Origin of the sequence: Microbacterium sp. CR_7, from assembly GCF_041954755.1 — a bacterium.
Classification (GTDB): Bacteria; Actinomycetota; Actinomycetes; order Actinomycetales; family Microbacteriaceae; genus Microbacterium.
Window position 1 is genome coordinate 56,069 of record NZ_JAVAYF010000005.1, and the last position, 226,022, is coordinate 282,090.

The 226,022-nt window shown below is 70.4% G+C and carries 207 protein-coding genes, 1 tRNA gene, 1 pseudogene and 1 riboswitch (2 of these 210 running past the window's edge); of the genes and pseudogenes, 125 read left to right on the forward strand and 84 right to left on the reverse strand.

The genetic code is table 11. The features are described 5' to 3' along the window. Positions 1–682 carry the start of a peptide MFS transporter gene (locus RAC81_RS12115; protein WP_375082580.1) on the reverse strand. 782 nt of this gene lie to the left of the window's left edge, so 682 of the gene's 1,464 nt are visible here — the first part of the coding sequence; it begins with the start codon at positions 680–682; the stop codon falls past the left edge of the window. A gap of 93 nt (positions 683–775) precedes the next feature. On the opposite strand from RAC81_RS12115, the gene RAC81_RS12120 reads away from it, so the two are divergent. Beyond that, the gene (locus RAC81_RS12120) at positions 776–1,468 is read left to right on the forward strand and encodes a GNAT family N-acetyltransferase (protein ID WP_375082581.1); all 693 of its coding nucleotides are present in this window, start codon (positions 776–778) and stop codon (positions 1,466–1,468) included. A gap of 71 nt (positions 1,469–1,539) precedes the next feature. Continuing rightward, complete coding sequence (locus RAC81_RS12125; RefSeq protein ID WP_375082582.1) at positions 1,540–2,925, forward strand: glycine--tRNA ligase; 1,386 nt, start codon at positions 1,540–1,542, stop codon at positions 2,923–2,925. Here the strand turns inward: RAC81_RS12125 and RAC81_RS12130 are convergent. After that, on the reverse strand, positions 2,912–3,907 hold the full coding sequence (locus RAC81_RS12130; RefSeq protein ID WP_375082583.1) for a helix-turn-helix transcriptional regulator: 996 nt from the start codon (positions 3,905–3,907) through the stop codon (positions 2,912–2,914). The two genes, RAC81_RS12125 and RAC81_RS12130, sit on opposite strands and share 14 nt — an antisense overlap. 69 nt (positions 3,908–3,976) lie before the next feature. Here RAC81_RS12130 and RAC81_RS12135 point away from each other — a divergent pair, with 69 nt between their 5' ends. Then, on the forward strand, positions 3,977–5,125 hold the full coding sequence (locus tag RAC81_RS12135; protein ID WP_375082584.1) for an epoxide hydrolase family protein: 1,149 nt from the start codon (positions 3,977–3,979) through the stop codon (positions 5,123–5,125). A 67-nt stretch (positions 5,126–5,192) separates the two neighbouring features. Continuing rightward, positions 5,193–5,681: a hypothetical protein gene (locus RAC81_RS12140; RefSeq protein ID WP_375082585.1), complete on the forward strand. Its 489-nt coding sequence runs from the start codon at positions 5,193–5,195 to the stop codon at positions 5,679–5,681. A 37-nt stretch (positions 5,682–5,718) separates the two neighbouring features. On the opposite strand, the gene RAC81_RS12145 is transcribed toward RAC81_RS12140, so the two are convergent. From RAC81_RS12145 to RAC81_RS12160, 4 genes are all read right to left on the reverse strand, one after another. Beyond that, a complete protein-coding gene (locus RAC81_RS12145) occupies positions 5,719–6,144 on the reverse strand; it encodes a DUF1801 domain-containing protein (protein WP_375082586.1) in 426 nt (141 codons plus the stop codon). After that, the gene (locus RAC81_RS12150; protein ID WP_375082587.1) at positions 6,141–6,716 is read right to left on the reverse strand and encodes an HhH-GPD-type base excision DNA repair protein; all 576 of its coding nucleotides are present in this window, start codon (positions 6,714–6,716) and stop codon (positions 6,141–6,143) included. The genes RAC81_RS12145 and RAC81_RS12150 overlap by 4 nt, the downstream gene beginning before the upstream one ends. 45 nt (positions 6,717–6,761) lie before the next feature. Beyond that, entirely contained in the window at positions 6,762–7,073 is a 312-nt protein-coding gene (locus RAC81_RS12155) for a response regulator (protein ID WP_375082588.1), read from the reverse strand. A 137-nt stretch (positions 7,074–7,210) separates the two neighbouring features. Continuing rightward, positions 7,211–8,521 (reverse strand): glutamyl-tRNA reductase, encoded by a 1,311-nt coding sequence (locus RAC81_RS12160; protein ID WP_375082589.1) that lies wholly within the window; start codon positions 8,519–8,521, stop codon positions 7,211–7,213. A 62-nt stretch (positions 8,522–8,583) separates the two neighbouring features. On the opposite strand from RAC81_RS12160, the gene hemE reads away from it, so the two are divergent. Further along, positions 8,584–9,606 (forward strand): uroporphyrinogen decarboxylase, encoded by a 1,023-nt coding sequence (hemE, locus tag RAC81_RS12165; RefSeq protein WP_375082590.1) that lies wholly within the window; start codon positions 8,584–8,586, stop codon positions 9,604–9,606. 8 nt (positions 9,607–9,614) lie between these two features. On the opposite strand, the gene RAC81_RS12170 is transcribed toward hemE, so the two are convergent. Continuing rightward, entirely contained in the window at positions 9,615–10,523 is a 909-nt protein-coding gene (locus RAC81_RS12170; protein ID WP_375082591.1) for an NAD(P)H-binding protein, read from the reverse strand. A 66-nt stretch (positions 10,524–10,589) separates the two neighbouring features. On the opposite strand from RAC81_RS12170, the gene RAC81_RS12175 reads away from it, so the two are divergent. The 10 genes from RAC81_RS12175 to RAC81_RS12220 all read left to right on the forward strand — a co-directional run bounded on the left by RAC81_RS12175 (position 10,590) and on the right by RAC81_RS12220 (position 18,831). Beyond that, on the forward strand, positions 10,590–10,928 hold the full coding sequence (locus RAC81_RS12175; RefSeq protein ID WP_375082592.1) for a metalloregulator ArsR/SmtB family transcription factor: 339 nt from the start codon (positions 10,590–10,592) through the stop codon (positions 10,926–10,928). Between the two features lie 52 nt (positions 10,929–10,980). After that, positions 10,981–12,489, forward strand: a complete 1,509-nt coding sequence (gene hemG, locus RAC81_RS12180; RefSeq protein ID WP_375082593.1) for a protoporphyrinogen oxidase — start codon at positions 10,981–10,983, stop codon at positions 12,487–12,489. Between the two features lie 178 nt (positions 12,490–12,667). After that, on the forward strand, positions 12,668–13,081 hold the full coding sequence (locus RAC81_RS12185) for a hypothetical protein (RefSeq protein WP_375082594.1): 414 nt from the start codon (positions 12,668–12,670) through the stop codon (positions 13,079–13,081). 1 nt (position 13,082) lies between these two features. After that, positions 13,083–13,490 carry a phage holin family protein gene (locus RAC81_RS12190; RefSeq protein ID WP_375082595.1) on the forward strand — a complete coding sequence of 136 codons (408 nt, stop codon included), beginning with the start codon at positions 13,083–13,085 and terminating at the stop codon, positions 13,488–13,490. After that, positions 13,477–13,782, forward strand: a complete 306-nt coding sequence (locus RAC81_RS12195) for a hypothetical protein (RefSeq protein WP_375082596.1) — start codon at positions 13,477–13,479, stop codon at positions 13,780–13,782. The genes RAC81_RS12190 and RAC81_RS12195 overlap by 14 nt, the downstream gene beginning before the upstream one ends. 99 nt (positions 13,783–13,881) lie before the next feature. Then, a complete protein-coding gene (hemQ, locus tag RAC81_RS12200; protein WP_375082597.1) occupies positions 13,882–14,559 on the forward strand; it encodes a hydrogen peroxide-dependent heme synthase in 678 nt (225 codons plus the stop codon). Positions 14,560–14,584: 25 nt separating this feature from the next. Continuing rightward, entirely contained in the window at positions 14,585–15,580 is a 996-nt protein-coding gene (gene hemC, locus RAC81_RS12205; protein WP_375082900.1) for a hydroxymethylbilane synthase, read from the forward strand. Then, positions 15,577–16,368, forward strand: coding sequence for a uroporphyrinogen-III synthase (locus RAC81_RS12210; RefSeq protein ID WP_375082598.1), 792 nt, complete (start codon positions 15,577–15,579; stop codon positions 16,366–16,368). The genes hemC and RAC81_RS12210 overlap by 4 nt, the downstream gene beginning before the upstream one ends. Continuing rightward, positions 16,365–17,342: a porphobilinogen synthase gene (hemB, locus tag RAC81_RS12215; protein ID WP_375082599.1), complete on the forward strand. Its 978-nt coding sequence runs from the start codon at positions 16,365–16,367 to the stop codon at positions 17,340–17,342. The genes RAC81_RS12210 and hemB overlap by 4 nt, the downstream gene beginning before the upstream one ends. A 160-nt stretch (positions 17,343–17,502) precedes the next feature. Continuing rightward, on the forward strand, positions 17,503–18,831 hold the full coding sequence (locus tag RAC81_RS12220; RefSeq protein WP_375082600.1) for a glutamate-1-semialdehyde 2,1-aminomutase: 1,329 nt from the start codon (positions 17,503–17,505) through the stop codon (positions 18,829–18,831). A 17-nt stretch (positions 18,832–18,848) separates the two neighbouring features. Here RAC81_RS12220 and RAC81_RS12225 read toward each other — a convergent pair whose 3' ends face one another. Next, positions 18,849–20,306, reverse strand: coding sequence for a DUF222 domain-containing protein (locus tag RAC81_RS12225; protein WP_375082601.1), 1,458 nt, complete (start codon positions 20,304–20,306; stop codon positions 18,849–18,851). 145 nt (positions 20,307–20,451) lie between these two features. On the opposite strand from RAC81_RS12225, the gene RAC81_RS12230 reads away from it, so the two are divergent. Continuing rightward, entirely contained in the window at positions 20,452–20,901 is a 450-nt protein-coding gene (locus RAC81_RS12230; RefSeq protein ID WP_251588531.1) for a hypothetical protein, read from the forward strand. Between the two features lie 71 nt (positions 20,902–20,972). Here the strand turns inward: RAC81_RS12230 and RAC81_RS12235 are convergent, their stop codons facing one another. After that, complete coding sequence (locus RAC81_RS12235; RefSeq protein WP_375082602.1) at positions 20,973–22,733, reverse strand: ATP-binding cassette domain-containing protein; 1,761 nt, start codon at positions 22,731–22,733, stop codon at positions 20,973–20,975. A 122-nt stretch (positions 22,734–22,855) separates the two neighbouring features. Between RAC81_RS12235 and RAC81_RS12240 the strand changes: the two genes are divergently transcribed. From RAC81_RS12240 to RAC81_RS12250, 3 genes are all read left to right on the forward strand, one after another. Next, entirely contained in the window at positions 22,856–23,917 is a 1,062-nt protein-coding gene (locus RAC81_RS12240) for an enoyl-CoA hydratase/isomerase family protein (protein WP_375082603.1), read from the forward strand. Between the two features lie 199 nt (positions 23,918–24,116). Further along, on the forward strand, positions 24,117–25,844 hold the full coding sequence (locus RAC81_RS12245; RefSeq protein WP_375082604.1) for an ABC transporter ATP-binding protein: 1,728 nt from the start codon (positions 24,117–24,119) through the stop codon (positions 25,842–25,844). Then, positions 25,841–28,072 (forward strand): ABC transporter ATP-binding protein, encoded by a 2,232-nt coding sequence (locus RAC81_RS12250; RefSeq protein WP_375082605.1) that lies wholly within the window; start codon positions 25,841–25,843, stop codon positions 28,070–28,072. Before RAC81_RS12245 ends, RAC81_RS12250 begins: the two co-directional genes overlap by 4 nt. A gap of 151 nt (positions 28,073–28,223) precedes the next feature. On the opposite strand, the gene RAC81_RS12255 is transcribed toward RAC81_RS12250, so the two are convergent. Next, entirely contained in the window at positions 28,224–29,744 is a 1,521-nt protein-coding gene (locus tag RAC81_RS12255; protein ID WP_375082606.1) for a D-alanyl-D-alanine carboxypeptidase family protein, read from the reverse strand. Positions 29,745–29,830: 86 nt separating this feature from the next. Continuing rightward, a riboswitch (TPP riboswitch) is annotated at positions 29,831–29,940 on the forward strand. On the opposite strand from RAC81_RS12255, the gene RAC81_RS12260 reads away from it, so the two are divergent. From RAC81_RS12260 to RAC81_RS12280, 5 genes are all read left to right on the forward strand, one after another. Further along, the gene (locus RAC81_RS12260; RefSeq protein ID WP_375082607.1) at positions 29,934–30,590 is read left to right on the forward strand and encodes an ECF transporter S component; all 657 of its coding nucleotides are present in this window, start codon (positions 29,934–29,936) and stop codon (positions 30,588–30,590) included. It overlaps the preceding riboswitch by 7 nt. After that, the gene (locus RAC81_RS12265; RefSeq protein WP_375082608.1) at positions 30,587–32,047 is read left to right on the forward strand and encodes an ABC transporter ATP-binding protein; all 1,461 of its coding nucleotides are present in this window, start codon (positions 30,587–30,589) and stop codon (positions 32,045–32,047) included. The genes RAC81_RS12260 and RAC81_RS12265 overlap by 4 nt, the downstream gene beginning before the upstream one ends. Continuing rightward, the gene (locus RAC81_RS12270; RefSeq protein WP_375082609.1) at positions 32,044–32,841 is read left to right on the forward strand and encodes an energy-coupling factor transporter transmembrane component T family protein; all 798 of its coding nucleotides are present in this window, start codon (positions 32,044–32,046) and stop codon (positions 32,839–32,841) included. The genes RAC81_RS12265 and RAC81_RS12270 overlap by 4 nt, the downstream gene beginning before the upstream one ends. A 216-nt stretch (positions 32,842–33,057) precedes the next feature. Continuing rightward, entirely contained in the window at positions 33,058–34,095 is a 1,038-nt protein-coding gene (locus RAC81_RS12275; protein WP_375082610.1) for a TerC family protein, read from the forward strand. A gap of 91 nt (positions 34,096–34,186) precedes the next feature. Next, positions 34,187–35,503 (forward strand): hemolysin family protein, encoded by a 1,317-nt coding sequence (locus RAC81_RS12280; protein ID WP_375082611.1) that lies wholly within the window; start codon positions 34,187–34,189, stop codon positions 35,501–35,503. Between the two features lie 26 nt (positions 35,504–35,529). Here the strand turns inward: RAC81_RS12280 and RAC81_RS12285 are convergent, their stop codons facing one another. Then, entirely contained in the window at positions 35,530–36,255 is a 726-nt protein-coding gene (locus RAC81_RS12285; RefSeq protein ID WP_375082612.1) for a phosphotransferase, read from the reverse strand. A 150-nt stretch (positions 36,256–36,405) separates the two neighbouring features. Here RAC81_RS12285 and RAC81_RS12290 point away from each other — a divergent pair, with 150 nt between their 5' ends. Both RAC81_RS12290 and RAC81_RS12295 read left to right on the forward strand, forming a co-directional pair. Next, positions 36,406–37,167 carry an SDR family NAD(P)-dependent oxidoreductase gene (locus RAC81_RS12290; protein WP_375082613.1) on the forward strand — a complete coding sequence of 254 codons (762 nt, stop codon included), beginning with the start codon at positions 36,406–36,408 and terminating at the stop codon, positions 37,165–37,167. 88 nt (positions 37,168–37,255) lie between these two features. After that, positions 37,256–38,089: an SDR family oxidoreductase gene (locus RAC81_RS12295; RefSeq protein WP_375082614.1), complete on the forward strand. Its 834-nt coding sequence runs from the start codon at positions 37,256–37,258 to the stop codon at positions 38,087–38,089. 18 nt (positions 38,090–38,107) lie between these two features. Here the strand turns inward: RAC81_RS12295 and RAC81_RS12300 are convergent, their stop codons facing one another. The 3 genes from RAC81_RS12300 to RAC81_RS12310 are packed head-to-tail and all read right to left on the reverse strand — an operon-like array spanning position 38,108 to position 40,073. Then, positions 38,108–38,857, reverse strand: coding sequence for a sulfite exporter TauE/SafE family protein (locus RAC81_RS12300; protein WP_375082615.1), 750 nt, complete (start codon positions 38,855–38,857; stop codon positions 38,108–38,110). Positions 38,858–38,882: 25 nt separating this feature from the next. Beyond that, complete coding sequence (locus RAC81_RS12305; RefSeq protein ID WP_375082616.1) at positions 38,883–39,521, reverse strand: bifunctional 4-hydroxy-2-oxoglutarate aldolase/2-dehydro-3-deoxy-phosphogluconate aldolase; 639 nt, start codon at positions 39,519–39,521, stop codon at positions 38,883–38,885. Positions 39,522–39,572: 51 nt separating this feature from the next. Further along, positions 39,573–40,073, reverse strand: coding sequence for a hypothetical protein (locus RAC81_RS12310; protein WP_375082617.1), 501 nt, complete (start codon positions 40,071–40,073; stop codon positions 39,573–39,575). Between the two features lie 74 nt (positions 40,074–40,147). Here RAC81_RS12310 and rlmN point away from each other — a divergent pair, with 74 nt between their 5' ends. From rlmN to RAC81_RS12325, 3 genes are all read left to right on the forward strand, one after another. Continuing rightward, positions 40,148–41,434, forward strand: a complete 1,287-nt coding sequence (gene rlmN / locus RAC81_RS12315; protein WP_375082618.1) for a 23S rRNA (adenine(2503)-C(2))-methyltransferase RlmN — start codon at positions 40,148–40,150, stop codon at positions 41,432–41,434. Between the two features lie 79 nt (positions 41,435–41,513). Beyond that, positions 41,514–43,121: a DUF4407 domain-containing protein gene (locus tag RAC81_RS12320; RefSeq protein WP_375082619.1), complete on the forward strand. Its 1,608-nt coding sequence runs from the start codon at positions 41,514–41,516 to the stop codon at positions 43,119–43,121. A 135-nt stretch (positions 43,122–43,256) separates the two neighbouring features. Then, positions 43,257–44,270 carry an aldo/keto reductase family protein gene (locus RAC81_RS12325; RefSeq protein WP_375082620.1) on the forward strand — a complete coding sequence of 338 codons (1,014 nt, stop codon included), beginning with the start codon at positions 43,257–43,259 and terminating at the stop codon, positions 44,268–44,270. Positions 44,271–44,392: 122 nt separating this feature from the next. Here RAC81_RS12325 and RAC81_RS12330 read toward each other — a convergent pair whose 3' ends face one another. From RAC81_RS12330 to RAC81_RS12345, 4 genes are read right to left on the reverse strand one after another with little or no spacing between them, the layout of a single operon-like run. Then, positions 44,393–45,310 (reverse strand): carbohydrate ABC transporter permease, encoded by a 918-nt coding sequence (locus RAC81_RS12330; protein WP_375082621.1) that lies wholly within the window; start codon positions 45,308–45,310, stop codon positions 44,393–44,395. Further along, on the reverse strand, positions 45,307–46,278 hold the full coding sequence (locus RAC81_RS12335) for a carbohydrate ABC transporter permease (RefSeq protein WP_375082622.1): 972 nt from the start codon (positions 46,276–46,278) through the stop codon (positions 45,307–45,309). Before RAC81_RS12335 ends, RAC81_RS12330 begins: the two co-directional genes overlap by 4 nt. 3 nt (positions 46,279–46,281) lie before the next feature. Beyond that, positions 46,282–47,598 carry an ABC transporter substrate-binding protein gene (locus RAC81_RS12340; RefSeq protein ID WP_375082623.1) on the reverse strand — a complete coding sequence of 439 codons (1,317 nt, stop codon included), beginning with the start codon at positions 47,596–47,598 and terminating at the stop codon, positions 46,282–46,284. A 53-nt stretch (positions 47,599–47,651) separates the two neighbouring features. Next, complete coding sequence (locus tag RAC81_RS12345; RefSeq protein WP_375082624.1) at positions 47,652–48,887, reverse strand: aminotransferase class V-fold PLP-dependent enzyme; 1,236 nt, start codon at positions 48,885–48,887, stop codon at positions 47,652–47,654. A 168-nt stretch (positions 48,888–49,055) separates the two neighbouring features. Between RAC81_RS12345 and RAC81_RS12350 the strand changes: the two genes are divergently transcribed. Further along, a complete protein-coding gene (locus RAC81_RS12350; protein ID WP_375082625.1) occupies positions 49,056–49,751 on the forward strand; it encodes a FadR/GntR family transcriptional regulator in 696 nt (231 codons plus the stop codon). 120 nt (positions 49,752–49,871) lie between these two features. Here the strand turns inward: RAC81_RS12350 and RAC81_RS12355 are convergent, their stop codons facing one another. From RAC81_RS12355 to RAC81_RS12375, 5 genes are all read right to left on the reverse strand, one after another. Continuing rightward, on the reverse strand, positions 49,872–50,378 hold the full coding sequence (locus RAC81_RS12355) for a glycine cleavage system protein R (RefSeq protein ID WP_375082626.1): 507 nt from the start codon (positions 50,376–50,378) through the stop codon (positions 49,872–49,874). 104 nt (positions 50,379–50,482) lie between these two features. Beyond that, positions 50,483–51,208: an anti-sigma factor gene (locus RAC81_RS12360; RefSeq protein WP_375082627.1), complete on the reverse strand. Its 726-nt coding sequence runs from the start codon at positions 51,206–51,208 to the stop codon at positions 50,483–50,485. Continuing rightward, the gene (locus RAC81_RS12365; RefSeq protein ID WP_375082628.1) at positions 51,195–51,758 is read right to left on the reverse strand and encodes an RNA polymerase sigma factor; all 564 of its coding nucleotides are present in this window, start codon (positions 51,756–51,758) and stop codon (positions 51,195–51,197) included. Before RAC81_RS12365 ends, RAC81_RS12360 begins: the two co-directional genes overlap by 14 nt. A 33-nt stretch (positions 51,759–51,791) precedes the next feature. Continuing rightward, positions 51,792–52,409, reverse strand: a complete 618-nt coding sequence (locus tag RAC81_RS12370; RefSeq protein WP_375082629.1) for a class F sortase — start codon at positions 52,407–52,409, stop codon at positions 51,792–51,794. A 38-nt stretch (positions 52,410–52,447) separates the two neighbouring features. Then, a complete protein-coding gene (locus RAC81_RS12375) occupies positions 52,448–53,278 on the reverse strand; it encodes a DUF4397 domain-containing protein (protein ID WP_375082630.1) in 831 nt (276 codons plus the stop codon). A gap of 201 nt (positions 53,279–53,479) precedes the next feature. Here RAC81_RS12375 and RAC81_RS12380 point away from each other — a divergent pair, with 201 nt between their 5' ends. Together RAC81_RS12380 and RAC81_RS12385 are read left to right on the forward strand one after the other, a co-directional pair. Then, positions 53,480–53,746: a hypothetical protein gene (locus RAC81_RS12380; RefSeq protein WP_375082631.1), complete on the forward strand. Its 267-nt coding sequence runs from the start codon at positions 53,480–53,482 to the stop codon at positions 53,744–53,746. A gap of 12 nt (positions 53,747–53,758) precedes the next feature. Next, complete coding sequence (locus RAC81_RS12385; RefSeq protein WP_375082632.1) at positions 53,759–54,622, forward strand: hypothetical protein; 864 nt, start codon at positions 53,759–53,761, stop codon at positions 54,620–54,622. 74 nt (positions 54,623–54,696) lie between these two features. Here RAC81_RS12385 and RAC81_RS12390 read toward each other — a convergent pair whose 3' ends face one another. From RAC81_RS12390 to RAC81_RS12410, 5 genes are all read right to left on the reverse strand, one after another. Next, positions 54,697–55,764 (reverse strand): PLP-dependent cysteine synthase family protein, encoded by a 1,068-nt coding sequence (locus RAC81_RS12390; RefSeq protein ID WP_375082633.1) that lies wholly within the window; start codon positions 55,762–55,764, stop codon positions 54,697–54,699. A 21-nt stretch (positions 55,765–55,785) separates the two neighbouring features. Further along, entirely contained in the window at positions 55,786–56,628 is an 843-nt protein-coding gene (locus tag RAC81_RS12395) for a hypothetical protein (protein WP_375082634.1), read from the reverse strand. Between the two features lie 73 nt (positions 56,629–56,701). Then, the gene (locus RAC81_RS12400; protein WP_096714580.1) at positions 56,702–57,505 is read right to left on the reverse strand and encodes a GntR family transcriptional regulator; all 804 of its coding nucleotides are present in this window, start codon (positions 57,503–57,505) and stop codon (positions 56,702–56,704) included. 1 nt (position 57,506) lies between these two features. After that, positions 57,507–57,911 carry a D-ribose pyranase gene (gene rbsD, locus RAC81_RS12405; protein ID WP_375082635.1) on the reverse strand — a complete coding sequence of 135 codons (405 nt, stop codon included), beginning with the start codon at positions 57,909–57,911 and terminating at the stop codon, positions 57,507–57,509. A 50-nt stretch (positions 57,912–57,961) separates the two neighbouring features. Then, the gene (locus RAC81_RS12410; RefSeq protein ID WP_375082636.1) at positions 57,962–58,912 is read right to left on the reverse strand and encodes a ribokinase; all 951 of its coding nucleotides are present in this window, start codon (positions 58,910–58,912) and stop codon (positions 57,962–57,964) included. 106 nt (positions 58,913–59,018) lie between these two features. On the opposite strand from RAC81_RS12410, the gene RAC81_RS12415 reads away from it, so the two are divergent. Next, positions 59,019–59,681: a transaldolase family protein gene (locus RAC81_RS12415; protein WP_375082637.1), complete on the forward strand. Its 663-nt coding sequence runs from the start codon at positions 59,019–59,021 to the stop codon at positions 59,679–59,681. Positions 59,682–59,729: 48 nt separating this feature from the next. Here RAC81_RS12415 and RAC81_RS12420 read toward each other — a convergent pair whose 3' ends face one another. Continuing rightward, on the reverse strand, positions 59,730–60,407 hold the full coding sequence (locus tag RAC81_RS12420) for a FadR/GntR family transcriptional regulator (RefSeq protein ID WP_375082638.1): 678 nt from the start codon (positions 60,405–60,407) through the stop codon (positions 59,730–59,732). Positions 60,408–60,453: 46 nt separating this feature from the next. Between RAC81_RS12420 and RAC81_RS12425 the strand changes: the two genes are divergently transcribed. Next, positions 60,454–61,422 carry an amidohydrolase family protein gene (locus tag RAC81_RS12425; RefSeq protein ID WP_375082639.1) on the forward strand — a complete coding sequence of 323 codons (969 nt, stop codon included), beginning with the start codon at positions 60,454–60,456 and terminating at the stop codon, positions 61,420–61,422. A 245-nt stretch (positions 61,423–61,667) separates the two neighbouring features. On the opposite strand, the gene RAC81_RS12430 is transcribed toward RAC81_RS12425, so the two are convergent. The 3 genes from RAC81_RS12430 to RAC81_RS12440 form a co-directional block, all read right to left on the reverse strand. Next, complete coding sequence (locus RAC81_RS12430; protein WP_375082640.1) at positions 61,668–65,069, reverse strand: glycoside hydrolase family 2 TIM barrel-domain containing protein; 3,402 nt, start codon at positions 65,067–65,069, stop codon at positions 61,668–61,670. 485 nt (positions 65,070–65,554) lie between these two features. Beyond that, positions 65,555–66,307 carry an SDR family NAD(P)-dependent oxidoreductase gene (locus RAC81_RS12435; protein ID WP_375082641.1) on the reverse strand — a complete coding sequence of 251 codons (753 nt, stop codon included), beginning with the start codon at positions 66,305–66,307 and terminating at the stop codon, positions 65,555–65,557. Then, positions 66,304–67,164, reverse strand: coding sequence for a fumarylacetoacetate hydrolase family protein (locus tag RAC81_RS12440; RefSeq protein ID WP_375082642.1), 861 nt, complete (start codon positions 67,162–67,164; stop codon positions 66,304–66,306). Before RAC81_RS12440 ends, RAC81_RS12435 begins: the two co-directional genes overlap by 4 nt. Before the next feature lie 134 nt (positions 67,165–67,298). Here RAC81_RS12440 and RAC81_RS12445 point away from each other — a divergent pair, with 134 nt between their 5' ends. Next, positions 67,299–68,594 carry an L-fuconate dehydratase gene (locus RAC81_RS12445; protein WP_375082643.1) on the forward strand — a complete coding sequence of 432 codons (1,296 nt, stop codon included), beginning with the start codon at positions 67,299–67,301 and terminating at the stop codon, positions 68,592–68,594. Beyond that, complete coding sequence (locus RAC81_RS12450) at positions 68,581–69,546, forward strand: aldo/keto reductase (protein WP_375082644.1); 966 nt, start codon at positions 68,581–68,583, stop codon at positions 69,544–69,546. Before RAC81_RS12445 ends, RAC81_RS12450 begins: the two co-directional genes overlap by 14 nt. Before the next feature lie 10 nt (positions 69,547–69,556). Here the strand turns inward: RAC81_RS12450 and RAC81_RS12455 are convergent, their stop codons facing one another. Next, a complete protein-coding gene (locus RAC81_RS12455) occupies positions 69,557–70,558 on the reverse strand; it encodes a LacI family DNA-binding transcriptional regulator (RefSeq protein ID WP_375082645.1) in 1,002 nt (333 codons plus the stop codon). A 192-nt stretch (positions 70,559–70,750) separates the two neighbouring features. Here RAC81_RS12455 and RAC81_RS12460 point away from each other — a divergent pair, with 192 nt between their 5' ends. The 4 genes from RAC81_RS12460 (at position 70,751) to RAC81_RS12475 (ending at position 75,459) form a co-directional block, all read left to right on the forward strand. Then, entirely contained in the window at positions 70,751–71,620 is an 870-nt protein-coding gene (locus tag RAC81_RS12460; protein WP_375082646.1) for a sugar phosphate isomerase/epimerase family protein, read from the forward strand. Between the two features lie 232 nt (positions 71,621–71,852). Continuing rightward, complete coding sequence (locus RAC81_RS12465; RefSeq protein ID WP_375082647.1) at positions 71,853–73,355, forward strand: sugar ABC transporter ATP-binding protein; 1,503 nt, start codon at positions 71,853–71,855, stop codon at positions 73,353–73,355. After that, a complete protein-coding gene (locus tag RAC81_RS12470; protein ID WP_375082648.1) occupies positions 73,355–74,386 on the forward strand; it encodes an ABC transporter permease in 1,032 nt (343 codons plus the stop codon). The genes RAC81_RS12465 and RAC81_RS12470 overlap by 1 nt, the downstream gene beginning before the upstream one ends. Before the next feature lie 74 nt (positions 74,387–74,460). Further along, a complete protein-coding gene (locus RAC81_RS12475; protein WP_251588428.1) occupies positions 74,461–75,459 on the forward strand; it encodes an ABC transporter substrate-binding protein in 999 nt (332 codons plus the stop codon). Between the two features lie 190 nt (positions 75,460–75,649). Here RAC81_RS12475 and RAC81_RS12480 read toward each other — a convergent pair whose 3' ends face one another. The 8 genes from RAC81_RS12480 to RAC81_RS12515 all read right to left on the reverse strand — a co-directional run bounded on the left by RAC81_RS12480 (position 75,650) and on the right by RAC81_RS12515 (position 82,947). Next, a complete protein-coding gene (locus tag RAC81_RS12480; protein WP_375082649.1) occupies positions 75,650–75,946 on the reverse strand; it encodes a putative quinol monooxygenase in 297 nt (98 codons plus the stop codon). A 59-nt stretch (positions 75,947–76,005) separates the two neighbouring features. Continuing rightward, positions 76,006–76,968, reverse strand: a complete 963-nt coding sequence (locus RAC81_RS12485) for a phosphotriesterase (protein ID WP_375082650.1) — start codon at positions 76,966–76,968, stop codon at positions 76,006–76,008. Continuing rightward, positions 76,965–77,909: a shikimate dehydrogenase family protein gene (locus RAC81_RS12490; protein WP_375082651.1), complete on the reverse strand. Its 945-nt coding sequence runs from the start codon at positions 77,907–77,909 to the stop codon at positions 76,965–76,967. Before RAC81_RS12490 ends, RAC81_RS12485 begins: the two co-directional genes overlap by 4 nt. A gap of 11 nt (positions 77,910–77,920) precedes the next feature. Next, positions 77,921–78,877: a phosphoglycerate dehydrogenase gene (locus RAC81_RS12495; RefSeq protein WP_375082652.1), complete on the reverse strand. Its 957-nt coding sequence runs from the start codon at positions 78,875–78,877 to the stop codon at positions 77,921–77,923. After that, positions 78,877–80,388 (reverse strand): xylulokinase, encoded by a 1,512-nt coding sequence (gene xylB, locus RAC81_RS12500; protein WP_375082653.1) that lies wholly within the window; start codon positions 80,386–80,388, stop codon positions 78,877–78,879. Before xylB ends, RAC81_RS12495 begins: the two co-directional genes overlap by 1 nt. Before the next feature lie 9 nt (positions 80,389–80,397). Beyond that, positions 80,398–81,021: a glucose-6-phosphate isomerase family protein gene (locus RAC81_RS12505; protein ID WP_375082654.1), complete on the reverse strand. Its 624-nt coding sequence runs from the start codon at positions 81,019–81,021 to the stop codon at positions 80,398–80,400. 302 nt (positions 81,022–81,323) lie between these two features. Continuing rightward, positions 81,324–82,298, reverse strand: a complete 975-nt coding sequence (locus RAC81_RS12510) for an acetylesterase (protein ID WP_375082655.1) — start codon at positions 82,296–82,298, stop codon at positions 81,324–81,326. Between the two features lie 52 nt (positions 82,299–82,350). Beyond that, a complete protein-coding gene (locus RAC81_RS12515; RefSeq protein ID WP_375082656.1) occupies positions 82,351–82,947 on the reverse strand; it encodes a CGNR zinc finger domain-containing protein in 597 nt (198 codons plus the stop codon). A gap of 39 nt (positions 82,948–82,986) precedes the next feature. Between RAC81_RS12515 and RAC81_RS12520 the strand changes: the two genes are divergently transcribed. The 6 genes from RAC81_RS12520 (at position 82,987) to RAC81_RS12545 (ending at position 90,161) form a co-directional block, all read left to right on the forward strand. Beyond that, entirely contained in the window at positions 82,987–83,976 is a 990-nt protein-coding gene (locus RAC81_RS12520; RefSeq protein WP_375082657.1) for a DMT family transporter, read from the forward strand. A gap of 230 nt (positions 83,977–84,206) precedes the next feature. Then, positions 84,207–84,914 carry a GntR family transcriptional regulator gene (locus RAC81_RS12525; RefSeq protein WP_375082658.1) on the forward strand — a complete coding sequence of 236 codons (708 nt, stop codon included), beginning with the start codon at positions 84,207–84,209 and terminating at the stop codon, positions 84,912–84,914. An 8-nt stretch (positions 84,915–84,922) separates the two neighbouring features. Next, on the forward strand, positions 84,923–86,449 hold the full coding sequence (locus tag RAC81_RS12530) for an MmgE/PrpD family protein (RefSeq protein ID WP_375082659.1): 1,527 nt from the start codon (positions 84,923–84,925) through the stop codon (positions 86,447–86,449). An 89-nt stretch (positions 86,450–86,538) separates the two neighbouring features. Further along, entirely contained in the window at positions 86,539–87,441 is a 903-nt protein-coding gene (gene prpB / locus RAC81_RS12535) for a methylisocitrate lyase (protein ID WP_375082660.1), read from the forward strand. Between the two features lie 2 nt (positions 87,442–87,443). After that, entirely contained in the window at positions 87,444–88,577 is a 1,134-nt protein-coding gene (locus RAC81_RS12540) for a bifunctional 2-methylcitrate synthase/citrate synthase (RefSeq protein WP_375082661.1), read from the forward strand. Positions 88,578–88,679: 102 nt separating this feature from the next. Further along, on the forward strand, positions 88,680–90,161 hold the full coding sequence (locus RAC81_RS12545) for an MFS transporter (RefSeq protein ID WP_375082662.1): 1,482 nt from the start codon (positions 88,680–88,682) through the stop codon (positions 90,159–90,161). Between the two features lie 103 nt (positions 90,162–90,264). Here the strand turns inward: RAC81_RS12545 and RAC81_RS12550 are convergent, their stop codons facing one another. The 5 genes from RAC81_RS12550 to RAC81_RS12570 all read right to left on the reverse strand — a co-directional run bounded on the left by RAC81_RS12550 (position 90,265) and on the right by RAC81_RS12570 (position 96,174). Then, positions 90,265–91,788, reverse strand: coding sequence for an alpha-N-arabinofuranosidase (locus RAC81_RS12550; RefSeq protein ID WP_375082663.1), 1,524 nt, complete (start codon positions 91,786–91,788; stop codon positions 90,265–90,267). 41 nt (positions 91,789–91,829) lie between these two features. Further along, positions 91,830–92,750 (reverse strand): carbohydrate ABC transporter permease, encoded by a 921-nt coding sequence (locus RAC81_RS12555; protein WP_375082664.1) that lies wholly within the window; start codon positions 92,748–92,750, stop codon positions 91,830–91,832. After that, positions 92,750–93,697: a carbohydrate ABC transporter permease gene (locus RAC81_RS12560; protein WP_375082665.1), complete on the reverse strand. Its 948-nt coding sequence runs from the start codon at positions 93,695–93,697 to the stop codon at positions 92,750–92,752. The genes RAC81_RS12555 and RAC81_RS12560 overlap by 1 nt, the downstream gene beginning before the upstream one ends. Next, complete coding sequence (locus RAC81_RS12565; protein WP_375082666.1) at positions 93,694–95,031, reverse strand: extracellular solute-binding protein; 1,338 nt, start codon at positions 95,029–95,031, stop codon at positions 93,694–93,696. Before RAC81_RS12565 ends, RAC81_RS12560 begins: the two co-directional genes overlap by 4 nt. A 96-nt stretch (positions 95,032–95,127) precedes the next feature. Next, positions 95,128–96,174, reverse strand: coding sequence for a LacI family DNA-binding transcriptional regulator (locus RAC81_RS12570; RefSeq protein ID WP_375082667.1), 1,047 nt, complete (start codon positions 96,172–96,174; stop codon positions 95,128–95,130). Between the two features lie 78 nt (positions 96,175–96,252). Here RAC81_RS12570 and RAC81_RS12575 point away from each other — a divergent pair, with 78 nt between their 5' ends. Together RAC81_RS12575 and RAC81_RS12580 are read left to right on the forward strand one after the other, a co-directional pair. Then, complete coding sequence (locus tag RAC81_RS12575; RefSeq protein ID WP_375082668.1) at positions 96,253–97,512, forward strand: FAD-binding protein; 1,260 nt, start codon at positions 96,253–96,255, stop codon at positions 97,510–97,512. A gap of 102 nt (positions 97,513–97,614) precedes the next feature. Beyond that, positions 97,615–98,193 (forward strand): NADPH-dependent FMN reductase, encoded by a 579-nt coding sequence (locus tag RAC81_RS12580; protein ID WP_375082669.1) that lies wholly within the window; start codon positions 97,615–97,617, stop codon positions 98,191–98,193. A 74-nt stretch (positions 98,194–98,267) separates the two neighbouring features. Here the strand turns inward: RAC81_RS12580 and RAC81_RS12585 are convergent, their stop codons facing one another. Next, positions 98,268–99,113 carry an NAD-dependent epimerase/dehydratase family protein gene (locus RAC81_RS12585; protein WP_375082670.1) on the reverse strand — a complete coding sequence of 282 codons (846 nt, stop codon included), beginning with the start codon at positions 99,111–99,113 and terminating at the stop codon, positions 98,268–98,270. A 66-nt stretch (positions 99,114–99,179) separates the two neighbouring features. Between RAC81_RS12585 and RAC81_RS12590 the strand changes: the two genes are divergently transcribed. From RAC81_RS12590 to RAC81_RS12610, 5 genes are all read left to right on the forward strand, one after another. Beyond that, complete coding sequence (locus RAC81_RS12590) at positions 99,180–100,181, forward strand: LacI family DNA-binding transcriptional regulator (protein WP_375082901.1); 1,002 nt, start codon at positions 99,180–99,182, stop codon at positions 100,179–100,181. A 142-nt stretch (positions 100,182–100,323) separates the two neighbouring features. Next, entirely contained in the window at positions 100,324–100,989 is a 666-nt protein-coding gene (locus RAC81_RS12595) for an L-ribulose-5-phosphate 4-epimerase (RefSeq protein ID WP_375082902.1), read from the forward strand. Then, entirely contained in the window at positions 100,986–102,569 is a 1,584-nt protein-coding gene (locus RAC81_RS12600; protein WP_375082671.1) for a xylulokinase, read from the forward strand. Before RAC81_RS12595 ends, RAC81_RS12600 begins: the two co-directional genes overlap by 4 nt. A 13-nt stretch (positions 102,570–102,582) precedes the next feature. Further along, positions 102,583–104,097 (forward strand): L-arabinose isomerase, encoded by a 1,515-nt coding sequence (gene araA, locus RAC81_RS12605; protein WP_375082672.1) that lies wholly within the window; start codon positions 102,583–102,585, stop codon positions 104,095–104,097. Further along, a complete protein-coding gene (locus tag RAC81_RS12610) occupies positions 104,097–105,038 on the forward strand; it encodes an aldose 1-epimerase family protein (protein ID WP_375082673.1) in 942 nt (313 codons plus the stop codon). Before araA ends, RAC81_RS12610 begins: the two co-directional genes overlap by 1 nt. Before the next feature lie 17 nt (positions 105,039–105,055). Here the strand turns inward: RAC81_RS12610 and RAC81_RS12615 are convergent, their stop codons facing one another. After that, on the reverse strand, positions 105,056–105,640 hold the full coding sequence (locus RAC81_RS12615; protein WP_375082674.1) for an antibiotic biosynthesis monooxygenase: 585 nt from the start codon (positions 105,638–105,640) through the stop codon (positions 105,056–105,058). 383 nt (positions 105,641–106,023) lie between these two features. Between RAC81_RS12615 and RAC81_RS12620 the strand changes: the two genes are divergently transcribed. Further along, complete coding sequence (locus tag RAC81_RS12620) at positions 106,024–107,211, forward strand: thiolase family protein (RefSeq protein WP_375082675.1); 1,188 nt, start codon at positions 106,024–106,026, stop codon at positions 107,209–107,211. Positions 107,212–107,288: 77 nt separating this feature from the next. Here the strand turns inward: RAC81_RS12620 and RAC81_RS12625 are convergent, their stop codons facing one another. Next, complete coding sequence (locus RAC81_RS12625; RefSeq protein ID WP_375082676.1) at positions 107,289–108,263, reverse strand: hypothetical protein; 975 nt, start codon at positions 108,261–108,263, stop codon at positions 107,289–107,291. Positions 108,264–108,707: 444 nt separating this feature from the next. Here RAC81_RS12625 and RAC81_RS12630 point away from each other — a divergent pair, with 444 nt between their 5' ends. From RAC81_RS12630 to RAC81_RS12645, 4 genes are all read left to right on the forward strand, one after another. After that, positions 108,708–110,210 (forward strand): CoA-acylating methylmalonate-semialdehyde dehydrogenase, encoded by a 1,503-nt coding sequence (locus RAC81_RS12630; RefSeq protein WP_375082677.1) that lies wholly within the window; start codon positions 108,708–108,710, stop codon positions 110,208–110,210. A gap of 48 nt (positions 110,211–110,258) precedes the next feature. After that, positions 110,259–111,464: an acyl-CoA dehydrogenase family protein gene (locus tag RAC81_RS12635; RefSeq protein WP_375082678.1), complete on the forward strand. Its 1,206-nt coding sequence runs from the start codon at positions 110,259–110,261 to the stop codon at positions 111,462–111,464. Then, the gene (mmsB, locus tag RAC81_RS12640; RefSeq protein WP_375082679.1) at positions 111,461–112,348 is read left to right on the forward strand and encodes a 3-hydroxyisobutyrate dehydrogenase; all 888 of its coding nucleotides are present in this window, start codon (positions 111,461–111,463) and stop codon (positions 112,346–112,348) included. Before RAC81_RS12635 ends, mmsB begins: the two co-directional genes overlap by 4 nt. A gap of 94 nt (positions 112,349–112,442) precedes the next feature. Beyond that, entirely contained in the window at positions 112,443–113,219 is a 777-nt protein-coding gene (locus RAC81_RS12645; protein ID WP_375082680.1) for an enoyl-CoA hydratase, read from the forward strand. A 21-nt stretch (positions 113,220–113,240) separates the two neighbouring features. On the opposite strand, the gene RAC81_RS12650 is transcribed toward RAC81_RS12645, so the two are convergent. The 3 genes from RAC81_RS12650 to RAC81_RS12660 are packed head-to-tail and all read right to left on the reverse strand — an operon-like array spanning position 113,241 to position 114,689. Further along, positions 113,241–113,684 (reverse strand): YdeI/OmpD-associated family protein, encoded by a 444-nt coding sequence (locus RAC81_RS12650; RefSeq protein WP_375082681.1) that lies wholly within the window; start codon positions 113,682–113,684, stop codon positions 113,241–113,243. Then, on the reverse strand, positions 113,681–114,151 hold the full coding sequence (locus tag RAC81_RS12655) for an SRPBCC family protein (protein ID WP_375082682.1): 471 nt from the start codon (positions 114,149–114,151) through the stop codon (positions 113,681–113,683). Before RAC81_RS12655 ends, RAC81_RS12650 begins: the two co-directional genes overlap by 4 nt. A 1-nt stretch (position 114,152) precedes the next feature. Beyond that, on the reverse strand, positions 114,153–114,689 hold the full coding sequence (locus tag RAC81_RS12660) for a MarR family winged helix-turn-helix transcriptional regulator (protein WP_375082683.1): 537 nt from the start codon (positions 114,687–114,689) through the stop codon (positions 114,153–114,155). 109 nt (positions 114,690–114,798) lie between these two features. Between RAC81_RS12660 and RAC81_RS12665 the strand changes: the two genes are divergently transcribed. From RAC81_RS12665 to RAC81_RS12675, 3 genes are all read left to right on the forward strand, one after another. Further along, positions 114,799–115,575 carry an electron transfer flavoprotein subunit beta/FixA family protein gene (locus RAC81_RS12665; RefSeq protein ID WP_375082684.1) on the forward strand — a complete coding sequence of 259 codons (777 nt, stop codon included), beginning with the start codon at positions 114,799–114,801 and terminating at the stop codon, positions 115,573–115,575. Between the two features lies 1 nt (position 115,576). Next, a complete protein-coding gene (locus tag RAC81_RS12670; protein WP_375082685.1) occupies positions 115,577–116,548 on the forward strand; it encodes an electron transfer flavoprotein subunit alpha/FixB family protein in 972 nt (323 codons plus the stop codon). Positions 116,549–117,189: 641 nt separating this feature from the next. Next, complete coding sequence (locus RAC81_RS12675) at positions 117,190–118,212, forward strand: cytochrome b/b6 domain-containing protein (protein ID WP_375082686.1); 1,023 nt, start codon at positions 117,190–117,192, stop codon at positions 118,210–118,212. Between the two features lie 130 nt (positions 118,213–118,342). On the opposite strand, the gene RAC81_RS12680 is transcribed toward RAC81_RS12675, so the two are convergent. Next, positions 118,343–118,849, reverse strand: a complete 507-nt coding sequence (locus tag RAC81_RS12680; protein WP_096715007.1) for a GNAT family N-acetyltransferase — start codon at positions 118,847–118,849, stop codon at positions 118,343–118,345. Positions 118,850–118,979: 130 nt separating this feature from the next. On the opposite strand from RAC81_RS12680, the gene RAC81_RS12685 reads away from it, so the two are divergent. The 8 genes from RAC81_RS12685 to rocD all read left to right on the forward strand — a co-directional run bounded on the left by RAC81_RS12685 (position 118,980) and on the right by rocD (position 128,451). After that, positions 118,980–119,540, forward strand: coding sequence for an acyl-CoA thioesterase (locus tag RAC81_RS12685; protein WP_375082687.1), 561 nt, complete (start codon positions 118,980–118,982; stop codon positions 119,538–119,540). Positions 119,541–119,542: 2 nt separating this feature from the next. Then, positions 119,543–120,394, forward strand: a complete 852-nt coding sequence (locus RAC81_RS12690; RefSeq protein ID WP_375082688.1) for an SDR family NAD(P)-dependent oxidoreductase — start codon at positions 119,543–119,545, stop codon at positions 120,392–120,394. Positions 120,395–120,562: 168 nt separating this feature from the next. Next, complete coding sequence (locus RAC81_RS12695; RefSeq protein WP_375082689.1) at positions 120,563–124,216, forward strand: proline dehydrogenase family protein; 3,654 nt, start codon at positions 120,563–120,565, stop codon at positions 124,214–124,216. Between the two features lie 161 nt (positions 124,217–124,377). Further along, positions 124,378–124,812, forward strand: a complete 435-nt coding sequence (locus RAC81_RS12700; RefSeq protein WP_375082690.1) for a hypothetical protein — start codon at positions 124,378–124,380, stop codon at positions 124,810–124,812. Next, on the forward strand, positions 124,812–125,042 hold the full coding sequence (locus RAC81_RS12705) for a helix-turn-helix transcriptional regulator (RefSeq protein WP_375082691.1): 231 nt from the start codon (positions 124,812–124,814) through the stop codon (positions 125,040–125,042). The genes RAC81_RS12700 and RAC81_RS12705 overlap by 1 nt, the downstream gene beginning before the upstream one ends. Before the next feature lies 1 nt (position 125,043). Further along, on the forward strand, positions 125,044–126,105 hold the full coding sequence (locus RAC81_RS12710) for an NAD(P)-dependent alcohol dehydrogenase (RefSeq protein ID WP_375082692.1): 1,062 nt from the start codon (positions 125,044–125,046) through the stop codon (positions 126,103–126,105). A gap of 247 nt (positions 126,106–126,352) precedes the next feature. Next, the gene (gene ddaH, locus RAC81_RS12715) at positions 126,353–127,243 is read left to right on the forward strand and encodes a dimethylargininase (RefSeq protein WP_375082693.1); all 891 of its coding nucleotides are present in this window, start codon (positions 126,353–126,355) and stop codon (positions 127,241–127,243) included. Next, entirely contained in the window at positions 127,240–128,451 is a 1,212-nt protein-coding gene (gene rocD / locus RAC81_RS12720; protein ID WP_375082694.1) for an ornithine--oxo-acid transaminase, read from the forward strand. The genes ddaH and rocD overlap by 4 nt, the downstream gene beginning before the upstream one ends. A 130-nt stretch (positions 128,452–128,581) precedes the next feature. Here the strand turns inward: rocD and RAC81_RS12725 are convergent, their stop codons facing one another. The 3 genes from RAC81_RS12725 to RAC81_RS12735 all read right to left on the reverse strand — a co-directional run bounded on the left by RAC81_RS12725 (position 128,582) and on the right by RAC81_RS12735 (position 130,881). Then, a complete protein-coding gene (locus RAC81_RS12725) occupies positions 128,582–129,013 on the reverse strand; it encodes a hypothetical protein (protein WP_375082695.1) in 432 nt (143 codons plus the stop codon). Between the two features lie 69 nt (positions 129,014–129,082). Next, a complete protein-coding gene (locus RAC81_RS12730; protein ID WP_375082696.1) occupies positions 129,083–130,435 on the reverse strand; it encodes an MFS transporter in 1,353 nt (450 codons plus the stop codon). 5 nt (positions 130,436–130,440) lie between these two features. Next, entirely contained in the window at positions 130,441–130,881 is a 441-nt protein-coding gene (locus tag RAC81_RS12735; RefSeq protein WP_375082697.1) for a MarR family winged helix-turn-helix transcriptional regulator, read from the reverse strand. 141 nt (positions 130,882–131,022) lie between these two features. Here RAC81_RS12735 and RAC81_RS12740 point away from each other — a divergent pair, with 141 nt between their 5' ends. The 17 genes from RAC81_RS12740 to RAC81_RS12820 all read left to right on the forward strand — a co-directional run bounded on the left by RAC81_RS12740 (position 131,023) and on the right by RAC81_RS12820 (position 153,355). Further along, positions 131,023–132,456 (forward strand): serine hydrolase domain-containing protein, encoded by a 1,434-nt coding sequence (locus tag RAC81_RS12740; protein WP_375082698.1) that lies wholly within the window; start codon positions 131,023–131,025, stop codon positions 132,454–132,456. Positions 132,457–132,524: 68 nt separating this feature from the next. Further along, a complete protein-coding gene (locus RAC81_RS12745; protein ID WP_375082699.1) occupies positions 132,525–134,105 on the forward strand; it encodes an ABC transporter substrate-binding protein in 1,581 nt (526 codons plus the stop codon). Positions 134,106–134,145: 40 nt separating this feature from the next. Next, positions 134,146–135,141, forward strand: a complete 996-nt coding sequence (locus tag RAC81_RS12750) for an ABC transporter permease (protein WP_375082700.1) — start codon at positions 134,146–134,148, stop codon at positions 135,139–135,141. After that, positions 135,138–136,994, forward strand: coding sequence for a dipeptide/oligopeptide/nickel ABC transporter permease/ATP-binding protein (locus tag RAC81_RS12755; RefSeq protein WP_375082701.1), 1,857 nt, complete (start codon positions 135,138–135,140; stop codon positions 136,992–136,994). The genes RAC81_RS12750 and RAC81_RS12755 overlap by 4 nt, the downstream gene beginning before the upstream one ends. Then, positions 136,991–137,740: an ABC transporter ATP-binding protein gene (locus tag RAC81_RS12760; RefSeq protein ID WP_375082702.1), complete on the forward strand. Its 750-nt coding sequence runs from the start codon at positions 136,991–136,993 to the stop codon at positions 137,738–137,740. Before RAC81_RS12755 ends, RAC81_RS12760 begins: the two co-directional genes overlap by 4 nt. Positions 137,741–137,791: 51 nt before the next feature. Further along, positions 137,792–141,157 carry a serine hydrolase gene (locus tag RAC81_RS12765; protein ID WP_375082703.1) on the forward strand — a complete coding sequence of 1,122 codons (3,366 nt, stop codon included), beginning with the start codon at positions 137,792–137,794 and terminating at the stop codon, positions 141,155–141,157. Then, the gene (locus tag RAC81_RS12770) at positions 141,154–142,293 is read left to right on the forward strand and encodes a M20 family metallopeptidase (RefSeq protein WP_375082704.1); all 1,140 of its coding nucleotides are present in this window, start codon (positions 141,154–141,156) and stop codon (positions 142,291–142,293) included. The genes RAC81_RS12765 and RAC81_RS12770 overlap by 4 nt, the downstream gene beginning before the upstream one ends. After that, positions 142,281–143,090, forward strand: a complete 810-nt coding sequence (locus tag RAC81_RS12775) for a GNAT family N-acetyltransferase (RefSeq protein WP_375082705.1) — start codon at positions 142,281–142,283, stop codon at positions 143,088–143,090. Before RAC81_RS12770 ends, RAC81_RS12775 begins: the two co-directional genes overlap by 13 nt. Then, positions 143,087–144,193 (forward strand): o-succinylbenzoate synthase, encoded by a 1,107-nt coding sequence (gene menC / locus RAC81_RS12780; RefSeq protein ID WP_375082706.1) that lies wholly within the window; start codon positions 143,087–143,089, stop codon positions 144,191–144,193. The genes RAC81_RS12775 and menC overlap by 4 nt, the downstream gene beginning before the upstream one ends. 16 nt (positions 144,194–144,209) lie before the next feature. Beyond that, positions 144,210–145,832: a helix-turn-helix domain-containing protein gene (locus RAC81_RS12785; RefSeq protein ID WP_375082707.1), complete on the forward strand. Its 1,623-nt coding sequence runs from the start codon at positions 144,210–144,212 to the stop codon at positions 145,830–145,832. Positions 145,833–145,873: 41 nt separating this feature from the next. Then, positions 145,874–146,614 carry a copper homeostasis protein CutC gene (locus tag RAC81_RS12790; RefSeq protein ID WP_375082708.1) on the forward strand — a complete coding sequence of 247 codons (741 nt, stop codon included), beginning with the start codon at positions 145,874–145,876 and terminating at the stop codon, positions 146,612–146,614. Positions 146,615–146,623: 9 nt separating this feature from the next. Beyond that, a complete protein-coding gene (locus RAC81_RS12795) occupies positions 146,624–147,478 on the forward strand; it encodes an alpha/beta fold hydrolase (RefSeq protein ID WP_375082709.1) in 855 nt (284 codons plus the stop codon). Between the two features lie 300 nt (positions 147,479–147,778). Then, a complete protein-coding gene (locus RAC81_RS12800) occupies positions 147,779–148,516 on the forward strand; it encodes a DUF1684 domain-containing protein (RefSeq protein WP_375082710.1) in 738 nt (245 codons plus the stop codon). 40 nt (positions 148,517–148,556) lie between these two features. Next, positions 148,557–149,606, forward strand: coding sequence for a lipoate--protein ligase family protein (locus tag RAC81_RS12805; RefSeq protein WP_375082711.1), 1,050 nt, complete (start codon positions 148,557–148,559; stop codon positions 149,604–149,606). Continuing rightward, on the forward strand, positions 149,585–150,508 hold the full coding sequence (locus RAC81_RS12810) for a DNA-methyltransferase (RefSeq protein ID WP_375082712.1): 924 nt from the start codon (positions 149,585–149,587) through the stop codon (positions 150,506–150,508). Before RAC81_RS12805 ends, RAC81_RS12810 begins: the two co-directional genes overlap by 22 nt. 28 nt (positions 150,509–150,536) lie before the next feature. Then, positions 150,537–152,006: a carboxylesterase/lipase family protein gene (locus RAC81_RS12815; RefSeq protein WP_375082713.1), complete on the forward strand. Its 1,470-nt coding sequence runs from the start codon at positions 150,537–150,539 to the stop codon at positions 152,004–152,006. 359 nt (positions 152,007–152,365) lie between these two features. Beyond that, positions 152,366–153,355, forward strand: coding sequence for a hypothetical protein (locus tag RAC81_RS12820; protein ID WP_375082714.1), 990 nt, complete (start codon positions 152,366–152,368; stop codon positions 153,353–153,355). A 197-nt stretch (positions 153,356–153,552) separates the two neighbouring features. Here RAC81_RS12820 and RAC81_RS12825 read toward each other — a convergent pair whose 3' ends face one another. The 3 genes from RAC81_RS12825 to RAC81_RS12835 all read right to left on the reverse strand — a co-directional run bounded on the left by RAC81_RS12825 (position 153,553) and on the right by RAC81_RS12835 (position 155,832). Next, positions 153,553–153,900 (reverse strand): cupin domain-containing protein, encoded by a 348-nt coding sequence (locus RAC81_RS12825; protein WP_375082715.1) that lies wholly within the window; start codon positions 153,898–153,900, stop codon positions 153,553–153,555. Beyond that, complete coding sequence (locus tag RAC81_RS12830; RefSeq protein ID WP_375082716.1) at positions 153,897–155,303, reverse strand: NAD(P)/FAD-dependent oxidoreductase; 1,407 nt, start codon at positions 155,301–155,303, stop codon at positions 153,897–153,899. The genes RAC81_RS12825 and RAC81_RS12830 overlap by 4 nt, the downstream gene beginning before the upstream one ends. A gap of 61 nt (positions 155,304–155,364) precedes the next feature. Beyond that, positions 155,365–155,832: an Lrp/AsnC family transcriptional regulator gene (locus RAC81_RS12835; RefSeq protein ID WP_341933331.1), complete on the reverse strand. Its 468-nt coding sequence runs from the start codon at positions 155,830–155,832 to the stop codon at positions 155,365–155,367. A 100-nt stretch (positions 155,833–155,932) separates the two neighbouring features. Between RAC81_RS12835 and RAC81_RS12840 the strand changes: the two genes are divergently transcribed. The 4 genes from RAC81_RS12840 to RAC81_RS12855 all read left to right on the forward strand — a co-directional run bounded on the left by RAC81_RS12840 (position 155,933) and on the right by RAC81_RS12855 (position 160,797). Further along, the gene (locus tag RAC81_RS12840; RefSeq protein WP_375082717.1) at positions 155,933–157,366 is read left to right on the forward strand and encodes a gamma-aminobutyraldehyde dehydrogenase; all 1,434 of its coding nucleotides are present in this window, start codon (positions 155,933–155,935) and stop codon (positions 157,364–157,366) included. Positions 157,367–157,430: 64 nt separating this feature from the next. After that, positions 157,431–158,570 (forward strand): ROK family transcriptional regulator, encoded by a 1,140-nt coding sequence (locus RAC81_RS12845; protein ID WP_375082718.1) that lies wholly within the window; start codon positions 157,431–157,433, stop codon positions 158,568–158,570. Next, positions 158,567–159,475, forward strand: a complete 909-nt coding sequence (locus RAC81_RS12850; RefSeq protein WP_375082719.1) for a polysaccharide deacetylase family protein — start codon at positions 158,567–158,569, stop codon at positions 159,473–159,475. The genes RAC81_RS12845 and RAC81_RS12850 overlap by 4 nt, the downstream gene beginning before the upstream one ends. Beyond that, on the forward strand, positions 159,472–160,797 hold the full coding sequence (locus tag RAC81_RS12855; RefSeq protein ID WP_375082720.1) for an MFS transporter: 1,326 nt from the start codon (positions 159,472–159,474) through the stop codon (positions 160,795–160,797). Before RAC81_RS12850 ends, RAC81_RS12855 begins: the two co-directional genes overlap by 4 nt. Positions 160,798–160,919: 122 nt before the next feature. Here the strand turns inward: RAC81_RS12855 and galE are convergent, their stop codons facing one another. From galE to galT, 3 genes are all read right to left on the reverse strand, one after another. Beyond that, positions 160,920–161,897 (reverse strand): UDP-glucose 4-epimerase GalE, encoded by a 978-nt coding sequence (galE, locus tag RAC81_RS12860; protein WP_375082721.1) that lies wholly within the window; start codon positions 161,895–161,897, stop codon positions 160,920–160,922. A gap of 115 nt (positions 161,898–162,012) precedes the next feature. Continuing rightward, entirely contained in the window at positions 162,013–163,212 is a 1,200-nt protein-coding gene (gene galK / locus RAC81_RS12865) for a galactokinase (protein ID WP_375082722.1), read from the reverse strand. After that, positions 163,209–164,393 (reverse strand): galactose-1-phosphate uridylyltransferase, encoded by a 1,185-nt coding sequence (gene galT, locus RAC81_RS12870; protein ID WP_375082723.1) that lies wholly within the window; start codon positions 164,391–164,393, stop codon positions 163,209–163,211. Before galT ends, galK begins: the two co-directional genes overlap by 4 nt. Positions 164,394–164,461: 68 nt before the next feature. Here galT and RAC81_RS12875 point away from each other — a divergent pair, with 68 nt between their 5' ends. From RAC81_RS12875 to RAC81_RS12900, 6 genes are all read left to right on the forward strand, one after another. Then, complete coding sequence (locus RAC81_RS12875) at positions 164,462–165,424, forward strand: LacI family DNA-binding transcriptional regulator (protein WP_375082724.1); 963 nt, start codon at positions 164,462–164,464, stop codon at positions 165,422–165,424. Positions 165,425–165,579: 155 nt separating this feature from the next. After that, positions 165,580–166,743 (forward strand): Gfo/Idh/MocA family protein, encoded by a 1,164-nt coding sequence (locus RAC81_RS12880; RefSeq protein ID WP_375082725.1) that lies wholly within the window; start codon positions 165,580–165,582, stop codon positions 166,741–166,743. Next, positions 166,740–167,915 carry a dihydrodipicolinate synthase family protein gene (locus RAC81_RS12885; protein ID WP_375082726.1) on the forward strand — a complete coding sequence of 392 codons (1,176 nt, stop codon included), beginning with the start codon at positions 166,740–166,742 and terminating at the stop codon, positions 167,913–167,915. Before RAC81_RS12880 ends, RAC81_RS12885 begins: the two co-directional genes overlap by 4 nt. After that, on the forward strand, positions 167,912–168,775 hold the full coding sequence (locus RAC81_RS12890; protein ID WP_375082727.1) for a sugar phosphate isomerase/epimerase family protein: 864 nt from the start codon (positions 167,912–167,914) through the stop codon (positions 168,773–168,775). Before RAC81_RS12885 ends, RAC81_RS12890 begins: the two co-directional genes overlap by 4 nt. A 166-nt stretch (positions 168,776–168,941) precedes the next feature. Further along, a complete protein-coding gene (locus RAC81_RS12895) occupies positions 168,942–170,000 on the forward strand; it encodes a LacI family DNA-binding transcriptional regulator (RefSeq protein WP_375082728.1) in 1,059 nt (352 codons plus the stop codon). Continuing rightward, complete coding sequence (locus RAC81_RS12900) at positions 169,997–171,097, forward strand: glycerate kinase (protein WP_375082729.1); 1,101 nt, start codon at positions 169,997–169,999, stop codon at positions 171,095–171,097. Before RAC81_RS12895 ends, RAC81_RS12900 begins: the two co-directional genes overlap by 4 nt. 118 nt (positions 171,098–171,215) lie before the next feature. Here RAC81_RS12900 and pgm read toward each other — a convergent pair whose 3' ends face one another. Next, on the reverse strand, positions 171,216–172,859 hold the full coding sequence (pgm, locus tag RAC81_RS12905) for a phosphoglucomutase (alpha-D-glucose-1,6-bisphosphate-dependent) (protein WP_375082730.1): 1,644 nt from the start codon (positions 172,857–172,859) through the stop codon (positions 171,216–171,218). A gap of 163 nt (positions 172,860–173,022) precedes the next feature. Between pgm and pheA the strand changes: the two genes are divergently transcribed. Then, positions 173,023–173,973 (forward strand): prephenate dehydratase, encoded by a 951-nt coding sequence (pheA, locus tag RAC81_RS12910; protein ID WP_375082731.1) that lies wholly within the window; start codon positions 173,023–173,025, stop codon positions 173,971–173,973. Here the strand turns inward: pheA and RAC81_RS12915 are convergent. From RAC81_RS12915 to RAC81_RS12955, 9 genes are all read right to left on the reverse strand, one after another. Further along, on the reverse strand, positions 173,901–176,051 hold the full coding sequence (locus tag RAC81_RS12915; RefSeq protein ID WP_375082732.1) for a molybdopterin oxidoreductase family protein: 2,151 nt from the start codon (positions 176,049–176,051) through the stop codon (positions 173,901–173,903). The two genes, pheA and RAC81_RS12915, sit on opposite strands and share 73 nt — an antisense overlap. Next, entirely contained in the window at positions 176,048–177,598 is a 1,551-nt protein-coding gene (locus tag RAC81_RS12920; RefSeq protein WP_375082733.1) for an FAD-dependent oxidoreductase, read from the reverse strand. Before RAC81_RS12920 ends, RAC81_RS12915 begins: the two co-directional genes overlap by 4 nt. A 2-nt stretch (positions 177,599–177,600) precedes the next feature. Beyond that, the gene (locus tag RAC81_RS12925; protein ID WP_375082734.1) at positions 177,601–178,992 is read right to left on the reverse strand and encodes an MFS transporter; all 1,392 of its coding nucleotides are present in this window, start codon (positions 178,990–178,992) and stop codon (positions 177,601–177,603) included. A gap of 86 nt (positions 178,993–179,078) precedes the next feature. Further along, the gene (locus tag RAC81_RS12930) at positions 179,079–179,399 is read right to left on the reverse strand and encodes a DUF6457 domain-containing protein (RefSeq protein ID WP_375082735.1); all 321 of its coding nucleotides are present in this window, start codon (positions 179,397–179,399) and stop codon (positions 179,079–179,081) included. Continuing rightward, entirely contained in the window at positions 179,396–180,013 is a 618-nt protein-coding gene (locus RAC81_RS12935) for a molybdenum cofactor guanylyltransferase (RefSeq protein ID WP_375082736.1), read from the reverse strand. The genes RAC81_RS12930 and RAC81_RS12935 overlap by 4 nt, the downstream gene beginning before the upstream one ends. Next, a complete protein-coding gene (gene glp / locus RAC81_RS12940; protein WP_375082737.1) occupies positions 180,010–181,275 on the reverse strand; it encodes a gephyrin-like molybdotransferase Glp in 1,266 nt (421 codons plus the stop codon). The genes RAC81_RS12935 and glp overlap by 4 nt, the downstream gene beginning before the upstream one ends. An 80-nt stretch (positions 181,276–181,355) precedes the next feature. Further along, positions 181,356–181,562, reverse strand: coding sequence for a methyltransferase (locus tag RAC81_RS12945; protein ID WP_375082738.1), 207 nt, complete (start codon positions 181,560–181,562; stop codon positions 181,356–181,358). Between the two features lie 84 nt (positions 181,563–181,646). Beyond that, the gene (locus tag RAC81_RS12950; RefSeq protein WP_375082739.1) at positions 181,647–182,684 is read right to left on the reverse strand and encodes an LLM class flavin-dependent oxidoreductase; all 1,038 of its coding nucleotides are present in this window, start codon (positions 182,682–182,684) and stop codon (positions 181,647–181,649) included. A 213-nt stretch (positions 182,685–182,897) separates the two neighbouring features. After that, positions 182,898–183,320: an Hsp20/alpha crystallin family protein gene (locus RAC81_RS12955; RefSeq protein ID WP_251589176.1), complete on the reverse strand. Its 423-nt coding sequence runs from the start codon at positions 183,318–183,320 to the stop codon at positions 182,898–182,900. A 123-nt stretch (positions 183,321–183,443) separates the two neighbouring features. Here RAC81_RS12955 and RAC81_RS12960 point away from each other — a divergent pair, with 123 nt between their 5' ends. Both RAC81_RS12960 and RAC81_RS12965 read left to right on the forward strand, forming a co-directional pair. After that, a complete protein-coding gene (locus RAC81_RS12960) occupies positions 183,444–183,737 on the forward strand; it encodes a MerR family transcriptional regulator (RefSeq protein ID WP_096714386.1) in 294 nt (97 codons plus the stop codon). Positions 183,738–183,768: 31 nt separating this feature from the next. Beyond that, complete coding sequence (locus RAC81_RS12965) at positions 183,769–185,502, forward strand: cation:proton antiporter (RefSeq protein WP_375082740.1); 1,734 nt, start codon at positions 183,769–183,771, stop codon at positions 185,500–185,502. 234 nt (positions 185,503–185,736) lie between these two features. Here RAC81_RS12965 and RAC81_RS12970 read toward each other — a convergent pair whose 3' ends face one another. Together RAC81_RS12970 and RAC81_RS12975 are read right to left on the reverse strand one after the other, a co-directional pair. Continuing rightward, positions 185,737–187,158 (reverse strand): dicarboxylate/amino acid:cation symporter, encoded by a 1,422-nt coding sequence (locus RAC81_RS12970; protein ID WP_375082741.1) that lies wholly within the window; start codon positions 187,156–187,158, stop codon positions 185,737–185,739. A 179-nt stretch (positions 187,159–187,337) separates the two neighbouring features. After that, a complete protein-coding gene (locus tag RAC81_RS12975) occupies positions 187,338–187,676 on the reverse strand; it encodes a hypothetical protein (protein ID WP_375082742.1) in 339 nt (112 codons plus the stop codon). A 107-nt stretch (positions 187,677–187,783) separates the two neighbouring features. Between RAC81_RS12975 and RAC81_RS12980 the strand changes: the two genes are divergently transcribed. Then, entirely contained in the window at positions 187,784–188,152 is a 369-nt protein-coding gene (locus RAC81_RS12980) for a YbjQ family protein (protein WP_375082743.1), read from the forward strand. A gap of 203 nt (positions 188,153–188,355) precedes the next feature. Here RAC81_RS12980 and RAC81_RS12985 read toward each other — a convergent pair whose 3' ends face one another. Both RAC81_RS12985 and RAC81_RS12990 read right to left on the reverse strand, forming a co-directional pair. Next, a complete protein-coding gene (locus RAC81_RS12985; RefSeq protein WP_096714392.1) occupies positions 188,356–188,586 on the reverse strand; it encodes a helix-turn-helix transcriptional regulator in 231 nt (76 codons plus the stop codon). Continuing rightward, the gene (locus RAC81_RS12990) at positions 188,583–189,200 is read right to left on the reverse strand and encodes a hypothetical protein (RefSeq protein WP_375082744.1); all 618 of its coding nucleotides are present in this window, start codon (positions 189,198–189,200) and stop codon (positions 188,583–188,585) included. Before RAC81_RS12990 ends, RAC81_RS12985 begins: the two co-directional genes overlap by 4 nt. Before the next feature lie 227 nt (positions 189,201–189,427). Here RAC81_RS12990 and RAC81_RS12995 point away from each other — a divergent pair, with 227 nt between their 5' ends. From RAC81_RS12995 to RAC81_RS13010, 4 genes are all read left to right on the forward strand, one after another. Beyond that, positions 189,428–191,956, forward strand: a complete 2,529-nt coding sequence (locus tag RAC81_RS12995) for an ATP-dependent Clp protease ATP-binding subunit (RefSeq protein ID WP_096714394.1) — start codon at positions 189,428–189,430, stop codon at positions 191,954–191,956. Between the two features lie 87 nt (positions 191,957–192,043). Then, a complete protein-coding gene (locus tag RAC81_RS13000; protein WP_375082745.1) occupies positions 192,044–192,544 on the forward strand; it encodes an amino-acid N-acetyltransferase in 501 nt (166 codons plus the stop codon). Between the two features lie 162 nt (positions 192,545–192,706). Then, positions 192,707–195,682, forward strand: coding sequence for a DUF5107 domain-containing protein (locus RAC81_RS13005; protein WP_375082746.1), 2,976 nt, complete (start codon positions 192,707–192,709; stop codon positions 195,680–195,682). After that, on the forward strand, positions 195,679–196,608 hold the full coding sequence (locus RAC81_RS13010; RefSeq protein ID WP_375082747.1) for an aldose 1-epimerase family protein: 930 nt from the start codon (positions 195,679–195,681) through the stop codon (positions 196,606–196,608). The genes RAC81_RS13005 and RAC81_RS13010 overlap by 4 nt, the downstream gene beginning before the upstream one ends. 27 nt (positions 196,609–196,635) lie before the next feature. Here the strand turns inward: RAC81_RS13010 and RAC81_RS13015 are convergent, their stop codons facing one another. Further along, positions 196,636–197,526: a helix-turn-helix domain-containing protein gene (locus tag RAC81_RS13015; RefSeq protein ID WP_375082748.1), complete on the reverse strand. Its 891-nt coding sequence runs from the start codon at positions 197,524–197,526 to the stop codon at positions 196,636–196,638. Between the two features lie 245 nt (positions 197,527–197,771). Here RAC81_RS13015 and RAC81_RS13020 point away from each other — a divergent pair, with 245 nt between their 5' ends. The 5 genes from RAC81_RS13020 to RAC81_RS13040 all read left to right on the forward strand — a co-directional run bounded on the left by RAC81_RS13020 (position 197,772) and on the right by RAC81_RS13040 (position 202,948). After that, positions 197,772–198,809, forward strand: a complete 1,038-nt coding sequence (locus tag RAC81_RS13020; RefSeq protein WP_375082749.1) for a substrate-binding domain-containing protein — start codon at positions 197,772–197,774, stop codon at positions 198,807–198,809. A gap of 72 nt (positions 198,810–198,881) precedes the next feature. Next, positions 198,882–200,381, forward strand: coding sequence for a sugar ABC transporter ATP-binding protein (locus RAC81_RS13025; RefSeq protein ID WP_375082750.1), 1,500 nt, complete (start codon positions 198,882–198,884; stop codon positions 200,379–200,381). Continuing rightward, positions 200,378–201,433, forward strand: coding sequence for an ABC transporter permease (locus RAC81_RS13030; RefSeq protein WP_375082751.1), 1,056 nt, complete (start codon positions 200,378–200,380; stop codon positions 201,431–201,433). The genes RAC81_RS13025 and RAC81_RS13030 overlap by 4 nt, the downstream gene beginning before the upstream one ends. Before the next feature lie 41 nt (positions 201,434–201,474). Then, positions 201,475–202,131: a hypothetical protein gene (locus tag RAC81_RS13035; RefSeq protein ID WP_375082752.1), complete on the forward strand. Its 657-nt coding sequence runs from the start codon at positions 201,475–201,477 to the stop codon at positions 202,129–202,131. Positions 202,132–202,540: 409 nt separating this feature from the next. Beyond that, entirely contained in the window at positions 202,541–202,948 is a 408-nt protein-coding gene (locus tag RAC81_RS13040; RefSeq protein WP_375082753.1) for a dehydrogenase, read from the forward strand. Positions 202,949–203,029: 81 nt separating this feature from the next. On the opposite strand, the gene radA is transcribed toward RAC81_RS13040, so the two are convergent. Further along, a complete protein-coding gene (gene radA / locus RAC81_RS13045; protein ID WP_096714404.1) occupies positions 203,030–204,397 on the reverse strand; it encodes a DNA repair protein RadA in 1,368 nt (455 codons plus the stop codon). A 100-nt stretch (positions 204,398–204,497) separates the two neighbouring features. Here radA and RAC81_RS13050 point away from each other — a divergent pair, with 100 nt between their 5' ends. The 5 genes from RAC81_RS13050 to cydC all read left to right on the forward strand — a co-directional run bounded on the left by RAC81_RS13050 (position 204,498) and on the right by cydC (position 211,047). After that, entirely contained in the window at positions 204,498–205,124 is a 627-nt protein-coding gene (locus RAC81_RS13050) for an ArsR family transcriptional regulator (RefSeq protein ID WP_375082754.1), read from the forward strand. A gap of 90 nt (positions 205,125–205,214) precedes the next feature. Continuing rightward, positions 205,215–206,630 (forward strand): cytochrome ubiquinol oxidase subunit I, encoded by a 1,416-nt coding sequence (locus tag RAC81_RS13055; RefSeq protein WP_375082755.1) that lies wholly within the window; start codon positions 205,215–205,217, stop codon positions 206,628–206,630. Between the two features lie 13 nt (positions 206,631–206,643). After that, the gene (cydB, locus tag RAC81_RS13060) at positions 206,644–207,672 is read left to right on the forward strand and encodes a cytochrome d ubiquinol oxidase subunit II (RefSeq protein ID WP_375082756.1); all 1,029 of its coding nucleotides are present in this window, start codon (positions 206,644–206,646) and stop codon (positions 207,670–207,672) included. 91 nt (positions 207,673–207,763) lie between these two features. Further along, positions 207,764–209,374 carry a thiol reductant ABC exporter subunit CydD gene (cydD, locus tag RAC81_RS13065; RefSeq protein WP_375082757.1) on the forward strand — a complete coding sequence of 537 codons (1,611 nt, stop codon included), beginning with the start codon at positions 207,764–207,766 and terminating at the stop codon, positions 209,372–209,374. Next, entirely contained in the window at positions 209,371–211,047 is a 1,677-nt protein-coding gene (gene cydC, locus RAC81_RS13070; protein WP_375082758.1) for a thiol reductant ABC exporter subunit CydC, read from the forward strand. The genes cydD and cydC overlap by 4 nt, the downstream gene beginning before the upstream one ends. 71 nt (positions 211,048–211,118) lie before the next feature. Here cydC and RAC81_RS13075 read toward each other — a convergent pair whose 3' ends face one another. Further along, positions 211,119–211,895, reverse strand: a complete 777-nt coding sequence (locus RAC81_RS13075; RefSeq protein ID WP_375082759.1) for a hypothetical protein — start codon at positions 211,893–211,895, stop codon at positions 211,119–211,121. A 220-nt stretch (positions 211,896–212,115) separates the two neighbouring features. Here RAC81_RS13075 and RAC81_RS13080 point away from each other — a divergent pair. Further along, positions 212,116–212,206 (forward strand) — tRNA-Ser (locus RAC81_RS13080). 216 nt (positions 212,207–212,422) lie between these two features. On the opposite strand, the gene RAC81_RS13085 is transcribed toward RAC81_RS13080, so the two are convergent. From RAC81_RS13085 to RAC81_RS13095, 3 genes are read right to left on the reverse strand one after another with little or no spacing between them, the layout of a single operon-like run. Beyond that, positions 212,423–212,728, reverse strand: a complete 306-nt coding sequence (locus RAC81_RS13085) for an EthD family reductase (RefSeq protein WP_375082760.1) — start codon at positions 212,726–212,728, stop codon at positions 212,423–212,425. A 36-nt stretch (positions 212,729–212,764) separates the two neighbouring features. Beyond that, positions 212,765–214,183 (reverse strand): dihydrolipoyl dehydrogenase family protein, encoded by a 1,419-nt coding sequence (locus RAC81_RS13090; RefSeq protein ID WP_375082761.1) that lies wholly within the window; start codon positions 214,181–214,183, stop codon positions 212,765–212,767. Continuing rightward, positions 214,180–214,743 (reverse strand): hypothetical protein, encoded by a 564-nt coding sequence (locus RAC81_RS13095; RefSeq protein ID WP_375082762.1) that lies wholly within the window; start codon positions 214,741–214,743, stop codon positions 214,180–214,182. Before RAC81_RS13095 ends, RAC81_RS13090 begins: the two co-directional genes overlap by 4 nt. 116 nt (positions 214,744–214,859) lie before the next feature. Here RAC81_RS13095 and RAC81_RS13100 point away from each other — a divergent pair, with 116 nt between their 5' ends. Further along, positions 214,860–215,444, forward strand: a complete 585-nt coding sequence (locus RAC81_RS13100) for a TetR/AcrR family transcriptional regulator (protein WP_375082763.1) — start codon at positions 214,860–214,862, stop codon at positions 215,442–215,444. Between the two features lie 5 nt (positions 215,445–215,449). Here RAC81_RS13100 and RAC81_RS13105 read toward each other — a convergent pair. Further along, positions 215,450–216,096, reverse strand: a pseudogene (locus RAC81_RS13105) (LacI family DNA-binding transcriptional regulator). A gap of 303 nt (positions 216,097–216,399) precedes the next feature. Here RAC81_RS13105 and RAC81_RS13110 point away from each other — a divergent pair. Beyond that, the gene (locus RAC81_RS13110) at positions 216,400–217,752 is read left to right on the forward strand and encodes an MFS transporter (RefSeq protein ID WP_375082764.1); all 1,353 of its coding nucleotides are present in this window, start codon (positions 216,400–216,402) and stop codon (positions 217,750–217,752) included. Positions 217,753–217,828: 76 nt separating this feature from the next. Here the strand turns inward: RAC81_RS13110 and RAC81_RS13115 are convergent, their stop codons facing one another. Then, on the reverse strand, positions 217,829–218,839 hold the full coding sequence (locus tag RAC81_RS13115) for a LacI family DNA-binding transcriptional regulator (RefSeq protein WP_375082765.1): 1,011 nt from the start codon (positions 218,837–218,839) through the stop codon (positions 217,829–217,831). 243 nt (positions 218,840–219,082) lie between these two features. On the opposite strand from RAC81_RS13115, the gene RAC81_RS13120 reads away from it, so the two are divergent. The 8 genes in view from RAC81_RS13120 to RAC81_RS13155 are tightly spaced (at most 35 nt apart) and all read left to right on the forward strand, a layout consistent with a single transcriptional unit that may run on beyond the window. Further along, the gene (locus RAC81_RS13120) at positions 219,083–219,853 is read left to right on the forward strand and encodes a LamB/YcsF family protein (protein WP_375082766.1); all 771 of its coding nucleotides are present in this window, start codon (positions 219,083–219,085) and stop codon (positions 219,851–219,853) included. A gap of 8 nt (positions 219,854–219,861) precedes the next feature. After that, positions 219,862–220,614 carry an allophanate hydrolase subunit 1 gene (locus RAC81_RS13125; protein WP_375082767.1) on the forward strand — a complete coding sequence of 251 codons (753 nt, stop codon included), beginning with the start codon at positions 219,862–219,864 and terminating at the stop codon, positions 220,612–220,614. Beyond that, a complete protein-coding gene (locus RAC81_RS13130) occupies positions 220,611–221,609 on the forward strand; it encodes a biotin-dependent carboxyltransferase family protein (protein WP_375082768.1) in 999 nt (332 codons plus the stop codon). Before RAC81_RS13125 ends, RAC81_RS13130 begins: the two co-directional genes overlap by 4 nt. After that, complete coding sequence (locus RAC81_RS13135) at positions 221,606–222,397, forward strand: SDR family oxidoreductase (protein WP_375082769.1); 792 nt, start codon at positions 221,606–221,608, stop codon at positions 222,395–222,397. Before RAC81_RS13130 ends, RAC81_RS13135 begins: the two co-directional genes overlap by 4 nt. A 10-nt stretch (positions 222,398–222,407) precedes the next feature. Further along, entirely contained in the window at positions 222,408–223,094 is a 687-nt protein-coding gene (locus RAC81_RS13140) for a 4-carboxy-4-hydroxy-2-oxoadipate aldolase/oxaloacetate decarboxylase (protein WP_375082770.1), read from the forward strand. After that, entirely contained in the window at positions 223,091–224,329 is a 1,239-nt protein-coding gene (locus tag RAC81_RS13145) for an aspartate transaminase (protein ID WP_375082771.1), read from the forward strand. The genes RAC81_RS13140 and RAC81_RS13145 overlap by 4 nt, the downstream gene beginning before the upstream one ends. Further along, positions 224,326–225,375, forward strand: coding sequence for a D-2-hydroxyacid dehydrogenase (locus tag RAC81_RS13150; RefSeq protein WP_375082772.1), 1,050 nt, complete (start codon positions 224,326–224,328; stop codon positions 225,373–225,375). The genes RAC81_RS13145 and RAC81_RS13150 overlap by 4 nt, the downstream gene beginning before the upstream one ends. Positions 225,376–225,410: 35 nt before the next feature. After that, positions 225,411–226,022 carry the 5' portion of a glucose 1-dehydrogenase gene (locus tag RAC81_RS13155; protein ID WP_375082773.1) on the forward strand. Its footprint extends 156 nt past the window's final position, so only the first 612 of its 768 coding nucleotides appear in the window; its start codon is at positions 225,411–225,413; its stop codon lies beyond the right edge, outside the window.

The window sequence follows — 226,022 nt, forward strand, 5'->3', positions numbered from 1 at the left end:
TCGCGACCAGGGGATAGCGGGGACGCGGGAGCGGGTTGGGCACGCGCCGCGCCTCGTCGGGCAGCGCCTTGCGTCCGAAGGAGTACTGCACGAGCCCGAGCGTCATCCCGATCGCCGCGAGACCGAATCCGTAGTGGAAGCCGAGGGTCGACTGCAGGATGCCGGTGAGGATCGGCCCGAGGAACGCGCCGAGGTTGATGCCGAGGTAGAACAGCGAGAAACCGGCGTCGCGACGGACGTCGTCGGCGCTGTACAGCGTGCCGACCACGGAGGTCGCGTTCGCCTTGAGTCCACCGGAGCCGAGGGCGACGAGCACGAGTCCGACGCCGACGCCCAGGAAGCTCGGCAGGAGCGCGAGGGCCACGTGGCCGGCGACGATCACGATCGCACTGAGGAACAGCACCCGCTCCGAGCCGAGCATGCGATCGGCGATCCACGCCCCCAGGATCGTCGCCAGGTAGACGGAGCCGCCGTACGCGCCCACGATTCCGCCGGCGACCGCCTTCGACAGTCCGAGCCCGCCCTCGGTGATCGAGAAGTAGAGATAGATGAGCAGGATGCCCTGCATGCCGTAAAAGCTGAAGCGCTCCCACATCTCCACGCCGAAGATGTGGACGAGCGCCCACGGCTGGCCGAAGAACCGGGTGTCGGACGCCGTCGTCGCCGTGTCTCGTGTCGCCATCCCCCTACGGTACGCCCGGGGCCGAGGCCTCGGCAGCGTCTTCCTCCGGGCGTCGGATTCCGCTATCGCGCCGCGGAGGGGCAGACTGGGGGCGTGCGAACCATCCGTGACCTCGACACCGTTGAACTGATCATCGACGCGCAGAGCCTGCTGGATTCCATCCGCGGTCCCGAGCGCGTCATCGACGCCGGGACACTGCGCGCGCTGCAGCAGTCGGGCAACTACGTCGTCGGACTCTTCGACGGAGAGGGCGATGAGGAGCGCATGGTCGGCGCATCGATCGCGTTCTTCGGCGCCCCGGCCCGCCGCGCGATGCACTCGCACATCACGGCTCTCCTGCCCGAGTTCCGCGGACGCGGCTGGGGACGGGAGCTCAAGGAGCACCAGCGGCAGTGGGCGTTCTCGCGCGACGTCGGCCGCATCACGTGGACCTATGACCCGCTCGTCGCCCGCAACGCGCACTTCTTCCTCTCGGTGCTCGGCGCCCGCGTGACGGGCTACTCGGTGAACCGGTACGGGATCTTCGGGGGAGGGGATGCCGGAGACGAGAGCGACCGCCTCGACGTGGAGTGGGCACTCGCCGACATCGCCAAGCCACCGGCATCCGATCTCGTGGTCGAGACCCTCGAGATCCCGACCGACATCGAGGCGATGCGGGCGTCCGATCCCGCCGCCGCACACGAGTGGCGCACGCGCCTGCGCGCGCAGATGGAGGGCCTGCTCGGCAGCGGTCTGCAGATCGCCGGCTTCGACGTGCAGCGCGGGTACCTGTTCACGCGGGCATAATCCGGCGCGGATAAGATTGGAGTGCCCGTGCTCACGGGCTTTCTCCACCGCATCCGACCATTGGAGCCACCGTGGCCGAACAGTCTCGACTCGACAAGGTCATCGCCCTCGCCCGCCACCGCGGGTTCGTCTTCCAGGCGGGTGAGATCTACGGCGGCTCCCGGTCGGCGTGGGACTACGGACCTCTCGGCACGGAGCTCAAGGAGAACATCCGGCGGCAGTGGTGGCAGACGTTCGTGCGTGGACGCGGCGACATGGTCGGCCTCGACTCCAGCATCATCCTGCCCAAGCGCGTGTGGGAGGCGTCGGGTCACGTCGCGACCTTCAGCGACCCGCTCGTCGAGTGCCTGCACTGCCACAAGCGCTTCCGCGCCGACAACCTCATCGAGGACTTCGAGGCGCGCAAGGGCCGCAAGGCCGAGAACGGCCTCGCCGACGTGCCGTGCCCGAACTGCGGCACGAAGGGGCAGTACACCGAGCCGAAGGACTTCTCCGGCCTCGTGAAGACCTACCTCGGTGTCGTCGACGACGAGTCGGGTCTGTACTACCTGCGCCCCGAGACCGCCCAGGGCATCTTCGTGAACTTCTCGAACGTGCTGACGGCGAGCCGCAAGAAGCCGCCCTTCGGCATCGGTCAGGTCGGCAAGGCGTTCCGCAACGAGATCACGCCGGGCAACTTCATCTTCCGCACGCGCGAGTTCGAGCAGATGGAGATCGAGTTCTTCACGCCGCCGGCCGAGGCGCCGCAGTGGTTCGACCACTGGGTCGAGGCGTGCTGGAACTGGTTCGTCGACCTCGGCATCGGCCCCGAGAACATGCGCCGGTTCGACGTGCCGGAGGAAGACCGCGCGCACTACTCGGCAGGGACGATCGACGTCGAGTACCGCTTCGGCTTCCAGGGCAAGGAGTGGGGCGAGCTCATGGGCGTCGCCAACCGCACCGACTACGACCTCTCCAGTCACAGCGAGGCGTCGGGCCAGAGCCTCACGTTCTTCGACCAGGCGTCTGGCGAGCGCTACACCCCGTACGTGATCGAGCCGTCGTTCGGCCTGACCCGCGCGATGATGGCCTTCCTCGTCGACGCCTACGTCGAAGAGCAGGTGCCCAACGCGAAGGGCGGCACCGATGTGCGCACGGTGCTGAAGCTCGACCCGCGCCTCGCTCCCGTCAAGGCTGCGGTGCTGCCGCTGAGCCGCAATGAACGCCTGTCGCCGCTCGCGCGCGAGGTCGCAGACACGCTGCGTGGCTCGTGGTCCGTCGACTTCGACGACGCAGGGGCCATCGGCCGTCGCTATCGCCGACAGGACGAGATCGGCACGCCCTTCTGCGTCACGGTCGACTTCGATTCGCTCGACGACCGCGCCGTCACGGTGCGTGACCGCGACACCATGGCTCAGGAGCGCGTCGGCATCGACGAGCTGCACGACTACCTGGCCGCTCGCCTCAAGGGCGCCTGACTTCGGCTCGCTGCGCGGTCGTCGCGGGGCTCCCGTCGACGGCCCGCGCATAGCGCTCCGACAGCACCCGCAGTCGGGGAATGAGCTCCGGCGGTGACTCGACGGTGAAGTCCATCATCAGCATGCCGATGTACGCCGCCACGGTGTCGAGGCTGTCCGCGCCGGTGACGAGGATGCAGTGGCTCTCGTCGACCGGCTCGACGACGCCGACGGCGGCGTGGATGCGGTCGAGCACCGCTTCCGCCGGTGCGTCGATCCGTAGTCGCGCGTGGACGACCCACCCGCTCACGGCGATCGTGCGCATCGCGAACGCGGTGTAATCGCCGCCGGGCAGCGGTCGCGGGGTGAAGCGGCGCCGCGTCGGCATCCGCAGCTCCATCCAGTCGACGCGATAGGTCGCCCAGCTGTCGGCCTGCGGGTCGCGGCCGACGAGGTACCAGCGGCGGTGCCAGGTCAGCAGGCGGTAGGGCTCGACGAGCCTCGGCGCGCTGTCGTACTCGAACCGCAGCCATTCCTCGCCGCGGATGGCGGTGGCGACGGCCCGCAGCACGGCAGCATCGACCTCGGGATCGGGGGCGTCGGTGTCGTTGTTCTCGGGGGCGCGGTCGACGCTTGACCGCAGCGCGTCGACCGTCGGGCGCAGATGCGGAGGGAGGACCTGCTCGAGCTTGGCGAGCGCTCTCGCGCCGGACTCGCTCACGCCGGCGATACCGGCTGCGGCTCGGAGACCGACGGTCACGGCGACCGCCTCCTCATCGTCGAGGAGGAGCGGCGGCAGCTTCCCGCCCGCGCCGAGGCGGTAGCCACCCGTCGACCCTCGGGTGGCGTCGACCGGGTAGCCGAGGTCGCGCAGTCGCTCGACGTCGTGCCGCACGGTGCGCGTCGAGACGCCGAGGCGCTCCGCCAGCTCGGTACCGGAGCGCTCCGGGCCGGTCTGGAGCAGGGACAGCATCGCCAGCAGGCGGGCGGTCGGGTCGGTCATGATCTTCCCCAGAGACGAGTTTCTGGCATTAGGAACGAATCCAACCTATTAGGCGAATACCGTCAGGACATGGACAACACGACACTCGCCTTCCGCCCCTTCACCCTCTCGGTCTCCGACGCCGAGGTCGCCGATCTGCAGGAACGCCTCTCCCGCACCCGCCTGCCGCAGCCGTCGCCGACGGACGACTGGGATGCCGGCACCCCCGACTCGTACCTGCGCGAGGCGATCGCGGCCTGGCGCGACTTCGACTGGGCCGCAGCCGAGCAGCGCATCAACGCCGTCCCGCACTTCACCACGGAGATCGACGGCCAGACGCTCCACTTCATCCACGTGCGCTCCCCGCACGCAGGGGCGACGCCTCTCCTGCTCGCGCACACCTACCCGGGGTCGGCGGTCGACTACCTCGACCTCATCGACGAGCTCGTCGACCCCGTCGCGCACGGGGGTCGCGCGGAGGACGCCTTCGACGTCGTCATCCCCGACGCGCCGGGCTACGGCTTCTCGCAGCCGCTCGCGTCGTCCGGCTGGACGACCGCGAGGGTCGCCGCCGCCTACGACCGCCTGATGCGGGGGCTCGGCTACGAGTCGTACGGCATCCACGGGTCCGACAATGGCGCGATGGTCGCGCGCGAGCTCGGTCTGCGCAATCCCGACGGATTCCTCGGGCTGCACGTGCTGCAGCTGTTCTCGTTCCCGTCGGGAGACCCGGCGGAGTTCGAGAAGCTCGAGCCGCAGGACTACGCGGCGCTCGAGCACATGCAGTGGTTCCAGTCGGTCGGCGGCTACAACGCGATGAACGCTTCGCGTCCGCAGACCGTCTCCGTCGGGCTGAGCGACTCACCGATCGGGCTGCTCGCCTACAGCGAGCTGTTCAACTCCTTCGGCAACGGCACGTCGCTCGTACCGTTGCAGACGATCCTGCTCGAGGTGAGCGTCGCCTGGTTCGCGAACGCCGCGTCGGGAATGAGCCGCAGTTACTTCGAGAACGCCAGGGCGGATGCCGGTGCCGAGGGTGCCGAGCCGCAGATCAATGCGGCACCGACGGGCGTCGCCGTGTTCGCCGACGACTTCCAGACGATCCGGGTCTTCGCCAAGCGTGACAACTCGAACATCGTGCACTGGAGCCGTTTCGACGAGGGCGGGCACTACGCCGCGCTCGAACGCCCCGCTGTGCTCGCCGCCGACATCCGCAGCTTCTTCGCGGCACTTCGCTGATCCGCGATCTCCGCTGTGAGTGAACCCCCTCGTGTCCGCGGGTACGAGGGGGTTCTATGCTGACCCCATGTCCGTGATCGAGGAGTGGAGCGAGTTCCACGTCGCGATGGCCGGCGCGACCGCGGCCCTCGCCGGCCTCGTCATCGTCGCCGCGAGCGTCAACATCGCCGAGATCGTCAAGTCACGCACCCTGACCTCGCGGCTGCTCGCGGGCATCGCGGCGCTGCTCCTCGCACTCACGGTGTCGGCTCTCGGTCTCGTGCCGCGCATCGACGACACCTGGTTCGGAGCGCTCACCATTCTTGCGGCGCTGGTCGCCGTGGTGTTCCAGGTGAACACCACGTGGCTCATCGCCCGCGACCGAAGCCCTGCTGACCGGGCCAAGCCACTCAAGTACGTCATCGGCTTCCTGCCGATCGCGGCATACCTCGCCGCCGGAACGGCGCTGCTGATGCGGCATCCGTCCGGCATGTACTTCGCCGCAGCCGGCTGCGTGCTGGCCGTGGTGTCGGCCGTCGTCGTGTCGTGGGTCGCTCTGGTGGAGGTGCTGCGCTGAGGGCGGTGCACCGCCGCGTGCGAGTGTTCCTCTCGGGTCAGCCGGTGACCGTGATCTGCGCCTCGGGCGAGCCGCCCGCCTCCATCCATGCCAGGGACCGTTCGAGGATGCCGCGCAGCACGTCGAGGTCGATCGCCTCGAGGTCCTTGATGTAGAGACAGCTCGCGCCGGTGGTGTGCGGACCGAGCGCGCTCAGCGCCTCCGCATGAGCCTCGGCGCCGTCGAACAGATAGATCGTCGTCGCGGCACTCCTCGGCGCGAAGCCGAGGAGTGCGCTGTCGCCCTCCGTCCCGGTGGGGTAGCGGTAGTGGCAGGATCCGAAGCCGATGACGGTGCCCCAGGTCTGCGGGTCTCGACCGGAGATCTCCTGCATGAGGGCGGTGAGCGTCTCGGCATCCCGTCGTCGGATGGCCGGCTTCGCCCGGGCGATCAGTCCGGCGACGTCGTCACCCGTGGGTTTCATTCCTTGGCCGCCTTCGCAGCGGCTTTCATGGCCTTCTTGTGCTCGCGGACCTTCGCCAGCGACTCGAGCGAGACGATGTCGGCGACGCTGCGGAACGAACCCTCCTCGCCGTAGGCGCCTGCGGCTTCGCGCCAGCCCGCCCCGGTGAACCCGTACTGCTTCCCGAGCAGTGCCAGGAAGATCTTCGCCTTCTGCTCGCCGAACCCGGGCAGTGCCTTCAGCCGCTTCAGCACTTCGGCACCGTCGGGGTCTCCCTCGGTCCACAGCGCGGCCGCATCGCCGCCCCAGTTGTCGACGAGGTCCTGGCACAGGGTCTGTACGCGCGTCGCCATCGAACCCGGGAAGCGGTGCACGGCGGGAGTCGTCTTGAAGGCCTCCAGGAATTCGTCGGGGTCCATGTTCGCGATCGAGGCGGCGTCCGCAGCGCCCGTGCGCTGCTCGATCTTGAGAGGACCTGCGAAGGCGGTCTCCATCGGCACCTGCTGGTCGAGCAGCATCCCGACGAGCAGGGCGAGGGGGTTGTCGGTGAGGAGAGCGTCGGCGGCGGTGTCTCCGGTGATGTGAAGGACCATGTCTCCAGTGTGGCAGGGCGATACGACGCTCGCCGAGTAGGCCGGTCAGAGTCGCTGCAGTCGGGGGAGGGGGCCTTCGAGGCGAGCGATCGCCACCTTCACCTGGGAGAGTTCCTCCTCTATGCGCATGAACCTGTCGTCGAACTTCTCCTCGAGGTGCACGAACCTCTCGTCGAACTTCTCCTCGAGATGCACGAATCGCGCGTCGATCTTCTCGAACCGCTCATCGATCTTCTCGAACCGTCCATCGAGAGCGGCCGTCTGCCGCGCGAGCATGATGCGGACGCCGCCGAGCACGGTCGCGCAGAAAGCGGCGAGGGAGACGATCATCCCGATCAGGTCCGGCGACACGAGCATCCTCCCAGTCTGCGCGGATCGGCCGCGCTTGTCATGGGGACGACGATATGAAGCATCCGGAGGGGGAGAGACCCGGAACGGCGTGCGAGCGCGCCGGCTGTGGAGAATCCGCGGAAGCGGACTCTGTGCAGAAGCGGTCAGGCGGTTGCCGCGGCGTCCTCGTCGAACGACGATTGTGCGGGCTGCACCGGCTCGATGCCGTACAGCGTCGCGAGAGCGGCCGCGAAATCGTCCGCGCGGCCCGACGCGGCGAGCTCGTGTGCCCGAGCGGTCGGCGTGTGCAGCAGCACGCCGGTGAGGTGGCGGAGCGCCTGCTCGACCTTGCCGTCCTCGTCCCCGCGGGCACGGGCGCGTTCGATCTCGGAGTCGAGCAGAGAGAAGATGTGCGACCGCAGGGCGATGACCGACGGCGTCACGCTCTGTCGGCTGCCGACGACGTGGAACGTGTCGGCGGCTTCGCGGACGACGGTGCGCGCGGCATCCGTCGCCTGCAGCTCTTCGAGCGGCGCGTGCAGGCTGATGGTCTCGAGGTCGAGCAGGGCCACGCCCTCGAGCGATGCGACGGCGGGGTCGACGTTGCGCGGCATACCGAGATCGATGACGAGCTGGCTGTGCGAGCCCACCGGGCAGCCGGCTGCAGCCGTACCTGCCGGCGCCTGAAGGTGCGCGGGCGTCAGCACGGGCTCGGTCGCCGTGGTGCAGGTGATGAGCAGGCTCGAGTGCGCAGCGGTGCGCGCGTAGTCGGCCGCAGCGACGGGACGGATGCCGTGCTTCGCGGCGAACTTCTCCGCGCGGCCGGAGGGCGAGTAGACGGAGATGTCGACGGCACCCCGCTCGCGCAGCGTGGCGAGGGTGACGGCGGCGTACGCGCCGGTTCCGACGAGCAGCACGCGCTCGGCCGACCAATCGGCGATCCGGCTGTCGGCGAGCTCGAGAGCCAGACGTACGAGCGATCGACCGGCGCGGCCGAGCGCTGTGACGTTCTTGACCTTGCGCTGCGCCTGGCTCGCTCGCTGGAAGAGGCGCTCCAGCTCGGGAGAGGTGGTGCCCTCCTTGCGGGCGGCCTTGAGTGCGCGGCGCACCTGGCCGGCGATCTCACCCTCGCCCGACACGACCGATTCGAGGCCGGAGGCGACGGAGAAGAGGTGCTCCGCGACACGGCGACCGGAGTGCACCTCGTAGGCGCCGTCGAGTTCGGAGGTGCTGATGCCGGTGGCGGATTCGACCGCTTCGAGCACGGCCTCGACGCCGATGGCGCCGGCAGCGGTGACGGGCTCGTCCATCTCGACGTACGCCTCGAACCGGTTGCACGTCGCGAGGACGACCGCACCCTGCACGCACGACGCAGTGTCCACCACGGTGGAGGCGACGTCGTCGGGGGTGCGGCTCAGGCGTTCGAGCAGTTCGAAGGAGGCGGTCTTGTGACTCGCCGTGACACACAGCAGCACCTCATCAGTCTACCCCTCCTCACGCACAGGTCGGTCGTCGCGGGGGATGGGAGGATGGACGCATGGCCCTCTCCGACGCCCCCCTGGTGCGCGCCCTCACCGGTCCCCGCCCCGATCGCACCCCCGTCTGGTTCATGCGGCAGGCTGGTCGATCGCTGCCCGAGTACCGCGAACTCCGGGTGGGGATGAGGATGCTGGACGCCTGCCTCACGCCCGACCTCGCCGCCGAGATCACGCTGCAGCCGGTGCGTCGGCACGGCGTCGACGCGGCCGTGTTCTTCAGCGACATCGTCATCCCGCTGCGCCTCGCGGGCGTCGACGTCGAGATCGAGCCCGGTCGCGGGCCCGTCTTCGCGAACCCCGTCCGGACCGCGGCCGACGTCGAACGCATCACCTCGATCGACCCGTCGTCCCTCGACGGCGACGCGGTCGCCGAGGCGGTCCGCATCGTCGTCGCCGAGCTGGGGGAGACGCCGCTGATCGGTTTCGCGGGGGCGCCGTTCACCCTCGCCGCCTATCTCGTCGAGGGCGGACCGTCGAAGGAGCACCTGCGCGCCAGGGCGATGATGCACGCCGACCCCGACGCCTGGAATCGGCTCGCGGGCTGGCTGGCCCAGGTATCCCGCCGTTTCCTCGAGATCCAGCGCGACGCGGGGGCATCCGTCGTCCAGCTCTTCGACTCGTGGGCCGGCTCCCTGAGCCGCGCCGACTACCTCGCCTTCGTGGCCCCGCACTCGCGCGGGGCGCTGGAGGGCATCGGCATCCCGACCATCCACTTCGGCGTCGGCACCGGACCGTTCCTCGCCGACATGCGCCTCGACGGCATCGCCGACGGCGTCGGCGTGGACTGGCGGATGCCGCTCGACGAAGCGGCGGCGCTCGTCGGACCCGAGACCTCGCTGCAGGGCAACATCGATCCGGCGCTGCTCTCGGCGCCCTGGCCGGTGCTCGAGGGGCACGTGCGCGATGTGGTCGAGCGCGGTCGTGCGGCGCGCGGTCACATCCTCAATCTCGGACACGGCGTCCCGCCGGAGACCGATCCCGATCAGCTCACCCGCATCGTGGAGCTCGCCCACTCCCTCTGATCGCGACGCTAGCGGGTCGCTCGCACAGAGCGGCGCAGCCGTCGGACGATCCGCAGGTCGTCGAGCGAGAAGCGGCCGTCGGGCATCGCCTCGCGGATCCGCTCGTCCGTGAAGGAGCGGAAAGGCCGGATGCCGGGCGGAAGCTCGGGCGCGGGCGGCGCCGCCTCGCTCACGCCCTCCGTCAGCATCCGCGCCTGCGCCTTGGCGACGAGGGGCACGACCATGACCCATTCGGTGAGCTGCGCGAGGATGCGGACGATCCACGGCGGTACGGGCACGAACGCGGGGCGCCGGCCGGCGACGCGGGCGATGCGACGGATCGCCTCGCCGAGGGTCACCTCGTCGGCGCCCATGACCGCGACGGTCGGCTCGGCGATGCGGCCCTCGATGGCGGCCGTCAGCACGTCGACGGCGTCGTCGAGCGGGACCGGGCGTGCCGTGCGCTCCCGGAATCCGACGGTCCAGAACAGGGGCAGGGTGCGCACGGCTCGCGTGACGTGATCGACCATGTGATCGCCGGGACCGTAGATCATCCCGAATTTGAGGATCGTGTGCGGGATGCCGGATCCGCGGATGATCTCCTCCGCCTCCCATTTCGTCTCGTGGTACCCGGAGCCGCAGTCGGGGCGGGCGCGGAGGAAGCTCACCATCACGATCCGGCGTACGCCTGCCCGTCTAGCGGCCTCGACGACCGCGCGCGTGCCGTCGACGTGCACCCGGCGGAACGTCTGGTCGCCGATCTCCCGGTTGATCCCGGCGCAGTGGGCGACGACCTCGCATCCCGCGAACGCGGCGGTCAGCGCCTCGACGTCGTCGATCTCGACGCCGGTGCGACGCGATACGGTCACCGCATCAGGGAGGCGCTCGGCGAGGTGGCGTCCGACGAACCCGGTGCCTCCGGTGATGGCGACTCGCATGATGCACTCCTTTGCTCATTAGCTCTCAGGCAAAACAGTATCTAGCAGAGGTGCTATATTGCAAACATGACAGATAGCGCGTCCGACATCTTCGCCGCGCTGGCCCACCCCACGCGCAGGCAGATCCTGCAGGACCTCAAAGAGGGCGAGCTGGCGGCCGGCGAGATCGCGGCGCGGTTCTCGTCCAGCGGTCCCACGATCTCGCGACACCTGTCCGTGCTCCGACAGGCCGGCCTCGTCACCGAGCGGCGCGACGCGAACCGCATCCTCTACTCGCTGGTCGGCGAGCGGCTCGCCCTGTCGGTCGGCGACTTCCTCTCCACGGTCTGCCCCGAGCAGATCGTGCTGCGCGAGATCCGCAAGCGCGGATCCGGGCGGGGTGAGGTCGCACCGGCCGAGGCGTGAATACACGGCCCTCGCGGACGGGCCGCTCAGGCGGCGATGGGAGGATTGAGGCATGAGCCACGAGCCCGCCCCCTCGGATCAGACACCCCATCCGGAACCCGCGGAACTGGCCGAACGCGCATCGCACCGCCATGTCGTCGTGATCGGCGGGGGCGTCGGCGGACTCATCGCGGCCCGCGAGTGCGCCAAGGTCGGCATGCGCGTCACGCTGCTGGAAGCGTCGGATGCCGTCGGCGGCGCGATCCGCCGGGCGGAGCTCGACGGCGTGGTGCTGGACGCGGGTGCCGAGAGCTACGCCACACGCGGTGGGCATGTGCGGGCTCTGGTGACGGAGCTCGGCCTGGCCGACCGCATCGTGCGGCCCGCCGCCGGAGGGGCCTGGGTCTCCGGCATCCCGGGGGTGGGCGCTGCGCCGCTGCCGGCGGGCGGCATCCTCGGCATCCCGAGCAATCCCTTCCAGGAGGACGTGCGCCGAGTGATCGGGTGGTCGGGCGTGTGGCGCGCGTACCTCGATCGCGTCCGCCCTCCGCTGACGATCGGGCACAGCCACAGTCTCGGAAAGCTGGTGGCGTCGCGCATGGGAGCCAAGGTGCGGGATCGTCTCGTCGCGCCCGTGACGACGGGCGTGTACTCGGCCTCGCCCGACGACGTCGACGTCGACGTCGCGGCGCCGGGGCTGAACGCGGCCCTCACGAGCGTCGGCTCGCTCTCGGGTGCCGTACAGGCGCTCCGCGACGAGGGTGCGGCGAGAGCCGCGAAGGCGCAGACTCCGGGAGCAGCGGTCGAGGGGCTCGTCGGCGGCATGTCGGTTCTGTCGGACGCGCTCGTCGCCGACATCGAGAAGCTCGGCGGGGTCGTGCGCACCGGCATGCGTGTCACGGATGTCTCGCGTGACGGAGACGCCTGGACGGTGCTGACCGATGCGGATGCCGATGAGCATGCCGATCTCGTCGAGCTCACGGCCGACGGCGTCATCGTCGCGACCGCGGAGTCCACAGCGCGCGAGCTGCTCGGCGCCGCCGCACCCGAACTCGCGTCGACCGCCACAGCGAGCGCCCCGGAGATCGAGATCGTGACTCTGCTGCTTCGCGCGTCGGCCCTCCGCGGCGCTCCGCGGGGCACGGGGGTGCTCACGGTGCCGGGAAGTCACACGGCGAAGGCGCTGACGCACTCGACGGCGAAGTGGGAGTGGGTGCGTCAGGCCGCAGGAGACCGCCACGTCGTGCGGGTGTCGTTCGGCGCCCAGGGTGAGCCGGCCGCGACCGCCGCCCTCGACGACGACGGGGCCACCCGGCTGGCGCTCCGTGAGGCGGCGGCGCTGCTCGGTGTCGCGCTGCGGGACGACGACCTGGTGGCCGCGCACCGGTCCCGGTTCGTGCAGTCGCAGCCCGCCTCGATCATCGGCTCCGGTGAACGCCGAGAGGCCGCGCGTGCCGCGGTGCAGGCCGTCCCCGGCCTCGCCGCGGTGGGCGCCTGGCTGGCGGGCACGGGTCTTGCGCAGGTCGTGCCGGATGCCGTCGGCGAAGCCGACCGCCTCCGTCGCACGCTGCTCTGGGACTGAGCCGCTTCGCTCCAGTCGTGGGCGCGTCGTGTCCGTGACCGCTCGACGGCGATCTGTCAACCCTCTCCGCTATAGATGCCGAAAACGGCATACGGCGTTACGCTGGTCTCCTGTCAGGCGGCGCCGAGCCGCCGGTTCGCCTTCGGGCGTTCACACCGGAACAACGTGAGGAGACCCCATGAAGGGGAAGATCGGACTCGTCGTAGGACTCGGCGTGGGATACGTGATCGGAACGCGCGCGGGGCGCGACCGCTACGACCAGATCAAGACGCAGTGGCTGAAGGTCTGGAACCAGGAGCCGGTGCAGGAGCAGGTCGAGAAGGTCAAGGACTTCGTCGGGGACAAGGCCGCAGCCATCCCCGGTGCGGTGTGGAACGGCGTTCAGAAGGTCGTGAAGTCGGCGAGCGGCAACGGCACCGCCGGCCAGCGCCTCGACTCCGCCGTCGCGGCGGGCCGCAAGGCTGCGGAAGACGTCGTCGACGCCACCGAGGACGCGGTGGAGGAGGCCAAGAGTGAGGCGTCGAAGCCCGCTCAGAAGCCCGCTGCCAAGAAGCCGTCATCTTCGTCGGCGTCTGCGAAGACCGGGAGCTGACGTGCCTCGCGGATACCGCGATCGCGCCGAGGACAGCCTGCTGTCACTGATCGGCGACCTGCCCGAGCTCATCGGCAACCTCGTCAAGGCCGAGATCGACGCGGCGAAGGTGTGGATCTCGAAGACGGCCAAGGACGCCGGGATCGGTTCGGTCTGGTTCCTGATCGCGCTGTTCTTCCTGTTCTGGGCGGTTCCCGTCATCCTCACCTTCGCGATCGCCGGACTCTCATCGTGGTGGCCGGTGTGGCTCTCGGCACTCGCCGTGCTCGGCATCCTGATCCTCGCCGTGCTGTTCTTCGCACTGCTCGGCATCCTGAAGTTCCGCAAGGTGCTCCGTCGCCAGAACCCCGCGCAGGCGGTCGGCGACGACATCCGAATCGTGAAGGAAGCCGGCGATGACGAACTCTGAGATCTCCCGGCGCCGGACGGCGCCCACGATGGACACGCTGCCGAAGACCGCCGTTCCCGCAGGGATCGTCGACGCCCGCGAATCCGCGCGCGCGGAGCTCAAGGCCGCCCTGGCGGCGATCGAGGTCAAGGGCAACTTCCCGCGTCGCATCGACAAGGCGTCGAAGCGCGCCGTGGCGAAGGCGCGCGTGTTCGCCGACCGCAACCCCGTGGCGGCGGTCGCGGCCGCGGTCGCGGTGGCCGCCGTCGTGGGCGGAGCCGTCTGGGTCATCGCCAGGGCTGTCTCGCGCTGACCACTCCGTCGCTCCTGCGCGGAGGACACGGTAGGACGAGACCCGCAGAGCGACACCGGGCGTTCGCCACCACTCCGCAAAAGGGGGCAGACTGGATTCATGTCCGTTGAGCACGAAGAGAACCCGTCCGGCTTCACTCTGTGGGCCGTGTGGCGACGCAACCCTGACGCCCCGGTGACCGAGGCCGACTCCACCGAACTCGAGACGATCGTCTCGTACATCGAGGATTCCGGGGTCACGGTGCGCGGCTTCTACGACGTGTCCGGGCTCAAGGCGGACGCCGACCTGATGGTGTGGCTGCACGGCGACACCGCCGAGGAGCTGCAGCGGGCCTTGCGCCGTCTGCGTCGGACCGAGCTGCTCCGCACCCTGTTGCCGGTGTGGAACGTCATGGGCGTGCATCGCGACGCCGAGTTCAACCGCTCTCACGTCCCGGGATTCCTGCGCGGCATCGAGCCGAAGGACTGGCTGTGCCTGTACCCGTTCGTGCGCACCCCGGAGTGGTACCTCGCGCCGGAGGGCGAGCGTCGTGCCATGCTTGCCGACCACGGTCGCAAGGGCGCCGCGTTCACCGGGGTCATCGCGAACACGGTCGCCGCGTTCGCGCTGGGCGACTACGAGTGGATCCTGCCGATGGAGGCCGACGACGTCACAGACCTCGTCGACATGATGCGTGACCTGCGGTACACCGACGCACGTCTCTATGTGAAGGAGGAGGTGCCCTTCTACACCGGCCGCCGTCTCCGCTTCGACGAGATCGCGGACGTGCTGCAGTAGGCCTCCCATGAGCACTTCGTCTTCGCTGTCCTCCCCGATCCGGTTGGGCACCCGCCGCAGCGCGCTCGCACAGGCGCAGTCCGGTCACGTCGCCGCCGCCCTCGAAAGTGTGTCGGGCCGTCGCGTCGAGCTCGTGCCCATCACGAGCGAGGGCGACACGAACCGCGCTTCTCTGTCGGAGATCGGCGGCCAGGGGATCTTCGCCACGCGGCTGCGCGAAGCGCTCCTCGCCGGGGAGTGCGACTTCCTGGTGCACTCGCTCAAGGACCTCCCCACGGCGATCCCCGAAGGCCTGACGATCGCGGCGACTCCGCCGCGCGTCGACGCCCGGGACGTCGCGATCACCCGCGGTGGCACACCGCTGCACGAGCTCCGCTCCGGCAGCACCGTCGGGACCGGTTCGCCGCGTCGCATCGCGCAGGTCGGCATCCGCGCTCCTCACGCGCAGGTCGTCGACATCCGCGGCAACGTCGATTCGCGTCTCGCGCGGGTGGAATCGGGCGAGTTGGATGCCGTGATCCTCGCCGCGGCGGGCCTGACGCGACTGGGCAGCGACTCCCCGCTGCGTCGCGAGGAGCTCGGTCTCGCGGAATGGCCGACAGCTCCTGGGCAGGGCGCTCTCGCGGTGGAGACGCGATCGGATGCTCCGACCGAACTGCTCGAGGCACTCGGCGCCCTCGACGATCTCGACACGCGACTCGCTGTGACGGTCGAGCGTGCGGTGCTCGAGGGGCTGGATGCCGGATGCCAGGCGCCGATGGCCGCGCACGCGGTCCTCTCCGGCGACGAGATCCGCGTCAGGACGGTCGTGTATGCGCCCGATGGCGGCCGTCGGATCGGGCTCGACGTCACCGAGTCGCTGAACGGGGAGTATATTCGTCGGAACGGCAGTGGCAATGGTGCGGATGCTGCCGATGGTGCAGACCCGATGCACGCAGCGCGCGAGCTCGGGTTGACTCTTGCCCGTCGGCTGCTCGAACAGGGGGCGGCTGACCTCGTCTCCCGAGAGCATTCTTCATGACTGATTCGAAGCAGGACCGACCGCTGAGCGGATGGCGCATCCTGGTGCCCCGCGGCGGACCGTGGGGCGATGGCGTCGCCGCGAGTCTGCGCGCCCAGGGGGCGGTTCCCGTGGTCGCCCCTCTCATCAATTTCGCGCCGACGACCGATCAGGCAGCGCTGGATGTGGCGCTCGCTCAGCTCGCCGACGGCGTGTACGACTGGCTGACCGTCACGAGTGCGACGACCGTCGACGTGATGTTCGCTCATCGCGCCGTCGTGCCGCGCAGCACGAAGATCGCCGCGGTGGGCGAGACGACCGCCGCCGCTCTGCAGGCGGTCGGATACGAGGTCGCCCTGGTCCCCGATCAGGACAACTCGGCGGAGGGGATGGCCGAGCAGCTGATCGCCCTCGAGACCGAGCCGCGCCGCATCCTCGCCCTGCGCAGTGAGATCGCGAAGCCGGTGTTGAGCGTGCTGCTGCAGGAGGCGGGACACGACGTCGACAGCGTCGTCGCCTACCGCACGGTGGGCGTACCGGTCACGGATCGCATCAAGCGCGACGTCGAGAACGGGCGCATCAACGCGATCCTCATCACGAGCGGGTCGGTCGCGGCTCAGGTGCGCGAGCAGTTCCCGGAGATCCCCGACGACACGCTGCTCGCCGCGATCGGGCCGCGTACGGCGCGGGATGCCGACAAGGCGGGTCTGCCGATCACGGTCATCGCGGACCGGCAGACGGTGGACGCCCTGATCGAAGCGGTGTCGAGCTTCACCCTCCCGCACGCGGCGGACGAGCTGGCGCCATGAGCTTCCCCGATGTGAGGATGCGCCGGCTGCGTCAGTCGCCGGCGATGCGCGGTCTCGTCCGCGAGACCTCCGTGGAGCCGCGGCAGCTCGTGCTGCCGCTGTTCGTGCGCGAGGGGTTGACCGAGGCGCAGCCGATCGGATCCATGCCCGGCGTCGCTCAGCACTCGCTGGATTCGCTCCGCGCGGTCGCGACGGAGGCTGCGGAGGCCGGTGTGGGCGGTGTGATGCTGTTCGGCGTCCCGGCGGTGCGCGACGCCCGCGGCTCGGGCGCGGACGACCCGAAGGGCATTCTCAACGTGGCCACCGAGGCGCTGGCCGTCGAGGTCGGCGACGCGCTGGTCGTGCAGACCGATCTCTGCCTCGACGAGTTCACGGACCACGGACACTGCGGCGTGCTCGCGGCGGACGGCTCCGTCGACAACGACGCCACCCTCGAGCGCTATACGTCGATGGCTCTGTCGCAGGCACGCGCCGGTTCGCAGCTCCTCGGCCTCTCCGGCATGATGGACGGCCAGGTCGCCGTGATCCGACAGGCGCTCGATGCCGAGGGGTTCACCGACACGCTTCTGCTGGCGTATGCCGCGAAGTACGCGAGCGCGTTCTATGGCCCGTTCCGCGAGGCCGTCGACTCGCAGCTGCGCGGCGACCGCCGCACCTACCAGCTCGATCCGGGCAACCGTCGAGAGGGTGTGCGCGAGGCCGTCGTGGACGAGCAGGAGGGGGCCGACATCGTCATGGTCAAGCCGGCGATGGCCTTCCTCGATGTGCTGCGCGAGGTGCGCGACACCGTGCACGTGCCCGTGTGGGCGTACCAGGTGTCGGGTGAGTACGCGATGATCGAGGCAGCCGCGGCGAACGGCTGGATCGATCGTCGTGCGTCGATCCTGGAGTCTTTGCTGTCGATCCGTCGGGCGGGCGCGGATGCCGTGCTGACGTACTGGGCCACCGAGGCCGCGCGCTGGCTGCGCGGCTGAGACCTCGAGCCGACTCCACGCCGGCGGTGGCCGCTCGGCGGGTCCATCGTGGGCAGATCGCGGCCGGCGGGCGACCGCGTGCACCTGAGCCCGATGCCCAGGCACGCGGGCTAGCCTGGATGATGCCGGTGCCTGCCGTGCGACGTCTGAGGAGTGTGCTGTGACCGACCGCAATGACGACCTGTTCTCCGCTGCCCGTGCGGTGATCCCCGGTGGCGTGAACTCGCCGGTGCGGGCCTACGGTTCGGTCGGCGGAACGCCGCGGTTCCTCGCGTCGGCGCGCGGCGCTCTCGTGACGGATGCGGCCGGCGTCGAGTATGTCGATCTGGTGGCGTCGTGGGGTCCCGCGCTGCTCGGGCACGCCCACCCCGAGGTCGTCGCCGCCGTGCAGGAGGCTGCTGCCCGCGGACTGTCGTTCGGTGCCCCCACCGAAGGAGAGATCGAGCTCGCTGAGTTGATCACGGGTCGTGTGCGGGTGGGTGACGCAGCGCCCGTCGAGCGCGTGCGCCTGGTGTCGACCGGCACCGAGGCGACGATGACGGCGATCCGGCTCGCGCGAGGGGCGACGGGCCGCGACCTGCTCGTGAAGTTCGCCGGTCACTATCACGGACACTCCGACGGGCTGCTCGCCGCCGCGGGTTCGGGCGTCGCTACGCTCGCGCTGCCGGGTTCCGCCGGCGTGCCTGCGCCGATCGCGGCGCAGACGCTCGTCATCGACTACAACGACCGCGCGGCGCTGGAAGCGGTCTTCGCCGAGCACGGCGACCGCATCGCGGCCGTCATCGTGGAGGCTGCCGCCGCGAACATGGGAGTCGTGACGCCGGAACCGGGGTTCAACCGCTTCCTCGCCGAGATCGTGCACCAGCACGGCGCGCTGCTGATCCTCGACGAGGTGCTCACCGGATTCCGTGTGCACCCGGCGGGGTACTGGGGTCTCCAGGCCGAGGCGGGTGAGGACTACCGCCCCGACATCATCACGTTCGGCAAGGTCGTCGGCGGCGGAATGCCGCTCGCCGCGCTCGGTGGACGAGCCGACGTCATGGACATGCTCGCCCCGGTCGGTCCGGTCTACCAGGCCGGCACGCTCTCGGGGAATCCGCTGTCGGTGGCGGCAGGCCTCGCCACGCTGCGGCTCGCGACGCCCGAGGTGTACGCGAGGGTCGATGCTGCCTCGACGCGCGTCGCCCGCGCGCTCGATGCGGCACTGACGGACGCGGGTGTGACGCACGCGATCGCCCACGCTGGAAGCCTCTTCAGCGCATCGTTCCGCGACGGCGCCCCGCGGGACTACGCCCAGGCGCAGGCGCAGGAGTCCTTCCGCTACGCCCCCTTCTTCCACAGCATGCGTGAGCAGGGCATCGCGCTGCCGCCGAGCGTCTTCGAGGCCTGGTTCCTCACCGCCGCTCATGGCGAGGGCGAGCTGCAGCGCATCGAGGCGGCGCTTCCGGCTGCCGCCGCGGCTGCTGCGGGCGCCCGCTCGGCGGGCTGACACGCTGACGTGAGCCATCACACGAACATCACTCGTCGTCGCGGCGAATCCCGGTAGCTCCGGCCCGACGGACTGAGCCAGTCGATCGTGCCGTCCGGCAGCTGTCGCGCCGACCACCGATGGTCGTCGGCGGTATCCGGATGCTTGAGCGCATGGTGCCCGCGGCAGAGGTGCGCGAGATTGTGGACGTCCGTGCGCCCGCCCTTCGCGTGGTCGTGGGTGTGATCGATTTCGCATCGGTGCACCGGCATTCTGCATCCGGGAAAGCGGCAGTGCTGGTCCCGCGCCCTGAGGAAACGTCGCATCGGCTCAGTCGGTGTGTACGTGTCGGTCTCGGTGACCAACCCACCCGCGTCGAGGAAAAGGCGCGACCAGCCGAGGTTCCGCCCGGCGAGGTCATGGGCGTGGTCGGGGTGCAGCGGTCCGTATCCGTCGAGCTCGGCGGGTCGTTCGTCGAGCCCGGCGAGCGTCGTCGCCGCGATCGTGACCTGGATGCGCCCCCGGATGTTGTCGAGCCCGGGGCCGTTCGCCGGGCTGGGCTCGGCTGCGAGCAGCAGGTCGGTCAACAGGTCGGCGCGCACCTGGTCGATCGTGCGCGAGTCCGCGGGGACGGGGTGGGCGTCGCAGTCGTCCCGGAAGTCATGACCCGAGGTCGAGGTGGCGGTGGGGGTGCCGGTGGCGGCGTCGGCGTCGCTTGAGGGCGCGAGGTGCCCGGGATCGGCTGTGAACGTGCCGTCAGCGAAGATCGCCGTCCGATCGAGCGAATCGAGGCGGGGCTCGACGCCTTGATCGCCCTCCGAGGCGGACGCCTCCGGCGTCTGCCGCGCTGCCACCACTCCGCGGGCGAGCTGCGTGAGCCGGTCCATGATCGCGACCGCGAGGTGCTCGGGCAGCACCACTGTGAGCAGCGCCAACCCATCGTCCACCGGCCGCATCGTCACGGTTCTCTCTGATCGCGAGCGCGCATGCCGCTCGACCACCGTGTCGCCTGCCAGCGCAGCGGCGAGGCGCTTCATGTGAGCGGCGGTGCGCGCCGGCGTCTCCGATTCCGCCACGACGCGAGCGGCCGTGTCGAAGGTGGCGAGAGCCGCGGCATCCGCTCGTCCGTTGTTGATCGCCTCGCGGACGATCCCGCTCGCTCGCACGATCTCCCGCACGTGCGCAGCACTGATCGCGCCCGCGCGGAACGCGGCCAGGACATGGGGTTGACCCTGCTCGAGGAAGGCGGCGTCGGTGAAGGCGAAGTCCATCGAGCCGTGCGCGATGCGCCCCGCCGCGGCGTACTCCGCGACCATCGAGCGCTCGATCATCGTGCGGTGCAACGGCTGCTCGACGGCATCCGCCTTCATCAGTCGCATGCGCTCGGCCAACAGATGCGAGGCCTGGGCCTCGAGTACGGCGATCTGACGTCGTGTCTCCAGCCACGCATCGAGCAGACCCGAGGGGTCGAGGTCGATCGTGGGAGTGGAAGCCATGCCTCGAGTTTAGTATCTTTGTTCGAATATTGAGCGGAACATCGGAATGGAGCGAAGAGCATATGACGGTCGCACACAACGGATCGTTGCGGTCCTGTGAAGAAGACGCAGACAACTGGCAGGGCACCGCTGGCAGACTGGACGCATGGTGACGTTGCTGCTGGACCAGACGCAACTCGAGGTCGTGCTCTCGCCGATCGAACGAGCAGCGAGCTTCCACCGTGACAACCTGCGGATCGTGCGCGAGACCATCACCAAGGTCCAGCTCACCGACGACGCCTGGACCTGGCTGCGCGGCGTCCCGAACCCCGGGACGCATATCCCGGGGATCCTCGCTGCCGGAACGTGGAAGGCCGCCGGCAGCACCGATTTCGTGCTCATCCGTCGCCATCGTCCGAGCGTCGTGATCGACCTCGACGGAGACGAGCAATTCCGGCGACTGATCCTGACGACGCGCCACGGCCTCTCACTCACGCAGGCGTTGCGCCTGCCGGTCTCCGAGGAACCCGCCGACGTCGAGGAGATCGTCGCCACGGCGCCCACGCCGGTGTCGAAGCCGCGCAAGCGTCCGGTCATCCGCCCTCGTCCCGCCTGAGGCCTCAGACAGAAGAATGCCTCCCCGCTGTCGGCGGGGAGGCATTCGGCTGTCAGACGGGTGCTGATTGCTCAGTAGTGGTGGTGCTCGTGGTCGCCCTCATGGTGCTCGTGGTCGCCCTCGTGGTGCTCGTGGTCGCCCTCGTGGTGCTCGTGGTCGCCCTCGTGGTGCTCGTGCACGCCCTCCTGCTGCGCGCCCGCACCTGCGCCCCCGATTCCTTCGCTCGGCGCCCAGGCGGGAACCTGATCGATCACGCCGGTGGCCGCGACGGACCACTGCGCATCGCGCTCGCCCGTCTCGGTCTGCTCCTCCGCGGTGGACGCGTCGCCGTGCGGATAGTCGCGCGGCTCGTCCTCGTAGTACGCGCGCGCTGCAGCCGCGAGCATCGAGCTCACCGCGGCCGAACGCGGGTCGGCGTCATCGTCCGTCTGCTCGCCGGACGCGTCGTCGGCCTGCTCGCCTGACTCGTCGTCGACCTGCTCGTCGGACTCGTCGTCGCGCTGCTCATCAGGCTCAGCGGCAGCGGCGACGTCGTCCGCATCATCCGCCGTGCCGAGGCCCGCGAAGACCTCGACGCCCGATTCCGGGGATCCGTCGGCGGCCTCGTCTTCCGCCGCACCCGTCTCGATCTGAGCCGAGCCGGCACCGAACAGGATGTCGTCGAAGGAAGGGCCTCCCTCGATGTCGGCCTCCGGTGCCGCGCTCGTGGGCGTCACCTCGTCGACGACGTCAGAAGCGGGCTCGGCCTCCGTGACGGGCTCGGCGTCCGCGTCCGTGGACGCACCTGCATCCGTCTCCGCAACAGCGAGCGACTCATCATCCGTCTCCGCGACGGCCTCGACATCGCCGGAGACGGGCTGGGCATCCACGCCAGCGCCGCCGGTGACCTCGTCCGCGACGACGTACTCGGATGCCGCGACGGCGGCGCGAGGCTCGAGCGTGCCGCCGCGCACGAGTTCGATGAAGACGTCTTCCAGAGTCGGACCGCGCTGCACGAGCGTGGTCAGGGCGATCCCTGCCGATGCCGCCACCGCGCCCACTCGGGCGGCGTCACCCCCGCGAGCGCGGAGTCCCGAGCGGAGAACCTCGATCTGGAACCCGGCTTCGAGCAGTGCCGCACGCAGCGCCGCACGATCGGCGGCATCGACGACCACGGAGCCGGCCGACGGATCCGCGAGCTTCTCGATGCCGCTCGACAGCATGAGGTGCCCCTTCGAGAGCACGAGGACGTTGTCGGCGACCTGCTCGACCTCGCTCAGTACGTGCGACGACACCAGCACGGTGCGCCCCTCGTCGGCGAGACGACGCATGAGCAGGCGCATCCAGCGGATGCCCTCGGGGTCGAGTCCGTTGGCAGGCTCGTCGAAGACGAGGGCGCCGGGGTCGCCGAGCAGAGCGTGGGCCACGCTGAGACGCTGTCGCATGCCGAGGGAGAAGCTGCCCACGCGACCCTCCGCTTCGTTCTCGAGCCCGACGAGCGCGAGCACTTCGCCGACGCGGGCGAGTGGGATGCCGTTGGCCTTCGCGGCCATCGTGAGCAGCCGGGCCGCGCTGCGCCGAGGACGGTACGACGTCTCCTCCAGCACGGAGCCGATCGTGCGCAGCGGGTGGCGCAGCTCGGAGTACGCGACGCCGCCGATCGTCGCCGTGCCGCTCGTGGCTCGCACCTGGCCGAGCAGGATGCGCAGCGTCGTGGTCTTCCCGGCGCCGTTCGGGCCGAGGAAGGCCGTGACGGCTCCCGGCTCGATCCGCGCGGAGAAGTCGGACACCGCCGTCACGTCATTGAAGCGCTTCGTCACGCGCGTGAACTCGAGCACCTGTCCGTCGGGCATCCGCGACCTCTCGTTTGCAATGGGCAGTTCCGTCTATCCTGCCGGAAAAGCCGTCCGATCGCGTATTTACCGCACGATCCGGTGCAAGGGCAAGCGTCGATCGAGCGGGTAGCCTGGCACGCGTGACCGATTCCACCACCGCGCCCCGGGTCCTCGTCCGCACGGAGGGAGCGCTGGGACGGCTCACCCTCAACCGCCCAGAGGCGATCAACGCGCTCGACCCAGGCATGATCGACCTGCTCACCGAGGCGCTCGAGGCCTGGCGCCACGACAGCGACGTGCAGATCGTGATGATCGACGGGGCAGGGGAGCGCGGGATGTGCGCCGGGGGAGACGTTCGCGCCCTGTACTCGCAGATCGTGGCGGGCGATACCGATGTCACCGCGGATTTCTTCCGCGCGGAGTACGCGCTCGACGCCCTCATCGCGGAGTACCCGAAGCCCGTCGTGACGATCGCCGACGGCATCACGATGGGCGGCGGCATCGGCCTCTCCGGCCACGCGGCGATCCGCATCGTGACGGAGCGCTCGAAGCTCGCGATGCCGGAGACGCGCATCGGTTTCACGCCGGATGTCGGCGGGACGTGGTTGCTCGGCCGCATGCCGGGGCGACTCGGCGAGTACTACGGTCTGACCGGTTCGACGATGGATGCCGCGGACGCGGTGCTGCTCGGATTCGCCGACCACATGGTCCCCTCCGACCGGCTCGACGCCCTGCGCGAGGCCCTCGCCTACCGCGCCGACCCGACCGGCCCGTCCGAGATCGTGCTGCTCTTCGATGAGACGCCCGATCCCTCGCCGGTGCCGGCCTCGCGCGCGTGGATCGATGACGCCTTCTCGGCCGACACCGTGAGCGAGATCGTGGCGCGGCTGCGGGCGCGCGAGGAGCAGGATGCCGCGGCCACGGCGGACTTGCTCGAGGGTCTCGCGCCGACCGCACTGGCCGTCACCCTGGACGCCGTGCGCGAGGCGCGGGCGATGAGCGCCCTGCGCGACGCCCTTACGGGCGAATATCGCCGGGTGATGTGGTTCGTCATGCGGCACCCCGACCTGGTCGAGGGCATCAGGGCCCAGGTCGTCGACAAGGATCGCAACCCGAAGTGGCGGCCGGCGTCGATCGCGGACCTGCCGGAGGATGCCGGGGCCGATGCGCGTGCATACACTCCGGAGCGCGCGCTGTTCTGAGCGCGTCTCGGCGTCACCGCTTGTTCGTCGGGGTGCAACAAATCCACGCCGTGGATCGACCGGTTCGCTGTGAGCGAAGGTCATCCCGGAGGGGGATACGAATGTCCCCGGTTCGTGGCACTCTTGCTTGTGCGCGATCGTCGGCCCGCGTCCGCCCGCCGGGAGATCCGCCGCGTCATCCTTCCTAGAAAGTCCGCCTGTGCTGGGAAAAATACTCGTCCGCTATCTGTCCCGATATAAGTGGCTGCTGCTGGTCGTGCTGGTCTTCCAGTTCGCCAGCGCCCTGGCCACCCTCTACCTGCCGCGTCTGAACGAAGACATCATCAACAAGGGCGTCGCCCTCTCCGACACCGGCTACATCTGGCGCACCGGCCTGTTCATGCTCGCGGTGTCGCTCGGCCAGATCATCGCCTCGATCATCGCCACCTACTTCGCGGCCCGCGCGGCCATGGGTGCCGGTCGCGACATCCGTTCCGACGTGTTCGGCAAGGTCAGCGGGTTCTCCGAGCGCGAGGTGTCGCAGTTCGGCGCCGGCTCCCTGATCACCCGCAACACGAACGACGTGCAGCAGGTGCAGATGCTCGCGATGATGGGCGCCACCATGCTCGTCACCGCCCCGCTGCTGGCGATCGGCGGCATCATCTTCGCCATTCAGACGAACGTCGGGCTGAGCTGGCTGATCGCGGTCTCGGTGCCGCTGCTGCTCATCGTCGCGGGTCTGGTCGTCAGCCGGATGGTCCCGCTCTTCCGCAGCTACCAGGGCAAGCTCGACGCCGTGAACCGCGTGATGCGCGAACAGCTGACCGGAGTGCGGGTCGTGCGCGCCTTCGTGCGCGAGCGCATCGAGGAGGAGCGTTTCCGCGGCGCCAACACCGACATCATGGTGGTCGGCCGAAGGGTCGGATCGCTGTTCGTGCTGCTCTTCCCGCTGTTCATGCTCATCCTGAACGTGACGGTCGTTGCCGTGATCTGGTTCGGCGGCATCGAGGTCAACGCAGGCACGGCCCAGGTCGGCACGATCTTCGCTTTCATGCAGTACATCGGTCAGATCATGGGCGGCGTCATCATGGCCAGCTTCATGGCGATCATGATCCCGCGCGCCGCGGTCTCGGCGGAGCGCATCGGCGAGGTGCTCGAGACCGAGTCGAGCATGTCGCGGCCCGACGACGGTGTCACGGCCTTCGCCGAGCCCGGTGCGGTCTCGTTCGACGACGTTTCGTTCACCTACCCGGGAGCCGACGCCCCGGTGCTCTCGGGCATCAGCTTCGGCGCGCGTCCCGGTGAGACCGTCGCGATCGTCGGATCGACCGGCGCAGGAAAGACGACCCTGGTGTCGCTCATCCCGCGGCTGTTCGACGTCTCCGGCGGTGCGCTGTACGTCGGTGGCACGGACGTGCGGGACGCGGACGTCGAGTCGCTGTGGGCATCGATCGGTCTGGTACCGCAGCGTCCGTTCCTGTTCACGGGCACCGTGGCGTCGAACCTCCGCTACGGCCGCGAGGACGCCACCGACGAGGAGCTCTGGCAGGCGCTGGAGATCGCCCAGGGGCGTGACTTCGTCGAGGACATGCCCGACAAGCTCGAGTCCCGCATCTCGCAGGGTGGCACGAACGTCTCCGGCGGTCAGCGGCAGCGCCTCGCCATCGCCCGGGCGATCGTTCGGCAGCCGCAGATCCTCGTGTTCGACGACTCTTTCTCGGCGCTGGATCTGACCACGGACGCGAGGCTGCGGCAGGCGCTGTGGCGTGAGCTGCCGCACGTGACGAAGATCGTCGTCGCGCAGCGTGTATCGACCATCACCGACGCCGACCGCATCGTGGTCCTCGAAGGGGGAACCATGGTGGGCGTCGGCACGCACGAGGAGCTTCTCGAGACGAGCGACACGTATCGCGAGATCGTCGAGTCGCAGCTGGGGGTGGACGCATGAGCGACCAGAAGCCACAGAGGACGCGTCGTCAACGCGGCGCCGCGTCGGTCGCTCCGGTGGTGGAGCGCGAACTCACCGACGAGGAGAAGTACGAGGCCGAGCTCGCGGAGAAGGCCCGTCAGGACGGCGGCGGCTGGGACAGCGTCGCGCCGGGAAAGGCCGACAACTTCGGCAAGAGCTTCGGACGGATGATCGGGCTGCTCAAGCCCTCGGCCGTGTGGTTCGTCTTCGTGTCGGTCCTCGGGGCGATCGGCGTCGTGCTGACGGTCGCAGCACCCAAGGTGCTCGCCGAGGCGACGAACCTCATCTACACGGGCTTCATCGCCAACCAGCTGGGGCAGCCGCAGGGCGACTTCCCCGGTTTCCCCGCGGGGACGCCGAAGGCGGAGGTCGTCGAACAGCTGCGCGCGTTCGGGCAGGACGACTTCGCGAACCAGGTCGCGGCTCTGCACGACTTCCAGGTCGGCGCGGGCATCGATTTCGACGCGCTGCGATGGATCATCGCCGCGGTCCTCGCGATCTACATCGCGGCGGCGTTCCTCAGCTGGGTGCAGGGGTACGTCATCAACGTGATCATGGTCCGCACCATGTGGCGCCTGCGCGAGCGGGTCGAGGCGAAGATCAACCGTCTGCCGCTGTCGTACTTCGACAAGGTGCAGCGCGGCGATCTGATCTCGCGAGTGACCAACGACATCGACAACATCACGCAGACGATGCAGCAGTCGCTGTCGGGTGCGCTCACCGCGGTCCTGACCGTGGTCGGCGTGCTCGTGCTGATGTTCTCGATCTCCTGGCAGCTGGCTCTCGTCGCTCTCGTGGCGCTGCCGCTCATGGGAGTGATCTTCGGCGTCATCGGGCCCCGTTCGCAGAAGGCCTTCGGCACGCAGTGGCGCAAGGTCGGCCGCCTCAACGCCCGCGTCGAGGAGTCGTTCTCGGGTCACGCACTCGTCAAGGTCTTCGGCCGCGAGCAGGACGCGCTGCAGAAGTTCAAGGACGAGAACGAGGAGCTCTTCCAGGCGAGCTTCAAGGCGCAGTTCCTCTCGGGCATCATCATGCCGGCGATGACCTTCGTCGGCAGCCTCACGTACGTCGGCATCGCGGTGCTCGGTGGTCTGATGGTCGCCAGCGGTCAGCTCCGCATCGGCGACGTGCAGGCGTTCATCCAGTACTCGCAGCAGTTCACGCAGCCGCTCTCCGAGCTCGGAGGCATGGCGGCCGTCGTGCAGTCCGGCACGGCGTCTGCCGAGCGGGTGTTCGAGCTGCTCGACGCCGACGAGCAGGAGGCGGACGCGCAGGACGCGCCGCCGTTCCAGGAGGGCAAGGGCGTCATCGAGTTCGAGAACGTGCAGTTCTCCTACACGCCGGAGCGACCGCTCATCACCGACCTGTCCTTCCGCGTCGAACCGGGGCAGACCGTCGCGATCGTCGGTCCGACCGGTGCCGGGAAGACCACGCTCGTGAACCTCATCATGCGGTTCTACGAGCTCAGCGGGGGGCGGATCACGCTCGACGGCCAGGACATCTCGGAGATCACCCGCGACGAACTGCGGTCGCGCACCGGCATGGTGCTCCAGGACCCGTGGCTGTTCGCCGGCACGATCCGCGAGAACATCCGGTACGGACGCTCCACGGCGACCGACCAGGAAGTGCTGGACGCCGCGAAGGCGACCTACGTCGACCGGTTCGTCCACGCTCTTCCCGAGGGCTACGACACCGTGCTCGACGAGGACGCCTCGAACGTCTCGGCAGGTGAGCGTCAGCTCATCACGATCGCGCGGGCATTCGTCGCCCAGCCGTCCATCCTCATCCTCGACGAGGCCACGTCGGCGGTCGACACCCGCACCGAGCTGCTGCTGCAGAACGCGATGGCGGCGCTGCGTCAGGGTCGAACGTCGTTCGTGATCGCCCACCGTCTGTCGACCATCCGTGACGCTGACCTCATCCTCGTGATGGAGCACGGCGACATCGTCGAGAAGGGAACGCACGACGAGCTGATCGCGGCGCAGGGCGCATACTGGCGTCTCTACCAGTCGCAGTTCGAGCAGGCCGCGACAGACATCGACGCCGAGGACGCTCTCACGGGCTCGACGCCGGTCGTGGTCAGCGGCGAGGCGGAAGAGGTCATGGCAGCGCAGGTGGGCGCGACCGTCGGTGCGCAGCAGCCTCTGTCCGAGGCCGCTGCCGCCAAGGCGGTCGTCGAGCGGCCGGACGGCGAGTCCCAGGCCTGAGTCCGCACGCGAGAGCGCCGCGTCCCCTCCGGGACGCGGCGCTCTCGCGTGTGCGGGCACCGGACGACGGCCCGCGTCGAGTTGGCACCTGATGTCGCAATTCGCGCGAGATTCCCGCAGCAGGTGCCCAGTAAGAGCTGAGCGCAGGGCGTCAGCGCTGTAGGTGGCTGATGCCGAACAGCTCGAAGGGGTGCGTGAGCCGCCACCAGGGATCCGGCCCCTCGACGTCGGCGTCGAGGGCGAGTGGCGTGACGACCGAGTCGAGAGGGCCCACGACCAGCAGCGTCCCGACCTCGTCGCCGTCGTCGCGGTGATCGCCGAAATCGAACGTGGGGGTGCTCTGCGCTCCGGCGCCGTTCCACAGCACCACGTCGGAGTCCGCAGCGGTGACGATGTCGATCGTCGTGCCCCACAGCGTCGTGACGGTGCCGACGACCGTCCCTTTCGGCACTGCCGGCTCCTGGGCGGTGAGGGCGGCCTCGACCTGGGAGAACAGCGCCCGCGTCTCCGAAAGTCGCTGCTCGTCGTCGGCCTGTCCGAGCACGGCGGCGTACATGTGCACCGTCGTGTCGTCGACCGTGATGTCCTTGGCCGTCAGCAGGTTCCAGCTGTCTCCGAGGGTCCCCGTCTTCACACCGACGACGCCGGCGTCCGCCAGCATCCCGTTCGTGTTCACGACGGTCCCCGCGCCGGGCAGGTCGACCGACGTCGTGCCGACGATGCTCGCGAACACGGGGTTCTGCATGGCGCGCTCCGCGAGGGCGACGAGCGCCTCGGGAGTCGCCGTGTTTCGAGCATCGAAGCCCGAGGGGGTCACCACGGTGATGCCCTCGAGGCCCCGGTCGCGGAGCCACACCTGCGCGGCAGAAGCGAAGGCAGCCTCCGACCCCCAGATCTCGCGCGCGAGCCGGTCGATGTAGTTGTTGGCCGACCCCATGAGCGTGCCCTGCAAGAGCTGGTACTCGGTGAGCGTGCCGCCGACGGGCACGTCGAGCGCCGACTGATCCGAGCGCCGGTACTGCCAGTAGGAAAGGTTGTCGGCGCGGGTGAACGCGAACTCGGGCCCCTGCTCGCCGGGCTGCAGCGGCATCTTGTCGAGCACCATGAGGCTCGACACGACTTTCGTCACGCTCGCGATCGCGGCGGGGTCCAGCGTCGACGCCGTCGTGTTGATGCCGCCGACTCCCACGGCGGCGCTTCCCTGCGCGGGCCAGAGGATGCCGGCGGCCGGCGCGGCCGTCGACGTGAACTCCGTGGCCTGCACCGTCGGGGGGATCTCGTGCAGCGGCCACAGCATCGTGGCTCCCGCATACGTGCCGACGAGCCCGACGAGCACGCCGATCGGCACGAGCACACCGGCGGATGCTGCCCGGGAGCGGAGGCGTGCGCCGCGCATGATCGTGCTTGCCGGGTCATGATCGCCATCCCCGCTGAGCGACGGCACCGCGGTCGACTCCTCCACGGTCGACGCGTCGACCCAGGTGAGCGCGGTGGCGCCGGTTCCGTCCTCGGCCCAGCGCGCTTCCGGAGCTCCGTCGATGTCTCGCATGCCGAGCTCGTCCAGACCGTCGCGATCCGCCGACGGGGCGGGGCGCGTCAGAGCCGGGGTCGCCTCGTTCGTGGTCGCGGACGGTGCGACGGAGGTGGCCTCGGCGGAGTCTGGAGCGGTCACCCCCCTCACGGTAACCGAATCACCGACGAGATCCGCGGTGCGCAGGACCGAGACGACACAAGTGTCGGCCGACTCGCTAAGATCGTCAGCACAACCACGGGAGTCCGGCGAGCCGGGCTGAGAGGGAGCGAATCGCGCTTCGACCGTCGAACCTGATCTGGGTCATGCCAGCGCAGGGAGGAGCATTCAATGAGCACATCCACGTCCGGATCCACCACCGGATCCGCCGCCGCCACCGCATCCGCGAAGGGACTCGGCCGTCGCGGCCTCTGGCGCTGGCGGGTCGTCGACATCGTCGTCGCCAGCGTCATCGCCGTCGCCTGCGCGCTGATCTTCCTGCTGTGGAACGTCGGATACGAGGTCCCCAGCAGCCTCCTGAAGCCGCTCCTGCCGGGCGTGCAGGGCCTCCTCGCCGGTCCGTGGCTGATCGCCGGCGTCCTCGGCGGGCTCATCATCCGCAAGCCGGGCGCCGCGCTCTACACCGAGCTCGTCGCGGCGGTCATCTCCGCCCTGGTCGGCAACGCGTGGGGCCCGCTCACGATCGTCTCCGGCATCGTGCAGGGTCTGGGTGCCGAGCTGATCCTCCTCGTCTTCCTCTACGGCGTCTGGCGGCTGCCGGTCGCGATGCTCGCGGGGGCCGGCGCCGGCCTCGCCTGCGGCATCAACGACCGCATCCTCTGGTACGCCGGCGCAGACACCCTGTTCACGGTCGTGTACATCGTGTCGACGACGATCTCGGGCGCGGTCATCGCCGGTCTCGGCGGCTGGCTGATCGCACGCGGGCTGGCCGCCACGGGAGCACTTGGCCGGTTCGCCGCCGGCCGCGAGGTCACCGCACGAGTGTGACCGCCGCCGTGCAGCCCGCCGCGCTCGAGGCGCGCGGCTGGGGGTGGCGGTACGCCACGCGCCGTCGGTGGGCGGTCCGCGACGTCGAGCTGCGCATCGAGCCGGGAGAGCGCGTGCTGCTGCTCGGCGCCTCAGGCTCGGGCAAGTCCACGCTGCTGCAGGGATTCGGCGGCGTGCTCGGCGGAGCCGATGAGGGCGAGACCCTCGGGCAGCTCCTCGTCGACCGGCAGGCCCCTGTGGATGCGCGCGGGCGCGTCGGCATGGTGCTGCAGGACCCCGACACGCAGACGATCCTGGCGCGGGTCGGCGACGACGTCGCGTTCGGCTGCGAGAATCTCGGCGTCCCGAGGGACGAGATCCGGGCCCGCGTGCGCGAGGCGCTGGATGCCGTGCAGCTCGACGTCGCGCTCGACCGCTCGACGGCGGCACTGTCCGGCGGACAGAAGCAGCGCCTCGCGCTGGCCGGCGTACTCGCGATGCGCCCCGGCGCGATCCTCCTGGACGAGCCGACCGCGAACCTCGACCCGGCGGGTGTGGACGAGGTGCGGGATGCCGTCGGCGCAGCGCTCGATCGCACCGGCGCGACGCTCGTGGTCATCGAGCATCGCATCGACGTCTGGCTTCCCCTCGTGACCAGGGTGATCGTGCTCGGCGCGGGCGACGACGGCACGGTCGTGCTGGCCGACGGCGGTCCCGAAGTCGTGCTGGGGGAGCGGGGCGCCGAGCTCGCGGCATCCGGCGTCTGGGTTCCCGGCCATCCGCCCGCGCTGCCGCCCGAGCCCCTCTCCGCGCCCGGCGAGCCGCTCGTCGAGACCCATGCCCTGCAGGTGTCGCGCCGTCGAGGGATCGCGGTGGCGGGCCCCTTCGACCTCGCCGTGCGTGCGGGCGAGGTGCTGGGCGTCACCGGATCGAACGGCGCGGGCAAGTCGACCCTCGGCCTGACCCTTGCCGGACTGATCCCCGCCGAAGCGGGCGTCGTGCGGGCGACGCCGACGCTCGCAGACGGCGAGACGCCCGATCCGCTCCGGTGGTCGTCGCGGGCGCTGCTGACGCGCATCGCGACGGTGCTGCAGACGCCAGAGCATCAGCTGCTCGCCAAGACCGTGCGCGAGGAGCTCGCGGTCGGGCCGCGCGCCCTGCGGCTCCCATCGGACGAGATCGCGGTCCGCACCGACGACCTCCTCGACCGGCTGCGGCTCCGCAGCCTCGCCGACGCCAACCCCTACACGCTGTCCGGCGGCGAGAAGCGACGGCTGACGGTGGCGGCCGCGATCGCCACACGCCCGCGGATGCTCGTGCTCGACGAGCCCACCTTCGGACAGGATGCCGTGACGTGGGCCGAGTTGGTGGGCCTGATCGCCGCTCTCCGCGACGAGGGCACCGCGATCGTCGCGATCAGTCACGACGAGGCCGTGCTCGGCGCCCTGCACGCTCGGCGGATCGAGTTCGGGCGATGATCGACCCGCTGACCGCCCGTGTCGAGCGAACCGGTCCCATCGCGCCGCGGTCCGCGCTCGCCAAGCTCGCCGCCGCGCTGCTCATCGCGCTGCCGCTCGTGCTGACGATCGATGTCGTCTCGGCATCCGTCGCCCTGCTGCTCGAGATCCCGCTGCTGCTGCTCGGCGGGCTACGGGCCCGGGAGTTCTGGCTCCGTACCGCCGTGCTGTGGATCGCCGCGCCGCTCAGCGCGGTGACGATCGCCCTGTACGGGGCGACGAGCGGCACCGTGCACGTCGAGTGGCTCGTGATGCGGGTGAGCGACGGGTCGCTCGCGCTCGCCGCCGCGACCGCGGTGCGCGTGCTCGCGATCGGCCTCCCGGCAGTCGTGCTCTTCGTCACGGTCGACCCGACCGACCTGGCCGACGATCTCGCGCAACGACTGCGTCTCCCCGCCCGGTTCGTCGTCGGCGCGCTCGCCGGGATGCGGATGCTGGGGCTGCTCGCCGACGACTGGCGAGCGCTCGCGCTCGCGCGGCGTGCTCGCGGCGTTGCGGACGAGGGCCGGGTGCGCCGAGCGTTCGGCATGGCGTTCGCGCTCTTCGTGCTGGCGATCCGGCGCGGTTCGTCGCTCGCCACGGCGATGGAGGCGCGAGGGTTCGGCGGTACGGGCGCACGCTCCTGGGCGCGCCCGTCGCGGTGGGACCGACGCGACACCGCGCTCGTCCTCGTGGCGGCGATCATCCCCGTGGTCGCGATCGGCGTCGCCGTCCTCACCGGCGCATGGAACTTCATCCTCGGCCCGACGGCCTGACCGGCGGCGCTTCCGTCGCGCCCGACATCCTGATATTCAGCTTTCTCATAGCGAGCGCGACCGACGGTTCGCTACCATCGTCATAACCCAAGGGGAGTACTCCGCCACGGGCGGCTCGTCATTACGGATGTCCCTGCATCCCGGGTCCCCGGTCCTCGTTCGAGGATGGAGAAGACCTTGGCGTAGACCCTGTCGCGCCATCTCTCGGAGACCCCTGTGAATATCACCCCCCTCGTCTGGATCATCACGATCCTCGTCACGATCGCCTTCTTCGTGTACGAGTTCTTCGCGCACGTCCGCAAGCCGCACGAGCCCACGGTCGGCGAGTCCGCCCGCTGGTCGGCCTTCTACATCGGCCTCGCGCTGCTGTTCGGCGTCGGCATCGGCATGGTCTCGGGGTGGGAGTTCGGCGGCGAGTACTTCGCGGGCTACCTCACCGAGAAGGCGCTGTCGATCGACAACCTCTTCGTGTTCCTCATCGTGATGGCCGGCTTCGCGGTGCCGAAGATCTATCAGCAGAAGGTGCTGATGATCGGCATCGTGATCGCGCTCATCATGCGCGGCGCGTTCATCGCCGTGGGTGCGACGCTGATCGAGAACTTCTCCTGGATCTTCTACCTGTTCGGCGCCCTGCTGCTCGTGCTCGCGTACCGTCAGGCGTTCGTGAGCGGCGACCACAACCCCGCCGACGGCCGCTTCATGCGCTTCGTGCGCCGCATCCTCCCCGTGAGCGACGAGTACGACGGCGACCGTCTCACGGTCGTCAAGGCGGGTCGTCGCTTCGTGACGCCGATGTTCCTCGTCATCATCGCGATCGGCTTCGTCGACCTCATCTTCGCCGTCGACTCGATCCCCGCGATCTACGGTCTGACGGAGGAGGCGTACATCGTCTTCACGGCCAACGCCTTCGCTCTCATGGGTCTGCGCCAGCTGTACTTCCTGATCGGCGGTCTGCTCGAGCGCCTGGTGTATCTCGCGCAGGGTCTCGCCGTCATCCTCGCCTTCATCGGCGTCAAGCTCGTGCTCCACGCGATGCACGTCAACGAGCTGCCGTTCATCAACGGCGGCGAGCCGATCCTGTGGGCCCCCGAGATCCCGATCTGGTTCTCGCTCGTCTTCATCGGCGCGACGATCGCCGTCGCCACCGTCGCGAGCCTCGCCAAGACCCGTCGCGACGACCGTCGCGCCGCCCTCGACTCCTCCGCAGGCACTCCCGCCGACACCGCCCCTCGCACAGGCAAGGACCCCTCGTGAACCAGTCGCGCCGCTCCGACGCGTCCGCAGACCCTGACAGACCCGGCGCCCGAATGACCTCGGGCACCACCTCGCCGCAGGAGGCGACCCGATGATGGGCGACCTGCTGTGGAACATCGCTCTCGTCCTCGTCTTCGTGCTCGTCGGCGGCGTCTTCGCCGCGACGGAGATGGCGCTGGTGACGCTGCGCGAGAGCCAGATCAACGCGATCGCCGCCCGCGGGCGCCGCGGCGCGAAGGTCGCGGGCCTCGCCCGCAACCCGAACACGTTCCTCTCGGCCGTGCAGATCGGCGTCACCGTGGCCGGCTTCGCGTCGGCCGCCTACGGCGCGACCTCGATCGCCCCGTCGGTCGCGCCGCTCCTGCAGTCGCTCGGCCTCGACGAGCAGCTGTCGTTCACGCTCGCGACCGTCATCCTGACCCTGCTGATCGCGTACCTGTCGCTCGTGCTCGGTGAGCTCGTGCCCAAGCGTCTGGCGATCCAGCGCAACGCGCAGTTCGCTTACGCCGTGGCCCCCGTGCTCGACGGCTTCGCGACCGTGATGCGCCCGGTGATCTGGCTGCTCTCTGTCTCGACCAACGCGCTCGTGCGCCTGCTCGGCGGCGATCCGCACAAGACCGCGGACGAGCTGAGCGAGGAGGAGCTGCGCGACATCGTCGCGACGCACCAGAGCCTCCCCGATGACGAACGCCGCATCCTCGACGACGTGCTGTCGCTGCGCGACCGCCAGGTCAGCGAGGTCATGCGCCCGAGGCCCGAGGTCGTCGCCCTCGACGGCACCGCGACCATCGCCGAGTCGATGGCCCAGGTCACGGAGCTGCCGTTCTCCCGGTACCCGGTGGTCGACGCCTCGATCGACGACATCGTGGGCTTCGTGCACGTGCGCGACCTGTTCGAGGTCGCGGTGGCCGATCCGTCACGCACCGTGCAGAACCTCGCGCGTCCCGTCGAGTACCTGCCGTCGACCGCGCGGGTGCTGCCGACGCTCACCCGGCTGCGTGCGGCCGGCCACCACATCGCCGTCGTCGTCGACGAGTACGGCGGCACCGACGGCATCGTCACTCTCGAGGACCTCGTGGAGGAGGTCGTCGGCGAGATCTTCGACGAGTACGACACCGAGGACCGCATCCCCGCCGCCGGCGGGTCGCTCGACGGCCGGCTGAATCTCGGCGACTTCGCCGAGATCACCGGGATCGCACTGCCGCGCGGGGCGTCGGACACGGTCGCGGGCTTCGTGACCGAGATGCTCGGCCGCCTCGCGGTGGTGGGCGACGCGGTCGAGGTGCCCGGCGCGACGATCCGGGTGACCGCGGTGGACCGCCGACGCATCTCGGAGATCCGGGTCGTGCTGCACGACGAGTCCGGCTCGTCGGACAGCACGGATGCCGCCGAGGGCGCCCCGGCCTGACATACCGCCCCACCGCTGCCGGCGGCTCAGGTCTCGTTCCAGAGCCGCCGGTAGTAGTCGATTCGCACCCGGTCGGGTGCGACGCCGTACGCCTCGATGAGCGCGTCCTCCCACCCGGGGCCGAAGTTCCACTCGGTGCTCATGGAGGCGACCGCGATGTCGGCCCAGCGGTCGGCGACGCCGAGCGCCGCGAGGTCGACGTGTCCGAGCGCATGGCCGTCGTCGTCGAGGAGGGTGTTCGGCACGCAGGCGTCGCCGTGACAGACCACGAGCACGTCGACGGGCGGGGGAGTGCGGAGGTCGTCGGGAACCCGGATGCCGCGCACCGCCGCATTCGCGATGCGCGACGCCGGGTCCCACGACCACGGGCACTCTGCGACCGGCAGGGCGTCGTGCAGCTCTCGGAGGCCGCGGCCCACGGCCCGCACCGCTGTCTCCGGATCGGCGATCCATCGCGGGTCGACCGCGCTGCGCCCCGGAAGCGCCGTCGTCACGAGCCACTCGTGCGCGGCATCCTGTCCCTGGTCCAGGACCTCGGGAACCGTCGTCCAGCGCCGAGCCCACCGCATCCGCTCCGCCTCGTCGCGCATGTTCGCCTCAGCGTCATGCGGGCCCCACTTGATGTACCGGCCGTCGTCCGTGCGGAAGGTCACACCCCCGAGGGAGTTCCGCCACACGGGGGTGAGCGCGGCACCGACGGCGAGTGAGCGGACGATCTCGGGCACCGGCAGCGCCGCCTCGGGGATGCTCATGCGTCCATCCTCGCGTCTGCGTCCGAGGCTCGGATCCGCCGCGCCGGGTGTCGTAGGCTCGGAGCGATCGACGGCGCGACGCCGCGATCAGGATGACACCGGGAATCAGTTAGGCTGAGACCGAGTCGCACACGTTCGAAGGGGAACCGCATGCAGATCCAGGGATCCAGCGCTCTCGTCACCGGCGGCGCATCAGGCCTCGGCCTCGCCACCGCGCGGGCGCTCGCCGCCGACGGGGCCGTGGTCACGATCCTCGACCTCCCGTCGTCGTCGGGTGCCGAGATCGCCGAGGAGCTCGGCGGAGTCTTCAGCCCCGGCGACGTGACGAACGCCGAGGATGCCGCAGCCGCCGCCCGCGTCGCACAGGACGCCGCCGCACTGCGCATCGTCGTGAACTGCGCGGGCATCGCGCCCCCGGCCAAGGTGCTCGACCGCGAGGGCAATCCGGCCGTGCTCGCCGACTTCGAACGCATCGTGCGCATCAACCTCGTCGGCACGTTCAACGTGCTGTCCCAGGCCGCAGCCGTCATCGCGAAGAACGACCCCGTCGAGGGCGGTGACCGCGGCGTGATCGTGAACACCGCGAGCGTCGCCGCGTTCGACGGCCAGATCGGGCAGCCCGCCTACTCGGCGTCGAAGGGCGGCGTCCACGCCATGACCCTCCCCGTCGCGCGCGAGCTCGCCCGCTACGGCATCCGCGTGTGCACGATCGCCCCCGGCATCATGGAGACCCCGATGCTGATGGGTCTGCCGCAGGAGGCGCAGGACTCGCTCGGCACCCAGGTGCCGTACCCCTCCCGCCTCGGCCGGCCCGACGAGTACGCATCGCTCGTGCGCCAGATCGTCGAGAACGGCTACCTCAACGGCGAGACGATCCGCCTCGACGGCGCGATCCGCATGGCGCCGAAGTGAGCACCCTGCCGGCTTTCGAATCGCGCGCTTTGCACGAATCGGGGCGGCAGAACGGCAATTCAAGCGATTCGAAACGGGAAGGTGGGCGATGAGCGCACTGGCAGGCAAGACCATCCTCATGTCGGGCGGCAGCCGCGGCATCGGCCTCGCGATCGCCCTGCGCGCGGCGGCCGACGGCGCGAACATCGCGATGCTCGCGAAGACCGACACCCCGCATCCGAAGCTCGAGGGCACGGTGCACACCGCGGCCGAGCAGATCCGCGCGGCGGGCGGGCAGGCGCTGCCGATCGTCGGCGACGTCCGTGACGACGACGACATCACCGAGGCCGTGCTGAAGACCCAGGGCGAGTTCGGCGGCATCGACATCGTCGTCAACAACGCCAGCGTCATCGACCTCTCCCGATCGCTGGAGCTCGGAGCCAAGAAGTACGACCTCATGCAGGACGTCAACGTGCGCGGCACCTTCATGCTGTCGCGCGCCGCGATCCCCATGCTCAAGGATGCCGAGAACCCGCACATCCTGTCGCTGTCGCCGCCCCTCAACCCGACGCCGAAGTGGCTCGGCGCGCACACCGGCTATACGCTCGCGAAGTTCGGCATGACCATGGTCACGCTGGGGCTCGCGGCGGAGTTCGCCCGCGACGGCATCGCCGCCAACACCCTCTGGCCCCGCACGACCATCGCGACCGCGGCCGTGCAGAACCTGCTCGGCGGCGACAAGGTCATGGCCGCGAGCCGCACGGCCGACATCTACGCCGACGCGGCGTACTCGGTGCTGACCAAGCCCGCCGGCGACTACACGGGGCAGACGCTCATCGTGGAGGACGTGCTCGAGGCCGACGGCGTCACCGACTTCTCGCGGTACGCGGCGGTGCCGGGCACCCCCGACGACCGCCTCTTCCCCGACATCTTCTTGGACTGACGGGGGCTGTGGGAGCCCTCAGAACAGCAGGTAGACCGCGCCGACCACGGTCAGGGTGATCACGATGCGGTCGAACAGCACCTGATCGAGTCGTCGTGCGACGAGCAGGCCGAGCAGCGCGCCGATCACCACGAGCGGCGCGAGCGCGGCATCCATCCACAGCACCGGCGCGTGAAAGAGGCCGAGCCCGGCCAGGAACGGCACCTTCGTGACGTTGATGATCGCGAAGAACCAGGCAGACGTGCCGAGGAACACCTGCACGGGTGTGCGGGTCGCGAGGAAGTACATCGACATCACGGGTCCGCCCGCGTTGGCCACCATGGTGGTGAAGCCGCCGAGCGTTCCGTAGGTGCCGGCGAGCAGGATGCCGCCGCGCGGCGTCTCCTGCACCTCTCGCCGCCTCTGCCGCCACCGCCGCCACAGCGTCACCGCGATCATGAGCAGCAGGATCACGCCGATCGCCCGACGAACGATGCCGTCGCCCGCGATCGCGAGGAAGGCGAAGCCGACCAGGAGCCCGGCGACGACCGCGGGCGCGAGCCGCAGCAGCGTCGGCCAGTGCGCGTGGCGGCGGTACGCGAGGATCGCGAACACGTCACCGACCATGAGCAGCAGGAGCATCGCGGCGGTCGACGTGCGCGCGGGGAGCACGGTCGCGAACAAGGCGATCGCGAGGATGTTCGCCCCGGGGAGGGCGGTCTTCGAGATGCCGATCGTGACGGCGGCGACACCGAGAGCGACCCACGCCCAGGGATCGAGTGCGGGCACGATCAGACTCCGACCGTCGGGCGGGTCAACTCCGCGAAGCGGCGAGGGCCGCGGCGAAACGCGTCGCGCGCTGCTCGAGATCGGCCCAGTCGGCGTTCGTGATCGACGCGCCGTTCGCGAGGTCGCCGCCGGCTCCGACGGCCACCGCCCCCGCGCGGAACCAGTCGGCGAGGTTGTCGGGGGTCACTCCGCCGGTCGGCATGAGAGGCGCGTCGGGGAACGGCCCGCGCAGCGCGCCGAGGTACGAGGGGCCGCCGAGCGAGGCCGGGAAGATCTTCACGACGTCGACGCCGAGCTCGAGAGCGCCCATGACCTCGGTCGGGGTCATGGCCCCGGTCATGACGACGCGACCGGTGTCGAGCATGGTGCGCGTGAGGGCGGGGAGCGTGCCCGGGCTCACCAGGAACTCGGCCCCCGCGTCGGCCGCGGCGGTCGCCTGCTCGGCCGTCGTGACGGTGCCGGCACCCACGTAGGCGGCGTCGCCGTGGCGGGCGATGAGCTCGCGGATGACCGCGGGAGCATCGGGGGTCGAGAACGTGACCTCGATGCCGGTCACCCCGCCGCGGATGATCGCGTCGGACGCCTCGAGAGCGAGCTCGGGGGAGGGGGCGCGGAGAACGGCGAGGACGCCGGTGGCGCGGGCGCGGTCGAGACGGTCGGGCATCGAGGCTCCTTCGGTGGGGATGGATCCATTCTTCCGGACGCGTACTTGTCGTTACAACTTCGGCGCGGGAGGCCACGCGTCGATCGCGTCCTTGGAGTCCTTCAGACCCAGGCCGCTCTGCTCGCGAAGGAGCTTGATCGCGGCGATCGGCTGTTCCGCCGCGACGAGTCGGTCGATCTCGGAGGCGACGGATCCCGGAAGCGACGAGCGCAGCGCCGCGGCATCCGTCGGCGAGGATCGCTGCACCGCGATCGCGGTGGTGGCGGGCGCGGAACCCACAACCCAGCGGTCGATCGCGTTCTTCGCCTCGCGCAGACTCACGTCGGTGTGGTCGCGGTAGACCTTGATCGCCTGGATCTTCTGCTCCGCGGCCACGAGCCGGTCGATCTCGGCGACGGCATCGCGCGAAAGCGTCTCCGTCGGCACAGCGGTCGGACCGAGCGAGGACGGGGCGGCGGGCACCTGCGGCCGCGTCGCGCGAAACGTGCGTGACAAGACGGCCACCACGATCAGCGCGCCGACGACGATTCCGATGATCCAGACGAGGTCCATGGCCGCCAGTCTAGGGAGACTCCCCGCCCCGCCGCCCAGCCGCCTCCCACCCGCCCGCCGGTACCCTGGAGGGTATGACCGAGAATCCCCGCACGCGCGAGACGCGCCCCGCGACCGCGCCCGCCCGTTCGGGGACCGCGATCCGTTCGACCGGTGGCACGCAGGTGCGCCCGGCGACCGAGGGATGGACGCAGCAGAAGGATGCCGAGGGCCGGCCGCTCCTGCAGTTCGCCAGTCCGAAGCGAGGCAAGCCGCCCGTGCATCTGGCCGACCTGACCCCGGGCGAGCGCATCGAGAAGGTGAAGGAGCTCGGGCTGCCTGGGTTCCGCGCGAAGCAGCTCGCGACCCACTACTTCCGCCACTACACGTCCGACCCCGCGGAGATGACCGACCTTCCCGCCGGCATCCGCGACGAGCTGGTGGCGGGAATGCTGCCTCCGCTCATGACCGAGGTGCGCCGTCTCGAGACCGACCGCGGAGACACGATCAAGTTCCTCTGGCGTCTGCACGACGGCGCGCTCGTCGAGTCGGTGCTCATGCGCTACCCGGGCCGCATCACGCTGTGCGTGTCGTCGCAGGCCGGGTGCGGCATGAACTGCCCGTTCTGCGCGACCGGCCAGGCCGGGCTCACCCGCAACATGTCGACCGCCGAGATCATCGAGCAGATCGTCCGCGCCAACCGCGCGATCGCGAACGGCGAGCTGGGCGGCAAGCGCCGCGACGACCACTCGATGGAGCGCGTCTCCAACATCGTCTTCATGGGGATGGGCGAGCCGCTCGCGAACTACAAGCGCGTGATGGACGCCGTGCGCATCATGGTCGCCCAGCAGCCTGACGGGCTCGGGATGAGCGCGCGCGGAATCACCGTCTCGACCGTCGGCCTGGTGCCGGCGATCAAGAAGCTCGCCGACGAGAACATCCCGGTGACCTTCGCGCTGTCGCTGCACGCCCCGGACGACCACCTGCGCGACGAGCTCATCCCGGTGAACTCGCGGTGGAAGGTCGACGAGGCCCTCGATGCCGCATACGACTACTACGCCAAGACCGGCCGCCGCGTCTCGATCGAGTATGCGCTCATCAAGGACATGAACGACCACGCGTGGCGCGCCGACCTGCTGGCGGAGAAGCTCAACGCCCGCGGTCGGGGCTGGGTGCACGTGAACCCGATCCCGCTGAACCCGACACCCGGTTCGATCTGGACCTCGTCGGAGACCTCCGTGCAGAACGAGTTCGTGCGCCGGCTGAACGACGCCGGCATCCCGACGACGCTGCGCGACACCCGCGGCAAGGAGATCGACGGCGCCTGCGGTCAGCTCGTCGCGACCACGGAGGACGAGGCGGCCTCGGCCGCCATGGCCTGACCCGCCGCACCGCGGAAGCTGGGGGCGTTCAAAGCCTTCTTCCAACGGATGCTCAGGCGACCTTTCGTAGATTGTCGGGATGCCCTATTCCGCTCACCGCCCCGGTCGTTTCGACTCCCAGGGCCGGATCGTCCTCGACAGCGACCCGAACGCTGACACCGACGACCTCGACTTCCTCCGCGCCTACGAGCCGACAGGTGCCGACGACCGCGCCGACGCGCAGCCGACCGAGCCGATCGACGACGCCGCGGTGGCGCCGGACGACGAGACGGATGCTGCGGCATCCGCCTCTCGCGAGCCGAAGCCGCGCCGGAAGCCCCGCGAGCGGAAGCCCCGGGTGCCCGGGTCGCGGTTGCGGACGCTCGCGATCCTCGGCGGCGCCGAGGGAGAGATCCTCGACCGGGTCCCCGGTGAGACGCCGCGCTTCGTGCAGATGTTCTTCGTGCTCGCGGGCACCGCCCTCGTCTCGGCGATCTCGATGCTCTTCGCCCTGACGACCGGAGTGCAGGCCGCGATCTGGCTGGCCGTGCCGTTGGCGATCGTGTGGGCGCTCATCATCTTCAACCTCGATCGGTTCCTCACGTCGACCATGACCTCGACCCGTAACGTGTGGAAGCTCATCGGCCTGGCCATCCCGCGTGTCATCATGGCCGCGATCATCGGGTTCGTCGTCGCCGAGCCGCTCGTGCTGCAGATATTCCACAACGACATCTCGCGCGAGGTCGCCGCCACCAACATCACGCAGGCGCAGTCCGATCAGGAGGCCCTCGAGACGGGGCCCGAGAAGAAGGCCCTCGACGCGGCATCCGATCGCGTCGCCGAGCTCGAGAACCAGGCCGCGACGGGCATCGTGGCCGGAACCGAGTCGTCGTCCGCGACCGAGTCCGCCGCGCAGGCCACGGTCGACGACCTCACGGCGAAGATGACCGCGCAGCAGGCCGTGATCGACCAGGCGCGCGTGCTCTACCAGTGCGAGCTGACCGGCGAGGGGGCGGGCACCGTGCCCGGCTGCACCGGCGTGAACGGCGAGGGCGCGAGTTCCGATGCGGCGCAGGCCCAGCTCGCCGAGGCGCAGCAGACCTACGACGCGCTCGCCGCGCAGCTGCGCACCGCGAACGAGGAGCTCGCCGCTGCAGGCACCGCCGCGAAGGAGAACACCTCCACGTCGGAGGCGCAGAACCGCCAGCAGGCGCAGGACCAGCTCCCGGCCGCCCGCGACACCTACGAGTCGGCGCTCGCCGCGTACAACGCGCGCGCGGAATCCGTGGCATCCGGCAACGCCGGCGCGACCGGCCTGCTCAGTCAGATCAGCGGCCTCAACAGGCTCAGCGAGAAGGAACCCGCGATCCTCTGGGCGCACATCCTGATCGCGGCGCTGTTCTTCATGATCGAGCTGCTGCCCGTGCTCGTGAAGGTGCTCACGTCGTACGGCGACCCCTCGCTGTACGAGCGGGCCGTGGCGATCCGCAAGCAGGTGGCGCTCGACCGGGTGACGGCCGAGGGCTTCCGCGACCGCGCGTCGATCGTGAACGAGCAGTCGACCGGCATCCAGGCCGAGACGGACGCGGCGGCGCCGCAGACCCGCGCCGAGCGGCGTGAGGCGGAGCAGGAGCGCGAGCGCGCCGATCAGCGTGCGCAGGCGCAGACGCTGGAGGAGCAGGAGCGGATGCTGCAGTCGCAGGGGTGACGACGCGCCGAGATCAGGAGGGTGCACCGAGATCAGGACGCTTCATCGGCATCCGTCCTGTTCTCGGGGCATCCTCCTGATCCGGGATGCCGGAACCCGACCCAGCATGCCGATATGCGCGAGTAGCGTATGACCATGGTCAACTATCGCTACCTCGGAAACAGCGGCCTCAAGGTCTCGGAGATCACCTACGGCAACTGGGTCACCCACGCCTCACAGGTCGAAGACGACGCGGCCGTCAAGACGGTGCACGCGGCACTGGATGCCGGCATCACCACGTTCGACACGGCGGACACGTACGCCAACACCGCGGCGGAGGTCATCCTCGGCAAGGCCCTCGAAGGGCAGCGCCGCGAGGGTCTCGAGATCTTCACGAAGGTGTACTTCCCGACCGGTGAGAAGGGCCCGAACGACACCGGCCTCAGCCGCAAGCACATCATGGAGTCGATCAACGGCTCGCTGAAGCGCCTCGGCACCGACTACGTCGACCTGTACCAGGCGCACCGCTTCGACTACGAGACCCCGCTCGAGGAGACGTTCCAGGCGTTCGCCGACATCGTGCGCCAAGGCAAGGCGCTCTACATCGGCGTCTCGGAGTGGACCGCGGAGCAGCTGCGCGACGGACACGCGCTCGCGAAGCAGCTCGGCATCCAGCTCATCTCGAACCAGCCCCAGTACTCGATGCTGTGGCGCGTCATCGAGGGCAAGGTCGTGCCGACGTCGGAGGAGCTGGGCATCTCGCAGATCGTCTGGTCGCCGATGGCGCAGGGCGTGCTGAGCGGCAAGTACCTCCCCGGCCAGCCGCTGCCCGAGGGTTCGCGCGCGACCGATCCGCACAGCGGCGCCGACTTCATCAAGAGCTTCCTCAAGGACGACATCCTCGAGGCGGTGCAGAAGCTGAAGCCGATCGCGGAACAGGCCGGTCTGACGATGCCCCAGCTCGCGATCGCCTGGGTGCTGCAGAACCCGAACGTGGCCGCCGCGCTGGTCGGGGCCTCGCGTCCCGAGCAGCTCGCCGACACGGTCAAGGCGTCGGGTGTGAAGCTCGACGACGACACCCTCACTGCGATCGACGAGGCCCTCGGCGACACGGTCAACCGCGACGCCGAGCGCACGTACGAGACGTCGCCGAAGTCCCGCCTGGTCTGACCGGAGCGTTCCCCGCCCTGCGCCCCGCGCCGAGACCTACCACGAACGCCGAGACCCACCACTGCCGACGTCGGCGGTGGTGGGTCTCGGCGGTTCCGGTGGGTCTCGCCGCGAGGGAGGGCTTACTCCTTCACCGCACCCGCGGTCAGGCCCTGCACGATCCAGCGGCTCGCGAGGGCGAACATCGCCATGGTCGGCAGGATCGTCAGCACGGCGGCGGCGCTCATCGAACCCCAGTCGATGTTGAACGTCGAGATGAAGCCGTTCAGCGCCGACGGGACGGTGCGGTTCTCGTCGGTGTTCATGAGCACGACCGACAGGAACAGCTCGTTCCAGCAGTTCACGAAGTTGAAGATGAACGCCGCGATGATGCCGGGCGTCATCACCGGGACGAGCACCCGGAACAGGGCGCCGAAGCGCGAGCATCCGTCGATCATCGCCGCCTCCTCCAGGGCGTCCGGCACGTTCTCGAAGAACCCGCGGAGCATGACGGTGGAGAAGGGGATGCAGATCGCGATGTACACGAGGATGAGACCGGGCTTGGAGTCGACCAGGCCCAGGTCGGTCATCATCGAGTACAGCGGTCCGAGCGCGATGAACGCGGGGATCATCTGCGTGAGCAGGAACGCCACGAGCACCGTGCCCTTGCCGCGGAACTCGAACCTCGCGATCACGTAGGCGCTGAGCAGCGCGATGAGCGTCGCGACGGCGCCGGCGACCACGGCGACGATTGCCGAGTTCGCGAGGAACGTCCCGAACGAGCTCTGCTCGAAGAGGCTCAGGTAGTTGTCGAGCGAGGGCTCGCTCGGCCAGTACTCGATCGGGAACCGGTTGATCGTGCCCGGCGACTTGAACGACGTCAGGGCGATCCAGTACAGCGGGAACAGCGTGATCAGCAGCCACAGTCCGAGGCCCACGACGCGCACGACGCCGCCGACCGTGATCCTCCGCTGCGTCGAGCGGGGGGCCTTCGCGGCATCCGGCACCGTGATGCGCCGGGTCTCGGTGATGGTGGTTCCGGTGGGGGTGGTGACGGTCATCGCTGGGCCCTCCGCATCGCCATCAGGTAGAACGCGCAGAACACGAACAGGAAGGCGACGACGATGAGGCCGATCGCACTCGCGATGCCGTAGTTGCCCTGCTGCGTGTAGTTGATCATCCAGGTGGTGACGATGTGGGTCTGGTTCGCCGGTCCGCCGTTCGTCATCGCGTAGATGATGTCGGGGAAGTTGAAGATCCAGATCACCCGCAGCAGGATCGTCAGCAGTAGCGTCATGGAGATGTACGGGATGATGATCGAGAACAGCTGTCGGACCTTGCCCGCGCCGTCGAGGCTCGCGGCCTCGAGCATCTCGTCGGGCACCGACTGGAGAGCTGCGAGGATCATGATCGCGAAGAACGTCACGCCGTACCAGATGTTCGCCACGATGACCGCGAACATCGCGAGCTTCGGGTCGGCCAGCCAGGGCAGCGGCGCGTCGATCAGACCGGCCTTCATGAGCAGGTCGTTGACGACGCCGAACTCGGCGTTGAACATCCAGCGGAACAGCATCCCGATGAGGAAGCCGGAGACGGCCCACGGGAAGAACACGAGCGCCTGGTAGAGTCCGCGGAACTTGAAGCGCTTGCGCAGGGCGAGCGCGATGAGGAACCCGATCACGAGCTGCGGCACGAGGGAGCCGACGACCCACAGCACCGAGTTCCACGCCACGACCGGGAACGCCGGGTCCTGGAAGACCGTGACGAAGTTGTCGAAGCCCACCCAGGGCGTGGAGGTGAGGTCCCACAGGTTCCAGTCGTGGAAGGCCATGCGCGCACCCTGCAGCATCGGCCAGTACGTGAACCACACGACGAACACGATCGCCGGGGCCATGAAGGCCAGCAGGGTGAGAGCGTGACGCGCCTTGAACGGGCGCCGGCGCGAGCCGGGCGCCGACCGACGGGCCGTGCCGGGGGAGGCCCCGCCGGCGACGCCGGCGGAGCCTCTCTCACGAAGAGCGGATGACACGGGTCAGCCCTTCTCCGCTGCGTACTTCTCCGTCCAGAAGGTGTCCCACGACTCCAGCAGCTCGCTGGTCGTCATGTTGCCCAGGAGCACGTTCTGCACGTCCTGGTCGGACTTCTGGATCCACTCGGTCCACCAGCTGACGCCGCGCGGCTGGCGCACGTTGACGTACGTCTCCGGGTCCTCCGTCATGGTGACGTAGCTCGTCCACGGGCCGGTCGAGTAGAACTCGTCGTCCGCCGCGTCGGCGATGATCGGCACGAGGCTGTTGGCCTGCGCGAACTCGGTGGCGGGCTCGGCCGACGAGAGGAACTCGACGAGCTTGACCGCGGCATCCTTGTTCTCGCTCTTCTCGGCGACGCCCCAGCCGGCGACGGCCAGCGGCTGCGCGGCCTTGCCCGAGGGGCCGACGAGCAGCGGAGCGGTGTCCCACTGGTCCTCCGTGAGCGAGGAGTCCTGCACGGTGGCGATGACCTCGGGGTCCTGCAGCAGGAACGCGGTCGTGCCGTTCGTGAAGCCGGCGACCATCTCGGGGTAGCCCCACGACACGGCCGACGGCGGCGAGGCCTTCTTGAAGAGGTCGAAGTAGTCGTCGACCGCCTCCTGCGCCTCGGGAGCGGCGAAGATCGTCGAACCGTCCTCCATGAGGAACGCGTCCTCGGTGTCGAGGCCGTCGATCGTGTACGCCTCGATCGCGGCGACGACGTTGCTGTTCGCGTTCGCCCCGCCGCGGAAGGCGTAGCCGTAGATGTTGTTCGACGGGTCCTGGATCGCGCTCGCCTGCTCGAGCAGGTCCTTCCAGCTGTGCGGCGGACCGTCGAAGCCGGCCGCCTCGACGAGGTCGGTGCGGTAGAACAGCGACAGGCCGTAGAAGCCGTAGGGGACGAAGTAGCTCTTGCCGTCGGCCGCGACCGACGCCGACTGCGCGTTCTCGGTCAGGGCGTCCCAGCCGTCCCACTTCTCGAGGTCGGAGCCCAGGTCGTACAGCCAGCCGTTGTTCGCGAACGGCCCGACCGTGATGTCACGGACCTCGAGCACGTCGACGCCCTTGCCGGACTGCAGCATCTGCTGGATCTTCTGGTCGGCCTGCTCGGTGGGCGGAGAGACGAGCTTGACCTTGATGTCGGGGTTCTCCTGCTCGAACTGGTCGAGCAGTCCACGGATCAGCTCGGTGCGGGCCGGGTTGGTCAGGCTCTCGACCATCTGCAGGGTGGTGGTGCCGTCAGCGGACGAGCCGCCGGAGCCGCCGGAGCAGCCGGTCAGCGCGAGGACGGCGACGGTGCCGAAACCCGCGGCGGCCGTCAAGATGCGGTTCTTCTTCACGAGGTGCCTCTCAATTTCTGGTGTGGTGGGTCGGGTAGGGAAGGGATCGGGAGTCAGGAGACGACGACGCGGTCGGCGGTGCGGATGCCGGCGCGGTTGAGGATCTGCGGGACGCAGCGGTCGACGAAGGCCTCGAAGTCGGACTGCTCCGTGTACAGATGCGCCGAGAGGCGGAAGTAGCCGACGCCGCGGAAGCTGGTGAACGCGGTCTCCACGCCGACCGCGTCGAGCAGGTCCATGCGGAGGGCGTCGGCCTCCTCACGGGAGGCGCCGAGACCGAGCGGCAGACGCACGAGGCGCATCGACGGCACGGGGGAGGGCAGCGGGGTCAGCGGATCCTCGTCGCCGTAGGGTCGCAGCGCCTCGGCGATCATCTCGGCACCGGCATCCGCGATCTCCGCCATCGCGACGCGTGCGGCGGCCCAGCCGAACTCGCTCTCGACGAAGTCGATCGCGGTGGGGGTGGCGAGGTAGGTGGTCGCGTCGATCGTGCCCTGGGTGTCGAAGCGCTCGGGGTAGGGCTCGCGCGCGGCCCACGAGTCGATGAGCGGCCACAGCTCGTCGCGGTCGGGCGCGGTGGTGACGAGCAGCGCGGATCCGCGCGGGGCGCAGGGCCACTTGTGCAGGTTGCCGAACCACCAGTCGCCGCCTGCGACGGCCGCGGCATCCGCGATGAGCCCGGGGGCGTGCGCCCCGTCGACCAGCGTGCGGACGCCGCTCTCGCCGGCCAGGTCTGCGATGCGGCGGGTCGGCAGCACGCGCGCCGTGGGCGATGTGATCTGGTCGACGACGATCAGCCGGGTGCGCGGGGTGAGGGCTGCGGCGAAGAGCTCGACGACCTCGTCGTCGGAGGCGAGGAGCGGCAGGGCGACGGTGCGGACGGTCGCGCCGAAGCGGCGCGCCAGGCGCTCGGCGCCCATGGTGATCGCGCCGTACCCCTGATCGGTCACGAGGATCTCGTCGCCCGCCTCGAGCTGCAGCGCGTTGTAGACGACCGTCGCGGCGGCCGAGGCGTTCGGTACGAAGACGCTGTCGTCGGGGCGCGCACCGACGAAGGGGGCCGTGCGCTCGCGCGCTTCGCGCACCCGCTCGGAGATCCGCGGGAACCACTCCACCGGGCTGAGGTCGGCCCGGCGGCGCAGGGCGTCCTGGTGCGCGACGACGGTGGACGGGACCGCACCGAACGACCCGTGGTTGAGGTGGACGACCTCGGGGTCGAGGGGCCACGCCTCACGCGCACGGATGCCGGACTTCAGCGTGAGCGGTGCAGGGAACAACGGATCGGGCATCGGTCCTCATCGGTGAGTTGTCGGGCGAGTTGTTGCACAACTTTGCCACACTGCTCCCAATAGCGCTACGAAAACGGGAAGATGAAACATAGTTGTCATACGAGTTTTCGCAGTCGGCACATTCCGACAGACTTCACGAGGGGTGGGGCGGTGTCAGAGAGGATGACGATGAGCGCACTGGACACGGCGCTGCACGGGCTGCGCGCCCTGATCGCCGACGGTGCGCTGCGCCCCGGAGACCGCCTCCCCAGCGAGGGCGAGCTGTGCGAACGGCTCGGCGTCTCCCGCGGGTCGCTGCGCGAGGCGATCAGGATGCTGGCCGCCCTCGGCGTGCTCGAGACACGGCACGGCTCGGGCAGCTACGTCGGCGAGCTGCGTGCCGCCGACCTCATCGGCAGCCTCTCGCTGACCGTCGGGCTGCTGCCCATGGCCGGGGTGCTCGAACTCACCGAGCTCCGCCGCGTGCTCGAACCGCACGCGGCAGCGCTCGCCGCCGCCCGCATCGACGACGACACCGTGGCGGTGCTCGACGGCATCCTGTCGGAGATCGAGGCGAGCGACGACTTCGAGGAGCACTCGCGCCTCGACCACGCCTTCCACATGACGATCTCGGAGGTCGCGGGCAACGACGCTCTCACGAGTCTCATCGAGGTGCTGCGGTCGCGATCGCGCGCCTACCGCATCCCGGATGCCGACGACGCGGCCGAGCTCAAACGGAACTCGGACGCCGGGCATCGCGCCATCCTGCGCGGACTCGCCGCCGCCGACCCGGTCGCGGCGAGTGCGGCCGCGTCGTCGCACGTCGCGGCGACCGAGTACTGGGTGCGGCTCTACACGGAGGGCGAGGACACGCCCGACGACTGACTCGGCCGACCCGGGCGGCGGCCTGTCCCGATCTGCGGACTTCGGCCCGATCTGCGGACGTTCTCGGCCGATCCCTCAGCGGATCGTGGCAAGGTCAGCGGATCGGGGCGCTTCGTCGGGCTACGCGAGCGTGATGTCGACCTGGATCTCCGTCGCGAGGCGCTCCAGATCGGCGCGGAGCGCGTCGAGATCGACGGACGACGGGACGCGCGCCGCGACCGTGGCCTCGAACAGGCGGCCGCCGGCCATCGCCGCATCGCGGGTCTCGGTCGACAGCTCCTCGATGCTCAGCGCGTGAGCGTGCAGCACCGTCGACACCTCGCGCACGATGCCCGGTCGGTCGTTGCCGAGCACGCGCAGTTCCAGCAGCCGGTCGGGCGCGGGAGTGTGCTCCGTGCCGGTGCGCACGGCGACCGTGAGCAGCCCGTCGAGCTCGCGCAGCGCCGCTTCGAGGTCTGCCGATCGGTCGGGAGCGACCGAGACCTCGATGACGCCCGCGAAGGTCCCGGCGAGTTCGGCGAGCTGGCTGGACTCCCAGTTGCCGCCGTGGGCGTCCACGACATCGGCGACGGCGGCCACGAGGCCCGGACGATCAGCACCCGCGACGGTGAGGATGAGAGTGGTCATGCCGCCAGCGTAGCCCGGCGGGACCGTGGGCTGGCGGGAGAGAGTCCCTCTCTTCGCTCACGACACCATCCACGAGGCGGTCAGCACGTCGGTGACGAGCCGGGTCAGCTGAAGTCCAGCGTCCCGCGCACGATCGAGTTCCCCGAATGACTCGGGTCGCCGTCGACCGGCTCGAACGAGACATCGACGAGGTCGTACTCCGCGAGGTCGACAGCCGCCGGAATCGTGAACACCCCCGTCCTATCGTTCAGGACGCCCAGGCTGATGAGCGCTTCGCCGTCTGCGCGGATCAGCCACACCTCGCGGTACTCGTCCGACGCGGCCTGCCCGTCCAGCGTGATCGTCAGGGTCCGCGCACCGGACCGGTCCTCGTCGACCTCGGCGCTGCCCGCCGCGTCCGGATGGCTGGGGAAGGCATCGAGCGTGGCCGTCGCGACGATCACCGGACGCTGGGCTACGGCGATCGCCGCCCAGATGCCCCCGCCGACGGCGAGGACGAGAGCGGATGCCGCGGCCAGCACCCACCACGAGCGTCTTGGCCGACGGGCCGGCTGTGCGGACCCCGCCGGCACCGCCCCTGATCTCAGCGGATCCGGGGCGAGCCCGCCGTCGAGGTGCAGCTCGTCGTGGATCCGCGTCCACACATCGGTCCGCGGCGACTCGAGATCCCCGTCGGCGACGGTCGAGCGGGCGACGCCGGCGGCATGCGCGAGGTCCGCGACCTCGCCGGCGCAGGCGGGGCACTCCTCGAGGTGTGCCTTCTCCTCCGGGGAGGCGACCGGCTCCCCCAGTGCGAGCAGCGCCAGCTGCTCCGGGTCAAGGTGTGACACGGTCGACCTCCAATCGGTCTCTCATCCGGGTCAGGCTCCGCCGTATGTGACTCTTCACCGTACCCAGAGGCATGCCCGACCTCCGCGCGATCTCCTCGTGGGTGAGGTCGTCGAAGAACGCCATCCGCATGACCGCGTATGCGTCCGGGGGCAGCTGGCGCATCTCGTTCGCGATGAGGATCGACTGCGCGAGATCCACCGGCTGGCTGACCAGATCGCTCGGCGATGCCACGCGCACCAGTTCGTCGTGCAGCCGCCTGATCCTCGCCCTCGACTCGTGCATGTCCGCGATGCGGTGCCGGGCGATCGTGATCAGCCAGGTGCTGAGCCGCGCCTTCGATGGATCGAAGCTCCCGCGGGACGTCCAGGCGGAGACGAACGTGCGCTGCGTGACGTCCTCGGCATCGGTCCGGTCGTCGAGAGAACGCAGAGCGAGCGTGAACACGACGGGGGACCAGCGCCGGTACAGCTCGGCGAGAGCAGCCTCGTCTCCGCGGACGAACCTGCCGTTCAGCTGCGACTCCTCATCCGGATCATCGACGGATGCCACCGGAACCTCCTTCCCGCACTCGGTTCACGGACATCAGGGGCGCGCGATTGCGACGACGTTATCGCGGTAGTGCCCGGTCGTGCTGTCGAACGGACCCCCGCAGGTGATGATCACGAGCGCCGGTGCCCCGTCCCGAGCGAAGAGCTCGCCGATCGGCAGCGCCGATTTCTCATAGAGGGTGAGCGATTCCAGGGTCCAGGATCGCACGTGTCCGTCGGATGCTGTGGTCTCGATCACCGCGCCGGCTCTGAGCTCTCGCAGTCGGGACAGCGGGCCGATCGGATAGCCGACGGCGTCCACATGGGCGGCGAGCATGGTCATTCCGGCAGTGCTCGCAGCATCCGGTCCGTACCGATACCACCCCGCGACCGACGGATCCTCGGGGAGCTGCATCTGACCCGTGGACTCGACGCCGACGCCGACCACGGGCATATCGATCCCGAGATCGAGGATCCGCAGCCGGACCGGAGGGACGGACGACGAGACGGGCGGAAGCTCGGCCGGCTTCGTGGCGGGACGAAGCGTCGAGGTGGGGGCGGGTGACGGTGCGATGAGGGAATCGTCGGGGGGAGTCGACGTCGCCACCTCGCCCACCCCCACGGGGGTGCAGGCGATCAGGAGCGCTGCGCAGACGGCGCCGCAGGCGGTCAAGAGAACCCGCTTGCGGGTGCGCGACGCCCCTGATGTTCTCAACGCCTGATCTTCTGTCGACGGATCGCGACGGTCGCGCTCACCGCACCGATGATCAGAGCGACGCCGATGAGAGCGGCGCCTGCCAGAAGGATCTCGCTATCGCGCTGCACCGCCGCGTAGCCCGCCGTACCCGAGGGGACGCCGTCCGGGTTCGAGTGCAGACCGGTGATGGTCTGCGCGGCGATCGCGAGGTTGCCCTCCTCCGCGCTGCCCCAGGCATACAGGACCGTCAGCGCACCGTCCTGCACGGCTACGTCCTGCGGCCCGAGGACCGGGTCGGTCGTGCCGGCGAGGGCGACTGCGGCCGACACGGTGCCGGCGGGGAGGTCGAGGGTCTGCTCGTTCGGGTTGGTCAGCCCCGAGATGACCGGGGAGCCGCTCGCGAGGACGTCCACTGCAGGAGCAGCGGCCACGTGCCGCACCGTGAGTCGCCCCTGCCCGGGGGCGGTCGTCGAGATGTCGTTCGTGAAGACGTTCAGACCGGGCTCCCCGGCCTCGGTGAGGTGCGCCACGGCGGTGTAGTCTCCGCCGGCGGCGAGGGAGACCGTGGCGGGCCCGAGGATCGGGGCGCTGGCGTCCGCGGCGTCGGGGGCGGTGAGGGCGACCTCGTAGTTCCCGGCAGGAAGCGACAGCGGTCCGGCGAGCGTTCCGGGCTGGAAGTCGTCCAGCGTCCGCTCGCCGTTCACGTAGACATCGACCGGAGTGTCGGGGATCGCGTGGAGCACGGACAGCTGTGCGGTGCTCTGTGTGGCTGCGCTCGCCGGCAGTGCCGAACCCAGCGCGATGAGTGCTCCGACGACGAGGCCGGCTGCGGTTGTCCTTCGCACGATACTCCTCCTTGAGCGGGGCTGCGGATGCTGCCCGATGCAGGGTTATTCGCCGTGGAGGCGGCTCTTGGATGCACCTATGCGGAATTCCTTGCGTCGACCCGATCGCCTTTCTGAACTCCGCTCATCAACCCCTGGACGTCGGGGAACACGGCGCGCATACTCTCATTCACAGGCATGGACCCAGCAAAGGAGAACGCCATGAGCGAGACGAACGCACCCACGGAACTGTTCTCGTCCTCCTCGGGACCGACCGGCGCGTCGATCACCGACTGGACGGACCTCGGACGCGAGATGTGGGCCTATCTCACGGGCCGAGGAGCGGCCGTGAACTACACCTTCGAGGACATGACGGTCGAGGTTCCGCGCGACATCGGTCCCGACGCACCGCGCGCGACGTGGAAGTTCAACGGAACTCTGCGCGTCACCACCAGCGACAGCGCGTCCGGCGAGCGCCGGCCGGACTGAGCGGGCACCGCCATGCTCCGCCTGGACATCGACCTGGACATCGAGCAGATCGGGTCGGAGGACGAGGCTCCCGTGCACCTCGCCGTTCGCGCCGCCGGCACCGAGGTCGTCATCACGGTCGACGACACCGCCGCGCTCGCTGGAACGGGTCGACACGATCTCGCGCAGCTCAAGCCCCTCGCCGACGGACTCGCGCGCCGCGGCATCCGGGTGCGTGTGGACGGTCCGAAGGGGACGCTCGTGCAGTTCGGCGACGTCAAGGCAGGAACCGTCGGACGTATCGTCTCGGGGGCCCCGAACATCAGGCTCGGCAGTCTGGCCGCGCTGCTCGCGGAGGTGCGGCGCCCGGGTCGGAGGAGCGGCGGTTTGTTCGATGTGCCCCCACCGACGCTGTTCCCCGTGGCGCCGACCCTGGCTCGCGGAGCCAGGCGGCGGGTGACCACGACCCACTACCTCCCGGGCTCGGGCCGACCGCGGCTGCTCTTCTCCGTCGGCTCCGGCGACTGGGACCGCAGCAGGCCGCGCGAGTTCGACCTGCTCCCCGATCGCACGGTGATCGGTTCGGCACCGGATGCCGATCTGCGCCTCGAGGGGGTCGAGACGCATCACGCCGAGATCCGCCACAACGAGGACGACGAGTACGTGCTCTACTCCTTCGCACCCACCGGTGGCGGGCGGCCGAATCTGCCGCACAGCAGCGACGACGCTCGGATCCTCCGCACCGGCTCCCGGATCGAGATCGGTCCGTGGAGGTTCGCGTACTACCGCGAGGAGTTCGCCGACCACGGCCGTCCCTTCGGCGGCCGACAGGGAGGGGAGTACGAGTGGCAGAAGCAGCAGCCGGTGCGCCCGTACGGGTCGGGGGAGCTCGGCTGACGGGGATGAGGGCACCTCGACGCGTCGGCGTCGCAGTGGACCGCGGAGAGCCGCGACCCCTTCAGGCTGCGGAGCTAGGAAGGGAGCGGGTCCCACTCGCCGGTGTCGAGGAAGCGGTCGAGGCGGGCGCGGTGCGGGGCGAGATCCCAGCCCTGCGCGGCGACCCACTCGTCGGAGTAGTAGGTGCCCGCGTAGCGGATGCCGCTGTCGCAGATGAGCGTGACGACGCTGCCCGTCTCGCCTGCCGCACGCATACGGGCGATCAGCTGGAAGGCGCCGTAGAGATTCGTGCCCGTCGAGCCGCCGGCGAGATGGAGGGTGCGCTCGCGCAGCATCCGGATGGCGGCGATGGACCCCGCGTCGGGGACCTGGATCATCTCGTCGATCACGGTCGGCACGAACGACGGCTCGACGCGCGGGCGGCCGATGCCCTCGATGCGGCTCGGGCGGCCGGCCGGCGGATCGACGGTCCCCGCCCAGCCGTCGTAGAAGGCCGAGCCCTCAGGGTCGACGACCGCGATCTGCGTGTCGTGGCGGCGGTACCTGACGTAGCGGCCGAACGTCGCGCTCGTGCCTCCGGTTCCCGCGCCCACCACGATCCAGCGGGGGATCGGATGCCGCTCCTGCGAGAGCTGGCTGAACACGCTCTCGGCGATGTTGTTGTTGCCCCGCCAGTCGGTCGCCCGCTCCGCGAACGTGAACTGGTCGAGGTAGTGGCCGTGGCAGTCGCTCGCCAGGCGCCGGGCCTCGGGCGACATGTCCTCCGCGCGATCCACGAAGTGGCAGGTGCCGCCGTAGAACTCGATGAGGTCGATCTTTTCCTGGCTTGTCGAGCGCGGCACGACCGTGATGAACGGCAGCCCCAGCATCCGTGCGAAGTACGCCTCGGACACCGCGGTCGATCCGCTCGAGGACTCGACGAGGGTCGTGTCCTGCGTGATGCGTCCGTTCACGAGGCCGTAGAGCAGCAGCGAGCGCGCGAGGCGGTGCTTGAGCGACCCGGTCGGATGCACCGACTCGTCCTTGAGATAGAGGTCGATGCCCCACTCGGCCGGCAGCGGGAACAGGTGCAGGTGCGTGTCGGCGCTGCGGTTCGCGTCGGCTTCCAGCAGGGCGATCGCGGTGCTGGTCCAGTCGCTCATGCTTCGAGCGTAACGCGCGGTCTACTCCTCGAAATAGCCGCCCTCGCCCGTCTCGCCGTCGTACCGGAACACCCGGCCCTCTTCGAGAGTGATCTGGATGTCATCGCCGAGCGGCTGCTGGGCGAGCAGCTTCTCTTCGAGCATCGTCATCCGCTGTTCGTACTCGGCGGCCGTCTGCGCATCGACGCCCCAGATCGTCGCGACCTTCATGTCGGTGAGGAAGTAGAGGAAGGCCGACACCGCCGTGCGGTTGAACTCGGTGTCGGGGATGCTCTGCCACAGCGCGCCCGAGTCGCGGAGACGCTTGTACTCGTCGGCCTTCGCCTCCAGGAGGTCGGCGATCTCGGCGCCCGCCTCGGCGTCGGGGTCGGATTCCGGGCCGTCGGACGGATCTGACGGGCCGGACGACGGGAGCGGCGTGGGTGCCGCGATCTCGGTCGGCTCGGCGACGGGAGTCTGGGCCCCGTTGGCCAGCACGCCGATGATGACGGCCACGCCCACGATGATCACCGCGAGCAGACCGCCGACGAGGGCGAGCACCAGACCGTTCGCTCGCGCACTCGACGGCGCGACCGGCGGTGCCACGGACGCTATCGGGTACCCGCCGTTCGGCTGCGGGTACGCGTACGGCGGCTGCTGCGGGGTCGCGTACGGGGGCTGCTGCGGGGCGCCGTACTGCGGTGGCTGACCGAGCGGCGGCTGCGGCGGCATCCCGTACGGGTGGGTCGGCGGCGGCGCGCCGTTCAGCGACGGTGCGAGGGGAATCGTGGGCGAGGTGTTCCCGTCCTGCCTTCCCGGGGCGGGCGGAGGCGGCGGAACGACCTGCTCGTGCCGCGCTCCGGCATCCTTCTCATCCTGCGCCATCGTGCCCCCTGATCTGCCGTGCCGGTCTTGACCAGGCTAGCCGCGTGCGCCGATCCGGCGCCGCGCAGACGGGTCAGCTGACCGTGCCTGCGCGAGACGCCGCGCCGTCGTCGTCGATGTGCAGAAGAGAAGCCTGCGACTGCTCCTGCTGCAGCTGGAACTCGAACCGCGATCGGTCGCCGCGGTGGTGCGCGACGAAGTACTCCATCGGGATGCCGTCGGCGCCCCGACTCACGCTGCGCAGCCGCAGCAGGGCCGAACCCGCGCTCACGCCGAGATGCTGCGCCTGCTCGTGCGTCGCCACGGTCGCCTCGGCGGAGCGGACGCCGCTCGTCGCCACGATGCCGCTCGCAGCGAGCACGCGGTAGAGCGATGCCTCCGACAGATCCACGCCGAGCGTCACCGCGCCGACGGCCTCCGGCATCCAGGTCGTGGAGAGCGACCACGGCTCGCCGTCGACGTGGCGCAGACGCTCGAGCACCACGACGGGCGTGCCGGGAGCGACCTCGAGCGCGGTCGCGATCTCGTCGTCGGCCAGCGCCTGCTCGTGCCGGAGGACGTCGCTGTGCACGTGTCCGCCGCGGCGCTCCACGTCGTCGTAGAGACCGACCAGCGTGTGCACGAGGCTCTCGCTCGTTCGTGGGCGCGATACGAAGGTGCCCTTGCCCTTGACGCGTTCGACGAGTCCCTCGTGCTCGAGCTGGGCGAGCGCCTGGCGCACGACGGTGCGCGAGATGCCGTACCGCTCGCACAGTCGGTGCTCGCCGGGGAGCGGGTCGCCCGGCTGCAGACCGTCGCGTTCAATGCCCTCGATGATCAGCTGCCGCAGCTGGTCGTACATCGGCGCCGCGGAGTGCCGGTCGATCGAGTCCTCCATGTCAGTACGCCACCCCCGCGTGCAGGATCACGTTGGCGTAGGGCGTGAACTCGCCGGAGCGCACGAAGGCACGCGCGCTCTGCGACAGGGCCTTGAACTCGACGTGCGGGATGAGCTCGATCTCGAAGTCCTGATCGGCGAACCGCTCGCGCAGAGCCGCGAGCACCTCGGGGCTCTTCTCGGCGACCTCGGCCGACACCGTCGCGCCCTCGACCACCAGCTCGGCGAGCACGGTGTCGAGCACGTCGAAGAACGCCGGAGCGCCGGGACGGTAGGCCAGATCGATGCGCTCCGACCCCGTCGGGATCGGCAGCCCGGCGTCGGTCACGACGATCAGGTCGGTGTGCCCGGTCTCGCTGATGACGCGGGAGAGGGCGGGGTTGATGGTCGTGGGGGTCTTGCGCACGGTGCTCCTCGACTCGGTGTTCGACTCTGGATGACGGACCGGATGCCGCGTCAGGCGGCCTCGCGGGTGGAAAGGAACGCGTCGACCTCGGCGCGCAGCGGCAGGCTCGGCGAGGCGCCCTGCTTCGTGACGGCGAGGGCACCGGCGGCGGTGGCCAACCGCACGGCATCCGACAGCGTGCTGCCGTTCGCGAGCGCGGCGCCGAGATAGCCCGCATACGCGTCGCCCGCGGCGGTGGTGTCGACGGCCTCGACGGGGAACGGCGGGATGACGGTCGCGCTCTCGGCCGTGACGACGCACGATCCCTGACCCGCGAGCGTGATGACGGCGGCGCCGACGCCCCGGTCGAGGAACCATCGGCCCGCCTGCTCGGCCGTGGCTGCGTCGACGACCTCGACGCCGCTCAGCAGCGACGCCTCCGTCTCGTTCGGGGTGACGATGTCGATGTTGCGCCATACGTCGTCGGGCAGCGGGGCGGCGGGAGCCGGATCGAGGATGACGGTCATGCCGTGCTCGCGGCCTCGCGCCGTGATGTGGGCGGTGAGGGCAGACGGGGTCTCGAGCTGCGTGAGCAGCACCGACGTGGTGGGGGCGAGGGCGGTCAGCGCTTCGTCGATCTGGGCGGCGCTGAGCGCGGCATTGGCGAGGGGCACCATGACGATGTCGTTCTGCGCGGAGGCGTCGACGCGGATGTGGGCGATACCGGTGGGCCCGGGGACCGTGCGGAGATGCGCCAGGTCGACGCCGGCATCGCTCAGGCCGTTCACGACGAGGTCGTGGAAGAGGTCGTCGCCGACGCATCCGACGAAGCTCGTCCGGGCGCCCGATCGACCGGCGGCCACCGCCTGGTTGGCGCCCTTGCCGCCGAGCATGAGCGTGAACTCGTCGCCGAGTATCGTCTCGCCCCGCGCGGGCAGTCGAGTGGAGAAGGTCGTGACATCGGCGGTGACGCTGCCGACGATGACGACGCCCGAACGATCAGCCGAGGTGGCGGGTGTCATGTGGCTCCTGATCGTCGTCGATCCGCGGTGCTTTGACATCCCCCGCGGCTGTCATTACATTAGCCGAATCCGAACCTGTAACGACAGGTTGTGCGCAAGGAGATCCATGACCGTGTCGTCCCCCCGCCTCTACGTCGACAGCGCCGATCTCGATCGGGTCTCCTCCCTTCTCGCCACCGGTGTCGTGCACGGCGTCACCACGAATCCGACGATCCTCGAACGCGGGGGGCGCACCGCTGCGGAGATCCCCGATCTCTACGCGCGCTGGACCGATGAGGGCGCCCGCGAGGTGTTCTTCCAGACCTGGGGTGGCGACACCGCGTCGTTCCTGCGCAACGCCGACGGCATCCGCGCGCTCGGCGACCGAGTGGCCGTGAAGGTCCCCGCGACGCGCGACGGCGTCGCCGCGGCATCCGCCCTCGTCCGCGACGGTGCGACCGTGCTCGTCACCGCCGTCTACTCCGTCGCGCAGGCGCTGGCCTGCGCGAGCATCGGCGCTCAGTACATCGCCCCCTACCTGGGGCGGATGCGGGATGCCGGGATCGACGGCGACACCGTGATCGCCGAGATGCAGCAGATGTGCGCAGGCAGCGGATCGAACGTGCTCGCCGCGAGCCTGCGGTCACCCGACGACATCACCGGCCTGCGGCTCGCCGGTGTGCCGTACTTCACCGCGGCGCCCGACGTTCTCGACGCCGTGCTGTTCCACGAGGTGAGCGACAGCTCGGCGGCCGAGTTCGACGCCGCCATGCTGCGCCTCGGGGCCTGAATTCGGGGCCCGAACTCGGGGTCCGGGTGCGCGACGCGGCCGTGCCGATCAGGCCGTCGCCGCTTGGCGCAGCCACCGCTCGACGCCCGCGATGTGCGCCGTCGCGAGTGACGTCGCCAGAGCGGGGTCGTGCTGCGCGATCGCGTCGGCGATGGCCCGGTGCTCCGACAGGGTGCGCTCGGCCGCGCCGCCCTCGGTGAGACCGCGCCAGATACGTGCGCGCACCGTCTGACTGCTGAGGTGCTCGATGAGGCTCGCGAGGTAAGCGTTGCCCGACATGGCCACGATCTCACGATGGAAGCGGATGTCGTGCTCGACCAGCTCCTCGATGCTCACGTTCGCGTCGATCGAGTCGACCTCCGCCTCGATCCGGGCGATCGCATCGTCGGTGGCGAGGGATGCGGCGAGACCGGTGGCCTGCGACTCCAGCATCCGTCTCACCGCGAAGATCTCGAGCATCGAGTCGTCGTCGTGCATGTCGACGACGAACGAGATGGCCTCCAGCAGCAGGTGCGGCTCGAGGCTCGTGACGTAGGTGCCGTCGCCGCGGCGGACGTCGAGCACGCGGATCACCTCGAGCGCTTTCACGGCCTCGCGCATCGAATTGCGCGACAGCCCGAGGCGCTCCGACAGCTCCTTCTCGGGCGGCAAGCGATCGCCCGGAGCGAGCTCACCGGACACGATCATCGCCTTGATCTTCTCGATCGCCTCGTCCGTCACGGCCATGGCGTCATCCTAGCGATTGATCCGATGTCTCAGGCAGGATGGTCGCATGCGCGTACTCGATTCGCACCTGCACCTGTGGGATCCCGAGATCCTGCACTACTCCTGGCTCGAAGGACCTCTCGCATGGCGATTCGCCGACACCGAGATCGACCATGCGCGGATCGCCCGCGCGACCACCGAGAACGCCGTGTTCGTGCAGGCGGCCACCGACGACGAGGACTTCCTCGCCGAGGTGCAGTGGGTCGCGAGCCTCGCGCCGGCCATCGGCGTGACCGGCATCGTCGCCGGTGCCCGCCTCGATCGGGGCACCGACACGACCGCGCACCTCGAGGGACTCGAGACCGAGCCGCTCGTCGTCGGCGTGCGGCACATCCTGCAGGACGAAGCCGACGGGCTCGCCGTCTCCGCGGGATTCATCACGGGCGCCCGCGAGGTCGCCGCGCGCGGCTGGACCTTCGACGCCTGCATCCGCGAGGCGCAGCTGCCGGAGGTCTCGCGCCTCGCCGCGGCCGTGCCCGAGCTGCGCATCGTGCTCGACCACCTGGGCAAGCCGGCCGTCGGCACCGGGGAGCGCCCCGTCGCGCCGAGCCCGGAGTGGGCGCGGGACCTCGACGACCTCGCGCGGCATCCGCAGGTCTCCTGCAAGCTTTCCGGGCTGCCGGCCGAAGCCGGCGGCGACTGGACGCCGGAGCAGTTCGTCCCCTTCCTCGACGCCGCGGCCGACGCCTTCGGCGGGGACCGCCTGATGTGGGGGAGCGACTGGCCGGTCTCGGTCATCGGACCGGCGGAGGACGGCGACCCGCATGCCCCGGCGGATGGGTCCGCGACCTACCAGCCCCACGCGCGCGACCGCTGGGCGGAGACGGTGATCGACTGGGCGCAGGCGCGCGGTCACGACCTCGACGCCCTGTTCTGGCGGAACGCCGAGGAGTTCTACGGCCTCGGCCGCCGCAGGGCGCAGGATGCCGACGAGTCGCCGCGCCGCGGCATCCTGGGCTGGCTGCGGGGGGAGTGACCCGGCTGCGCCGCGCGCACGACATCGCCGCGCCCCCGACCGCGGCGATGTCGTGCCGGGCGGTCGTCAGGGAACCGGCACGTGAAGGACGCGCCCTGCTTCACAGTCACGCTGGGCGCCGTGGCGTCGACCGTCCCCGTCTTGGAGACGTTGCCGGCGAGATCGCGCGCCCGGTGCGCACCTGGAACGCGCCCTCCGCGACGGCGCGCTGAGCAGGTCGCGCGCCGTCAGGCGGTCGAGTCGAGTCACGTTGCAGGTAGCAGTCGAAGGGCGGCCGTGGCCGTGTAGTTCGCCGGCAGAATGATCGGTGCCCCTGCGTCATTGCCCCACACGAGGTCGTGGTACGACGTCTGGGCACTCGTGATGATGTCCACCGGGCCGGCGAGCGCGTCCATAGGATCGGGACTCACGATCTCGAAGGCGTCGAGGGTCACGAACGTGCCCGTGGATGCGGAGCGCTTGTCGCCCGCGACTTTGACTGTGATCTTGTGCTGCGCATCCGACAGGCCCAACGACTCGAAGATGTTCTGTCCGGCGATCTTCGTCGGCGAGTACAGGTCGACCTGTACCTCCGGTGCTCCGTCCACGGACACGCGAGCATATCCGCAGTTGGGGCCCTTGGGTGAGAGTACGCGTACCCCGGTTCCGATGAACACGTGCTCGGCGATCGCTCCCGTCTGGTTGCTGAACGACTCGGTGCGGTCGATCTCTCCGACCGTCCAGGGATCCGCAGCGGTGCCGCGGCCCCACGTGCCGGTGTAGGTGATCTGGTCGGAGGCGTCGTCGATGATGGAGCTGACGACTCTGAATGCATCGATGATCGCCCACGTCCCTTCCGCGAGCTGGTTCTTCTGACCCGTCACTTCGACACGGAGCGTGTGCTGTCCGTACGTGAGGACCGGGCTGGTGTAGACGAGCGCGCCGCCTGCCTTGCCGCGGAGGAAGGTGTCGATGAGCGTCGGCGTGCCGCCGTCGAGGATCACGCGGATGATGCCTGAGTTCATGGCGCGCACGGCGTAGAGCCCGACCTGCGTACCGGTGAAGGTGAGTTGGGCCGCATTTCCCGTGGTGTTCGAGAACGATTCCGTGCTGTAAAGATCCGGACCGGTGTATCCCTGGGCGAAGTTCGCACGTGTCCACGCCCCGGTGTACGTGATCCGCGAGGATGCATCGTCGATGACTCGGACGGGTGCGAGGCCCAGGCGGACCGAATCGACGGCGGCGGATTCGACGCGCACGCCGGGCCCGGACTCGCCTGATCGAAGGGTGGCCGTGCGCACCTTGGTGCGAGCGGCCCGGAAGTCGTTCGTCCAGTGCCCGGCGCCGTTCTTACCGAAGAGGTAGTAACTGTGCGTGTCCTGCTCCCATGACCAGGACGGTGCGCTGCGATACCCGTCCGCGCCGGACGCGCGACGCTTGACGGCGGTGCCGACCGGTCTGCCGAGATGACCTTCCGGATAGGCGGTCCAATGGGCGTCTCGAACCCAGCTGAGCGTGTCAGACGTGCTGACGGCCGTGTAACCGACGCCGACATCGGTCGTCGCGGTGCTGTGCGGATTGGACAGCGTATAGGTCGTGGTGAGCAGACCGCGGCCGTCGACAACGATCTGGAACGAGACACCGAGAGGTCCGAATGTCCCCGCGAGCGACACGATGGCCTTCCCTCCGGAGGAAGAGACGGAAGCGGACGTCCCTGTCCATGGTCCGGCCAGCGACCGGCCGACGAAGATGTCGGGTCCGCCCTGCAGCACCTGCTTGCCACCGGCGGTCGCTTCCACGAGCCGAGCCGAGGCCACGTCGAAGACGACGGTGAAGGGTTCGTCGACCCCCGTTATCGTGATGCGTCCGCCGCTCGTCTGAACGGTCGGAGCCGTCCCACCCGCTGACGGAACGGTGGGCGCGACCCGGCTGCCCAACCAGATCCGGTACTCGTCCACGAGGCGAGCGCCTCGCTTGACGATCAGATGCAGCTGATCCCCGTTCGACCATGCTCCCGCTGGGATGGTGAGCGTGCCGCTCTGCCGTGGTGCGAGAGAGACGCCCGCGAGCGTACCCGAACGCGCTCCGACGGCCCACGTGAAAGTGAGCTCCGACAGATCCGTGAAGTCGTACCAGTTCTTGACCGGGATCGAGATCGCACCACCAGGAGTCTGCCCGGTGAGCACGCCGTCGGCGATCTGCACGGGCGAGAACGCCTTCTGCGTGTGCCAGAACTCCGGCTTCCGTCGGCGGTAGAGATCGATGATCCCCCACTCGCCGAATCCGACAGGACCGCTCGGGAGGAGGAAGACGTCGTCTATCGCCGCCCAGATCGCCCCTCCGACGACTCCCGCTGTGGTGCGGAACTTCTGCGCGAAAGCCGAGATGCTGCGCGCCCACCCCTCACGGACCCCCGGGTCGAGGGCGAGCGTCGAAGTGTTGTAGCACGCGACATGGGCGAACTCGCCGTACTGGATCGGTTGGGTGGCGTTGCCAGACGCGTTGGCGATCGTGGGGTAGTGGCCGGCATAGATGTCCGTGAAACGCCCGCCGTTGTTCTGGTAGGCGTCCTCGTAAACCGTCGGTCGAGAAGGATCTATGCGTTTGGAGTACTCGTGCGAGTTGTAGAGATTCTGCCCGAACACGCCGGCCGAGATGCTTTCATTGCCCACCGACCACTCGATGACGCTGGCATGGCTCCGGTCGCGTTCGAGCATCTCGGCGTATTGCGTGATGTATTCCTCGGCATAGGCGGAGTTCTGCACCGTGGGATTTTGGAAGCAGACGGGAGCCTCGACCTCGACGAAGAGGCCCAGCTCATCGGCCCAGTCCAGCAGGGCGGGCGTGGGTGGATAGTGCGACGTGTGAATGAGGTTGCAGTTCGCTTCTTTGTAGAGCCTCACTGTCTGCTCTTCGAGCGAATCGGTGGCAGACCGTCCCATCTCGGCCGAGACGCTGTGGTGGCACACGCCCAGCAGGTGCACGGGTTTCCCGTTCACGAACAGCTGATTGCCGGTCACGCCGACCTGCCGGAAGCCGACCTTCTGGGTCACGGTCTCCACCACGGACCCGACTGTCATCGTCGTCGTGAGCGTGTACAGATGCGGGTGCTCGGCCTCCCACTTGAGCGGAGCCGAGATCGGAATCGAGAGGGTCACTTGCGTATTCGCCGCGTTCAGCGTCGCCGTGGCCGGTGAGAGCGCGAGGGAAGACCCGCTCGGATCCTTCAATGCGAGAGTGACTGTGGCGCTCTGGCCGGCCGCGACCGACGCGGCAAGGGTCACCGATAGAGTCGCATTCACGAAATTCGCATCGAAGACCGTATCCGTGTGCACGCGTGACAGGAAGGTCGTCGGGAGCGCAACCAGAGTGATGTCTCGGAGCACTCCGCCGATCGGGTGATGAGCGTAGTTGGATCCCCAGGAGAGGTCGGCGCCCCGATCGGTGACGCCCAGAGCGACGCGGGCCGTGGTCCCGGGGGTCACGTGAGCGGTGATGTCGGCGTACCAGGTGGTGAATCCACCCTGATGGTCGCGGATGAGCACGCCGTTCACCCAAAGGCGGCTGTAGCTGTAGACGCCGTCGAAACGAAGGAACACCTTCTTGCCCGCGAAGTCGGCGGGGATGGGCAGGTCGACCGCATAGGCCGTCTCCACGTCCTTGGCCACGGAGATACCCTGCATCGCAGGTTCTCCGGGGACCGTGATCGGGGTCCAAGAGCTGGTGTCCGTACCGACGTTCCAGAACGACGCTGGTGGAGCGGTGGTATGACGCCACCCTGACGCTATCCGGATTCGAGCATTCGACACTCCGGTGACTGAGGCGGGAAGTGGGGGCACAAGGGGGAGAGCCGGATCCGCCGCGTGCGCCGCAGGTCCCGTGAGGAACACGTCGTGTCCGGCGAAAGCCACTAGTGCGCCGGCGGCGACAAAGCCCTGGAGCACCCGGCGACGCGAGATCTTCGATCTGAGTATCGAGTCATCGGCAGTCGGGGTGGCCGCGCGGAGGGGGCGAGACGTCATTGTCATACCTTTCGAGGCAACTTTGCTTTGAAGATGCTCCGAAAGGTAGGACTCAACGAGATCGGCTGCAAGTGGGTTTCATAATCGCATTCTCGAACGAACGCGAACCGCTACCGGGGCCCACCGCCGGACTACACGGGCCGGAGGCGCAGTCGCGCCATGCCGCCGTCGACCTCGATGAACGTCCCGGTCGTCGAACCGGCGTCGGGCGAGACGAGGTAAGCCACCGCGGCCGCGACCTCGCTGGGCGACACGAGGCGTCCGTGCGGTTGTCGGGCCTCGAGCGCCGCCCGCTCCGCCTCGGGGTCGACCGCGCTGTCGAGCAGCCGGCCCACCCACGGGGTGTCGGCGGTGCCGGGGTTCACGGCGTTGACGCGGATGCCCTCGCGCAGGTGGTCGGTGGCCATCGCGCGGGTGAGCGCTTCGACCGCGCCCTTCGACGCGCTGTACAGCGCGCGCTGCGGCAGACCGGTGGTCGACGCGATCGACGCGGTGTTGCAGATCGACGCGCTCGGCGACTTCCGCAGCCACGGCAGTGCGGCGGCGGTGACGCGGGCGATGCCCGTGACGTTGATCGACAGCACGCGTGCCCACTCGTCGTCGTCGTTCGCCGTGACGTCTCCCTGCGCCCCGATGCCCGCGTTGTTGACGACGATGTCGATGCGGCCGAAGCGCTCGCCGACGGCCGCCACCGCGGCATCCACCGAGGCCCGGTCGGAGACGTCTGCGGTGAACGCGGGGAACGCGGCATCCGCCCCCGAGGTGTCGCGGTCGAGCACCGCGATCTGCGCGCCGTCGGCGTGCAGCCGCGCGGCGATCGCGGCGCCGAGGCCAGAGGCCCCGCCCGTGACGATCGCGACGAGTCCGTCCAGTGCTCCGGTCATTTCTGCGCCTCCCAGGCCACGAACTCCTGGCGCTGATGCCCGAGTCCTTCGATCTCGATGTCGACGACGTCGCCCGCCGTCAGATAGGGGAACTTCCCGCCGAACGCGACGCCCTGCGGTGTGCCGGTGAGGATGAGGTCGCCCGGCTCGAGCGTGACGTACTGCGACAGGTGATGCACGATCGTGCGGACGTCGAAGATCATGTCGTTCGTGTTCGAGTCCTGCCGCGGCTCGCCGTTGACCCAGCTGCGCAGGCGCAGGTTGCCGACCTCGACCTCGTCGGGGGTGACGAGCCACGGGCCGGTCGGGTTGAAGCCCGGCGCGATCTTGCCCTTCGACCACTGACCGCCGGAGACCTCCATCTGGAACGCCCGCTCAGAGACGTCGTTGGCCGTGACGTATCCGGCGATGTGCGCGTCGGCCTCCTCGGGGGAGTCGAGGTAGGCCGCGCGGGCGCCGATCACGATGCCGAGCTCGACCTCCCAGTCGGTCTTCTCGCTGCCGCGGGGAATGGTCACCGCGTCGTCCGGCCCGACCACGGTGTTCGGGGTCTTCAGGAACATGATCGGCACCGTGGGCGGCTCCGCGCCCGACTCGCGCGCGTGGGCCGCGTAGTTCTGGCCGATGCAGATGACGGCGCTCGGGCGCGCGATGGGGGCGCCGACGCGCATCGACGCGGCATCCTCGAGCTCGGGCAGGCCGCCGTCGGCGAGCGCGGCCTCCACCTGGGCGCGCACATCACCGGCGAGGAATGCACCGTCGACATCGGATGTCACGGACCGCAGGTCGAAGTACCGATCGCCCTCGACGAGGACGGGGATCTCGGCTCCGGGGGCGCCTAGGCGTGCGAACTTCATGTCTCTCCTGCTCGGTCGGATCGTCGTCGGCCCGGACCACGTCGCGGTGGCCCGCCTCGTTGACAGTATAGACATCGGATGTTTACACTCCAAGGGATCTGCACGGACTCCCCTGCCGTGCCCGAGAGGAACCCGTGAGCCGCATCGTCGCCCTCGACACCACCGACATCCGCTTCCCCACCTCGCTCAGCCTGGACGGGTCGGATGCCATGAACCCCGACCCCGACTACTCGGCGGCGTACGTGATCGTGCGCACCGACGCGGCGGACGGCATCGACGGGCACGCCTTCGTCTTCACGATCGGCCGCGGCAACGACGTGCAGGTGGCCGCGATCGACGCGCTCGCCGGACACCTCGTCGGACGCGAGATCGAACCGCTGCTCGACGACATGGGCACGACGTTCCGCGACATCATCGGCGACTCGCAGCTGCGCTGGCTCGGCCCCGAGAAGGGCGTCATGCACATGGCCATCGGCGCGGTCATCAATGCGCTGTGGGACATCAAGGCCAAGCGGGCGGGGCTGCCGCTGTGGCAGCTGCTCGCCCGGATGACGCCTGAGGAGCTCGTCGGCCTCGTCGACTTCCGCTATCTCACCAACGCGCTCACGCCCGCCGAGGCGCTCGAGATCCTCCGTGCCGCCGAACCCGGCCGGGCCGAGCGCGAGCAGGAACTGCTCGCCACCGGCTACCCGGGATACACGACCAGCCCCGGGTGGCTCGGCTACTCCGACGCGAAGCTCGAACGGCTCGCCCGCGAGGCGATGGCCGACGGGTTCACGCAGATCAAGCTCAAGGTCGGTGCCGACCTCGACGACGACATCCGCCGGTTCCGCAAGGCGCGCGAGGTGTGCGGTCCCGACTTCCCCATCGCGATCGACGCGAACCAGCGCTGGGAGGTGTCGGAGGCGATCGAGTGGGTGAACGCGCTCGCCGAGTTCCATCCCGCCTGGATCGAGGAGCCCACGAGCCCCGACGACGTGCTCGGTCACGCCGAGATCGCGCGGGGGATCGCCCCCATCCGCGTCGCCACCGGCGAGCACGCCCAGAACCGGGTGATCTTCAAGCAGCTGCTGCAGGCCGACGCGATCTCGGTCATGCAGATCGATGCGGTGCGCGTCGCCGGGGTCAACGAGAACATCGCGAACCTGCTGCTGGCCGCCAAGTTCGGGGTGCCGGTGTGCCCGCACGCCGGGGGTGTCGGCCTGTGCGAGGCCGTGCAGCATCTGTCGATGTTCGACTTCGTCGCCGTCACGGGCACCCGCGAAGGACGCATGATCGAGTTCGTCGACCACCTGCACGAGCACTTCGTGGTGCCCACCGACATTCAGGGCGGCTCCTACATGGCGCCCACGTCGCCGGGTGCCGGCATGGAGATGAAGGCCGAGAGCATCGCGGCCTACACCTGGACCGGCGAGCATGTCGCGGTCTGACCGGCTGACGGTTCCCGCGCTCGGCTACGGGGCCGCGAACGTCGGCAACCTGTTCCGCGAGCTCAGCGACGACGAGGCGCTCGCCGTGCTGAACGCGGCGTGGGACAGCGGCATCCGCTACTTCGACACCGCGCCGCACTATGGGCTCGGCCTGTCGGAGCGGCGCCTCGGCGCCTTCCTGCAGACCAAGCCGCGCGACGAGTACGTGCTGTCGACCAAGGTCGGGCGCCTGCTGCGGCCCAATCCCGGGTACGACGGCGGGCTCGACACGGCCAACGACTTCCACGTGCCCGACGACCTGCAGCGGGTGTGGGACTTCTCGGCCGACGGCATCCGCGCCAGTCTCGACGAGTCGCGCGACCGGCTCGGCATCGAGCGCATAGACCTCGTGTACCTCCACGACCCGGAGCGGCACGACCTCGACCTCGCGGTCGCCGAGGCGCTCCCCGCGCTCGAGCAGTTGCGAACGGACGGCGAGGTGACGGCGATCGGGATCGGCTCGATGGTGTCGGATGCTCTCGCCACGGCGGTCCGCGCGGCCGACCTCGACCTGGTGATGGTCGCGGGCCGCTACACGCTGCTCGAGCAGCCGGCCGCGGCGGAGGTGCTGCCGGCGTGCCGGGAGCGCGGAACCGGCATCGTCGCGGCATCCGTCTTCAACTCCGGCCTGCTCGCGTCCAGCGAGCCGCGACGCGACGGTCGGTACGAGTACGGGCAGCTGCCCGAGGAGCTGTGGGACCGGGTCGTGCGCATCGCTGACATCTGCACGAACCACGACGTGCCGCTGCCCGCTGCGGCCGTGCAGTTCCCGCTGCGGTCGGACGTCGTGCGGTCGGTCGTCGTCGGCGGCAGCCGACCGGAGCAGCTGCGGCAGAACGCCCAGTTCGCGGCGGTCGACATCCCCGAGGCGCTGTGGGAGGAGCTGGCGGGGGAAGGGTTGATCCCGGGCTAGGGCCGGCGGCTCACGGGCCCGCGGTCGACTCCCGCACGACGAGCTCCGCCGCGAACGGCGTCGGCTCGGGCAGGTCGGCGGTCGGATGGGCGAGCTGCTGCAGCAGCACCGCGCCCGCCGCGCGCCCGATCTCGTACCCCGGCTGCCGCACGCTCGTGAGCGGCACGACGGTCTGGTGCGCCTGGATGACGTCGTCGAAGCCGACGAGCGCGATGTCGTCGGGCACGCGGATGCCGTGGCGCAGCAGCTGCGTCATCACGCCGATAGCGACCATGTCGTTGGCGGCGAACACGGCATCCGGTCGTTCGGTCGCAGGGAGGGCGGCGAGGCGCGCGCCGACCTCCAGGCCGTCCTCGGTGGCGAGGTGCACCACGTCGACGACCTCGACCGAGGCGCCGCTGCCGTCGACGGCATCACGGAGCCCCTGCAGGCGATCGTTCGACTGGCTCACGGTCGGCGCGCCGACGAACAGCAGACGTCGTCGCCCGATGCCCAGCAGGTGCTCGCCCGCGAGGCGGCCGCCGCCCCGGTCATCGAACAGCACGGATCCCACGGTCGCCGACTCGCGGGTGGGTCCGACGACGACCGAGCGGATGCCGCGCTCCGCGAGCTGCTCCAGGCGGGGCACGACGTCGCCGAGCGGGTAGATCACGATGCCCTGCACGCGGTGCGCCTCGAACATGTCGATGTTGCGGCGCTCGAGCTCGCCGTCGCGGCTGCTGTTGCTGAAGAACAGCGACCAGCCGCCCTCTCTCGCCACATCCTCGACGCCGCGCGAGAGCTCCTGGAAGTACGGGATCCACGCGTCGAGCAGGATCAGCGCGAGCGTGCGGCTCGCCCCCGCGCGCAGCTGGCGAGCCGACTCGTTCGGAACGTATCCCAGCTGCTCGATCGCGGCGCGCACCCGCTCCGCGCTCTGCGCGCCCAGCACGTGGGGGTGGTTCAGGTAGTTCGACACCGTCGACGAAGAGACGCCGGCGAGGGCTGCGACGTCTTTGACGCTGGCGGGCATGGGGTTCCTCCTCGGATGCGCCGACGCGCGGCATCCGACGGCGGCCGGACCAGCCTACTGCGGCGATTGGCACGTGCCAAGAAAGTTCTTGACACGCCCGTCGACCGACCGTAGCGTTGGCCTCCGGATCGAGTTGGCACGTGCCAAATCGATCGAGGCGACGGTGCCGCACACCCGCCTCCGAGGGGTCGCATGAACATCGGATGCCACGGACTGGTCTGGACCGGACGCTTCGACGCCGAGGGCATCCGCCTGTCGGTCGAGAAGACGAAGCAGGCCGGTTTCGACCTCATCGAGTTCCCCCTCATGGACCCGTTCGCCTTCGACGTCGACGCCGCGAAGAGCGCGCTCGCCGAGCACGAGCTCGCGGTCAGCGCCTCGCTGGGGCTGTCGGAGGCGACCGACATCACGAGCGCCGACCCCGCCGTCGTGAAGGCGGGGGAGGAGCTGCTGCTCCGCGCGGTCGACGTGGTCGCCGACCTCGGTGGCGAGAACTTCTGCGGTGTCGTCTACAGCGCCATGAAGAAGTACATGGAACCCGTCACGGTCGAGGGGCTCGAGAGCAGCCGACGCACGATCGCCCGCGTCGCGGACCACGCGGCGGAGCGCGGCATCGCGGTGTCGCTCGAGGTCGTGAACCGTTATGAGACCAATGTGCTCAACACGGCGCGGCAGGCGCTCGGCTACCTCGCCGAGGTCGACCGGCCGAACCTCGGCATCCACCTCGACACGTACCACATGAACATCGAGGAGTCGGACATGTTCGCGCCGGTGCTCGACGCAGCTCCCGCTCTGCGCTACGTGCACATCGGCGAGAGTCATCGCGGCTACCTCGGCACAGGCACGGTCGACTTCGACACCTTCTTCAAGGCGCTCGGACGGATCGGCTACGACGGGCCGATCGTGTTCGAGTCCTTCTCGTCGGCGGTCGTGGCGCCGGATCTCAGTCGGATGCTGGGGATCTGGCGCAACCTGTGGACCGACAACGACGAGCTCGGGGCGCACGCGAACGCGTTCATCCGCGACAAGCTCGTCGCCGTCGACTCGATCCGGCTGCACTGACGCCCACATCAGGGAACCCTCCATCTGAAATCGATTTCTCCTAGACTGGACGAGTCGGCGGGGGTGAGACGTTTCCGACTTGTTATTACAGGCTGTTCCGTTTCGGGCGCGGACTAGATACATTTAGATACATCTTGCGGTGGGGACACCGCAGGACGCAGAATTGATCCGATGTTTCCGGGCCCGACCGGAGAGCATCGGATACACGACCTTCAAGGAAGCAGGTGAGCACATGGGTGAGCCCATCCTCAGAGTCGAGGGGATCAGCAAGGGATTCCCCGGCGTGCAGGCGCTCAAGGACGTGCACCTCGAGGTGCGCCCCGGCGAGGTTCTCGTGCTCGTCGGCGAGAACGGCGCCGGCAAGTCGACGCTCATGAAGATCCTCTCCGGGATCTACACCAAGGACGAGGGCACCATCACGTTCGAGGGGCGGGAGGTCGAGCTCACCAGCCCGCTGCAGGCCCAGCAGCTCGGCGTCACGATCATCCATCAGGAGCTCAACCTGATGCCCGATCTGACCGTCGCGCAGAACATCTTCGTGGGCAGGGAGCCGAAGATCGGCCCGTTCCTCTCGGAGCGTCGACTCAACTCGCAGACCGCCGAGCTGCTGAAGCGCCTGGACATCCGCCTCGACCCGCGGCAGAAGGTCGGTGAGCTCACCGTCGCCGAGCAGCAGATGGTCGAGATCGCCAAAGCGCTCTCGTTCAACGCGAAGGTGCTCATCATGGACGAGCCCACCTCGGCCCTCACCGACTCCGAGGTCGAGACCCTCTTCGTGCTGATCGAGCAGCTCAAAGCATCCGGCACCGGCATCGTCTACATCTCGCACCGCATGGACGAGCTGCGCCGTCTTGCCGACCGGGTCACGGTGCTCCGCGACGGCGCATACATCGGATCACTGGAGAAATCCGAGGTGAGCATCCCGAAGATCATCGAGATGATGGTCGGCCGCGCGATCGACGAGGGAACTCGCCCGCAGGCGCGCGAGCACGCGAACGGCCCGGTCGTCCTCGACGTACAGGGGCTCTCGACCAAGAGCCTGCTGAAAGACGTCTCGTTCCAGCTGCACCGCGGCGAGATCCTCGGATTCGCCGGGCTCATGGGAGCCGGGCGCACCGAGACGGCTCGCGCGGTCATCGGGGCCGATCGCCGCGACGGCGGCACCATCACGATCGCCGGGCGCTCGGCGCGCATCTCCCAGCCGTCGGATGCCGTGCGGCATGGCGTCGGGTACCTCTCCGAGGACCGTAAGCTGCTCGGCCTCATGCTCGAGCAGGACGTGACGTTCAACACGGTCCTCGCCTCGCTCGGCTCCTACGCGAACGCGATCGGGTGGATGGGCGACGGCAAGGCGAAGAACCGCACCAAGGACTACGTCCAGCAGCTGCGGGTCAAGACGCCGTCCGTCAACCAGGTCGTCAAGCTCCTCTCCGGAGGCAACCAGCAGAAGGTCGTCATCGCCCGGTGGCTGATGCGCGACTGCGACATCCTCATCTTCGACGAGCCGACCCGAGGCATCGACGTCGGCGCGAAGGAAGAGATCTACCGCCTCATGCAGCAGCTCGCTGACGCGGGCAAGTCCATCATCGTCATCTCGTCGGAGCTGCCGGAGATCCTCCGCGTCGCGAACCGCATCGCGGTCTTCGCGAACGGTCGCATCACCGGAACCCTCCGCAACGAGGACGCCAGCCAGGAGAAGATCATGCAACTCGCAGCCCACGGAGAGGAAGACTGATGAGCGCTCCGCAGAACGGATCGTCCACGACGACGATCATCCAGACGGCCATCGACGAGAACACCGACAAGCGTGACGTCGTCGGATTCCTCAAGCGCCAGGTCCAGCAGTCGCTCGCGTTCGGCACGCTGATCGTGCTCGTGATCTTCTTCTCGATCGCCAGCCCGAACTTCTTCACCTTCAGCAACATCGCGACGGTGCTGCTCTCGACGGCCGTCATCGGCATCCTCGCCCTCGGCACCACGTTCGTCATCATCACCGGAGGCATCGACCTGTCGATCGGAACGGGCATGGCGCTGTGCGCCGTGATGACCGGTGTCGTCGTGACGAACATGGGGCTCCCCGTGTGGATCGGCGTCATCGGCGGCGTGCTGACCGGTGTGCTGATGGGGCTCGTGAACGGCATCAACATCACGTTCCTGCGACTGCCCCCGTTCATCGCGACCCTCGCGATGATGATGATCGCCGGCGGCCTCGCGCTCGTGATCTCGAACGTCGCGCCGATCTACTTCTCGACCTCCGCTCCGGATTTCAAGAAGATCGCGCTCGGCGTGATCATCCCCGGCATCCCGAACGCCGTTCTCATCACCGCCGCCCTCGCGATCGTCGCGTGGCTCGTGCTGTCGAAGACGCTGCTCGGTCGGTACACCTTCGCGATCGGCTCGAACGAGGAGGCCACCCGCCTCTCGGGCGTGAACACCCGCCGCTGGACGATCTTCATCTACATGTTCGCCGGAGCCTTCACGGGTATCGCGGGCATCGTCATCGCCTCGCGCCTCGACTCCGCCCAGCCGCAGATCGGCATGGGCTACGAGCTGCAGGCCATCGCCGCGGTCATCATCGGCGGCACCTCGCTGCTCGGCGGTCGGGGTTCGATCCTCGGCACCGTGATCGGAGCGCTCATCATGAGCGTGCTCGTCAACGGCCTGCGCATCATGTCGATCCAGACCGAGTGGCAGAACATCGTCGTGGGCATCGTCGTGCTGCTCGCGGTGTTCCTCGACTCGCTGCGCAACCGCCAGCACACCTGACCCACCCTCACAGCAGCACGTTCCACAGCACGACCCATCCCGAACCACCCACCACAGAGAACAATGGAGTTTCCATGAAATTCGGCAAGAAGACCGCATTCGCGGCACTCGTGGCCGCATCCGCCCTCGTGTTCGCCGGCTGCGCCGGCGGCGGTGACGTCATCGAAGAAGGCGGCGGCGACGCAGGCAGCGGCGACGGCGAGATGTACATCGCGCTGGTGTCGAAGGGCTTCCAGCACCAGTTCTGGCAGGCCGTCAAGAAGGGCGCCGAGCAGAAGGCCGAGGAGCTCGGCGTTCGGATCACGTTCGAGGGCCCCGCGGCCGAGACCGAGATCGCGCAGCAGCTCGAGATGCTGACCAGCGCCATCGACAAGAACCCGAACGCCATCGCGTACGCCGCGCTCGACCCCGAGGCGTGCGTCGCCCCGCTCGAGCAGGCGAAGTCGAAGGACATCCCGGTCGTCTACTTCGACGCCCCCTGCAACGGCGACGTGGGCCTGAGCCTCGCCGCCACCGACAGCAAGGTCGCCGGTGCGCTGGCCGCGGAGCACATGGCCGAGCTGATCGGAGGGTCGGGAGAGGTCGCGATCGTCGGTCACTCGCAGATCAACTCGACCGGTGTCGAGCGTCGTGACGGATTCGTCGAGAAGATCGAGGCGGACTACCCCGACATCGAGATCGTCGACATCCAGTACGGCGACGGCGACCACCTGAAGTCGGCCGACATCGCGAAGACCCTCATCGCGGCGCACCCCGACCTCAAGGGCATCTACGGCACGAACGAGGGCTCCGCGATCGGCGTCGTCAACGCCGTGAACGAGCTCGGCCTGGAGAAGGGCAAGATCACGATCGTCGGCTTCGACTCGGGCGCTGCGCAGATCAACGCGATCAAGGACGGCACGATGGCCGGCGCGATCACGCAGGACCCGATCGGCATCGGCGCGCAGGTCGTGCAGGCGGCGTACGACGCGGCCAACGGCGACTCGGTCGATGAGTTCTACGACACGGGTTCGTACTGGTACGACAAGACGAACCTCGAGGACGAGAAGATCGCTGCGGTCCTGTACGAGTGATCCTCTGACGTGAAGGGCCCCTCACCTCCGGGTGAGGGGCCCTTCTGCGTATCCGTCTTCTCCGCCGAGCCACCCCCTTTGGCGCGAGCCACCCCTCTGCGCCGTGCATGCAGAGGGGTGGCTCGGGGGTAGAGGGGTGGTTCGCGGGGATGGGGATGGGGATGGGGATGGGATGGGGAGGGGGATGCCGTCAGATGCGGCGGAGGAACGTGAGCTGCGACGACGGCTCGACGATGAGGTCTTGCAGCGCCGCGTTGAAAGGGACGCCGGCGGGCGAGGAGAGGTGCGCCTGGAACGCGGCCTCGTCGCGATACACCTCGTACACGAAGAAGCGGTCGGGGTCGTCGACGAGGCGGGTCGCGTCGAACACGACGTTGCCCTCCTCGGCCCGCACCCCCTCGGCGAACTCGGCGAGGAGCGCGGCGACGCGGTCGCCCTCGCCTGGGCGCGCGGTGAAAGTGGCGTGGAGGATGATCGGCTCGGTCATCGTGGCTCCTTCGGTGTGGTGATCTGCGGGGGTGGCGCGTTTCGTCTCGCTTCGCTCGCTCAACGGCCCGCGGAGGACGGGAGGGCGAGCAGTCGGGCCGGGTTCGCGCGCAGCATCCGCTCGACGGGGTCGTCGCCGACGGCTGCGCGCAGCCGGGGCAGGTACCTCTCACCGAGGTAGGCGAGACCCGGCATGCCGCCGTACGCGACGTACCGGGTGCGGCGGGCGACGTCGCCGCCGAGCACGACGCGATCGACCGCACCCGCCGCGACGACGGCCTCGGTCAGGGCGAGCAGCTCGGCATCCGATCGTGTACGCGGCCGCGCGAACCCGTCGTACCCGAGGTAGGCGCCGCGCTCCGCGAGGGAGGCGTGCAGGCCGGGGTCGGGGTCGCGGTCCGCGTGCGCCAGCACGATGCGGTCGGCCGAGACCCCCTCGGCGGCGAGCAGGTCGAGGACCTCGTGCGCGGCCGTGCAGAACTCCAGGTGCACCATGATCGCGGCGCCCGTGGCGCGATGCGCTGCGGCGAGGGCGAGCAGCGTCGTGCGCTCGAACCGGCTGATGCGCCAGTAGTCGATGCCGCCCTTGAGCAGACCGGCGCGCACGGCGGAGCCGTCGGGGCCGCTCGCGCGCTCTCCGTCGGGGTCGGCGTCGACCAGCGGCATCCCGTCGTCGATCTCTCGGGTGAACTGTGCGGCGAGCGTCTCGGCATCCGTCGCTCGCGTGGGGTGGTCGGCGGCGTAGTGGGCCTCGCGGTGGCGCCCGGTCGTGGCGACGATGCGCAGTCCGGTCGACGCGCTGATCCGGGCGAGCGCGCCGGGGTCACGACCGAGGCCGAACGGCGTGGCGTCGACCATCGCCGCGAAGCCGCTGTCGCGCAGCATCGCCGCCTCGGCGCCCGAGCGCTCCTCGTCGTCGAGCTCGTCGCCCGGCAGCAGCGGCGAGACCTGGAACAGGTGCTCGTGATAGTTCGTCGGCCCGAGCTCGGTCGGATCGACGTCGCCGAGGACGGTGCGGATCATCGCCGTGCCGACTCCGCCGCCTCGGCGAGACGCTCGACGATCTCGGGCGTGAGGTCGAGCTCGAAGACGTCGGCGACCACCTGCGACCAGCCGTGGATGAAGTAGCGCCACCCGTCGATCACGTGCAGTCCGCGCGCGGCCTCCTGAGCACGGGCCTGATGCAGGAACTCCAGCGACCCGCGGTAGTTGAACTCCCACACCCAGGCGCCCTCGGGAAAGACGACGTCGTCGGGCAGGGGCGAGCCGGGGCGGTCCTTGCCGAGACCGGTCGCGTTCACGATGAGCGATCCGGCAGGAGCCGCGGCGACGACGGCGGCGGCCTCCTCGACCGTGTCGGTGCGCACGTACTCGATGAACCCGTCGCGTGTGCCGTGCTGGCGGTGCACGTCGCGCAGGTGCTCGAGCTTCCCGTCGTCGCGCGCGGTCACGGTCACCTTCGACGGAGCGTCGACCCGTTCGGCGAGCGCCCAGCTGAGCGCGGTGCCCGATCCGCCTGCGCCGAGGATGACGACCTCGGCGCCCGTGCGGGCGAAGTGGTCGGACGGCAGGAAGTCGTTCAGAGCCAGGTCGACCGTGATCGGGTCCTTCGCGCGGCCGATCAGCCGGTCGCCGCGCTTCGAGATGCTCGAGATCTCGGCGCACGACACCGCGAACGGGTCGAGCTCGTCGAACAGGTCGGATGCCGCGGCGAACACGTTCATCTTGTGGGTCGTCACGAGGGCCCCGCGGTGGTGGGGGTCGTCGCGGATCTGCTCGACCATGGCGCGGTACTGCGCTGGTCCGGCGTCCATCGGGAGGTCGTGGCCGACGAGCTCGGTGGTGGGCAGCCCCAGGACCTCGGCCCATCGGGGGAACACCTGCATGATCGACGACGAGCCGGTGCTCACGCCGACGAAGCCCATGTAGCCGCCGGTCGTGGTGGCGTTCTCGGTGATGGTCATGGTCGGGCCCTTCAGGGTCGGGAGGAGACGGGGTGGGCGGGCGTCGAGCCCGCGAGGACGGCGAGGACGTCGTCGAGCGACATCGAGCCCATGTTGTCGACGGCCTGCGTGGTCTGCGCGCCGAGGTGCGGGGTGACGGTGACGCGCTCGATGAGGTCGGCGGCCAGCAGCGGGCTGCCGCTCGCGGCCGTGTCGCCGGACAGGGTGTCGGCGGCGTAGGCGCCGAGGCGCCCGTCGCGCAGCGCCGCGGCGACGGCATCCTCGTCGACGAGGTCGGGGCGCGCGGTGTTCACGAGCACGCTGCCCGGGCGGATGCCGTCGAGCCGCGCCGCATCCACGAGCGTCTGCCCGCCCGGGGCGTGCAGCGTGATCACATCGGCCGTGCGGAACAGGTCGTCGAGCGGAATCGGCACGGTGCCGAGCGCGACGATCCGCTCCGGTGCGAGGAACGGGTCGGCGGCGAGCACGGCGCAGCCGAAGCCGCTCAGGCGGCGCGCGACCCCTTGCCCGATGCGACCGAAACCGACGATCCCCACGGTTGCCGCGCCCAGCTCGCGTCCGCGGCGGACGCTCCAGTCGCCCCGGCGCACCCGTCGATCGCCGTCGGCGATGCACCGCAGCGCTGCGAGCATGAGCCCGACCGCGTGGTCGGCGACGGCATGCGCGTTCGCGCCGGGGGTGTTCGTGACCGGGATGCCGCGTCGCTCGGCCGCCGCGACGTCGACAGCCTCGGTGCCCACGCCGTACCGCGCGATGACCTTCAGGTTCGGAGCCGCGTCGAGGTGCGCGTCGGTGACGGGGCCGGTGCCGGCGATCCAGCCGTCTGCCGCCGCGAGCAGCGGGCCCAGCTCGGTGAGTCCGTGGTGGGCGGGTCCGCGCACGATCTCGTGCCCGGCATCCCTGGCGCGCGCCACGAGGTCGAGGTCGCCGTCCGAGAACGACCTGCTGGTCGCGAGGATCACGCCCATCAGATGCTCCCGGCCGACGGGGCGGACGGTGCCGCCGCGAACCACGGCGCGAGCGCGTCGTACGCGGCGGTGAAGCGCGCGTGGCGCTGCGCGTAGACGGCGTGGCGCCCGGCATCCGGAGTGAACTCCGCCGTGACCTCGCTCAGCGCGCGGGCGGCCGAGAAGTCGGCGAGGCCGAGTCCGACGGCACCGGTCACGGCGGCGCCCAGGCTGTTCGCCTCCTCGACGATCGTGCGGCGGCGGACCGGGACGCCCCAGACGTCGGCGAGGATGCCGAGCCACACATCGCTCTGCGCGCCGCCTCCCACCGCGTCGATGCGATCGATCGCCGCACCCGACTCGCGGAACGCGTGGATGCAGGTGAGGAGGTTGAACGCGACGCCCTCGAGCACGGCGCGGGTGAGGTGCGCCCTCGTGTGGTGGCGGCCGATGCCGACGAACGCGCCGCGGGCCGACGGGTCCCAGAGCGGCGACCGCTCGCCGAGCAGGTAGGGGAGGAAGTAGAGGTCCTCGGTGTCGAGGTCGCCGCCGGCGTCGGCGCTGAGCCGGGCGGTCTCGGGCCGAGCGGGGTCGGACGAGAGGGCCTCGGCGATCCACTGCACGGATGCCCCGCCGGCCTGCATGGTCGCGGTCGGCACGAACGATCCGGGCACGACGTTGTCGAAGGTCATGGTGCGCATGAGCGGATCGAGCAGCGGGGCGGGGCTCGCGAACGAGATCCACGATGAGGTGCCGAGGCAGACGTACGCGCCGTCCTCGGGGGCGACGACGCCCGAGCCGACCGCCGCGAGCGGGCCGTCGCCGCCGCCCATCACGACGCGGACGGTGCGGGGGAGTCCGAGGGCGTCGGCCGCCTCGGCCGTGAGCGCACCCGCAACGCTCGTCGATTCGAGGATCTCGGGGAACAGCGCCGGGTCGAGGCCGGCCGCGGCGAGCACGTCGGCCGACCACGTGCCGGAGAGCTGGTCGTAGGCGTTGGTGCCGGAGGCGTCGGAGCGCTCGGTCGCCAGGCGGCCGGTGAGCCGGTAGACGATGTAGTCCTTCGCGACGCAGAAATGACGCACCCGCGCCCAGACGTCGGGCTCGTGGTCGCGCACCCACATGATCTTCTCGAGCGAGTAGGTCGGGTTGAGGCGGTGGCCGAGCACGCGGTAGGCGGCCTCGGCGCCGAGGCGCTCTTCCAGGGCGCGGGTCTGCGCGCCCGAACGGGTGTCTGCCCAGATGATCGCCGGACGCACGGGGTCGCCGTGCGCATCGAGCAGCACCGTGCCCATCATCTGGCCGCTCACGACGAGACCGACGACCGCCTCGGGGGAGACGTCGGCCTTCGCGATCAGCTGTCGGGTGGCGTCGACGACCGCGCCCCACCAGTCCGCCGGGTCCTGCTCGGCGACGCCGCCCGCTGCGAAGTGCGCGGGGTACGGGACCGTGACCGCCGTCACGAGGCGTCCGTCGTCGTGGTGCAGCGAGGCCTTGTCGCCCGTGGTGCCCAGGTCGTGAGCGATGATCATGCCCGGAGCCTATTCGGCGGTCTCGGGGGCGGCAGCCGGTTCGGACGCTGCGGCGTCGGGACCGTCGTACGGCCGCAGGTCGACGCCGTCTGCCGCGCGGTAGGCGCGGGAGCCCATGCCGTGCTCGAGCACCCATCCGTAATCGTGGCCGGCGCCACCAGGGTAGACCGCGAGGAACGCGTAGGGCTCCTCGCCCGTGTTCACCGAGCGGTGCGCCCAGCCCGGCGGGATGTAGCCGATCGTGCCGGGCAGCATGTCGAGCCATTCGGTGCGCTCGCCGTCGAACATGAGGAGTCCGCCGCGGCCCGTCAACGCGAGGTAGATCTCGCCCTGGTGGTCGGGGTGCTGGTGGCCCTTCGTCATCCAGAGCTCGCCCGAGGTGTCGCCCGGCATGATCGTCGTGATCGACTGCGGAAGCTCGCGGTCGACCTCGGGGACGGGTGAGCTGACGACGGTGTAGACGACGGGGTTGTCGCCCTCCGCTGCTGCCTTCCAGGCATCATGGTCGAGGAAGAGCCCCTCAAGATCGGACATGCGACGCGTGAGCGTCGGTCCCTCCGGCGAGAGCGTGAGCTTCTCGGCGTCGAAGGCGATCGCCATCGGCGCGATCGGAGGGGTGTGGAACTCGGGCATCGGCGCTCCTCGTTGCGGATGCTGCAATGCATCGCAGCCTGTAATGACAGGTCGAGTGTACCTGTAATGACAAGTGCTGTCCATTGCTCATTCGCGCGGGAGCACGAGCGCAGGTGTGGGGAGTCGAATCCTAGGCGCTCCGGTCGCAGCTGGTGCCGCTCGCGCGGCTACTGGGGATACCGGTCGCGGTTGGTGCCGTCCGCGTGCCGATCCGGCGGCGCGAAGTGCGACCGGAGCGCGAGGGAGGCGGGTGTCGACGGCGCGAAGTGCGACGGGAGCGCGGGGTGGTGAGTGCCGGATGCTCAGGATGCGGCGCGCAGGTCTCGCGCGAGGTGGGCGCGTCCGCCGCGGACGGCGTCGGATGTCACGGCATCCCACCCCGGATACTCGGCGTGCCCGGCGGGCAGGATCGCGAGCTCGAGGTCTCGCGCGGCGTTCGCGACGCCGAACTGGCCGGGCGGCGGCACGTACTGGTCCCACAGCGCTGCTTCGACCCGCACCGGGATGTCGGCGAAACCCAGCGTGCTCGACGCATCGAACGGACGCAGCTGCTCGCGCGCCTCCGGATGCTCGGCGACGTGCGCGCGGACGACCTCGCCGCTGCCGAGGCACGGCACCGCCAGGCGTTCGTCGTACTGCCCGAAGCTCGGCACGATGAGCGTCGCACCCACGTAGCGGTCGTCCCACGGGATGCCGAGGGCGCCGATGCCGCCGCCGAAGCTCTCTCCGACGTAGTACAGCGGCACGTCTCCGGCGAGGGCGAGGAGCGTGTCGGCGGCGAGCCACAGATCTCGCGCGCACAGGCCGAGCACGTACCGGTCGGGATTGTCGAGGCCCGCGAGCACGTGCTGCTCCACAGGTTCAGGGGCACCGACGCCGGGGTTCAGCGTCGGGAGTCCCCTGGCGACGGGGAAGATCGCCGCCGCGTCATCCGGCACCCGTGCGAGGTCGATCGCGTCGCGGCCGCCGTACCCGTGCGAGTGCACGATGCCCACCCGGGCCGGTGCGGACGCGGGCCCCACGACCCAGGACCGCAGGCGGATGCCGTCGGCGCCGGCATGCTCGACCACCGAGACGCTGCGCCCATCGACGGTCGTGGTCGAGAGAGTGCGCGGCGCGGCATCCACGGTCCTCGCCTCCGCTCGCCAGCGGCGCCACGCCTCGGCGAGGCCGGTCGGCGGCGCGACGGGGGCAACCTGCCGCAGCGCGTGCTCGTCGAAGCCGTAGGTGCCGTCGAACGCGGCATCCGGGAACCAGGAGTCATAGGGCGCAAACATGATGCGTCGACGCTATCGCGCGGGCCGCCCAGAACAGGAGGAGTGCCCGAGATCAGGACGATGCGTCGGGGATCCTCCTGGTCTCGGGAGATGATCCTGTTCTCGGAGCAGGAGCCGCGCCCGCCCGCCGGGCTCGGTACGCGGCGACGGCGTTGCGGTTCGTGCACGTCGGCGAGCAGAACCGCTTGGATCGGTTGCGGGAGAGGTCGAGCGCGAGCGCCGCGCACGTGTCGTCGTCGCAGACCGAGATGCGCGATCCTTCGTCGGCGCGGATGACGTCGATCAGCGCCATCGCGGTCTCGATCAGCACGCGCTCCGCGAGTGGACGGTCGTCGGCGACCGCGTGCAGGTGCCAGTCGGTCTCGTCGTGGCGCACGAGTCGGGGGGTGAGGCGCGCCTCCGCGAGGGCGGTGTTCACGTGCTCGGCCATCTCGTCGCGGGGCGCGAGCAGCATGGAGCGGAGGCGAGGGCGGATGCCGCGCAGCGCGGCGAGCTCGGCGTCGTCGCGGTCGAGCCTGCCGGAGTAGGGGAATTCGGCGAGGAAGCGGTGCTCGTCGTCGAGGGTCTCCAGCGTCTCGGGGTCTTCGGCCGAGTTGACGAGCCAGACGGCTGCGCGGAGCGCCTCTTCGGTGTCATCGGTGAAGATCATGTTGACACCTTACTCCGTGCGCGAGTAGCGTCACTTCTCATGGGCACCATCACCGATGACAAGAGAGTCGCGGGCGTGCGCCTTGGCCTGCCGCTGGCGGTCGCCGCCGCGTTCTCGTTCGGCATGTCCGGTGCCTGGGCGCGCGGGCTCATCGACGCAGGATGGTCACCGGGCGCGGCCGTCACCGTGCGCGTCTGGGTCGCCGCGCTCGTCCTGCTGATCCCCGCGGTCCTGTCTCTTCGCGGGAGGTGGGGCGCGCTGCGCAAGAACGCCGGGATGGTCGCCGCCTACGGACTCCTCGCCGTCGCGGCGACACAGCTCTGCTACTTCCAGGCCGTCGCCGTCATGGACGTCGGCATCGCCCTGCTCATCGAGTACACGGCGCCGATCGCCGTCATCCTCTGGCTGTGGCTGCGCCGTGGCGAGAAGCCCAGCCGGCGCAGCGTGATCGGCGCCGTGATCGCCTTCGTCGGACTCGTCCTCATGCTCGACATCGTCACGGGTGCCGAGGTCAACGTGCCCGGCATCCTCTGGGCACTCGCCGCGATGGTCGGCGCCGCGAGCTACTTCCTGCTCTCGGCGAGAGCCGACACCGGGCTCCCGCCGATCGCGCTCGCGGGCGGAGGGCTGCTGCTCGGAGCGGTCGGCCTCGCGGTCGCCGGTGCCGTCGGCATCCTTCCCCTCGCCTGGACGACCGACGACATCACCTACCGCTTCGGCACCGTGCCGTGGTTCGTCCCCGTGCTCGCGATCGGCCTCATCGCGACCGCGCTCGCCTACCTGCTCGGCATCGCATCGACCAGGATGCTGGGCTCGCGCCTCGCCTCGTTCGTCGCCCTGTCCGAGGTCGTGGCCGCGCTGCTGTTCGGCTGGCTGCTGCTCGGTCAGCTCCCGGATCTGCTGCAGGCCCTCGGCGGAGCGCTCGTGCTCGTGGGGGTCGTGGTCGTCAAGCTCGGCGAGCCCGCGTCGGCGGATGCTGTCTCTCCTCCTGCCCGGTTGGCACCTGCTGCCGGAATCCGCGAGGAATAACCGCACGAGGTGTCAACTGAATGTGCGAACACCGGGCACTGCTCGCGTTCGGTCGGCACCTGCTGCGGGAATTCTTCGCCAATTCCGGCGCGAGGTGCCAACTGAAGGTGAGCGGGCGGTGAGCCGGCGGGGAGCCCGCGGGGGCGGAGCTCGGACGGCTTGTGTATACGCGAGACGGCTTCGCGCGGCATCCTGGGTCGTAAGGGAGGCTTTGTGTATACACTGAAGGTATGTCCGTGGTCTCGACCGAGCGTCTCAGTGCGAGCAAGCGCGCGTATGCGACGCTGCTCGACGAGATCCAGTCCGGGGCTCTCCCGGCGGGATCCGTGCTCGGCGAGGTCGAGCAGGCCGCCCGTCTCGGCGTGAGCCGCACGCCGCTGCGCGAAGCGATCCGCCGACTCGCCGCCGACGGCCTCGTCGTGCAGCAGTCACCTCGGGTGACCGTCGTCGCCGACCTGGATGCCTCCGACATCCGCGCGCTGTTCGAGATCCGTCGCGCGCTGGAGGAGTCCTCGGCGCGCATCGCAGCCCAGCGAGGGGATGCCGAGCTGTTCGCCGCTCTCGCGCAGGAGTTCGCGCACGTCGAGCTCGACGCGCCGGCGGGACGCGACGACTACTACGCGCTCATCGCCCGCTTCGACGCGGCTCTCGACGAGGCCGTCGCCAACGACTACATCGCCTCGGCGCTCCGCACGGTGCGCACCCATCTCGTGCGGGTTCGGCGCATGGCGAAGGACAAGCCCGCGCGACTCGCAGCCTCCGCCGCGGAGCACCGCACGATCGCCGAGGCGCTCGCCGCCCGTGACGGCGATCTCGCCGCGCACGCGACCCACGTGCACCTGCACAACGCGCTCGCGGGGATCCTGGAATCCCTGGATGCTGCGGGGGAACGCGTTTCGTCTCGCTCCGCTCGCTCAACGATCTCTGCCGAACGATAGGAATACCCATGACCGTCACGCACCACGTCCGCGTCCACCCGAGCTCCGAGAACCTCGCGCGCGAGGACCAGCTCGCCTGGAAGATCGCCGAGGTCGCCGCCGACCCCGTCGAGGTCGAGCCCGCGGTCGTCGACATGATCATCAACCGCATCATCGACAACGCGTCGGTGGCCGCGGCATCCCTCACCCGTGCGCCGATCGTCGCCGCTCGCGCGCAGGCGTTCAGCCATCCCGTCTCGACCGGCGGGGCCGGCGCGACCGTGTTCGGCGCCGCGCTCGACCACCGGACGAGCCCGGAGTGGGCGGCCTGGGCGAACGGCGTGGCGGTGCGCGAGCTCGACTATCACGACACGTTCCTCGCGGCGGAGTACTCGCACCCCGGCGACAACATCCCCCCGATCATCGCGGTCGCCCAGCACGTGGGCTCCGACGGCCGGGCGCTCGTGCGCGCGATCGCCACCGGGTACGAGATCCAGATGGACCTCGTGCGCGCGATCTGCCTGCACAAGCACAAGATCGACCACGTCGCGCACCTCGGACCGTCGGCCGCCGCGGGCATCGGCACCCTGCTCGGACTCGACGTCGAGACGATCTACCAGGCGGTCGGCCAGGCGCTGCACACGACCACGGCGACCCGGCAGAGCCGCAAGGGCGAGATCTCGACCTGGAAGGCGCACGCCCCCGCCTTCGCCGGCAAGATGGCGGTCGAGGCCGTCGACCGCGCGATGCGCGGCCAGACCAGCCCCGCGCCGATCTACGAGGGCGAGGACGGCGTGATCGCCTGGATGCTCGACGGCAAGGATGCCGCGTACGAGGTGCCGCTTCCGGCATCCGGCGAAGCGAAGCGCGCGATCCTCGACTCGTACACGAAGGAGCACTCGGCGGAGTACCAGGCCCAGGCGTGGATCGACCTCGCCCGCAAGCTCGGCACTGCCAACCCGGCGCTGCGCGACCCCGCGAACATTGAGAGCATCGTCTTGCACACGAGCCACCACACGCACTACGTGATCGGGTCGGGCGCAAACGATCCGCAGAAGTACGACCCCACCGCCTCTCGCGAGACGCTCGACCACTCGATCCCGTACATCTTCGCGGTGGCCCTGCAGGACGGCGGCTGGCACCACGTGGACTCCTACACGCCCGAGCGGGCCGGGCGCCCCGACACGGTCGCGCTGTGGCACAAGATCACCACGGCCGAGGATGCCGAGTGGACGCGCCGCTACCACTCCGAGAACCCCGACGTGAAGGCGTTCGGCGGCCGCGTGGAGTTCCGCCTCGCCGACGGCACGACCGTGGTCGACGAGATCGCCGTCGCCGACGCGCACCCGCTCGGCGCCCGACCGTTCGCACGAGCGGACTACATCGCGAAGTTCCGTCTGCTCGCCGAGCCCATGCTGGAGCCGGCCGAGATCGAGCGCTTCCTCGAGCTCGTGCAGCGTCTGCCCGAGCTCACCGCGGCCGAGGTCGGCGAGCTGTCGATCATCGCGAAGCCCGGGCTGCTCGACGCCGCCGAGGTGCCGAAGGGGCTGTTCTGATGGCGCCCCTCCCGTTTCGAATCGCTTGAAATGCAACTTTTCGACCGGGCTTGCTGCAAATCACGCGATTCGAAACAGAAGGAGAACTGATGCTGTACTCCACGACGACGCCCGCCGAGAAGCGGCGGCTGTTCCGTGAGCGTCTCGCTTCGGGTGAGCTGCTGCGCTTCCCGGGCGCCTTCAACCCGCTGAGCGCCAAGCTCATCGAGCAGAAGGGCTTCGACGGCGTCTACATCTCGGGCGCTGTGCTGTCGGCCGACCTGGGCCTGCCCGACATCGGCCTCACGACGCTGACCGAGGTCGCCGGACGCGCGAAGCAGATCGCCCGCATGACCGACATCCCCGCGATCGTCGACGCCGACACCGGCTTCGGCGAGCCGATGAACGTCGCCCGCACGATTCAGGAACTCGAAGACGCCGGGCTCGCCGGCACGCACATCGAGGACCAGATCAACCCCAAGCGCTGCGGCCACCTCGACGGCAAGAGCGTCGTCGACGAGAACACCGCGATCAAACGCATCCGCGCCGCCGCCGATGCGCGCCGCGACGACAACTTCCTCATCATGGCGCGCACCGACATCCGCGCCATCGACGGACTGGATGCCGCGATCGATCGCGCCAAGGCGCTGGTGGATGCCGGGGCCGACGCGGTCTTCCCCGAGGCGATGCGCGACCTCGCCGAGTTCGAGGCCATGGCGAGCGCGCTCGACGTGCCGATCCTCGCCAACATGACCGAGTTCGGCAAGAGCGACCTGTTCTCGACGACGCAGTTGCAGGCGGCGGGGGTGAGCATGGTGATCTGGCCGGTCTCGCTGCTGCGCATCGCGATGGGCGCGGCGGGCCGTGCTCTCGATACGCTGAACGACGAGGGGCACCTGACCTCGCAGCTCGGCGAGATGCAGCACCGCGCCGATCTCTACGACCTGATCGACTACGAGTCGTACAACCACTTCGACTCCGGGGTCTTCAACTTCACCATCACGAAGGAGTGAGCATGAGCGAACCGGACATCAGGAAGGGTCTCGCGGGGGTCGTCGTCGACACCACGGCGATCTCGAAGGTCAACCCCGAGACGAACAGCCTGCTCTACCGCGGGTACCCCGTGCAGGAGCTGGCCGACACCCAGCCGTTCGAGGCCGTCGCCTACCTGCTGTGGCACGGTGAGCTGCCGACCCCCGAGGAGCTCGCCGCCTTCCGCCATGAAGAGCGCAGACACCGCGCGCTCGCCGAGAACGTCAAGCAGGCGATCGACCTCATCCCGCTCGAGGCGCACCCCATGGACGAGGTGCGCACGGCGGTGAGCGTGATCGGGGCCTCCGATCCCGGCGCCGGGGGCTCGGTGCTCAACGCGGGCGGGAGCCCCGAAGAGAACCTCGAGCGCAGCATCCGCCTCTTCGCCGCTCTTCCGGCGATCGTCGCCTACGGACAGCGTCGTCGTCGCGGGCACGCGATCATCGAGCCGCGCGACGACCTCGACTACTCCTCGAACTTCCTCTGGATGACGTTCGGCGAGGAGCCCGACCCCGTGGTCGTCGACGCCTTCAACCGCTCGATGATCCTGTACGCGGAGCACTCGTTCAATGCGTCGACCTTCACCGCGCGGGTCATCACCTCGACGCTCAGCGACCTGTACTCGGCCGTGGTCGGCGCGATCGGCGCCCTCAAGGGACCGCTGCACGGCGGCGCGAACGAGGCCGTGCTGCACATCTTCGACGAGATCGGGGATGCCGGGAACGTCGAGGCGTGGCTCGACAAGGCCCTTGCCGAGAAGCGCAAGATCATGGGCTTCGGGCACCGCGTGTACAAGAACGGCGATTCGCGGGTGCCGACCATGAAGGCGGCGCTCGACACGCTCGTCGCGCACTACGACAAGCCCGAGGTCGCCGCGCTGTACGACGCCCTCGAGTCGGACTTCGTGGCGCGCAAGGGCATCCACCCGAACCTCGACTACCCGTCGGGACCGGCGTACAACCTCATCGGCTTCGACACGCTCACCTTCACGCCGCTGTTCGTCGCCGCGCGGGTGACGGGGTGGACCGCGCACGTCATCGAGCAGGCGAGCGCGAACGCGCTGATCCGTCCGCTCTCGCACTACGACGGCGTCGACGAGAGGCACGTGCAGAGCTGACGCTTAGCGCGCGGCGCGCTCGGAATCAAGCGGTCGCGCCGAATCGCGTCGGAGGAGTATCACTGATCCGGGACCTCGGTGGTCCTGTGTGAAGGAGGCTCCATGTCCGCGTCGGATGTCAACGTCAAGGAGGTCCGGTCGCTCGTCCCCGCGCGCATGGACCGGCTGCCCTGGGCGCGATTCCACTGGATGATCGTCGTCGGGCTCGGGTTCTCATGGATCCTCGACGGCCTCGAGGTGCAGATCGTCGCTGCGAACGGCTACGCGGCGACCCTCGGCATGGGACCGGCGGAGGTCGGCCTCGCCGGTACCTGCTACCTGCTCGGCCAGGTCTTCGGCGCGCTGGTGTTCGGGCGCCTCACCGACCGGCTCGGGCGCAAGAAGCTCTTCATCCTGTCGCTCGCGGTGTACCTGGTCGGATCAGCGGTCGCCGGCCTCGCGTTCGCGCCGTGGTTCTTCTACATCTGGCGCTTCGTCGCCGGCGCCGGCATCGGCGGGGAGTACGCGGCGATCAACTCGGCGATCGACGAGATCATCCCGGCGAAGTACCGCGGACGCGTCGACATCGCCATCAACGGCACGTACTGGGGCGGTGCGGCCCTCGGCGCCGTCGCGAACCTGTTCTTCCTGAACACCGACATCCTCCCGGAGGACCTCGGCTGGCGCCTCAGCTTCTTCCTGGGGCCGATCCTCGGACTGCTGATCATCTGGCTGCGCCGACACATCCCCGAGAGCCCCCGCTGGCAGATGACGCACGGCCGCGAGGACGAGGCCGAGCGCAACGTCGACGGCATCGAGAAGCGCATCCGCGAGGAGGGCAAGGAGATCCCGCCCGTCGACGAGTCGAAGGCGATCACCGTGAAGGAGTACGGCCAGGTGCCGTTCCTCGTGATCGCGAAGGTGCTCTTCAAGAAGTATCCGCGGCGGACCCTCGTCGGGATCACGATGATGGTGACGCAGTCGTTCCTCTACAACGCGATCTTCTTCACCTACGCGCTCGTACTCGAGAACTTCTACGACACCCCACCCGCGTCGGCGTCGCAGTACTTCATCATCTTCGCGGTCGGCAACCTCGCCGGCGCACTCGTGCTCGGCCACTTCTTCGACACGTGGGGACGGCGACGGATGCTGTTCCTCACCTACGTCCTCGCGGGGTCGATCCTGCTCGTCAGCGCCTTCCTGTTCAACGCGGGAGTGCTGAACGCCGGCACCCACACGGCCTTCTGGTGCGCCTCGTTCTTCTTCGCCTCAGCCGGCGCCTCGGCGGCATATCTCACCGTCAGCGAGATCTTCCCGCTGGAGCTGCGCAGCCAGGTCATCTCGTACGTCTTCTCGATCGGCCAGCTCGTCGGCGCGATCGCTCCGGTGCTCTACGGCTCGCTGATCGGTCAGAGCGCCGAGACCGGAGACCGCGGTCCGCTGTTCTGGGGGTACGTGCTCGGCTCGGGGATCATGATCTTCGGCGGGGTCGTGTGCGGGATCTTCGGCGTGAGCGCGGCGGGCAAGTCGCTCGAGGACATCGCCGACCCGCTGTCGCTCGTCGAAGCGGGAGAGAAGCCGGTGACCCCTGACAGAGGTCGTTGAGCGAGGAGAGAAGCACCGAGACGAAACGCGGTGAGGGGCGTTGGACGCATTCTCACCGCGTTTCGTCTCGCTCGGCTTCGCCGGGCTCGCTCGACGACCGGGGCTACGCCAGCTCGATCACCGACCACGACAGCGGCGGCAGGGTCGCCCGCACGGCGCCGTCGACGACCTCGGCCGCGCCGAGAGGCACCATGTGCACGGCATCCGGGGTCGTCTCCAGGTTCGACGTGTGGCGGTCGCCGCCCTCCGGGATCGTCAGGGTCTCGGCGTTCACGACGCGCAGGTCCCCGAGGCCGTGCAGGTCGACCGTGAGGTCGCTCTCCTCGGCGAGCGAGCGGTTCGCCACGAAGACGACGACCCGTCCGGACGCCTCGTCCCAGGTGGCGGCGGCGTCGACGGCATCCACCCCGCCGTAGCGCTTCGTCTCGATCTGCGGGGCCGAGACGGCGAGACGCAGGATGCGCCCCTTCGCCAGGCGCGCCATCCGCTCGAAGGGCCAGAAGCTCGTCTGGCGCCACGCGGCCCCGCCCTCCTCCGACCGGATCGGCGCGATCACGTTCACGAGCTGGGCCTGGTTGGCGATCTTCACGCGGTCGCCGTGGCGCAGCAGGCTGTTGAGCAGGGTGCCGACCACGACGGCGTCCGTGACGTTGTACGTGTCCTCGATGAGACGCGGATGCTGTCGCCAGCCGGCCTTCGCGATCTCCTTCGCCTCCACGTCGTTGTACTTCACCTGGTCCCACACGTTCCACTCGTCGAACGAGATGTCGATCTGCTTGGTGTGCTTGCCGGCGGCCTTGACCGCGTCGACGGTCGCGATGACTCCCTCGATGAAGGCGTCCATGTCGACCGACTCGGCGAGGAACGACTCGGCGTCGCCGTCGTGCTCCTGGTAGTAGGCGTGCATCGAGACGAAGTCGACCTCGTCGTAGGCATGAGTGAGCACCGTGTGCTCCCAGGTGCCGAAGGTCGGCATCGAGCGCCCGGACGACCCGACGGCCACCAGCTCGATCGTCGGGTCGACCAGGCGCATCGCCTTCGCGGCCTCCTGTGCGAGCCGGCCGTACTCGGTCGCGGTCTTGCCGCCGATCTGCCACGGGCCGTCGAGCTCGTTGCCGAGGCACCACAACTTGATGTCGAAGGGCTGCTCGGCACCGTTCTTGCGCCGCAGGTCCGACCAGTAGGTGCCTGAGGGGTGGTTCGCGTACTCGACGAGCGCCCTGGCCTCCTCGACTCCGCGGGTGCCGAGGTTGATCGCCTCCATCACCTCGACCTCGGCATCCTTCGCCCAGTCCATGAACTCGTGCAGGCCGAAGGCGTTGGTCTCGATCGTGTGCCATGCGCCGTCGATGCGCACCGGGCGGTCCTCGGCCGGGCCGACGCCGTCTTCCCAGCGGTACCCCGAGACGAAGTTGCCGCCGGGGTAGCGGACGACGGTCGGTCCCATCTCCTTCACCAGCGCGAGGACGTCCTGACGGAAGCCGCGCTCGTCGGCCTGCGGGTGACCCGGTTCGTAGATGCCGGTGTACACGCAGCGCCCCATGTGCTCGACGAACGAGCCGAAGAGCCTCCGGGGGACGTCGGCGATCGTGAAGTCGCGGTCGATGGTGATGCGGGCCTGAGACATTGCTCTCCTTGCAGTGGGCCGTGATGGGTGGGGATGCGGGACTACTGACCGCCGAAGCCGCTGGTCGCGACTCCCTTGACGATCTGCTTCTGGAAGATGAGGAACACGACGATGAGCGGTACGGCGGCGAGCACCGCCTGCGCCATGACCTGCGCGTACTGCACGCCGTAGGCACTGATCACCGTCTGGAGCCCGACCGGCAGCGTCATGAGCGTCGTGTCGCCTACGACGAGGAACGGCCAGAGGAAGTTGTTCCACGCGGTGATGAACACGAAGATCGCGACGGAGGCGAGGATCGGCCGCGAGAGCGGCAGCACGATCGACCAGAAGATGCGGAACCGTCCCGCGCCGTCGACCCGCGCGGCGTCTTCGAGCTCGATCGGAACAGCGTCGAAGAACCGCTTGAGGATGAACACCATCGCCGGGGCGACCACCTGCGGGAGGATGAGGCCCCAGTACGTGTCGATGAGGTTGAACGCGAGCATCTCGTAGAACAGCGGGATGATCAGCACCTGCGGCGGCACGACGATCGAGGCGATGATCACGACGAACAGCCACCGACGGCCGGTGGAGTCGAGCCGCGAGAGGGCGTATGCCGCCAGCGCGGAGATGGCGAGCGTGATCAGCGTGATCGCCGCCGAGGTCCACAGGCTGTTGAACGCCCAGGTGTAGACGTTGCCCTGCGACAGGATCGCGACGAACGCGTCGATCGTCGGTCCGGAGGCGCCGATCCATCCGGGGTCGCCCGACGCGGCATCCGTCTCGGTCTTGAAGGCGGTCGCGACCGCCCAGAGGAAGGGCAGCAGCCAGCCGACGGCGAGCAGGAGCAGCACGACGAACGCCGTGATTCGAAGCGGGCCGAACGGCTTCTGGCCGGGCAGGCGGGTGCGGCGCGGTGCTCCGGTCGCGGCGGTCGTGATCGTCTCGGTGGCGGTGGGAGCGGTGGTCGTGGTGGTGGACATCAGAGCTGCTCCTTCCGGCGGCGCGTGATGAGCGCCTGCGCGACGCCGATGATGACGATGAGGGCGAAGAAGACGTACGAGATCGCGGCCGAGTAGCCGAACCGGTAGCTCACGAAACCGGCTTCGTAGATGTACTGCACGATCGAGCGGGTCGTGTCGCTCGCGACCCCTCCGAGCATCTGGTACGCCTGGTCGAACAGCTTGAGCGAGGCGAGGATCTGCAGGATGAGGATGAGGACCGTCGCCGGGCCGAGCTGCGGGAGCGTGATCGACCAGAACTGGCGCCATGCGCCGGCCCCGTCGAGGGATGCCGCCTCGTACTGCTGCGGCGGAATGTTCTGCATCGCTGCGAGGTAGAGGAGGAAGTTGAATCCGACGGTCCACCACACGGTCGCGATCACGATCGAGAGCATGTTCGTGTCGGGGTTCTGCAGCCAGGCGATCGGCTCGAGTCCGAAGAACTCGAGGATGTTGTTGGCCGCGCCCACCTGCGGATTGAAGATCCAGACCCAGATCTGCGAGATCACCGTCGAGGCGAGCAGGAACGGCATGAAGAACGACAGACGCCACAGCCATTGACCGGGGATGCCGCGGTCGACGAGCGCCGCCATGAGCAGGGCGATCACGACGAGCGGAACGGTCGACAGCAGCGTGAACCACACCGTGTTGCCCATCGACTGCCACATCTTCGGGTCGCCGAGGGCTTCGGCGTAGTTCGCGAACCCGACGAACGCGCCGCCGGCGCCCGTGAGGGACTGGTCGGTGAAGCTCAGGATGATGCCGTGGATGATCGGCCAGACGAGGAACAGGGCGAACGCGACGAGGAACGGCGCGAGGAACGCCCAGCTGATGAGCTGCTCGCGCCCGCGGGAGCCCGCCCGCCGGCCGCGGGGCGTCGTGCGCGAGCCGGTGACGATGGTGCGCGTGGAATCGGTGACGGCGGTCATGACGCGAACGCCCCCTCCGGGTCAGCCGGATTGGGCTGTCGCAGGAGCGCGTTGACCCGCGCCTCGAAGCGGTCGATCGCTGCTGCCGGGTCATCGCCCGACAGCAGAACGCCCTGCACGGCCGCGCCGAACTCGCTCTGGAAGTTCGATCCGGAGCCGGTGAACCACGCCGTGGGGTCGTAGACGACGTGCTGCGCCGCCTCCGCGTAGTGCGCCTGGGGGATGAGGTCGTCGTACTCGGGCGACTCGGTGACCGGGAGGAACGCGGGGATGTGACCGGCCTCGGCCCAGCCGAACGAGCCCTTGAGCATGTCGGCGACGAAACGGTACGTCAGCGCGCGCTTGTCGGGATCGGCGTTGGTCTGGTGCGGGAGCACGAAGGAGTGCGAATCGGCGTAGACCGCGGGAGTGCCATAGAGCGTCGGGATCATGGTGGCGTCGAACGGCAGGTCGGCGCTCTGCATGGTGCGCAGCTCCCAGACGCCGGTGAACAGCATCCCGCTCTTGCCCGTCGCGAACTCGGCGATCGCGCTGCCGTAGTCGGCCTGGGCGAGGGCGATCTCGCCGTCGAGCAGGGTGGTCATGAGCGTGAGCGCCTCGACGGCGGCATCCTTGTCGATCACCGCCGTGCCGCCGGCCGGCAGCTCCATCGCGGCGCCGTGCTGCGAGTAGAAGGTGTAGAAGAGGCGCCACATCTGCGCGCCGTCGCCGAGGTAGCCGAACGAGAGCGCATGCCCCTCGGCGGAGCCGCCGATCGCGCGCAGCTGATCGACGAACTCCTCGGGCGACGTGGTGGGCAGCAGTCGTCCCTCGCTGTCGAGCACGCCCGCCGCGTCGCAGATGTCGCTGTTGAACATCGCCACGAACGGGTGGGCGTCGAGCGCGACGCTGTACATGTTCTCGCCGACGAAGCCCTTCTCCCAGATGGGCTTCGGGAAGGCGGAGGAGTCGACGCCGAGGGATGCGAGCTCATCGAGATCCCACGGGTCGAGCAGGCCGCCCGGCGCCCAGCCCACGGTGCGGGTGGCGTGCATGATCGCGACATCGGGGGCGCGGCCGCCTGCTCCGGCCATGGCGAGCTTGGTGTAGTACGGGGTGCCCCAGGCCAGCACCGTGGGGCGGACGCGGTAGGCGCTCTGCGCGGCGTTCGCCGTGTCGAGCAGCTGCGACATCGTGACGCCGTCGCCGCCCGACAGCAGATGCCAGAACTGCAGCGTCTTCGCGGTCGAGCCGGGGGTCGTGCCCGGTGCGCATCCTGCGAGCAGGGCGGCGCCGGCCATGACGGAGGCGGCGGTGAGGAACTGCCGTCTGGACAGATCGAGCGGGGGCGTCATCGTCACTCCTTCGTGACTGCGGTCAGGGTCGCTACATCATTACATCGATGTAATCGCGGAGCAAGAGCGAGTTCCGGAGCACGACAGCGCCCCGGATCAGGGGTGGTAGCCGGCGGGGCTGCCCTCGGTGCTCGCCCGTTCGAGGAGCTGGTGCGAGAGCGTCAGGCCTCGTGGCGGCACCGTGCGGTCGTCCATGCGCGACTCCAGCAGGGCGAGCGCCGCATCGGCGAACGCGCGGCGGTCGAACGCGACGGTCGTGAGCGCGGGCGAGGTGTAGCGCGAGAACTCCACGTCGTCGAAGCCGGTCACGATGACGTCGTGCGGAACCCGCACGCTGTGGTCGTGCAGGGCGTGCAGCGCGCCGAGCGCCAGGCTGTCGGTGAACGCGATGATCGCGTCGAAGGCGACACCGCGACGGAACAGGGTCTCGACGCCGAGCGCGCCGCCGGTCATCGACCACGGCATCGGGTTGACCTCGAGCGCGGTGTCTCGAGGGATGCCCGCCTCGCGGAGGGCGTCGTGCACCCCCTCGAGGCGCAGTCTGCTCGTCGCGGTGGCGAAGTTCGGGTCGTCGTCTGCGCCGATCACGGCGATGCGTCGCGCGCCTCGCGCCAGCACGTGCCGGGCGACCTCGGCCGCCGCCCGGCGGCTGTCGATGCGTACGTGATCGGCGCGGTTCTGCTCGACCTCACCGAGCACCACGAGCGGCGGCAGCCGGTCGGCGTACCTCAGCACGCTGTCCTCGAGCCGGATCGGGTTGAGGATCAGCCCGTCGACGAGATGCGCGCGGGCCCGCGAGACGAGCTCGCGCTCCCGCTCGGGGTCGATCGCGGTCTCCTCGATCTGCACGGCGAGCCCGCGGTCGTGCGCGGCGTCGACGATCCGATGCATGAGCTCGGCCGAGAACGCGGTCGCGAGGTCGGGGAGGGCGACCGCGATGATCCCGGAGCGTCCCTTGCGCAGCCCCCGCGCGCTGAGGTTCGGCACGAAGTCCAGCTGCGCCATCGCCGCCTCGACCTTGCGGCGGGTCTCCTCGCTCACCGTCGTCGTGCCGGTGACGACGTTCGAGACGGTCTTCGGCGAGACGCCGGCGAGCGCGGCGACGTCTTTCATCGTGGCTCGGGGAGGCGGCACCGCGGTCATCCGGTCAGCCTATCCGCGCTCGCCGCCGCGTGCTGGTTACAACGATGTACGGCCGAACGTGCTGACTATCATGGCGCCATGACGATCGAACGCAACTGGGCAGGCAACGTCGCATACCGGGCATCGCGCATCGAGCATCCGTCGTCGATCGACGAGTTGCAGGGGCTCGTCGCGCAGGGCGGTCCGATCCGGATGCTGGGGTCACGCCACTGCTTCAACGACATCGCCGACACGGACGGCGTGCTCGTGGCGCTCGATCGGATGCCGGCGGTGATCGAGGTGAACGAGGCGCGCGATGCCGTCCGCGTCTCGGGCGGGCTGCGGTACGGCGATCTGGCACCCCGGCTCGTCGCGGAGGGGCTCGCGCTGGCGAACCTCGCCTCGCTCCCGCACATCTCGGTCGCCGGAGCCGTGGCCACCGGCACACACGGATCGGGAGACGCCATCGGCTCGCTCGCGAGCGCCGTGCGCGCCCTCACGATCGTCACCCCGTCCGGCGACGTGCGGACGCTGCGCCGCGGCGAACCCGACTTCGACGGCGCGGTCGTGAGCCTCGGCGCGCTGGGCGCAGTGGTCGACCTCACGCTCGACGTCGAGCCGACCTACGACGTCGCGCAGCACGTGTTCGAGCACCCGTCGTGGGATGCGATCCTCGCCGACTTCGACGACGTGACCGGCGTCGGCACGAGCGTGAGCATCTTCTCGACGTGGCAGCACACCGATCAGGCCGACCAGATGTGGGTCAAGCAGCGCCTTCCCGAGGCGCGCGAACTGACCAGGGCCGACCTCTTCGACCGCCTCGGCGGTGAGTCGGCGACCACGAAACGCCACCCGATCCTCGGCGTCGACCCCGTCGCCTGCACCGAGCAGCTGGGTGTCCCGGGGCCGTGGTCCGAGCGCCTCCCGCACTTCAAGCTCGAGTTCACACCGTCGGCGGGCGCCGAGATCCAGAGCGAGTACCTCGTGCCGCGCTCCGACGCCGTCGCGGCCATCCAGGCCGTGCGCACGCTGGCCGGCCAGATCACGCCGCTGCTGCTCGTCAACGAGATCCGCACGGTCGCGGCCGACGAGCTGTGGCTGAGCTCATCGCACGGGACGGATGCCGTCGGCATCCACTTCACCTGGAAGCCCGATGAGGCCGCCGTGCGCGCCTTCCTGCCGACGCTCGAGGCGGCACTGCCCGCGACCGCGCGACCGCACTGGGGCAAGGTGTCCACGCTCGACGGCGCAGAGATGCGTTCGCGCTACCCACGATGGGCCGACTTCGCCGACCTGGCGGCCCGCATGGATCCGCAGCGGCGGCTGGTCAACCCGTACCTGGAGCATCTCGGCCTCTGATCCCGCCTCTCGTCGGAGCGAGGGTGGACGCGGCGGGATCTCGGGGCGAGACTGGACCGACCGCCGGGCATCGGACTCGGCGCCGGAAGCGAGGGAGCTCACATGGGATACAGAGTCGGATACTTCGTCGGAAGTCTGTCGTCGACGTCGATCAACCGGACCCTCGCGCACGCGCTGATCGCGCTGGCGCCCGACGACCTGGAGTTCTTCGAGATCCCGATCAAGGACCTGCCGCTGTACAGCCAGGACTTCGACGACTCCTACCCGCCGGTCGCCCAGGCGCTGAAGGAGGCCATCGATTCCGCGGATGCCGTGCTCTTCGTGACGCCCGAGTACAACCGGTCGATCCCCGGCGGGCTCAAGAATGCGATCGACTGGGCGTCGCGCCCCTGGGGACAGAACTCCTTCGACCACATCCCGGCAGCCGTCATCGGGGCCTCGGTCGGCGCGATCGGCACCGCGGTCGCCCAGCAGAGCCTGCGCGGGGTGCTCAGCTTCTGCAACGCGAGGCAGATGACGGCACCGGAGGCGTACATCCAGTTCACGCCCGAGCATTACTCCGATGACGGCACGGTCTCGCACCCCGACACGGCCGACTTCCTGCGCGGCTACATGGCGGAGTTCCGCGATCACATCGAGCGGGTGCTGACGGTGCTGCCGAGGGACACCCCCGACGCGTGACGTGGTCGCTTTCGAATCGCGCAACTGGTAACTCCACCGGCCGAAAAGTGACCATTTGCGCTATTCGAAAGCGGCTAGACGTGGTCGCGCCAGGAGTGCTGCGGGTCGAAGCCCAGCACCCGGCGCGCCCTGTCGATCGAGAGCAGGGTCTCGTTCGGGCCGAACTCGCCCTTCACCGGCACGTCGGCGAACACCTCGGCGAGCAGCTCGTCGTTGGGTCGCGACATCACGGTGTCGGCCGCGGCGATGATGAACCGGTCGAAGCCGGGCGCCGCGACCTCGAGCGCGCGCTGCACGGCCTGGGCGCCGTCGCGCGCGTCGATGTAGCCCCACAGATTCCATTTGCGCAGACGGGCATCGGCGTCGAAGGAGGGGAACTCGGCGTAGTCCTCCGGGTTCATCACGTTCGAGAACCGCAGCGCCGTGATCGACAGATCCGGGTGCCAGCGAACGAGCTCCGTCGCCAGGTGCTCCTCGAGCGTCTTCACGAGCGAGTACACCGACTCGGGCCGCGCCGGGTAGTCCTCGTCGACGGGGACGTACGGCGGCGGCACGTCGAACGGCAGGCCGAGAACGGTCTCGCTCGACGCGTAGACGATGCGACGGATGCCGAGCCGCACCGCCGCCCAGAACACGTTGAACGTGGCCGGCATGTTGTTGTGGAAGGTCGCGACGTCGCTGCGGATGCCCGGAGCGGGGATGGCGCCCAGGTGCACGACGGCGTCGATCCCGTCGTGTCGATCGCCGACCGCGGTGAGCGCGTCGACCACCTGGCCGTAGTCCGTGAGGTCGACCTGCACGAAGTCCGGCCCGCGGACTCCCGCGACGTCCATGCCGATGACCTCGTAGCCCTGGGCGCGGAGCTCCCGCGCGACGACGCTGCCGAGCTTGCCCGATGATCCGGTGAGTGCGATGCGCATGTCACCAGAGTGGCACGCCGTCGGGCGACGAGGGCCGCGCGGCATACACTCGTCCGCGTGGGTGACATGAGCGACGAGCGGCGACGCACCGTGGGCGTCCGCGACGTGGCGACACTCGCCGGAGTCTCCCGGCAGACCGTCTCGCGCGTCCTGAACGATCACCCCGAGGTGGCCGAGTCGACCCGCGAGCGCGTCGTCGCCGCGATGGACGAGCTCGGGTACCGCATGAACAACGCCGCCCGCGCCCTCGGCACCCGGCGGTCGCGCACGCTCGGCGTCCTCGCATCCGACGCCCTGCAGTACGGACCCTCGCGCAGCATCGCGGCGCTCGAGGCGTCGGCGCGACGCGCGGGCTACTGGGTGAGCGCGGCGTTCGCCGACGCGGGGGATGCCGAGGCGGTCGCGGCCGCGGTCGACCACCTCGTCGCGCAGGGCGTGGAGGGCGTCGTCGTCGTCGCGCCGCACGCGCGCACCCTCGAGGTGCTCGACGAGCTGCGCATCGGCGTGCCGGTCGTCACCCTGCACTCGGCCGACCGGGGAGCACGGGGTCTCTCCGTCGATCAGGCCGCCGGTGCCCGTCTCGCCGTGGCTGCGCTCGCCGATGCCGGGCACACACGCATCGCGCACCTGGCGGGCCCCGCCGACTGGCTCGAGGCCGAGTCGCGGGCCGAGGGGTTCGCGGCGGAGCTCGCGGCGCGCGGACTCGCCGCGGGGCCCGTGATCGCGGGGGACTGGTCAGCGGGTTCGGGGTACGCGGCCGTCGACCCCGTTCGCGCCGCGGCCGTCACGGCGGTGTTCGCCGCGAACGACCAGATGGCGCTCGGCCTCCTGGGCGGCCTGCACGAGGCCGGTCTGTCCGTGCCCGGCGACATCAGCGTCGTCGGGTTCGACGACATCCCCGACGCGGCCTTCTACTGGCCGAAGCTCACGACGGTGCGGCAGGACTTCGACGAGCTCGCCCGCCGTGCGGTCGCCGCGGTGATCGGCGGGGCAGAGGCGGTGGCACCCGACCTGTCGCCGGTCGCCCCCGTGCTGGTGCGGCGCGACTCCGTCGCCCCGCCGCGCTGACCCGCCTCGCGTGTCTTGACGTCGTAACGCCCCCGTGACACACTTCTGTGACCGGTCACAGTCGCCGTCCCGAAAACCACGAGGTCCCGTGAGCAACGAAGCCCCCACCTTTCCCGCCGAGGTCGACGCAGCCATCGCGGTGATGCGTGCCGAGGTCGCCCGACTGCACGGCGAGCTGGTCCGCTACGGACTCGTCGTCTGGACCGGCGGTAACGTCTCGGGCCGCGTCCCCGGTGCCGATCTGTTCGTGATCAAGCCCAGCGGCGTGAGCTACGACGACCTCGCACCCGAGAACATGATCCTCTGCGACCTCGACGGCGTGGTCGTGCCAGGCACGCCCGGCAGCGACCGCTCGCCGTCGAGCGACACCGCCGCGCACGCCTACGTCTACCGGAACATGCCCGACGTCGGCGGCGTCGTCCACACGCACTCGACGTACGCCGTGGCCTGGGCCGCGCGCGGCGAGGAGATCCCCTGCGTCATCACCGCGATGGCCGACGAGTTCGGGGGACCGATCCCGGTCGGCCCGTTCGCGATCATCGGCGACGACTCGATCGGCCGCGGCATCGTCGAGACGCTGCGCGGCCACCGCTCCCGCGCGGTGCTCATGCAGAACCACGGCCCGTTCACGATCGGGGCCGATGCGAAGGATGCGGTGAAGGCCGCCGTGATGGTCGAGGACGTCGCCCGCACCGTGCACCTTGCCCGCGAGGCGGGACCGCTGATCCCGATCCCGCAGGCCGCGATCGACAGCCTGTTCGACCGGTACCAGAACGTCTACGGCCAGACCGAGGACGCGCGCCGATGAGCGCCGTCGACGACCTCCGCGAGGGCCGGACGAGCCTGGGCATCGAGCTCGGATCGACCCGCATCAAGGCCTGCCTGATCGGCTCCGATCCCACCGCCGTGCTCGCGACCGGCTCGTTCTCGTGGGAGAACCGCCTCGAGGACGGTCTGTGGACCTACCCGCTCGCCGAGGTGTGGACGGGCCTGCAGGCCGCGTACGCAGAGCTCGTCGCCGATGCCGAGCAGCAGCACGGCATCCGCCCCACGGCGTTCGGGGCGATCGGGATCTCCGCGATGATGCACGGCTATCTCGCGTTCGACGAGGCGGGCGAGCTGCTCGTGCCGTTCCGCACCTGGCGCAACACCAACACCGGCGCGGCCTCCGCCGAGCTCGGCGAGCTGTTGGGCGTCAACATCCCGTTGCGGTGGTCGATCGCCCACCTGCATCAGGCCGTGCTCGACGACGAATCGCACGTGCCGCGCATCGCGAGCGTGAACACCCTCGCCGGATACGTGCACGAGAGGCTTACCGGCGAACGGGTGCTGGGGGTGGGCGACGCCTCGGGCATGTTCCCCATCGACTCCGCCACCGGCGACTACGACGAGCGGATGCTGCGCGCGTACGCCGCACGGACGGGCGACCTGCTTCCCCGCCCCCTCGACGAGATCCTGCCCGAGGTGCGCCCCGCCGGAGCGCCGGCCGGCGTGCTGACAGACGAGGGGGCGGCGCTGCTCGACCCGACCGGTGCCTTGCGCCCCGGCATCCCGCTCTGCCCGCCGGAGGGCGACGCCGGAACCGGGATGGTGGCGACGAACGCGGTCGCCCCTCGCACCGGCAACGTGTCGGCGGGAACGAGCATCTTCGCGATGGTCGTGCTGGAGCGACCGCTCGCCGGGGTGCATCACGAGCTCGACCTCGTGACCACTCCGGCGGGCGACGCCGTGGCGATGGTGCACTGCAACAACGGCGCCAGCGAGCTCGCCGCCTGGGCGGGACTGTTCTCGCGGTTCACCGCGGCCGCCGGACAGCCACTCGACGATGACGAGGTGTTCGACCTGCTCTTCCGCGAGGCCCTCGACGGGGAGGCGGATGCCGGTGGCCTGCTCGCCTACAACCACCTCGCCGGCGAGCCCATCGCCGGGCTCGACGCCGGACGCCCGCTCTTCGTGCGCACGCCCGACAGCGCCCTGACCCTCGCCAACGTCATTCGGGCGCAGCTCTACGGCGTGTTCGGCACGCTCGCGCTGGGCATGCAGGTGCTGAGCGACGAGGGCGTCGAACTGGACCGGATGTTCGCGCACGGGGGCATGTTCCGCACCGCGGGCGTGGCCCAGCGCTTCCTCGCCGGGGCGCTGGGAGCACCCGTCGCGGTCGGCGACCTCGCCTCGGAGGGCGGCGCCTGGGGCATCGCCGTGCTCGCGTCCTACCTCGCGCACGCCGACGACCGGTCGCTGGGGGAGTACCTCGACGAGACGGTGTTCGCCACGGCATCCGTCTCGCTCGCCGATCCCGACCCCGCCGACGTCGCCGGTTTCGCGACCTATCTCGACCGCTATCGGGCGGGGCTGGCCATCGAGGCCGCCGCCGTCGCGTCCCTCTGAAAGGCAGCACCGCATGACGCTCACCACCTCACTCGACGGCTACGAGGTCTGGTTCCTCACCGGCAGCCAGCACCTGTACGGCCCCGAGACGCTCGCGCAGGTCGCCGAGCAGTCGCAGGAGATCGCTCGACTGCTCGACACCGCCGCCGACGTGCCCGTGCGGATCGTCTGGAAGCCGGTGCTGACGGATGCCGCGGCCATCAAGCGCATCGCGCTCGAGGCGAACGCCGACGACGCGGTCATCGGGCTCGTCGCCTGGATGCACACGTTCAGCCCCGCGAAGATGTGGATCGCCGGTCTCGATGCGCTGCAGAAGCCGCTCGCCCACCTGCACACCCAGGCGAACGTCGAGCTGCCGTGGGCCGACATCGACTTCGACTTCATGAACCTCAACCAGGCCGCCCACGGCGACCGCGAGTTCGGCTACATCCAGACCCGCCTCGGCGTGCCGCGCAAGACGATCGTCGGCCACGCGTCCGATCCGCGCGTGCAGCGCGAGCTCGGCGTCTGGCAGCGGGCGGCCGCCGGGCTCGCCGCGTCGCGCGACCTGAAGCTCGCCCGTTTCGGCGACAACATGCGCTACGTCGCGGTGACCGAGGGTGACAAGACCGAGGCCGAGCTGCGCTTCGGCGTGCAGGTGAACACCTGGGGTGTGAACGAGCTGGCGGACGCCGTGGCGGCGGCATCCGATGCGCAGATCGACGCGCTCGTCGCCGAGTACGAGGAGCTGTACGAGGTCGCGCCCGAACTGCGGCGCGGCGGCGAGCGGCACCAGTCGCTGCGCGACGGCGCGGCCATCGAGATCGGACTGCGCTCGTTCCTCGAGGAGGGCGGCTTCGGGGCCTTCACCACGTCGTTCGAAGACCTCGGCGCGCTGCCGCAGCTGCCCGGTCTCGCCGTGCAGCGGCTCATGGCGGAGGGCTACGGCTTCGGCGCCGAGGGCGACTGGAAGACGGCGATCCTCGTGCGCATCGCGAACGTCATGGGTGCGGGGCTCCCCGGTGGAGCGAGTCTCATGGAGGACTACACGTACGACATGACCCCCGGTGACGAGCTGATCCTCGGCGCGCACATGCTCGAGGTGTCGCCCTCGCTGAGCACCGCGACGCCCACGCTCGAGATCCATCCGCTCGGCATCGGCGGCAAGGACGACCCGGTGCGCCTCGTGTTCACCGCCGACCCCGGCCCCGCTGTCGTGGTCGCGCTGAGCGACATGCGCGATCGGTTCCGCCTCACCGCGAACGTCGTCGAGAACGTCGCGCCGCGCGCCGCGCTGCCGAAGCTCCCCGTCGGCCGCGCGGTCTGGAAGCCCGCCCCCGACTTCACGACCTCGGCCGCCGCGTGGCTCACCGCCGGAGCGGCGCACCACACGGTCATGTCGACCGCCGTCGGGATCGAGGCGTTCCGCGACTTCGCCGAGATGGCCGAGGTCGAGCTGCTCGTGATCGACGAGAGCACCACGCTGCCCGAGTTCCAGAAGCAGGTGCGCTGGAACCAGGCGTACTACCGACTGGCGCAGGGGCTGTGATGGCGACCGTGCCGAGGTCGGGCCGGCAGCTGCACCTCGCCGCCCACGGCTACGAGGCCGACATCGCGAGCGTCGGCGCGACGCTGCGCACGCTGACGTTCGAGGGCCGCGACCTCGTCGTGCCGTTCGAGGCCGACGAGGTGCGTCCGGCCTATCGCGGGGCGACGCTGGCCCCGTGGCCCAACCGCATCGTCGACGGACGGTACCGCTTCCGCGGCGTCGAGCACCAGCTCCCGCTCACCGAGCCAGCGCGCGGGCAGGCCCTGCACGGGCTGCTCGCGTGGACGGAGTTCGAGGACAGACTCGTGCTCGACGACCGCGTCGTGCTCGCTGCCGTGATCGAGCCGCAGACCGGGTACCCGTTCCGCGTCGAGGTCGAGGTGGAGTACCGCCTCGACGCGAACGGTCTGGAGCAGACGGTGACGGCACGGAACCTCGGGGCGGATGCCGCGCCCTGGGGCACCGGACCGCATCCGTATCTCGTGGCGGGCCCCTCTCGCGGGTCGTCGAGCGAGAGCAGCGTCGATGCCTGGACCCTCAGCCTTCCGGCATCCGAGGTGCTCACGGTGACGCCGGACCGGCTGAGTCCCGTCGCCGTCGAGCCGGTGACCGAGCATCCGGAGTGGGATTTCCGCACCGCACGCCGGATCGACGACGTCTTCATCGACCACGCCTTCACCGGGCTCGCCCGCACGGACGGCAGCGCCGAGGTGCGCCTCACGACCGACGACGGCTCCGGGGTCGCGATCAGCTTCGACGAGCGCTGCCCGTGGGTGCAGGTGCACACGGCAGACACTCCCGAGACAGCGTCGACGCACCGGCTCGGACTCGCGGTCGAGCCGATGACCTGTCCGCCCGGCGCGTTCACCTCCGGGACCGACCTCGTCGTGCTCGAGCCGGGCGCCGTGCACGCGGCATCCTGGCGCATCCGCGCCCTCTGAGAGCGGGTGCGCGAGAGCTAGCGTGCGAGCCAGCGACGCAGCGAGCGCGTGACCCAGGGCAGAACCCAATAGGTCATGATCGGCGTGAGCACGAGGGTCGTCGCCAGTACCCGCAGCCAGATCGGCAGCTCGTTCCAGCCGGGGATCGGGCTCATGGCGTACGTGAAGAGAAGGTTCACGGGGAAGAACCCGAGCCAGATCGACACCGCCTGCTTCCACCGCGGGGGCGCCTTGACGATGGCGCCGGATGCCGTGCCCTCGGCGGTCTGCACGGTCACCGACCCGGTCGCCGGCTCGTCGAACCACCCCTCGATGCCGCTGCGGCGGCGCGAGCGCTCGCTGAGCACGAGGCCCTCGCCGGTCGCCAGCCAGGCCGCGCGCTCGGCCGAGTCCTCCCAGGCGACCAGCGTCTCCTCGTCGGCGAAGCGGTAGAGCATGTGCCACACGTGCGAATCGGCACCGGCGCGCACCCATCCGGATCCGAGGAAACCCGGGTACGTGTTCGCCATGTTGACGCCGCGCTGCACCCACTCCGTGGTCTCGCTGATGCGCGCGGGGTCGACCTCGCGGCGGATGGAGACGGTGATCGCTTCACTGGACATGACGGAGCCTCGCAGAGTGCGGCCCGGATCGCGGGCACATCGGAACGGGGGAGCGCCGGGGTGCGGGCGCCCGTCGATTCTAATTCGGATGCCGCGGCTCCCCGCGCGCGTTTCGCACCGCGCGAACCCTCGGACCCGCGAACCTGAACGCGCGTACATGTTCGCCCCGTACGGTCGGGGCATGATCAGTCATCCCTCGTCCGACCAGGACGCAGACAGACGCCCGAACCTTTCCCGCACGGAAGAGTCCGTGTCGGCCGACGAACCGGCGAGGGCCTCGCGGTCCCGCTCGGTCAAGCCCCGCCACATCTTCTCCCGCCCGCCGCTGCCCGCCGACTGAGGCGCCGCACCCCTCCGGCGCCGGCCGGGGAGAGAATGAGGGCATGAGCACGCGCAGCGAAGCCGTCCTGATCGATGTCGTCCGCACGCCCGTCGGCCGCGGCAAGCCCGGCGGGATGCTGTCTGGCGTGCACCCCGTCGACCTCGCCGCCGGAGTACTCGCCGCGATCCTCGACCGCAGCGGCCTCGAGTCGCGTCAGATCGACGACGTGCTGCTCGGCTGCGTGAGCCAGGTGGGAGAGCAGTCGTCGAACATCGCGCGTCAGGCCGTGCTCGCCGCCGGATTCGACGAGACGGTCCCCGCGGCGACGATCGACCGGCAGTGCGGGTCGAGTCAGCAGGCCGTCCAGGCCGCGGCGCAGGGCATCATGGCCGGAGCTTACGACGCGGTGATCGTCGGCGGCGTGGAGTCGATGAGCCGGGTGCCGCTCGGATCGTCGGCGTCGGTCGCCGGGAGCCCGATGTCGCCGCGCCTGCGCGCCCGGTATCCCGACGGGCTCGTCAATCAGGGCGTCTCGGCCGAGCTCATCGCGGCGCGGTGGGGGCTCGACCGCGAGGAACTGGACGCGTACGCGGCCGAGTCGCACCGGCGCGCGGCCGTCGCGTGGGAGGAAGGGTTCTTCGACCGCACCGTGATCTCCGTCGACGAGGCGCCTGAGGCGCGCGGCGACGAGACCGTGCGGGCGGGGACGACGGCATCCGCTCTCGCCGGTCTGCAGCCGGCGTTCCGCACCGATGCGCTCGCCGAACGCTTCCCCGACCTCGACTGGCGCATCACGCCGGGCAACTCCTCGCCGCTCACCGACGGAGCCTCGGCGGCGCTGATCATGAGCGCGGAGCGCGCCGACCAGCTGGGGCTCACGCCGCGGGCGCGGTTCCACTCGTTCGCCGTGGTGGGCGACGACCCGCTGATGATGCTGACCGGGCCCATACCCGCGACGCGGCGGATCCTCGACCGCGCCGGGCTGTCGATCGACGACCTCGACGCATACGAGGTGAACGAGGCGTTCGCCTCGGTGCCGCTCGCATGGGCCGCCGAGACCGGGGCGGATGCCACGAAGCTCAACCCTCGCGGCGGGGCGATCGCGCTGGGACACGCGCTGGGGTCATCGGGTACGCGCCTGCTCGGCACGCTGGTGGATCATCTCGACGCGACCGGCGGCCGTTACGGGCTGCAGACCATGTGCGAGGGCGGCGGCATGGCGAACGCGATGATCGTGGAGCGTCTCTAGCACCTGCTTTCGAATCGCTTGCCTTGCAGCTTTCGCTCGGTGAGAACTGCAATTCAAGCGATTCGAATGGTCGAGGCTCAGTGTCGGAGCGCGGCGGCGACACGGCGCACGAGAGTCTCCGGGGATCGCAGAAGGGGAGCGGTGACCTCGATCACGGTCCACCCCGCAGCTCGCAGCGCGGCGAGACGCTCGACGTCGGCCGCCCATCTCTCGCCATGGAGCATGCCGAGATACTCGATCGCGACTCGCTGCGCGGGGTACGCCATATCCACGCACGCGATGAATCGTCCGCCCACGCAGACATCGAAGTTCAGTCGAGGCTCGGGAAGTCCGGCGTCGATGAGGATGCAGCGGACGAGGCTCTCGCGCGGCGACCACGCGTCGGTGCGAATGAGGTCGAGGGCGGCCCGAAGCCGGGCGGCGCCGCGACGACGACCCGCCTCCATCGCGCTCCGCAACTGCGTGACGTTCGCGAGCGGGGGCCGACCCTCGTCCCTGCGCCCGTGACCCGCCCGCCAGACTCTGCAGAAGTAATCGCCGAGCGCGACGAGGTTCGGCACGGACAGTGTGCCGAGCGATGCCCAGGTCGCCGACGGTGACGTCACCCTGAGCCCGCGATGCTCCTGCACGGCGGTCATGCTCGACAGTGTCCTGTGGCCGGTGATGCCAGCCGCGCGAGGGAAGGGCACGTGTCCTGACGCGCTGACATGAAGGGGGAGCTCAGCGTACTCCGCGATGCCGCCGGTATCCGAGAACTCCAGCGGCAGTGGAGCGCCCCAGATCGATGCGGCAGTGGTATGGCTGAAGAAGTGGCCGGAATGCAGGCGGACCGCATAGATGCGTGCGCGTTCCACGCGGCATAGGCGCTGCCGCTCGTACGGGTCGTCGATGTCGCGGAAGGCGTTAGACGCGCCGCGCGTGATCCGAACGCCGTGGAAGGGCGCGGCCAGTGCGCGACGTCGCAGCTCGCTGCGGCTGGCGCCTTCGAGTCGTGCGATGTGCACGGAGAAGGCGTCGTCATGGGGGCCGAGGGCTTGGTCGTCAGTGCTCATGACGGCACGCTGGCACGGCGTTCTCGCAGTGGCGGGGTTATCCACAGACAAGGTCGATTCGAATCGCGCAAATGGCGAATCGAAAGTCAGGCAACTGCAATTCGAGCGATTCGAAAGGGCGTCTCCGAACAACCGGGTCCGGATGAAGAAGACCCCCGCCGACCCGATTCGGCGGGGGTCTTCGCGGCGTGGGACACCGCGACGGGAGCAGATGCTCACCGCGAAGCGCGGATGACGTGACCACCCGATCCGGTCTGAGCCCTGTGTCCGCGCTCCAGCAGTTGTACTCCGCCGAGGTGACCGGCCGGTGAACGCGCGGCGAACTCCTCATCCCTGTAATCCATCCCTGGTTTCCGAACGGAGATATATGGATGCCCTAGTAATTAATCGGATGCCGAAGTACACTCGCATTGTGCCAATGACGGCCCGAAGGGACATCGCACAATGACTCGCACCATCCCCCACTTCGTAGGCGGATCGCATCTCACTCCCGAGGACGGCCGCTTCGCCGACGTGTTCGACCCGAGCTCGGGGTCGGTCCAGGCCCGAGTACCGCTCGCCTCGGCCGAGGAGGTGCGCGCAGTCATCGCGAACGCCGAGTCCGCGCGGGTCGAGTGGGCCGCGACCAACCCGCAGAAGCGCGCACGGGTGCTCCTGCGGTTCCTCGACCTCGTGCAGCGCGAGATGCAGTCGCTCGCCGAACTGCTCGCGAGCGAGCACGGCAAGACCGTCGACGACGCGAAGGGCGACATCCAGCGCGGCCTCGAGGTCATCGAGTTCTCCGCCGGGGCGCCGCACCTGCTCAAGGGCGAGTATTCGACCGGAGCGGGCGCAGGCATCGACGTGTACTCGATGCGGCAGCCGCTGGGCGTCGTCGCCGCGATCACCCCGTTCAACTTCCCCGCGATGATCCCGCTCTGGAAGGCAGGCCCCGCGCTCGCCGCCGGCAACGCGGTCGTGCTCAAGCCCAGCGAGCGCGACCCCTCGGTGCCGGTGCGCCTCGCCGAGCTGTTCCTCGAGGCGGGGCTGCCCGCCGGCGTCCTCAACGTCGTGCACGGCGACAAGGAGGCCGTCGACACACTGCTGGCCGACGACCGCATCCGTGCGGTGGGTTTCGTCGGCTCCACCCCGATCGCGGAGTACATCTACGCCACCGCCGCCGCGCACGGCAAGCGCGCGCAGTGCTTCGGCGGCGCGAAGAACCACATGATCGTCATGCCCGACGCCGATCTCGACCAGGCCGTCGACGCCCTGATCGGCTCGGGCTACGGATCTGCGGGCGAGCGCTGCATGGCGATCTCGGTCGCGGTCCCGGTCGGTGAGGAGACGGCGGATGCTCTCGCCGCGAAGCTCCGGGAGCGCGTCGCCCGACTGCGGGTCGGTCCGGCGCTCGCGAGCGACGTCGACTACGGGCCACTCGTCACCCGCGCCGCCGTGGAACGCGTCGAGGGATACATCCAGCAGGGCGTCGACGAAGGCGCGACGCTGCTCGCCGACGGGCGAGGGTTCACGGTCCCCGGTCATGAGGAGGGCTTCTACCTCGGTCCCACCCTCTTCGACCACGTCACGACCGACATGGCGATCTACCGCGAGGAGATCTTCGGCCCGGTGCTCGTGATCGCCCGCGCAGCGGACTACGAAGAGGCGCTGCGGATGGCGTCCGAGCACGAGTACGGCAACGGCGTCGCGATCTTCACCCGCGACGGGGATGCCGCACGCGACTTCGCCGCCCGCGTCGAGGTCGGCATGGTCGGCGTCAACGTGCCCATCCCGGTGCCGATCGCGTACTACACGTTCGGCGGCTGGAAGCGCAGCGGGTTCGGCGACCTCAACCAGCACGGAGCCGACGCGTTCCGCTTCTACACGAAGACGAAGACCGTGACGAGCCGGTGGCCCGCGGCCGGCATCCGCGACGGAGCCAGCTTCGTCATCCCCACCATGCATTGACCACCGGTCGTTGAGCGAGCGCAGCGAGACGAAACGCAGGAGAGAGATATGACCGACACCATCACCGTCACCACCGCCGAGGAGCGCGAGGCGATCATCGGCGCCGTCCGCGAGTTCGCCGACACCGAGCTCGCGCCCTTCGCCTCCGAGCGCGACGAGAAGCACCTCTTCCCGCGGGAGTCGCTGCACAAGGCAGGCGAGCTCGGACTCGGCGGCATCTACGTGCGCGAGGAGTTCGGCGGCACGGCGCTCAGCCGCACCGACACCGTCGCGATCTTCGAGGAGCTCGCGAAGGGCGACCCCGCGGTCGCCGCCTACATCTCGATCCACAACATGGTCGCGTGGATGATCGACACCTACGGCGACGAGGCGCAGCGCGCGGCCTGGCTGCCGCAGCTCACCGCCATGCAGGAGTTCGGCGGCTACTGCCTCACCGAACCCGGAGCCGGGTCGGATGCCGCGAACATCGCCACCAGTGCTGCCCGCGACGGCGACGACTACGTGCTCACGGGGGTCAAGCAGTTCATCTCGGGGGCGGGCGAGGCCGCGGTGTACGTCGTCATGGCGCGCACCGGCGAGCCGGGAGCCCGCGGCATCAGCGCCTTCCTCGTGTCGGGCGATGCGCCCGGGCTGAGCTTCGGGCCGCCCGAGAAGAAGATGGGCTGGCACGCGCAGCCCACGAGGCCGGTGATCCTCGACGGGGTGCGGGTTCCGGCATCCGCTCTCCTGGGTGAGGAGGGTCGCGGTTTCGCGATCGCGATGTCGGCGCTCAACGGAGGCCGGCTGAACATCGCTGCCTGCTCGCTCGGCGGGGCGCAGTGGGCGCTCGATCGCGCCGTGCAGTACGTGCACGAGCGGGTCGCGTTCGGTGAGCCGCTCGCCGAGAAGCAGTCGATCCTCTTCCAGGTCGCCGATATGCGCACCGACCTGCAGGCCGCGCGGCTCATGGTGAGCGACGGCGCGCGGGCCGTCGACGAGCACGCGCCCGACGCGACGATGCGCTGCGCCATGGCCAAGCGCTTCGCCACGGATGCCGGTTTCGACGTCGCCAACCGCGCGCTGCAACTGCACGGCGGCTACGGCTACCTGCAGGACTACGGCATCGAGCGGGTCGTGCGCGATCTGCGGGTACACCAGATCCTCGAGGGCACGAACGAGATCATGCGCCTCATCGTGGGGCGCGAGATAATGCGGCCGTCGGGTTCAGCGTCCCTGCAGCGCAGCGGCGGCAGCGCGATGCGGAGCGCGTCATGACAAGGGTCGCCTTCCTCGGCCTCGGGCACATGGGGCTGCCGATGGCACGGAACCTCGTCGCCGCAGGGCACGAGGTGCACGGCTTCGACGTCGTGCCGGCGGCCGTCGAGGCGGCGGAGGCGACCGGCATCCCCGTGGCCGCGAGCGGAGCGGATGCCGCAGCCGACGCCGACGTCGTCATCACGATGTTCCCGGCGGGGAAGCACGTGCTCGATGCGTACCGCACCGAGCTGCTCGCCGCCGCGCGGCCGGACACCCTCTTCATCGAGTCGTCGACCATCGCCGTCGACGAGGCGCGGGCCGCGCATGCGCTCGCGCTGGCCGCCGGGCACCGCAACATCGACGCTCCCGTGTCGGGCGGTGTCGTCGGCGCCGAGAACGGGACGCTCGCGTTCATGGTCGGCGGGTCCGACGAGGACTACTCCGCCGCGCTGCCGCTGCTCGAAGTCATGGGCAGGCGCGTCGTGCACTGCGGCGGCCCGGGGCTCGGCCAGGCCGCGAAGGTCTGCAACAACATGGTGCTCGCGGTGTCGCAGATCGCGGTGGCCGAGGCGTTCGTGCTCGGAGAGCGGCTCGGGCTCGAGCACCAGGCGCTGTTCGACGTCGTGTCGCAGGCCTCCGGGCAGTGCTGGTCGATCACCACGAACTGCCCGGTGCCCGGTCCCGTGCCGACGAGTCCCGCGAACCGTGACTACCAGCCGGGCTTCGCCGGGGCGCTCATGGCGAAAGACCTCGGCCTCGCGCTGCAGGCGATCGAGCAGACCTCGACGCATGCCCGCATGGGGCGCCTCGCCCAGGAGATGTACGCCGCGTTCGCCGCGGGCGACGGTGCCGGTCGGGACTTCTCCGGCATCATCACCGACATCCGCGACGGGTCCGTGTGACGATCGTCCTGCGGGGGGTTTCGAGTCGCGCAAAGTGCAACGATTCGGCACCGCTCGTTGCAAAGCACGCTATTCGAAGACGGAGAGGGCCCTCATGACCGAGTACGAGACGATCCTGGTCGAGCAGCGCGGACGGGTCGGGTGGATCACCCTGAACAGGCCGCAGGCGCTGAACGCCCTGAACTCCCAGCTCGCCGAGGACATCACGGCCGCGGCTACGGCCTTCGACCTCGACGACGGCGTGGGCGCGATCGTCGTCACCGGCTCCGAGAAGGCGTTCGCCGCCGGAGCCGACATCAAGGAGATGGAGGGCATGTCGGGCGACGAGATGCTCGAGACCGACCACTTCGGCATCTGGCACGAGTTCGCCGCGGTGAAGACGCCCGTGATCGCGGCGGTGTCGGGCTTCGCGCTCGGCGGTGGATGCGAGCTCGCCATGATGTGCGACATCATCCTCGCCGCCGACACCGCGAAGTTCGGTCAGCCGGAGATCAACCTCGGCGTCATCCCCGGCATGGGCGGCACGCAGCGTCTCATCCGCGCGGTCGGCTACTACAAGGCCGCCGAACTCGTCCTCTCCGGTCGCTTCATGGGCGCCGAGGAGGCGGAGCGGTCCGGTCTCGTGTCGCGCGTGGTCCCGGCATCCGATCTGCTCGACGAAGCCGCCGCGCTCGCCGAGACCATCGCGTCGAAGTCGCTCCCGTCGGTCTACGCGGCGAAGGCCGCGCTGGATGCCGCGATGGAGACATCGCTCGCCGACGGCCTCGCACACGAGAAGCGGGCGTTCGCCGCCCTGTTCGACACCGCCGACCAGAAGGAGGGCATGGCCGCCTTCCGTGAGAAGCGTGCACCCGACTTCCAGAACCGCTGAGTCGTGGGACCGACGATCGGCTCAGGCGCGCAGCGACGCGACGATCTTCTCGATGCGCCGGTCGCGGGTGGCTTCCTGCTTCGCCTCGGCGACCGAGCGGGCGTGCTCTTTGCGCGCAGAGGGGGACAGGGCGTCGAAGGTGGCGCGCAGCGCGGGGTCGGCGTCGAGCGCGGCGGCGAGCGGCGGCGGCACCTCGACGGTGCGCTCGGCGGCATCCACGCGGATCACCGCGTCGACCTCCTGGCCGATCTCGACTCCGAGGTCGCTCCGCACCGCCTTGCTGAACCCGATCATGTTCTCTCCGCCCATGCGGGCGAGTCGCAGCCGGGCGGTGCGTCCGTCGATCGTGACGGCGACCGGGAACGCCTTGCCGGCGCCGAGAGACGATACCTGCTCGTCGGTGAGGAGGATGGCGGCGGCGGGGCCGCGTCCGGTGAGAGTGGTGTGGACACGCAGTTCGCTCATGGCGACAGGGTACGCCCGCGGCCCTCGATCTCGGAGGAGATGGTGTCGTTGCGCTCCGCGATGAGCCGCCGCAGGTACGCCGTCATGAAGAGCCGGTCGACGACGCGCCCGATGGGGCCGAACGGGGAGCGGAACGTGATCGTGTCGCGCATGAGCGTGCCGCGCTCGTGCGGGCGGAACTCGTGCTCGTGCAGGAACGCCCCGAAGGGACCTGCGATCTGGCGGTCGCGGAACGCGCGGGGCTCGTCGATATCGAACACCATCGACCGGAGCCGGAACGGGATGCCGAGGTGCCGCGCCCGCCACGTGACCGTCGACCCCTCCGTGAAGACGCCGCCGGCCGGAGCCTCGACCATGGTCTCGCCGTGCCGCGCCATCGACCGCACGTGCAGCTCGGGATCCAGCGATGCGGCGAAAACCTCGGCCGGCGGAGCGGCGATCACCCGCTCGAGCACGAAGCGCGCCATGTCAGAGCGCTTCTGGCTGCGGGCGCGGATCGGCGAAATCGCCGGCTGCTTTGCGCATGCGCGCGACGATCGCGACGAGCTCGGTGGCGTCGTCGCGGCTGATGCCGGGGTCGGAGAAGACCTCGGCGTTGAGCGCGGCTGTGGCCCTCTCGACGAGGTCGCGACCGGTCGGCGTCAGGGCGAGCAGCGCGGCGCGTCCGTCGTGGGGGTGCGGTTCGCGCACGATGAGCCCGTCGCGCACGAGGCGCTCGGCGGTGCTCGTCACGGTCGTCGCGTGCACCTGCAGACGGGCGACGACGCTCGACAGGGGCAGGCGGCCGGCCCGGCTGAACGCCAGCAGGCGCAGCATCTCGTACCGGGCGAACGTCAGCGCGAAAGGTTTCAGGGTCGCGTCGACCCGCGCGAGCAGCAGCTGCTGGGCCCGCATGACCGAGGTCACGACGGTCATGCCGTCTGCGGCATCCGTCCATCCGTGCGCGAGCCACTGCCGCTTCGCTTCGGCGAGCGGATCGACGGGCAGAGGGCGGGATCGGACCACGTCTCTACGCTAGGGCATGCGGCGATCCGCAGATCGCTGGTTCTCGGTCGCTTTCCTGATGGGACTCAGTTTCACCACGCTAGAATCGAGGCAGTGTGAGGAGCATTCGATGAAGATCTTCGTCCTGGTCAAAGAGGTGCCGGACACCTACGGCGACCGCAAGCTGGACCTCGAGACCGGCCTGGCCGATCGCGCCGCCGGAGACGTCGTGCTCGACGAGATCACCGAGCGCGCTCTCGAGGTCGCGCTGAGCCACGCCGACAAGAACGAGGGCACCGAGGTCGTGGCCGTCGCGATGGCCCCCGAGGGGTCGACCGCGTCGGTGCGCCGAGCTCTCGCGATCGGCGCCGGATCGGCCGTGCACATCGCCGACGAGCGCCTCGTCGGCGCCGACCTGGGGCTCACCGCCGAGGTGCTCGCCGCGGCGATCCGCCGTGGCGCGCCCGACCTCGTCATCACCGGCAACCTCTCCACCGACGGCTCCGGCGGCGTCATGGCCGCGATGCTCGCGGAGCACCTCGGCTGGCCGCACGCGACCGCGCTCACCGCGGTCGAGATCACCTCCGACGGCATCACTGGCACGAGAGCAGCGGATGCCGGGGCGCAGCCGATCTCGGCATCCCTCCCCGCCGTCATCTCGATCACCGAGGCGCTGCCCGATGCGCGGTTCCCGAACTTCAAGGGCATCATGGCGGCGAAGAAGAAGCCGCTCGAGGTGCTGACCCTCGACGATCTCGGCGTCTCGGCCGATCCGGGCGAGGCCCCGCGCACGATCATGACCGCCGTGTCGGAGAAGCCACCGCGCGCCGCGGGCGTCAAGATCGTCGACGAGGGAGATGCCGCCCAGAAGCTCGTCGACTACCTCGCAGAGAACAGGCTGGTGTGACATGAGCTACCCCGAGAACCCCGTGCTCGTGCTGGTCGACGTCGACCCGTCCGGCGCACCGGCCAGCAGCACCGCAGCCCTGCTCGGCGCCGCGTCGAGCATCGGCTCGCCCGTCGCGCTCATCGTCGGCGGAGCGGAGAATGCCGCAGCTACGGCGACCGCAGCCGGTGCCGCCGTCGTGCTGACCGCCTCCGGAGACGACTCCGTGCTCACCGTGCCGGTGGTCGACGCCCTCCACGCTGCGTTCGAGAAGGTCCAGCCGGATGCGGTGCTCATCTCGAACTCGATCGCGGGGCGTGACGTCGCGGGGCGCTTCGCCGCGCGCACCCGCAGCGCGCTCTGCGTCGACGCGGTCGGGGTCTCCCGCGACGACGAGGGGATCGTGGCGCATCACTCCGTGTACGGCGGGGCCTACCTCGTCGACGCGGCGCCCACCTACGGCGCTCCCGTCATCACGGTGCGGCAGGGCGCGGTCGAGGCCCGTGCCGACGCCGTGGATGCGCCCATCGTCGAGGAGCTCGCCGTGACGGCATCCGGCGCCGCCGCTGCCACCGTCGGTGCCGTCGAGGCGGTCGAGACGACGTCGACCCGCCCCGAACTGCGCGGCGCGCAACGCGTCGTCTCGGGCGGACGCGGACTCGCGTCGAAGGAGAAGTTCGTGCTCGTCGAGGAGCTCGCCGACGCGCTCGGCGCCGCCGTCGGAGCATCCCGCGCCGCCGTCGACGCCGGGTACATCCCGCAGTCGCACCAGGTCGGCCAGACCGGCGTCTCCGTGTCGCCGCACCTGTATGTCGCTCTCGGCATCTCCGGAGCCATCCAGCACCGCGCAGGAATGCAGACCGCCAAGACGATCGTCGCGATCAACAAAGACGCCGAGGCGCCCATCTTCGACGTCGCCGACTTCGGCATCGTCGGCGACCTGTTCACCGTCGTCCCCCAGGTGATCGCCGCCCTCGAGGCGCGGAAGAAGTAGACATGGCAGAGCGGATGCTGCGTCGCGGCCTCCCGCGCACACCCGGCGGCGAGCCCTGGCCGCCCGCAGGGGTGGTCGAGGTCGCCGCGGTCGCCCAATCATCGGTCGTTGAACCCCCGGTCGTCGAGCGAGCGGAGCGAGACGAAACGCGGCAGGGTTCCACGGTCGCCGAGCCCCCGGTCGTTGAGCGAGCGGGGCGAGACGAAACGCGGCACACCGCCGGTACGACCCTGCGCCGCGGACTCCCGCGCACGCCCGGCGGGGAGCCCTGGCCGCCTGCGTCGTCCGTGGCGGCGCCGTCCGGTGGGGACCGCGTTTCGTCTCGGTCGGCTTCGTCGTCCTCGCTCAACGAGCCGCGGGGTGGGAATGCGTCGACTCCGTCGTCCTCGCTCATCGAGCCGCGCGGTGGCGATGCGACCGTGGCGGCGCCGACCGGTGGGGACCGCGTTTCGTCTCGGTCGACTTCGTCGTCCTCGCTCGACGACACGCGGGATGGGGAAACGGCATCCGTGCGGCGGGGACTCCCGCGCATCCGCGGAGGCGAGCCGTGGCCGCCCGCCGGCACCGTCGCCTCCCTCGTCACATCGGGGGCCGACACGCCAGATGTCGGACCGATTCCACCTGCAACGCCGACACCCCGCGTGTCGGCCCCCGGACTTGCGGGCACGGTCGCCACGGTCGCCGACGTCTCCACGCCGCTCCCGTGGACGAAGACGGTCTGGGACGGCCGGGCCCCGCGCCATGTCGCCGCGACCCCGGCATCCGCCCGTCGTCGTCCGACCTGGCCGCAGGCGATCGCCGGACTGTTCGGCGCCGCGGCCCTCGGCATCCTCGCGGGCGCCGCCGTGGCCTTCGTGCGGGCTCTGCTGAGCCTGCCGTTCATGCAGGACTTCCTCGCCGCGTTCCCCGGCGAGTACGAACCCGCCGTGCACGTCGAACCGGGCTTCGCCCCCTGGATCGGGTGGCAGCACTTCTTCAACGTGTTCCTCATGGTGCTGATCATCCGTTCGGGTCTGCGGATCCGCACCGAGAAGCGTCCGACCGCGTTCTGGACGCCTCGGAACAACCCCAAGGGCAAGACCAGCCTGACGATCTGGTTCCATCAGGCGCTCGACATCCTGTGGCTGGCGAACGGCGTGATCTTCGTGGTGCTGCTGTTCGCGACCGGCCATTGGGCGCGGATCGTGCCGACGAGCTGGGAGGTCTTCCCGAATGCCCTGTCGGCGGCGCTGCAGTACGTCTCGTTCGACTGGCCGCATGAGAACGGCTGGAACAACTACAACAGCCTGCAGCAGATCGCCTACTTCGCGACGGTGTTCCTCGCCGCGCCCCTCGCTGCGGTGACCGGTTTCCGCATGTCGGGGATGTGGCCCAAGAAGGCCGAGCGTCTCTCGAAGGCGTACCCGATCGAGTGGGCCCGCGCCCTGCACTTCCCGGTGATGCTGTACTTCGTGGCGTTCATCATCGTGCACGTCGCGCTGGTGTTCCTCACCGGCTTCCTGCGCAACCTCAACCACATGTACGCGGCGCAGGATGCCGTCACCTGGACCGGGTTCTGGGTGTTCGTCGCGTCCATGGTCGTGATCGCGATCGGCTGGGTCGCGGCGCGTCCGCTCGTGATCGCGCCGATCGCGAAGCTGTTCGGCAACGTCTCGGGCCGCTGAGCTCGCGGCCCTGCACCGCATCTGACCCCCGGGCCACCCCTTTACGTGCGAACCACCCCTGCGCGTTCAACACGCACAGGGGTGGTTCGGCGGGAAAGGGGTGTTTCGGCGAAGGGCGGCCGAGACCGGGTCAGCGGGTGAAGCGCACCTCGGTGAGGGTCTCGCCGAGGAACGGCTCCGTGTGCGTGGCGCCGTCGAGGGTGAAGCCGTTGCGCGTGTAGAAGCGGTGCGCGCGGGGGTTGTCCTCGGCGACCCAGAGGTACAGGGGCTCGTCCTTCTCGACCGCGGCGTCGAACAGCTTCTGGCCGATGCCGGTGCCGTGCCACGCGTCGAGCAGGTAGATGAAGTAGAGCTCGCGGAACGCGGGGGCGTCCTTGTCGCGGGCCGGACCGGAGCCGGCGAAGCCCACGATCTCGCCGTCGACGAGGGCCGCGTTCATCGTGAACTCGGGGCCTTGCGCGGCCCAGTGCGTCCACAGCTCGGCCATGCGCCGGGGCGAGACCTTCTCGAGCGCGGCCTTGCTGATCAGGTGGTCGTAGGTCTCGTGCCAGCACTGGGCGTGCACGCGACCAAGGGCTTCCGCGTCCACATCACGGACCGGACGGACGATGACTTCAGGGTGGGCTTCGGCGCTCATGCGGTGACTCTACGCGCGGCACACACGATCGAGAAATCGAGCAGGATGCCGAAATGCCGCTGTAACACCACATGGAGGAATCTGACAACGATGTTCGCCGATCGTGCACCGATGGCTACGATCGATCCTCGTGAACGTGATCTGGCGCACCCTCCTGGTGATCCTCGCAGCCCGTCGTCGCGCACGGCGCGGCAAGACCCTCGACCCGACCGCTGTCGGCACCATCCGGCTGACGACGCTGCCGAGCGACATCGACATCCTCCGCCATATGAACAACGGGCGGTACCTGTCGCTGTTCGACCTCGGGCGATGGGACCTGCTCATCCGCACCGGGCTCTTCGACGCCATGAAGGACCGCGGCTGGTACGCGGTCGTCTCGAGCGAGACGATCACCTTCCGCAAGTCGCTGCAGCTGTGGCAGCGGTTCGAGGTGCAGTCCCGATTCATCGGACACGACGAGAAGGCCCTCTTCATGGAGCACCGCGCCGTCGTCAAGGGACAGGTGTACGCGCGAGCGATCGTCCGCGCCAGGATGCTGCGCCGCACCGGCGGCACGGTCAGCAACGAAGAGCTCTTCGCCGCCGTCGGCAAACCCGACGGCGTGCGCGAGATCGACGCCTGGGTGCACGACTGGGCCGCGGCATCCGCTCTGCCTCCCGTGCGCATGCCCGCGCCGAGCGAATGGAGCTGACCATGACGGATGCCGGCACGCACCGCCCCGCACGCACACTGCTCGTCGGGTGCGGCGCGCTCGGCACGGCACTCGGCGAGCGGCTCGTCGCCGACGGAGGCGCGGTCACCGCGATCCGTCGCGATGTCTCGGGGCTTCCCGACGCGTTCTCGACGATCGAGGCCGACCTGCGGCATCCTCTCTCGACGCCGCTGCCGCCGTTCGACGCGGTCGTGATCACGCTGCCGCCGGGCGTCGGGCCGGAGGGCTCGATCTACCCCACCGCGCTCACGCATCTCGCGGCCGCGCTGCCCGCTCGCGCGGAGCGCGTGATCTTCGTCTCGTCGACCAGGGTGTTCGAGGGGTACGGCTCGCAGGACTTCGGCGGAACCGACGGGCGCGCCCCGCTCACCGAGGCCGACCCGACGCTCACGACCGGTGAGCGCGGCGATGCTCTCGTCGAGGGGGAGGACCTCGCGGTCGACCTGCTCGGAGCGATCGTCGTGCGGCCCGCCGGGATCTACGGTCCGGGGCGGGACTCGCTGATCCGCCGCGTGCGCGAGGGCGCCGCCGTCGACCACGAGCGCCGCACCAACCGCATCCACGAGCACGACCTCGTGCGGCTCCTCGACGTGCTGCTGCGCATGGACGCCCCGCCCGCCCTGGTGCACGCGATCGACTGCGAGCCCGTGCGGCTGGGCGCGGTCGTGGCGCACATCGCCTCGCGGTTGGGCGTCGCGGCTCCGCCGCAGAGCGAGGGGGATGCCGGCGGCGGCACCGTGCTCGACGGGCGCCTCGCCCACGCGCTGCTGGAGGAACTGTCGTACCCGACGTTCCGCGAGGGCTACGACGAGATGCTCGCCGCGGGCGGCTGACCGACCCTCCGAGCCACCCCTTTCGACGCGAGCCACCCCTTCGCAGACCGACCGAACAGGGGTGGCTCGCGCACAAGGGGGTGGGTCGGCGTTGAGACAGGGGGGCGAGCGCGAGGCGCGGCGGCGCGGGGACGCGGGGCGAGAGGCGCGCGGTAATAGCCTGGGCACATGGCCGACCCGATGCCGTCTGCAGACCCGTCCGACACCCTCGCGGACCGCGCGATCGACCTCGCCCGGCGCTGGGTGACCGAGGCGGCGGCAGCCGACGTCGACCCCGCCGCCGAGCGCCTCGCCGGCGTGCTGCAGGACGCCAACGGCCTTCCCTTCACGCTGGGCTTCGTTGACGGCGTCATGCGCCCGGAGAGCCTGGGTGCCGCGGCATCCCAGCTGCACCGCATCGCGCCGATCGTGCCCGAGTTCCTGCCCTGGTACGTGCGCTCGGCGGTGAGGATCGGCGGCGGGGTCGCCCCCGTGCTCCCCGCACCCGTCGTGCCGATCGCCCGCCGCGTGCTGCGCGAGATGGTGGGTCACCTCGTGGTCGACGCGCGGCCGGCGAAGCTCGGTCCGGCGATCGCGAAGATCCGGGAGTCGGGGGCGCGCCTCAACCTCAATCTGCTCGGCGAGGCCGTGCTCGGCGAGGCCGAGGCGAAGCGGCGGCTCGACGGCATCCACGATCTGATCCGACGTCCAGACGTCGACTACGTCTCGGTCAAGGTCTCGGCGATCATCAGCCACATCTCGATGTGGGCCTTCGACCAGGTCGTGGAGGCCGTCGTCGAACGCCTGCTCCCGCTGTACCTGACGGCGACGTCGGACCGCACCTTCATCAACCTCGACATGGAGGAGTACCGCGACCTCGATCTGACCATCGCCGTGTTCACGCGCATCCTCGAGGATCCGCGACTGCAGGGACTCGAGGCCGGGATCGTGCTGCAGGCGTACCTGCCCGACGCGCTGCCGGCGCTGCAGGAGCTCACCGCCTGGGCACAGGAGCGCGTCGCGCACGGCGGGGCGCCGATCAAGGTGCGGCTCGTGAAGGGTGCGAACCTCGCGATGGAGCGGGTCGAGGCGACCATGCACGGCTGGCCGACGGCGACGTACGACGCCAAGGTCGACACCGACGCCAACTACCTGCGCTGCCTCGACTGGGCGCTGCGCCCCGAGAACGTGGCAGCCGTGCGACTCGGGATCGCCGGGCACAACCTGTTCGGCATCGCGTACGCCTGGCTGCTCGCGGGCGAGCGGGGCGTGCGCGGAGCGACGGATGCCGGCACGGGTGCCGTCGGGCAGCCCCCGATCGAGTTCGAGATGCTCCTCGGCATGGCGCAGGGGCAGGTGCAGGCCGTCTCCCGCGAAGTCGGCGAGGTGCTGCTGTACGTGCCGGTCGTGAAGCCCGACGAGTTCGACGTGGCGATCAGCTACCTCGTGCGGCGGCTGGAGGAGAACGCCTCTCCCGACAACTTCCTCTCGGCGGCCTTCCGACTCGGCGACGACGAGGCGCTGTTCGTGCGCGAGCAGGACCGCTTCCTCGACGCGCTCGAGCGTTCGACATCGCCGACGCTGCGCATCGGACCGCGCCGCACGCAGGACCGCCTGGCGCCCGTGCACGAGTCGGTGCGCCCCGCCCCGGTCGCCCCGGCCCCGGAAGAGGATCTGACCAAGGCCGTCCTCGGCATCTCGCGCGGGTCCGACGACACCGGCGCCCCGTTCCTCGAGACGGCGGTGTACTCACCGCGCGAACTCGACCGAGCGGGCGACGGCGCCCCGGGGTTCTCCAACACCGCTGACAGCGACCCCTCGCTGCCCGCGAATCGCGAGTGGGCAGCCGGGGTGCTGGGCCGGATCGGGTCGTCGACGCTCGGCGTGGAAACCATCGAGGCCGCCCGCGTCGACGACGCCGGGGTGCTCGACGGCACGATCGCCCGCGTGCGCGATGCCGGTGCGCAGTGGGGTGCTCGACCCGCGTCCGAGCGCGCCGAGGTGCTGTTGCGCGCCGCCGCCGCGCTCGAGAGCCGCCGCGCCGACCTCATCGAGGTCGCCGCCTCCGAGACGGGCAAGGTCTTCGCCGAAGCCGACGTCGAGGTCAGCGAGGCCGTCGACTTCGCGCGGTACTACGCCGCGACGGCCCGCGAGCTGGATGCCGTCGCCGGGGCCTCTTTCGTGCCGGCCGGTGCCACCGTCGTGGCCCCGCCGTGGAACTTCCCGCTCGCGATCCCGGCCGGGGGAGTGCTCGCCGCGCTCGCCGCCGGCTCGGGCGTCGTGTTCAAGCCCGCGCCGCAGTCTCGTCGCTGCGCCGCGGTGATCGCCGAGACGCTGTGGCAGGCGGGCGTGCCGCGCGACGTGCTCGCCCTCGTCGACATCGAGGAGGGCGACCTGGGACGGGACCTCGTCACGCATCCGGGCGTCGACCGCGTCATCCTCACCGGCTCCTGGGAGACCGCGGCGCTCTTCCGCTCCTGGCGCCCCGACCTGCCGCTGCTCGCCGAGACCAGCGGCAAGAACGCCATGATCGTCACCCCGTCGGCCGACCTCGACCTCGCGGTGTCCGACCTCGTGCGCAGCGCGTTCGGCCACGCGGGGCAGAAGTGCTCCGCGGCATCCCTCGCCATCCTCGTCGGGCCCGTCGGCCGCTCGCAGCGGTTCGCCCGACAGCTCGCCGACGCGACGCGGTCGCTGCACGTCGGCTGGCCGACCGACCCGCTGGCCGAGGTCGGACCCGTGATCGAGCGGCCGCAGGGCAAGCTCGCGTGGGCGCTCACCGAGCTCGAGGGCGAGGAGCAGTGGCTCATCGAGCCGGCCGTCTCCGCCGACGATCCGACCGGACGGCTGTGGCGCCCCGGCATCCGCGTGGGCGTGCAGCCGGGCTCGCGCTTCCACACCGAGGAGTTCTTCGGACCCGTACTCGGCGTCATGCACGCCCCGACCCTCGAGCGCGCGATCGAGCTGCAGAACGCCGTCGCGTATGGCCTCACGGCGGGGCTGTATACGCAGGACCCGGCCGAGCTCGGGCTGTGGCTCGACCGCGTGCAGGCCGGCAACCTCTACGTGAACCGCGGCATCACCGGCGCGATCGTGCAGCGTCAGCCGTTCGGCGGCTGGAAGCGCTCGTCGGTCGGACCCGGCGCGAAGGCCGGCGGCCCGAACTACCTCATCGGCCTGGGATCGTGGCGGTCGCGGGCCACGGGACCTGTGTCGAGCACGCTGCACCTGCGCGGCCTCGACGCCCGGATCACGGCCCTGATCGAGTCGGCGCAGCCGTCGCTCGACTACGAGGCGTTCGAGTGGCTGCGCCGCTCGGCGCTCTCGGACGCGCTCGCCTGGGATCGCGAGTTCGGCAAGGTGCGCGACGTGTCGCGGCTCGGCGTCGAGCGGAACCTCTTCCGGTACCGGCCGGTGCCCGTCGGGATCCGCGCCACGTCGGACGCGGGCTGGCAGGAGCTGCTGCGCGTCGTGATCGCGGCGGTGCGCGCCGGTGCCCCGTTCACGCTGTCGACCCCGGTCGGGTTGCCCGCGGCCGTGCGCCATGCGCTCGGCGACGTGGGCGCGACCGTGTACCTCGAGAGCGATGAGGAGTGGATCGAGCGGATGCAGGCCGACGGCCACCCGTCGCGCGTGCGGCTCGTCGGCACGCGCGTGTCGGTCGGCGAGCTGCACCGATCCCTCGCCGGGGCCGTAGGCGGCGACCCGGATCTCGCGGTGTACGACGGAGAGGTCACGTCGGCGGCCCGGATCGAGCTGCTGCCCTTCGTGCACGAGCAGGCCATCGCCATCACGGCTCACCGCTACGGCAACCCGGACGACTGGAGCGCCGAGGTCATCTGAGCGGACCCGCCCCTCCGTTTCGAATCGCGCGATTTACCATCCGACGACCCTCGGGACTGCAATCAGGCGATTCGAAACCTCGTCATGTAAAAGATTCTTGACACGGCGGTCGTCTCGGCGTACGTTCGTCGTGTCAAGAATCTTTTACACGAGGAGCGATCATGGTCTTCGAGGAGCGCAACGTGTGGGCGGGACTGATCGTCAGTGTCCTCGTCATCCCCGCGTACATCGTCATCGTGCTGCAGCAGGCCGCGAGTACCCCCGTCACCGAGATCGACTGGCTGCCGCCGATGCTCTGGACGATCGGCGTCGGTATCGTCGCCACCATCGTCGTCAGCGTCGTCTGGGGGATCGTCGCCGGCGCGCGCGACCCCGACGGTGTCGGCAGATCCGACATCCGCGATCGCGACATCAGCCGTATGGGTGGACGTGTGGAGCAGGCGTTCCTCGTGATCGCCGGGCTCGCCGTGATCGCCCTGTGCGCGATCGGAGCCGACCTGTTCTGGATCGCGAACACCATGTTCGCCGGCTTCGCGGTGTCGGCCGTGATCGGCAGTGTCGCGCGGGTCGTCGCCTATCGGCGGGGCCTGGTGTGATGGTCAAGCCCACTCTCGTCTCCAACAGCATCCGCGCGCATCGCGAAGCGGCGGGGCTCACGCAGGCCGAACTCGCGCGCTCGATCGGCGTGACGCGCCAGACCCTCATCGCGATCGAGCAGGAGAGGTACTCCCCGACCCTCGAGCTCGCGTTCCAGATCGCCCGCGCGTTCGGCGTCGGCCTCGACGATCTCTTCCAGTACCCTGACGCCGCCCCGAAGGAGGGCTGACATGTCCGCTGAACACCGCACTGCCCGCAGGGAGCCCGAGGCCCCTCGCACCGTGATCCCCGCGTGGAGCCGCGAGACCTACGGCCCCGCCGACGGCGTCAGACTCACCGAGATCCCGATGCCCGTACCGCGCCGCGGCGAGGTCGTCGTGCGCGTCGAGGCGACCTCGCTCAACGCGGGCGACGTGCGCCTCCTGCTCGGCGACCCGCTGCTCGTGCGCCCGGTGTTCGGCCTCACGAAGCCGAAGCACCCCGTCCGCGGCATGGAAGTCGCCGGCACCGTCGTCGAGCTCGGCCCCGACGTGATCGGCGTCGATCTCGGCACGCGGGTCGTCGGCGAGCTGGTCGGCGGGGGAGGGCTCGCCTCGCACGTCGCCGTCCCGGCATCCCGCCTCGTGCCCGTTCCGAGCGACGTGACGTCCGAGATAGCAGCCACCCTGCCGGTGGCCGGCGGCACGGCCTGGCAGGCGCTCGACCTCGCCGGCGTCGGCATCCGCTCGGTCGGCGAGAATCCGGATGCCGCGCCGGGTCGCGTCCTCGTGATCGGCGCCTCCGGCGGAGTGGGCACGTTCGCGGTGCAGCTCGCCGCCCTGCGCGGGGCCGAGGTGTGGGCGACATGCGGGGAGCGCAATGCGCGGCTCGTCGAGCACCTCGGCGCCGTGCGCACGATCGATCACCGCCGCGCGCCCCTGTCGACGCTTCCCGCGGGACACTTCGACGCGGTCGTCGACATCGCCGGCGGCATCCCGCTGCGCGACCTGCAGCGCCTCGTCCGCGACGGCGGGCGGGTCGTGCTCACCGCCGGGAACGGCGGGCACGTGCTGGGGCCGATGCCGCGCATCCTCGCGGCCGCACTGCGCTCGATCGGGTCGCGCCGCCGTATCCGCTCGCTCATGGCGACGCCGCGGCCGGAGGTGCTGACCGCACTCCTCGACCTCATCGCCGAGGGGCGCATCACGCCGGTGATCGAGCGCGAGTACGGCTTCGCGCGCGCCTCGTCGGCGCTGTCGCATGTCGAGGCGGGGCACACGGTCGGCAAGGTCGTCGTGCGCGGGGCGGAGTAGCCGACGTCGAATCGCGGATCCCGGTGGATTCGAATCGCGCAAATCGCAGATCTCAGGGGTCGAAAGCTGCCAGGTGCGCGATTCGAAAACCGGCCAGCGCTCTGGCCCCGCCCAGGCGACGGGTGACACAATGGATGCCGGCGTGCTCGAGTCGCATCTTCCCCGCCGCCCGCTCCCGGTGAGCGGACAGGGTCGAAGGACCGCCGGGCCCCTGGACAGCGTCCGCCGCATCCGTTCGAGGAGCTCCATGTCTGTCGAGACCACTGCGTCCGAGTCCACCGCCACCGAAGCCGCCGCGCGCACGGCGCACCACCGCCGCTACCTGATGTGCAAGCCGTCGCACTTCACGGTGAACTACTCCATCAACCCGTGGATGGAGCCCGCGAAGCCCACCGACACCGAGAAGGCCGTCGAGCAGTGGCAGAAGCTGTACGACCTCTACCTCGAACTGGGCCACGAGGTCGAGCTCATCGAGCCGCTCGCCGGATACCCCGACATGGTCTACACCGCCAACGGCGGCTTCGTGATCGACGGCCGCGCCTACGTGCCCGAGTTCCGCTTCGTCGAGCGCCAGGGCGAGGCGCCCGCGTTCGCGGACTGGTTCCGCGCCGCCGGCTTCGACACCGTCATGCCGCAGGAGGTCAACGAGGGCGAGGGCGACTTCCTGCTCGTCGGCGACGTCATCCTGGCCGGCACCGGATTCCGCTCGACCGGCGACAGCCACCGCGAAGTCGGCGAGGTGTTCGGCCGCGAGGTCGTGTCGCTCAACCTCGTGGACCCGCGCTTCTACCACCTCGACACGGCCATCGCGGTGCTCGACCCCGTGCAGGGCGTCGAGAACGGCGGCCCGGAGCGCGCCAACATCGCCTACCTGCCCGGCGCCTTCGACGACGCGAGCCGCGCCGAGCTCGAGAAGCGCTTCCCCGACGCGATCCTCGTGTCGGACGAAGACGGCGCCGTGTTCGGACTGAACTCCGCGAGCGACGGCTACAACGTCGTCATCTCGCCGCGGGCCGTGGGCTTCGAGAAGCAGCTGCGCGAGCGCGGCTACAACCCGATCATGGTCGACCTGTCGGAGCTGCTGCTCGGCGGCGGCGGCATCAAGTGCTGCACGCTCGAGCTGCGGGGTGCGAAGTGACCGCGGTCGACGCGAGCGCCGTGGCCGAGCAGGGCACGGAGCCGCACGTCGCGCACAACTACCACCCGCTCCCGGTCACGATCGCGCGCGGTGAGGGCGCGTGGGTCACCGACGTCGAGGGCAAGCGCTACCTCGACCTGCTCGCGGCGTACTCGGCCGTGAACTTCGGCCACCGGCATCCCGCCCTCGTCGCCGCGCTCACCGAGCAGCTCGGCCGCGTCACTTTGACGAGCCGCGCGTTCCGCAGCGACCGCCTCGAGCCGTTCGCGGCAGCCCTCGCCGAGCTCGCGGGCAAGGACATGGTGCTGCCGATGAACACGGGCGCCGAGGCCGTCGAGACCGGCCTCAAGGTCGCCCGCGCGTGGGGCTACCGGGTCAAGGGCATCGCCGACGGCGCCGCGCGCATCATCGTCGCCGCCGGCAACTTCCACGGACGCACGACGACCATCGTGAGCTTCAGCGACGACGAGCAGGCGCGCGACGGGTTCGGCCCGTACACGCCGGGCTTCGACGTCGTGCCCTACGGGGATGCGGATGCCGTCGCCGCCGCCATCACGGCCGACACCGCCGCGGTGCTCATCGAGCCGATCCAGGGCGAGGGCGGAGTGATCATCCCGCCCGAGGGGTACCTGCGCCGCATCCGCGAGATCTGCGACGAGAAGAACGTGCTGTTCATCGCCGACGAGATCCAGTCGGGCCTCGGCCGCGTGGGGGAGACCTTCGCCTGCGACCGCGAGGGCGTCGTGCCCGACCTGTATCTGCTCGGCAAGGCGCTGGGCGGCGGCATCCTGCCCGTCTCCGCCGTGGTCGGCGACAGCGACGTGCTCGGTGTCATCCAGCCCGGCGAGCACGGGTCGACGTTCGGCGGCAACCCGCTCGCGGCCGCAGTGGGCCTCCGCGTGGTGGAGATGCTCGAGAACGGCGAGTTCCAGGAGCGCGCCCGCGCTCTGGGCGAGCACCTCGCGCAGGCGTTGGAGCCGCTGAAGGCGCACGGCGTGACCGCTGTGCGCATCGCGGGGCTCTGGGCCGGCGTCGACATCGACCCGGCGAAGGGCACCGGGCGTCAGATCGCCGAGCGCCTGCTCGACCGCGGCGTGCTCGTGAAGGACACGCACGGGCAGACGATCCGCATCGCGCCGCCCATCGTCATCCGCGCCACCGAGCTCGACTGGGCGGTGGAGCAGCTCAAGCACGTGCTGGGCGCGTAGCCACCCCGCTTCGGTTGGCACCTCCTGCGGGAATTCCGCGGGAATTGCGACAGCGGGTGCCAAGCGAACGGTCGGGGCGGGGCCGCCGGGAGCGCGGGAGCTGGGGGAGCTACCGGCGTGAGGCCTCGGCTCAGGCCGGCGGGTCCTCGGGGTCGAGGGTGCGCAGGGTGTCGCGCTCCACATCGTTGTCGGCGTCGAGCTGCGCGGCGGTCGTGTCGTCGCCGCCCAGCGGCACGTCGCGGTCGGGGTTGGCGTCGCCCTGGATGGCTCCGTGCGGCGACTCCCCGTGCGAGCTGTCGCCCTGGATGGCTCCGCCCTGCGACGCCCCCTGCGGGTCGCCGTCGGCGGCTTCGCCCTGGATCGCGCCGCGCGGCGATTCGCCGTGCGCGTTGTCGCCCTGGATCGCGCCGCCCTGGGCTGCGCCCTGCGCGCCGCCGTCGAGGTCGCCTGCACCGTCGCCGGCACCCTGACCGTCGGGGGCGGTGTTGTGCTCCGGGTTGATCTCGGGGGAGCCCTCGGCGGGCTGCTCGGGGTGCGGGGTGCGTCCTGTGTTGTCGTCCATGGTCGCGACGTTACGCCCGCGTCGGAGGAGGCGGCGAGGGGTTGACAAACCCGCGCCGGGCGATCCGCGTCAGTCCTGCTTCGCGATGCGGATCGGTGTGGTCGCGGTGGCCTTCTCGGTGTAGTCGACGTGCTCGGCGGATGCCGCTGGTTCGGCGAGCTCGGGCTCGTCGACGACGCTCAGCGGGCGCGTCTCGTCGAGGGTGAGCAGGAAGCGGCGGTCCTCGGAGCGACGGAGGCGTCCGGACGTGACGACCCAGATCGTGCCGATCGCGCACGCGACGAGACCGGCCGTGCCGCCGAGCATGATCGCGCTGCGCGGGCCGAAGGTGTCGGCCACCCATCCCGCGATGGGGGCTCCGACCGGGGTCGACCCCATGATCACGGCCATGTAGAGCGCGAGCACCCGACCGCGCAGCGCGGGGTCGGTCGTCATCTGCACGTAGCCGTTCGCGGTGGTGAGCAGGGTCACGATCATGAACCCGGTGAAGGTCAGGGTCACGGCATAGGCGGCGTACGTCGGCATCGCCGAGGAGACGAACGCGGCGATGCCGAAGCCGCCGGCCGCGAGGATGACGACGCGCACCCTGGCGCGATCGCGGCGAGCCGCGAGCAGCGCTCCGGCGAGCGAGCCGATCGCGAGGATCGAGCTGAGGACGCCGTAGCCGTCGGCGCCCGCACCGAACTCGAGCGCCATGGTCGAGGCGAAGATCGGGAAGTTCATGCCGAACGCGCCGATGAGGAACACGGTCACGAACACGACGCGCAGATCGCTGCGCCCCCACACGTAGCGGAATCCGGCAGCGAGGCCTCCGCGGCTGCGGCCCTTGAGGCGCGGCGCGAGCTGGCCGGTGCGCAGCAGGAGCAGCGCCACGAGCATCGCGAGGAAGGTCGCGGCGTTCGCGATGAACACCCAGCCCGACCCGATCGCGACGATCAGCAGGCCGCCGACGGCCGGCCCGATCATGCGGGCGAGGTTGAAGGATGCCGAGTTCAGGGCGACCGCGTTCGAGGTGTCGCCGACCGACACCATGTCGGAGACGAACGCCTGACGGGCCGGGGCGTCGAACGCGTTCACCACGCCGAAGGCCGCGGCGAAACCGAACATCATCGGCAGCGTCATGAGCCCGTTCAGCAGCAGGACGCCGACGGCGATCGCGAGCAGCAGCAACGCGCTCTGCGTCGCGAGCAGGATGCGGCGCCGCTCGAAGCGGTCGGCCACCAACCCGGTGAGGCTCACGAGCACGAGCGGCGGGCCGAACTGCAGGGCCATCGTGACGCCCATGGCCGCGGCGTCGTTGTCGGTGAGCTCGGTGAGCACGACCCAGTCCTGGGCGGTCGCCTGCATCCATCCGCCGACGTTCGAGACGAGGGCGCCCGCGAACCAGATGCGGTAGTTGACGTTCGCGAAGGAGCGGAACATGGCGCTCATCGGTCGACCACCCGCCGCATCAGGGCGCTGGCCTCGCGCAGCGTCGAGAGCTCGTCCTCGGTGAAGTCGAGCTCGGCGAGCATGCCGGCGAGCAGCTCGTCGCGCCGGTGGATGGTCTCGGCGACGATCGCCGATCCGGTCTCGGTGATGTCGACCTGCACGCGTCGGCGGTCCTCCTCGTCGGGGATGCGCACGACGTAGCCCTGCTCGGCGAGGCCGTTGATCATGCTCGTCATCGACGGGGCGGTGACGCGCTCGGCATCCGCGAGAGCGGTGATGGTGCGTCGTCCGTGCAGGCGCAGGGTCGCGAGCACGGCGAGCTGCGCGTCGCTCATCGCGTCGACGGCTCGGGCGCACCGAAGGCGGCGGGCGAGCCGGAAGGTGGCGAGGCGCAGGTCTGTCGCGGTGAGGTGGAGGGATTCATCGGACGCAGACATTACTTAGATAGTCTATCTAATCTCCGCGACCGGACAAGGGCGTGAGTCGAGGAGGGCTTCGTCCTCGTTGACGAACGAACCCCTTCGGTTCCGTCTGTTCGGACGAACGGCGATCGACGGAGCGATGCCTAGAGTGAGGCCATGCAGAGCCCCCACGCGGTCGGTGAACACCTGCGGTCCACTCTGGGATCGCTCATCGAGACGCACGGAGTGCCCGCGGCATCCGTGGCTGTCCTCGTCGACGGTGAAATCGTGACCCACGCCTCAGGCCTCCTCAGCACGGCGACGCGGATCGAGGCGACGACGGATGCCGTCTTCCAGATCGGATCGATCACGAAGGTCTGGACCGCGACGCTCGTGATGCAGCTGGTGGACGAGGGGCTCGTCGACCTCGACGCGCCCGTCCGGACGTACCTGCCGGAGTTCGCGCTCGCCGACGAGGCCGCCGCCGCGGCGATCACCGTGCGGCACCTGCTCAGCCACCGCTCGGGCATCGAGGGCGACATCTTCACCGACACCGGTCGCGGCGACGACGCCGTCGAGAAGTACGTCGAGCTGCTCGCCGAGGCGGCGCAGATCTTCGAACCGGGGGCGCTGTTCTCGTACAGCAACGCGGGTTACGTCGTGCTGGGCCGACTCGTCGAGCGGCTGCGCGACACGACCTGGGAGCAGGCGCTGCTCACGCACCTCGCGACACCGCTCGGCCTGCGCAGCGTCTCGCCGAGCCCGTACGAGGCGATCCTGCACCGCGTCGCGGTCGGACACGTGGATGCCGGAGACGGCGGCGAACCGCAGCCGGCCCCGTTCTGGGCGATGGCGCGCTCGAACGAGCCGGCGGGGTCGATGCTCGCGATGACCGCCGAGGACCTGGCCGTGTTCGCCCGTGCCCATCTCCGTGCCGCGGCCGGCTCGTCGCCCGCGTCGGTGGAGGAGCAGGCCGTGCTCTCGCAGACCTCTGCGGCCGCGATGCGCACGACGGAGGTCCGTCTTCCGCGCGTCGCCGGCATGGGGGCGGCCTGGGGCCTCGGATGGGAAATCGATCGCGACGAGGACTCCGTGCTGTTCGGACACGACGGCAACACGGTGGGCCAGTCGTCGTTCCTGCGGATCGCGCCGGAGGCGGGTGTCGCCGTCGTGCTGCTCACGAACGGCGGTGACGGTGCCGGCCTCTTCCACGACCTCGTGGATCCGCTGCTGCGCGAGCTCACCGGCTCGGGGCTGCCCGAGGCGCCCGTTCCGTCCGCCGCAGCATCCGACCCCGCGGCATCCGAGGCGTCCGACCGGAACACCCCCGACGTGAGCGGCTACCTCGGCGTGTACGCGAACTCCACCGTCGAGATGGAGGTGTCGCAGGACGCGGAGGGGCGGCTGTGGCTCGAGCAGCGCCCGACGCCCGAGCTGCGCGCGCTCGGCGCCGAGCCGTCGACCGACGAGCTCGTGCCCTACGGCGACACGTCGCTGATCGCTCGCGAGCGCAAGGACGGGATGCACCTCGTGCTCGCCTTCCTCGAGCCGGCCGACGACGGCCGCGCCTCGTACATCCACTTCGGCCGCGCTGTGTCGCGGTCGCGCTGACCACCCGAACCTCGTCGCCACGCGGCGTGCACCCCGATACGCACGAACCCACTGCCTGGAGGAACGTCATGACACCGAATCGCACCGCCGTCACCGCCGTCGTCGCCGTGACCGCTCTCGCCACCGTGCTCACCGGGTGCGGCTCGGACGGGGGCGGCGGGGGCGAGCCGGTGAAGGGAGGCACCTTCACCGAGATCCTCGGCTCCGACCCGGGAAGCCTCGACCCGCAGCTGTCGGCCGGCAGCGCGCTGTTCGACATCAGCAAGCTCGCCTACGACACGCTCGTGAGCGTCGACGCAGACGGCGAGGTCCGGAGCCAGCTCGCCACCGAATGGGAGGTCGACGGCACCACCGCGACCCTGAAGATCCAGGACGGCATCACGTGCGGCGACGGCACGCCGTTCACCGCGCAGAGCGCCGCAGACAACCTCAACTGGATCTCCGACCCCGAGAACCAGAGCGGCTTCCTCGGGGCGTTCCTTCCGGTCGGCGTGACCAGCGCCGCGGAGGGCGACACGGTGACGATGACGCTGTCGAGCCCGGCGCCGTTCCTGCTGCTCGGACTCTCGGGCCTGCCGATGGTGTGCGACACCTCCCTGAACGACCGCGACGGGCTCGCGGCCGGCACGGACGGCACCGGCCCGTACGTGCTCACCGAGGCCGTGCCGAACGACCACTACACCTACGAGCTGCGCGAGGACTACGCGTGGGGGCCCGGCGGAGCCACGGTCGACGAGGAGGGCATCCCGGCGAAGGTGAACGTGCGCGTCGTCTCCGACGGCACCACCGCGGCGAACCTGCTGCTCTCGGGCGAGGCGAACGCCGCCCAGCTCACCGGCCCCGACGCGGACCGCGCGATCAGCGCGGGCCTCTTCTCCCGCGAGGGCACCGCCATCGCGGGCGAGCAGTGGTACAACCACGCCGAGGGTCACCCTACGAGCGACCCTGCGGTGCGCATGGCGCTCACACAGGCGGTGGACCTCGATGAGCTCGCGAACGTCATGACCGCGGGCAAGGGCGGCCCCGCGACGGCCCTGGCGGTCGTCGAGCCGACCGTCTGCACGTACGACGCGATCTCCGAGTCGCGCCCGACGTTCGACGTCGACGCGGCGAACGCGACGCTCGACGAGGCCGGCTGGGTGCGCGGCTCCGACGGTGTGCGCGCGAAGGACGGACAGCGCCTCAGCCTCACGTTCCTCTACGAGAACAGCCTGGGCGCCGCCGCCGCGGCGGCCGCCGAGCTGGCGCTCACGGCGTGGAAGGAGATCGGCGCCGAGGTCGACGGCAAGCAGCAGGACGAGACCGCGCTGCTCGAAGCGACCTTCAGCACCGGCGCCTGGGACGTCGCCTGGCTCACGCTGAGCGTCAACAGCCCCGACCAGGCGATCGGCTTCGTGAGCGGCGCCGTGCCGCCCGAGGGCTCGAACTTCTCGGCGATCGAGAACGCGGAGTACACGGATGCCGTGACGCGCGCGTCCGAGCTGAACGGCAGCGAGGGCTGCGACGTGTGGCAGGAGGCCGAGAGCGCGCTGTTCGCGGCCGCCGACCTCGTGCCCTTCGCGAACGCGACCGTGTACATGTTCGGCAACGGCGCGGAGTTCGACTGGACAGGCGTGATCGAGCCGACCAGCATCCGCCTGGTCGGCTGAGAACCCGAGCCGCCCTCGACCCCCGGATCGAATCGACGACATGACGACTGCGACCACCCGCATCGCCGAAGACGACACGCGCGTCGGCGACCACCGCTGGCTGAGGTTCGCCCTCCGCCGCACCGGTCGGCTGCTCGTCTCGCTGTGGATCCTGATCACGGCATCCTTCCTGATGATCCATCTGGTGCCCGGTGATCCGATCCGCGCGGCGCTGGGGCCGACGGCTCCGGCCGCGGTCGTCGAGGCGCGGCGGGAGTCGCTGGGGCTGAACGACCCGATCTGGCAGCAGTACCTCGACTACATCCGCGGCGTGTTCACGGGAGACCTCGGGGTGTCGATCGGGTCGCAGCTGCCCGTCGCCGACACGATCGCGCAGCGGCTGCCCGCCACGCTGACCCTCGCCCTGCTGGCCTTCGTGCTCGCGGTGCTGATCGCCATCCCGCTGGGCATGGCGGTCGCGGTGGCGACGCAGCGGGGCAGGGCTCGCGGCCTCGAGGTGGGGTTCAGCTCGACGAGCGTCGTGATCGGGTCGATCCCGGACTTCCTCCTCGCGGTGGCCCTCGTGGCCGTGTTCGGCGTCCAGCTCGGATGGCTGCCCGTCGCCGGCCGCGAGGGGCCGCTGTCGTACATCCTCCCCGTGCTCGCTCTGGCGCTGGGGCCGGCGGCGATCCTCGCCCGCATCCTCCGCATCGAGGCGCTCTCGGTGCTTGAGGCCGACTTCGTGCGCACCGCGCACGCCAAGCGGCTGCGGGGGCCGCGCATCACGCTGCGGCACGTGCTGCCGAACGCCGTGACCGCGACGCTCACCCTCGGCGGCCTGCTGCTGAGCGGCCTCGTCGCCGGCACCGTGCTCGTCGAGACCGTGTTCGCGTGGCCGGGACTCGGCAGCACGATCGTCAGCTCGATCCAGACCAAGGACTACCCGCTCGTGCAGGGCACCGTGCTCGTCTACGGCGTGGGCGTGCTGCTCGTGAACACTCTCGTCGACGCCGCGCTCGCGGTGCTCGACCCCCAGTCGACGGCGGCCGAGGCATGAGGCGCACGCTCGCGAACATGGTGCGCACCCCGCTCGGGGCGCTGGCGCTGGCGCTGCTCGCGATCGTCGTGCTCACGGCGATCGTCGCCCCGGTGATCTGGGGCGAGCAGGCCGACGTCACCGACACCGGAGACCTGCTGGCCGGACCGTCGGCCGAGCACCTCATCGGCACCGACAACCTGGGCAGGGACCTGCTGCTCCGCACGATCGTCGCCACGCGCCTGTCGATCGTGCTCGCGCTGCTCGCGACCCTCGTCGCGGTGGTCGCCGGGCTCATCCTCGGGGTGGCCCCGCTGCTGCTCGGACCGGTGCTCGGTCGCGCCGTGACGTGGTTCACGGGAATCGCGGTGGCGTTCCCCGGACTGCTGCTCGCACTCTTCTTCGCCGCGATCTTCGGCAGCACCGCCACTGCCGCGGTCTTCGCGCTCGGTCTCGCCGGCGCCCCGTCGTTCGCCCGCCTCTGCCAGACCCTCATCGCCGGCATCGAGGCGCGCGACTTCGTGGCGGCCGCCCGCGTCGGCGGCATCGGCCGCGTGCGCGTGCTGTTCCGCCACATCCTCCCGAACATCGGCGAGCCGCTCATCGTCAACTCGACCATCGGCGCCGGCGGCACCCTGCTTGCGTTCGCCGGACTGTCGTTCCTCGGTCTCGGCGTGCAGCCCCCGGAGTACGACTGGGGACGCCTGATGATGGACGGCCTGCGCGGCATCTACGCGAACCCGCTCGCCGCGCTCGCCCCGGGCCTCGCGGTCGTGATCGCCGGACTCGCCTTCAACCTGACCGGCGAGTCGGCCGCGCGCAGCCTCGGCCTCGCCGACGACGCACTGCTGCGCACCGCGACCCGCATCCGCCGCCGGACGCCCTTCGGACGCGCCGCCGCGCAGACCGCGACCACCGCTGCGGAGAACGGAGCGGTGCTGGAGGTCGAGGACCTGCGCGTCGACTTCGAAGCCGCCGACGGCACGGTCGTGCACGCTGTGCGGGGGATCGACTTCGAGGTCCGGGCCGGGGAGATCGTCGGGATCGTCGGCGAATCCGGGTCGGGGAAGTCGATGACCGCGCTCGCCGTCGCGCGGCTCGTGAACCCGCCGGGACGCGTCACCGCATCCGCTCTGCGCTTCCTCGGCGTCGATCTGCAGGCGGCCGAGGGACCGGCGCTGCGCCGCCTGCTCGGCACCTCGATGGCGATGGTGTTCCAGGATCCGATGTCGTCGTTCAACCCGACCATGCGGATGGGCGCACAGCTCGCCGAAGTGGCCACCGAGCACGCGGGTCTCAGCCGACGGGAGGCGCTCGACCGGGCGGCCGACCGGCTCGCCGCGGTGCGGATCACTGCGCCGAAGCGCCGGGTGAGGCAGTACCCGTACGAATTCTCCGGCGGCATGCGCCAGCGCGCGATGATCGGCATGGGCCTCATGGTGTCGCCACGCCTCATCATCGCCGACGAGCCGACCACGGCGCTCGACGTGACGGTGCAGAGCCAGGTGCTCGATCTGCTGCGGGCGATCCGCGACGAGGACGGCGCATCGATCCTCTTCATCAGCCATGACATCTCCGTGGTCGCCGAGCTGTGCGACCGCGTGCTCGTGATGCGCTCCGGAGAGATCGTCGAGTCGCTGCCCGCGACCGACCTGTCGTCGGCGCGGCATCCCTACACGCGGGCGCTGCTCGCCGCCGTGCCACACATGGCGACCGACCTCGACCGCCCGCTCGCGACCCTCGCGACGCTCGCGGCGGAGGAGGGGCGGGCAGCGGACGCCGGCAGCACGGCGGACGCCGAGGCGGATGCCGCGGGCGGTGCCGAGACGGTCGATGCCGTCGGCGGCGATCACGAGGAGGTGGGCACCCGATGAGCGAGCTCGTGTTCGATCAGGTCTCGGTGCGCTACGGCGTCGGTCGCGGCGCCATGACCGCGGTGGACCGGGCTTCCCTCACGGTGCCGGACGGCGGCGTGACCGGCGTGGTCGGCGAGTCGGGGTCGGGTAAGTCGACCCTGGCCAGGGCGGCGGTCGGACTCGTTCCCCTGCACAGCGGGCGGATCCTGCTCGACGGCGCCCCGATCCCGCGACGGGGTCCCCGGCCGCTGCAGATGGTGTTCCAGGACCCGTACTCCTCGCTCGACCCGCGGATGCCGGTCGGGGCGAGCATCGCCGAGATGATGCCGTCCGGCATGACCAGACGGGAGCGGGCCGCCGAGGCCGCGCGACTGCTCGAGCTCGTGCAGCTCGACCCCGACAAGGCCGACGCGCGCCCCTCGCGGTTCTCGGGAGGTCAGCGGCAGCGCATCGCGATCGCCCGTGCGCTGGCCGGCAGGCCCCGCGTGCTCATCGCCGACGAGATCACGTCTGCACTCGACGTGCTCATCCAGGGCGCGATCCTCAACCTGCTTCGCGAGCTGCAGGACGAGCTGGGGTTCTCGATGCTCTTCATCTCGCACAACCTCGCCGTCGTGCGGTACGTCGCATCGCGGATGGTCGTCATGCGCGACGGCACCGTCGTCGAGCACGGCCCCACCGGCGACCTGCTCGACGACCCGCAGGACCCGTACACGCGGGAGCTGCTCGCCGCGATCCCCCGACCGATCCAGTACACCCCCTGACCGACCCACACGCCAGCCGGTGCCACGAGCGCCGCAACCGAAGGAGTCCCCGTGACCCGCAGAATGAGTATCGACGACGCTCTCGCTCTGACCGTGCCGAGTCAGCCGACGCTGTCGCCCGCCGGAGACCGCGTCGTGTACGTGCTCGGCGCGACAGACATCGACGAGGACCGCAGCACGAGCTCGCTGTGGATCGCAGAGGGCGGCGCGACCAGGGCTCTCACGCGGGGTCCGTCCGACTCCAGCCCGGTGTTCTCGCCCGACGGCGCGCAGGTCGCCTTCCTCCGCGACGGCCAGCTGTGGACGCTACCGCTCGCGGGCGGCGAGCCCGAGCAGCGCACGACGCTGCCCCTCGGCGCCGGCGTGCCCGTGTGGAGCCCTGACAGCACGCGCATCGCGTTCACCGCTCCGGTCGTGCCGCTCTCCGCGCCCGGCGCGGGTGAGAACGACGAGCAGCGTGCGGAGCGCGAGAAGGCCCCGATCGTGACGAGCGGGATCGACTACCTCGTCGACGGCGCCTGGTTCACGCGCGGCGTGACCGATCAGCTGCACGTGCTCGACCTGGCAGGCGGCAACGTGCGACGCCTCACCGACGGCGTCCCCGGCGTCGGCAGCCCGGCATGGTCGCCCGACGGCAGCACCCTCGCCTACGTCGCGCGACCCGAGGGCGCGGACGACCTCGCGTTCCGCTCGTCCGTGCAGGCGCTCGAACCCGCCGATCCCGCAGCCCGCCCCCGCACCCTGGCGTTCGCCGACGGCTACGCGGGCACCGTGTCGTTCACGCCCGACGGCGGCGGCCTCGTCGTCATCGGCTGGACCGGCGAGCCCGAGGGGCACGCCGGCCTCTTCGTCGTCGACCTCGCGTCCGGCGACGTCGTCGATGCGGCGGGCGACCTCGACCGCAACGTCATGCCCGGCGCCCCGGCCTATCCCGGCGCGCTGCCGCAGGTCACGGCATCCGGCGACATCCTGTTCGCGATCCGCGACCGCGGCGCGACCCACCTCTACGCCGTGCCCGTCACGGGCGGCGCGCCCCGACTCGTGCACGGCGGCGCCGACGAGGTCGTGAGCGGCCTGTCGGTCGCGGGCGACACCGCCGCGATCGCACTGACGACGCCGACGTCGTTCGGCGAGATCCTGCGCCTCGACCTCGCGGCCGGTGCGAGCGAAGTGCTCACGGCGCACGGCGACGCACCCGACGGCGCCGAGCTGTTCGTGCGCGAGAGCCGCGAGTTCACGATCAGCGACGGCACCGTCGTGCAGGGCTGGATCGTGCGCGACCCTGCTGCCACGGGCGCGACCCCGCTGCTCGTCGACATCCACGGCGGGCCGCACAACGCCTGGAACGGGGCCGTCGACGAGATGCACCTCTACCACCAGCAGCTCGCGGCCGACGGATGGACGATCCTCATGATCAACCCGCGCGGCAGCGACGGGTACGGCGAGGACTTCTGGCGCGGGGTGAAGGGCGCCTGGGGCGTCGCCGACGCCAAGGACTTCCTCGAGCCGGTCGACCAGCTCGTCGCGGAGGGGACGGCGGATGCCGCTCGTCTCGCCGTCGCCGGCTACAGCTACGGCGGCTACATGACGGCCTACCTGACGGGTCACGACGACCGGTTCGCCGCCGCGGCCGCCGGAGGCATCGTCGCCGATCTGTTCAGCATGGGCGGCACGAGCGACGACGCCCACATGCTCAGCGTGCTCGAACTGGGCGTGATGCCGTGGGCCTCGGCCGACCGCGACGCGCTCACCGCGATGTCGCCGTACTCGGCGGTGGAGAACGTGAAGACGCCGACGCTCGTCCTGCACGGAGAGAAGGACCTGCGGTGCCCCGTGCACCAGGCGCAGCAGTGGCACTACGCGCTGCGCGAGCGCGGGGTCCCCACCGAGCTCGTCCTCTACCCGGGCGGCAGTCACGTCTTCCCGCTGCTCGGCGCACCGAGCCACCGGGTCGACTATGCGCGCCGCATCGTCGACTGGGTCGAGCGCTTCGCCGGGAGCACCCGCGGTGCGCGCCCGGCGGCGATCGACGTCGCGCACTGGCAGCACCGGCTCGACGAGCTCGCGCGGCTGCACGACGTGCCGGGTGCGCAGCTCGGCATCCTGCGCTACGACCCCGAGGGACGCGACGAGGTCGTGACGGCCGCCACCGGCACGCTCAACGCCGACCTGCCCGCGGCGTCGGCGACCGTGCTGCCCGACTCGGTCTTCCAGATCGGCTCGATCTCGAAGGTGTGGACGGCCACGGCCGTCATGCGGCTGATCGAGCAGGGTGCCTTCACGCTCGACACTCCGGTGGTCGAGATCGTGCCCGACCTGCGGCTCGCGACCGAGGAGTTCACCCGGGGCGTCACGGTGCGCCACCTGCTCACCCATACGAGCGGCATCGACGGCGACGTGTTCACCGACACCGGCCGTGGCGACGACTGCCTGGAGAAGTACACGGAGCTGTTCCCCGAGATCGGCGTGAACCACCCGCTCGGCGCGACCTGGTCGTACTGCAACTCGGGCTTCTCGCTGCTGGGGCGCGTGATCGAGAGCGCCACGGGCAGCGTGTGGGATGCCGCGATGCGCGACCTGCTCTTCACCCCGCTCGGACTCACGCACACCGTGACGCTGCCCGAGGAGGCGATCCTGCACTCCGCCGCCGTCGGACACGTCGAGACGGGGGAGAAGCCGGTGATCGCGCCGGTATGGGCGCTGCCGCGCTCCCTCGGCCCGGCCGGACTCATCACCGCGCGTGCTGCCGACGTGCTGGCCTTCGCGCGGCTGCACCTGGCCGGCGGCGTCGCGGCGGACGGCACCCGTCTGCTCGAGGAGTCGACGGTCGCCGAGATGCAGGCGTTCCAGGCCGAGGTGCCGGACAAGCACATCCTCGGCGACTCGTGGGGTCTCGGCTGGATCCGCTTCGACTGGAACGGCGAGCGCCTGTACGGACACGACGGCAACACGATCGGCCAGGCCGCGTTCCTGCGCGTGCACCCGGAGTCGGGCGTCGCGGTGACGCTGCTCACGAACGGCGGCCACACGCGCGACCTCTACGAGGACCTCTACCGCGAGATCTTCGCCGAGCTCGCGGGCGTCACCATGCAGGCCACCGTGCAGCCGCCCGCCGAGCCGGTCGAGGTCGACATCGCCCCGTTCCTCGGCACGTACGAGCGCGCCTCGGTGCGGGCGGAGGTGTTCGTCGGCGACGACGGACCGATGCTCCGCACCACCGTGCTCGGACCGCTCGCCGAGCTCGAGCCCGACCCGGTCGACGAGTACGCGCTCACGCCGTACAGCGACGGCGTCTTCGCGCTCCGCGCCCCCGGGACGCAGACGTGGATGACGGCGACGTTCTACACGCTGCCGACCGGCGAGGAGTACCTGCACTTCGGCGCACGGGCGACCCCGAAGGTGTCGAGCGGCGCATGAGCATCCCGTCCCCGCTGGTCGCCGATGCGCTCACAGAGGCGGCGCTCGTCTCCACGATCCGCCGGCTGATCGAGTGCGAGTCGCCCTCCGGCGACGACGAGGCCGTCGCGCGGTCGGCCGACGTCGTCGCCGAGGTCGGCGCCGAGCTGCTCGGCGTCGAGCCCGAGCGCCTGGTGATCGACGGCTGCGCGCACCTGCGGTGGCGCTTCGGCGCCGAGACGCGGGTACTCCTGCTGACCCATCACGACACCGTGTGGCCGCACGGCACCCTCGACCGGCTGCCGTTCGGCATCGTCGACGGAGTGCTGCGAGGGCCGGGGTCGTTCGACATGAAGACGGGGCTCGCCATGGTGCTGCACGCGGTCGCCGCGCTCGACGACCGCGACGGCGTGACCGTGCTCGCTACCGGCGACGAGGAGACGGGATCGGAGCGGTCCCGCGCGCTCATCGAGGAGACGGCGCGCGGCGCTGCAGCCGTGCTCGTCACCGAGGCCTCGGAGCACGGCGCCTGGAAGGGCGCGCGCAAGGGCGTCGGCATGTACGAGATCGTTCTGCGGGGCAGGGCGGCGCACGCGGGTCTCGAACCGGAGAAGGGCGTCAACGCCACGGTCGCGCTCGCGCACCTGGTGCTCGCGATCGGTGCCCTCGCCGATGCGGATGCCGGCACGACCGTCACACCGACGCGCGCCGACTCGGGCACCACGGGCAACACCGTGCCCGCCGAGGCGACGCTGCGGATCGACGTGCGGGCGTGGTCGGCGGCCGAGCTCGAGCGGGTCGACGCGGCGGTCCGCGCGTACACGTCGCCGGTGCCGGGCGCGGCGATCACCGTGCACGGCGGGATCAACCGCCCGCCGCTCGAACGGGAGATGTCGCAGGGGCTCGTCGACCTCGCGAGACGACTCGGTACGCCGCACGGACTGGGTGACGTGGGGGCGGTCGCCGTCGGCGGGGGCAGCGACGGCAACTTCACCGCGGGTGCGGGGGTGCCGACCCTCGACGGCATGGGGGCCGTCGGGGGCGGTGCGCACGCCGACCATGAACACGCGATCGTGGCGGAGATCCTGCCCCGGACGCGACTGCTGGCCGACATGGTCGCAGAGATCTCGAGAACGGACGGACCATGGCAGAACTGATGCACGACGACGCGGTCGTGTCGTCCGCGCAGCGCGATGCGGATCGCGCCGCCGCGGCATCCGGCGTCTCGATCAGAGAGCTCGCGGCGGTCGGCGAGCATGCCGAGGCCATCGCCCTGCTGTCGCGCATCTGGCGGCGCTCGCCCGAGAACCCCGTCGTGCCGCCCGAGCTCATGCGGGCGCTCAGCAAGGCGGGCAACTACATCGGCGGCGCGTTCGCCGACGACCGCCTCGTCGGGGTGGCCATCGCCTTCCACGCCGACCCCGAGCGACACGCGCTGTACAGCCACATCGCCGGGATCTCGGCGGAGAGCGTCGGGCGCTCGATCGGGTTCGCGCTCAAGCAGCACCAGCGGGCCTGGGCGCTCGGCCGTGGCATCGACGCGATCGAGTGGACCTTCGACCCGCTCGTCGCCCGCAACGCGCACTTCAACATCACCAAGCTCGGCGCGAGGCCGCAGGAGTATCTCTCGGACTTCTACGGAGCGATGACCGACGGCGTCAACAGCGACGACGAGACCGACCGGCTGCTCATGCGGTGGGAGCTCCGCGACGCGGGCGTCGTGCTGCGCGCGCACGGCAGCTCTCCGGAGCCGGAGTCACGGATGCCGGGCGAACGCACCGTCGCGGTGCCGCCCGACATCGAGCGGCTGCGATCGGAGGACCGCGCCGAGGCGCAACGCTGGCGGCTGCGGTTGAGGGAGCAGCTCATCGCGGCGCTCGACGCGGGCGGACGGATCGTCGGATTCGACCGCACCGAGGGGTACATCATCCGACCGGAGAGGACCACGGCATGAGGATCGACGGTATCGAGCTGCGACGGGTGGCGATGCCGCTCGTCTCCCCGTTCCGCACATCGTTCGGCACGCAGACCGCGAAGGACATCCTGCTCGTGCGGGCCGTCGTCGACGGCGTCGGCGGGTGGGGCGAGTGCGTCACGCTGCCCGACCCCGTCTACTCGCCCGAGTACACCGAGGGTGCGGTCGACATGATCCGCCGCTACATCGTGCCCGCCCTGACGGGGGCCGAGATCTCGGGCGCGCACATGGTCGGCGAGCGGCTCGCGCCCTTCAAGGGCCACCGCATGGCGAAGGCCGCGGTCGAGACCGCCGTGCTCGACGCCGAGCTCCGCTCCGAGGGTCGATCATTCGCCCGCGAGCTGGGCGCCGTGCACGACACCGTGCCGTGCGGGGTGTCGGTGGGCATCATGGACGAGATCCCGCGGCTGCTCGACGCGGTCGACGGGTACCTGGCCGAGGGATACGTGCGCATCAAGCTCAAGATCGAGCCGGGGTGGGACGTCGACGTCGTCCGGGCGGTGCGAGAGCGCTTCGGCGACGACGTGCTGCTGCAGGTCGACGCGAACACCGCGTACACCCTGCGGGACGCGCAGCACCTCGCGCGCCTCGACGACTTCGGCCTCCTCCTGATCGAGCAGCCGCTCGAGGAGGAGGACATCGTGGGGCATGCCGAGCTCGCACGGATGCTGAAGACGCCGATCTGCCTGGACGAGTCGATCACCTCGGCGCAGACCGCGGCCGCCGCGATACGCCTCGGCGCCACGAGCGTCATCAACATCAAGCCGGGTCGCGTCGGCGGATACCTCGAAGCGCGCCGCATCCACGACCTCGCCGTGGCGCAGGGTGTGCCGGTGTGGTGCGGCGGCATGGTCGAGAGCGGTATCGGTCGGGCGGCGAACGTCGCGCTCGCCGCACTGCCCGGATTCGTGCTTCCCGGTGACGTCTCCGCCAGCGACCGCTTCTACCGGGTCGACCTCACCGAGCCGTTCGTGATGCACGACGGGAGCCTCTCGGTGCCGCAGGGTCCGGGGCTCGGCGTGACGCCGATCCCGGAGATCCTCGAGGAGCTCACGACCTGGACCGAGTGGCTTCCGATGTGAGGTTATGCTCGCCGATATGAGCGCGCTGTCACGGTCGAGCTGGGGTCGCGTGATCGACGATCTCGGCGTGACTCTGCTCGACGTCGCCTACGGGCGCATCGACGTCGACCGGCAGGTCGGCGGCGTCGTCATCCACGATCCGCTCGACGAGCCGGTCTATCCGCAGGGCGCTGTGGTGCTGGCGGTCGCGCTGCGCGACGCCGACGAGCTCGCGGCGCTCGTGCGCGAGGCGGGGGAGCGCGGCGCGGTGGCCGTGGTCGTCCGCGCATCGACCGAGCTGCCGCAGGTCGTGCGGGATGCCGCCGACGACGCCGGCATCGCGATCCTCGGCCTCGCCCGCGGCGCGACGTGGACGCAGCTGGCCGCCCTCCTTCGCTCGCTGCTCGCCGAGGACGACGTGGGGCAGACGCCGGCCGAGTCGCTGGGCGGGGTGTCGTCGGGAGACCTCTTCGCCGTGGCGAACGCGATCGCCGCGCTGCTGGACGCGCCGGTGACGATCGAGGACCGCTCGTCCCGGGTCCTCGCCTTCTCGGGCGGACAGGAGGCGGCCGACCCCTCCCGCGTCGAGACCATCATCGGCCGGCAGGTTCCCGATCGCTATGCGCGCGTGCTCACCGAGATGGGCGTCTTCCGCGACCTGTACCGCGGCGACGCCCCGGTGGTCGTCGACCCCGTCCGCCTCGGCGAGGGCGTCTCGACGCAGCGCATCGCGATCGCCGTGCGCGCGGGCGACGAGGTGCTCGGCTCGATCTGGGCGGCCATGGATGGGCCGCTCACAGAGGAGCGCTCGGCGACCCTGCGCGACGCGACCACGCTCGTGGCGCTGCACCTGCTGCGGATCCGCGCCGGGGCCGATGCGCAGCGCAGCCTCCGCGCCGAGCTCGTCAGCCGCGCGCTCGACGGCGGACCCGATGCGCAGGACGCACTCGGCCGCCTCGGCCTCGCCGGCCGCCGGGTGTGGGTGATGGCGACGGCGCTCGCACCGCGCGGTGAGGACGGCACCGAGCACGACTCCATCGCGGAGCGCGAGCGGCTCACCGACGCCCTCGCACTGCACCTCTCGGCCGTGCAGCAGGGGGCAGCGGTCGCCCTCGTCGGCGACACCGTCTACGGCATCCTGCCCGTCGCGGATGCCGCGGCCGAGGACCGCTCCGTCCGCCTCGCCGAGGACTTCCTGCAGCGGGTCGGCGACCGCATCCCCGCCGTGATCGGCATCGGCCGCCCCGCGGCGACCGTCGCCGAGATCGCACGCTCCCGCGCCGAGGCCCACCGCGCGCTGCGCGTGGTGGTCGAGCGCGCCCCTCGGCAGCGCAGCCTCGCCCGCATCGCCGACGTCGAGACCGACTCGCTGCTGCTCGAACTCCGCGACCTGCGCAGCGCGCGCGGCGACCTCGCCACCGGGCCGCTCGCGCGGCTCATCGACTACGACGCTCGCCATGATGCGCACCTCGTCGACACCCTCACGGCGTGGCTCGACCAGTTCGGAGACGTCAGCGCGGCGGCCGCCGCGTGCTTCGTGCACGTCAACACGTTCCGGTACCGCCTGCGCCGCGTCGCCGAAGTGGGAGACCTCGACCTCGACGACGCCGAGGCCCGGTTCGCCGCGATGCTCGAGATCCGCACACTGCCCGTGCGCTGATCCGTGCCTTCCCGCCGTCGGCGCTCGGGCAGAATGGACCGATGACGACCCGCATGCCTGCCCTCGAGATCGCCGTCCAGGACACCGCGGGAGTGCGGGTCGCCGGTGCCGTCGGGGCGACGCGGATCGAGCTCGCCCAGGCCCTCCCGCTCGGAGGGCTCACGCCGTCGCCCGCGACCCTGGAGCTCGCGATCGAGACCGCCCGCGACCTCGGCGTCGAGGTGCACGTGCTCGTGCGCCCGCGTCCCGGCGGGTTCCACTACGACGCCGACGAGCTCGCGGTCACCGAGCGAGACGTGCGCCGAGCGGTCCACGCGGGCGCCGACGGCGTCGTCATCGGAGCGCTGGACGCCGTGGGCGCCCTCGACCTCGCCGCGATGGCGACGCTGCGCGACGCCGCCGGCGCGGCATCCGTCACCCTCCACCGGGCGATCGACGTCACAGCCGACCGCGTCGCGACGCTCGTCGCGGCGCGCGCGCTCGGACTCCGCCGGGTGCTCACCTCCGGCGGCGCGTCGGCGGCGATCGACGGGGTCGAGACGCTCCGCGCGATGGTCGCGGAAGCCGCCGGCGGCATCGAGGTCATGGCGGGGAGCGGAGTGGATGCCGCGAGCGCCGCCGCTCTCGCCGCGAGCGGCGTCGACGCCCTGCACTTCTCCGCCAAGCGCACCGTGCGCGAGGAGGGCGGCGTGCGCATGGGCTCAGCGGCCGACGGCGTCGGCGGATATGAGGTCACCGACCTCGAGACCGCCCGCGCGATCGTCGCCGCCCTTGGCCGGTAGGCTCGCCCCGTGACGGATACCCGCGAGTTCACCGACGCCCACGGCATCGCCATCGTCTACGACGTGCACCAGGCGGTCGGCGAGGCGCGAGGAGTCGTGCAGCTGCTGCACGGTGTCGGGGAGCACGCCGGCCGGTACGGGGCGCTGATCACCGCGCTCACCGAGGCCGGCTTCCACGTGTACGCCGACGACCACCGCGGACACGGTCGTACCGGCATCCGTCAGCACGAGGGGCCGGCGAAGCTGGGCCGTCTCGGCAAGGGCGGTCTGCGGGCCGCGGTCGCGGCGGTCTGGCAGCTCACCGGCATCGTCAAGGGCGACCATCCCGAGCTGCCGCTCGTGCTGCTGGGACACTCGTGGGGATCCTTCCTCGCCCAGATGCTCGTGAACGACCACCCGGAGGCCTGGGCCGCTGTGATCCTGTCGGGCTCGGCGCTGCGCATGCCCGGCTCGCTCAACGCGGCGCCGCTGAACGCACGCTGGGCCGGGCCGGAGGCGACGGGGCTGGAGTGGCTGAGCCGCGACCCCGAGGTGTGGGCGGCGTTCCACGACGACCCGCTCACGACCGACGTGCCGCTGCTGAAGCTGTTCGGCCCGATCGAGGCCGCGCGACTGTACGGACGGCCCCGGAAGGACCTCGGTCACGACATCCCGCTGCTGCTGCTCGTCGGCCGCGACGACCCGGTGGGCGGACCGCGAAGCGTGCACCGGCTCGCCGAGGAGTACCGCAACCGCTCGGGCCTCACCGACATCACGACCCTCGTCTACCCCGACGCTCGGCACGAGATCTTCGCCGAGCTGAACCAGGCCGAGGTCCGCGCCGACGTGCTCGCCTGGCTCGACGCCCGCATCCCGGCGCGCTGAGCCCCCGGCATCCGCCCCCTGCCCCGGCCGTCCCGCGCGTTCTGCAGGAGATCGCGCGTTCTGAAGGAGATCCCGCCCGATTCTGTCCTTCGCTGGCGGTGATCTCCTGCGCAGCGTGTGCGCCAGCCCCGCGCCCTCCCACGGTGATGTCCCCGCGGGATGCCGCGAGACATGTCTCCGCGTGACCCCGCGTGACCCCGTGTGACAGCGGGTGAATCCGCGTGACGTCTACCGCCCCCGGCATCCCTCGCGCCCTCTAAATTCTGGACGAGAGGGGCGAGGGCGGCGAGGAGGGGCGCAGTGGGCTTCGAGGAGGAGTGGCGCGACTGGCGGCGGGCGCGCGAGCGCTATGCCGGCGCCGAATACGGCCCGGCGGCGCTGGAGTCGACCAACTGGCTCATCACCGAGCCCGCCGCGGTCGACGGGGTGCCCGGTCTGTGGGCGCTCACCGGAGACGGCGGCATCCGCGGCAGCGATCTCGGCACAGCGGGATCGAGCGTGACCCTGACCGGCACGCAGACCCTGCGTCTCGGGCACCGGGAGCTGCGCGTGTTCGATCGGCGGGGTGCTGTCGCACTCCGGGTGTTCAACCCGCGGCGTCCCGAGCGCGAGCGCTTCAGCGGCATCGACGCGTATCCGCCCCGGGAGGGCTGGCGCGTCGCGGCGCGGTTCGAGGAGACACCGGGCGAGACCGTCACGGTCACGGCGATCGACGGCGCCACCCACGAGCAGGACCTCGCCGGACGGCTGCACTTCGCCCTCGACGGCATCCCGCTGACCCTCGCGGCGACCCGATCCTCGCAGGGCGGGCTGACGGCGGTGTTCGGAGACGGGACCAACGGCATCGAGACGTACCGATTCCGCTTCCTCCCGATCGACGAGCCGGATGCCGACGGCGCGGCCGTCATCGACTTCAACCGCGCCTACCTCCCTCCCTGCGCGTTCTCGGATCAGTACGTCTGCCCGCAGCCGCCGGACGGCAACCGCTGGTCGCTGCCGATCCGCGCGGGAGAGCGGGTCGTCGTCTTCGGCCGCTGAGCACCGAGACGGCCGACGGTCAGCGCCTTAAGCTGGAACCGTGCACGGTGAATACAAGGTCCCAGGGGGCAAGCTCGTCGTCGTCGACCTCGATGTGGAGGACGGTCGGATCGCCCGGTTCCGCCTCGCCGGGGACTTCTTCCTCGAACCCGACACCGCTCTCGCCGACATCGATGCGGCGGTGACCGGGCTTCCGGTCGAAACCGACGCCACGGCGATCGCGGCCGCCGTGCGGGGCGCGCTCCCCGAGGGTGCCCAGCTGCTCGGCTTCACGCCCGAGGCCGTCGGCACGGCCGTCCGCCGCGCCCTCGTGACCGCGCCCGGGTGGCGCGACTTCGACTGGGAGATCGTGCACGAGAACGCGGTGTCGCCGCGCATGAACCTGGCGCTCGACGAGGTGCTCACCTCGCGCGTCGGCGAGGGGCGGCGTCGACCGACGCTGCGCATCTGGGAGTGGGACCAGTCCGCGGTCGTGATCGGCTCCTTCCAGTCGTACCGCAACGAGGTCGACCCCGAGGGCGCCGAGCGCCACGGCTTCGACGTCGTGCGCCGCATCTCCGGCGGCGGCGCCATGCTCATGGCCGCTGGGCAGATCATCACGTACTCGCTGTACGTGCCGGCATCCCTCGTGCAGGGCATGACCTTCGCCGACTCCTACGCCTTCCTCGACGACTGGGTGCTGCAGGCGCTGCGCTCGCTCGGGATCGACGCCGTCTACCAGCCGCTCAACGACATCGCGAGCTCCTCGGGCAAGATCGGAGGCGCCGCCCAGAAGCGCCTCGCCAACGGCGGGGTGCTGCACCACGCCACGCTGTCGTACGACATCGACGGGCAGACCATGACCGAGGTGCTGCGCATCGGTCGCGAGAAGCTCAGCGACAAGGGCACCACCTCGGCCGCGAAGCGCGTCGACCCGCTGCGCAGCCAGACCGGTCTCGAGCGCGCCGAGATCATCGACCGCTTCATCGAGACGTTCCGGTCGCTCACCGGGGCGGAGGACGGCGCGATCACGGCAGACGAGTACGCCGATGCCGAGGCGCTGGTCGAGTCGAAGTTCGCGACCGACGCGTGGCTGCACCGGGTTCCGTGACCGACGGGCAGCCGCCCGCGCTCGGCGCCGTCACCGTCATCCAGGGAGACAACCTCGCCGTCGCCGCGACGCTGCCCTCGGCATCCTTCACGCTCGTCTACCTCGACCCGCCCTTCAACACGGGTCGGGCGCAGGAGCGGCAGATCGTCACCGCGCGCCGCACGGTGCCCGACGCGGAGGAGGATGGCGATGCCGAGCCGGCCGCGCCGGCGGCACCGGCCGAGGTGCGGCACGGATTCCACGGCCATCGGTATGAGCGGGTGCGCGGGATGCTGCGCACCTACGACGACCGCTTCGACGACTACGGTGACTTCCTCATGCCCCGGCTCGAGGAGGCGTGGCGACTGCTCGCCGACGACGGCACGCTCTACCTGCACCTCGACTACCGCGAGGCGCACTACGCCAAGGTGATGCTGGATGCCGTCTTCGGGCGCGACTGCTTCCTCAACGAGCTCATCTGGGCCTACGACTACGGTGCCAAGTCGCGGCGGCGGTGGCCGACCAAACACGACACGATCCTCGTGTACGTGAAGAATCCTCGGGCGTACGTCTTCAACTCCGACGACGTCGACCGCGAGCCGTACATGGCTCCCGGGCTCGTGACCGCCGAGAAGGCGGCGCGCGGCAAGCTCCCGACCGACGTGTGGTGGCACACGATCGTGCCGACGACGGGTCGCGAGAAGACGGGATATCCGACGCAGAAGCCCGAGGGCATCCTGCGGCGCATCGTGCGCGCGTCGAGTCGGCCGGGCGATCGGGTGCTCGACCTCTTCGCCGGCAGCGGCACGACCGGCGCCGTCGCGTCGGCGCTCGGGCGCGACGCCGTGCTCGTCGACGACAACCCCGAGGCGGTGCGCGTCATGACCGAGCGGATGCCGCACGCCGACGTCGTTCGCAGCTGAATCCCCGCGCATCCGGCAGACTGCGAGGATGAGCGAATTCGTCGAGGTCGACACCGTCGCCGGTCGCGTCCGCGGGCGCTGGCGCCCCACCACGGGAGGCCGGGGGGAGCCGCGGTCGGCCGCGTTCCTCGGCATCCCCTTCGCGGAGCCTCCCACCGGGCCGCTGCGCTTCGCCGCCCCCGTGCCGCACGCGCCCTGGGAGGGCGTGCGCGATGCGCTGGAGTTCGGGGCCACCGCGCAGCGCGGCGACCAGGGCGACACGCTCATCCCGGAGCCCAGTGTCGAGGGCGACTCCACTCTCAACGTGAACGTCTTCACTCCCGACCCGGATGCCGCAGGGCTCCCCGTGCTCGTCTGGATCCACGGCGGCGGCTTCACGACAGGATCCCCCGCGAGCCCCTGGTACGACGGGAGGAACTTCAACCGCGACGGCGTGGTGACCGTGACGATCTCGTACCGCCTCGGCTTCGAGGGGTTCGGCTGGATCGAGGACGCCCCGTCGAACCGCGGGGTGCGCGACTGGCTGCTCGCGCTCGAGTGGGTGCAGCAGAACATCGCCGCGTTCGGCGGAGACCCCGCGCGCGTCACCATCGCCGGGCAGTCGGCGGGCGGCGGGGCCGTGCTCACCCTGCTCGGCATGGAGGCGGCGCAGCACCTGTTCCACGGCGTGTACGCGGTGTCGGCCGCGCTGACGGATGTCGCGGCATCCCGCTCCGAGACGTTCGGCCGGGCGCTCGCCGCTTCGGCCGGAGTCGATCCCACAGTCGCGGGGCTGTCGACGGTCGACGAGCTGCGGCTGCTGACGCTGCAGAAGCGGGCCACGCACCTGAATCCCCGCGAGATCGCGAGCCTCGTCGACCAGGGGCTGCCGCTCGGGCCCGCCGTCGACGGCGACCTCATCACGCGGCCGACGCGCGAATCGCTGCGGGCCGGGGTCGGGGCCGACAAGCCGCTCGTGCTCGGGGCGACCGACGACGAGTTCACGATGGTGTTCGGCGGAGCGGTGGCGAAGGCTCTGCGCTGGGTGCCCCGGAACGTCGTGCTCGATCGGCTCGGTCTGCCGCGCACGGTGCGGGCGGAGTATCTCGCGGCGAACGACGACATCGTGCGGCTCGGGAAATCCCGGCTGGCGGGTCGAGTGCTGACCGACCGGATGTTCCGGGTCGGCGTGCTGCGCGTCTCGTCCGACCGCGGCGACGCTCCGACCTGGGTGTACCGGTTCTCCTGGCCGTCCGGACGCTTCGGCTTCGCGGAGCACTGCCTCGACGTGCCGTTCTTCTTCGACTGCCTCGACGGACCGCGCATCGAGAACCTCGCCGGGCCCCACCCGCCGCAGCGGCTGGCCGACGAGGTGCACGCCGGGGCGGTCGCCTTCGTCACGGGCGGAGACCCCGGATGGCCGCGGCACGAGGGGGATGCCGGGATCGTGCGCGTCTACGACAGCGAGACCCGCGATGTCGCCGACGCCTATGCGACGGTGCGCCCGCTGGGGGTATGACCGGTCATACCCGCGCCCCGCGCCCGTCGGGTGCTCGTCGGGTGCTCGCGGGGTGCTCGCGGGGTGCTCCGTTCCCCTCTGTTCGGTTGGCGCCCGAGGCGGGAATTCCCACGCAATTGCCGCAGCAGGTGCCACCTGAGTGAGGTCCGGTCGGGCTCCTTGGGCCGAGGTGCTCCGTTCCCCTCTGTTCGGTTGGCGCCCGAGGTGGGAATTCCCACGCAATTGCCGCAGCAGGTGCCAAGCGAGCGAGGGGTCGACGCTTCTGCACAGGCGTGGCCAGGTCGGAGTTCTCCCCGGATGCCGTCCGCTGGCGCTCGCGACGGGGCTTGCGATGGGGTGGCAGCCGCGATACTCGAGCGATGGCACGGCATCCGACTCCGCTTCCTTCGTCGCTGGGCACGGTGTTCACGTGGGAGGAAGCGCGCTCCGCCGGCGTGTCTGCTGGGCGGCTGCGGGCTCGGGACGTCGCGCATCCGCATCGCGGCCTCCTGATGACGCCCGCCGGTGCCTCGCGCAGCGACGGTTTCGACGACAGCGCCGACCCCTTCGCCGGTGATCGCGCACAGCGCGCGGAGTTCCTAGACCGAGCGCGACTCTACAGCCGCCTGATGGTGGCGCATGCGTTCTTCTCCGGTCGTACTGCCGCAGCGCTCTGGGGGCTGCCGGTCGATTCCTCGGGCCCGTTGGAGGTGGCTGTGCCGTCTCCGCATCGTGCACCTCGCCGCCACGGCATCCGAAGTCGCCAGGTGTCGCAGAGTCTCGTCGCCGTGGTCGAGGTCGAAGGGGTGCGGGCGTCCGATCCGGCGTCGACCTGGGCGCTTCTCGCGGCCGAGATGTCGGTGCGCGAATTGGTACGCATCGGCGACGCGATCGTGCGCGAGCCTCGCGGGACCGGCGGGTTCCGGCATCCTGGTGGCGCGCTTGCCTCCATCGACGACTTGCAGCGTGAAGCGGATGCCGGGCGTCGACGCGGCATCGCGCGGATGCGTGCCGCGCTGGCTCTCATCCGGGTCGGCAGCGCGTCACCCCTGGAGACCGACTTCCGCCTGCTCGCAGAGCGAGAGGGCTTGCCGGAACCTTCGCTCGACGTCGAGATCCGCGACGAGTGGGGCAGGCTCCTCGGCATCACGGAGATCGCCTACCCGGAATTTCGCGTCCTCGTCGAGATCGAAGGCGATCATCACCGCACCTCGCGCCGTCAGTGGAACCGTGACATCGAGAAGTACGCCGCCTATGTCGCCGAAGGGTACGAGGTCGTCCGGCTGACTGCCGCCCACATTCGCGGCGCTGTGCCTGTCGCCGCGCGCATCGTGCGAGAGGTGCTGACGCGGCGGGGCTGGCGACCGTAGGGGTGCCTGCGCACGGCGGCTGAGTTGGCACCTCCGGCGGGAGTTCGTGGGAGATTGCGGCACGAGGTGCCAACTGAACCCGGAGCGCGGAGGTGCAGACGTGCACTATCTCCGCGCACGGCGGCCAGTTGGCGCCTATGGCGGGAATTCGGGAGGAATTGCGGCAGGAGGTGCCAACTGAAGGAGGAGGCATCGCCTCACGCCACGTAGACCTTGCGGAGGGTCTCGGTGACGGTCCAGACGGTGCGCATGCCCTCGGCCAGACGCACGAGCGACCCCGGACCGACCTCGATCGACGGCAGTGCCGGGTCCGTGAAGTCGATGCGGGCGTGCCCCGACAGCACGACGAAGACCTCGTCGGCCTCGGTGTCGGATGCCGCGCCCGGCGTCATCTCCCACACGCCGATCTCGACGCCGCCGATCTCGCCGAGGGTGTGGGTCGCGGTCGTCGGAGACCCCGACACCACGTCGGATGCCGGAAGCGGCGCGTGCGCGAGCGGCAGCGCCGCGGCATCCACTCCCGTTCCCGCCGACAGCGCGGTCACGAGTCGAATCCCATGCCGACGGCGTCCAGGGTCCTGAGGAACAGGTTGCGCTTTCCCTCGTTGTGATCGGCGCGGTCCATCGCCGCTCGAACGAGGTTGACGCCGATCGAGGCGACGGGCTCGGGCGGGAACGGGATGGGCTTCTCGCGCACCATGGCCAGTTCCGTGCGCTCCGTCTTCTCGCCCGACAGCTCGTCGAGCATGACGTCGGCCGCGAACCGGGCTGCGCCGACTCCGAGGCCGGTGAAGCCGGTGGCGTAGGCGACTCGTCCGCGACGCGCCGTGCCGAAGAAGGCGCAGAACCGGCTCGACGAGTCGATCGCCCCGGCCCATCGGTGGGTGAAGCGGAGTCCCTCGAGCTGCGGGAACGTCGTGAAGAAGTGCGAGGCGAGCTTACGGTGGCTCTCCATCCGGTCCTCGTACTCGGAGCGCACCTTGCCGCCGAAGTGATACACCGCGTCATAGCCGCCGAACAGGATCCGGTTGTCGGCCGTGAGCCGGTAGTAGTGGAACTGGTTCGCGCTGTCGGCGAGACCCTGGCGATTCGACCAGCCGATCGATGCGAGCTGCTCGGCGCTCAGCGGCTCTGTCATGAGCACATAGTCGTACACGGGAACGGTCATCAGGCGATTCCGCTTGAGCAGCGACGGGAAGACGTTCGTCGCCAGCGCGACGTGATCGGCGATCACGCGGCCACCGTCACGGGTCACGACGGTCATCGGTCCCGACCCGTCTCCCTCGATGGTCCGCACGAGCGAGTGCTCGAAGATCTCGACGCCCAGATCGGCGGCGACCCGCGCGAGCTCGAGGCCGAGCTTCGCGGGGTGCACGAGCGCGGTGGCCTCGCGGTCCCACGCGCCCGCGAGGAACGTGGGTGAGTGCACCTCGGCCTGCACGGCCTCGCGGTCGAGGAAGCCCTCCTCCTCGCGGAGCCAGTCGACCTGATGAGGTTCGACGGCGAGCGTGATCGCGCCCGTGCGCTCGAACTCGGCATCCATCCTGTACCGCTCGACTGTCCGAGCGATCCCGTCGAGGTTCTCGAGTCCGAGCTCTTCGAGGCGGTCGATCTCCTGCGGCCACCGGGTCACCCCGTTCTCGTGGCCGTGCGTGAGGCTCGCCTCGCAGAAGCCGCCGTTGCGACCGGAGGCCGCCCACGCGATGCGCGACGCTTCGAGCAGCGCGACCCGGCGCTGCGGGTCGCGCTCCTTCGCACGCACCGCGGTCCACAGGCCTGCGTAGCCGCCGCCGACGATCACGAGATCGGCGGCCACCGTGCCGGTGAGCGGCGGGTGCGTCGGCCGCTCGACGTCGTCGAGCCAGAACACGCTCAGCGCGGTGCCGTGCAGGGACGCGTCGATGACGGCATCCGAGGGGCGCTGGCGTTCGAAGACGGTGGTTCCCATGATCACTCCGGTGCGGATCGGCTGGCGGGCGGACGAGCGGACGGCAGGAAGGGACGCGCGGTCAGCGCGTGCCCCAGTTATAGAGGTCTTTGTAGAGCCCGGCGTACAGCAGGCTCTCGGTGTGGATGACGCCGGGGATGGTGCGGATGCGGGTGGCGATGAGGTCGAGCAGGTCGGCGTCGCTCTCGCACACGGCCTCGACGAGGATGTCGAAGGTGCCGAGGGTCACCACGACGTAGGCGAGCTCGGTGATCTCGGTCAGCTGCTCCGCGACCGCGCGCGGGTCGCCGGTGACGCGGATGCCGATCATCGACATCCGGTGGAATCCGAGCTGCATGGGGTCGGTCACCGCGACGATCTGAATGATGCCGGCCTCGGTCATCCGCTGCACACGTTGGCGGGCGGCGGCCTCGCTGAGACCGACCTCGCGGCCGATCTCGGCGTAGGGCCGGCGTCCGTCCTCCTGCAGGAGTTCGACGATGCGCTTCGAGATGTCATCGAGCATCGGTTGCTTGGAAGGGCCACTCATGTGTCGATATTGACAGGACCTTCGGTGATTGGCAACTGATTCCATCGTTATTCTCAGTTTGCCCTTCTGTATTCGTGATTCGCTCGCTAGCATGGCGGGCATGGCGACAGAACCCCTGCAGAACTTCATCGGCGGTCGACGCGTTCCCGTGAACGGAGCAGGGCGGATGCCGCTGATCGACCCGGCGACGGAGGAGACGTACGGCGAGCTGCCCGTGTCGGACGCGTCTGACGTCGACGCCGCGTACACCGCGGCCGCCGCCGCGTTCCCCGTCTGGCGCGACACGACCCCGGCCGACCGGCAGCTGGCACTGTTCCGCATCGCCGACGAGATGCAGGCCCGCGCCGAGGAGTTCGCCGACCTGGAGTCGAAGGACACGGGCAAGCCGCGGGCCAGCCTCGTCGCCGACGAGATCCTGCAGTCCATCGACCAGCTGCGGTTCTTCGCCGGCGCCGCCCGCAGCCTCGAAGGTCGCGCCGCCGCCGAGTACCTCGCCGGCCACACCTCGTTCGTGCGCCGCGAGCCGATCGGCGTCATCGGACAGGTCACGCCCTGGAACTACCCGCTCAACATGGCTGTCTGGAAGATCGCACCGGCGCTCGCCGCCGGCAACACCGTGGTGCTGAAGCCCGCCGAGTCGACCCCGCTCACCACGCTGCTGCTCGCCGAGATCGTGGCCGTGCACACGCCCGCCGGCACTCTGAACGTCGTGCTCGGCGACCGCGACACCGGGGTGGCGCTCGTCGAGCATTCGACGCCGCAGATGGTCGCGATCACCGGGTCGGTGCGGGCGGGAATGGCGGTGGCCCGCTCGGCCGCCGCCGACGTCAAGCGCGTGCACCTCGAACTCGGCGGCAAGGCGCCGGCGATCGTGTTCCCCGACGCCGACCTCGACAGGGCGGCCTCGGGCATCGTCACCGGCGCGTTCTTCAACGCCGGGCAGGACTGCACGGCCGCCACCCGCGTGCTCGTGCACTCCTCTGTGCACGACGAGTTCGTCGCGGCGCTGGTGGAGAAGGCGAGGACGGACGCCCGCACGGGCGGTCCGCACGAGGACGGCGTGCTCTACGGGCCGCTCAGCAGCGCCGCGCAGCTCGCGCAGGTGTCGGGCGTCGTCGACCGCCTTCCCGCGCACGCGACGATCGCCACGGGCGGGCGCCGCCAGGGCGACCGCGGCTACTTCTACGAGGCGACGATCGTGACAGGCCTGCACCAGGACGACGAGGCCGTGCAGAGCGAGATCTTCGGCCCGGTGCTCACGGTGCAGGCCTTCGACACGGAGGAGGAGGCGCTGACGATGGCCAACGACGTGCCGTACGCGCTGGCCTCCTCGGTGTGGACGCGCGATCACACGCGGGCGATGCGGTTCTCGCGCGACCTCGACTTCGGTTGCGTGTGGATCAACACCCACATCCCGTTCGTGTCCGACATGCCGCACGGCGGCTTCAAGCACTCGGGCTACGGCAAGGATCTCTCGCAGTACGGCTTCGACGACTACACGCGCCTGAAGCATGTGATGACAGCACTGGAATGACCGCTCGACCGGTGAGACGCGATGTGTCTATGCTGGGTCGCACGTCGACTCCGGGGGGATCCTCATGGCACGACCGCTCGCCGGTCCGCAGACTCTGCTGCGCACCCTCAACGGGCGCGCCATCCTCGAATCGCTCGCCCGCCGCGGACCGCTGACCCGGGCGGAGCTCATGACCGAGACGGGACTCTCGCGCACCGCCGTGACCCAGGTGCTCCGGATGCTGGAGGGCACGGATGCCGTCGCCCCGGCCGGCGTCGACCGGGAGACGCGCGGGCCCGCCGCGGGCCGTGTCGCACTGCATCCGGCCCTCGGGTTCGCGGCCGCCGTGCACGTCGACACCGTCGCCGCACACATCGCGCTCGTCGACGCGACGGGCGCCGTGCGCGTCGAGAACCACGCCCCCTTCCCGCTCAAGGGCGACCGCGTCGAGCACATCGCCGAGCTGATCGACGCCTGCCTGGCGTCGGTCAGCGGTCCGCTGCACGTGGCGGTCGTCGGGGTGCCGGGCATCGTGACGGCCGACGGGGGGATCCGCGACGACCAGGGGCCCGACGGCGGGGCATTCCGCTCGGCGCTCTCGGCCAGGCTCGGCTGCCCCGTGCGGGTGGAGAACGACGTGAACCTCGCCGCGCTCGCCGAGCTCAGTGACGGCCGCGGCGCCGAGCTCGCGAGCTTCGCCCTGCTGCTGCTCGACGGCGGTCTCGGCGGCGGCATCGTCATCGACGGGCGGCTGCACCGAGGTTTCTCGGGCGTCGCGGGAGAGGTGATGTACCTGCCGCAGACCCCGCTCCCGATCGGCGCTCCCGTGCTCGGCGACGCCGTCGTGCGTGACCTCGCTCTCGTGCACGGCCGCGACCCAGAGGAGACGATCGATCAGCACCTCGATGCCGCAGCCGCGGGTGACGCGGCCGCGATCGCGATGGCCGCCGAGATGGGCCGCCGCCTCACGATCGCCGCGGGCAGCGTCGCGCTGATCCTCGACCCCGAGGCGTTCATCCTCGGCGGCACCGCGGCGCATCCCGTGCTCGTCGACGCCGTCGCCCGGGTCGCCGACGAGTTCGCGGCCCAGCTGCCGATGCGCTTCATCGTCTCGTCGTTCGGCCCGGAGGCGCCGCTCGTCGGCGCCGTGCAGGAGTCGGCCGCCGCGCTCCGCGCCACGGTCTTCTCGCGTCTCGTCCCGTCGGCCGACAGGGCGGGGAGATGAGCTCCGACCTCGCCGACCGCCTGGGCCTCGAGCCGGGAGCCAGGGCTGTCATCCTCAACGCCGACGACTTCGGCATGTGCCACGCCGCGAACACCGCGATCATGCGGTTGCTCGGCGACGGCGCGATCGACTCGGCCACCGTGATGGTGCCGTGCGCATGGGCACCGGAGGCGCTGGCGTTCGCGGCATCCCGTCGTGATCTCGACGTGGGCGTGCATCTCGTGCTGACGAGCGAGTGGACGCGGTACCGCTGGCGTCCCCTCACGGGAACCGGCACGACGCTCGTCGACGACGCCGGGTTCTTCCCGGCGGATGTGCTGGCCGTCGAGCAGCATGCCGCCGAGGCCGATGTCGCCGCCGAGCTCGCGGCCCAGGTGCAGGCCGCCCTGGATGCCGGGGTCGACGTCACGCATCTCGACAACCACATGGGATCGGTCTACGGACTGCTCACGGGGCGCGACTTCCTCGGCGCTGTCTTCGACATCGCCGCACGGCACGGGCTGCCCTTCCGGCTGCCGCGGGAGATGACCGGGTCCGACGACGATGCAGCGCTGCGGGCGAAGCTCGCCGAGACGGCCGCGGCCGCCGATGCGCGTGGCGTCGAGATCATCGATCGGCTGTGGACGCACCCGTTCGAGCAGGCCCCCGGAGAGACGTACGAGCAGATGCGCGATGGTTTCCTCGCCCTGCTGCGCGCCGTCCCGGCGGGCGTGACCGAGATCTACCTGCATCCGATGGTCGACGACGTCGAGCTGCGGTCCGCCGTCGACTTCGCCGCGGAGAAGCGCGGACACGAGCTGCGGCTGCTGTCGGACCCCGCGGTGCATCAGGTGATCGCCGACGAGGGGCTCGTGCGGATCGGCTGGCGCGCCCTGCGCGAGCTGCAGCGGAAGGGACGAGCATGACTTCGCTGACGACCCGACTGCGCGACCGCCGTCTCGACGCCGCCCCGACGAGGGTGCAGACGATCGCGTTCGGCGCGTCCGGCTTCCCGACCCAGTTGATGACGCAGACGTTCTCGGCGTTCGTCGTGTACTTCTACGTGACACAGCTCGGAGTGCCGCCCGAGTGGGTCGCCGCCGCGATGATCGCGCACGGTGTGCTCAACGCGCTGCTGAACCCGCTGGTCGGGGCGCTCTCCGACCGCCTCCGCACTCCGTGGGGTCGGCGCATCCCGTGGATCGGGCTCGGCATCGTGCCGCTCGTCGTCGCGTTCGCTCTCGTCTGGATGCCGCCGGCGCTGCCCGTACCGGGGCTCATCGCGTGGTTCCTCGTCGTCGTCGCGGTCTACGACATCGCGTTCGTGGTCGTGGTGCTGAACATCTCGGCGCTGTTCCCGGAGATCTTCCGCACGACCGAGGAGCGCGCGCGGGGGAACGTGCCCCGGCAGATCTTCGCGATCCTCGGCATGGTGCTCGGCACCGCCGGGGCGCCCGCGCTCTACGGCTGGATCGGGTGGCCGGGCATGGCGATCGTCCTGTCGACCGTGTGCCTGGCACTGCTGGTGTGGTCGTTCGCCGGCGGCATGGTCGAGCGGCGCGTACCGGAGACCGCCTCGGAGGCCATGCGGTGGGTCGACCAGCTGCGCTACACGTTCGCGAACCGCGCCTTCGTGCCCTACGTGCTCGGCTCGCTGTTCGTGCAGACGTCGATCGCCGTCATCCTCGCCGCCATCCCCTTCTACGTGCGGTACTCGCTGGGCGCGGCCGAGGGCGACGGGACTCTGCTGCTCGGCGCGATCTTCGTCACGGCCATCCCGTCGATCGTGCTGTGGAGCGCTGTCGTGCGCCGCACCTCGCCGCGCACCGCCCTGCTGTGGAGCGTCGCCGTGTTCGGCGTCGCCGTGCTCGGCTACCTGCTGCCGACGAGCGTCCTCGCCGCCGCGCTGATCGGCGTCGCCGTGGGCGTCGGCGTGGGCGGTCTGCTCCAGCTGCTCGAGGTCGTGCTGTCGCAGATCATCGACGAGGATGCCGTGCGCACCGGCCACCGCCGGGAGGGGGCGTACTTCGGTGTGAACGGCTTCGTCGTGCGCGGTTCGGTCGTGCTCCAGGCGGTGGTCGCGGCGGCTGTGCTCACCTCGTCGGGCTTCGACGCGTCGCTCGGCGATGCGCAGCCGGACACGGTCGACGGCGGCATCCGCATCATGGTCGCCGTCGTGCCGCTGGTGTTCACCGCGCTCGCGTGGCTGTGCTTCTGGTTCTACCCCATCCGTGCGCGCGACCTCTGACCGCGCGGCTCGCGCCGTCAGCTCGTGCCCCGACCCACCCCTGTCTCACCGACCCACCCCGCTCTGACGCCTGCGCAACGGGGTGGCTCGGGCCCAGGGGGGTGGGTCGGGGTGCGGGGCGGTCAGCTCGCGCGGCGGCGTGCCTCCCAGCCCGTGCGCACCATGTCGTCGACCGAGTAGCGCATGGTCCAGTCGAGGTCGCGGGCGGCGAGCTCTCCGGTGGCGACGATGCGGTCGGGGTCGCCGGCGCGGCGCGGGCCGATCTCCGGGGTGAAGTCGATGCCGGTCACGCGGGCGACGGCATCCATGATCTGCTTCACGCTGAGGCCGTCACCGGATCCGAGGTTGTACGCCGGTTCGATCGGCTCTCCCGAGGCGAGCCGCTGGGCGGCGGCGACGTGCGCTGCGGCGATGTCTCCGACGTGCACGTAGTCGCGCACGTTCGTGCCGTCGGGAGTGTCGTAGTCGTCGCCGTTGATGCGCGGGGTCTCACCCGCGATGAGCTTCTCGAACACGATGGGGAAGAGGTTGTGCGGGCTCACGTCGTACACGGTCGGGTCGGCCGATCCGACGACGTTGAAGTAGCGCAGCGAGGTGTGCCGCAGCGGCGCATCCGAGTCGGCGGTCGCGACCGCCTGGTCGCGCAGCAGCCACTCGCCGATGAGCTTGGACTCGCCGTAGGGGCTGGCCGGCTTCTTCTCGGTGCTCTCGACGACGAGCGGCACGTCGGGGGTGCCGAACACCGCGGCCGACGAGGAGAACACGATGTTGCGCACGCCCGCCGCCTCCATCGCCTCGAGGATCACCCGGGTGCCCTCGACGTTCTGCGCGTAGGTGTGCAGCGGCCGCTGCACCGAGACGCCGGCGTACTTGAAGCCCGCGACGTGGATGACCCCCTCGGCGCCGTGCTCGCGAAGAGCGCGCTCGACGAGCTCGCGGTCGAGGATCGATCCGCGCACGAACGGAACCCCCTCGGGAACGAACGAGGTCACGCCGCTGGAGAGGTCGTCGATGACGACGGGTGAGAGCCCGGCATCCGCGAGTGCACGGACGACGTGGGCGCCGATGTAGCCGGCTCCGCCGGTGACGATCCAGGACATGTCTTCCTCTCCTGCCGCGCTCGACGCGGCCCGACCTATCTTCGCAGGCGCTTTCGAATCGCGTGAATTGCAGTTCTGAGGGGCCGCGGACTGCAATTCGCGCTATTCGAAACCGTCAGGCATCGCGTCCGGCCCCGGCGGAGGGCACGACCGTGAACACGGTCGGCTCCGCGAAACCGGATGCCGCGAACGCGGCGCGCACGGCATCCGACACTCTCGCCTCGGCGTCGGCCTCGATCAGCGCGATCGCCGCTCCGCCGAATCCGCCGCCCGTCATCCGCGCGCCGATGGCCCCCGCCGCGAGGGCGGACTCCACCGCGGTGTCGAGCTCGGGAACCGAGATCTCGAAGTCGTCGCGCATCGACGCGTGCGAGGCGACGAGCAGATCGCCGATCGCGCGGGCTCCCCGCTCCCTGAGCGTGCGGACGGTGTCGAGGACCCGCTGGTTCTCGGTCACGATGTGGCGCACGCGACGGAACGTGACGTCGTCCATGATCTCGGCCGCTCGCGGCAGGTCGTCCACCGAGACGTCGCGCAGACTGGGAACGCCCATGAGCTCGGCGCCCCTCTCGCACGACGCCCGGCGCTCGCGGTAGCCGCCCGTGGCGTGCGAGTGCGAGACGCGCGTGTCGATGACGAGGATGGCGAGTCCGGCGTCGACCACGCCCACGGGAACCGGCACCGCGTCGAGCGAGCGGCAGTCGAGGAAGATCGCGGCATCGGGCTCGCCGAGCATCGAGGCCATCTGGTCCATGATGCCGGTGGGTGCGCCGACGGCCTCGTTCTCGGCGCGGCGGCCGATGCGGGCGAGGGCCGTGCGGTCGAGTCCGGCATCCCACAGCTCGTTCAGCGCCGACGCCGTGGCGCCCTCGATCGCGGCCGACGACGACAGACCGGCGCCGACGGGCACGTCGGAGGCGAGAGCGATGTCGACGCCGAACCCGTCGGCACCCGCTTCGCGCAGCGCCCAGGCGACGCCGAGCGGGTACGCGGCCCACTCCGGGACGCGCGGCGACGATCCGGTCGGGGTGGGGAAGAGCGTGCCGAGTTCGTCGAGCGCGACCTCGACCGGTTCATCGGCGAACGTGGATGCGACGCGGATGCGGTCGTCGTCCCGCCGCGCGACCGCCGCCGCCGTGCGGTGGGGGATCGCGAAGGGCAGCACGAACCCGTCGTTGTAGTCGGTGTGCTCGCCGATGAGGTTGACGCGGCCGGGCGCCGACCAGATCCCCTCCGGTGCAGACCCGGTCAGGTCGGCCAGCAGGGAGGTCGCGCGGAGGATGGTTTCGGGGGCGGTGTTCGCTGCAGCGCTCACGCGGACACCTCCTCGATGCTCTCGATCGCCGCACGCAGCCGCGCGGCGCCCTGCTCGGGCGTCACCTCGGCGGCCCACGCCCACATCGCCGCTTCGGAGCCGGCAAGGAACTTGAGCTTGTCGGCCGCCCGGCGCGGGCTCGTCAGCTGCAGGTGCAGACGCACGGACTCACGTCCGATGTGGACCGGTGCCTGATGCCAGGCCGCGATGTACGGGGTGGGCGAGTCGTAGAGCGCGTCGACGCCGCGGAGGAGCCGCAGGTACATCGGCGCGAGTTCGTCGCGCTGCTCGGGCGTCGTGGCGGCGAAGTCGGGCACGTGCTCGTGCGGCACGAGGTGCACCTCGAGCGGCCACCGCGCGGCGAACGGGACGAACGCGGTCCAGTGCTCACCGCGCAGCACGACGCGCTCGGACTCCTGCTCGAAGGCGAGGATGCGGTCGAAGAGATCGGGGGCCGTGCGGTCGACGCTCTCGAGCAGACGGGTCGTGCGCGGGGTCACGTACGGGTACGCGTAGATCTGGCCGTGCGGGTGCGGCAGCGTCACCCCGATCGCCTCGCCCCGGTTCTCGAACGGAAACACCTGCTCGACGCCGGGCAGCGCCGACAGCGCGGCGGTGCGGTCGGCCCAGGCCTCGATGACGGTGCGGGCTCGCGTGACGGTCTGCGTCCCGAACGAGCCGGTGTGCTCGGGGCTGAAGCACACGACCTCGCATCGACCGACCGAGGTGCGGGTGCGGCCGAGGCCGAGCGCATCGAGGTCGTCGAGTCCGCGCGGCGGGTTGCTCGCGGCGGGCGCGGCGCCGACGGCCTCGGCGAGGGCGGGGCCGAACGCCGGCGAGCGGTTCTCGAAGACCGCGACGTCGTAGCGCGACGGCACCTCGGAGGGGTTGGTCGGCGTCTGGGGCGCCAGAGGGTCGGCGTCGGCGCCGGGCATCATCACGCGGTTCTGCCGGTTGGCCGCGACCGTGATCCAGTCGCCCGTCAGCACGTCGAGGCGCATCGTCGCCGTGTCGCCGCGGGCATCGAGCGCGCGCGCGTCGACTGCGCGCTCCGGGCCCAGCTCGGTATCGGGATCGTCGAAGTAGATGAGCTCTCGACCGTCGGAGAGGGTCGTGGAGCGCTTCACGACGCCGGAGGTCAGAGGCTCGGCGCGCAGGTCGGCGACGGGGGTCGTGTTCACGTGAACATGGTAGACGGGCAGCCGTGGTAACGTCAACATGGCTGATTGGGCGGCGAAAGAGGGGCCGGATGGGACGCGTGTCGATGGCGGCGGTGGCCGCGCGCGCAGGAGTCTCCGGCCAGACGGTCTCGCGCGTGGTCAACGAGAGCCCCCGCGTCGACCCGGCCACGCGCGAGCGCGTGGAGCGGGCCATGGCCGAGCTCGGGTATCGACCGCACCGCGCGGCGCGGGCTCTGCGCACGGGTCGCTCGCAGACCATCGGCCTGGTCGTCACCACGCTGGCCACGGTCGGCAACTCGCGCATGCTGCAGGCCACCGCAGAGGCGGCCGCCGAGCGCGGCTACGCCCTGACCCTCGTGACCGCTGCCGCGGGAGGGGTGGGCGAGGCGTTCGAGCGGCTCGCCGATCAGGGAGTCGACGGCGCGATCGTGCTCAACGAGGCCTCGGCTCTCCTGCCCGCCCAGCGGCCGAGCGGACTCCATCTCGTCGTGGTCGACGCGCCGGAGGAGTCCGACCTCGTCGTCGTGCACAGCGATCACGCCGGGGGAGCGGCCGCGGCGACGGCGCACCTGCTGGGGCTCGGGCACCGCACCGTGCATCACCTCGCGGGGCCTGCCGACTCCTTCGCGGCGTCCGAACGGGAGCGCGGCTGGCGCGAGGCGCTGCTCGCGGCCGGCGCCGAGATCCCCGAGACGGTGCGCGGGGACTGGTCGCCCGAGAGCGGCCACGCAGCGGCCGACGCGCTCGCCGCAGCATCCGCGGTCTTCTGCGCCAACGATCAGATGGCGCTCGGCCTGCTCCGTGCGCTGGCCGACTCCGGACGCCGCGTTCCGGATGACGTGGCGGTGATCGGCTTCGACGACGTACCGGATGCCGCGAACTACCGCCCGCCGCTCACGACGATTCGCCAGGACTTCTCGGCGCTCGCGCATCGCGCCGTCGCGCTGCTCGTCGGCGACATCGAGGGCGAGGCGGTGGAGCGGGCGTCCGTCGTGCCGACGATGCTCGTCGAGCGGTCGAGCGCGCGCTGACCCCTTTCGCGCGGCCGACAGCAGCCGCCCGATCGGCTCGGTACCACCGCGAACGAAAGCGCTTGCGTAACTCCCCGGCACCATGTCATGATCGCGGAAAGCGTTTACCCACCGCGATCGAGGTCGCGACGGCATCGACAGGAACGGAATCACTGATGGCACAGCCGACGACCCGCGAGATCGGGATCATCATGAACGGCGTCTCGGGGCGTATGGGCTACCGGCAGCACCTCGTGCGGTCGATCCTCGCGATCCGCGACGGGGGCGGCATCGAGCTGCCCGACGGATCCCGCATCACGGTCAGACCGCTCCTCGTCGGCCGCAGCGAGGCGAAGCTCGCCGAGCTCGCGGCGAAGCACGGCATCGACGACTACACGACCGATCTCGATGCCGCCCTCGCCGACCCGCAGTGGGAGATCTACGCCGACTTCCTCGTGACCAAGGCCAGGGCGTCGGCGCTGCGCAAGGCGATCGCCGCCGGCAAGGCGATCTACACCGAGAAGCCCACCGCCGAATCGCTCGACGAGGCCATCGAGCTCGCTCGTCTCGCCGACGAGGCCGGAGTGAAGACCGGCGTCGTGCACGACAAGCTCTACCTGCCCGGTCTGCAGAAGCTCAAGCGACTGATCGACTCGGGCTTCTTCGGCCGCATCCTCTCGGTGCGCGGCGAGTTCGGGTACTGGGTGTTCGAGGGCGACTGGCAGCCCGCCCAGCGTCCGAGCTGGAACTACCGCACCGAAGACGGCGGCGGCATCATCGTCGACATGTTCCCGCACTGGAACTACGTGCTCGAGAACCTTTTCGGCGAGGTCACGAGCGTGTACGCGCAGGCGGCCGTGCACATCTCCGATCGCTGGGACGAGAAGGGCGAGCACTACACCGCGACCGCCGAAGACGCGGCGTACGGCATCTTCGAGATCGAGGGCGGCATCATCGCCGAGATTAACTCCAGCTGGACCGTGCGCGTGAACCGCGATGAGCTCGTGGAGTTCCAGGTCGACGGCACGCACGGATCCGCCGTCGTCGGGCTGTTCGGCGCGAAGATCCAGCCCCGCAACGCCACGCCCAAGCCGGTGTGGAATCCCGACCTCGAAGACGGCCACGACTACGACGCCGACTGGCAGCAGGTGCCGACCAACGACGTGTTCCTCAACGGATTCCGTCAGCAGTGGCAGGAGTACCTGATCTCGTACGTCGAGGGCACGACGTACCCGTTCGACCTGCTCTCCGGCGCGCGCGGCGTGCAGTTCGCCGAGGCCGGCCTCACCTCCTCCGCCGAGGGGCGCAAGGTGCCGCTCGAGCCGCTGACGCTGCGATGAGCGCGCTCCGACTGCTCGCGCCGGACGGCTCGCTCTCCGACGCCCCGCTGCAGGACGGCGCGGGCTACGCACGACCCACCGCTCCATTGCGGAGCCGCGTCGCCTACGCCGCGGCCCACGTCGTGCCGAAGGTGCACGCCGACAACACGCCGGGCCGCCCGGCCGACATCGACTGGGACGCGACGCTCGCGTTCCGCCGCAACGTCTACTCGTGGGGGCTCGGCGTCGCCGACGCCATGGACACCGCACAGCGCAACATGGGTCTCGACCCGGCCGCGGTGCGCGAGCTCATCGCCCGCAGCGCCGAGGTCGCCCGCGAGGAGGGGGCGTCCGTCGTCGTCGGGGTCAACACCGACCACGTCGACGAGCAGCGCATCCCCCTCGACCGGGTGATCGACGCGTACAAGGAGCAGCTGCACTTCACCGAGGAGCAGGGGGCGGGCCCGGTGCTGATGGCCTCCCGTCATGTCGCACGCGCGGCCACGGATGCCGACGACTACCGCCGCGTGTACCGCGAGGTGCTGAGGAGCGCGACCGTTCCGGTCGTACTGCACTGGCTCGGTCCGGCCTTCGACCCGGAGCTCGACGGCTACTTCGGCGCGAGCGACTGGCAGACGGCATCCTCAGTGCTGCTCGACATCATCGGCGAGCACCCCGACAAGGTCGCGGGGGTGAAGATGAGCCTTCTTAACGCCGAATCCGAGATCTCGGTGCGCGAGCGCCTGCCGGAGGGCGTGCGGATGTTCACGGGCGACGACTTCAACTACGTCGGCCTCATCGGCGGTGGCGACCGCGGATACTCCGACGCCCTGCTCGGCGCGTTCGCCGCGATCACCCCGGTCGCGTCGGCCGCGATCCAGGCGCTCGACGCCGGAGACCCGCAGCGCTACCTCGACATCCTCGGCCCGACCGAGGAGCTCAGCCGCCAGGTGTTCGCCGCGCCGACGTTCTACTACAAGACCGGCGTCGCGTTCCTCGCCTGGCTCAACGGACACCAGCCGGCGTTCCAGATGGTCGGCGGCCTGCACTCCGCGCGCAGCCTCCCGCACCTCAGCCGCATCGTCGAGCTCGCCAACGCCTCGCTCGCCCTGGAGGACCCGGAGCTCGCGCGGGAGCGCTGGCACGGGATGCTGCGCCTGAACGGCGTCGACCTCGGGAAGGATCGCGCATGAGCGTCGATCCGCGCCTCAGCATCAACCAGGCGACCATCAAGCACGCCGATCTCGCGACGGCGCTGCGCGTGACGGCGGATGCCGGCATCCAGGCCATCGGCCTCTGGCGCGAGCCCGTGAACGACGTCGGCCTCGACGTCGCCGCGCGCATGCTCGCCGACTCCGGGCTGCGCTTCACGACGCACTGCCGCGGCGGGTTCTTCACTCTCCCTGATGGACCGGAGCGGGTTGCGGCCCTCGACGACAACCGTCGCGCGATCGAGGAGACGGCGACGCTCGCCGCGGCGGGCGCCGACGGGTCGACGGCCGTGCTTGTGTTGGTGGCGGGCGGCCTGCCGGAAGGCTCGCGCGACCTCATCGGGGCACGGGAACGCGTCCGCGACGCGCTCGGAGCGCTGGCGCCGGATGTCGAGGCGGCGGGCGTCACGCTGGCGATCGAGCCGCTGCATCCGATGTACGCGTCCGACCGTGCGGTCGTGTCGACGCTGGGGCAGGCGCTCGACCTCGCCGCCGACTTCGAGCCGCACGTCGTCGGGGCCGCCGTCGACACGTTCCACATCTGGTGGGACCCGCAGGTGCTCGAGCAGATCGCTCGCGCCGGACGCGAGGGTCGCATCGCGACCTATCAGGTGTGCGACTGGAAGACGCCGCTGCCGGCCGACGTGCTGCTGTCGCGGCACTATCCCGGTGAGGGAGTCATCGATTTCGGATCGCTCACGCGCGCGGTCGTCGACACCGGTTATGACCGCGACATCGAGGTCGAGATCTTCCACGCCGACGTGTGGGCCGACGACCCCGCGCGCGTCGTGCGGCGCACGGCGGAGTCGTTCGGGGCCGCGGTGTCGCCGCACCTGCCGTGACCGGGGCGGGGGCGGGGCCGGGTAGGCCCGGTCCGGGCGGGCCGGGGGCGGATGGCTGGCCGGATCCCGGATGGCTGATCGGATGCCGTCGCCCGGCCCGTCATCCGGGGAAACGCCAGCCGGATGGGCCGGACGCCGCGGCCATCCCGACCACTAGGCTCGGGGCATGACCCTGCCGGAAAGCCCTTCCCGCGTGCGCCAGCCGCGCACGTCGCGAGGCGCCGCGCCGACGCTTCACGACGTGGCGCGTGAGGCCGGGGTCTCGCTCGCCACGGCATCCCGCGTGCTCAACGGCTCGGAGCGGAAGGTCGCCGAGTCGTTCCGCGAGCGCGTCGAGCAGGCCGCGACCGCCCTCGGCTACACCGCCAACCTCTCGGCACAGGCCACCGTCCGAGGGACGTCGCCGGTCATCGCGCTGCTCGTCGCCGACATCGCCGACCCGTACTTCGGGCTCATCGCCGCCGGCGTCGCGCGCGGAGCCGACGAGCACGGCCTCGTCGTCACGATCTCGGTGACCGAGCGCGATCCGGCGCGGGAGGCGCGGATCGTGCGCGCGCTGCGCGGCCAGCGGCCGCAGGGACTCATCATCGCAGCCTCGCGGTCGACCGGCGAGGACTTCTCGGCGACCGAGGCCGAACTCGACGGGTTCGGCCGCTTCGGCAGCCGGGTCGTGACGTTCGGGGCCCGCGTCGGCGACAACCGCCTCGTCGAGATCGACAACCGATCGGGCGCCGAGGACCTCGGTCGGCGCATGGGCGCGCTCGGCTACCGTTCGGCGATCGTGGTCGGTGCGGCACCCGGCGTGCTCACGTCGGACGAGCGCGTCGCCGGCTTCACGAGCGGCTTCGAGCAGGCGGGCGGCACGGTCGACCGTGTGCTCCGCGGCGACTTCCGCCGTGAGTCGGGAGCCGAGGCGATGGCCGCTGCGCTGACCGACGGCGTCGAACCGGGCACCCTCGTGTTCGGCATGAGCGACGTGATCGCGATCGGGGCGATGTCGGCGATCCGCGCGGCCGGACGCGACGTGGGGGCCGACATCGCGGTGTGCGGCTTCGACGACGTGCCGTCGGCGACGGACGTCTCTCCCGCGCTCACCACCGTGCGGGTGCCGCTGAGCGAGATCGGCTATCAGGCCTTCCGCGCGACGGTCGACGACGACTGGCGACAGACGCCCCTGCCGCTCGAGGTCGTCGAGCGGTCGAGCACGCCGGGGGTGGCCGCATGACGCGCGTGGTGCTGGCGCCCGACAGCTTCAAGGGGACGATCACGGCGGCGGATGCCGCGGCGGCGCTCGCCGAGGGATGGGCGACCGTCGAGCCGGACGCCGACTTCGTGCACCGGCCCATGGCCGACGGAGGGGAGGGGACCGTTGCCGCCTTCGCGGCGGCCATCCCGGGGGCGTTAGGCATGCCCGTCACAGTCGACGGCCCAGCCGGATCGCCCGTCGACTCCGCGTGGCTGCTGCTGCCGCCCGAGGACGGCGCGCCGCGCGGCACCGCCGTCATCGACCTCGCGTCGACCTCGGGCATCGAACTGCTCGACGAGCTGCGTCCGTGGGACGCCGACACGAGCGGCTTCGGTCAGGCGATCGCCGCGGCTCTCGACCACGGTGTCTCGCGCGTCGTCGTCGGCATCGGTTCCAGCGCATCCACGGACGGCGGGATCGGGATGCTGACCGCACTGGGTGCGCGGTTCCTCGATGCGGCCGGCGCACCCGTCGCCCGGGGAGCCCGCGGACTCCTCGATCTCGCCTCGGTCGATCTCGGCGCACTGCGCTCCGCCCCGGACGTACGCGTGCTCACCGACGTGACCAACCCGCTCATCGGACCGCGCGGCGCGGCGGCCGTGTTCGGTCCGCAGAAGGGGCTGCTGCCCGCGGACATCGACCGGGTGGATGCCGCGCTCGCGCGTCTCGCGGAACTGCTCGGCCTCGACCCCGCACTGCCGGGGGCGGGCGCTGCAGGCGGGACGGGCGCCGCACTCGTCGCCTGGGGCGCCGTCCTCGTGCCCGGAGCCGCCGAGGTCGCGCACCTGGTCGGTGTCGAGGCCGCCATCCGCTCCGCCGACGTGGTCGTCACAGGGGAGGGTTCGTACGACGGTCAGTCCGGCGACGGGAAGGTGCCCTCGTTCATCGCCGGACTCGCAGCACCCGCGGGAGCGGCGCCGATGCTCGCGGCGGGACGCATCACGGACGACTCCGACACGTCGCTGTTCACGGCATCCGCCTCCCTCACCGAGCTCGCCGGATCGTCGGATGCCGCGCTCGCCGATCCCGCGCGCTGGCTGCGCGAGGCCGGCGCGGCTCTCGCCCGCTCTCGCTGAGCGGCGTCGTGCGTCGGGTGCCGCGTTTCGTCTCGTCGCTGCGCTCCTCGCTCAACGACCCGTCGAGGAATGCCCCGAGAGGTCGTTGAGCGAGCGGAGCGAGACGAAACGCGGTGACTCAGCCCTCCAGGGCGGCCGACACGACCGCCCTGGCCTCCTCCTGTACCTCGGCGAGGTGCTCAGGGCCGCGCAGGCTCTCGGCGTACAGCTTGTAGACGTCCTCCGTGCCCGACGGGCGGGCGGCGAACCAGGCGTGCTCGGTCTGCACCTTGAGTCCGCCGATCGCGGCGCCGTTGCCGGGCGCGTGCGAGAGCTTCGCGGTGATCTCCTCACCCGCGAGGGTCGTGGCGGCGACGGCATCCGGTGCGAGCCTGCCGAGCGTCGCCTTCTGTTCGGGGGTGGCCGGGGCGTCGACCCGCTGGTACGCCGACGAGCCGAAGGCCTCTTCGAGCTCGCGGTAGCGCTCCGACGGCGACTTGCCTGTCACGGCGATGATCTCGGCCGCGAGCAGGCAGAGCAGGATGCCGTCCTTGTCGGTCGACCACACGCTGCCGTCCTTGCGGAGGAACGACGCGCCGGCCGACTCCTCGCCGCCGAACGCGACGGTGCCGTCGAGCAGGCCGGGGACGAACCACTTGAAGCCGACCGGCACCTCGAGCAGACGGCGGCCCAGCGACTCCGCGACGCGGTCGATGATCATCGACGACACGAGCGTCTTGCCGACCGCGGCGTCGCGGGGCCACTCGGCGCGGTGCGAGAACAGGTAGTCGATCGCCACCGCGAGGTAGTGGTTGGGGTTCATGAGCCCGGCATCGGGGGTCACGATGCCGTGGCGGTCGGCATCCGCGTCGTTCCCGGTGAGCACGTCGAAGTCGCCCTTCTTGGCGACGAGCGACGCCATGGCCGAGGGCGAGGACGGATCCATGCGGATCTTCTCGTCCCAGTCGAGCGTCATGAAGCGCCACGTGGGGTCCACCTCGGGGTTGACCACGGTGAGGTCGAGGTCGTGGACCTCCTTGATGAGCGCCCAGTAGTCGACGGACGCGCCGCCGAGCGGGTCGGCGCCGATGCGGACCCCGGCGCGGCGGATCGCGTCGACGTCGATGATCGACGACAGGTCGCGCACGTAGGCGTCGCGGAAGTCGTAGCTCGGCAGGGCATCCCAGTCGATGTCGGCGAAGCGCTCGCGCTTCACGCCCTCGAGACCGTTCGCGATGAGCTCGTTCGCCCGGTCGGCGATCCATCCGGTCGCGTCGGTGTCGGCGGGGCCGCCGTGCGGAGGGTTGTACTTGAACCCGCCGTCGCGCGGCGGGTTGTGCGAAGGGGTGACGACGATGCCATCGGCGCGACCGGCGGCATCCGATGCGAGTTCGCGGTTGAACGTGAGGATCGCGTGGCTGAGTGCGGGCGTCGGCACCCAGGAATCGCGGGCGTCGACCCGCACGTCGATGCCGTTCGCGACGAGGACCTCGATGGCGCTGCGTTCGGCCGGCAGCGACAGGGCGTGCGTGTCGCGGCCGAGGAACAGCGGGCCGGTGATGCCCTGCGCCGTGCGGTAGTCGACGATCGCCTGGGTCGTGGCGAGGATGTGGTTCTCGTTGAAGCTGTTCGACAGGGAGGAGCCGCGGTGCCCACTCGTGCCGAAGACGACCCGCTCGGCCGCGACGTCGGGGTTCGGCCTCCGGTCGTAGTAGGCGGCGATCAGCTCGTCGACGTCGATCAGGTCAGTGTCCTCCGCAGGGAGGCCGGCACGGCTCGTCATGCAGACAGTCTGCCCTCAACTCGGCCGGAGTGCATCCCCGTTGACACGCCCGTCGACCCGGTGCGACCACCTCTCGGTTTTCGAATCGCGCACCTGGTCGCGTTTCCGCTCCGGAAGCAGCCATTTGCGCGATTCGAAAGCGAGTCTCGCGCCGAGGGCTAAGGTGAAACGCGTGACTGAACGCCGCACCTACAGCTATCTGGGCCCCGCCGGAACGTTCACGGAGGCGGCGCTCGACCAGGTCGCCGAGGCGCGGGGGCAGGAGTGGCGGGCCGTGCACAACGTCGGCGAGGCGCTCGCCGACGTGCTCGAGGGTCGCAGCTACGCCGCGATGATCGCGATCGAGAACTCGATCGAGGGCGGGGTCTCCACGACGCAGGACGCCCTTGCGACGCTTCCCGGGCTCCGCATCATCGGCGAGTACCTCGTGCCGGTGAACTTCGTGCTCGTCGCGCCGCGCGGGACGACGCTGGCGGACGTGCAGGTGATCGCCGCGCATCCCGTCGCCTATGCGCAGTGTCACGGCTGGCTCGGCGCGAACGTTCCGTCGCACTCGCATGTACCGGCGGCGAGCAACGTCGCGTCGGCCATCGGGGTGCTCGACGGATCGCTGCCCGCACAGGCCGCGATCGCCGCGCCCGGCATCGTGAAGCACCTCGACGTCGACGTGCTCGCGGAGGGCATCGGCGACAACGCCCAGGCCGTGACCCGCTTCGTGCTCGTCACACGGACCACCACCGCCCCCGCACCCACCGGCGCCGACAAGACCTCGCTCATCGTCGAGCTGCCCCACGACCACCCGGGTTCGCTGCTGGAGATGCTCGAGCAGTTCTCGACCCGCGGCATCAACCTGTCGCTCATCGAGTCGCGGCCCATCGGCGACGAGCTCGGACGATACCGCTTCGTCATCGACGCCGACGGGCACATCTCGCACGAGCGCATGGCCGACGCGCTGCTCGGCATCCGCCGGTTCAGCCCGCGCGTGGTCTTCCTCGGTTCGTACCCGCGCGCCGACCGTCAGATCGTGCAGTACCCGGATCGCTACGCCGACGACGTGTTCGTCGAGGCGCGCGACTGGCTCCGCGGCATCCTCTCCGGCGAGCCGGAGGCCTGAGGCTCTGGGGTACCGATCGCGCTGACCTGCACGAGCGCCCGCTTGAACTCGGGCATGGCCGAGTGCGGGTCGACCCGGTCGCTGGTGAGCAGGTTCGCGCTCGCCGCATCGGGATAGTGGAACGGCAGGAACACGGTGTCCGGTCTGATGTCGCTCGTCAGCTCGGCACGAGCCTGAACCGCGCCGCGGGAGTTCGCGAGCCGGATGCCGTCGCCCTCGCCGATGCCGTGGCGGCGCGCCGTCGACGGATGCAGCTGTGCCACAAGGGTCGGTCGCCTCTCGGTGAGCTCCGGGATGCGTCTGGTCTGCGTGCCGCTCTGATAGTGCTCGAGCAGGCGGCCGGTGATGAGCACGAGTGCGTCCCGCTCCGCCGGGTCGTGAGGACGAGCGCGGACGGCGACGAGCCGTGCGAGCCCGTCGGCGTGCGCGAACCGATCGGCGAACAACCGGGGCGTGCCGACACTGCCCGTGGGGAACGGCCAGTGCGCCTCGATGCCCAGGTCGAGCAGCGCGTGGCTGAGCCCCGAGTAATCGGCGAGCCCGCCGGCGGAGGCCCGAGCCAGTTCGTCGAAGACCTCGGCCGGCTCGAGACTCCACACGCCGGGCGCCTCGAGGCGGCGGGCGAGCTCGGCCATGATCCACAGCTCGCTGCGGGCCCCCGGCGGCGGTGCGAGGGCGCGGCGCCGCCGGAGCACGCGCCCTTCCAGATTGGTCATCGTGCCCTCCTCTTCTGCCCACTGCAGGACGGGGAGGACGACGTCGGCCATCCGCGCGGTGTCGGAGAGGAAGAAGTCCGATACGACGAGGAGGTCGAGCCGCCCGAGAGCCTCGCGCACGCTCGCGACGCTCGGCGAGGACACCACGACGTTGGACCCGTGCACGAGCAGCGCACGCACGCCGCCCGAGAGTCCGGCACCCTGCAGCAGCTCCACGGCAGGCACGCCGGGACCCGGGATGTCGTCTGGCTCGACGCCCCACACCGCGGCGACGTGTGCGCGGGCGACGGGATCCGTGATCTTGCGATAGCCGGGGAGCTGATCGGCTTTCTGCCCGTGCTCCCGGCCGCCCTGCCCGTTGCCCTGGCCCGTGAGGGTGCCGTAGCCGCATCCCGGCGTTCCGGGGAGGCCCAGCAGGAGCGACAGGTTGATCGCGGCGGTCGCGGTGTCGGTGCCGTCGACGTGCTGCTCCACGCCCCGGCCGGTGAGGATGTACGTCGAGTCGGAGCGCGCCAGCGTGCGGGCGAGCTCCCGGATGCTCCGAGCAGGCACTCCGGTGACGGTCTCGGCGCGCTCGGGCCACCACGGCGACACGGAACGGCGCAGATCGTCGACGCCGGTGGTGCGCTGGTGCACGTATCCCGCGTCGTAGAGCTCCTCGGCCAGCACGACATGGATCAGGGCGAGCAGCAGCACGAGGTCCGTGCCGGGCACGGGCTGCACGTGCATGCCGGCGCCGTCGGCGCACAGACGGGCGGTGGAGCTGCGACGCGGGTCGACGACGATGAGGCCACCCCGCGCCCGCGCGCCCTGCAGGTGCGACACGAACGGGGGCATGGTGTCGCCGACGTTCGACCCGAGCAGCAGGATGGTGTCGGCCGTGTCGAGGTCGGTGAGCGGAAAGGGGAGTCCCCGGTCGATGCCGAACGCGCGATTGGCGGCCGCCGCGGCGGAGGACATGCAGAAGCGGCCGTTGTAGTCGATCCGTGAGGTGCGCAGGGCGATGCGGGCGAACTTGCCCAGCTGGTACGCCTTCTCGTTCGTGAGCCCGCCGCCGCCGAAGACGCCGATCGCGTCCGCGCCGCTCTCGTCGGCGATGCGGCGCAGCGTCGCCGCGATGACGTCGAGAGCGACGTGCCACTCGACGGGACGCAGCTCGCCGTCGCCTCCGCGTACGAGCGGCGTGGTCAGGCGCCCCGCATCGGAGAGCAGCTCGGCCGAGGTCCAGCCCTTCTTGCAGAGTCCACCGCGGTTGGTGGGGAACTCCCGACCGGAGACCGACACCGGTGCCGTCGCGGCGTCGCTCGGCGTCAGCGTCATCGCGCACTGGAGTGCGCAGTAGGGGCAGTGCGTGTCGGTCATGCGGTGGCTCCGGCGTGCGCATGCAGCATCTCGGCGATGCGCGCCCGGCATCCGCCGCATCCCGTGCCCGCCCTGGTGCTCTGCCCGATCGCCGCGACCGATCCGCAGCCGCTGTCGATCGCCGTCTCGATCCCCTCGACCGTCACGGCGTTGCAGATGCACACCGTGGCGTCGCGGCCGGCGGGCGCGAGGGCGTCGGCATCCGGATCGTCGAGTCTCAGCAGGAGCGACCGATCGGCGGGGAGCTCGCCGCCGCGCAGGTACAGCACGCTCAACTCGGCGGCGGCGCGCGGCATCCCGACCGCCACGAACCCGGTGAGGATGCCGTCGCGCGTGGCCATCTTGACGTACGTGCCGTGCTCGGGGTCGGCCCACACGGCGATCCCCGGCGCCGACTCGCCCGCCGGGAGGGGCGCGAACGGGTCGGCCGAGACGTCTCCGGCCGAGGCGATGTCGACCAGTTCGCCCTTCAGCACCACGACTCCCGGCTGCTCGTCGGCGAGGGGTGCGGGCACCGCGGTGTCACGGTGGTCGCCGAGCTCCGCGGCGATCGACGCCGCGAGCCAGCTCGCCTGCCGCCACCCCGGCCCGACGAGGCCGGCGGGACCCCCTGGTACCCGACGCTCGTGGCGGTGGACGACAGGATCGGCCACGTGGGCGCAGTCGCCGATGGCGTGGATGCGCGGGTCCGACCAGGAACGCAGCTCGTGGTCGACGAGCACTCCGGCGTCGACGCGCAGGCCTGCGGCCTCGGCCAGCTCGGTGCGCGCGCGGACTCCGCACGAGAGCACCAGCAGGTCGCCGTGGATGCGCTTGCCATCGGAGCTCACGAGCGCCGAGAAGCGCCGGATGCCGTCGGCGCCCTCCACACCGATCACACCGGCGGCGCGCGTGTGCGGCACGAGGACGACCCCGGCCGCACCCAGAGCGGCCGAGAGGATGCTCGCCGAGCCGCGGTCGAGCTGGCGGGGCATCGGGATGGGGCCGAAGTGCGCGACAGACGGCACGGCGCCGGCGTCGGCGAGCAGCATCGCGAGCTCGATCCCGAGCACCCCCGCCCCGAGCACGACGACGCGCCCCCCGCGCTCGACGACGGCCCGAACCTGGGCGGCGTCGCTCAGGTCGCGCAGCACGCAGACACCCCCGGTGAGCCGGGTGTCGAGACCGGTGTCGTCGGGGCCGCGCGTCTCCAGACCGTCGAGGGAGGGGACGATCGGCCGCGCACCCGTCGCGAGGACGAGCCGGTCGTACCCGCACACGGTGCCGTCGGCGAGGACGACGAGTCGCGCGTCGCGGTCGATGCGTTCGACGCGGGCGCCGAGACGCAGGTCGATCCCCGCCAGCGCGGCGCCCGTGGTGAGGGTGAGCTCGGCGGCGGTGGCCTCGCCGACGGCGAGCTCGGCGAGGAGCACGCGGTTGTACGGATCGGCCGTCTCGGCGCCCAGGACGGTCACGGTCGCCCGCCCGGAGTTCACGAGCGGAAGGAGCTCCTCGGCGAAGCGGATGCCGACGGGTCCGGCGCCGACGACGACGATGCGCTCCGGCACGATCAGATCCGGTGCCCGGCGAGGGAGGCCCGCGGGATCGCGTAGACGAGGACGGTGAGCACGAGCAGCAGCAGGTACGCGCCGACGAATCCGGCGAACGCGGGGGCGTACGAGCCGCTCGCGTTCTTCGCCGCGCCGAGCACCTGCGGGATGACGAACCCGCCGTACGCGCCGATCGCCGAGATCAGGCCGAGCGCCGCCGCTCCCTTGCGCTGAGTGCTCACGGTGAGAGGGTCTCCGGCGGTCGCGGCACCGCGGGCCGCGAACACGTTCGGGATCATGCGGTAGGTGGCGCCGTTGCCCAGCCCCGCTGCGATGAACAGCAGCAGGAAGCAGCCGAGGAAGAGCGCGAAGCTCCCCGACTCGAGGACGACGAGCAGCGAGACGGCGCCGAGGATCATGAGCGCGAACGCGGCGATCGTCATGCGGGCCCCGCCGAACCGGTCGGCGAGTCGTCCGCCGTAGGGTCGTGCGAGCGATCCGACCAGTGCTCCGAGGAAGGCGAGCGAGAGAGAGGCGCTGCCGATCTGGAACGTCGAGAACTCGGGAAAGGTGTCGGCGATCAGCTTCGGGAAGACGCTGGAGAAGCCGATGAACGACCCGAAGGTGCCGATGTACAGCAGCGAGAGCACCCACAGGTGCGGCTCACGGAGCGCGGCCGCGGCACCGGCGAAGTCGGCCTTCGCCGAAGACAGATTGTCCATGGAGCGCCAGGCGCCCCATGCCGCGAGCAGGATGAGCGGGACCCACATCCACCCGGCGAACGAGAGGTTGAAGGTGAGTGCGGCCGTGAGGGAGACCACGATCGGGACGGCCAGCTGGGCCACCGCGGTGCCCAGGTTGCCGCCGGCCGCGTTCAGTCCGAGTGCCCAGCCCTTCTCCTTCTGCGGGAAGAAGTACGTGATGTTGGCCATGGAACTCGCGAAATTGCCACCGCCGAAGCCGGCGAGGGCCGCGACGAGCAGCAGCACGCCGAAGGGCGTCTCGGGGTTCTGCACGACGATGCCGAGGAGGATCGCGGGGATCAGCAGCAGCAGGGCCGAGACGATGGTCCAGTTGCGGCCGCCGAAGCGCGCGACGAGGAAGGTGTAGGGGAACCGCAGCGTCGCACCGACGAGGCTCGGCAGCGAGATGAGCCAGAACGACTCGGTGGTCGACAGCGCGAACCCGGCGTTCGGCAGCAGCACGACGACGATTCCCCAGAGCTGCCAGACGATGAAGCCGAGGAACTCCGCGAAGATCGACCAGCCCAGGTTTCGACGCGCGATCGAGCGACCCTCCGCCGCCCAGAACACCGGATTCTCGGGGTTCCAGCCGTCGATCCAGCGGCCGGGCCGGTGGGTGAGTATCGAGGCGCGGGTGTCGGCCTCGCTGCGTCCGGTGATCTGAGACATCGCGGCTCCTGGCGTTCGAGCGGATCGGATGCTCCGAACGTAGGGGGCCGATGTTGCAGGCCTGCACGAGCGCGATTACCGGTCGATTACGTCTCGATCACATCGGGCCGATCCCGGTTGAGAGAAGTTCCGGCATCCTGCTGCTCCGTGCGCCAGGTCGCGGCGAGACGGCTGAGCGCGGCGGTGGCGCTCGCGGTGTCGATGTCGCCCGCGCGACCCGCGGCGAGCCCGACGAGGTAGGCGCTGAGGGGCGCCGCCGGGCGGGCGACGCCGTGCGCGACATCGCGCGCGAGCCCGAGGATCAGCCCGATGTCGACGCTGTCGGGATCGAGGCCGAGCTCGGCGCACGCGGCCGCAGTCCACTCGGCGAGGGCCTCGGGCGGAAGGTGCTGCGGCGGGTGCGTCATGGGGTCTCCTCGAGGGGCTGCCGTGGTCCGCGTGCGGGAATCGACGCACGGGCACGGTCCAGATCGTGCCAGGTGTCGACGTCGGCCGCCAGATCGCCCGCGCGGCACGCGGTCAGGGAGAGGGGCGCGAGGAAGGAGCGCATCGAGGCGTCGCGCCCGGATGCCGGCAGCGCCGCGACGGCGGCGCGCAGCGCGTCGGTGCGGTAGCGGCCGGTCAGCCACTGCATCCGTCCGTCCGCATCGCTCAGGCAGACCCCGTCCATCCCGTCTGCGAGGGGCGGATGCCGTCGCAGCGCTGCGACCGCGTCGTCCGGGTGCACCAGATCAGCGGCGACGAGGTAGACCTCCGCGCTGTCGATCCGGACGAGTCCCGCCGCGATCCCGGCGACCGGACCACCGAACGGAGGCTCCTCCCGCGTCCAGATCACCTTCTGCGCGGTCACCGCCGCGGGGCCGACGACCACGATCGGCGAGCAGTCGGCGACCGCGTGCACGACACGGTCGAGCAGCGTGCGGCCTCCGATGTCGAGCAGCGGTTTGGCCGCTCCGCCGAGTCGAGTCGCGCGGCCGCCGGCGAGGATGATCGCCCCGGAGCGATCGGCCTCGACGGTCATGGCAGCAGAGCGACGTCGACGAGGTCGCCGGCGGAGACGACCGTGACGGACGCCGGTATCACCGCGTAGCCGTCGGCGTTGGCCAGCCCGGCGACCGGGTGGCCTGCCGACGAGCCGGCTACGGTCGCGGGTCGAGCCGTCCACGCGCCGGGGTCGGTGCGATCGAGCATCACCGGGACGTACTGTTCGCGGTCCGTCGGACTGCGCCAGGCGGCCGCGACGGCGACCCGCAGAGTCGGGCGCGTCAGCGACTGCCGCCCCTGGAGAGCGAGAAGAGCGGGGCGGACGAACGCCTCGAAGGAGGCTGCCGCGCTCGCCGGATTGCCCGGAAGGCCGAAGACCAGGGTGCCGTCGATGACGCCGAAGGCCTGCGGGCGCCCGGGTTGCATGGCCACGGACCGGAAGGCGATGCGGCCAGCGAGCACGTTCCGCACGACCTCGTGCGTGCCTGCGCTCACGCCGCCCGAGGTCACCACGACGTCGGCGCCGTCGACGTGGATCGCCCGATCGATGCGCGCTGCGAAGATCGCGTCATCATCGGCCACCGTGCTCACGGCCACGATCTCGGCTCCCGTCGCCCGGCAGAGCGAGGCGAGGAGCACGGAGTTCGACTCGGGGATGCGGCCCCGGGAGACCTCGGTACCGGGCGCGGCGAGCTCGCTGCCCGTCGAGACGACCGCGACGCGAGGTCGTCGGGTGACGCTCACCGCGTCGACCCCCGAGGCGGCGATCGCGCTGAGCTGGAGCGGGCCGAGCAGACTTCCGGCGGGTACCACCGGAGCACCGGCGCGCAGTTCCTCACCGCGCCGGCGGATGTGGCTGCCCGGTCGGGCGGGCGCCCTCTCGACCACCACCGCATCGTTCCACGACCGCAGCCCGTCACGTGTGTGCTCGAGCGGGACGACGGCCGTCGCGGTGCGCGGCACCGGAGCCCCGGTCATGATGCGCGCAGCGAAACCCGGCCGCAGCACGGGCTCGTCGACGGAGCCTGCGGGAAGGTCGGCGATCACGCGGAGCTCGACGGGGTCGGAGGGCGACGCCGCCGCGACGTCGGTGAAGAGGACGGCGTATCCGTCCATCGCCGAGTTGTCGAAGCGCGGCACATCGACGGCGGCGTGCACCGTGTGGGCGAGAGTGCGGCCGGCGGCCTCGCCGAGCGGCACAGACTCGGCGGGGAGCGCGCCAGTGACCGCGAGGATCGCGGTCCGATGCTCGGCCACGGTCAGCAGATCCGGAGACGTGAGTGGCGGGGCGGTGCGCATGCAGTCAGAGTACGACGGACTCCGGCGTCGGGTGATCCGGATCCCGTGGGCGGCTGCGCGCGTGCGGTCCGCGTGCGGGCTCAGTGCTCGCGGAACATCGGCCAGGCACTGCCCGGCCGCATCTTCGAGTGCAGAGCGCCCTTCGCGGACTCGAGGCTCGGGTACGTGCCGGCGGCGGCGTCGGAGCCGGCCATCACCACGGTGTACCCCTCCTCGTCGTGTCGGATGCTGCCGACCACGCCGTTGGTCCCGTACGCCACCCAGAGGGCGAGGGTCTTGGTGCTCATCGTCGAACCCCTTCCGTTGCCGCTGACGCTACGCCTCGGTGACGGCGAAAGCCACCCCTTGCGGGGCGGGTGGCTGCCGGAACCCTACCGCATCGCCGCGGCGACGAGCTCGAGCGTCTGCGCCCGCCCGGCGGCGCTGTCGCGCGGCTCGGACTCGTACGCGCCGGCGACCGGCGACAGCATGACCTCGTCGACGCCGTGGGTCGCCGCGAACGCGCGCACCTCGGCGGACACCGACTCGCCCGTGCCGACGAACCACCGCGAGCGCGCCGCCTCGACGACCTGATCGGTCGCGGCATCCGTCTCGGCGGCCAGCGCCTCTTCGACCGTCTCGAGGGCGACGAGCGGCTTGTTCAACCGCAGGCGCGCCATCATGCGCAGCTGCGGCAGAGCACGGGCCTCCGCCTCCTCCTGCGTGGGAGAGGCGACCGCGTTGACGGTGAGGAACGTGCGCGGTTCCGGGTGCTCCTCGCTCGGGCGGTATCCGGAGCGGTACAGGTCGAGCGCGCGTTCGAGGCCCTGCCCCGAGAAGTGGTTCGCGAACACGTAGGGCAGTCCGTGAGAGGCGGCCAGCCGCGCGGAGTAGTCGCTGGATCCGAGCAGCCACACCTCGGGGGCTCCCGTGGCGGCCGGGGTCGCGCGCACGGTGTACTCGCCGCCCGACGTGAAGCGCACGGTCGCGCCGTCGCCGGAGACGAGGGCGCCGATGTCCTGCACGTGCCGCGGGAACTGCTCGACATCGCTGGTCGTGCCCGATCCGCGCAGCAGCTGCGTGATGACGGGGTCGCTGCCTGGCGCGCGACCGAGTCCGAGGTCGATGCGACCGGGTGCGATCGCCTCGAGCGCGGCGAACTGCTCCGCCACGATGAGCGGCGCGTGGTTCGGCAGCATCACGCCGCCCGACCCCAGACGGATCGTCGAGGTGCGTGTGGCGGCAGCGGCGATCAGCACCGGGGGAGCGGTCGACGCCACGGCCGGCATGTTGTGGTGCTCGGCGAACCAGTACCGGCGATAGCCCAGCCGGTCGGCCGCCTCGGCGAGGGACAGCGAGGCCGTGATGGCCTCGGCGCTGGTCTGCCCGGTGCGCACCGGGACGAGGTCGAGGACGGAGAGAGCAGTCACCCCGGGACCAACGTCGAGCTCCCCGCAGGCATTCCCGAGCGGGCGGACGCCCGGCGCCTCGACGCCTCTCCGCCGAGCCACCCCCGTGCGCGCGAGCCACCCCCGTACGCGCAGCACGCACGGGGGTGGCTCGGCGCGAAAGGGGTGGCTCGGCGTTCGTGGAGGGCGCGCGGCGCGGGGCGGGACGCCGCCGTCCCGCCCCGCGCCGGTCGATCAGGCGTCGATCGCCTGACGCTGCTCGGTCGACTCGACAGTGATCTTGCGCGGCTTGGCGCGCTCGCTCACCGGGATGATGACCGAAAGCACGCCGCTCTCATAGGACGCGCTGATGCCGTCGAGGTCGACGCCGTCGCCGAGCGTGAACTGGCGCAGGAACGACCCGGCGCCGCGCTCGCGTGCCAACCAGCGCACGCCCTCGCGGGTGTCGGCGGTGCGCTGCGCGCGGATCGTCAGCTGCCCGCCGTCGAGATCGACGTCGATCGAGCCGGGGTCCGCCCCCGGCAGGTCGGCGTGCAGGATGTAGCGGTCCCCGTCGCGGTAGAGGTCCACCGGCATCAGCCGGGGTGCGCGAACGGAGTCCAGCACGCTCGCGGCGAAGCGATCGAGCTGGCTGAAGGGGTCGAAGGTCAGTGCCATGAGGTTCTCCTTTCGTGCGGCCCAGAGGGCGGATGGAGTGATGCAGGTAATCTGCATCGCTTGCTGTAGATTTGTTATAGAACACCCCGAGATAGAATGCAAGTCCCAGCGGAGGAAGTATCGATGAGCGATCGAGACCCGGGGATGCCGGTCTACGGCATCGCCGTCGCGGCCCAGTTGAGCGGCGTGCCCGAGGCGAGCCTGCGCCTGTTCGAGGCCAAGGGGCTGATCGCACCCGCGCGCAGTGACGGCGGTACGCGACGCTACAGCGACGACGACCTCGCGCGCGTGCGCCGCGTCACCGACCTCCGTGACGAGGGGATCAACATCACCGGCATCCGACGCGTGCTCGATCTGCAGGACGAGAACGCCGATCTCCGCGGCGAACTGGCCGAAGGAGCGACCGGACGCGAATGAGCCGCGTGACCGACGGCAGTATCTTGAGGGCATGGATGCCGAGATCTTCTACGTGCTCGTCGGTGCGGTCGTCGTGGCGGCGATCGCGCGATGGCGGGGGTGGCCGGCGCCGCTGCTGGTGACGGTGGTCGCGCTCGCGGCATCCTTCCTCCCCTTCGTGCCAGACGTCGACATCGACGGGCACCTGCTGCTCAACCTCGTGCTGCCCCCGCTGCTGTATTCCGCCGCGCTCGACGTCTCGTTCGTGGGGTTCAAACGCAGCCTCCCGCAGATCCGGCGTCTGGGAATCACGCTCGTGCTGCTGACGGCGCTCGCGGTCGGTTTCGTGGCGTGGTGGATCCTGCCATCGCTCACTCTCCCAGGCGCCCTGCTGCTCGGTGCGATCGTCGCGCCGCCCGATGCCGTGTCGGCGGCGGCGATCGGCCGCAAGCTCGGCCTCCCTCGGCGCATCATGACCGTCCTGTCGGGGGAGAGCCTCATCAACGACGCGACCTCGCTGACGCTGTACCGGGTGTTCGCGGCGATCCTCGCGGGCGCGACTCTCACGGTGTGGGACGGCATCTGGCAGTTCCTCCTCGCCGTCGGCGTGGGTGTCGCGGTCGGACTCGTCTTCGGCGCGGTGCTACACCAGCTGCGCATGCGCATCAACGATGCCGTCGTGATCGGCACGTTCGGGCTGCTCGCCCCGTTCGGCGCCTACGCGATCGCCGAGCACCTGCTCGGGTCCGGCGTCCTGGCGGTCGTCGCGATGGGACTCTTCGTCGGCTACAACTCCCCGCGCACCGACTACACGACGCGTCAGCAGGAGAAGCCCCTGTGGCTGTCGGCCGACCTGCTGCTGGAGAGCTTCGTGTTCGCGTACATCGGGCTGCAGTTCCCGCGCGTGCTCAGCGACCTGGGCGGCGAGGAGGTCGGCCGCATCCTGCTGCTCTCCGGAGCCGTGCTGCTCGTGGTGCTCGTCGTGCGTCCGCTGTACGTGTACCCGACCAATGCGTGGGCGAACTTCCAGGACCGCCGACGGCTCGCCCGCTGGGACCGCGCGGTCGAGTCCGGCGCCTTCGACGGCAGGCGGCGCGAGTCGAAGCGCTGGAGCGAGTACGACCCCGAGGAGATGCGCTCGAAGATCGTGCGCGACCGGATGGCCGGACTTCAACTGACCTGGAAGGACAACGCGATCATCTCGTGGGCGGGCATGCGAGGCGTCGTCACGCTCGCGACCGCGCTCGCCGCGGCCGACCTCGCGACGCTCGGCACCGAGCCGTCGCACGCGATCGTCGTCGTGGCGTTCATCGTGACGGTCGGCACGCTGCTGCTGCAGGGGCTCACCCTGCCGGCGCTGATCCGCGGACTCGGCATCGCCAGCGACGGCGACGAGAAGGACGATGAGAAGGCTCTCGAGGCGGTGAAGGCGAAGAGTCGCGAGGCAGGCAAGAAGTACCTCGCGGAGAAGCGCGCCGAATGGGAGGCGACGCACGGCAACGTCGATCTCGAGATGTTCGACGCCTTCACACGGCGCATGACGCGCGTCGAGCGGGACACCGACGAGGCGCAGGAGGTGGAGGATGCCGCGCAGCGGCGCCCCTCGTTCGACGACCTCGCCGCTCTCTCTCGGGGCTGGTTGCAGGTGCGCCGCGACATCCTCCTCGAGGAGCGCGACGCCGGCAACCTCGACGAGGAGGTCATGCGCGAGCTGCTCGCCGCGATGGATGCCGAGGAGCTGGCGCTCGACACCCGCGGCGCCACGCGGCAGCAGGGTCGCGCCTGAGCGTCCTGTTCTGCGCCGCCCGCAGCATCCTCCCCGCGCCGCCCGCCCCGCCCCGCCCTCCCCGCGCCGTCCGCACGCACGCCGAAACCCACCACGAGCGTCGAAGCCCACCACGCGAGACGTCGCCGGGGATGGGTTTCGACGCGGGTGGTGGGTCTCGGTGCCAGGAGGGGCTTACGCAGAAGCGCCCCGCCCCGGGGAAGGGGCGAGGCGCTTCATGCTGTGGACCGCGGGTCAGCGGGCTCCGGCGGGCGCGGTGGTGGATGCCGCGGCATCCGCCTCGTCCGCGTCGTCGTCGCTGTCGTCGGCGAAGGGCAGGCCCTCGCGCGGCGCGTTGTAGAGCTCCTCGTTCAGGATGCCCTCGCGCTTGGCGACGATCGCCGGGACCAGCGCCTGGCCCGCGACGTTGACCGCGGTGCGGCCCATGTCGAGGATCGGGTCGATCGCGAGCAGCAGGCCGACGCCCTCGAGCGGCAGCCCCAGGGTCGACAGCGTGAGCGTGAGCATGACGGTCGCGCCGGTGGTGCCGGCCGTGGCGGCGGATCCGACGACCGAGACGAGCACGATCAGCAGGTACTGCACGATGTTCAACTCGATGCCGAAGAACTGGGCGACGAAGATCGCGGCGATGGCCGGGTAGATCGCGGCGCAGCCGTCCATCTTCGTGGTGGCGCCGAACGGCACGGCGAACGACGCGTACGAGCGGGGCACGCCGAGGTTGCGCTCGGTCACGCGCTCGGTGAGGGGCAGCGTCCCGATCGACGAGCGGCTGACGAAGCCGAGCTGGACGGCGGGCCACACGCCCGAGAAGTACTGCTTGATCGACAGGCCGTGCGTCTTCACGAGCACGGGGTAGACGACGAACAGCACGAGCGCGAGGCCCACGTAGACGGCGATCGCGAACCAGCCGAGCGAGGCGAGCTTCTCCCAGCCGTACTTGACGACGGCGGCGCCGATCAGGCCGAACGTGCCGATCGGGGCGATGCGGATGATCCACCACAGCACGCGCTGGATGACCTTGAGCAGCGACTCGGTGAACGCGAGGAACGGCTCGGCCTTCTTGCCGGCTTTGAGGGCTGCGATGCCGACGGCGACCGCGACGACGATGACCTGCAGGATGTTGAAGCTCACGCTCGAGGTGAAGGTGCCTTCGGTGGCTCCGGGGTTCGTGCTGACGCCGATCCCGAGGAAGTTCTGGGGGATCAGGCCGAGCAGGAAGTTCCACCAGGTGCCGACCGTGTACGGGTCGCTGGGCTCGAGGCCCTCGCCGGCGCGCGATCCGGGCTGGATCACGAGCCCGAGCACGATGCCGATCGTCACGGCGATGAACGCGGTGATCGCGAACCAGAGCAGGGTCTGGCCGGCGAGGCGGGCGGCGTTCTGCACGCGGCGCAGGTTCGAGATGCTGGCGACGATCGCCGTGAAGATCAGCGGCACGACGGCGGCGCGCAGCAGCGTCACGTACGAGCTGCCGATCGTGTCGAGCGTGGCGGAGAGGCCGTTCGGGCTGTCGGCGGTCGCGCCGAGCTGGCGGGCGATGAGGCCCGCGGCGATGCCGAGGACGAGGGCGGCGAGGATCTGGAAGCCGAACGAGGTCAGCAGCTTCCGGACCGGCCCGCGAGTGTCAGGCGCCTTGGTGCGCGCAGTGGTGCTCATGGGGTGGGGAACTCCAGGATCGATGCGCGCCTGGGGATGCGCGCGGGAACAGAACGATGCGCGCAAATGCACGCCATATCGCTCAACGCTAGGAGCGCCCTGTCATTCCCCGGGCCGATATGACGAAGGATGACGGATGCCGAAGCATCCGTCATCCTTCGAGACGAGCGAGATCGGCGTCAGGCCGCGCACTCCTCGAGGTTGTCCGTGATGATCTTGGTCGTCAGGTCCTTGTCCTCCTGGTTGGCCTGCTTGTCCTCGCCGTTGGCGATGTACGTCAGGGTCTCGTTGCTCAGGTCGGATTCGACCAGCTTCTCGGCGAAGCAATCGGCGACCTCGTCGGTGACGATGTCGCCCATGCCCTGCTCCTCGAAGACCTGACCGAGACCGTCGGCGACGTCGTCCACGGACGGGCGGGAGGGGCCGCCGCAGGCGGCGAGGGAGAAGGCGAGTGCCGCGATGGGCAGAGCCATGAGGAGGCGGGAGGCGGGGCGCAGGTTCCGGTCGTTGAGCTTCATGCTCACCAGAATATTGGCGCACAGCGAATTCATAGAGGGGGTTGCATGGGGACAAATCCCCACCCCATGATCTGTCCCCTCACCGCGCGCTCTGTCACGATGGCCTCATGTTCATGGTGACGACGAACGACATCCCGGGCTACCGCATCACCCAGGTGCTCGGTGAGGTCATGGGCCTCACGGTGCGGTCGACAGACTTCGGCCAGGGGTTCACGGCGGGATTCCGCTCGCTCGGGGGCGGCGAGATCCCGGAGTTCACGCAGGTCATGTACGAGGCTCGGCAGGTCGTGATGGGACGCATGTGGGCCGAGGCGCAGCAGCGCGGCGGCAACGCGATCGTCGCCATGCGGTTCGACGCCGGATCGATCGCGAACTTCACCGAGATCTGCGCCTACGGCACCGCGGTCGTCGTCGAACCCCTCGCGCCGCCCGCGTCATCCGCCCCTCCGCAGCCTCCGCAGCCGCCGACGGCTTAACGCGACGCCCATCATCCGGACCGCGTCGCGTCCCAGCATCCGTCGCGTATCGCCCTCCGTTCCGGTCGCACTTCGTGCCGTCCGTGGCGGATTCCGACGACACGAACTGCGACCGGGGCGCTAGCGGTGGCACGAACTGAGACCGGGCGGGCAGCGGTGGCACGAACTGCGACGGGGAGCACGTGCGGCGACCTTCGCCCGGATCAGGCGAGCACGAGCAGGTCGCCGACCTCGCACTGCAGTGCATCGCAGATCGCCCGCAGCGTGGAATAGCGGATCGCCCTGGCCCTGTCGTTCTTCAGCACCGACAGGTTCACGATGCTCACACCCACCCGGGTGCTGAGCTCGGTCAGCGTGATGCCGCGCTCGGCCAGCAGCTCGTCGAGGCGGCAGTGGATGCCGGTGAGCTCGTCGTCGCTCTCGGCCGGGCTCACACCAGGCCCTCCGTGTCCTTCTGCAGGCGGTCGCCGATCGAGAACACCGTCGTGATGAGTGCCACGACGAACGCGCCGAGGATGAAGGTGAAGGGCTCGACCGTGATGACGGCGTTGTCGATCCCGTTGTCGGTGACGCGGGAGACCGTGGCGTTCGCGAGCATGTTGTCGAAGAACCGCACCGCTGCGAAGCCGAGGAGACCGGTGATTCCCGCTGTCGCGACGAGCGCGGTGCGCCCCCGGCCGAAGATCCGTCCGCCGATCGTCATCCGGGCGAGCAGGATCAGACAGGCGACGACGACCACGACGGTGATGATCTGCACCACCTGAGCGATGATCCCCGGCACGATGGCGATGAGTGGCAGCTGCGGCGCGGTGATGGTGCCGCTCTCGAGCGCGACCGCGATGGTGCCGCCGGTCGACAGAGGCAGGTCCACGCTGTCGCCGAGGAACTCGACGGCCACGGGCACCTGCTGACCGCCGGCCAGTTCGATGATCCGGATGATCGAGTACACCGTGAAGTACATGGCGATGACGGCACCGGCGATGCAGAACCCGACGAGGGCTGCGATGTCGCCGCGACTCAGCGCGCGGTCGTTCTTCGTGGAGGACATGGTCCGCTCCTTATCGACTATCGTTGTTACCGACAATCGTTAACATATCGACTTTCGATATGCGGGTCAACAGCGGCTCCGGCATCCGTCCGTCATCCGGCGACCCGGCGCTATGCCGACGGCGAACACGGGCATACTGCCTCCGCACGGTGGTTACTCTCGATGTACAGGCGCGGAGACCGTCGAGGGATCCTCGCTTCGCCCCAGTGCGAATAAGGAGTCACAGCATGTTCGAGAGATTCACCGACCGAGCCCGTCGTGTGGTCGTCCTCGCCCAAGAAGAGGCGAAGATGCTCAACCACAACTACATCGGCACCGAGCACATCCTGCTCGGTCTCATCCACGAGGGCGAGGGCGTCGCCGCCAAGGCGCTCGAGAGTCTCGGCATCTCCCTTGACGCCGTCCGCGAGCAGGTTCAGGACATCATCGGCCAGGGTCAGCAGCAGCCGACCGGCCACATCCCGTTCACGCCGCGCGCCAAGAAGGTGCTCGAGCTCAGCCTCCGTGAGGCGCTTCAGCTCGGCCACAACTACATCGGCACCGAGCACATCCTGCTCGGTCTCATCCGCGAGGGAGAGGGCGTCGCCGCACAGGTGCTCGTCAAGCTCGGCGCGGACCTCAACAAGGTGCGCCAGCAGGTCATCCAGCTCCTGTCGGGTGCGCCCGGCCGCGAGCCGGCATCCGTCGGCGCGCAGTCCAACGACACCCCTGCCGCCCAGGGCGGATCGCAGGTGCTCGACCAGTTCGGTCGCAACCTGACCCAGGCAGCGCGCGACAACAAGCTCGACCCGGTCATCGGGCGCGAGAAGGAGATCGAGCGGGTCATGCAGATCCTCTCCCGCCGCTCCAAGAACAACCCCGTGCTGATCGGCGAGCCCGGCGTCGGCAAGACCGCCGTCGTCGAGGGCCTGGCCCAGGCGATCGTCAAGGGCGATGTGCCGGAGACGCTGAAGGACAAGCAGCTCTACTCGCTCGACCTCGGCTCGCTCATCGCCGGTTCCCGCTACCGCGGTGACTTCGAGGAGCGCCTGAAGAAGGTCACCAAGGAGATCCGCACGCGCGGCGACATCATCGTCTTCATCGACGAGATCCACACCCTCGTGGGTGCGGGTGCCGCCGAGGGCGCGATCGACGCGGCGAGCATCCTCAAGCCGCTCCTCGCACGAGGCGAGCTGCAGACCATCGGCGCCACGACGCTCGACGAGTACCGCAAGCACTTCGAGAAGGATGCCGCGCTCGAGCGCCGCTTCCAGCCCATTCAGGTGAACGAGCCGAGCCTGCCTCACGCGATCAACATCCTCAAGGGGCTGCGCGACCGCTACGAGGCGCACCACAAGGTGCAGATCACCGACGGCGCGATCGTCGCGGCGGCGAACCTCGCCGACCGCTACGTGTCGGACCGCTTCCTGCCCGACAAGGCCATCGACCTGATCGACGAGGCCGGCGCACGCCTGCGTCTGTCGATCCTGTCGAGCCCGCCCGAGCTGCGCGAGTTCGACGAGAAGATCGCCAAGGTCCGCGAGCAGAAGGAGATCGCCTCCGAGGAGCAGGACTTCGAGAAGGCCGCGTCGCTGCGCGACGAGGAGAAGAGCCTCCTCGCCGAGCGCCTGCGCCTCGAGAAGCAGTGGCGCTCGGGTGACGTCGCGACCCAGGCGGTCGTCGACGAGGGCCTGATCGCCGAGGTGCTCGCCCAGGCCACCGGCATCCCCGTGTTCAAGCTGACCGAGGAGGAGTCCTCGCGGCTCGTCTTCATGGAGAAGGCGCTGCATCAGCGCGTCATCGGTCAGGAGGAGGCCATCGCGGCCCTCTCGAAGACCATCCGTCGTCAGCGCGCCGGACTCAAGGACCCGAAGCGCCCCTCCGGCTCGTTCATCTTCGCCGGCCCCACGGGTGTCGGAAAGACCGAGCTCGCCAAGGCGCTCGCGGAGTTCCTGTTCGACGACGAGGCCGCTCTCATCTCGCTCGACATGAGCGAGTTCGGTGAGAAGCACACCGTCTCGCGTCTGTTCGGTGCCCCTCCCGGGTTCGTCGGATTCGAAGAGGGCGGTCAGCTCACCGAGAAGGTGCGCCGCAAGCCGTTCAGCGTCGTGCTCTTCGACGAGATCGAGAAGGCGCACCCGGACATCTTCAACTCGCTCCTGCAGATCCTGGAAGAGGGTCGTCTGACCGACGGCCAGGGTCGCGTGATCGACTTCAAGAACACCGTCATCATCATGACCACCAACCTCGGTGCTCGTGACATCGCCGGTGGTCCGGTGGGCTTCCAGATCGAGGGCAGCAACGCCACGACCTACGAGCGCATGAAGGGCAAGGTGAACGAGGAGCTGAAGCGCAACTTCAAGCCCGAGTTCCTGAACCGTGTCGACGACATCATCGTGTTCCCGCAGCTGAACAAGGAGGAGCTGGTGCAGATCGTCGATCTGTTCACCAAGCGCCTCGGCGAGCGTCTGCTGGACCGCGACATGACGATCGAGCTGTCGCTGGCCGCCAAGGAGCGCCTCATCGAGATCGGGTTCGACCCGGCTCTCGGCGCCCGGCCGCTGCGTCGCGCGATGCAGCACGAGGTCGAGGACCGTCTGTCGGAGAAGATCCTGCACGGCGAGCTCAACCCCGGCGACCACGTGAAGGTCGATGCGAAGGACGGCGAGTTCCTGTTCGAGCACGGCCCGCGCGGCGAGAAGGTCGCGGTCGGCGTGAACACCGGCGGCGGCGAGATCTCGGCCACCCCTGATCTCGCGATCACCGGCAACGACTGATCACACGACAAGAGGGGCGGATGCTGCGGCATCCGCCCCTCTTGCGTACCCGGCGTGCGATCAGGCGGACGGTTCTAGGCTGGTCGGGTGAGCGAGTACATCGTCCGGCCCGCGCGGAGCGCCGACATCGTCGGCATCCGCGATCTCCTGCAGCCCATGGTCGAGCAGCGCATCCTGCTCGGCAAGGACCTCGCCGTGCTCTACGGGGCCGTGCAGGAGTTCGTCGTCGCCGAGGCCGGCGGCGAGCTGATCGGATGCGGCGCGCTGCACGTGTTCTGGGAGGACCTCGGCGAGGTGCGCACGCTCATGGTGCGCGCCGACTGGCTGCACCACGGCGTCGGTCGGGCGATCGTCGACCGCCTGGAGGAGCAGGCGCGCGTGCTCGGACTCAGCCGACTCTTCTGCCTCACCTTCGAGGTCGACTTCTTCGGCCGCCGCGGCTACACCCCGATCGGCGAGCAGGTCGTCGACTCCGACGTCTACTCCCAGCTGCTGCGCAGCGGTGACGCGGGTGTCGAGGAGTTCCTCGATCTCGCGCACGTCAAGCCGAACACCCTCGGCAACACGCGGATGCTGAAGCGGCTCTGATCGCGCCGCGCTGAGGCGCTCCGTTCCATCGGATCGTCCATATTCTCCCCCGTTCGCACCATGGGGACGCGGTCTCGGCGCGGCTAGCTTCGTGGCAGGACCACGCGTCCTGTCGTCGATGGAGCGATGTCGGCGGCTCGCTGCTGCACGGAGGACCCTCAGATGAACGACCGCCGCACCGACGTCGGATCGACCATGGACCCACCCACGACCGAGGCGCCGGCCGGTCACAGGATCGTCCTTCCCGAGGCGACGGGCGCAGCGCGCGAGGCGCTCGACCGCGGCGACGCGGTCGCGTGGAGCGAGCCGCTCGAGATCCGCACCTATGAGGCGGGGGAGCCCAGCATCCATCCGCTCTACCTCGACCAGCGCGTGTATCAGGGCTCGAGCGGCAAGGTCTACCCGATCCCCTTCACCGAGCACATCGCCGACGAACCGGCGGTGCGCGAATGGCAGGCGATCCACCTCGAGAACGAGTACATCCGGCTCGTGGTGCTGCCCGAGCTCGGCGGCCGCATCCACATCGGGTTCGACAAGAACACCGGGTACGACTTCTTCTACCGGAACAACGTCATCAAGCCCGCGCTCGTCGGTCTCGCAGGTCCCTGGATCAGCGGCGGCGTGGAGTTCAACTGGCCCCAGCACCACAGACCGGGCACCTACCTGCCGGTCGAGACGTCCATCGAGAACGCCGACGACGGATCGGTCACCGTGTGGTGCCACGACCACGATCCCTTCACCCGCATGTCGGCGCAGCACGGCATCCGCCTGCGTCCGGGGAGTTCCGTGGTCGAACTCGTCGCCCGTCTGCACAACCGCACGAGCGAGCGGCAGTCGTTCCTGTGGTGGGCGAACGTCGCGGCGCGCGTGCACGACGACTACCAGTCGTTCTTCCCGGAGGACGTGCGCTACGTCGCCGACCATGCGCGGCGGGCGCTGACGGCGTTCCCGCGCGCCGACCGTCCGTACTACGGCGTCGACTATCCGGCGCTCGCCGCCGAGCGCGAGGGCGCCGATCGCATCGACTTCTACCGGAACATCCCGGTGCCGACGTCGTACATGATCGTGGACTCGCAGCAGGACTTCTTCGGCGGGTACGACCACGCCGCGGGCGCCGGGTTCGTGCACTGGGCGGAGCGCCGTCACGCGCCGGGCAAGAAGCAGTGGACGTGGGGCGACGCGCCCTTCGGGCACGCCTGGGACGCCCAGCTGACGGACGCCGACGGCCCGTACGTCGAGCTCATGGCCGGCGTCTACACCGACAACCAGCCCGATTTCGCGTGGCTGCTGCCCGGCGAGACGAAGGTCTTCTCGCAGTACTGGTACCCGATCCCCGCTATCGGCGCCGCGCACCAGGCGACGCCCGATGCCGCCGTGCACGTCGAGCGGGGGAGTACGGTCTCCGCACGGTTCGCCGTGACGAGCCCGCGCCCCGGTGCCGCACTCCGCATCCTCGACGGGGAGCGCGTCGTCGCCGAGCGCACGGCCGATCTCGTGCCCGGTGAGCCGCAGGCGCTGGAGTCGGATGCTGAGCCCTCGCCGGATCTGTCGGTGGAGCTCGTCGACGCCGACGGCCGGCTGCTCGTGCGCTGGGCGCCGTCGGATGCGCCGGACGGCGAGCCCTGGGTGGCCGAGGAGCCGCCCGGGCCCGACGACATCGACAGCGTCGAGGAGCTCTACCTCACGGGTCTGCATCTCGCCCAGAACCGCCACCCCACCCGCTCGCCGCTGCCGTACTGGCGGGCCGCGCTGAGGATCGACCCCGGCGACACCCGTACGCGCCTCGCCCTCGCCGACCGTGCGTACCGGGCGGGGCGGTTCGAGGCGGCGCTGGAGCACGCCCGCGTCGCGATCGCCCGCCTGACGCGCCGGAACGCGAACCCGACGGACACGGAGGCGTACTACCTCGCGGGTCTCGCGCTCGCGCGACTCGGTCGGGAGGGCGAGGCACAGCGGATGTTCGGCAAGGCGGGCTGGGACGGATCCTGGGCCGCGGCGGCCGGCGTCGAGCTCGTGCGGTCGCTGCTGCGCACCGGGCGCGTGCGCGCCGCCCTGCGCGTGCTCGACCAGCTCGACGCGACGGTCGGCCACGACACCCGTCGCATCGCCCTCCGCGTGCTGGCGCTGCGCGCGCACGGAGACCTGGCCGGAGCGGGTGCGATCGTCGACGCGGCGTTGACCGTCGACCCGCTCGATGCGACCCTGCGCGTGCTCGCCGGGTACGACCTCGACGACGCCGGGCTGCTGCTCGACGTCGCGCTCGACCTTGCCGTCGCCGGTGCCGACGATGACGCCCTGCCGCTGCTGGATGCAGCGGTCGCAGCGCCCGTGCGGCGATCCGGCAACGTCCGTCCGGTGGCCGATTACATCGCGGCGGCGATCCTCGACGACCGCGGCGACCGGTCTGGGGCCGCGCGACACCGCGCCAGGGCACGCGCCGCCGACCAGCGCTGGGCCTTCCCGTTCGGCCTCGACGCCCTGCAGGCACTCGAGCGCGCGATCGCGGCCGACCCGTCCGACGGCGTCGCCCTCTCGCTCCTCGGCATGCTGCTCTACGCGCACGGCCGCCGACGCGACGCGGCCGCCGCGTGGAACCGCGCGATCGACAGCGGACACCGGGATGCCGTGCTGCTGCGCAACGCGGGGCTCGCCGCCTACAACGTCGAGCACGACGCGGAGCAGGCCTGGGCGCTGTACGCGCGGGCGGTCGAGCTCGCTCCGCGCGACGCGCGCGTCCGCTACGAGCAGGACCAGCTCGCCGCCCGCCTCGGTCACGACCCGTCGGAACGACTCGCCGCGCTGCGGCCGGTCGAGGAGCTCGTGCTCACGCGTGACGACTTCACGATCGAGTACGTGCGGCTGCTCGTGGCCGAGGGCGATGCCGCGCGCGCCCACGGCATCCTGCGGACCCGGTCCTTCCGGCCCTGGGAGGGAGGGGAAGGACAGGCGATCGCCGCGTGGGATCTCACGTTCGACGCGCTCGGGATGCCGCGCACCGACCCGCCCGCGACGCTCGGCGAGGCCCGAGCTGCCTACGTCCCGCCGGTCGCGAAGCGCGACGACGGCGTGACCGACTACTTCGCCACGAGCCTGCCCGAGCTGCTGCTGTTCACGCAGGAGGCAGAGGACGACGCGTGAGCACGCCGCGCTCCGGCATCCAGGTCGACCTGTCCGCGGGTCTGTATCGCGCGTCGATCGCGAGCGTCGGCGCCACGGTGCGGATGCTGCAGCACGACGGCGTGGACCTGATCGTGCCGTTCGCCGCCGACGAGCTGCGCCCTGCGATGCGCGGAGCGCTGCTCGCGCCGTGGCCGAACCGCATCCGCGACGGCGAATACGCGTTCGGCGGCGACGTGCACCGGCTCGTGCAGAACGAGCCCGAGACGCGCACCTCCGCGCACGGTCTCGTCGCGTGGACCGACTTCGCGGTGGTCGAGCGGAATGCCGACCGGGCCGTGCTCTCGGCGGTCGTCGCTGCGCAGCCCGGATATCCGTGGCGGCTGCGCATCGACGTGGAGTTCCGGCTCGGGGTCGACGGGCTCGCGCAGGAGGTGACCGCGACGAACGAGAGCGACAGCCCCGCGCCGCTCGGTCTCGGCGGGCATCCGTACCTCACCGCAGGGACCCAGGGCGAGGGGGCCATCGACGTGCTGACCTTCGAGCTGGACGCCGATCGCGTGCTGCTCGTGACCGAGGACCGGATGCTGCCGGATCGCCTCATCGCGGTCGACGATGCCGGGAGCCGCGACTTCCGGCGTCCCCGCCGTATCCGCGACACCGTGCTGAACAACGCGTTCACCGGGCTGTCTCGCCGCGACGGCCGCGCTCGCGCGCGCCTCACCGACGACGAGGGTCGGGGTACGGAGGTCGAGTGGGACGAGCGGTGCCCGTGGGTGCAGGTCTACACGGCCGATCACGGCGTCGGCGACGACCACCGGATCGGCCTCGCCGTCGAGCCGACGACCTGTCCGCCCGACGCGTTCCGCTCCGGCCAGGATCTGCTCGTCGTGCCGCCGGGCCGCGCGGTCGGTGCGGGGTGGGTGATCCGCAGCGTCGGGCGCTGATGCGCGGCATCCGCTCGTCCGGGGCAGTCAGCCTTTGTGCTGGGCGCGGTAGCTCGTCGGATTGACTCCGTGGAGCCGGCGGAAGTGCCGTGAGAAGTACAGCGGGTCGGTGTAGCCGACCGCGGTGGCGATCTCGCGCACAGACAGCGACGTGGTGTCGAGCAGGTTCCGGGCGTGGGTCATGCGCAGAGACGTGTGGAAGGCGGCCGGTCCGCTGCCCGTGGCATGGCGGAACAGTGCGCTCAGATGCGACGGCGACATGCCGACCAGTGCTGCGAGCTCCGCGACCTGGATGTTGCCGTCGACGCGCGATTCCAGGTACCGCATCGCGCGTTCGAGGGCAGAACCGTCACCGGGGAGGATGCTGTCGGCCGCGATGCGGGTGAGCAGATTCCAGGCGATGCCCGAGGCGACGAGCAGCTGCGGTGGCGAGAGGCGCCGCTCCAGCACCGTCACGAGCTCGTCGAACAGCGCGACCACGCGGTCGATGGACCGCAGGCGGGTGATCGGACTCTGCCGGCCGAGCGTCTGCGCGGCGAGCTCCGTGGCATCCGTCCCGCGTACGTGGAGCCACCAGATGCTCCAGGGGTCGTCGTCCGAGGCCTCGTACGAGTGCGGGGTGCCGGCTGAGATCGCGATCGACGTCGACGGGGTGAGCGCGTGCGACTCTCCGGCGATCGTCACGGTGCCGCGTCCGGCCACGCACAGGAGCACGACGGTCTCGGCCGCGCCTCGAGAGCGGACACGGCGGTGTCCTCGTGCGAGCGGGAAGTATCCGGCGTCCGTGACGAGCAGCCGACGCGTGCCCGCGGTGGTGAGAGCGGTGTCGACGAGCGGCCGGGGCAGCACGCACAGGCGCTGGTGCTCGAAACCCTCCATCCGGTAGTGCGGAGGTGGGATGATCGGCGTCTCGTCCATGAGGTGTCCTGAGGGTCGTCGGCGATACGGGCCGCCGTAGCGGTCGATACTGCCAGGCTAATGCTCCGCACCGGCTACGGCGTCCGGGCAGGATGAGGATCAATCGTCCAAGTGGTGCCACACGAAAGTCCATATGATCCGTTTGATCGTCCTCCACCCGCCGTGATCCGGCGGGGTACGGTCGATCTGTTCCGCACACCAGCCGGTCGTCCTGGCCGGTCACGCACGAAGACGAAGGAGTCTCAATGTTCGCCACCCGCAGCCGCCTCTGGGCGCGGACCGCCGCAGGCGGCGCCGCCGTCCTCGCGCTCGCAGCCCTCACCGCCTGTTCGTCCGGAATGGAGACCGCCGAGCCCGCCGCCGGCGGCGGAGGCACGTCCGACGGGCCGCTCACGATCGCCCTGATCCAGAAGCAGGGCGACCAGCAGTACTTCATCGACGAGGCGAACGGCGCGAAGGAGGCGGCGAAGGAGGACGGCGACGTCACGATCAACGTCGTCGACGTCAGCACCGACTCGAACAAGGCGATCTCCGAGGTCGAGGCCGCGATCGCCCAGGGCGTCGACGGCATCATCATCGTCGTCCCCGACACCCAGATCGGCCCGCAGGTCATCCAGCTCGCAGCCGACGCCGGCATCCCGCTCATGGCCGCCGACGACCCGATCGTCGACGCCAAGGGAGACGCCGCGCCGTTCACCGGCTTCGACGGCACCTCCATGGGCGAGAAGGTCGGCGCGGACGCCGCTCGCCTGTACCAGGAGGCCGGATGGACGGCCGCCGACACGCGCATCCTCTCCGCCTACAAGCAGGACCAGCCGAACTGCGTCGAGCGCGTCGACGGCGCGATCGATGCCTTCTCCCAGGCCGTGACCGACGGCCCCGAGGTCATCGAGGTCGGTACCGACAACTCCGCCACCGATGCGCAGGACAAGGCGGGCGCCGTCATCACCGCGAACTCCGGCGTGAAGCACTGGGTGGTGTGGGGCTGCAACGACGAGAACGAGACGGGCGTCGTGACGGCGCTGCAGAACGCGGGCGTCGCACCCGCCGACATCATCGGCGTCGGCCTGGGCGCGTACCTCACCTGCAAGGACTGGAACGCGGGCCAGGAGACCGGCAACAAGTCGGCGCTTTTCATCTCGGGCGTCGAGGTCGGCAAGGCCGCCGTCACCTCCATGGTCGACCTGCTCCGCAACGGCACCGAACTGCCGCCGAAGACGGTCGCCAACACCGAGATCGTGGATGCCTCCAACTGGGAGGAGAAGGGCGTCGTCTGCACCTGACGTCTGTCTCCCGCGGGGCGGCCCTGAGGACGGCCGCCCCGCTTCCCCGGCATCCGATCACGAGAGGACACCATGACCGATCAGTCCGTCGCGCTGCGCGCACAGGCGATCACCAAATCGTTCGGCCCCGTGCGCGCCCTGCGCGGCGTCGAGCTGGAGCTGCGCGCCGGCGAGGTCACGGCGCTCATGGGCGAGAACGGGGCGGGCAAGTCGACGCTCCTCAAGATCCTCGGCGGCGACTACCAGCCCGACGGCGGAGAGCTGTCGATCGGCGGAGAGGCCGTGACGTTCTCCGGCCCCGCCGACGCTCGGGATGCCGGGCTGCGCGTGATCGCCCAGGAGCCCGAGATCGTCCCCTGGGTCTCGGTCGCCGAGAACATCTACATCGGCGCTCTCGGCGCCGGCGGATTCCGCCGCAGCCGCCTCGAGCGCACCGCCACCGAGGAGCTCCGCCGCTGGGGATTCGACCGTGTCATCGACGCCCGCACCCTCGGCGCCGACCTCTCGCCCGCGCAGCGCCAGATCGTCGAGATCATGCGCGCCGTGATCGCACGGCCGAAGATTATCTGCTTCGACGAGCCGACCTCGTCGCTCGGCGACGAGGAGGTGACGCTGCTCTTCGCGCTCATCCGTCAGCTGCAGGAGGAGGGGGTCGCGATCGGCTACGTCTCGCATCGCATGGGGGAGATCTTCCAGCTCGCCGATCGCATCACCGTGCTCCGCGACGGCGCGTACGTCGGCACCAAGACGGTCGACGAGACCGACCACGACGAGCTCGTGCGCATGATGGTCGGCCGCGACCTGACCCAGTTCTTCCACCGCGAGCCCGCCGCTCTCGGTGAGGTGGTGCTCGAGCTCGACGACGTGTCGAACGAGTTCGTGCAGGACATCTCGCTGCAGGTGAGGGCGGGCGAGGTGGTCGGTATCGCCGGCCTCGTCGGCGCCGGGCGCAGCGAGCTCATGAAGACCATCGCGGGCGACCTGCCCGTCGACGGCGGCGCGATCCGCGTCGACGGGAAGGCCAGGCGGTTCCGGAGCCCGCGCGACAGCATCCGCGCCGGCATCGGGTTCGCCCCCGAGGAGCGCAAGGCCGAGGCGCTGCTGCTCGAACGCAGCGTACGAGACAACGCTGCGCTCGCGGTGCTGCGCTCGCTGTCGCGCTGGATCTTCGTCAAGGACTCGGCCGAGACCGCGCTCGCGCAGGGCTACGTCGACTCGCTCCGCATCCGCACGCCCAGCACCGAGCAGCTTGTCGGGCGGCTCTCCGGCGGCAACCAGCAGAAGGTGGTGCTCGCGCGCTGGCTCGCCACGGCGCCGCGGATGCTGCTGCTCGACGAACCCACGCGCGGCATCGACGTCGGGGCGAAAGCCGAGATCTACGCGATCATCGACCGTCTCGCCCATGAGGGCGTCGCGGTGATCGTCGTCTCCAGCGAACTGCCCGAGGTGCTCGGCGTCTCGGACCGCATCTATGTCATGGCCCACGGCCGCATCACGGGCGAGCTCCCGCGCGCCCAGGCAACCGAAGAGAGCATTCTCGCGCTCGCGATGGACGAGGAGGTCGCCGCATGAGCGACAGGATCGACAACCCGGAGATCAAGACCGGCGCAGCCGCGACGGCCACCCTGGAGCGACCCGCAACCGAGCGGCCCTCGCTGGTGCGTCGCGTGCTCGGGGGAGTGGGCGTGCAGAACGTCTCGCTCATCCTCGCGATCGTGCTCGTCGTCGCCGTCATCGGGCTGCAGAACCCCCTGTTCTTCAGCGTCGCGAACCTCAAGGTCATCGGCACGGCCATCGCGATCATGGGGCTGCTGGCCGTGGTGCAGACCATCGTCATCATCCTCGGAGCGCTCGACATCTCGGTCGGGTCGATCGCGGGTCTCACCTCGGTGACCTCGGCCATGATCTTCACGGCGGCGGGGCCTGTGCTCGGCGTCGCCGGCGCGATCGGCATCGGCGTGCTCTGCGGCCTCGTGAACGGGTGCATCATCGTCTTCGGACGGGTCAACCCCGTGATCGCGACGCTCGCGACCCTCGCGGCGTTCAAGGGCATCGCGCAGCTCATCTCCGACGGCCGCGCCCAGGGCTACACCGGCGCCGACCCGTTCTTCGTCTTCCTCGCGCGAGGCGCGATCGGCGGCATCCCGACCCTCATCCTCGTGCTGCTGCTCGTCGCGCTGCTCGCGCACATCGTGTTGCGGTACACGTCGGTCGGCCGCAACATCTACGCGGTGGGTGGCAACAACATCGCCTCCCGCCTCGCGGGCATCGACATCAACCGCTACATCATCGGCGTGTACATGGTCACCGGTGCGGTGGCGGCGATCGCCGGCATCCTCATCACCGCCCGCACCGGATCGGGTCAGCCGATCTCGGGGTCGGAGGGACTGGAGCTGCAGGCCATCACTGCCGCCGCGCTCGGCGGCGCGGCGCTGAAGGGCGGCAAGGGCACGATCTCGGGGACGATCCTCGCCGTCATCCTGCTCGGCGTGCTGACGAACGGCATGACGATCCTCGGGGTGAACTCGTTCTGGCAGAACGTCGCCCAGGGCGCCCTCCTCGTGATCGCCGTCGTGATCCAGCAGCTGCGGTCGGGTGAGCGGCGCATCGGAATACCGGGTTGACGCTCCGGGGGATCGACAGGTCGATCGCTTAACCTGGAGTCATGCCTCGTCCGTCCGCCGCCGTCTACCGTCGTCGGCGGCTGGTCGCGGTCGTCGGATTGATCCTGTTCCTCGCCGTCATCGGCGTCTCGGTGTGGCTGCTCGTCTCGCGGCCCTGGGCCAGTGCGGCCGAGGTCGCACCCGTGCCGAGTCCGTCGGCGTCACCGACTCCGACGACCGATGCCACACCGACCGACACGCCCTCCGCGGACCCCTCGGAGGAGCCGATGGCGGAGGAGACCCCCGGGGTCGTCGCGTGCGAGGCGAAGGACGTCGTGGTCTCGGCGGTCACGGATGCCGACACCTACGCCGCCGGCGAGCTGCCGAACCTGTCGATCTCGCTCACCAACAACGGCGCCAGCGACTGCACGATCGACGTCGGATCCAGCACCCAGGTGTTCACCGTGTCGAGCGGCGCCGACGTGTGGTGGCGGTCGACCGACTGCCAGGAGAACCCGAGCAGCATGATCGCCACGCTCGCGGCCGGCGCGACGGTCACGAGCAAGGTGCCGGTGGTGTGGGATCGCACGCGCTCGAGCGTCGAGACCTGCGCGCAGGAGAATCGACCGCGGGCCCCCGGTGGCGGATCGTCGTATCACGTCGCCGTCGAGATCGGCGGGTTCGCCGGCGCTGCGACCACGCAGATCCTGCTGTACTGAGGCGGAACCTGCACCTGAGATCAGGAGACTCGCCCGAGATCAGGACCATTCGGCCCGGAATCTCCTGATTTCGGGGTGTGTTCCTGATATGGGGAAGCGCTTGCACTGAATATCGGTGCAGTTTTCCGGCGTGTGTCCGACGCGTGAATACCGACCCCGATTCAGCTTCGAGGGTGACGCGAGTGGCTCTTTGGGATACCATTGACACGGCTCTCCAGATCTTGCGGCACCATGCCATCCCCAGTGGCGTCGATTCACAGCGTCCCCAGCGCTTCGACATCGCCGCGCGAGAGCCTGGGCCCTCTCGAGTACCCCAGTCCCCAATGGATGACTCGAGAGGGCCCCATTCTGTCTCCGGGCCTGCGGCACTGTCCACCTCGCCGTGGTCGTCGCTGAATAAGCTGGAGTCATGGCAGCGAAGAAGGCGAAGCGCGGCAAGAAGCCCGCCCCCGAGGATTTCCGATCGGATGCTCTCGCCCAGGCGCTCGAGAAGCAGGACGTCGCGGCGGTCGCCCTCGCCCTGCGCCACGGCACCACGGTCGTGCCGCTGATCTCGCCGGGCGCCCGGGACAACCCTCTCGACAGCGGTGAGGTGTGGACGTACCGCGACCCGAAGAGCGGCGATCTCGCGCTGCTGCTGTTCAGCGACGCGAAGAACAAGCCGGCCAACCTGCCGCCCGGCGTGGGTATCTACGGCGCCGACTGGCTGCGGAAGTTCCTCTCCGCGCACCCGATCACCACGGTGTTCCTCGACATCGCGGGACCGCATCCGATGCAGGCGTCGCCCGAGGAGATCCTCAAAGCCCTCGACGCCTGACGCGAGCGAGCGGAGCGAGACGACACGCGGCGAGTGCCGTGCAACGCCCTGCGCCGACTGCTCAGGGGGCGCTGCGGCGCGTCAGAACGGGGGGATGTCGCCCTCGTGGCGCCGCGATGTGTTGCGGGCGCGCACGTCGCTCAGCGCCGCCCGCAGGGTCTTCGACCGATCGTCGACGACCTGCTCGTACCCGAGACGCGACGCCTCGGACCGGCGCTGCGCCGATTGGGTGACCGGCCGGATCTCGCCCGCGAGGCTGAGCTCCCCGACCGCCGCTACCGTGCGCGGCACGCGGATCTGCTGGATCGACCCTGCCACCGCGATGGCGATCGCGAGGTCGGCCGCCGGCTCCGTGAAGCGCACCCCTCCGACGGTCGATACGTAGACGTCGAGCGTGCTGGTCTTGATCTGCGCACGACGTTCGAGGATCGCCAGCACCATCGCCACCCGCGACGCGTCGAGACCGTGCACGACCCGCCGGGGGTTCGGGGCCGTCGTGTTCACGGTGAGCGCCTGCACTTCGACCGGCAGCGCCCGGCGCCCCTCGAGCGAGATGGCGACGCACGTGCCCGGCTCGGTGTCGCCCTGCGACAGGAACAGCCCGGACGGATCGGGGACCTCGGCGATGCCGTCTCCGGTCATCTCGAAGCATCCCACCTCGTCGGTCGGGCCGAAGCGGTTCTTGAGCGCGCGGATGAAGCGCAGCGACGTCTGTCGATCGCCCTCGAAATGGCAGACGACGTCGACGAGGTGCTCGAGCACGCGCGGCCCCGCGACCTGGCCGTCTTTCGTGACGTGTCCCACGATGATGATCGGGAGCCCGCGCTCCTTCGCGATGCGGATCAGCGTCGCGGCGACCTCGCGCACCTGGCTCGGCTGGCCGGCGGCTCCGTCGATCAGCGACGACGACACCGTCTGCACCGAGTCGACGATCACGAGCTGCGGTGCGACCTCGTCGATGTGGCCGAGGATCGTGGCGAGGTCGGTCTCGCTCGCGAGGTACAGCTCGTCGTGCAGCGCCCCGGTGCGCTCGGCGCGCAGACGCACCTGCGCCGGTGACTCCTCGGCGCTCGCATAGAGAACACGGCGTCCCGCATGCGCGGCGCGCGCGGCGACCTCGAGCAGCAGGGTCGACTTGCCGACGCCCGGCTCGCCGCTCAGCAGGATCGCCGCCCCCGGCACGATGCCGCCGCCGAGCACTCGGTCGAACTCGGCCACCCCGCTCGTGCGGCGCGGGGCGTCGGTCGTGGTGATCTGCGTGATCGGCCGCGCCGCGCGATCCGCGCTCGGGGCGAGCGGCGTCACACGGCTCAGGATGCCGGTCTGCGCGCCCTGCTCCTGCACCGTTCCCCACTGCTGGCATTCGGCGCAACGGCCGACCCACTTGGCCGTCGTCCACCCGCATTCCGTGCAGACGTACGCGGGAGGAGCGGGTTTGCGGGCAGCCATGCAGCCAGGCTATCGCCGGTATCCGACATCCCTATCGCGGCGGGCATTATTCACGGCCGGAAGCCTCCGACGGCCGCGGCCGCCGCGGGATACTGGAGCCATGGCCAACGGAGCGCCCGTCTGCGGGCCGATCTCGACGTTCTCCCGGGTGCGGATCCTGCACCTGGTGCAGAGCCGTGCCGAGCGCACGATCGGCGAGCTGTGCGAGGCCACCGGACTGCATCCGAACACGGTGCGCGAGCACCTGCAGCGCCTCATCGAGGGCGGCTACGTCATCCAGGCCACCGAGCGCCGCACCACCCGCGGGCGGCCGCGCACCCTGTACAGCGCGGCGACTGGCACGGGCGACGCGTCGAGTCCCATCGCACGCGACAAGGCGAAGGCCGCGGCCCAGCGGGGCGATCTGCTGCGTCGGATGCTGCCGGCCACGGCATCCTCTCTCGGTCGCGAGGCCACCTACCAGCTGGATGCCCTGATCGAACACCTGGAGGAGAGCGGCTTCGAGCCCGTCGTCGACGACGAGCAGCTCACGGTCGACCTCACCCCCTGCCCGCACGCCGCTGGTCGTGCCGAAGACCGTCCGATGCTGTGCTCCGTGCACCTCGGCCTCATGCAGGGGGTGCTCGCCGAAGCCGGCGGTCCGCTCGCCGCCGAGGCCGTGCGCACCTCCGATCTCCCGGAGGAGTGCACCGTGCGCCTGCGTCTCACGGAGATGACCGCCGCCTAGCGCGCGTCACCTGATCCACGGTCAGTCGCCCGACGGGGGCGGCAGACCTCTCACCGGCGTACCCGCAGACAGAGAAGAAGGAGTGGTCCCATGGAATGGCTCGACCCGCTCGCACTGTCCCGATGGCAGTTCGGTCTGACGACCGTCTACCACTACCTCTTCGTGCCGCTCACGATCGGCATGGCGCTCGTCGCGGCGATCTTCCAGACCGCGTGGGTGCGGACCGGCAAGGTGCAGTACCTGCACCTGACGCGCTTCTTCGGCAAGATCTTCCTCATCAACTTCGCCATGGGCGTCGTGACCGGCATCGTGCAGGAGTTCCAGTTCGGCATGAACTGGTCGGACTACTCCCGGTTCGTGGGCGATGTGTTCGGCGCCCCGTTGGCGTTCGAGGGATTGCTCGCCTTCTTCTTCGAGGCCACGTTCATCGGGCTGTGGATCTTCGGGTGGGACAAGCTGCCGCAGAAGCTGCACCTCGCCACGATCTGGTGCGTCTCGATCGGGAGCATCCTGTCGGCGTACTTCATCATCGCGGCGAACGCGTTCATGCAGAACCCGGTCGGCTACGTCTTCAACCCCGAGACCAACCGCGCCGAGCTCACCGACTTCTGGGCGCTGCTCACGAACCCGGTCGCGCTCGCCGCGTTCCCGCACACGATCTTCGGTGCGCTCATGTTCGCCGCCGGTGTCGTGATCTCGGTGTCGGCCTGGCACCTGGCCCGTGGGCAGCACTTCGACACCATGCGCATCTCGCTGAAGTTCGGCCTGTGGGCGATGATCGTCTCGACCGCCGGCGTCGTGCTCACGGGCGACCAGCTCGGCCTCGCGATGTACGCGGCGCAGCCGATGAAGATGGCCGCGGCCGAGGCGACGTTCAACACCGTCTGCGGGCCGGACGCCTCCTTCAGCCTCTTCACGCTCGGCACGCCCGACGGCAGCTCCGAGCTGTTCAGCATCCGCGTGCCGTACCTGCTGTCGCTGCTGTCGACGCACACGTTCGACGCGTGCGTGCACGGCATCAACGACCTCAACGCCGAGTACGCGACGACGTTCGCCGACACCGGCCTCACCGAGTTCGCGCCGATCCTCTGGGTCACGTACTGGGCGTTCCGCTGGATGATCGGCCTCGGCATGGCCGCCGGCCTCGTCGCCGTCGTCGGCCTGTGGCTGACCCGTAAGAGCGCCAAGAAGCCCCCGGCACCGTGGATGTGGAAGCTCGCCATCTGGTCGTTCCCGCTCGCGCTCGCCGCCAACATCATGGGCTGGGTCTTCACCGAGATGGGCCGCCAGCCGTGGATCGTCTTCGGCCTCATGACCACCCGCGACGGCGTCTCGCCCGGCGTCACCGGCGTCGACGTGCTGATCTCGCTCATCGCGTTCACCGCGATCTACGCCGCCCTCGCGATCGTCGAGGTGCGCCTGATCGTCAAGGCCGCGCAGAAGGGCCCCGACACCGACGAGCAACCCCACGAGGAGACGGCCCAGCTGCCGTCGGTCGTGTACTGAGAGAAGGAACACCATGGATCTCGCAACGCTCTGGTTCTTCATCGTCGCCTTCTTCTTCGTCGGCTACTTCGTGCTCGACGGGTTCGACTTCGGCGTCGGCATGTCGCTGCCGTTCCTCGGCAAGGACGACGTCTCTCGCCGACAGGTCATCAACACGATCGGCCCGGTGTGGGACCTCAACGAGACCTGGGTCATCGTGGCCGGCGCCGTGCTGTTCGCGTCGTTCCCCGAGTGGTACGCCACGCTGTTCAGCGGGTTCTACCTGCCGCTGCTGCTGATCCTGCTCGCGCTGATCCTGCGCGGCGTCTCGTTCGAGTACCGCCATCAGCGCGACGACGTCGCCTGGAAGCGCCGCTTCGACCGCATGATCGTGATCGGCTCGGCGGTCCCCGCCCTGCTGTGGGGCGTCGCGTTCGGCAACATCGTGCAGGGGGTCGCGCTGAACGCCGATCACATCTACGTCGGCGGGTTCTTCTCGCTGCTCAACCCCTACGCGCTGCTGGTCGGCGTCACCACGCTGCAGCTGTTCATCCTGCACGGCGTGCTCTTCGTCGCGCTGAAGACCGACGGACCCGTGCACGAGGACGCGCATCGGCTCGCGAAGCTCGTCGCCGGACCGACCGTGCTCGCGGCCGCCGGCACCGTCGTCTGGACGGCGGTCATCGCGATGAACCGCGAGGCGCCGCTGCTGTGGCTCGTGCTCGGCGCGGGTGCTCTCGCGGCGGTCGCGCTGGTCGCGGCGATCGGGTTCTCGCTGGTGCGCCGTGACGGCTGGGCGTTCGTCTCGGGCATGGTCACCGTCATGCTCGCGGTCGTCATGCTGTTCGCGGCGCTGTTCCCGTACGTGATGCCGTCGACCATCGACCCGGCCTACAGCCTGACCATCGCGAACGCGTCGAGCACGCAATATACGCTGGAGATCATGAGCTGGACGGCGCTGATCGCGACCCCGCTCGTGCTCGCCTACCAGGCGTGGACCTACTGGGTGTTCCGCAAGCGCGTCACCCGCCGTTCGATCGAGGGGGCTCCGGCGCACGCGTGAGTGATCTTCGGGGTTCCGGTCGCATTTCGTGCCGCGAGTTCGCGTCGGCGGCGGCACAGACTGCGACCGCAACGACGTCTCGGGGCGACGCGTGAAACCCGTCGACATCCGGCTCGTCCGGTACGCGAGCGCCGCACGCGGGTTCCTCCTCCTGTCGGGCGTGATCGGCGTCGTGCAGACGGCGGTCACAGTCGCGTTCGCCTGGATGCTGACGGATGCCGTGACCGGCGCCCTCGCGGGTCGCGACGTGACGGCATCCCTGCTGTCGCTCCTGGGTCTCGCGCTGCTGCGCGGAGCGCTCATCGCGGCGTCTGACGCGGCGGGCACGCGGGCGGCGGCGAAGACGGGGATGCAGTTGCGCGCAGCCCTCATCGCGGCGATCGGGCGACTGGGGCCAGGCTGGCTCGCGCAGCGGAACCGCACCGAGCTCGCCGTCACCGCCGGGCACGGACTCGAAGCGCTCGACGCGTACTTCGCCCGGTACATCCCGCAGCTCGTGCTCACCGTCGTCGCGACCCCGGTGATCCTGGCTGTGATGTGCTGGCAGGACTGGCCGAGCGGGCTCACCGCCGCGATCACCCTGCCGCTGATCCCGCTCTTCCTCATCCTGATCGGCATCGCGACCCGCACCGTGCAGCGCCGACAGTGGCAGACGCTGCAGCGGCTCGCGGCCCGGTTCGCCGACACGGTCCAGGGGCTCGCGACGCTGCGGCTGTTCGGTCGCGAGCGCCGCGCCGCCGCGCAGATCGAGCGCACGGCCGACGACTACCGTCGCGAGACCATGAAGGTGCTGCGGTTCTCGTTCCTGTCGGGGTTCGCGATGGAGCTGCTGTCGTCGCTCGCCGTGGCCTTGATCGCGGTCGCGGTGGGATTCCGGCTGCTGTCGGGCGACCTGTCGCTCGAGGTCGGGCTGTTCGTGCTGCTGCTCGCCCCGGAGGCGTTCCTGCCGATCCGCCAGGTCGGCGTGCAGTTCCACGCCGCGGCCGAGGGCGTGGCCGCGACCGAGGACGTGTTCGCTGTGCTCGACGAGGCGGGGGATGCCCCCCGGTCGTCGAGCGAGGAGCGCAGCGACGAGACGAAGCGCGTCACGGGTCCCCTCGAGGTCACCGATCTCCGCGTGCGGGATCTCCCGCCCGTCACCTTCACCGCGGCCCCCGGCACGGTCACGCTCATCGAGGGCCCGAGCGGATCCGGCAAATCGAGTCTGCTCGCCGCGCTGCGCGGAGCCGTCCCGTTCGCAGGGACCGCCACCGTCGGGGGCATCGACGTGCGCGGACTGTCGCCCGCCGACTGGCTGGCGTGGGCGGGGCAGCGCCCGCAGCTCAGCCGCGGGACGATCGCCGCGAACGTCTCCCTCGGAGAGGCGGCACCGGATGCCGTCGGCATCCGCCGTGCGCTCGACGCCGCGTGCGCCGACGATCTCGACCCCGCGCTGGAGCTCGGCGTGCAGGGCAGCGGACTGTCGGGCGGTCAGGCGCAGCGCGTCGCCGTCGCGCGGGCGCTTTACTGGCAGTCGCGGCGACCCGACGCCGTGCTCGCTCTCGACGAGCCGTCGAGCGCGCTCGACGCCGACACCGAACAGCGGCTGTGGGACTCGCTGCGCGAACGCGCGGATGCCGGAGCCGCCGTGATCGTCGTCTCCCACCGCCGGTCGGCCCGTCGCATCGCCGACCAGGTCGTCGAGTTGGGGGTGCGGGTATGAGCAGCATCCGCTCCGAATCGCGCGCGCTCCGCATCCGCGAGGTGCTGCGGCTCGCGCAGCCCCCGTTTCTGCGCTTCCTGCCCGGGCTCGTGTGGGGCGTGCTGTCGGCCGGTGCGGCGGTGAGCCTGCTCGCGGTGAGCGGCTGGCTGATCGTCAGCGCGTCGATCGTCGACTCGCTCGTGCCCCTCTCGATCGCGGTCGTCGGCGTGCGGTTCTTCGCCGTGACGCGTGCCGTCACCCGGTATCTCGAACGCCTGAGCGGACACGACGCCGCCTTGCGGCAGCTCGCCGACACCAGAGCCGACATGGTGCGCCGGCTCACGCCCCTGTCGCCCGCCGGGCTCGGACGCACCGACCACGGACGGGTGCTGTCGGCCCTCGTCGACGACGTCGAGAACCTGCAGAACCTGCCGCTGCGGGTCGTGCAGCCGTTGGCGGTCTCGGGCGTCGTCGCGCTCGGCGCCGTCGGGTTCCTGCTGTTCGTGTCGGTGCCCGCCGCGCTCACGCTCGCGGTGTGCCTCGTCGTCGCCGCGCTGGCCGCCGTCGGTCTCGGCTGGCTGTTCGGCTCGCGGGCCGAAGCCGTCGTGTCGACCCGCCGCGGCGACCTCACCGCCGCGCTCACCGACTACATCGGCGGACTGGACGTGCTCCTCGCCTACGGTGCCGAGCCCCAGGCTCGCGAGCGGGTGAAGCAGGCGGATGCCGCGCTGCGGCGCGCCGTCGGTCGGGCCTCGCTCGCGCAGGCCGTCGCCGCGGGAGTGGTGTCGGCCGTGGCGGGTGCGGCATCCGTCTGGGCGCTCGCCGCCGCCGCTCCCGGTCTGGTCACCGGGGCGATCGACGGTCCGTGGCTCGCGGTCGCGGTGCTCGTGCCGATGGTGGTGTTCGAGGTGTTCGGGGCGGTGCCGATCGCCGCGGCATCCTGGCGGAGCGTGCGCGCGAGCGCCGAGCGCATCGTCGATGTGCTCCCCGACCGGATGCCGGAGCAGCTGCGCTCCGACGACGGTGCCGACACGGAGATCGACGGGACGCCCGCGCTGCGACTGCGTGATGTGCGCGCGGAGTGGCCCGGTGGGGCGCCCGCGCTACGTGGTGTCGATCTGGACCTGCGGCCGGGGGAGCGGGTGCTGGTCTCAGGGCCGAGCGGGGCGGGAAAGAGCTCTCTCGCCGCCGTGCTCGTGGGCTTCCTGCGTGCGGAGGGCAGTTATTCGGTCGGCGGGATCTCGGCTGGCGAGCTCTCCGGTCCCGCGCTGCGACGCACGATCGGGCTGTGCGAGCAGAGTCCGCAGCTGTTCGACGAGGACATCCGGCAGAACCTGCTGTTCGCGCGGGACACCGCCACCGACGACGAGCTCCTCGCTGTGCTCGATCGGGTCGGGCTCGGGGAGTGGGTGCGTGACCGAGGCGGGCTGGATGCCCGGGTCGGCGATCGCGGCGGCCTCGTGTCGGGTGGACAGGCCCAGCGCATCGCACTCGCTCGGGCCCTGCTGCGCGGCTTCCCCGTCCTGGTGCTCGACGAGCCGACCGCGGGGGTGGATCCGGACGCGTCGGACGCCCTGCTCGCCGACCTGCTGGGCGCGGCGGGGGAGCAGTCGGTGCTGCTCATCTCGCACGTCGCGCCGCCCGAGGGGAGCGTCGACCGCGTCGTGCGGCTGGAGGACGGCCGCACGGTCTGACGCCCCGGTGTCTATCTCCACAGGTCATTGAGCGAGGAGCGCAGCGACGAGACGAAACGCCGGGACTGTCGTCAGACGCTGAGGTCGGCGCGGGGTTCCATGACGATGCCCTGCGCCTCGAACGCGCGGCGGCGCTCCTCGATGCGCCGGTGCAGCTCCACCTGCGCCTCGTCGACGAGGGCGGGGTCGAGGTTCACCGTCGCGGGGTGCGGATCGCCATGGTTCGCCGCGATGTACGCATCGAGCTCCGGACCCGACGTCCACGACGTGATGAGCGCGAAGCGCGGAGCTGTGCCCCGATGCCACACGGCGTGCCAGAAGCGCTGTGTGTCGACGATGATCCGGGAGCCCGCGGGCAGCGGCAGCCGGATCTCGGTGGCGGGGTCGAAGCGGTCAGAGCGGAGCAGCAGCAGCGAGTCGGGGTCATCGGTGAGGTTGTAGTACCCGCGCACGACCCATCCGGTGCCGTCGTCGTTGAGGCGGTTGTTGTCGTCCTGGTGCAGGTTGTACACGGCATCCGCGTACGTGTTCGGCTGCAGCTCGATGACGCGACAGCGCCCGACTCCGGCGCCCGGTTCGAGCGCCCGTGCCTGCAGGGTCGGTGCGATGGCCACCTGCGACGGCACCCACACGCCGTCCTTGTCGGTGCGGGGAGGGGTGTGGTTCCAGAATCCGTTGCACTCGATGTCGCCGGCGTAGCTCGCGAGCGGGGCGAACCGGGTGATGCCCGACGAGCGCCAGCCGATGTACTGCAGGTCGAGCCATTCCGCGGGGTCGGACGCCTGATCGTGATCGTCGAGGACCACATATCCGGTCTCGGCGAGAGCGGCCGACGTGATGAAAGACATGGTGCGCATCCTCCCGTTTAGGCAATCCTAACCAGGATGCGGCGGCGACGCAGGGACCCGGTGACCGGACAAAACCGCGGTTCGTGAGCATCCTCGTCGAGTTGACGCCTCTTGCGGCAATTCCGCGAGGATTGCGGCATCAGGCGCCAACTGAGCGGAGGAAGGATGCCGCAGCAGCGCCGATTCGCGCCGCGGCGCGCGGTGTCGTAAGCTAGTCGGCGGTGACGTGTCCGAGCGGCCGAAGGTGCAACTCTCGAAAAGTTGTGTAGGGTAACCCCCTACCGTGGGTTCAAATCCCACCGTCACCGCCATGGAAACCCCCGAGAGATCGGGGGTTTTTCCGTTTCTGGACGGGGCAGGGCGGGCCCAGGCGATCGTCGTTCCGCGTTGTCCGGGCGCGGGGGTCCGGAAGCGCGACCTGTCGCTCCGCCGACTGGTAGATTCCCTCCTTCTCGCGCATCCCCGCGCGAGAAGGAGGGCACGGTCGTCAGGCGGCGCCGTCCCGATTCGGCGCCGCCCGGCGACGGTCAGGCCCGGTCGATGTCGGAGAACAGGCCGATGAACGGCACGCCGGTGCCGATCAGTCGCTGGAAGAACTCTCCGGCGACAGGCGTGGCGACCGCGGCCGAGGCCGCTTGGTAGGTCTCGAAGTACAGGTCGAGCGTCCGGTGCGCGGGAGTGGGAGTCCCGTCCTCCTTCGGCCAGACCCTCGCGGATTCGAGGCGCTGCAGCGCCGGGAGCTGCGCTGCGAGGTCCATGATCTCCGCGTAGGCCTCCTCGAAGCGGGGCGGGTCGGCGGGGTTCTCGATGACAAGCGTGATCTTCGTGGGCATGATGACTGGTTCCTTTCGTAGGTGCTGAATCAGGTGCTACGCGGCCGGTCGGCCGTAGGTCTCGAGGAGGCGGAGCCAGACCTCGCTGATGGTGGGGTAGGCGGGCACCGCGTGCCAGAGGCGTTCGATGGGAACCTCGCCGACGATGGCGATCGTCGCCGCGTGCACGAGTTCGGCGACGTCCTGCCCGACGAACGTGGCACCGACGACCAGTCGCCGGTCCTCATCGACGATCAGTTTGGCGTGCCCGGCATAGCCGTCGGCGTGGAGCTTCGCGCCGGCCACCCAACCGAGGTCGTATTCGACAGCTCGATAGTTGAGCTGCTTCTGCTTCGCGGCCTCCTCGGTGAGGCCGACCGCGGCCACCTCGGGGTCGGTGAAGACGACGCGCGGCACCGCCGCATGGTCGGCGGTGGCGACGTGCTGTCCCCACGGCTCGTCGGAGACGGGTGATCCGTCGAGGCGGGCGGCGATGGCCTCTCCTGCCGCGCGCGCCTGGTACTTGCCCTGGTGGGTGAGCAGTGCGCGTCCGTTGACGTCGCCGACGGCGTACAGCCAGTCGGTGCCGCTCACGAGCATGGTGTCGTCGACGGCGATCCCGCGTCCGACCTCCAGTCCGAGGGCCTCGAGGCCCAGGTCGTCGGTGGCGGGGCGGCGACCCGTCGACACCAGGAGCTCGTCGGCGCTGACGGTGGTGCCGTCGTCGAGGGTGATCGTGACGATGCCGTCGGCGTCGCGATCGATCCGTGTCGGGCTGGCCGCGGTGTCGACGGTCACGCCCTCCGCGATCAGAGCCGCGGCGAGGTGCTCACCCACGAACGGCTCCTCGCGCTCGAGCAGACGAGTGCGGGAGAGCAGCGTGACCTGTGATCCGAGAGACGAGAAAGCGAAGGCGAGCTCCGTGCCGGCTACTCCGCCTCCGATGATGGCGAGCCGGGGCGGGACGCGGTCGGCGGAGGTGGCCTCCCGAGTGCCCCACGGCGCCGCATCGGCGAGCCCGGGGATCGGCGGAAGGACCGGCACGGAACCCGTCGCGATGGCAACGGCCTTCGCCGAGTAGACGCGACCGCCGACGGTCACCTGTCCGATGCCGGTGACGCGACCGCGTCCGCGGATGAGGCCGATGTCGGCGGATTCGAGCCAGGCGACCTGGCCGTCGTCCTTCCAATCGTCGGTGAACGCCGTGCGCCGTGCGAGCACCGCTGCGGCGTCCAGCTGATCGGCGATCGCTTCGCGGGCTCCGGCGAGGCGTCGGGCGGCCCGGATCGCATGCCCGCTGCGGAGCAGGGCCTTCGAGGGCATGCAGGCCCAGTACGAGCATTCACCGCCGACGAGCTCGGATTCGACGATGGCGACGCGGATGCCGCGCTTCGTGGCGTAGTCCGCCACGTTCTCACCCACCGGCCCTCCACCGATGACGATCAGGTCGTAGTCGTGCGCTGCGGGGGCGGTCATGCGGCCACCTGCTTCTTGAGCAGGACGGACAGACGGATGGCGGAGATCAGGAAGAACACCGCTCCGAGCAGGGCGTATCCCGCGACCCCGGTGATCATCCCGCTGCCCTGCAGGCCCTGGGCGACGAAAGCGGCCCCGGCGAACAGCGAGATCCCGCCGGAGAGCATCTGCGGCACCTGACCGCCGGAGCGACGATTGCGGATGGCGGTGATGAGCTGGGGGAGTCCTGCGCCGATCGCCCAGACGCCCCAGACGGTCAGCGCGGTCGCGGGGGACACCGTCGATGCCCAGCCGAGGGTGACCGCGACCAGCACGCTGACGACGACGTTGATCCACTCCGAGACCTTCGCCCGGCGGCTCGCGCCTTCGGCGCGGATCTGCCAGAACACGGATGCCGCGTCGAAGAGCGGGTACGCGATCAAGAGGATCGTGAGGAAGGGTCCCATGGTGCCGCCGGTCAGGAACAGCAGTGCGGCCCAGACGACGGTGAAGCCGAAGCGGACGAAGTAGAGGCGGCGCAGCGCGCTGCCCAGAGTGGTCGAGGGGCGGATGTCGGACATTCTCGGCTCTTCTTTCAGTAAGCGATCGGAGGTAGAGTTACTAGTACGTCTACATCGAGAACCATAGACTGCTTCCAGAGCGGGTGCAACCAGCCCGACCCAGACCGGAGTCAGAAGTGCACGAAGAAACCGAGGTCCCCGTGGCGACGAATCGCGGCGCGGGCACGCGACAGCGGATCCTCGATGCCGCGAACGAGCTCTTCTACGAGCAGGGCATCCGCGCGACGAGCGCCGACCGCATCATCGAGCAGGTCGGCATCACGAAGGTCACCTTCTACCGTCACTTCCGCGCGAAGAGCGATCTCGTCGTCGCCTACCTCGAGCAGCAGTCGGCTGCCGAACAGGCCTGGCTGACGAGCACGGTCCACGACGGCGATCCGCTCGGCACGGCGCGCACCGTGGCCGCAGGAATCGGAGCGGCGAGCTGCAGCCCCGGATTCCGCGGCTGCGCCTTCATCAACGCGGCGGCGGAGTATCCCGATCGCGACGATCCGGTGCGCGTCGCCGTCGACGCCCACCGCGGCTGGCTGCTCGACTTCTTCGCCCGCATCGCGGAACAGGCGGGAGCGGACGATGTCGCCTCCGTGGCGAACCAGCTCATGATCCTCCGCGACGGAGCCATGGTGAACGGCTACCTGGGCGACGCGCCGGCGCTGGCGGGTTCGCTCGAGGCCGCGTACGCGTCGATCCTCGGCGGCTGACTCTCTCAGGAATCGGCGCGCGGTTCTTGCTCTGTCGATCCGCCGACCTGCAGTTGCGGAGCCAAGGGGTTGCGGCAGAGGGCGCCGGTGCCGCCTCGAACCCGGTCGATGAGCAGGGTGACGGCATCGGCGGCGATCGACGGCAGCGGCTGCACGACCGTTGTCAGGGTCGGCCACGAGACGCGCGACAGGTCGCCACCGTCGAAGCCGGTGACGAGCAGTCGCGAGGCACGTCGTGGCCGCTTTCGCGCAGGCGGGCTATCACGCCCACCGCGATCTGGTCGGAGCCGGCGACGATCGCGTCGGGGAGGGGGCCGGCGGCGAGGATGTGCTCAGCGGCCGCCGTGCCGTTCTCGACGCTGAACTCGCCACGGTAGGTGGCGCCGATCTCGATGTCGTGCCGCCGGGCGAGGCGGTGGAACCCCTGCCAGCGCTCGACGCCGCTCGTCGTCGCGTCGTCGGTTCCCGCGTAGGCGACGCTTGTCACGCCTTGCTCGACGAGGTGCTCGAAGAGCAGCTGCATCCCCAACTCGTTGTCGACGCCCACGAAGTCGGCGATCGGCTTGTCGGTCACGCGGTTCGTCGACGAAGCCGTGCGAATCGGCGAGCAGCAGCTCGAAGCCCGCGCGGGTGAGCTCCTCCTCGACGGCATCGATCAGCTGCGCATAGAAGGGGATGCTGATCACGGGGACGGTCATGCCGACCACGGTCTTGGCACATCCGCTGGCAAAGGACGAGCCCAATCCGCGTCCGCGGTCCCGAAACCAGCGGATTACCGCGAGAATAGTGGCACACGCGTGGCACAACACTTGGTCGGATCGAGAGGCGATCCATACAGTTCCCTCAAGCGAGCGACACCGCCGCCCACCTGAACAGACCAGCGGGACCCCGCGAAGCGGGAACCGGCGAGCACCCGATCTCGCCGGTCCGCCGGGATCCCGCCAATGGAGGCGACATGACGACATCCTCTGTACCCAAGAAGACACCGGCGAAGGCTGCGATCGCCTCGTGGGTCGGCACCACCCTCGAGTACTACGATTTCGCGGTCTACGGCACGGCGGCCGCGCTCGTCCTCAACCAGCTGTTCTTCCCGCCCGAGCTCCCCGAAGGCATCCGCGTTCTGCTGAGCATGATGACCCTCGCGGTCGGCTACGTCGTCCGCCCGCTCGGCGCGTTCATCCTCGGCCCGCTCGGCGACCGGTTCGGACGCAAGTTCGTGATGATGCTGACCCTGTTCGGCATCGGCGTCTGCACCTTCATCATCGGCTGCCTGCCGACCTTCGACCAGATCGGCGTGCTCGCACCGATCCTCCTCGTCGTGATCCGCATCATCCAGGGCCTGTCCGTCTCGGGAGAGCAGGCGAGCGCGATCTCGATGAGCCTCGAGCACGCCGCCGACAACCGGCGCGCGTTCACCACGAGCTTCGTGACGAGCGGATCGGCCTCGGGCGGTCTACTGGCTACCGCGGTGTTCATCCCGTTCGCGTCGATGCCGCAGGAGCAGCTGTTGACCTGGGGGTGGCGCATCCCGTTCTGGCTCTCGGCTGTCGTGGTCGTGGTCGCGTACCTCATCCGCCGCAACCTCGAGGAGCCGCCGGCGTTCGTGCAGACGCAGGCGATCAAGGTCCAGCTGCAGCCGATCACGCAGGTCCTGCGCTTCCACTGGCTGTCGATCGTCCGCGTCGCCGCCTGCGCGATGATCGCCGGCGTCAGCTACCTGTTCGCCACGTTCTCGGTCGCGTTCGCCACCACCGGCTACGGTCTCGACAAGGCGACCATGCTGTGGGTGCCGGTGTTGGCGAGCCTGCTCGCCTTGCTCTACACCCCAGCCGCCGGATACGTCGCCGACCTCATCGGCCGCAAGACCGTGTTCATCATCGGCGCGGTCGGCGCCGGTGCCACGACCGTTCCCTACCTGTGGGCGATCACCCAGGGGAACTGGCCGCTCATCTTCGTGCTCGGCATCCTCTGCAACGGCTTCTTCTACTCGACCGCCAACGCCGCGTGGCCGGCGTTCTTCGCCGAGATGTTCCCGAACCGCGTGCGCGTCTCCGGCCTCGCGGTCGGCACGCAGATCGGCTTCGCGATCGCCGGCGCCATCGGACCCGTCGCTTCGACGGCGCTCGCCGGAGAGGATCTCACGAACTGGGTCGGCCCGGCGATCCTCGGGCTCGGACTCATGGCCATCGCCGTGATCTCGGCGCTGACGGCCAAGGAGACCCGTCGCTACTCTCTCGACGAGGTCGACGACGTGCAGCAGACGCAGAAGGAGAAGGACGCCGTGACGGCATCCATCCTCGTTCCCTGATCGCAGGGCGCGGACCGCAGGAGGGGCTCGGATGCCGTCGGCATCCGAGCCCCTCCTCGCGTGCGGAGCCGCGAGGTCAGCTCCGGAGCGGTCCTGTCGAGGCTCGCACCGTGAGATGCGCCGAGATGTGGTCGATCCGGTCGGAGCGTTCCCGCGTGGAGAACCGGCCGATGAGCATGTCGACGGCCGCGCGCCCCGCGCTCTCTCCCGGCGACGCGACGGTCGTGAGCGGCGGATGCGAGAACGAGGAGCCGAAGATGTCGTCGCAGCCGACCACGCTGAGATCGTCGGGGATCGAGATGCCGAGCTGGCGGAAGCGGTCGAGCGCGCCGATGGCGAGCACGTCGTTGAAGAAGATGCACGCGGTGGCCCGGGTGAGCGCGACCGCGTCCGCGGCCGCCGCGCCGTTCGCGAGCGTGACCTGGTATCGACCGACGGCGACGAGGTCGACGCCGACCTCGTCCGCCGCGGCGGTGATGGCGTCGAACCGGGCCCGGTCGGTCCACGAGCCGTGCGGGCCGCGGACGTAGGCGATGCGGGTGTGGCCGAGCGAGTTGAGGTACTGCACCGCCTGAGCGAGGCCCGCAGGGGTGTCGATCACGACGCCCGAGAGGCCGGGCGCCTGTCGATTGATCACCACGGTCGGGGTGATCTGCGACACCGCACGCAGCACCTCGTCGTCGACGCGGGGAGAGGAGACGACGATGCCGTCGACGGTGCGCGCCATCTCGCGTAGCCACTGCTCCTCCATGGGCAGCGACTCCTCGGTGCTGACCAGCAGGTGGAGGTAGCTCGCCGCCCGGATCTGCGCCTGCGCGCCGCGCGTGACATCGAGGTTGAACGGGTTGGTGAGGTTCGGCAGCACGAGGGCGATCGTGCCGCGCGCGAGGCGGTTCTCGGTGGCGGGCAGGAGGGCGGAGGTGTATCCCATCTCCTGCGCCTTGCTCGTGATGCGCTCGTACATCTCGGCGCTGACGCGATTCGGGTTCGACAGCGCCCGCGAGACGGTCGAGGGAGCGACGCCGCACGCCTCGGCGATCTCGGTGAGGGTGACGCGGCGCTGCACGCGGCGGGCGGGGACGACCATGGCAGTGCTCCTCGGGGTCCGGAGCCGTCGCGGAGGCGACGGCATGGGGTCGATCGTATCGGAGATCCGGACCTGGTGGACCACACGTTTGGCACATACTTTGCCAAATTGACGTGCTATGACCGCCGCTATTCCGCGCTTTTGCACGCGCATGCGGCACAGAAGCGGCATCGTGCTGCATGCACGGATGCCGACCGTCCTAGCCTTGTCGTGCAGCGGAATCGATGACGAGAGGAGCTGGCGATGACCCGGAGGATCGATCTGGTCGCGGATCTCGGTGAGGGGTTCGGCCCGTGGCGTATGGGCGATGACGCGGCTCTGCTCGACGTGCTCACCTCGGCCAACATCGCCTGCGGGTTCCACGCCGGCGACCCGCAGATCATGGACGAGACCGTGCGCGCCTGCGTCGAGCGCGGAGTCGGTATCGGCGCCCACCCGTCGTTCCCCGACCTGCAGGGCTTCGGACGCCGCGACATCGGCCTCACGGCCGACGAGGTCCGCACCGACGTGCTCTACCAGTTCGGCGCGCTGCAGGCCATCGCCGCCTTCCACGGCACGGCCGTCACCCATCTCGCCCCGCACGGACGCCTCGGCAATCTCGTCGCGGTGCGGGAGGACTACGCGGATGCCGTCGCGACGGCATCCGCGCGACTGAACCCCGAGCTCATCGTGCTGGCGCAGGACGGCAGACTCGCCGACGCGGCGCGCGCGGCGGGGCTCCGGGTCGGCATCGTCGGCATCGCCGACCGCGCCTACGAGGACGACGGCACGCTCGTGCGGCGCACCGAGCCCGGCGCCGTGATCCACGACGCCGACGAGATCCGCGAGCGCACAGTGCGGATGGTCGTCGACGGCGTGATCGAGAGCCGCAACGGCGTGCTCATCCCGGTCGCCTGCGACACCGTGCTCGTGCACGGCGACACGGACGGCGCGGTCGAGCTCGCGCGGCAGATCCGCTCCGGCCTTGAGGCCGCGGGTGTCGAGATCGCGCCGCTCGCCGACTGGCTGGAGTAAGGGTCGCCGTGTCCTCTGCATCCGCCACCGCATCGGCATCCGCCACCGCATCCGTCGTGATCTCGCCCAGCGGCAACTCGGCGCTGCGCGTTGCGAGCGTGCTCGCCGACCGGGAAGTCGGCTGGCGGCTGGTGCACCACCTGGCCCGTTTCGTCGATGCCGCCCGCGTGCCCGGCGTGGTGTGCGTGATACCGACGTATGACGCCGCGCTCATCGAGGTCGACCCCTCCGAGGTGTCGCTCGAGAGGCTCGGCGAGTACCTCGCCGCCGTGGTCGACGGCCTGGATCACGACCGCCCCCTCACCGACGCGCCGCGCACGTTCGACGTACCGGTGCTGTACGACCTGCCGGAGCACCGTGCCGATGAGCTCGACCTGCGGATGGTCGCCGATGCGCAGGGGCTGGGTGTCGAGGACGTCGTGCGCTTGCACAGCGAGCCCACCTACGTCGTGCGCTGCCTGGGCGCACCGGGCGGCTCGCCCATGCTCGACGGTCCGCCGTTCCCCACGCCGGTGCCGCGGCTCGCGAGTCCTCGTGCGCACGTGCCGCAGGGCGTCGTGTCGGTCGCCGGGCGTCAGGCGACGATCACCCCGGCCGCGGCCCCCGGCGGGTGGCCGCTGATCGGGCGCACGCCGCTGACCGTGCTGGACCTCGACGCCGAGCCCTTCGTCCCGTACGAGCCCGGCGACCTCATCCGCTTCCGTGCGATCGACCGCGACGAGTACGACGCCCTGCTCGGAACGAGGATGGTGGCCCGATGAACGCCGGACTGCTCACGATCGTCGAGGCGGGCTCGACCCAGGTCACCGATCTCGGACGCCGACGCGGCCCGCGGTACGGGGTGCCGGTGAACGGCGCGCTCGACCAGCGATCGGCCCGCATCGCGAACATCCTGGTCGGCAACGCCGACGACGAGCCGCTGCTCGAGGTCACCGCGCTCGACCTGGAGTTCGTCGCGGACGCCGACATCCTCCTCGCCGCGACGGGCGCCGACGCCCACCTCACGGTCGACGGGGTCGGCCGCCCCACGAACCAGCCCGTCTCGGTGCGTGCCGGGCAGACCGTGGCGCTGCGCCAGCTGCAGGGCGGACTGCGGGCCTACGTGGCGGTGCGGGGATCGTTCGACGTGCCGCGCCTGCTCGGCAGCTGCGCCCCCGACTCGGTACTCGGCTTCGGCGGGCGACTGGTCGCCGGGGCGACGATCGTGCTGCGCCGCGAGACGGCTCCGATCGTCAACGATCACTTCGAGGCGGAGCTGTACAGCCTCGACGTGCCGCGGATGCCGACCGGGTTCGTGATCGACGTGACCGACGGCCCCGACATCGACGACTTCGCGGGCACCGTCGACCGCCTGTTCGCGCAGCCCTACCTCGTCACGCCGACCAGCAACCACATCGGGCTGCGCATGACGGGCCCCCTGCCCGAGCGACGCACGACCGGCGAGGTGCTCTCGCGCGGTGTGCCCGTCGGCGCCGTCGAGGTGCCGCCCGGCGACGAACTGCTCGTGCTGCACCGCGGTCGCGGCGTGACCGCCGGCTACCCCGTGCTCGCGGTCGTGACCTCGGGGTCGCTCGACGTACTCGCTCAGGTGCGTCCGGGGCAGCGGCTGCGTTTCCGCCGCGTCTCGGCGGACGAGGCCGCCGCCCGCGCCCGCGCCGAGCTCGTCGAGCTCGAGGCGCTCCGTCTTCGCGTCCGCTCCGTCTTCACGGCGCTCGACGCCCTCACACCCTCATCCATCGGAAGGACCCTGCCATGACTTTCTCCGACTACCGGACCGCCGTCGTCACCGGCGCGACCAGCGGCGTCGGCCGCGGGGCGATCGACCTCTTCCTCTCGAAGGGCCTGACCGTCCATGCGATCGCACGCGACGAGGCGCGGCTCGCCGAGCTCGCCGAGAAGAGCGTGATCACCCACGCGCTGAACGTGCGCGACACCGATGCGCTCACCCGCGAGCTCGCCGGCATCGAGGCCGACATCGTGCTGAACAGCGCGGGCGTCAGCCGCGCCGGCAACATCCTCAGCTCGTCGGCCGAAGACCTCGACGACCTCATCGAGGTGAACCTCACCGCCGTGATGCAGATCCTGCGCCTGCTCTACCCGGGCATGGTCGAACGAGACCGCGGCCACGTGCTCAACATCTCGTCGATCGCCGGTCACTACAACTTCTTCGGTCACACCGCCTATCACGCGACCAAGGCCGCCGTGCATCAGCTGTCTCGACAGCTGCGCAACGACGCCCTGGGCAAGCGCGTGCGCGTCACGGAGCTGAGCCCCGGTCGGATCGAGACCGAGATCTTCTCCCGCAACCTCGGCGGCACCCCCGAGACGGATGCCGAGGCGTGGGCGACCTACTACGAGGGCTTCGAGTCCCTCACGGTCGACGACGTGATCGCGGCGATCGAGTTCGCCGTCGACGCGCCGTCGCACGTCAACATCGGGCTCATCGAGCTCATGCCCACCTTCCAGGTGCCCGGAGGCCTGACCTTCGATCGCCGCGACGCCGCGCTCGAGAACAGCGCCGCCGTCCTCGAGAACGCAGAGTAAGGAACACGCCATGGTCCACGTCACCACGAAGATCGATCGCGCCCACGCCGCCGACATCGCCCGCATCGGCGACTTCACCGCCGCCACCATCCACGAGGCACAGGGTCGCCGCGGCGCTCTGAACTCGAACATCAAGCCGATCGACCGCGACATGTCGTTCGTCGGCTCGGCGTTCACGGTCGTGTGCGCACCGCGCGACAACCTCATGCTCCAGGTCGCGATCCACTACGCGCAGCCCGGCGACGTGCTGATCGTCTCGGCCGGGGAGTTCGCCGAGGCGGGCATGTTCGGCGACGTGCTCGGCAACGCCTGCAAGGCCAAGGGCATCGCGGCGCTCGTCACCGACGCCGGCGTGCGCGACACCCAGGAGCTGCGCGAGCTCGGCCTCCCGGTGTTCTCGGGGAGCGTGTCGATCAAGGGCACGGTCAAGGAGACGCTCGGCGCGCTCAACCAGCCGGTCGTGTTCGCGGGCGAGCTCATCCGCCCCGGTGACATCGTCAAGGGCGACGCCGACGGCGTGGTCGTGGTGCGCCGCGAGGAGGTCCGCGAGGCCGCGGAGCTCTCGGCCGCACGCGACGCGAACGAGGCCGCGCTGATCGAGAAGTACTGGGCCGGCGGCACCACGATCGACCTCTGCAACCTCACCGAGGTGCTGAGGGCCAAGGGCCTCACGACCGACATCGAGGACGAGTCATGACCGAAGCAGCCACCGCAGAGGCACGCGTGTCCTCGTTCCGCGCGGCCGAGCGCCTGGGCCGCATCCAGCCGTCCCCCAGCACGGCCGCCGCGGCGCGCGTGCGCCAGCTGAAGGCCGAGGGGCGCCGCATCCTCGACCTCACGGTCGGCGAGCCCGACTTCGACACCCCCGAGCACATCAAGCAGGCGGCGATCGAGGCCATCCGCGCCGGCGAGACGAAGTACACGCCGGTCAACGGCACGCCGCGCCTGCGCGAGGCGATCCGCGGATCGCTGCGCCGCACGCACGGGATCGAGTATTCCGACGCCGAGCTCACGGTCGGCGGCGGAGGCAAGCAGGTCATCTTCCTCGCGCTCATGGCGACCGTGAATGCCGGCGACGAGGTGCTCATCCCCGCGCCCTACTGGGTGTCGTACCCCGACATGGTGCGGGCCAACGAGGGCACCCCCGTGATCGTCGAGACCTCGGCGCAGAACGGCTACAAGCTCGACGCCGACGCGCTGGAGGCCGCCATCACCGACCGCACGACGTGGCTCGTGCTGAACAGCCCCGGCAACCCCAGCGGCGCGATCCACAGCGAGGCCGACCTGACCGCGCTCGCCGAGGTGCTGCGTCGCCACCCGCAGGTGTCGGTGCTCTCCGACGAGATCTACAGCGAGATCTCGTTCACGGGTGCACCGGCTCCGAGTCTCGCGGCCGTCGCGCCCGACCTTCGGCACCGCGTGCTCGTCGTCTCGGGCGTCTCGAAGTCGTACGCGATGACGGGCTGGCGTCTGGGCTACGCGGCCGGGGATCCCGCGCTCGTCACGGCGATCAACACCCTGCAGTCGCAGACGTCGTCGTGCCCCTCGTCGATCAGCCAGGCGGCCGCCGCCGCGGCGCTCGAGGGTTCGCAGGACTTCATCGCGGAGTCGGTGCCGGTGTATCGCGAGCGCCGTGACGCCGCGGTCGCCGGTCTGCAGGCGATCGACGGACTCACCCCGCTCGTGCCCGACGGCGCCTTCTACCTCTACGTCGACTGCGCGGGACTCATCGGCCGAACGACCGCCGACGGCCGCGTTCTGTCGAGCGATCAGGACGTCACGCTGTACCTGCTCGATCACGTGGGCGTCGCGGTCATCCAGGGCTCCGCCTATGGGAAGTCGCCGTTCTTCCGCATCTCGTTCGCGACGGACATCGACACGATCAGGGCGGCCGTCGCCGAGATCGCCGCGGCCGTGGAGGCGCTGCGATGACGGGGCGGTTGCGTGTCGCGGTCGCCGCTCCCCTCGCGCCCGAGCTGTGCGAGCTGCTGACGTCGCGGGAGCCCCGGATCGACCTCGTGGTCGACCAGACGCTGCTGCCCCCGATGCGGCACCCCGCCGACTTCTCGGGCGATCCGTCGTTCCGTCGCACGCCCGAGCAGCAGGCCGCCTACGAGCAGCTGATCGACTCGGCCGACGCACTGTACGGCATCCCCGACGTCGACCCGGCCGCGCTCGCGCGCACCGTGCGGGCGAACCCGCGGCTGCGCTGGGTGCACACGATGGCCGCGGGAGGCGGCGGTCAGGTGCGCGCAGCCGGACTCGCGGATGACGAGCTGGAGCGGGTCGTGTTCACGACCTCGGCCGGGGTGCACGGCGACGCGCTCGCCGAGTTCGCGGTCTTCGGCGTCTTCGCGGGAGCGAAGCACCTGCCGCGTCTCGCGCGGCAGCAGAGCGAGCGCGAGTGGAGCGGCCGCTGGCTGATGTCGCAGGTCTCCGAGCAGACCGTCCTGGTGCTCGGTCTCGGCGGCATCGGATCGTCGGTCGCCGAGAAGCTGTCGGCGCTCGGCGCCACGGTGATCGGGACGTCGCGCAGCGGAGCATCCACTCCCGGCGTCTCGCGCACCATGCACCCCGACGACATCGCGTCGGTACTGCCGGAGGTGGATGCCGTCGTCACGACCCTTCCCGGGACCGACGCGACCCACCACCTGCTTGGCCGTGAGGCGTTGGCGGCGCTGAAGTCGGGAGCGACCCTGGTGAACGTCGGCCGCGGCACGGTCGTCGACGAGACGGCGCTGCTCGACGCACTCGAGTCCGGCGCCGTCGGCTTCGCGGCCCTCGACGTGTTCGAGGTCGAGCCGCTGCCCGCCGAGAGCCCGCTCTGGTCGCACCCCCGCGTGCTTGTGAGCCCGCACACCGCGGCGCTGGACGCACGGGAAGACCGTCGCATCGCGGAGCTCTTCGCCGACAACGCCACCCGGCTGCTCGACGGCGCGCCCTTGCGCAACGTCGTCGACACCGTCGAGTTCTACTGACCCGCATCCCGACCATCTGACCCCTTCGGAGCATCATGACCAACCCGTTCGATCTGACGGGCCGGCGCGCCCTCGTCACCGGCTCCAGTCGGGGCATCGGCCACGCCATCGCCCGATCGCTGCTCGAGGCCGGAGCGCATGTCGTCGTGCACGGGCGCGACACCGCCACCGTCGAGTCGACCGCGGCGACCCTGGCGCAGGAGTTCGGACAGGATGCCGTGTCGACGGCCGCGTTCGACATCACCGACGAGCAGTCGGTGATCTCCGGCATCCGCGGTGTGCAAGCAGGCGGCCCCATCGACATCCTCGTGAACAACGCCGGGATGCAGCACCGCGAGCCGATGCTCGACGTGAGCCTGGAGAACTGGGAGCGCGTGATCCGCACCGACCTGACCAGTGCGTTCCTGGTCGGCCGCACGGTCGCCCGGGCGATGGTGGAGCGCGGGAGCGGCGCGATCGTCAACATCTGCTCGGTGCAGACCGACCTCGCCCGCCCCACGATCGGCGCCTACACGGCGGCCAAGGGCGGACTGCGCAACCTCACCAAGGCCATGACGGCCGAGTGGGCGGGCAGCGGCGTGCGGGTGAACGGCGTCGCGCCGGGCTACATCCGCACCGAGCTGACGCAGGCGCTCGTCGACGACCCC

Coding starts and splice junctions, on each gene's coding strand:
- RAC81_RS12680 (WP_096715007.1), bottom strand. CDS start 118,849: ATGAGCGCCGAAGCCCACCCTGAAGTCATCGTCCGTCCGGTCCGTGAT.
- RAC81_RS12760 (WP_375082702.1), top strand. CDS start 136,991: ATGAGCGAGCTCGTGTTCGATCAGGTCTCGGTGCGCTACGGCGTCGGT.
- RAC81_RS12600 (WP_375082671.1), top strand. CDS start 100,986: ATGAGCGCCGTCGACGACCTCCGCGAGGGCCGGACGAGCCTGGGCATC.
- RAC81_RS13110 (WP_375082764.1), top strand. CDS start 216,400: ATGACGACATCCTCTGTACCCAAGAAGACACCGGCGAAGGCTGCGATC.
- RAC81_RS12915 (WP_375082732.1), bottom strand. CDS start 176,051: ATGACCGACACGCACTGCCCCTACTGCGCACTCCAGTGCGCGATGACG.
- RAC81_RS13140 (WP_375082770.1), top strand. CDS start 222,408: ATGGTCCACGTCACCACGAAGATCGATCGCGCCCACGCCGCCGACATC.
- RAC81_RS12175 (WP_375082592.1), top strand. CDS start 10,590: ATGACAGATAGCGCGTCCGACATCTTCGCCGCGCTGGCCCACCCCACG.
- RAC81_RS13055 (WP_375082755.1), top strand. CDS start 205,215: ATGGAATGGCTCGACCCGCTCGCACTGTCCCGATGGCAGTTCGGTCTG.
- RAC81_RS12230 (WP_251588531.1), top strand. CDS start 20,452: ATGGTGACGTTGCTGCTGGACCAGACGCAACTCGAGGTCGTGCTCTCG.
- RAC81_RS12420 (WP_375082638.1), bottom strand. CDS start 60,407: ATGGCCGTGACGGACGAGGCGATCGAGAAGATCAAGGCGATGATCGTG.
- RAC81_RS12140 (WP_375082585.1), top strand. CDS start 5,193: ATGTCCGTGATCGAGGAGTGGAGCGAGTTCCACGTCGCGATGGCCGGC.
- RAC81_RS12785 (WP_375082707.1), top strand. CDS start 144,210: ATGAGCGCGCTGTCACGGTCGAGCTGGGGTCGCGTGATCGACGATCTC.
- RAC81_RS12170 (WP_375082591.1), bottom strand. CDS start 10,523: ATGCGAGTCGCCATCACCGGAGGCACCGGGTTCGTCGGACGCCACCTC.
- RAC81_RS12400 (WP_096714580.1), bottom strand. CDS start 57,505: ATGGAGGACTCGATCGACCGGCACTCCGCGGCGCCGATGTACGACCAG.
- RAC81_RS12560 (WP_375082665.1), bottom strand. CDS start 93,697: ATGACCGCCGTCACCGATTCCACGCGCACCATCGTCACCGGCTCGCGC.
- RAC81_RS12565 (WP_375082666.1), bottom strand. CDS start 95,031: ATGACGCCCCCGCTCGATCTGTCCAGACGGCAGTTCCTCACCGCCGCC.
- RAC81_RS12225 (WP_375082601.1), bottom strand. CDS start 20,306: ATGGCTTCCACTCCCACGATCGACCTCGACCCCTCGGGTCTGCTCGAT.
- RAC81_RS13145 (WP_375082771.1), top strand. CDS start 223,091: ATGACCGAAGCAGCCACCGCAGAGGCACGCGTGTCCTCGTTCCGCGCG.
- RAC81_RS12425 (WP_375082639.1), top strand. CDS start 60,454: ATGCGCGTACTCGATTCGCACCTGCACCTGTGGGATCCCGAGATCCTG.
- RAC81_RS12540 (WP_375082661.1), top strand. CDS start 87,444: ATGAGCGAACCGGACATCAGGAAGGGTCTCGCGGGGGTCGTCGTCGAC.
- RAC81_RS13090 (WP_375082761.1), bottom strand. CDS start 214,183: ATGACCGCCCCCGCAGCGCACGACTACGACCTGATCGTCATCGGTGGA.
- RAC81_RS12320 (WP_375082619.1), top strand. CDS start 41,514: ATGCCCTATTCCGCTCACCGCCCCGGTCGTTTCGACTCCCAGGGCCGG.
- RAC81_RS13095 (WP_375082762.1), bottom strand. CDS start 214,743: ATGTCCGACATCCGCCCCTCGACCACTCTGGGCAGCGCGCTGCGCCGC.
- xylB (WP_375082653.1), bottom strand. CDS start 80,388: ATGATCATCGCTCACGACCTGGGCACCACGGGCGACAAGGCCTCGCTG.
- RAC81_RS12595 (WP_375082902.1), top strand. CDS start 100,324: ATGCGTGCCGAGGTCGCCCGACTGCACGGCGAGCTGGTCCGCTACGGA.
- RAC81_RS12630 (WP_375082677.1), top strand. CDS start 108,708: ATGACTCGCACCATCCCCCACTTCGTAGGCGGATCGCATCTCACTCCC.
- RAC81_RS12235 (WP_375082602.1), bottom strand. CDS start 22,733: ATGCCCGACGGACAGGTGCTCGAGTTCACGCGCGTGACGAAGCGCTTC.
- RAC81_RS12775 (WP_375082705.1), top strand. CDS start 142,281: ATGGCAGAACTGATGCACGACGACGCGGTCGTGTCGTCCGCGCAGCGC.
- hemG (WP_375082593.1), top strand. CDS start 10,981: ATGAGCCACGAGCCCGCCCCCTCGGATCAGACACCCCATCCGGAACCC.
- RAC81_RS12850 (WP_375082719.1), top strand. CDS start 158,567: ATGAGCTCCGACCTCGCCGACCGCCTGGGCCTCGAGCCGGGAGCCAGG.
- RAC81_RS13115 (WP_375082765.1), bottom strand. CDS start 218,839: ATGGTCGTCCCCGCCCGCCGCGTGCAGCGCCGCGTCACCCTCACCGAG.
- RAC81_RS12885 (WP_375082726.1), top strand. CDS start 166,740: ATGAGCGCGCTCCGACTGCTCGCGCCGGACGGCTCGCTCTCCGACGCC.
- RAC81_RS12690 (WP_375082688.1), top strand. CDS start 119,543: ATGACGGATGCCGGCACGCACCGCCCCGCACGCACACTGCTCGTCGGG.
- RAC81_RS13035 (WP_375082752.1), top strand. CDS start 201,475: ATGCCTCGTCCGTCCGCCGCCGTCTACCGTCGTCGGCGGCTGGTCGCG.
- RAC81_RS12355 (WP_375082626.1), bottom strand. CDS start 50,378: ATGACCACTCTCATCCTCACCGTCGCGGGTGCTGATCGTCCGGGCCTC.
- RAC81_RS12945 (WP_375082738.1), bottom strand. CDS start 181,562: ATGAGCACCAAGACCCTCGCCCTCTGGGTGGCGTACGGGACCAACGGC.
- RAC81_RS12890 (WP_375082727.1), top strand. CDS start 167,912: ATGAGCGTCGATCCGCGCCTCAGCATCAACCAGGCGACCATCAAGCAC.
- RAC81_RS12620 (WP_375082675.1), top strand. CDS start 106,024: ATGAGCACGCGCAGCGAAGCCGTCCTGATCGATGTCGTCCGCACGCCC.
- RAC81_RS13120 (WP_375082766.1), top strand. CDS start 219,083: ATGACCCGGAGGATCGATCTGGTCGCGGATCTCGGTGAGGGGTTCGGC.
- RAC81_RS12385 (WP_375082632.1), top strand. CDS start 53,759: ATGCTCCGCCTGGACATCGACCTGGACATCGAGCAGATCGGGTCGGAG.
- RAC81_RS12485 (WP_375082650.1), bottom strand. CDS start 76,968: ATGATCCGCACCGTCCTCGGCGACGTCGATCCGACCGAGCTCGGGCCG.
- RAC81_RS12155 (WP_375082588.1), bottom strand. CDS start 7,073: ATGCTCGTGTCGCCGGACCTGATCGGGATGATCGTCTCCCTCGCCGCT.
- RAC81_RS12435 (WP_375082641.1), bottom strand. CDS start 66,307: ATGACCGGAGCACTGGACGGACTCGTCGCGATCGTCACGGGCGGGGCC.
- RAC81_RS12930 (WP_375082735.1), bottom strand. CDS start 179,399: ATGACGCACCCGCCGCAGCACCTTCCGCCCGAGGCCCTCGCCGAGTGG.
- RAC81_RS12410 (WP_375082636.1), bottom strand. CDS start 58,912: ATGACACCCGCCACCTCGGCTGATCGTTCGGGCGTCGTCATCGTCGGC.
- RAC81_RS12935 (WP_375082736.1), bottom strand. CDS start 180,013: ATGACCGTCGAGGCCGATCGCTCCGGGGCGATCATCCTCGCCGGCGGC.
- pgm (WP_375082730.1), bottom strand. CDS start 172,859: ATGACGAGCCGTGCCGGCCTCCCTGCGGAGGACACTGACCTGATCGAC.
- RAC81_RS12665 (WP_375082684.1), top strand. CDS start 114,799: ATGAAGATCTTCGTCCTGGTCAAAGAGGTGCCGGACACCTACGGCGAC.
- RAC81_RS12470 (WP_375082648.1), top strand. CDS start 73,355: ATGAGCGCTCCGCAGAACGGATCGTCCACGACGACGATCATCCAGACG.
- RAC81_RS12295 (WP_375082614.1), top strand. CDS start 37,256: ATGAGCGCACTGGCAGGCAAGACCATCCTCATGTCGGGCGGCAGCCGC.
- RAC81_RS12740 (WP_375082698.1), top strand. CDS start 131,023: ATGCAGAGCCCCCACGCGGTCGGTGAACACCTGCGGTCCACTCTGGGA.
- araA (WP_375082672.1), top strand. CDS start 102,583: ATGACGCTCACCACCTCACTCGACGGCTACGAGGTCTGGTTCCTCACC.
- RAC81_RS12970 (WP_375082741.1), bottom strand. CDS start 187,158: ATGAGCACCACTGCGCGCACCAAGGCGCCTGACACTCGCGGGCCGGTC.
- RAC81_RS12280 (WP_375082611.1), top strand. CDS start 34,187: ATGATGGGCGACCTGCTGTGGAACATCGCTCTCGTCCTCGTCTTCGTG.
- RAC81_RS13015 (WP_375082748.1), bottom strand. CDS start 197,526: ATGGACGAGACGCCGATCATCCCACCTCCGCACTACCGGATGGAGGGT.
- RAC81_RS12510 (WP_375082655.1), bottom strand. CDS start 82,298: ATGTTTGCGCCCTATGACTCCTGGTTCCCGGATGCCGCGTTCGACGGC.
- RAC81_RS12925 (WP_375082734.1), bottom strand. CDS start 178,992: ATGTCTCAGATCACCGGACGCAGCGAGGCCGACACCCGCGCCTCGATA.
- RAC81_RS12830 (WP_375082716.1), bottom strand. CDS start 155,303: ATGGGAACCACCGTCTTCGAACGCCAGCGCCCCTCGGATGCCGTCATC.
- RAC81_RS12725 (WP_375082695.1), bottom strand. CDS start 129,013: ATGGACGACAACACAGGACGCACCCCGCACCCCGAGCAGCCCGCCGAG.
- cydB (WP_375082756.1), top strand. CDS start 206,644: ATGGATCTCGCAACGCTCTGGTTCTTCATCGTCGCCTTCTTCTTCGTC.
- rlmN (WP_375082618.1), top strand. CDS start 40,148: ATGACCGAGAATCCCCGCACGCGCGAGACGCGCCCCGCGACCGCGCCC.
- RAC81_RS12350 (WP_375082625.1), top strand. CDS start 49,056: ATGAGCGCACTGGACACGGCGCTGCACGGGCTGCGCGCCCTGATCGCC.
- RAC81_RS12645 (WP_375082680.1), top strand. CDS start 112,443: ATGACCGAGTACGAGACGATCCTGGTCGAGCAGCGCGGACGGGTCGGG.
- RAC81_RS12980 (WP_375082743.1), top strand. CDS start 187,784: ATGTTCATGGTGACGACGAACGACATCCCGGGCTACCGCATCACCCAG.
- RAC81_RS12305 (WP_375082616.1), bottom strand. CDS start 39,521: ATGCCCGACCGTCTCGACCGCGCCCGCGCCACCGGCGTCCTCGCCGTT.
- RAC81_RS12185 (WP_375082594.1), top strand. CDS start 12,668: ATGAAGGGGAAGATCGGACTCGTCGTAGGACTCGGCGTGGGATACGTG.
- RAC81_RS12960 (WP_096714386.1), top strand. CDS start 183,444: ATGAGCGATCGAGACCCGGGGATGCCGGTCTACGGCATCGCCGTCGCG.
- RAC81_RS12745 (WP_375082699.1), top strand. CDS start 132,525: ATGACACCGAATCGCACCGCCGTCACCGCCGTCGTCGCCGTGACCGCT.
- RAC81_RS12380 (WP_375082631.1), top strand. CDS start 53,480: ATGAGCGAGACGAACGCACCCACGGAACTGTTCTCGTCCTCCTCGGGA.
- RAC81_RS12505 (WP_375082654.1), bottom strand. CDS start 81,021: ATGCCCGAGTTCCACACCCCTCCGATCGCGCCGATGGCGATCGCCTTC.
- RAC81_RS12995 (WP_096714394.1), top strand. CDS start 189,428: ATGTTCGAGAGATTCACCGACCGAGCCCGTCGTGTGGTCGTCCTCGCC.
- RAC81_RS12975 (WP_375082742.1), bottom strand. CDS start 187,676: ATGAAGCTCAACGACCGGAACCTGCGCCCCGCCTCCCGCCTCCTCATG.
- RAC81_RS12495 (WP_375082652.1), bottom strand. CDS start 78,877: ATGGGCGTGATCCTCGCGACCAGCAGGTCGTTCTCGGACGGCGACCTC.
- RAC81_RS12990 (WP_375082744.1), bottom strand. CDS start 189,200: ATGTCCTCCACGAAGAACGACCGCGCGCTGAGTCGCGGCGACATCGCA.
- hemE (WP_375082590.1), top strand. CDS start 8,584: ATGGCCCTCTCCGACGCCCCCCTGGTGCGCGCCCTCACCGGTCCCCGC.
- RAC81_RS12210 (WP_375082598.1), top strand. CDS start 15,577: ATGACTGATTCGAAGCAGGACCGACCGCTGAGCGGATGGCGCATCCTG.
- RAC81_RS13005 (WP_375082746.1), top strand. CDS start 192,707: ATGAACGACCGCCGCACCGACGTCGGATCGACCATGGACCCACCCACG.
- RAC81_RS12545 (WP_375082662.1), top strand. CDS start 88,680: ATGTCCGCGTCGGATGTCAACGTCAAGGAGGTCCGGTCGCTCGTCCCC.
- RAC81_RS12855 (WP_375082720.1), top strand. CDS start 159,472: ATGACTTCGCTGACGACCCGACTGCGCGACCGCCGTCTCGACGCCGCC.
- RAC81_RS12845 (WP_375082718.1), top strand. CDS start 157,431: ATGGCACGACCGCTCGCCGGTCCGCAGACTCTGCTGCGCACCCTCAAC.
- RAC81_RS12710 (WP_375082692.1), top strand. CDS start 125,044: ATGTCCGCTGAACACCGCACTGCCCGCAGGGAGCCCGAGGCCCCTCGC.
- RAC81_RS12790 (WP_375082708.1), top strand. CDS start 145,874: ATGACGACCCGCATGCCTGCCCTCGAGATCGCCGTCCAGGACACCGCG.
- RAC81_RS12575 (WP_375082668.1), top strand. CDS start 96,253: ATGACGATCGAACGCAACTGGGCAGGCAACGTCGCATACCGGGCATCG.
- RAC81_RS12670 (WP_375082685.1), top strand. CDS start 115,577: ATGAGCTACCCCGAGAACCCCGTGCTCGTGCTGGTCGACGTCGACCCG.
- RAC81_RS13085 (WP_375082760.1), bottom strand. CDS start 212,728: ATGCCCACGAAGATCACGCTTGTCATCGAGAACCCCGCCGACCCGCCC.
- RAC81_RS12650 (WP_375082681.1), bottom strand. CDS start 113,684: ATGAGCGAACTGCGTGTCCACACCACTCTCACCGGACGCGGCCCCGCC.
- RAC81_RS12150 (WP_375082587.1), bottom strand. CDS start 6,716: ATGGTCCTTCACATCACCGGAGACACCGCCGCCGACGCTCTCCTCACC.
- RAC81_RS13135 (WP_375082769.1), top strand. CDS start 221,606: ATGACTTTCTCCGACTACCGGACCGCCGTCGTCACCGGCGCGACCAGC.
- RAC81_RS12515 (WP_375082656.1), bottom strand. CDS start 82,947: ATGATCTTCACCGATGACACCGAAGAGGCGCTCCGCGCAGCCGTCTGG.
- RAC81_RS12345 (WP_375082624.1), bottom strand. CDS start 48,887: ATGCCCGATCCGTTGTTCCCTGCACCGCTCACGCTGAAGTCCGGCATC.
- RAC81_RS12145 (WP_375082586.1), bottom strand. CDS start 6,144: ATGAAACCCACGGGTGACGACGTCGCCGGACTGATCGCCCGGGCGAAG.
- RAC81_RS12465 (WP_375082647.1), top strand. CDS start 71,853: ATGGGTGAGCCCATCCTCAGAGTCGAGGGGATCAGCAAGGGATTCCCC.
- RAC81_RS12480 (WP_375082649.1), bottom strand. CDS start 75,946: ATGACCGAGCCGATCATCCTCCACGCCACTTTCACCGCGCGCCCAGGC.
- prpB (WP_375082660.1), top strand. CDS start 86,539: ATGCTGTACTCCACGACGACGCCCGCCGAGAAGCGGCGGCTGTTCCGT.
- RAC81_RS13150 (WP_375082772.1), top strand. CDS start 224,326: ATGACGGGGCGGTTGCGTGTCGCGGTCGCCGCTCCCCTCGCGCCCGAG.
- RAC81_RS12610 (WP_375082673.1), top strand. CDS start 104,097: ATGGCGACCGTGCCGAGGTCGGGCCGGCAGCTGCACCTCGCCGCCCAC.
- RAC81_RS12625 (WP_375082676.1), bottom strand. CDS start 108,263: ATGAGCACTGACGACCAAGCCCTCGGCCCCCATGACGACGCCTTCTCC.
- RAC81_RS12475 (WP_251588428.1), top strand. CDS start 74,461: ATGAAATTCGGCAAGAAGACCGCATTCGCGGCACTCGTGGCCGCATCC.
- RAC81_RS12835 (WP_341933331.1), bottom strand. CDS start 155,832: ATGAGTGGCCCTTCCAAGCAACCGATGCTCGATGACATCTCGAAGCGC.
- RAC81_RS12580 (WP_375082669.1), top strand. CDS start 97,615: ATGGGATACAGAGTCGGATACTTCGTCGGAAGTCTGTCGTCGACGTCG.
- RAC81_RS12390 (WP_375082633.1), bottom strand. CDS start 55,764: ATGAGCGACTGGACCAGCACCGCGATCGCCCTGCTGGAAGCCGACGCG.
- RAC81_RS12520 (WP_375082657.1), top strand. CDS start 82,987: ATGGGCACCATCACCGATGACAAGAGAGTCGCGGGCGTGCGCCTTGGC.
- RAC81_RS13025 (WP_375082750.1), top strand. CDS start 198,882: ATGACCGATCAGTCCGTCGCGCTGCGCGCACAGGCGATCACCAAATCG.
- RAC81_RS12395 (WP_375082634.1), bottom strand. CDS start 56,628: ATGGCGCAGGATGAGAAGGATGCCGGAGCGCGGCACGAGCAGGTCGTT.
- RAC81_RS12590 (WP_375082901.1), top strand. CDS start 99,180: ATGAGCGACGAGCGGCGACGCACCGTGGGCGTCCGCGACGTGGCGACA.
- ddaH (WP_375082693.1), top strand. CDS start 126,353: ATGTCTGTCGAGACCACTGCGTCCGAGTCCACCGCCACCGAAGCCGCC.
- galE (WP_375082721.1), bottom strand. CDS start 161,897: ATGTCCTGGATCGTCACCGGCGGAGCCGGCTACATCGGCGCCCACGTC.
- RAC81_RS12290 (WP_375082613.1), top strand. CDS start 36,406: ATGCAGATCCAGGGATCCAGCGCTCTCGTCACCGGCGGCGCATCAGGC.
- RAC81_RS12655 (WP_375082682.1), bottom strand. CDS start 114,151: ATGGCGCGCTTCGTGCTCGAGCGGGTGATCGCCGCTCCGCCGGCCGAG.
- RAC81_RS12325 (WP_375082620.1), top strand. CDS start 43,257: ATGGTCAACTATCGCTACCTCGGAAACAGCGGCCTCAAGGTCTCGGAG.
- RAC81_RS12840 (WP_375082717.1), top strand. CDS start 155,933: ATGGCGACAGAACCCCTGCAGAACTTCATCGGCGGTCGACGCGTTCCC.
- RAC81_RS12875 (WP_375082724.1), top strand. CDS start 164,462: ATGGGACGCGTGTCGATGGCGGCGGTGGCCGCGCGCGCAGGAGTCTCC.
- RAC81_RS12460 (WP_375082646.1), top strand. CDS start 70,751: ATGAACATCGGATGCCACGGACTGGTCTGGACCGGACGCTTCGACGCC.
- RAC81_RS12555 (WP_375082664.1), bottom strand. CDS start 92,750: ATGTCCACCACCACGACCACCGCTCCCACCGCCACCGAGACGATCACG.
- RAC81_RS12965 (WP_375082740.1), top strand. CDS start 183,769: ATGGATGCCGAGATCTTCTACGTGCTCGTCGGTGCGGTCGTCGTGGCG.
- RAC81_RS12880 (WP_375082725.1), top strand. CDS start 165,580: ATGGCACAGCCGACGACCCGCGAGATCGGGATCATCATGAACGGCGTC.
- hemB (WP_375082599.1), top strand. CDS start 16,365: ATGAGCTTCCCCGATGTGAGGATGCGCCGGCTGCGTCAGTCGCCGGCG.
- RAC81_RS12250 (WP_375082605.1), top strand. CDS start 25,841: ATGAGCGACCAGAAGCCACAGAGGACGCGTCGTCAACGCGGCGCCGCG.
- RAC81_RS12195 (WP_375082596.1), top strand. CDS start 13,477: ATGACGAACTCTGAGATCTCCCGGCGCCGGACGGCGCCCACGATGGAC.
- hemQ (WP_375082597.1), top strand. CDS start 13,882: ATGTCCGTTGAGCACGAAGAGAACCCGTCCGGCTTCACTCTGTGGGCC.
- RAC81_RS12730 (WP_375082696.1), bottom strand. CDS start 130,435: ATGTTCCGCTCCTTCGCGAACGTCAACTACCGCATCTGGTTCGCGGGC.
- RAC81_RS12525 (WP_375082658.1), top strand. CDS start 84,207: ATGTCCGTGGTCTCGACCGAGCGTCTCAGTGCGAGCAAGCGCGCGTAT.
- RAC81_RS12285 (WP_375082612.1), bottom strand. CDS start 36,255: ATGAGCATCCCCGAGGCGGCGCTGCCGGTGCCCGAGATCGTCCGCTCA.
- RAC81_RS12440 (WP_375082642.1), bottom strand. CDS start 67,164: ATGAAGTTCGCACGCCTAGGCGCCCCCGGAGCCGAGATCCCCGTCCTC.
- RAC81_RS12700 (WP_375082690.1), top strand. CDS start 124,378: ATGGTCTTCGAGGAGCGCAACGTGTGGGCGGGACTGATCGTCAGTGTC.
- RAC81_RS12705 (WP_375082691.1), top strand. CDS start 124,812: ATGGTCAAGCCCACTCTCGTCTCCAACAGCATCCGCGCGCATCGCGAA.
- cydC (WP_375082758.1), top strand. CDS start 209,371: ATGAGCAGCATCCGCTCCGAATCGCGCGCGCTCCGCATCCGCGAGGTG.
- RAC81_RS12330 (WP_375082621.1), bottom strand. CDS start 45,310: ATGACCGTCACCACCCCCACCGGAACCACCATCACCGAGACCCGGCGC.
- RAC81_RS12310 (WP_375082617.1), bottom strand. CDS start 40,073: ATGGACCTCGTCTGGATCATCGGAATCGTCGTCGGCGCGCTGATCGTG.
- RAC81_RS12135 (WP_375082584.1), top strand. CDS start 3,977: ATGGACAACACGACACTCGCCTTCCGCCCCTTCACCCTCTCGGTCTCC.
- RAC81_RS12900 (WP_375082729.1), top strand. CDS start 169,997: ATGACGCGCGTGGTGCTGGCGCCCGACAGCTTCAAGGGGACGATCACG.
- RAC81_RS12415 (WP_375082637.1), top strand. CDS start 59,019: ATGACCGTGTCGTCCCCCCGCCTCTACGTCGACAGCGCCGATCTCGAT.
- RAC81_RS12490 (WP_375082651.1), bottom strand. CDS start 77,909: ATGACCATCACCGAGAACGCCACCACGACCGGCGGCTACATGGGCTTC.
- RAC81_RS13040 (WP_375082753.1), top strand. CDS start 202,541: ATGGCAGCGAAGAAGGCGAAGCGCGGCAAGAAGCCCGCCCCCGAGGAT.
- RAC81_RS12130 (WP_375082583.1), bottom strand. CDS start 3,907: ATGACCGACCCGACCGCCCGCCTGCTGGCGATGCTGTCCCTGCTCCAG.
- RAC81_RS12270 (WP_375082609.1), top strand. CDS start 32,044: ATGATCGACCCGCTGACCGCCCGTGTCGAGCGAACCGGTCCCATCGCG.
- RAC81_RS12750 (WP_375082700.1), top strand. CDS start 134,146: ATGACGACTGCGACCACCCGCATCGCCGAAGACGACACGCGCGTCGGC.
- RAC81_RS12635 (WP_375082678.1), top strand. CDS start 110,259: ATGACCGACACCATCACCGTCACCACCGCCGAGGAGCGCGAGGCGATC.
- RAC81_RS13075 (WP_375082759.1), bottom strand. CDS start 211,895: ATGTCTTTCATCACGTCGGCCGCTCTCGCCGAGACCGGATATGTGGTC.
- RAC81_RS12735 (WP_375082697.1), bottom strand. CDS start 130,881: ATGTCTGCGTCCGATGAATCCCTCCACCTCACCGCGACAGACCTGCGC.
- RAC81_RS12530 (WP_375082659.1), top strand. CDS start 84,923: ATGACCGTCACGCACCACGTCCGCGTCCACCCGAGCTCCGAGAACCTC.
- RAC81_RS12615 (WP_375082674.1), bottom strand. CDS start 105,640: ATGTCCAGTGAAGCGATCACCGTCTCCATCCGCCGCGAGGTCGACCCC.
- menC (WP_375082706.1), top strand. CDS start 143,087: ATGAGGATCGACGGTATCGAGCTGCGACGGGTGGCGATGCCGCTCGTC.
- RAC81_RS12815 (WP_375082713.1), top strand. CDS start 150,537: ATGAGCGAATTCGTCGAGGTCGACACCGTCGCCGGTCGCGTCCGCGGG.
- mmsB (WP_375082679.1), top strand. CDS start 111,461: ATGACAAGGGTCGCCTTCCTCGGCCTCGGGCACATGGGGCTGCCGATG.
- RAC81_RS12820 (WP_375082714.1), top strand. CDS start 152,366: ATGGCACGGCATCCGACTCCGCTTCCTTCGTCGCTGGGCACGGTGTTC.
- RAC81_RS12260 (WP_375082607.1), top strand. CDS start 29,934: ATGAGCACATCCACGTCCGGATCCACCACCGGATCCGCCGCCGCCACC.
- RAC81_RS12570 (WP_375082667.1), bottom strand. CDS start 96,174: ATGACCGCGGTGCCGCCTCCCCGAGCCACGATGAAAGACGTCGCCGCG.
- RAC81_RS12770 (WP_375082704.1), top strand. CDS start 141,154: ATGAGCATCCCGTCCCCGCTGGTCGCCGATGCGCTCACAGAGGCGGCG.
- RAC81_RS13130 (WP_375082768.1), top strand. CDS start 220,611: ATGAACGCCGGACTGCTCACGATCGTCGAGGCGGGCTCGACCCAGGTC.
- RAC81_RS13030 (WP_375082751.1), top strand. CDS start 200,378: ATGAGCGACAGGATCGACAACCCGGAGATCAAGACCGGCGCAGCCGCG.
- RAC81_RS12455 (WP_375082645.1), bottom strand. CDS start 70,558: ATGCCCGCCAGCGTCAAAGACGTCGCAGCCCTCGCCGGCGTCTCTTCG.
- radA (WP_096714404.1), bottom strand. CDS start 204,397: ATGGCTGCCCGCAAACCCGCTCCTCCCGCGTACGTCTGCACGGAATGC.
- glp (WP_375082737.1), bottom strand. CDS start 181,275: ATGCGCACCGCCCCGCCACTCACGTCTCCGGATCTGCTGACCGTGGCC.
- RAC81_RS12955 (WP_251589176.1), bottom strand. CDS start 183,320: ATGGCACTGACCTTCGACCCCTTCAGCCAGCTCGATCGCTTCGCCGCG.
- RAC81_RS12695 (WP_375082689.1), top strand. CDS start 120,563: ATGGCCGACCCGATGCCGTCTGCAGACCCGTCCGACACCCTCGCGGAC.
- RAC81_RS12585 (WP_375082670.1), bottom strand. CDS start 99,113: ATGCGCATCGCACTCACCGGATCATCGGGCAAGCTCGGCAGCGTCGTC.
- RAC81_RS12895 (WP_375082728.1), top strand. CDS start 168,942: ATGACCCTGCCGGAAAGCCCTTCCCGCGTGCGCCAGCCGCGCACGTCG.
- RAC81_RS13050 (WP_375082754.1), top strand. CDS start 204,498: ATGGCCAACGGAGCGCCCGTCTGCGGGCCGATCTCGACGTTCTCCCGG.
- RAC81_RS13020 (WP_375082749.1), top strand. CDS start 197,772: ATGTTCGCCACCCGCAGCCGCCTCTGGGCGCGGACCGCCGCAGGCGGC.
- RAC81_RS12755 (WP_375082701.1), top strand. CDS start 135,138: ATGAGGCGCACGCTCGCGAACATGGTGCGCACCCCGCTCGGGGCGCTG.
- RAC81_RS12550 (WP_375082663.1), bottom strand. CDS start 91,788: ATGTCTCAGGCCCGCATCACCATCGACCGCGACTTCACGATCGCCGAC.
- RAC81_RS12450 (WP_375082644.1), top strand. CDS start 68,581: ATGTCGCGGTCTGACCGGCTGACGGTTCCCGCGCTCGGCTACGGGGCC.